Source organism: Arthrobacter sp. P1_D4 (assembly GCF_056406115.1).
Genome location: NZ_JBFUAU010000001.1, coordinates 1 through 188,127, shown reverse-complemented (window position 1 = coordinate 188,127; position 188,127 = coordinate 1). Strand labels below are relative to the sequence as shown.

The 188,127-nt window shown below is 67.8% G+C and carries 174 protein-coding genes, 1 tRNA gene and 4 pseudogenes; 97 read left to right on the top strand and 82 right to left on the bottom strand.

Going from position 1 to position 188,127, the window contains the following annotated elements; translation table 11 throughout:
- A partial coding sequence (locus AC1D0A_RS00895; protein ID WP_476944975.1) for a cytochrome b/b6 domain-containing protein occupies positions 1-998 on the top strand: 998 nt, incomplete at its 5' end.
- A 16-nt stretch (positions 999-1,014) separates the two neighbouring features.
- On the opposite strand, the gene AC1D0A_RS00890 is transcribed toward AC1D0A_RS00895, so the two are convergent.
- The gene (locus AC1D0A_RS00890; RefSeq protein ID WP_243181641.1) at positions 1,015-1,683 is read right to left on the bottom strand and encodes an alpha/beta fold hydrolase; all 669 of its coding nucleotides are present in this window, start codon (positions 1,681-1,683) and stop codon (positions 1,015-1,017) included.
- Positions 1,684-1,785: 102 nt separating this feature from the next.
- The gene (locus AC1D0A_RS00885) at positions 1,786-2,400 is read right to left on the bottom strand and encodes a TetR family transcriptional regulator (RefSeq protein WP_476944974.1); all 615 of its coding nucleotides are present in this window, start codon (positions 2,398-2,400) and stop codon (positions 1,786-1,788) included.
- A gap of 83 nt (positions 2,401-2,483) precedes the next feature.
- Here AC1D0A_RS00885 and AC1D0A_RS00880 point away from each other — a divergent pair, with 83 nt between their 5' ends.
- Entirely contained in the window at positions 2,484-3,326 is an 843-nt protein-coding gene (locus AC1D0A_RS00880; protein ID WP_476944979.1) for an SDR family NAD(P)-dependent oxidoreductase, read from the top strand.
- Positions 3,327-3,440: 114 nt separating this feature from the next.
- Positions 3,441-3,923: a hypothetical protein gene (locus AC1D0A_RS00875; protein WP_476944973.1), complete on the top strand. Its 483-nt coding sequence runs from the start codon at positions 3,441-3,443 to the stop codon at positions 3,921-3,923.
- A 50-nt stretch (positions 3,924-3,973) separates the two neighbouring features.
- Here the strand turns inward: AC1D0A_RS00875 and AC1D0A_RS00870 are convergent, their stop codons facing one another.
- Positions 3,974-4,459, bottom strand: coding sequence for a hypothetical protein (locus AC1D0A_RS00870; RefSeq protein WP_476944972.1), 486 nt, complete (start codon positions 4,457-4,459; stop codon positions 3,974-3,976).
- Positions 4,460-4,593: 134 nt separating this feature from the next.
- Positions 4,594-6,804 (bottom strand): hypothetical protein, encoded by a 2,211-nt coding sequence (locus AC1D0A_RS00865; RefSeq protein ID WP_476944971.1) that lies wholly within the window; start codon positions 6,802-6,804, stop codon positions 4,594-4,596.
- A 355-nt stretch (positions 6,805-7,159) separates the two neighbouring features.
- Between AC1D0A_RS00865 and AC1D0A_RS00860 the strand changes: the two genes are divergently transcribed.
- Positions 7,160-7,552, top strand: coding sequence for a hypothetical protein (locus AC1D0A_RS00860; protein WP_476944970.1), 393 nt, complete (start codon positions 7,160-7,162; stop codon positions 7,550-7,552).
- Positions 7,553-7,854: 302 nt separating this feature from the next.
- Entirely contained in the window at positions 7,855-9,030 is a 1,176-nt protein-coding gene (locus tag AC1D0A_RS00855; RefSeq protein WP_476944969.1) for a zinc-dependent alcohol dehydrogenase, read from the top strand.
- A 152-nt stretch (positions 9,031-9,182) separates the two neighbouring features.
- On the opposite strand, the gene AC1D0A_RS00850 is transcribed toward AC1D0A_RS00855, so the two are convergent.
- Positions 9,183-9,575 (bottom strand): VOC family protein, encoded by a 393-nt coding sequence (locus AC1D0A_RS00850; protein ID WP_476944968.1) that lies wholly within the window; start codon positions 9,573-9,575, stop codon positions 9,183-9,185.
- 97 nt (positions 9,576-9,672) lie between these two features.
- Positions 9,673-10,932 (bottom strand): NYN domain-containing protein, encoded by a 1,260-nt coding sequence (locus tag AC1D0A_RS00845; protein ID WP_476944967.1) that lies wholly within the window; start codon positions 10,930-10,932, stop codon positions 9,673-9,675.
- Between the two features lie 67 nt (positions 10,933-10,999).
- On the opposite strand from AC1D0A_RS00845, the gene AC1D0A_RS00840 reads away from it, so the two are divergent.
- Positions 11,000-11,347, top strand: coding sequence for a nucleotidyl cyclase domain-containing protein (locus tag AC1D0A_RS00840; protein WP_476944966.1), 348 nt, complete (start codon positions 11,000-11,002; stop codon positions 11,345-11,347).
- An 81-nt stretch (positions 11,348-11,428) separates the two neighbouring features.
- Here AC1D0A_RS00840 and AC1D0A_RS00835 read toward each other — a convergent pair whose 3' ends face one another.
- The 3 genes from AC1D0A_RS00835 to AC1D0A_RS00825 form a co-directional block, all read right to left on the bottom strand.
- On the bottom strand, positions 11,429-11,608 hold the full coding sequence (locus AC1D0A_RS00835; RefSeq protein ID WP_018775517.1) for a hypothetical protein: 180 nt from the start codon (positions 11,606-11,608) through the stop codon (positions 11,429-11,431).
- A 367-nt stretch (positions 11,609-11,975) separates the two neighbouring features.
- Positions 11,976-13,271: a cation:proton antiporter domain-containing protein gene (locus AC1D0A_RS00830; RefSeq protein ID WP_279294387.1), complete on the bottom strand. Its 1,296-nt coding sequence runs from the start codon at positions 13,269-13,271 to the stop codon at positions 11,976-11,978.
- Positions 13,272-13,428: 157 nt separating this feature from the next.
- Positions 13,429-14,514, bottom strand: coding sequence for a LacI family DNA-binding transcriptional regulator (locus AC1D0A_RS00825; protein ID WP_476944965.1), 1,086 nt, complete (start codon positions 14,512-14,514; stop codon positions 13,429-13,431).
- Between the two features lie 205 nt (positions 14,515-14,719).
- Here AC1D0A_RS00825 and AC1D0A_RS00820 point away from each other — a divergent pair, with 205 nt between their 5' ends.
- From AC1D0A_RS00820 to AC1D0A_RS00800, 5 genes are all read left to right on the top strand, one after another.
- Entirely contained in the window at positions 14,720-15,565 is an 846-nt protein-coding gene (locus AC1D0A_RS00820) for an ABC transporter substrate-binding protein (RefSeq protein WP_476944978.1), read from the top strand.
- 144 nt (positions 15,566-15,709) lie between these two features.
- Complete coding sequence (locus AC1D0A_RS00815) at positions 15,710-16,498, top strand: amino acid ABC transporter permease (RefSeq protein WP_018775513.1); 789 nt, start codon at positions 15,710-15,712, stop codon at positions 16,496-16,498.
- Complete coding sequence (locus AC1D0A_RS00810; RefSeq protein ID WP_476944964.1) at positions 16,495-17,310, top strand: amino acid ABC transporter ATP-binding protein; 816 nt, start codon at positions 16,495-16,497, stop codon at positions 17,308-17,310. Before AC1D0A_RS00815 ends, AC1D0A_RS00810 begins: the two co-directional genes overlap by 4 nt.
- Entirely contained in the window at positions 17,310-18,365 is a 1,056-nt protein-coding gene (locus tag AC1D0A_RS00805; RefSeq protein ID WP_476944963.1) for a Gfo/Idh/MocA family protein, read from the top strand. Before AC1D0A_RS00810 ends, AC1D0A_RS00805 begins: the two co-directional genes overlap by 1 nt.
- A gap of 68 nt (positions 18,366-18,433) precedes the next feature.
- On the top strand, positions 18,434-19,555 hold the full coding sequence (locus AC1D0A_RS00800) for an NAD(P)/FAD-dependent oxidoreductase (RefSeq protein WP_476944962.1): 1,122 nt from the start codon (positions 18,434-18,436) through the stop codon (positions 19,553-19,555).
- Between the two features lie 141 nt (positions 19,556-19,696).
- On the opposite strand, the gene AC1D0A_RS00795 is transcribed toward AC1D0A_RS00800, so the two are convergent.
- The gene (locus AC1D0A_RS00795) at positions 19,697-20,284 is read right to left on the bottom strand and encodes a hypothetical protein (protein WP_476944961.1); all 588 of its coding nucleotides are present in this window, start codon (positions 20,282-20,284) and stop codon (positions 19,697-19,699) included.
- 263 nt (positions 20,285-20,547) lie between these two features.
- Between AC1D0A_RS00795 and AC1D0A_RS00790 the strand changes: the two genes are divergently transcribed.
- The 5 genes from AC1D0A_RS00790 to AC1D0A_RS00770 all read left to right on the top strand — a co-directional run bounded on the left by AC1D0A_RS00790 (position 20,548) and on the right by AC1D0A_RS00770 (position 24,178).
- Complete coding sequence (locus tag AC1D0A_RS00790) at positions 20,548-20,958, top strand: TOBE domain-containing protein (RefSeq protein ID WP_476942864.1); 411 nt, start codon at positions 20,548-20,550, stop codon at positions 20,956-20,958.
- Positions 20,955-21,773 carry a molybdate ABC transporter substrate-binding protein gene (modA, locus tag AC1D0A_RS00785; protein WP_476942863.1) on the top strand — a complete coding sequence of 273 codons (819 nt, stop codon included), beginning with the start codon at positions 20,955-20,957 and terminating at the stop codon, positions 21,771-21,773. The genes AC1D0A_RS00790 and modA overlap by 4 nt, the downstream gene beginning before the upstream one ends.
- Positions 21,774-21,778: 5 nt before the next feature.
- Positions 21,779-22,600, top strand: a complete 822-nt coding sequence (locus AC1D0A_RS00780; RefSeq protein WP_459385632.1) for an ABC transporter permease — start codon at positions 21,779-21,781, stop codon at positions 22,598-22,600.
- Positions 22,597-23,646 (top strand): sulfate/molybdate ABC transporter ATP-binding protein, encoded by a 1,050-nt coding sequence (locus AC1D0A_RS00775; protein ID WP_459385631.1) that lies wholly within the window; start codon positions 22,597-22,599, stop codon positions 23,644-23,646. The genes AC1D0A_RS00780 and AC1D0A_RS00775 overlap by 4 nt, the downstream gene beginning before the upstream one ends.
- An 85-nt stretch (positions 23,647-23,731) precedes the next feature.
- Positions 23,732-24,178, top strand: coding sequence for an SRPBCC domain-containing protein (locus AC1D0A_RS00770; protein ID WP_476942862.1), 447 nt, complete (start codon positions 23,732-23,734; stop codon positions 24,176-24,178).
- A gap of 145 nt (positions 24,179-24,323) precedes the next feature.
- Here AC1D0A_RS00770 and AC1D0A_RS00765 read toward each other — a convergent pair whose 3' ends face one another.
- The 6 genes from AC1D0A_RS00765 to AC1D0A_RS00740 form a co-directional block, all read right to left on the bottom strand.
- Entirely contained in the window at positions 24,324-25,484 is a 1,161-nt protein-coding gene (locus AC1D0A_RS00765) for a glycerate kinase (RefSeq protein WP_476942861.1), read from the bottom strand.
- Position 25,485: 1 nt separating this feature from the next.
- A complete protein-coding gene (gene dctA, locus AC1D0A_RS00760; protein ID WP_476942860.1) occupies positions 25,486-26,961 on the bottom strand; it encodes a C4-dicarboxylate transporter DctA in 1,476 nt (491 codons plus the stop codon).
- Positions 26,962-27,134: 173 nt separating this feature from the next.
- Complete coding sequence (locus AC1D0A_RS00755) at positions 27,135-28,232, bottom strand: tartrate dehydrogenase (protein WP_476942859.1); 1,098 nt, start codon at positions 28,230-28,232, stop codon at positions 27,135-27,137.
- 116 nt (positions 28,233-28,348) lie between these two features.
- Positions 28,349-29,281 carry a LysR family transcriptional regulator gene (locus tag AC1D0A_RS00750; RefSeq protein WP_243181659.1) on the bottom strand — a complete coding sequence of 311 codons (933 nt, stop codon included), beginning with the start codon at positions 29,279-29,281 and terminating at the stop codon, positions 28,349-28,351.
- Between the two features lie 187 nt (positions 29,282-29,468).
- A complete protein-coding gene (locus AC1D0A_RS00745; protein WP_243181660.1) occupies positions 29,469-30,041 on the bottom strand; it encodes an MOSC domain-containing protein in 573 nt (190 codons plus the stop codon).
- A gap of 165 nt (positions 30,042-30,206) precedes the next feature.
- On the bottom strand, positions 30,207-31,220 hold the full coding sequence (locus tag AC1D0A_RS00740; protein WP_476942858.1) for a medium chain dehydrogenase/reductase family protein: 1,014 nt from the start codon (positions 31,218-31,220) through the stop codon (positions 30,207-30,209).
- A 123-nt stretch (positions 31,221-31,343) separates the two neighbouring features.
- On the opposite strand from AC1D0A_RS00740, the gene AC1D0A_RS00735 reads away from it, so the two are divergent.
- The 3 genes from AC1D0A_RS00735 to AC1D0A_RS00725 all read left to right on the top strand — a co-directional run bounded on the left by AC1D0A_RS00735 (position 31,344) and on the right by AC1D0A_RS00725 (position 33,157).
- Positions 31,344-31,763, top strand: a complete 420-nt coding sequence (locus AC1D0A_RS00735) for an ArsR/SmtB family transcription factor (protein WP_476942857.1) — start codon at positions 31,344-31,346, stop codon at positions 31,761-31,763.
- Positions 31,764-31,781: 18 nt separating this feature from the next.
- Positions 31,782-32,279 (top strand): SRPBCC family protein, encoded by a 498-nt coding sequence (locus AC1D0A_RS00730; RefSeq protein WP_028275161.1) that lies wholly within the window; start codon positions 31,782-31,784, stop codon positions 32,277-32,279.
- A gap of 89 nt (positions 32,280-32,368) precedes the next feature.
- The gene (locus tag AC1D0A_RS00725; RefSeq protein WP_243181663.1) at positions 32,369-33,157 is read left to right on the top strand and encodes an alpha/beta fold hydrolase; all 789 of its coding nucleotides are present in this window, start codon (positions 32,369-32,371) and stop codon (positions 33,155-33,157) included.
- Positions 33,158-33,164: 7 nt separating this feature from the next.
- On the opposite strand, the gene AC1D0A_RS00720 is transcribed toward AC1D0A_RS00725, so the two are convergent.
- Complete coding sequence (locus tag AC1D0A_RS00720) at positions 33,165-33,947, bottom strand: TetR/AcrR family transcriptional regulator (protein ID WP_476942856.1); 783 nt, start codon at positions 33,945-33,947, stop codon at positions 33,165-33,167.
- Positions 33,948-34,081: 134 nt separating this feature from the next.
- Between AC1D0A_RS00720 and AC1D0A_RS00715 the strand changes: the two genes are divergently transcribed.
- Positions 34,082-34,873: a DUF2306 domain-containing protein gene (locus AC1D0A_RS00715; RefSeq protein WP_476942855.1), complete on the top strand. Its 792-nt coding sequence runs from the start codon at positions 34,082-34,084 to the stop codon at positions 34,871-34,873.
- Positions 34,870-35,409: a DinB family protein gene (locus AC1D0A_RS00710; protein ID WP_243181666.1), complete on the top strand. Its 540-nt coding sequence runs from the start codon at positions 34,870-34,872 to the stop codon at positions 35,407-35,409. Before AC1D0A_RS00715 ends, AC1D0A_RS00710 begins: the two co-directional genes overlap by 4 nt.
- 125 nt (positions 35,410-35,534) lie before the next feature.
- On the opposite strand, the gene AC1D0A_RS00705 is transcribed toward AC1D0A_RS00710, so the two are convergent.
- The 4 genes from AC1D0A_RS00705 to AC1D0A_RS00690 all read right to left on the bottom strand — a co-directional run bounded on the left by AC1D0A_RS00705 (position 35,535) and on the right by AC1D0A_RS00690 (position 41,689).
- Positions 35,535-37,262, bottom strand: coding sequence for a thiamine pyrophosphate-dependent enzyme (locus tag AC1D0A_RS00705; protein WP_243181667.1), 1,728 nt, complete (start codon positions 37,260-37,262; stop codon positions 35,535-35,537).
- A 298-nt stretch (positions 37,263-37,560) separates the two neighbouring features.
- Positions 37,561-39,075, bottom strand: coding sequence for an amino acid permease (locus AC1D0A_RS00700; protein ID WP_243181668.1), 1,515 nt, complete (start codon positions 39,073-39,075; stop codon positions 37,561-37,563).
- 74 nt (positions 39,076-39,149) lie between these two features.
- Complete coding sequence (locus tag AC1D0A_RS00695) at positions 39,150-40,094, bottom strand: glutaminase (protein WP_243181669.1); 945 nt, start codon at positions 40,092-40,094, stop codon at positions 39,150-39,152.
- A complete protein-coding gene (locus AC1D0A_RS00690; RefSeq protein WP_243181670.1) occupies positions 40,091-41,689 on the bottom strand; it encodes a PucR family transcriptional regulator in 1,599 nt (532 codons plus the stop codon). The genes AC1D0A_RS00695 and AC1D0A_RS00690 overlap by 4 nt, the downstream gene beginning before the upstream one ends.
- 328 nt (positions 41,690-42,017) lie before the next feature.
- Between AC1D0A_RS00690 and AC1D0A_RS00685 the strand changes: the two genes are divergently transcribed.
- Positions 42,018-42,938, top strand: coding sequence for an MBL fold metallo-hydrolase (locus AC1D0A_RS00685; RefSeq protein ID WP_476944960.1), 921 nt, complete (start codon positions 42,018-42,020; stop codon positions 42,936-42,938).
- Positions 42,939-42,965: 27 nt separating this feature from the next.
- On the opposite strand, the gene AC1D0A_RS00680 is transcribed toward AC1D0A_RS00685, so the two are convergent.
- Entirely contained in the window at positions 42,966-44,960 is a 1,995-nt protein-coding gene (locus tag AC1D0A_RS00680; protein WP_476944959.1) for a glycosyltransferase family 2 protein, read from the bottom strand.
- Positions 44,961-44,992: 32 nt separating this feature from the next.
- Positions 44,993-45,226 (bottom strand): hypothetical protein, encoded by a 234-nt coding sequence (locus AC1D0A_RS00675; RefSeq protein ID WP_028276090.1) that lies wholly within the window; start codon positions 45,224-45,226, stop codon positions 44,993-44,995.
- A gap of 245 nt (positions 45,227-45,471) precedes the next feature.
- On the opposite strand from AC1D0A_RS00675, the gene AC1D0A_RS00670 reads away from it, so the two are divergent.
- From AC1D0A_RS00670 to AC1D0A_RS00660, 3 genes are all read left to right on the top strand, one after another.
- Complete coding sequence (locus AC1D0A_RS00670) at positions 45,472-46,092, top strand: DnaJ family domain-containing protein (RefSeq protein ID WP_476944958.1); 621 nt, start codon at positions 45,472-45,474, stop codon at positions 46,090-46,092.
- Between the two features lie 106 nt (positions 46,093-46,198).
- Entirely contained in the window at positions 46,199-47,110 is a 912-nt protein-coding gene (locus tag AC1D0A_RS00665; RefSeq protein WP_476944957.1) for an SDR family oxidoreductase, read from the top strand.
- Between the two features lie 161 nt (positions 47,111-47,271).
- Entirely contained in the window at positions 47,272-48,033 is a 762-nt protein-coding gene (locus tag AC1D0A_RS00660) for a DUF4386 family protein (protein WP_476944956.1), read from the top strand.
- Between the two features lie 133 nt (positions 48,034-48,166).
- Here the strand turns inward: AC1D0A_RS00660 and AC1D0A_RS00655 are convergent, their stop codons facing one another.
- The 3 genes from AC1D0A_RS00655 to AC1D0A_RS00645 are packed head-to-tail and all read right to left on the bottom strand — an operon-like array spanning position 48,167 to position 51,619.
- Entirely contained in the window at positions 48,167-49,087 is a 921-nt protein-coding gene (locus AC1D0A_RS00655; protein WP_476944955.1) for an aldose 1-epimerase family protein, read from the bottom strand.
- 26 nt (positions 49,088-49,113) lie between these two features.
- Positions 49,114-50,352 carry an ROK family protein gene (locus tag AC1D0A_RS00650; protein ID WP_476944954.1) on the bottom strand — a complete coding sequence of 413 codons (1,239 nt, stop codon included), beginning with the start codon at positions 50,350-50,352 and terminating at the stop codon, positions 49,114-49,116.
- 10 nt (positions 50,353-50,362) lie between these two features.
- Positions 50,363-51,619, bottom strand: a complete 1,257-nt coding sequence (locus AC1D0A_RS00645; protein ID WP_476944977.1) for an FAD-binding protein — start codon at positions 51,617-51,619, stop codon at positions 50,363-50,365.
- A 259-nt stretch (positions 51,620-51,878) separates the two neighbouring features.
- On the opposite strand from AC1D0A_RS00645, the gene xylA reads away from it, so the two are divergent.
- Both xylA and AC1D0A_RS00635 read left to right on the top strand, forming a co-directional pair.
- Entirely contained in the window at positions 51,879-53,069 is a 1,191-nt protein-coding gene (gene xylA, locus AC1D0A_RS00640) for a xylose isomerase (RefSeq protein WP_223981120.1), read from the top strand.
- Between the two features lie 19 nt (positions 53,070-53,088).
- Positions 53,089-54,615 (top strand): xylulokinase, encoded by a 1,527-nt coding sequence (locus tag AC1D0A_RS00635; protein WP_243181681.1) that lies wholly within the window; start codon positions 53,089-53,091, stop codon positions 54,613-54,615.
- A gap of 75 nt (positions 54,616-54,690) precedes the next feature.
- Here AC1D0A_RS00635 and AC1D0A_RS00630 read toward each other — a convergent pair.
- Positions 54,691-55,380: pseudogene (locus AC1D0A_RS00630) on the bottom strand (substrate-binding domain-containing protein); the annotation flags it as partial.
- Here AC1D0A_RS00630 and AC1D0A_RS00625 point away from each other — a divergent pair.
- Both AC1D0A_RS00625 and AC1D0A_RS00620 read left to right on the top strand, forming a co-directional pair.
- Positions 55,361-55,660: pseudogene (locus tag AC1D0A_RS00625) on the top strand (ThuA domain-containing protein); the annotation flags it as partial. The pseudogenes AC1D0A_RS00630 and AC1D0A_RS00625 sit on opposite strands and share 20 nt — an antisense overlap.
- Positions 55,645-56,757 carry a Gfo/Idh/MocA family protein gene (locus tag AC1D0A_RS00620; protein WP_476944953.1) on the top strand — a complete coding sequence of 371 codons (1,113 nt, stop codon included), beginning with the start codon at positions 55,645-55,647 and terminating at the stop codon, positions 56,755-56,757. The pseudogene AC1D0A_RS00625 and the gene AC1D0A_RS00620, both read left to right, overlap by 16 nt.
- 110 nt (positions 56,758-56,867) lie before the next feature.
- On the opposite strand, the gene AC1D0A_RS00615 is transcribed toward AC1D0A_RS00620, so the two are convergent.
- The 3 genes from AC1D0A_RS00615 to AC1D0A_RS00605 form a co-directional block, all read right to left on the bottom strand.
- Entirely contained in the window at positions 56,868-57,509 is a 642-nt protein-coding gene (locus tag AC1D0A_RS00615) for an NADPH-dependent F420 reductase (protein ID WP_476944952.1), read from the bottom strand.
- 206 nt (positions 57,510-57,715) lie between these two features.
- The gene (locus AC1D0A_RS00610; RefSeq protein ID WP_164468554.1) at positions 57,716-57,865 is read right to left on the bottom strand and encodes a hypothetical protein; all 150 of its coding nucleotides are present in this window, start codon (positions 57,863-57,865) and stop codon (positions 57,716-57,718) included.
- A gap of 97 nt (positions 57,866-57,962) precedes the next feature.
- Entirely contained in the window at positions 57,963-59,321 is a 1,359-nt protein-coding gene (locus AC1D0A_RS00605; RefSeq protein ID WP_476944951.1) for an LssY C-terminal domain-containing protein, read from the bottom strand.
- A gap of 122 nt (positions 59,322-59,443) precedes the next feature.
- Between AC1D0A_RS00605 and AC1D0A_RS00600 the strand changes: the two genes are divergently transcribed.
- A complete protein-coding gene (locus AC1D0A_RS00600; RefSeq protein WP_476944950.1) occupies positions 59,444-60,784 on the top strand; it encodes a sensor histidine kinase in 1,341 nt (446 codons plus the stop codon).
- Positions 60,777-61,457, top strand: a complete 681-nt coding sequence (locus AC1D0A_RS00595; RefSeq protein WP_243181691.1) for a response regulator — start codon at positions 60,777-60,779, stop codon at positions 61,455-61,457. Before AC1D0A_RS00600 ends, AC1D0A_RS00595 begins: the two co-directional genes overlap by 8 nt.
- A 135-nt stretch (positions 61,458-61,592) precedes the next feature.
- Here AC1D0A_RS00595 and AC1D0A_RS00590 read toward each other — a convergent pair whose 3' ends face one another.
- The 6 genes from AC1D0A_RS00590 to AC1D0A_RS00565 form a co-directional block, all read right to left on the bottom strand.
- The gene (locus AC1D0A_RS00590) at positions 61,593-62,873 is read right to left on the bottom strand and encodes a S8 family peptidase (RefSeq protein WP_243181692.1); all 1,281 of its coding nucleotides are present in this window, start codon (positions 62,871-62,873) and stop codon (positions 61,593-61,595) included.
- 284 nt (positions 62,874-63,157) lie between these two features.
- Positions 63,158-64,525, bottom strand: a complete 1,368-nt coding sequence (locus tag AC1D0A_RS00585) for an ammonium transporter (RefSeq protein ID WP_476944949.1) — start codon at positions 64,523-64,525, stop codon at positions 63,158-63,160.
- Between the two features lie 239 nt (positions 64,526-64,764).
- Positions 64,765-66,012: a multicopper oxidase domain-containing protein gene (locus AC1D0A_RS00580; RefSeq protein ID WP_476944948.1), complete on the bottom strand. Its 1,248-nt coding sequence runs from the start codon at positions 66,010-66,012 to the stop codon at positions 64,765-64,767.
- A gap of 105 nt (positions 66,013-66,117) precedes the next feature.
- On the bottom strand, positions 66,118-67,125 hold the full coding sequence (locus AC1D0A_RS00575; RefSeq protein WP_476944947.1) for a CapA family protein: 1,008 nt from the start codon (positions 67,123-67,125) through the stop codon (positions 66,118-66,120).
- Between the two features lie 60 nt (positions 67,126-67,185).
- A complete protein-coding gene (locus AC1D0A_RS00570; RefSeq protein WP_243181696.1) occupies positions 67,186-67,431 on the bottom strand; it encodes a DUF2630 family protein in 246 nt (81 codons plus the stop codon).
- A gap of 149 nt (positions 67,432-67,580) precedes the next feature.
- Complete coding sequence (locus AC1D0A_RS00565; protein WP_476944946.1) at positions 67,581-69,452, bottom strand: Na+/H+ antiporter; 1,872 nt, start codon at positions 69,450-69,452, stop codon at positions 67,581-67,583.
- A 174-nt stretch (positions 69,453-69,626) separates the two neighbouring features.
- Here AC1D0A_RS00565 and AC1D0A_RS00560 point away from each other — a divergent pair, with 174 nt between their 5' ends.
- From AC1D0A_RS00560 to AC1D0A_RS00545, 4 genes are all read left to right on the top strand, one after another.
- Positions 69,627-70,193 carry a type 1 glutamine amidotransferase domain-containing protein gene (locus tag AC1D0A_RS00560; RefSeq protein ID WP_243181698.1) on the top strand — a complete coding sequence of 189 codons (567 nt, stop codon included), beginning with the start codon at positions 69,627-69,629 and terminating at the stop codon, positions 70,191-70,193.
- 205 nt (positions 70,194-70,398) lie between these two features.
- On the top strand, positions 70,399-70,812 hold the full coding sequence (locus AC1D0A_RS00555; RefSeq protein ID WP_028276112.1) for a VOC family protein: 414 nt from the start codon (positions 70,399-70,401) through the stop codon (positions 70,810-70,812).
- 95 nt (positions 70,813-70,907) lie between these two features.
- Positions 70,908-71,117, top strand: a complete 210-nt coding sequence (locus AC1D0A_RS00550; protein WP_243181699.1) for a hypothetical protein — start codon at positions 70,908-70,910, stop codon at positions 71,115-71,117.
- Between the two features lie 170 nt (positions 71,118-71,287).
- A complete protein-coding gene (locus AC1D0A_RS00545; RefSeq protein ID WP_243181700.1) occupies positions 71,288-72,082 on the top strand; it encodes an alpha/beta fold hydrolase in 795 nt (264 codons plus the stop codon).
- Between the two features lie 25 nt (positions 72,083-72,107).
- Here the strand turns inward: AC1D0A_RS00545 and AC1D0A_RS00540 are convergent, their stop codons facing one another.
- Positions 72,108-72,842: a GAF and ANTAR domain-containing protein gene (locus AC1D0A_RS00540; RefSeq protein WP_028276114.1), complete on the bottom strand. Its 735-nt coding sequence runs from the start codon at positions 72,840-72,842 to the stop codon at positions 72,108-72,110.
- A gap of 243 nt (positions 72,843-73,085) precedes the next feature.
- Between AC1D0A_RS00540 and mgtA the strand changes: the two genes are divergently transcribed.
- Positions 73,086-75,821 (top strand): magnesium-translocating P-type ATPase, encoded by a 2,736-nt coding sequence (mgtA, locus tag AC1D0A_RS00535; protein WP_476944945.1) that lies wholly within the window; start codon positions 73,086-73,088, stop codon positions 75,819-75,821.
- Between the two features lie 118 nt (positions 75,822-75,939).
- Complete coding sequence (locus AC1D0A_RS00530) at positions 75,940-77,301, top strand: phosphoribosyltransferase family protein (RefSeq protein WP_476944944.1); 1,362 nt, start codon at positions 75,940-75,942, stop codon at positions 77,299-77,301.
- Between the two features lie 63 nt (positions 77,302-77,364).
- Here AC1D0A_RS00530 and AC1D0A_RS00525 read toward each other — a convergent pair whose 3' ends face one another.
- A complete protein-coding gene (locus AC1D0A_RS00525) occupies positions 77,365-78,051 on the bottom strand; it encodes an SRPBCC family protein (RefSeq protein WP_253906714.1) in 687 nt (228 codons plus the stop codon).
- A gap of 10 nt (positions 78,052-78,061) precedes the next feature.
- A complete protein-coding gene (locus AC1D0A_RS00520) occupies positions 78,062-78,532 on the bottom strand; it encodes a universal stress protein (protein WP_230012441.1) in 471 nt (156 codons plus the stop codon).
- A gap of 175 nt (positions 78,533-78,707) precedes the next feature.
- On the opposite strand from AC1D0A_RS00520, the gene AC1D0A_RS00515 reads away from it, so the two are divergent.
- Both AC1D0A_RS00515 and AC1D0A_RS00510 read left to right on the top strand, forming a co-directional pair.
- Positions 78,708-79,580 carry an NAD-dependent epimerase/dehydratase family protein gene (locus tag AC1D0A_RS00515; RefSeq protein WP_243181704.1) on the top strand — a complete coding sequence of 291 codons (873 nt, stop codon included), beginning with the start codon at positions 78,708-78,710 and terminating at the stop codon, positions 79,578-79,580.
- A 19-nt stretch (positions 79,581-79,599) separates the two neighbouring features.
- The gene (locus AC1D0A_RS00510; RefSeq protein ID WP_476944943.1) at positions 79,600-80,631 is read left to right on the top strand and encodes an aldo/keto reductase; all 1,032 of its coding nucleotides are present in this window, start codon (positions 79,600-79,602) and stop codon (positions 80,629-80,631) included.
- Between the two features lie 76 nt (positions 80,632-80,707).
- On the opposite strand, the gene AC1D0A_RS00505 is transcribed toward AC1D0A_RS00510, so the two are convergent.
- Positions 80,708-81,472, bottom strand: a complete 765-nt coding sequence (locus tag AC1D0A_RS00505; protein ID WP_243181705.1) for a FadR/GntR family transcriptional regulator — start codon at positions 81,470-81,472, stop codon at positions 80,708-80,710.
- A 140-nt stretch (positions 81,473-81,612) separates the two neighbouring features.
- On the opposite strand from AC1D0A_RS00505, the gene AC1D0A_RS00500 reads away from it, so the two are divergent.
- The 7 genes from AC1D0A_RS00500 to manD all read left to right on the top strand — a co-directional run bounded on the left by AC1D0A_RS00500 (position 81,613) and on the right by manD (position 89,208).
- Positions 81,613-82,908 (top strand): ABC transporter substrate-binding protein, encoded by a 1,296-nt coding sequence (locus AC1D0A_RS00500; protein ID WP_243181706.1) that lies wholly within the window; start codon positions 81,613-81,615, stop codon positions 82,906-82,908.
- A gap of 132 nt (positions 82,909-83,040) precedes the next feature.
- Complete coding sequence (locus AC1D0A_RS00495) at positions 83,041-84,009, top strand: carbohydrate ABC transporter permease (RefSeq protein ID WP_243181707.1); 969 nt, start codon at positions 83,041-83,043, stop codon at positions 84,007-84,009.
- Complete coding sequence (locus AC1D0A_RS00490) at positions 84,006-84,899, top strand: carbohydrate ABC transporter permease (protein WP_243181708.1); 894 nt, start codon at positions 84,006-84,008, stop codon at positions 84,897-84,899. Before AC1D0A_RS00495 ends, AC1D0A_RS00490 begins: the two co-directional genes overlap by 4 nt.
- A gap of 7 nt (positions 84,900-84,906) precedes the next feature.
- Entirely contained in the window at positions 84,907-86,055 is a 1,149-nt protein-coding gene (gene dgoD, locus AC1D0A_RS00485; protein ID WP_243181709.1) for a galactonate dehydratase, read from the top strand.
- 77 nt (positions 86,056-86,132) lie between these two features.
- Positions 86,133-86,804 (top strand): bifunctional 4-hydroxy-2-oxoglutarate aldolase/2-dehydro-3-deoxy-phosphogluconate aldolase, encoded by a 672-nt coding sequence (locus AC1D0A_RS00480; protein ID WP_476944942.1) that lies wholly within the window; start codon positions 86,133-86,135, stop codon positions 86,802-86,804.
- Positions 86,804-87,835, top strand: coding sequence for a sugar kinase (locus tag AC1D0A_RS00475; RefSeq protein ID WP_476944941.1), 1,032 nt, complete (start codon positions 86,804-86,806; stop codon positions 87,833-87,835). Before AC1D0A_RS00480 ends, AC1D0A_RS00475 begins: the two co-directional genes overlap by 1 nt.
- 143 nt (positions 87,836-87,978) lie before the next feature.
- Positions 87,979-89,208 carry a D-mannonate dehydratase ManD gene (gene manD, locus AC1D0A_RS00470; protein WP_243181711.1) on the top strand — a complete coding sequence of 410 codons (1,230 nt, stop codon included), beginning with the start codon at positions 87,979-87,981 and terminating at the stop codon, positions 89,206-89,208.
- Between the two features lie 139 nt (positions 89,209-89,347).
- Here the strand turns inward: manD and AC1D0A_RS00465 are convergent, their stop codons facing one another.
- The 3 genes from AC1D0A_RS00465 to AC1D0A_RS00455 all read right to left on the bottom strand — a co-directional run bounded on the left by AC1D0A_RS00465 (position 89,348) and on the right by AC1D0A_RS00455 (position 92,581).
- The gene (locus AC1D0A_RS00465) at positions 89,348-89,557 is read right to left on the bottom strand and encodes a hypothetical protein (protein ID WP_028276129.1); all 210 of its coding nucleotides are present in this window, start codon (positions 89,555-89,557) and stop codon (positions 89,348-89,350) included.
- 202 nt (positions 89,558-89,759) lie between these two features.
- The gene (locus AC1D0A_RS00460; protein ID WP_476944940.1) at positions 89,760-90,926 is read right to left on the bottom strand and encodes a cyclase family protein; all 1,167 of its coding nucleotides are present in this window, start codon (positions 90,924-90,926) and stop codon (positions 89,760-89,762) included.
- Positions 90,923-92,581: a purine-cytosine permease family protein gene (locus AC1D0A_RS00455; RefSeq protein ID WP_476944939.1), complete on the bottom strand. Its 1,659-nt coding sequence runs from the start codon at positions 92,579-92,581 to the stop codon at positions 90,923-90,925. Before AC1D0A_RS00455 ends, AC1D0A_RS00460 begins: the two co-directional genes overlap by 4 nt.
- A 234-nt stretch (positions 92,582-92,815) precedes the next feature.
- Between AC1D0A_RS00455 and AC1D0A_RS00450 the strand changes: the two genes are divergently transcribed.
- Positions 92,816-93,598, top strand: a complete 783-nt coding sequence (locus tag AC1D0A_RS00450) for a phosphatase PAP2 family protein (protein WP_243181713.1) — start codon at positions 92,816-92,818, stop codon at positions 93,596-93,598.
- A 6-nt stretch (positions 93,599-93,604) separates the two neighbouring features.
- On the opposite strand, the gene AC1D0A_RS00445 is transcribed toward AC1D0A_RS00450, so the two are convergent.
- Positions 93,605-93,892, bottom strand: a complete 288-nt coding sequence (locus tag AC1D0A_RS00445) for a MerR family transcriptional regulator (protein WP_243181714.1) — start codon at positions 93,890-93,892, stop codon at positions 93,605-93,607.
- Between the two features lie 136 nt (positions 93,893-94,028).
- Here AC1D0A_RS00445 and AC1D0A_RS00440 point away from each other — a divergent pair, with 136 nt between their 5' ends.
- Both AC1D0A_RS00440 and AC1D0A_RS00435 read left to right on the top strand, forming a co-directional pair.
- Positions 94,029-94,457: an Hsp20/alpha crystallin family protein gene (locus AC1D0A_RS00440; RefSeq protein WP_279294384.1), complete on the top strand. Its 429-nt coding sequence runs from the start codon at positions 94,029-94,031 to the stop codon at positions 94,455-94,457.
- Between the two features lie 65 nt (positions 94,458-94,522).
- Positions 94,523-94,888: a J domain-containing protein gene (locus tag AC1D0A_RS00435; RefSeq protein ID WP_243181715.1), complete on the top strand. Its 366-nt coding sequence runs from the start codon at positions 94,523-94,525 to the stop codon at positions 94,886-94,888.
- Positions 94,889-94,905: 17 nt separating this feature from the next.
- On the opposite strand, the gene AC1D0A_RS00430 is transcribed toward AC1D0A_RS00435, so the two are convergent.
- Positions 94,906-95,451 (bottom strand): TspO/MBR family protein, encoded by a 546-nt coding sequence (locus AC1D0A_RS00430; protein ID WP_476942830.1) that lies wholly within the window; start codon positions 95,449-95,451, stop codon positions 94,906-94,908.
- 123 nt (positions 95,452-95,574) lie between these two features.
- Between AC1D0A_RS00430 and AC1D0A_RS00425 the strand changes: the two genes are divergently transcribed.
- Positions 95,575-97,092 carry a GH1 family beta-glucosidase gene (locus AC1D0A_RS00425; protein ID WP_476944938.1) on the top strand — a complete coding sequence of 506 codons (1,518 nt, stop codon included), beginning with the start codon at positions 95,575-95,577 and terminating at the stop codon, positions 97,090-97,092.
- 42 nt (positions 97,093-97,134) lie between these two features.
- Here the strand turns inward: AC1D0A_RS00425 and AC1D0A_RS00420 are convergent, their stop codons facing one another.
- Together AC1D0A_RS00420 and AC1D0A_RS00415 are read right to left on the bottom strand one after the other, a co-directional pair.
- A complete protein-coding gene (locus tag AC1D0A_RS00420) occupies positions 97,135-98,202 on the bottom strand; it encodes an App1 family protein (protein ID WP_230010202.1) in 1,068 nt (355 codons plus the stop codon).
- A gap of 75 nt (positions 98,203-98,277) precedes the next feature.
- The gene (locus tag AC1D0A_RS00415) at positions 98,278-99,033 is read right to left on the bottom strand and encodes a DUF72 domain-containing protein (protein WP_476942828.1); all 756 of its coding nucleotides are present in this window, start codon (positions 99,031-99,033) and stop codon (positions 98,278-98,280) included.
- An 89-nt stretch (positions 99,034-99,122) separates the two neighbouring features.
- Between AC1D0A_RS00415 and AC1D0A_RS00410 the strand changes: the two genes are divergently transcribed.
- The 4 genes from AC1D0A_RS00410 to AC1D0A_RS00395 all read left to right on the top strand — a co-directional run bounded on the left by AC1D0A_RS00410 (position 99,123) and on the right by AC1D0A_RS00395 (position 102,788).
- Complete coding sequence (locus AC1D0A_RS00410; RefSeq protein WP_028276136.1) at positions 99,123-100,910, top strand: glycoside hydrolase family 15 protein; 1,788 nt, start codon at positions 99,123-99,125, stop codon at positions 100,908-100,910.
- A 174-nt stretch (positions 100,911-101,084) separates the two neighbouring features.
- On the top strand, positions 101,085-101,390 hold the full coding sequence (locus AC1D0A_RS00405; RefSeq protein ID WP_028276137.1) for a DUF1508 domain-containing protein: 306 nt from the start codon (positions 101,085-101,087) through the stop codon (positions 101,388-101,390).
- A 63-nt stretch (positions 101,391-101,453) separates the two neighbouring features.
- On the top strand, positions 101,454-101,771 hold the full coding sequence (locus tag AC1D0A_RS00400; protein ID WP_243181720.1) for a hypothetical protein: 318 nt from the start codon (positions 101,454-101,456) through the stop codon (positions 101,769-101,771).
- Positions 101,772-102,026: 255 nt separating this feature from the next.
- Positions 102,027-102,788, top strand: coding sequence for an SDR family oxidoreductase (locus AC1D0A_RS00395; RefSeq protein WP_028276138.1), 762 nt, complete (start codon positions 102,027-102,029; stop codon positions 102,786-102,788).
- A gap of 57 nt (positions 102,789-102,845) precedes the next feature.
- On the opposite strand, the gene AC1D0A_RS00390 is transcribed toward AC1D0A_RS00395, so the two are convergent.
- The 3 genes from AC1D0A_RS00390 to AC1D0A_RS00380 are packed head-to-tail and all read right to left on the bottom strand — an operon-like array spanning position 102,846 to position 105,906.
- On the bottom strand, positions 102,846-103,265 hold the full coding sequence (locus AC1D0A_RS00390; RefSeq protein WP_476944937.1) for a sterol carrier family protein: 420 nt from the start codon (positions 103,263-103,265) through the stop codon (positions 102,846-102,848).
- A 13-nt stretch (positions 103,266-103,278) separates the two neighbouring features.
- Positions 103,279-104,295, bottom strand: a complete 1,017-nt coding sequence (locus tag AC1D0A_RS00385) for an asparaginase (RefSeq protein WP_079555582.1) — start codon at positions 104,293-104,295, stop codon at positions 103,279-103,281.
- Positions 104,296-104,331: 36 nt separating this feature from the next.
- Entirely contained in the window at positions 104,332-105,906 is a 1,575-nt protein-coding gene (locus tag AC1D0A_RS00380; RefSeq protein ID WP_476944936.1) for a molybdopterin-dependent oxidoreductase, read from the bottom strand.
- 446 nt (positions 105,907-106,352) lie between these two features.
- Between AC1D0A_RS00380 and purD the strand changes: the two genes are divergently transcribed.
- Both purD and AC1D0A_RS00370 read left to right on the top strand, forming a co-directional pair.
- Complete coding sequence (purD, locus tag AC1D0A_RS00375) at positions 106,353-107,663, top strand: phosphoribosylamine--glycine ligase (RefSeq protein ID WP_476855508.1); 1,311 nt, start codon at positions 106,353-106,355, stop codon at positions 107,661-107,663.
- A 71-nt stretch (positions 107,664-107,734) separates the two neighbouring features.
- Positions 107,735-108,697 carry a phosphoribosylaminoimidazolesuccinocarboxamide synthase gene (locus AC1D0A_RS00370; protein WP_279294403.1) on the top strand — a complete coding sequence of 321 codons (963 nt, stop codon included), beginning with the start codon at positions 107,735-107,737 and terminating at the stop codon, positions 108,695-108,697.
- Positions 108,698-108,772: 75 nt separating this feature from the next.
- Here AC1D0A_RS00370 and AC1D0A_RS00365 read toward each other — a convergent pair whose 3' ends face one another.
- A complete protein-coding gene (locus AC1D0A_RS00365) occupies positions 108,773-110,038 on the bottom strand; it encodes a helix-turn-helix domain-containing protein (protein WP_028277680.1) in 1,266 nt (421 codons plus the stop codon).
- A gap of 131 nt (positions 110,039-110,169) precedes the next feature.
- On the opposite strand from AC1D0A_RS00365, the gene AC1D0A_RS00360 reads away from it, so the two are divergent.
- Entirely contained in the window at positions 110,170-110,388 is a 219-nt protein-coding gene (locus AC1D0A_RS00360; protein WP_018776166.1) for a hypothetical protein, read from the top strand.
- Between the two features lie 249 nt (positions 110,389-110,637).
- On the opposite strand, the gene AC1D0A_RS00355 is transcribed toward AC1D0A_RS00360, so the two are convergent.
- The 5 genes from AC1D0A_RS00355 to AC1D0A_RS00335 all read right to left on the bottom strand — a co-directional run bounded on the left by AC1D0A_RS00355 (position 110,638) and on the right by AC1D0A_RS00335 (position 118,211).
- Positions 110,638-110,714, bottom strand: a tRNA-Pro gene (locus tag AC1D0A_RS00355).
- A gap of 128 nt (positions 110,715-110,842) precedes the next feature.
- The gene (locus AC1D0A_RS00350) at positions 110,843-112,768 is read right to left on the bottom strand and encodes an ABC transporter ATP-binding protein (RefSeq protein WP_476944935.1); all 1,926 of its coding nucleotides are present in this window, start codon (positions 112,766-112,768) and stop codon (positions 110,843-110,845) included.
- Positions 112,765-114,588: an ABC transporter ATP-binding protein gene (locus AC1D0A_RS00345; RefSeq protein ID WP_243181724.1), complete on the bottom strand. Its 1,824-nt coding sequence runs from the start codon at positions 114,586-114,588 to the stop codon at positions 112,765-112,767. The genes AC1D0A_RS00350 and AC1D0A_RS00345 overlap by 4 nt, the downstream gene beginning before the upstream one ends.
- Positions 114,589-114,974: 386 nt before the next feature.
- The gene (locus AC1D0A_RS00340) at positions 114,975-115,922 is read right to left on the bottom strand and encodes a metallophosphoesterase (RefSeq protein WP_243181725.1); all 948 of its coding nucleotides are present in this window, start codon (positions 115,920-115,922) and stop codon (positions 114,975-114,977) included.
- A 3-nt stretch (positions 115,923-115,925) separates the two neighbouring features.
- Entirely contained in the window at positions 115,926-118,211 is a 2,286-nt protein-coding gene (locus AC1D0A_RS00335; protein ID WP_476944934.1) for a transglycosylase domain-containing protein, read from the bottom strand.
- 37 nt (positions 118,212-118,248) lie between these two features.
- Between AC1D0A_RS00335 and AC1D0A_RS00330 the strand changes: the two genes are divergently transcribed.
- Genes AC1D0A_RS00330 through AC1D0A_RS00320 form a run of 3 tightly spaced genes read left to right on the top strand, consistent with a single transcriptional unit; the run spans position 118,249 to position 119,925 of the window.
- The gene (locus AC1D0A_RS00330; RefSeq protein ID WP_003797879.1) at positions 118,249-118,404 is read left to right on the top strand and encodes a DUF4177 domain-containing protein; all 156 of its coding nucleotides are present in this window, start codon (positions 118,249-118,251) and stop codon (positions 118,402-118,404) included.
- Between the two features lie 2 nt (positions 118,405-118,406).
- Positions 118,407-118,997, top strand: coding sequence for a RidA family protein (locus AC1D0A_RS00325; protein WP_476944933.1), 591 nt, complete (start codon positions 118,407-118,409; stop codon positions 118,995-118,997).
- Positions 118,998-119,013: 16 nt separating this feature from the next.
- Positions 119,014-119,925: an NUDIX hydrolase gene (locus AC1D0A_RS00320; protein ID WP_243181727.1), complete on the top strand. Its 912-nt coding sequence runs from the start codon at positions 119,014-119,016 to the stop codon at positions 119,923-119,925.
- A 504-nt stretch (positions 119,926-120,429) separates the two neighbouring features.
- Here AC1D0A_RS00320 and AC1D0A_RS00315 read toward each other — a convergent pair.
- Positions 120,430-121,107: a Crp/Fnr family transcriptional regulator gene (locus tag AC1D0A_RS00315; RefSeq protein ID WP_011693220.1), complete on the bottom strand. Its 678-nt coding sequence runs from the start codon at positions 121,105-121,107 to the stop codon at positions 120,430-120,432.
- 215 nt (positions 121,108-121,322) lie between these two features.
- Between AC1D0A_RS00315 and AC1D0A_RS00310 the strand changes: the two genes are divergently transcribed.
- Positions 121,323-122,507, top strand: a complete 1,185-nt coding sequence (locus AC1D0A_RS00310; RefSeq protein WP_243181728.1) for a MarP family serine protease — start codon at positions 121,323-121,325, stop codon at positions 122,505-122,507.
- A 51-nt stretch (positions 122,508-122,558) separates the two neighbouring features.
- On the opposite strand, the pseudogene AC1D0A_RS00305 reads toward AC1D0A_RS00310, so the two are convergent.
- From AC1D0A_RS00305 to acs, 3 genes and pseudogenes are all read right to left on the bottom strand, one after another.
- Positions 122,559-123,587: pseudogene (locus tag AC1D0A_RS00305) on the bottom strand (DUF2332 domain-containing protein); the annotation flags it as partial.
- A gap of 123 nt (positions 123,588-123,710) precedes the next feature.
- Positions 123,711-124,187, bottom strand: a complete 477-nt coding sequence (gene aroQ / locus AC1D0A_RS00300; protein WP_028277671.1) for a type II 3-dehydroquinate dehydratase — start codon at positions 124,185-124,187, stop codon at positions 123,711-123,713.
- 220 nt (positions 124,188-124,407) lie between these two features.
- Positions 124,408-126,438, bottom strand: a complete 2,031-nt coding sequence (gene acs / locus AC1D0A_RS00295; RefSeq protein WP_476944932.1) for an acetate--CoA ligase — start codon at positions 126,436-126,438, stop codon at positions 124,408-124,410.
- A gap of 431 nt (positions 126,439-126,869) precedes the next feature.
- Between acs and AC1D0A_RS00290 the strand changes: the two genes are divergently transcribed.
- The 3 genes from AC1D0A_RS00290 to AC1D0A_RS00280 all read left to right on the top strand — a co-directional run bounded on the left by AC1D0A_RS00290 (position 126,870) and on the right by AC1D0A_RS00280 (position 129,862).
- The gene (locus AC1D0A_RS00290) at positions 126,870-128,318 is read left to right on the top strand and encodes a hypothetical protein (RefSeq protein ID WP_476944931.1); all 1,449 of its coding nucleotides are present in this window, start codon (positions 126,870-126,872) and stop codon (positions 128,316-128,318) included.
- A 96-nt stretch (positions 128,319-128,414) separates the two neighbouring features.
- A complete protein-coding gene (gene nth, locus AC1D0A_RS00285) occupies positions 128,415-129,185 on the top strand; it encodes an endonuclease III (RefSeq protein WP_476943144.1) in 771 nt (256 codons plus the stop codon).
- Entirely contained in the window at positions 129,182-129,862 is a 681-nt protein-coding gene (locus tag AC1D0A_RS00280) for an NUDIX hydrolase (protein WP_028278263.1), read from the top strand. Before nth ends, AC1D0A_RS00280 begins: the two co-directional genes overlap by 4 nt.
- A 51-nt stretch (positions 129,863-129,913) precedes the next feature.
- Here AC1D0A_RS00280 and AC1D0A_RS00275 read toward each other — a convergent pair whose 3' ends face one another.
- Both AC1D0A_RS00275 and AC1D0A_RS00270 read right to left on the bottom strand, forming a co-directional pair.
- Positions 129,914-130,174: a YegP family protein gene (locus AC1D0A_RS00275; RefSeq protein ID WP_308197265.1), complete on the bottom strand. Its 261-nt coding sequence runs from the start codon at positions 130,172-130,174 to the stop codon at positions 129,914-129,916.
- Positions 130,175-130,316: 142 nt separating this feature from the next.
- Entirely contained in the window at positions 130,317-132,059 is a 1,743-nt protein-coding gene (locus AC1D0A_RS00270; RefSeq protein WP_476943135.1) for a bifunctional 3'-5' exonuclease/DNA polymerase, read from the bottom strand.
- A 134-nt stretch (positions 132,060-132,193) separates the two neighbouring features.
- Here AC1D0A_RS00270 and ssd point away from each other — a divergent pair, with 134 nt between their 5' ends.
- The 8 genes from ssd to AC1D0A_RS00230 all read left to right on the top strand — a co-directional run bounded on the left by ssd (position 132,194) and on the right by AC1D0A_RS00230 (position 139,767).
- Entirely contained in the window at positions 132,194-133,309 is a 1,116-nt protein-coding gene (ssd, locus tag AC1D0A_RS00265; protein WP_476944930.1) for a septum site-determining protein Ssd, read from the top strand.
- Positions 133,306-134,646, top strand: a complete 1,341-nt coding sequence (locus tag AC1D0A_RS00260; protein WP_476944929.1) for a TadA family conjugal transfer-associated ATPase — start codon at positions 133,306-133,308, stop codon at positions 134,644-134,646. Before ssd ends, AC1D0A_RS00260 begins: the two co-directional genes overlap by 4 nt.
- A 161-nt stretch (positions 134,647-134,807) precedes the next feature.
- The gene (locus AC1D0A_RS00255; protein WP_043437054.1) at positions 134,808-135,542 is read left to right on the top strand and encodes a hypothetical protein; all 735 of its coding nucleotides are present in this window, start codon (positions 134,808-134,810) and stop codon (positions 135,540-135,542) included.
- A 16-nt stretch (positions 135,543-135,558) separates the two neighbouring features.
- Complete coding sequence (locus AC1D0A_RS00250) at positions 135,559-136,161, top strand: type II secretion system F family protein (protein WP_476944928.1); 603 nt, start codon at positions 135,559-135,561, stop codon at positions 136,159-136,161.
- A 339-nt stretch (positions 136,162-136,500) separates the two neighbouring features.
- The gene (locus AC1D0A_RS00245; RefSeq protein WP_243182141.1) at positions 136,501-138,207 is read left to right on the top strand and encodes a hypothetical protein; all 1,707 of its coding nucleotides are present in this window, start codon (positions 136,501-136,503) and stop codon (positions 138,205-138,207) included.
- Between the two features lie 254 nt (positions 138,208-138,461).
- Positions 138,462-138,788, top strand: coding sequence for a DUF4244 domain-containing protein (locus AC1D0A_RS00240; protein WP_439954156.1), 327 nt, complete (start codon positions 138,462-138,464; stop codon positions 138,786-138,788).
- A complete protein-coding gene (locus AC1D0A_RS00235) occupies positions 138,785-139,255 on the top strand; it encodes a TadE family type IV pilus minor pilin (protein WP_476943138.1) in 471 nt (156 codons plus the stop codon). The genes AC1D0A_RS00240 and AC1D0A_RS00235 overlap by 4 nt, the downstream gene beginning before the upstream one ends.
- A complete protein-coding gene (locus AC1D0A_RS00230) occupies positions 139,252-139,767 on the top strand; it encodes an Rv3654c family TadE-like protein (protein WP_476944927.1) in 516 nt (171 codons plus the stop codon). The genes AC1D0A_RS00235 and AC1D0A_RS00230 overlap by 4 nt, the downstream gene beginning before the upstream one ends.
- A gap of 184 nt (positions 139,768-139,951) precedes the next feature.
- Here AC1D0A_RS00230 and AC1D0A_RS00225 read toward each other — a convergent pair whose 3' ends face one another.
- Positions 139,952-142,378: a DEAD/DEAH box helicase gene (locus AC1D0A_RS00225; protein ID WP_243182138.1), complete on the bottom strand. Its 2,427-nt coding sequence runs from the start codon at positions 142,376-142,378 to the stop codon at positions 139,952-139,954.
- Positions 142,379-142,520: 142 nt separating this feature from the next.
- Positions 142,521-143,213 (bottom strand): GNAT family N-acetyltransferase, encoded by a 693-nt coding sequence (locus tag AC1D0A_RS00220; protein WP_243182137.1) that lies wholly within the window; start codon positions 143,211-143,213, stop codon positions 142,521-142,523.
- A gap of 117 nt (positions 143,214-143,330) precedes the next feature.
- Here AC1D0A_RS00220 and trhO point away from each other — a divergent pair, with 117 nt between their 5' ends.
- Positions 143,331-144,224 carry an oxygen-dependent tRNA uridine(34) hydroxylase TrhO gene (trhO, locus tag AC1D0A_RS00215; protein WP_476943139.1) on the top strand — a complete coding sequence of 298 codons (894 nt, stop codon included), beginning with the start codon at positions 143,331-143,333 and terminating at the stop codon, positions 144,222-144,224.
- 34 nt (positions 144,225-144,258) lie between these two features.
- On the opposite strand, the gene AC1D0A_RS00210 is transcribed toward trhO, so the two are convergent.
- Both AC1D0A_RS00210 and AC1D0A_RS00205 read right to left on the bottom strand, forming a co-directional pair.
- Positions 144,259-144,804, bottom strand: coding sequence for a DUF6023 family protein (locus tag AC1D0A_RS00210; protein ID WP_476944926.1), 546 nt, complete (start codon positions 144,802-144,804; stop codon positions 144,259-144,261).
- Between the two features lie 109 nt (positions 144,805-144,913).
- A complete protein-coding gene (locus AC1D0A_RS00205) occupies positions 144,914-145,372 on the bottom strand; it encodes a hypothetical protein (protein ID WP_476944925.1) in 459 nt (152 codons plus the stop codon).
- A gap of 216 nt (positions 145,373-145,588) precedes the next feature.
- Here AC1D0A_RS00205 and AC1D0A_RS00200 point away from each other — a divergent pair, with 216 nt between their 5' ends.
- Complete coding sequence (locus AC1D0A_RS00200; protein WP_243182134.1) at positions 145,589-146,368, top strand: MerR family transcriptional regulator; 780 nt, start codon at positions 145,589-145,591, stop codon at positions 146,366-146,368.
- Positions 146,369-146,460: 92 nt separating this feature from the next.
- Positions 146,461-148,140, top strand: a complete 1,680-nt coding sequence (locus tag AC1D0A_RS00195; protein ID WP_476944924.1) for a DUF7059 domain-containing protein — start codon at positions 146,461-146,463, stop codon at positions 148,138-148,140.
- Between the two features lie 138 nt (positions 148,141-148,278).
- On the opposite strand, the pseudogene AC1D0A_RS00190 reads toward AC1D0A_RS00195, so the two are convergent.
- Positions 148,279-149,427: pseudogene (locus AC1D0A_RS00190) on the bottom strand (MFS transporter); the annotation flags it as partial.
- A 190-nt stretch (positions 149,428-149,617) separates the two neighbouring features.
- Here AC1D0A_RS00190 and AC1D0A_RS00185 point away from each other — a divergent pair.
- From AC1D0A_RS00185 to proC, 7 genes are all read left to right on the top strand, one after another.
- Positions 149,618-150,301 (top strand): ArsR/SmtB family transcription factor, encoded by a 684-nt coding sequence (locus tag AC1D0A_RS00185; protein WP_476943096.1) that lies wholly within the window; start codon positions 149,618-149,620, stop codon positions 150,299-150,301.
- Between the two features lie 215 nt (positions 150,302-150,516).
- Positions 150,517-153,255, top strand: coding sequence for a type I DNA topoisomerase (gene topA / locus AC1D0A_RS00180; protein ID WP_028277717.1), 2,739 nt, complete (start codon positions 150,517-150,519; stop codon positions 153,253-153,255).
- Between the two features lie 115 nt (positions 153,256-153,370).
- Positions 153,371-153,814: an SseB family protein gene (locus AC1D0A_RS00175; protein ID WP_028277718.1), complete on the top strand. Its 444-nt coding sequence runs from the start codon at positions 153,371-153,373 to the stop codon at positions 153,812-153,814.
- A 93-nt stretch (positions 153,815-153,907) separates the two neighbouring features.
- Positions 153,908-154,912, top strand: a complete 1,005-nt coding sequence (locus AC1D0A_RS00170) for a Ppx/GppA family phosphatase (protein WP_043436435.1) — start codon at positions 153,908-153,910, stop codon at positions 154,910-154,912.
- A 114-nt stretch (positions 154,913-155,026) separates the two neighbouring features.
- Positions 155,027-155,368, top strand: a complete 342-nt coding sequence (locus tag AC1D0A_RS00165) for a YciI family protein (RefSeq protein ID WP_476944923.1) — start codon at positions 155,027-155,029, stop codon at positions 155,366-155,368.
- A gap of 22 nt (positions 155,369-155,390) precedes the next feature.
- Positions 155,391-156,692 (top strand): RNA polymerase sigma factor, encoded by a 1,302-nt coding sequence (locus AC1D0A_RS00160; RefSeq protein WP_476944922.1) that lies wholly within the window; start codon positions 155,391-155,393, stop codon positions 156,690-156,692.
- A 488-nt stretch (positions 156,693-157,180) separates the two neighbouring features.
- Entirely contained in the window at positions 157,181-158,014 is an 834-nt protein-coding gene (proC, locus tag AC1D0A_RS00155; protein WP_028277720.1) for a pyrroline-5-carboxylate reductase, read from the top strand.
- Between the two features lie 62 nt (positions 158,015-158,076).
- Here the strand turns inward: proC and AC1D0A_RS00150 are convergent, their stop codons facing one another.
- Both AC1D0A_RS00150 and AC1D0A_RS00145 read right to left on the bottom strand, forming a co-directional pair.
- A complete protein-coding gene (locus tag AC1D0A_RS00150; protein ID WP_028277721.1) occupies positions 158,077-158,715 on the bottom strand; it encodes a potassium channel family protein in 639 nt (212 codons plus the stop codon).
- Positions 158,716-158,755: 40 nt separating this feature from the next.
- On the bottom strand, positions 158,756-160,186 hold the full coding sequence (locus AC1D0A_RS00145) for a TrkH family potassium uptake protein (protein WP_243182131.1): 1,431 nt from the start codon (positions 160,184-160,186) through the stop codon (positions 158,756-158,758).
- A gap of 116 nt (positions 160,187-160,302) precedes the next feature.
- On the opposite strand from AC1D0A_RS00145, the gene AC1D0A_RS00140 reads away from it, so the two are divergent.
- Positions 160,303-161,526, top strand: coding sequence for an acetoin utilization protein AcuC (locus AC1D0A_RS00140; protein WP_476944921.1), 1,224 nt, complete (start codon positions 160,303-160,305; stop codon positions 161,524-161,526).
- An 81-nt stretch (positions 161,527-161,607) separates the two neighbouring features.
- A complete protein-coding gene (locus AC1D0A_RS00135) occupies positions 161,608-162,168 on the top strand; it encodes an ArsR/SmtB family transcription factor (protein WP_476944976.1) in 561 nt (186 codons plus the stop codon).
- Between the two features lie 108 nt (positions 162,169-162,276).
- Here the strand turns inward: AC1D0A_RS00135 and AC1D0A_RS00130 are convergent, their stop codons facing one another.
- Positions 162,277-163,623 carry an alpha-hydroxy acid oxidase gene (locus tag AC1D0A_RS00130; protein WP_476944920.1) on the bottom strand — a complete coding sequence of 449 codons (1,347 nt, stop codon included), beginning with the start codon at positions 163,621-163,623 and terminating at the stop codon, positions 162,277-162,279.
- A gap of 393 nt (positions 163,624-164,016) precedes the next feature.
- Between AC1D0A_RS00130 and AC1D0A_RS00125 the strand changes: the two genes are divergently transcribed.
- The 3 genes from AC1D0A_RS00125 to AC1D0A_RS00115 all read left to right on the top strand — a co-directional run bounded on the left by AC1D0A_RS00125 (position 164,017) and on the right by AC1D0A_RS00115 (position 165,857).
- Positions 164,017-165,132 carry a 3-deoxy-7-phosphoheptulonate synthase gene (locus AC1D0A_RS00125; RefSeq protein ID WP_243182129.1) on the top strand — a complete coding sequence of 372 codons (1,116 nt, stop codon included), beginning with the start codon at positions 164,017-164,019 and terminating at the stop codon, positions 165,130-165,132.
- 199 nt (positions 165,133-165,331) lie between these two features.
- Complete coding sequence (locus AC1D0A_RS00120; protein WP_018775046.1) at positions 165,332-165,553, top strand: helix-turn-helix domain-containing protein; 222 nt, start codon at positions 165,332-165,334, stop codon at positions 165,551-165,553.
- Between the two features lie 205 nt (positions 165,554-165,758).
- Entirely contained in the window at positions 165,759-165,857 is a 99-nt protein-coding gene (locus AC1D0A_RS00115; RefSeq protein ID WP_003792170.1) for a 30S ribosomal protein bS22, read from the top strand.
- Between the two features lie 119 nt (positions 165,858-165,976).
- Here AC1D0A_RS00115 and AC1D0A_RS00110 read toward each other — a convergent pair whose 3' ends face one another.
- Positions 165,977-166,795 (bottom strand): HAD family hydrolase, encoded by an 819-nt coding sequence (locus AC1D0A_RS00110; RefSeq protein WP_243182128.1) that lies wholly within the window; start codon positions 166,793-166,795, stop codon positions 165,977-165,979.
- A gap of 131 nt (positions 166,796-166,926) precedes the next feature.
- Here AC1D0A_RS00110 and AC1D0A_RS00105 point away from each other — a divergent pair, with 131 nt between their 5' ends.
- Positions 166,927-167,199, top strand: a complete 273-nt coding sequence (locus tag AC1D0A_RS00105; RefSeq protein WP_476943090.1) for a glutaredoxin family protein — start codon at positions 166,927-166,929, stop codon at positions 167,197-167,199.
- A 74-nt stretch (positions 167,200-167,273) separates the two neighbouring features.
- Positions 167,274-167,969 (top strand): redox-sensing transcriptional repressor Rex, encoded by a 696-nt coding sequence (locus AC1D0A_RS00100; RefSeq protein ID WP_079555510.1) that lies wholly within the window; start codon positions 167,274-167,276, stop codon positions 167,967-167,969.
- Positions 167,970-168,034: 65 nt separating this feature from the next.
- Here AC1D0A_RS00100 and AC1D0A_RS00095 read toward each other — a convergent pair whose 3' ends face one another.
- The 3 genes from AC1D0A_RS00095 to AC1D0A_RS00085 all read right to left on the bottom strand — a co-directional run bounded on the left by AC1D0A_RS00095 (position 168,035) and on the right by AC1D0A_RS00085 (position 170,566).
- The gene (locus tag AC1D0A_RS00095) at positions 168,035-168,892 is read right to left on the bottom strand and encodes a hypothetical protein (RefSeq protein WP_476944919.1); all 858 of its coding nucleotides are present in this window, start codon (positions 168,890-168,892) and stop codon (positions 168,035-168,037) included.
- A gap of 211 nt (positions 168,893-169,103) precedes the next feature.
- Positions 169,104-169,799 (bottom strand): hypothetical protein, encoded by a 696-nt coding sequence (locus AC1D0A_RS00090; protein WP_476943087.1) that lies wholly within the window; start codon positions 169,797-169,799, stop codon positions 169,104-169,106.
- Between the two features lie 218 nt (positions 169,800-170,017).
- The gene (locus AC1D0A_RS00085; RefSeq protein WP_028278101.1) at positions 170,018-170,566 is read right to left on the bottom strand and encodes a YceI family protein; all 549 of its coding nucleotides are present in this window, start codon (positions 170,564-170,566) and stop codon (positions 170,018-170,020) included.
- A gap of 213 nt (positions 170,567-170,779) precedes the next feature.
- Between AC1D0A_RS00085 and AC1D0A_RS00080 the strand changes: the two genes are divergently transcribed.
- Genes AC1D0A_RS00080 through ccsB form a run of 5 tightly spaced genes read left to right on the top strand, consistent with a single transcriptional unit; the run spans position 170,780 to position 175,740 of the window.
- Entirely contained in the window at positions 170,780-171,445 is a 666-nt protein-coding gene (locus AC1D0A_RS00080) for a histidine phosphatase family protein (protein ID WP_243182124.1), read from the top strand.
- Positions 171,446-171,447: 2 nt separating this feature from the next.
- Positions 171,448-172,068, top strand: a complete 621-nt coding sequence (locus AC1D0A_RS00075) for a TlpA family protein disulfide reductase (protein ID WP_243182123.1) — start codon at positions 171,448-171,450, stop codon at positions 172,066-172,068.
- A gap of 11 nt (positions 172,069-172,079) precedes the next feature.
- Positions 172,080-172,835 (top strand): cytochrome c biogenesis CcdA family protein, encoded by a 756-nt coding sequence (locus AC1D0A_RS00070; protein WP_243182122.1) that lies wholly within the window; start codon positions 172,080-172,082, stop codon positions 172,833-172,835.
- Positions 172,835-174,622: a cytochrome c biogenesis protein ResB gene (gene resB, locus AC1D0A_RS00065; protein ID WP_243182121.1), complete on the top strand. Its 1,788-nt coding sequence runs from the start codon at positions 172,835-172,837 to the stop codon at positions 174,620-174,622. The genes AC1D0A_RS00070 and resB overlap by 1 nt, the downstream gene beginning before the upstream one ends.
- Entirely contained in the window at positions 174,622-175,740 is a 1,119-nt protein-coding gene (gene ccsB / locus AC1D0A_RS00060) for a c-type cytochrome biogenesis protein CcsB (protein ID WP_476944918.1), read from the top strand. The genes resB and ccsB overlap by 1 nt, the downstream gene beginning before the upstream one ends.
- Before the next feature lie 654 nt (positions 175,741-176,394).
- Here the strand turns inward: ccsB and AC1D0A_RS00055 are convergent.
- Together AC1D0A_RS00055 and AC1D0A_RS00050 are read right to left on the bottom strand one after the other, a co-directional pair.
- A complete protein-coding gene (locus tag AC1D0A_RS00055) occupies positions 176,395-177,216 on the bottom strand; it encodes a hypothetical protein (RefSeq protein WP_476944917.1) in 822 nt (273 codons plus the stop codon).
- 418 nt (positions 177,217-177,634) lie between these two features.
- Positions 177,635-178,063, bottom strand: coding sequence for a PLD nuclease N-terminal domain-containing protein (locus AC1D0A_RS00050; protein ID WP_476944916.1), 429 nt, complete (start codon positions 178,061-178,063; stop codon positions 177,635-177,637).
- A 129-nt stretch (positions 178,064-178,192) separates the two neighbouring features.
- Between AC1D0A_RS00050 and AC1D0A_RS00045 the strand changes: the two genes are divergently transcribed.
- On the top strand, positions 178,193-178,516 hold the full coding sequence (locus AC1D0A_RS00045; protein WP_018775060.1) for a DUF4229 domain-containing protein: 324 nt from the start codon (positions 178,193-178,195) through the stop codon (positions 178,514-178,516).
- 118 nt (positions 178,517-178,634) lie between these two features.
- On the opposite strand, the gene AC1D0A_RS00040 is transcribed toward AC1D0A_RS00045, so the two are convergent.
- From AC1D0A_RS00040 to AC1D0A_RS00015, 6 genes are all read right to left on the bottom strand, one after another.
- A complete protein-coding gene (locus AC1D0A_RS00040; RefSeq protein ID WP_079554823.1) occupies positions 178,635-179,516 on the bottom strand; it encodes a 1,4-dihydroxy-2-naphthoate polyprenyltransferase in 882 nt (293 codons plus the stop codon).
- A gap of 73 nt (positions 179,517-179,589) precedes the next feature.
- Positions 179,590-180,735 carry an AMP-binding protein gene (locus AC1D0A_RS00035; protein ID WP_043435730.1) on the bottom strand — a complete coding sequence of 382 codons (1,146 nt, stop codon included), beginning with the start codon at positions 180,733-180,735 and terminating at the stop codon, positions 179,590-179,592.
- Between the two features lie 23 nt (positions 180,736-180,758).
- A complete protein-coding gene (locus AC1D0A_RS00030; protein ID WP_243182118.1) occupies positions 180,759-181,712 on the bottom strand; it encodes a 1,4-dihydroxy-2-naphthoyl-CoA synthase in 954 nt (317 codons plus the stop codon).
- Positions 181,713-181,733: 21 nt separating this feature from the next.
- Positions 181,734-182,174: a VOC family protein gene (locus tag AC1D0A_RS00025; protein ID WP_028276406.1), complete on the bottom strand. Its 441-nt coding sequence runs from the start codon at positions 182,172-182,174 to the stop codon at positions 181,734-181,736.
- 39 nt (positions 182,175-182,213) lie between these two features.
- Positions 182,214-183,491 carry a S1C family serine protease gene (locus tag AC1D0A_RS00020; protein ID WP_243182117.1) on the bottom strand — a complete coding sequence of 426 codons (1,278 nt, stop codon included), beginning with the start codon at positions 183,489-183,491 and terminating at the stop codon, positions 182,214-182,216.
- A gap of 130 nt (positions 183,492-183,621) precedes the next feature.
- The gene (locus AC1D0A_RS00015) at positions 183,622-184,383 is read right to left on the bottom strand and encodes a CPBP family intramembrane glutamic endopeptidase (protein ID WP_243182116.1); all 762 of its coding nucleotides are present in this window, start codon (positions 184,381-184,383) and stop codon (positions 183,622-183,624) included.
- A gap of 193 nt (positions 184,384-184,576) precedes the next feature.
- Here AC1D0A_RS00015 and AC1D0A_RS00010 point away from each other — a divergent pair, with 193 nt between their 5' ends.
- Positions 184,577-186,259 carry an ABC-F family ATP-binding cassette domain-containing protein gene (locus AC1D0A_RS00010; protein WP_476944915.1) on the top strand — a complete coding sequence of 561 codons (1,683 nt, stop codon included), beginning with the start codon at positions 184,577-184,579 and terminating at the stop codon, positions 186,257-186,259.
- Between the two features lie 269 nt (positions 186,260-186,528).
- The gene (locus tag AC1D0A_RS00005; RefSeq protein WP_243182114.1) at positions 186,529-187,986 is read left to right on the top strand and encodes an amino acid permease; all 1,458 of its coding nucleotides are present in this window, start codon (positions 186,529-186,531) and stop codon (positions 187,984-187,986) included.
- Positions 187,987-188,127 lie beyond the last annotated feature (141 nt).

Sequence of the window (188,127 nt, the reverse complement as noted above, 5' to 3'; positions counted from 1 at the left end):
CCGAAGCGCAGCCCGCCGCCGCCGTCGCGGCACCCGCCGCACCCGCGGCACGGCCCGCCGCCGTCGAAAAGCCCGTGAAGCCCAAGGCCGAGGCAACGCTCTACGGCTCACGTACCCTGGGCCAGTGGATCAAACTCGTCGTGCTCTTCGCCGTCGGCGGAGTGGCCGCCGCAGCGATTCTCATGCTCGCCGCGCGCGGCGTGACGACGCTGCCGGGCGTGCCCGAGTTCCTCGAGAGATACCCCGGCGCGTATGACCTGCCCGATACGGTGGAGCCCGGCTTCCCGTGGTGGGCACAGTGGGCGCACTTCCTGAACATCTTCCTGATGGTGCTCATCATTCGCTCCGGCTACCAGGTGCGCACGCAGCAGAAGCCGCCGGCGTACTGGACGCCGAAGCGCGGTGGCAAGAAGATCAGCATCAACCTGTGGCTGCACCAGTCGCTCGACATTTTGTGGCTGGCCAACGGGCTCATCTTTGTGGTGCTCCTGTTTGCCTCTGGCCGCTGGATGAGGATCGTGCCGAGCAGTTGGGAGGCCGTCCCGAACGCGCTCTCCGCGCTCCTGCAGTACATGACACTCGACTGGCCCGTTGAGACCGGCTGGGTGAACTACAACAGCCTGCAGCAGATCATGTACTTCGTGGTGGTCTTCATCGCGGCCCCCCTCGCTGCGATCACGGGTGCGCGCATGAGCGAGTTCTGGCCGAAGAACGCGAAAACGCTGAACAAGGTCTACCCGGTGGAGGTTGCGCGCGCGGTGCACTTCCCGACCATGCTGTTTTTTGTGCTGTTCATCCTCATCCACGTGTTCCTCGTGTTCGCGACCGGTGCGCTGCGCAACCTGAACCACATGTTCGGCGGCACCGACGTGGTGAACTGGGCCGGGTTCTGGCTCTTCGCGGCCGCCATCGCCATCACGGCGGCCGGATGGTACGCCGCCCGCCCGCTGGTGCTCGCGCCCATCGCGAGGCTGTTCGGCCAGGTGAGCAGCCGCTAGGCCGGAATTCCCGCGTTCAGCGGCTCAGCAGGTAATCGGCCACGCCGTCCGGGTTTGCCAGGGCGAGGAGATGGCCGCCGGGCAGGACGTCGGGCTCCATTCCGAGGCGTTCGCGGGCGAGCCGTTGTTGGAAGGCCAGGGGAAAGAACCTGTCACCCTCTCCGGCCAGGACACGGGTCGGGATACCGGGCCAGGCCGTGAAGTTGCAGGCCGACTCGAACACCGCCTCTGCTTCGGGGCGTTGGTGCGGTTCGCCTTCCGCGGCGACTTCCGGCGGAACGTCGTGCAGGAAATAGGTGTCCGTGTCGAACTCAGTGCTGTACCCGTGGGCCCGGGCCGCGCTTTGCTGCGCCGCAGCCCAGCCGGTGGTGTCCCACCATGCGCCGGGGGTCTCGCCCGGTACGGGAATCATCGCATTGACCAGGACAAGCCCGGCGACGGGGGCTTTTTCGCACACCAGCGGGGCGGTGAAGCCACCCAGCGACTGCGCAACGAGCACCACGTCCTGGCGTCCACCGACGGCTTCGAGCACCAGGCGCGCGTACTCGGGCAGCCCGGCGCTTTCATCGTCGCCGGGCAGATCGACGGCAACGGCTTCGTGGCCGGCCCCCTGCAGCAACGGAACGACGCGGCTCCAGTACCAGGCCGCGCCGCCCGCTCCGGGGATCAGGACGAATCTGCTCACCGCCGCACCAGCCAAAGCACGACGGCGGGACCCCGGGTCCGGACCGGCAGGCGGCGGCCGTTGGGCCGGCTTCGTTTCGATGCGGATCTCATCTCCCCATTGTCACCCCGCCCGCGTCGACTCCGGCACCCGCAATACCTCCACCGCCGCCACCAAATACGGCACCGGATCCGGGTCCGTCCCGGCGGCCCACTGCATCCAGGCCTCGAACGTCGCGCCGATCAGTGCGGCACACAAATACCCCGCGACATCCTCGCGGACCCCCGCGGACATCAGGTAGGCCCGGGTCCGTTCGCGCTGCGGGGCCAGGGACTCGTAGCTGCGGCTGGCCAGCTCGGGGTGCTCGGCGATCAGCCGGAGCCGGCCGCGCGTGACTGCAAGGTCCGGCAGGACAGCAACGCCCGCGACGGCCGCGTCGCGCAGCCCCGCCAGGATGTCGCCGCCGGGACCTTCAGCGCGGGCCGAATCGAGCACGAGACGGGAAGCCTCGACCACCGGCTCCATGCCGCCCCAGACGAGCTCGGCCTTGCTGGAGAAGTAGCGGTACAGGCTCTTGCGCCCGATCCCCGCCTCGCGCGCGATGTCCTCCATGGAGGTCTGCTCGTAGCCGCGCTCGGCGAACAGCCGCAGCGCGAGGGCGGCCACGGCGTCGGGATCAATCGTCACCGGGCGCCCGGGGGGGCGCGGAACGGCGGTGGTCACGGCATCCGAAGGCATCCCACCAGTATTCACCCTTACATAATGACACAGAGTGTCATAAGCTGGGCCGCATCAGGATGAGCAACGTCTGGAAGGACATCATGGGCAACGCAGCTTCATGGCAGGAAGCCACCACCACCGGCCGGTTCGCCGGCAAGACCGTCATCGTCACCGGCGCAGCCTCGGGTATCGGCCAGGCCACCGCGCTGCGCATCGCCAGGGAAGGCGGCCGCGTCATCGCCGCCGACATCAGCAAGGAACGCCTGGATGACCTCGTGGCCGAGAACGCCGGGCTGGACCTGGTCCCGGTGGCCGGCGACATCTCCACCGAGGAAACCGTGGCCGCCGTCGTCGCCGCTGCCGGCGGACACATCGACGCGCTGGCGAACGTCGCGGGCATCATGGACAACTTCGCCCCGATCCACGAGGTGGACGACGACACCTGGGACCGCGTCTTCCGGATCAACGTCACCGCCCTCATGCGCCTCACCCGCGCGGTGGTGCCGCTGATGCTGGACGCCGGCACCGGTTCCGTGGTCAACGTCGCCTCCGAGGCCGGCCTGCGCGGGTCCGCCGCGGGCGCTGCGTACACCGCGTCCAAGCACGCCGTCGTGGGCCTGACCAAGAACTCGGCTGTGATGTACGGGCCGAAGGGTTTGCGCTTCAACGCCGTGGCCCCCGGCCCCACCATCACCAACATCGTGGCCACCTGGGGGTCCCAGCTCGCGGCCGAGCGCCTCGGCCCGCTGATGCAGGCCACCGTCCCGACGCCCGCCACCGCCGCGCAGCTCGCCGCGTCCATCACCTTCCTGCTCAGCGATGACGGCACCAACATCAACGGCGCCATCCKCGCCTCCGACGGCGGCTGGYCCGCGCTGTMMAGCACCTCACCAAACGCAGGCGGGCGACGGCGGGAAGTCCCGGCGTCGTCCGCCTTCCTGTAGGAAGGGAGCGCACCGAGGAACCCCGGCGTTCGTGGTGGCTGCGGCCGGGAGGGCCTGTTTCTATGGTGCCGACCGCCGTAGGCTATGGGCATCCACCACATCGAGGAGGCACTCATGCGCACGGCAACACCCAAGAACCAGGCCGACCAGATCCGCCATCTTTCAGAGAATCTCATCTCTCAGCTCACCGAGGGGAGGGAGTGGGCCACCCCCGGGGTCGAGGCGGCATTGAAAAGAGTGGTGGCCGGGCTCGATGCCGGGATTGAATCTGCGTCTCCGAGGATCCAGACCGGACTACGGCGGCTCGCTGACGACCTCGCCGGGGGAGTGGAAACTCTGGCTCCCCGTGTTCAAGAGGGCCTGAAACGGGTTGCACCGAGTGTTGTCACGGCACCCGCCCGGGCTAAGTCGCGGCGGACGGCGTCCGGTAAGGCTTGGGTGATTGCCGGAGTGGCGGCGGTTGCGGTGACCGCGGGAGTCGCGGCCTGGCTCTATCTTCGCCGTGCGGATAACGAGCCGGTGCCGTCTGTGGATGCGCAGCGAACCAGGGGCGTGGACCCCGACCTGCGCGCCGCCTCCACAGAGGACCAGACCTGAGGGACCCTACGACACCTGGGAGCCATCCGCGTCCGACGCGGACAGGCCCGTCAATCCTCATGCGCTTCGACGGCCCCGCCCGTTGACACTCCGCAAAGGGTGTCAATGTAATCGAGCGTTTTGGGACTGACATGCCGCACGGCCCCAAGAGCCTCCCGGAAAACAGCTCTGCTGGCGTCGTCACCAAGTGCTCCTCGGAGTTCGACTACAGTCTCGATGCCCTGGCTCTCGAACACGCGCGTCATGTCCTCTACCTGGGCGAGACGGCCAGGGGACGGCCAGCTGACAACTTCGGAAAGCGTCCCGGTATCGAGGCGCCGCCGGAATCCACTGGTCGTGGCGGCATCAGGCCATGCCCCGACCAGAGCGGCAACGCGCGGCCTGACGGTCGCGTGGTAGTTCTGTCGCCGCTGCAGCGCCGCATCGACAATGATGGCCCCGATGTGGTCCCAGCCACGGCTGACTTCGATCGAGTCGTCCGTGCCGTGGGAGTCCGATTGCGCCGGGAGGTTGGCAGCATCATTATCGATAGTCATAGGTGAATACTCCCATGCGACAGAAGTGAGCGTGCGGCTGCGGCCGCCCAGATCGGAGCGAAACCGGGGGTATTCCGCTATCAGCAGTCCTGGCTGCCGTCCGACTGCCGGTTATGTGCCCCCGCCGGCGGGATTCATCCGGGTGACTGACGTCTGATGGAAGCTGAAATTCGATCCTCCATGGCTCGAACGCCGCCGACCGCCGCGGGCCCCATCTGCTGCCTTGCACGGTTCACCGCGTCACGGACTTCGCGACGCACTACCCGTTCATTCTGGCTCGACGACTTTTCTCGCGTTTCCCTGGCTAAATCGAGCAGAGCCTGCGGAGCGTAGTGATTGACGCTCATGTCCGTGAGCAGGGGTAGCTGCACCCTCAGATCCTGTTCGATGGCGGTGCGGAGCGGGCCCAAGCGAAGCAGTTGGGTGAGGAAATCCGGACTCAACACCGGCGACGCAGGGGCTTGCGGGCCAAGGCGCTCCCGTAGGTGGTCCTTCATCTTCATGGCTGTTCTGTCGAACGTCAGCCACCATGCAAGGTAGCCCATGGGTGATGGTCCAATCGTCCGCCGATACTCGATGACGCCGACTGAGTTTTCGACGTCGTGGGCAACCAGGCGAGACCGGGTCCCTTGCTCGGCTCCGTAGTCACCTCGTTGACGCCTTCTCTCGTGAGTCTCATTCCATAGTTCCTGAACTGCACCCCGGAGTTCGGTCGAGGCGGCATTCGAGTACTCAAGGAGACTCTTGATCTCGATAGAGAATTCGTCGGCAAGGTAGTCGCTGACGTCCTGCAACGGCTGTTCTCGTCCACAGATGTTCCGTTGCCAGTCCAGGAATTCAGTCTCTGGTCGGCCCGAGAGCACGAAGGCCGAATAAAGGAAGGGGACCCTTCCCGACCAAGTCGACGTTCTGTTGTGACCATAAGCAACGGCCAGGTTGAGGTGTCTTTCAACTTCTTCGACGACTCCGTCCGTTACATATAGAAGCAACCCTGCGTCGACCGCTGCGCGCATCAGAATCGTAAAGTGGCGCTCTTCCGGATCGTCTACCAGGCTCTCTCCGATAAGGGGCAGGATCGCGGTGGTGTCCATCCATATGTCGCCTTCACTGAAGACGTTGAGCACGACTTTTTGGACGTCCGGGGTTTGTTTCAGGAACGCGAAAAGCGTGTATGCGTCGGCTAGCCGCCGAAGATGCGATTGTGTTTGCGGCGAGGGCTGTTCCAGTACGTGCATTATGGCCGCGGCCGCGGCATCAGAGCTGAGCTCACGGATGCCACCATTAGCTGTAATTCGGTCAGCTATGGCTACAGGGCTGAGTTGGAACGGTGCACCTTTTTCCACGGCTTCGGCAAAAGACTCACCTCGTTCCAGGAGTGTTTCTTCCAACACTGTTCGCAGTTGCCGAGAAATCTCCGTCAACTGTGCTTCGCTCAGTGCCTTCGGTGCTTCGACGGCTCGAACCGCCGCAATGAGTTTCGCATCGAGGGCAGCTTCATCAAGAAGGAACTTGGCTGTCTGATCATTTATCCTCTTGGCCTCCTCAAAACTGAGATGGTAGGTGTCCTCGGCCCCGGACGCTGATTTGTGTTGTTTGATGGGGCCCTTCCGAGACAGGCGGTTCAATGCGCTCAGGGTCAGAGCATCGACCTGCCCTCGCTTCCCCACGGGCATGCGGAGGGCGACGCCGTCTTTGATTTCGCTCAGGCTGAGCCTGTTGTATGTGCTCGAATCGTGAAGCGCCGCCAAGACCAATGACTCGAAGCAGCTCTTGGTAAGGCTCTGCTCGGTTGCCTGATCTTCGCCGTCCAGAGCCAAGTGCAGCACCGCGACCTTGCTCTCATCGGCGGTCAAGGTCGATATTCTTTCGAGGACCCCTCGTTTGGACAGGAGCGGATCCACAAATCTCTGAGCCAGCTCTTCACTGGCCACTCGTCGTTGCGGATAGGACTTCTCGCGGTCCACAAACCACGACCGGTCCCGGATGTCCACGGTTATATTCCGATCACGTCGGGACTCTTCCCTGAGTTCATCGGCGGCCGGACCAATCACCTGGTTGGTCAGGTAGATCATGGTGCTGACCGAAGGAAAATTCCTCTTGAGGGTGTCCAGCGTGCTCGCAATTTTCGACTTCCAACTCGCCGTGACAGAGTACTGAAATGCAACTTTTGGCACCCCATCAATCGTGAATATTTCGGCGTCTCTACCCTTGTCTCCGTTCGGAGCTGCCATCGTCCGCAGGGCTGGATATTCGACCGCTAAGAACTCCGACGCGAACGATTCGAATATCGCCCAGTCTCCAGGGCCAATCCGTTCTAAGGCGAGAGACAATCGCGGGTTCGGCATGACCGAATCATAACCACCACAAACCTTTCTTGAACATCGCCCCTGGGTTCGACAGCCGATTGTTTTTCGGAGGAGCGGCGGCCCGGTTCCGGTGCTTGCCTCGCGAGCGGCTTGGTCAAAACTTCCGCGCGGAATCAGGTGTAAACAGCCCGTTGACTTTCGTGTCTCCTGCGAGGACCATGACGAGTGAAAGTCAATGATGGGGGGGTAACTCAAAGTCTGACGTGCCAAAAATACGCATGTGTGCCGATTATTCCCGCGCCAAATTTTAGGCTGCCGCGGAATATCATTTACGCGAAGCTTGTGCTTCCGCGTCTGTTAGACAGCTCCGAATCTGGGGATCAACGGAGAGAAAATGATTAGCAATTCCTTTAAGCCGGTTGCAGACGCGCCCGGTGTTTTTACATCTGAACCTTTAGCGTCCGGCCAGAGCGATCGAATTCGTGCAATGGTGCACGGTCGGACAGCAGTGTTAACAGCCGAATGCGATGCAGAGCGCAAGACGCCAGATTTCGTGGTCTCAAGGACAGCGAGCCCTGGGTTTGACGCAGCTGCGTTCAGTCTGTCGGGTATATGGGACGCGGCTAAGGACCTCACCGGTCGCGCTTGGGACGCAATTAACGATGTTCTGACTAACGAGGGCGGCGGCGGCGGCGGCGGTGGCGGTGGCGGCGGCGGCGGTGCTCGCATAATAGCGAGAACGGACGAAGCCGAAATCGTCACAACCACTCGCGCGCCGGCACTGTAGGTAAACGAGACCAAACGCAACGGACGACGGCGGGAGTCCCGCCGTCGTCCGCTTTGTACGAAGGTGCCGCTGACCCGCCGGGCGGCTATTTGGGGCGGGCGGCCAGGGCGGATGCCAGGCCGTGGCCGCACCCTGTCCTCAGCCGCGGGCTTCCGCCCTTCGAACGCGCTTATCGCCAGCCGGCCCGAACTCAGCCACGGCTATGTAGGACTCAGGCCGACGCTCCTTCCCATCCGGGCGCGGACAAGGCATGCTTATTGATCAGTAGACTTACTAATTTGGTTGCGACTGAAGGAGCGAATATGAGGGCACTTACCTGGCAGGGCAAGCGGTCGGTCAGCGTGGAGATGGTTCCGGATCCGGTCATTGAGAAGGGCACGGACGCCATCGTCAGGATCACTTCATCGGCCATATGCGGCTCGGACCTCCACCTGTACGAGGTCCTTGGCCCCTATATGAAGGCCGGCGACATCCTGGGGCACGAACCCATGGGCGTCGTTGAGGAGGTCGGCTCCGAGGTCAGGAACCTCAAGCCGGGCGACAGGGTGGTCATCCCCTTCAACATCTCCTGCGGCCATTGCTGGATGTGCAAACAGGGGCTGCAGTCCCAGTGCGAGACCACCCAGGTCCATGCCCACAACAGCGGGGCGAGCCTGTTCGGGTTCTCCGAGCTCTACGGGTCGGTCCCCGGTGGGCAGGCGGAATACCTGCGAGTGCCCCACGCCGACTACGGGCCGATAAAGGTCGGGCACGAACTGCCCGATGAGCGGTACCTCTACCTCTCCGATATTCTTCCCACCGCCTGGCAGGGAGTGAAATACGCCGATGTCCCCGCCGGCGGCACACTGGCCGTCTTTGGGCTCGGCCCGGTGGGGCAGTTCGCCAGCCGGGTCGGTCGACACCTGGGTCAGCGCGTCATCGCCATCGAGCCGGTTCCGGAACGCCGCCGCATGGCCGAGCGGCACGGGGTGGAAACGATCGATTTCACAGAGGACGTCAGTGACCAGCTTCGCGATATGACGGATGGAAGGGGCCCTGACGCGGTCGTCGACGCCGTCGGCATGGAAGCGCACAATTCGCCCGTCGGCGCCTTTGCGCAGAATGCGGTGGGGCTCTTGCCGGATGCCTTGGCAAAGAAGGCCATGGAGACTGCGGGCGTAGACCGCATGACGGTCCTCCATGCAGCGATCGACTCCGTGCGCCGGGGGGGCACCGTTTCGCTAAGCGGGGTGTACGGGGGTACAGCGAGCCCCATGCCCTTGCTGAGCATGTTCGACAAGCAGATCCAACTCCGGATGGGCCAGTGCAACGTCCGCCGGTGGACGGACGAGCTGCTCCCGCTCGTGGAAGATTCCGCAGACCCGCTCGGCGTCATGGACCTGAAGACTCACGAGGTCGACCTCGACGGTGCCGCGGCCGCCTACGAGATCTTCCAGAAAAAGGAAGACGGCTGCATCAAGGTGGTCCTGAAGCCGTAGCGAAGATGTCCCCGCTCCGGGAGATCTCCTCAGGTCTTCCGTCAGCCGGACCCAAGCGCAGCTGGGCTCCCCATTCGACAGGAACGGGAGCCCAGCTAGCGACCTCGGTGAAGAGGAATCCCGCCGTCGTCCGCTTGTGTGTGAAACGGCCGCTATTCGCCGGCGGGTTGGAATAACTCGATAACGTTCCCGGACGGGTCCTCCAGCAGGATCTGCTGTCCGCCTGGGCCCTTGACTATGTCGTTCCGGAACGTGACGCTTGCGGCGCGCAACCGTGCCACTTCGGCCGCGATATCGCCCACGATGAGGTGGATCCGGTTCCATCCTCCCGGGATGGGCACCGTGCCGTCCGGCATGGGACGGCCTGCCGAGCTGGCCGGCCCGCTCAGGAGGAGCCGCAACCGGCCGCGGGTGACGTCGGCGAACGCCGGCGCGGCGCTCATCCTGACGGTGAATCCGAGATGCGTTGTATAGAAGTCGACCGCGGCATCGACGTCGGCCACCATGTACCGGACGCTGACCAGTTCCGTAAGGTCGTTGGGCATTTCCAGCTCCTTTCCGAATTCGTTTGGGGAGGTGTAGATAGATCACACTGTCGATCGGTTTGGCACCCAGCGCAAGCCCACGACGGCGGGAGGTTCGCTACGCCCGGGAGCCGCCGGGGCCGGACTCCAGCAGCCCGCCGCCGGCCCAGCGCCTGAGCGCGAGCTTTTCGGCGTCGTCGAACTCCATGAGGGCCAGCCGGCACAGCTCTTCCACGTTTCTGGTCCATGCGGCGGCGAGTTCTGCCGCTGATATCTCCTCTGCGAGGGAGCCGCCGGCGTACACCACGCCCTGGATCACGAAGTTGACGGCAGAGCGGGACACCGGCTGCCCGGCCGCCACGCAGTCGTCCCGAACGGAGCGTGCCAATTCGCTGCGGTTGCCCGAATGGTCGCGCAGCTTCGCCGCCAGGGAAAGGAAGACCTGTCTGAACTGTTCTGCCGACAGTGCCGGAACGTCCGTGACCCGGGTGACCTGCTCCTCGATCGCGGGCCGGGCGTCGGAGGCCAGCGAGGAGGGCTCCGGGGAAAACCGCTTCGCGTCCCACACCCAGCCGGGCGACGGCGTGGACGAGTATTGGACGCCCTGGCCGATCTGGGCGATCCAGGCCCCGAACTTGCCGTGGCCGCCCCAATCGGTCTTCAGTGACGGGTCCGCGGTCAGGGCCCGGTGCGCCGCGACCGCTCCCGTGACCGGACCAGGCGCGGCCTGCACCAGGGCCCGGACCTCGTCGGCGGCCGACGTCGCGGACCCGGGAGTGCCCTGGGCGGTGCGGAGCGGGGTGCCAAGTCCGGCGGACGGGACCATGCGGGGGATTCCGGCCGCGGTCCCGTTGAGGATTGCCACGAAGTCGTGGGACTCCACCACGCTGTCGGCCATCTCCCGGTACGCGAACGCCACGGCGCCGGCAGCGATGACGGTGGTCATGCGGTCGGCCGCCCGGAACCGCTGGACCAGCGAGGTGAAGTCGGCGTCCGCAGACGCGACGAAGAACTCCTCAACGTGTGCCGCGCCGGCCAGGGCATCCATGGCGTCCAGCACCAGGTTGATGTCGGTGCTGGACTTGCCCCGCTGGGTGAGGGAGGGGCAGTCGATCACGCGGAAGCCCGCGCGGGTCCAGTACGGCCGGTACTTGGAGTAGATCACCGGATTGAGATAGCAGTTGCGGATCAGGAAGCGCCGGGATTCTTCGCCCGCGCCGCCGGCGGCCAGCGCCTCCGTCCAGTGCTTGGGGTCCTCGGCGAATCTCTTCGCGGCCGCCGGGTCCAAGGCCATCAGGCCGGTGTAGACGTTGTCGAAGTCCACGAACATCGCGGCACGGATGCCAGGCCGCCGGGACGGGGGGAGGTGATCACTCATCGGCTCAGTGTGCCAGCAGGAGGGCGGCGCGGGCCAGAGGTGACCGCTTGGTTGCCCATTTGCCGTCGTGTGCCGGACCTCCTGGCGGGAACAGGAGGTCCATAGGCGTGTTCGGGATCGGCCGCGCGCGCCGGAACTCCTGCGGGAAGCCGACACCCCGGGCCACGCGGCCGGCGACCAGGTCCTGGAACACGTGGCGCTGATGCTCTCCCAGGCCGTGCGCGGCGCGGATACCGTCACCATCGGGGGGAGCGAGCTCCGGCTGGGCATGTCCGTTGGCCAGGCGGAAACGGCTGTCCCGGCGGACGCCGATTCGGCCGCGCACAAAGAACTGGCCAGGGCCCTGCTGCTGGCCGCAGATCAGGGCATGTACCGGGTCAAGACGGAAATGCGCGGGGCCGTGGGCGCCGGTTGATCCGCGGGCTTTAACGCCAAACGACGACGGCGGGAGGTGGCTCCCGCCGTCGTCGTTCGGCCTGTTGCCTGGAACCCGGGCTTAGGCGCCGTGGTTCAGGCTGAGGGTGAAGGTGTTCGGGCCGCTGGCGTGGACCGCGATGTTGCTCTTGGCGGTGTTGTGGCGCTCGGAGAGCTCGTGGACCAGCGCGTCCAGCTCGTGGTGCATGGTGGAGCGGTCCCAGAGCTTGTGGGTTACAGAGTTGGCAGTTTCAAACGTCATTGTTCAGTGCTTCCATTTCATGAATCCGGATGTCCGGCTGCCGCACCGATGCGGAGCCGCTGTAGGGGCCAAACCAGGAACGCCTGAGACCGTGGGCAGCTCTGCGAGCTCACCGGTTTGGCCTCATTGCGTCCACCAGGATGGGTGCCCGGCGTTTACTGCGGACGCGGAACGTCGCAGGAATTCGTCAGGCTGCACCGGCAGGAACGTCGCAGTCCCTGCCTTGCCTTTCCATAGTGCACAGCGCCGCGCGGGAGGCTCAAGCCAGATGGCGAAATTTGCGCGTGAGACTCATCACAGCCGCTGTGCCGGAACGTGGACGCCGACGACGGCACCCGAGTCCAGAGCGCGGACGGTTCAGTGCGGTCTAGGGACGGGACCGCTTCGACCGAAAATGCGGAGGGTGGATGTGCATGCGGCTCAGCCCCCGGGCGGGGGCCGGAGAGACCGGCACCGGTCCGCCGGGCTCCGGTCCCGCTGCGGCAGCGGCCCGTCCGTAGCGGGCAGCCAACGGTGCGGCGCTGAAGCCGTGGGCCAGGACGCTGAGCAGTACGGTGGCGGCAATGACGGCCACGGCCTGATCGGACACTGGTCCAAGGGCTTCCAGCGCCAGCAGCGCGAACACGAGGGACGCCAGTCCGCGCGGGCCGAACCAGCCCACGAACAGGACGGTCTTCCGGTCGAGGCCGGCGCCAATTGAGGCCAGCGCTACCGGCAGCATGCGCACCACCGTGAGGCTGAGCACGGCATACGCGATGGTCAGGGGGAGGGAGTGCTCCAGCATGATCGGCACGGTGATGGCTCCGAAGGCCAGCCACACGAGCAGGGACACCAGGCCACTCATCTGCTCAACGAAGGCCAGTTCGGCCGGCCCCCGTTCCCCGGCGCAGGTGCCGAACGCCAGCCCGGCGCAGAACGCGGCGACGAAGCCGTTGCCGCCCACCGCGAGTGCGGCGCTGTAGGAGAGCAGGCTCAGGGCCAGGACGCCGATGCCGGCGAAGTCCTCGGTTGCGGTCCCGCGCCGGCGGGCCAGCTGGAGCAGCCACCCTCCCGCGGCGCCGGCCGCTGCGCCGACGCCGGCGCCGATGAGCAGCTCCATGGCCGCGCTGCCTGGGCCTTCGGCGCTCTCCAGGCCTGCTGCGGCGGCCGCGCCGGCGATGGCGAGCATGACGACCGGGGTGGCGATGCCGTCGTTGAGACCGCTTTCGACCGTGATCAGCTGGCGGATCCGCGACGGCACCGCCGGATTCGTCACCACGGGTATTCCGAGTGCGGCGTCGGTAGGGGCAAGCGCAGCGCCGACGAGGAGGGCCAGCCAGAACCCGAACTGGGGAAAGAACCAGGCGGCCAGGGCCCACCCGAACACAATCGTCAGCGGCAGGCCGACTCCCAGCAGCCGCACGTAGCGGCTCACGTCCCGGCGCAATTGCTGGAGCGGCAGGCGGGCGGCGTCGGAGAAGAGCACCCACACCAGGGTGACCTCGACAACCGGGGTGATACTCGCCAGGGGCGACGGGCCACTGACCAGCCCGGACCAGGCCAGGGCTGCGCCGACAGCGGTGAACACAATGGGAGCGGTCAGGTCCGCCTGCTGCAGCCGCGCCGACACCAGCGCCCACGCGAACAGGAGGGCGGTGATGAGGACAATGACCGTCAGCTCCATGACGGATCGGCGCCCGTTTCCGTGGGTGCCGGGTGAGGGCGGTCCGATTCCAGCCGCCGGATGGATCCGCCCACAGGGATCACGCTCCCTCCGCCGATTGCACTAAACGTTCCCCTGCAGTTCAGTGAATCCGCCGGCCCGGGACCGCGCCAGAGAACTAAGCCCTATCCTGTTCCTGCGCCGGCGGTGCCGCGACCGAGCCGCGGCGGATCAGTGCGGCCGTGAATGTCGGTGCGGCCGCCGGTGCCTTGCGGCCTTCGATCTGCCGGATCAGGGCTGAGGCGGCCGCTACGCCCATGTCATAGACAGGCTGGGCGATCACCGTGAGCGGGGGCGTGGTCAGGCGCGTCCAGGCGAAGTCGTCGTACATGAGGAAGGAGACATCATCCGGAATGGAGAGGCCGAGCTCGTGGATCGCTTCCACCACGCTGAGGCCGATCAGCCCGTCGGAGGCGATGATCGCCGTCGCCGGGTCCGGGCGCTGCACCAGCTCGCGGGTGATCTTCTTGATGGACTCGTCGTCGCCGGCGTTGAGGCGGATCAGATCGACGGGCAGGTCCAGCCCCGCATCGTCGAACGCGCGTTTCATGCCGTCGCGCCGGTCCGAGATCTGGGACGAGTCCAGCTGCATGCCGTCGTGGTACGGCCCGGCGGTTTTCAGCGTGGAGACGAAGGCGATCCTCCGATGGCCGGACTTGAGCAAATAGCTGGTGGATTCATGGGAGATGTCCTCCATGTCCACCGCCACGGTGTCGACGTCGAGCCCTGGCGCCTTGCGGTCCAAAAGGACCAGCGGACGGCCGGATTCGTGAACGCGCCGTAAATGTTGCGTTTCCACGGAGGACGCGGGTGCCACGATCAGGCCGTCAACGCGCTTGTCGAGGAGCACCCTGACGGCGTCGAATTCCGCCTCGGTATCCTCGTCCGTATTGATCAGGATGACATTGAATCCACTCCGCTTGGCGGTGTCCGTAATGCCCCGCGTGGCCAGGCCGAAATGGGGGTTTTCAATGTCGCCGACCACCACCCCGATGGTGTGCGATTTCCCGGTATTCATGCTGCGGGCGAGCTCGTTGGGCCGGTACTCCAGTTCCTCGGCGGCAGCCAGCACCCGCTCGCGCACGTCGTCGCTCACGGCCCCGTAATTGCCCAGGGCGCGGGCGGCCTGGGCCTTGGAAACCTGGGCTGCTTTGGCGACGTCGGCGACAGTGACATCGCGGCGCCGGGAAGCATCACTATTCATTACGGCCTTTCGTAGCGGACCCTTGACGCCTGATGTGGCTTCGATTACATTTCTAGCAATCGATGTGAGTCCGGTCTCAATCTTAGGGACTGAGACCGGACTCAGCAAGACTTCCATCGACAAAGTCCCACTCCACGGGGCCCACTGCCTGCCTGCCCCGCTGCTCACCCCCACGATTGGAAACGCTGTGAACACAGGAAACAAAATGCGCCCCGGGGCGCTCATCGCCGCTGCTGTTGCCGCGGTCCTGGCACTCTCCGGCTGCGGAGGCAGCTCATCCGCCTCGTCCTCGCCGGCGGACAACCCCTACGGCCTGATTGAGGCCGGCACCATCCGCGTTGCCAGCCTGGGTGATTCGAAGCCCTATACCTTTGCCGACGCCCAGGGCAACTTCACCGGCTTCGACGTCGAGCTCTTCAAAGACGTCGCCCACCGCGCCGGAGTCGACAAGGTCGTCTTCACCGGACAGGACTTCTCCGGGCTGCTCGCCGCCGTCTCCAACGGCCAGTTCGACGCCGGCGTTGCGGCGATCGGCATCACTGACAAGCGCAAACAAACCGTCGACTTCTCCGATGGCTACCTGGCCGGCTACCTGACCGTCATCACCACGAAGACCTCGGGCATCACCGGCGCCGACGGTCTCGGCGGAAAGCGTCTCGGCGTCGTGCAGGGAACGCTGCAGGAGGCGTACGCGGTCAAGAACTTCACCTCCGCGAGCCTGGTGCGCTTCCCGGACAACAACACCGCGATCGCCGCCGTCAACAGTGGATCCGTTGATGCACACTTCCTGGACTACGAGGCCGCCAAGTCCTATGAAACGCAGTACGGGCTGATCAGCGCCGCGGACATCCCTTCCTTCGACGCTCCCGCCGGCTTCGCCGTGGCCAAGGGCAAGACCGCTTTCAAGGACGCCCTCAACAAGGGCCTTGCCGCAGCCATGGAGGACGGCACCTGGAAGAAGCTCTACCAGAAGTGGTTCCCGGGCTCCCCGATGCCCGAGCAGTACCTGCCGAAAGCCGAGCAGACGGCAACGCCTGCGCCGAGCAAGTAAACGGCCCAGCAAGTAAGCGACCGGCAACCAATAGGCACCGAACCATCGGCACGTCCGGCACATAGCCCGGCTGCCACCTGACCGGGCGGGCCGCACTGCGCGGCCCGCCCGGGTTCCACAAGCTACCTACGTCTGAGAGCAACCATGGACTGGTTAAGCACCATCACCCGCACCTTCTTCGACTTCGGCGCAATGGCCGAGGTCCTGCCCCAGCTTCTGGGAGTCGGTCTCCTCAATACCCTCATCATCTCCGTTGCGGCGACCATCATCGGCGTTGCCCTTGGCATGGTCGTCGCCGTGATGGGGATATCTCCCTCGCGGTGGCTTCGGGTTCCGGCCCGGATCTACACGGACCTCTTCCGCGGACTCCCCGCCATCCTGACCATCCTGCTGATCGGCCAGGGTTTCGCCCGCTTCAGCCAATCGATCTTCGGCCCCTCGCCCTACCCCCTGGGGATCATCGCCCTGAGCCTGATCGCCAGCGCCTACATCGGTGAGATCTTCCGCGCCGGTATCCAGAGCGTGGACAAAGGCCAGGGTGAGGCCTGCCGCGCGCTGGGCATGAGCTACGCGAAGTCCATGGCCCTGGTGGTGGTTCCGCAAGGCGTCCGCCGGGTCCTGCCGGCGCTGGTGAACCAGTTCATCGCGATCGTCAAGGACTCCTCGCTGGTCTATTTCCTGGGCCTGCTGGTCACGGAACGCGAGCTCTTCCGCGTGGGCCAGGACGCCGCCGTGCTTTCCGGCAACCTCTCGCCCCTGGTCATGGCCGGCATCTTCTACCTGCTGATCACGGTTCCCCTGACCCATCTGGTCAATTACTTCGATAACCGCTTCCGCACCGGCCGACGCCGCCCCGCCGCACCCAGCAGCGGTCTCAAGGAAGTCAAAGAACTCGCCGCGGCTTCACCGCTGACCACCGGGAGCAACACATGAGCCTCGCCAGCAACACCGCAAGCAGCACCAACAACGCCAGCAGCACCAACAACGCCAAAGAATCAGTCCCGGACATCGAGACGTTCCACGGCTCCAGCCTGGAACTGAAGAACCTGACCATGGCCTACGGCGACGTCGAGGTGCTCCGCAAGGTCAGCCTCAACGTCGCCCCGGGCACCACCACCTGCATCATCGGGCCCTCCGGCTCCGGCAAATCCACCCTCCTGCGCGGCGTCAACCGGCTTCACGAACCCAAGAGTGGGGACGTGCTCCTGGCCGGCGAGAGCGCCCTGCAGGTCAAACCGGACCTCCTGCGCAGCCGCATCGGCATGGTGTTCCAGCACTTCAACCTCTTCCCGGACCACACCGCCCTCGAGAACGTGGCGCTGGCCCTCTGGAGCGTCAAGGGCATGCCCAAGGCCGAAGCCAGGGAACGCGCCCGGCGCCGCCTCGCCGAGGTCGGTCTTGCCGAACGCGCCGACCACCGCCCCCGCGACCTCTCCGGCGGACAGCAGCAGCGCGTCGCGATTGCCCGAGCCCTGGCCATGGAACCGGAAGTCATGCTCTTCGACGAGGCCACCAGCGCCCTGGACCCGGAGCTGGTCAAGGGCGTGCTGAACCTCATGGCAGGCCTGGGCCGCCGCGGCATGACCATGCTGGTGGTCACGCACGAGATGGGGTTTGCCCGCAAGGTCGCCGACCAGGTCGTCTTCATGGACGAAGGCGAGGTCGTCGAGTCCGGCACGCCCGCCGACCTCTTCGACAACCCGCAAAGTGAACGCCTCCAGCGCTTCCTCTCGGAAGTGCTCTGATGGAGACCCTGAAGGGAAACACCGCCGCGGCACCCATCCGCACCGCCGTCGTGGGGTTCGGCATCTCGGGCAAAGTCTTCCACGCACCGCTGATCGCGGCGGATGCCAACTACTCGCTGGACGTGATCGTCACGGCGGACCCGGACCGCGCCTCGGAAGCTGCAAGGCTCTACCCGGACACCCGGATCGTCCCTACGCCAGAGGACCTGTTTGCGTTGTCCGGTGACCTCGATCTGGTGGTCCTCGGAACGCCACCGCTGACCCACTTCGACCTCGCCGCGACGGCCATCGCCCATGGCCTTCACGTGGTGGTGGACAAGCCGTTCGTCACCACATCGGACCAGGGGCAGGAACTCATCTCCCGGGCGGCCGACGCCGGCGTGCAGCTTACGGTATTTCAGAACCGGCGCTGGGACGCCGATTTCCTGACGCTTCAGAAGCTTATCGAGGAAGGAGCGCTGGGCGAGGTCCGCAGCTTCGAGTCGCGCTTTGAATGGTGGCGGCCGGAGGGCTTCGGAAACTGGCGGGACACCGCCGCCGTGCCCGAGGGCGGCGGCATCCTCAACGACCTCGGTGCCCACCTGATCGACCAGGCCATCCAGCTCTTTGGCCCGGTGACCCAAAGCTACGGCGAAACGGCGAACCACGGCCCGGATCCGGGCGGCGCCGACACCGAGGCCTTCGTGTCCCTGCTCCACGAATCCGGAGTCCGCTCGCGGTTGTGGATGAACGGCATGACGGCGCAGGTCGGCCCGCGCTACCACGTCCTGGGCTCCCAGTCCGGCTACACGAAGTGGGGCCTGGACGGCCAGGAACCGGCCCTCGCGGCCGGAACGACACCCACGGACCCGGGCTACGGCGTCGAACCCCAAACCCATTGGGGGACCGTGGGTGTCGACGGAGACCTGCGGCCAGTCGCATCTGAACCCGGCGCCTATCCGCTGTTCTATGCAGAGCTCGCGACTGCCCTCCGTGACAAGGGCCCACTGCCGGTCGACCCCGAAGAGTCCCTCGAGGTCCTGAGGGTCATCGAAAATATCCGCGCCTTCGCATAGCCCTCACACCGGCTTCCGGTGCCCCTGACGGGCACCCGAGAAACCTCTACTTTAGGAAAGGCAGACCCATGTCCTCCACGCCCTCAACCAAGCGCATCGCCATCATCGGCGGCGGCATCCTTGGCGTCTCCACCGCCGTCCACCTGCTCCGCGACGGTGCCTCCGTCATCCTCCTGACCGAACACGGCCTGGCCAGCGAGGCCACCGGCCGCTCGCTCTCCTGGCTGAACTCCGCCGGAGAACGGTCCACACCGTACCACCAGCTCCGGGTCGCCGGCGTGGACCGCTACCGCACGCTCTTCGCCGCTGACCCCGGCCGGGACTGGCTGCAGTTCGGCGGTGGCCTCATGTGGAATCCCGCCGGCCAGGAAGCCGCCACGGAAGCCCGCCACCACTACGAGAAATCCATCGGCTATGACTCGAAGCTTCTGACACCCGCACAGGTTTCCTCAGCCACCCCCGGCATCGATCCGGTCGCCGTTCCGGAGAACGCCATCTTTAACCCCGGCGAGGGCTGGGTCAGCCTGCCCGATCTGGTGGACTTCCTGATGGAGGAGTTCCACGCCCTGGGCGGTGAACTCGTCCTCAACGCCGGCAAGGTGTCCGTGACGGTCGACGGCGGCCGGGCCACCGGCGTCGAGACGGCCGCAGGCGAAACCTACGAGGCAGACGCTGTCCTGGTGGCGTGCGGTGCCGCAACTCCCGCCGTCGTCGCGCCCCTCGGCGTCGAAATCCCCAACGGATCCCCGGTCTCCATGCTGGTGCTGACCAAACCCGTCGAGCACGAGCTGAAGACCGTGCTGAACACCCCCAGGGCCGCCGTCCGGCCCAACCCCGGAAACACCCTCGCCCTGGACCACGACTGGTATGAAGGGCACATCACCGAACACGCCGACGGCTCCTTCAGCATCCCCGATGACGTGGTCCAGGAACTCGCCGACGAAGCATCCAGGCTCATCGCCGGCAACCCCGACCTCAAACCAGCCTCCTGGAAGATCGGCTACAAGCCCATCCCGGGCGACGGCGAACCGGTCCTCGGCGAACTCGGCCAGGTGCCCGGCTGCTTCGTGGCCTTCACACACTCGGGGGCCACGCTCGGCCTCATCGCAGGCGAACTTCTTGCGGGCGAGATCATGACCGGCACGAAGCACCCGATGCTGGCCACCTTCCGGCCGGGACGCTTCTCCTAGCCAGAGCCACAGAGGCTGCCAGGCAGGCAGGGTCTGCGTTCACCGGCCCTGCCTGCCTAAGCCCCGTCCTGCTCCGGTAACGGGAGCGCCGCCCCTGGGGCCAGATCCATGGTTGTCAGGCGACTGAGACCGGGCTTCGGGCTACGGGCTGGGGGAGGGGCTGGAGGTGGGGGACCCGGTCCCGGAAGGGGCGGTGGTGTTCCCGGGCAGCGTGGGTGACGGGCTGCCGGAGGCAGTCCCGGATCCGGGCGTCGCGGGCATGTACGACTGGTATTCGGGCAGCGTGGAGTCCAGGACCGGAAGCTGCAGCTCGGCCGACTTACCTGTGGAGTCCTCGCTCACCCGGACCGTGACCAGGGACCCGGGGGATCCCGTGGTGGGGTCCAGCATCATGGCCGGAGGTTGGGCCAAAGAAGTTTCGCCGTTGGCCTTGGCCGGAATCGATACCGTCGATCCGGAAGCGCCGGATATCGTGACAACCGCGTCTTTGGCGGACGTGTTGAATACGGTGCCCATAATCCGTCCGGGCTGGTCCGCTCCGTGGGAGAGGATGAGCATGTCCGCCAGCTTCATCGGACCGACCACGGTGTTGATCCCGTTGGTCGCCGGCGTGATCTTCGTGGTTTCCGCGGGGTTGTCGGAGGAGCAGCCGGTTCCGGTCAGCAGCACCCCCAGCGTGAGGGCGGCGATCGCAGATCTGAATCCTGCCAGCAGGGTGGTGGGTGCCATGGCCGGCTCCTCTCGGCAGAAGCTGTCCGGTCACCTCCGATTATCGTCCCGGGCGGCGGGAAAATCGACCCGCCGTCGCCCCTGATGGCCACCCAGCGGGTGGCGCCCGACGGCGGCGCCACCGGCCGGCCCGACATGCGGCTTGAGTTCGAGCATCCCGGGGTCCGGACCCGGCTGCGCCTCGGCTGACACCAAACGAGGATTCTTTACTGATTTGCGGATCAGAATCCCCATAATCTCCGCAAATAGGTGATTATGGAGTCATGCCGAAAATCCGCATCTCCGAAGCAGCACGTTTTCTCGGGGTCAGTGACGACACCGTCCGGCGCTGGACCGAGAACGGGATCCTGACCCCGGTCAAGGATGACTCCGGCCGGCTGGCCGTGGACGGCCTGGAACTTGCCCACCTGGCCCGCGACCAGGCACAGCTTCCCGATGACCCCACCAAGGTGGGCCGCTCCGCCCGCAACCGGTTCGTCGGCCTGGTCACGGGCATCACCGCTGACAAAGTCATGGCACAGGTTGAGCTGCAGTGCGGGCCCTTCCGCGTCGTGTCCCTGATGAGCAGCGAAGCCGTCCGGGAACTGGGCCTGGAGCTTGGCTCCGTGGCGACCGCCGTGGTCAAAGCCACCACCGTCATCATCGAAACGCCCCACGGAAAGAGCATCGTATGAGGACTGCCCGCAAGCACGTCACCGCACTGCTGGCGGCCGGCGTCCTGGCCGCGGGCGTGGCGGGCTGCGCCGCCGGCACGCCCGGGGCAGCCGGAACCGGCTCCAACTCCAGCGCCGGGGCCAGTGAGACCCCCACGCTGTCCGGAGCGATCACCGTTTACGCCGCGGCCTCGCTGAAATCGACCTTCACCAAGCTGGCCAGCGACTTCGAGGCGAAGAACCCCGGCACCAAAATCACTTTGAACTTTGCCGGCTCCTCGGACTTGGCTACGCAGATCACCCAGGGCGCCCCGGCCGACGTCTTTGCCTCCGCCGACACTAAGAACATGGCCAAGCTGACCGATGCGGAACTGATCGACGGCGCCCCGGCCAACTTCGCCACGAACGTCCTGGAGATCGCGGTTCCGCCGTCCAACCCGGCATCGATCAGCTCCTTCGCCGACCTCGCCAAACCGGGCGTGAAGGTGGTGGTCTGCGCACCGCAGGTTCCCTGCGGCGCCGCGGCCGAGACCGTCGAAAAAGCCACCGGCACCACGCTGGCGCCGGTCAGCGAGGAATCGTCCGTCACGGATGTCCTGGGCAAGGTCACCTCGGGTGAGGCCGACGCCGGGCTGGTCTATGTCACGGACGTCAAGAACGCCGGAGACAAGGTCAAAGGCATCCGCTTCGCCGAGTCGGATCAGGCCGTAAATACCTACCCCATCGCCACGGTCGGCACGAGCAAGAACAAGGAGCTCGCCGCTGCCTTCATCGCCGCGGTCACCGGCAGCGAGGGCAAGACGGTCCTGAGCGACGCCGGATTCGGCACCCCGTAAACGGCATGCACAGGCGCAGCGGCACCGGGTACACAGGCATCCCGGCATGGATTTACGCCATCGCGGCAGCAGGGGCACTCTTCGTCCTGCTGCCGCTGGTGGCAATGGTCGCCAGGGTCAACTGGTCCGAGTTCATCCCGCTGATCACCTCCGAATCCTCACTCACCGCGCTCGGCCTGAGCCTGCGTACCTCCGCGGCGAGCACCGCCTCCTGCATCGTCCTCGGGGTGCCGCTCGCACTCATCCTGGCGCGGAGCCCGTTCCCGGGCCAGCGCCTGCTCCGGGCCTTCGTCCTGCTGCCGCTGGTCCTGCCTCCCGTGGTCGGAGGCATCGCCCTGCTCTACACCTTCGGCCGCCAGGGACTCCTGGGCAAAAGCCTGGAACTGGCCGGAATCCAGATCGCCTTCTCCACCACCGCCGTCGTCCTCGCCCAGACGTACGTTGCCCTGCCGTTCCTGGTGGTCAGCCTCGAAGGCGCCCTGCGCACCGCCGGCAACAAGTACGAGGCGGTCGCCGCGACCCTCGGCGCGCGCCCGGGCACGGTGCTGCGCCGGGTGACCATCCCGCTGGTGCTCCCCGGCCTGGCCTCCGGCGCCGTTCTGTCCTTCGCCCGCAGCCTGGGCGAATTCGGTGCCACCCTGACCTTCGCCGGCAGCCTGCAGGGCGTCACCCGCACCCTGCCGCTGGAGATCTATCTGCAACGCGAAACCGACGCCGACGCCGCCGTCGCGCTCTCCCTCCTTCTGGTCGCCGTGGCGGTGGCCGTCGTCGGGCTCTCCTACCGGCGCCCGCGCCTTGGCGTGGCACCGGAGGGGGCATTCCGGTGACCTTTCAGCTGGACGCAACCCTTGCCGCACGGGGCTTCGAGGTCTCCCTCAGCCTCGGACCGGCCGAGACAATCGCCATCCTCGGGCCCAACGGGGCCGGTAAATCGACGCTCCTCTCGATCATCTCCGGCCTGCTGCGCCCCGATGCCGGCAAGGCGACGATCGGCGAAAAAGTTCTCTTCGACCTGAGCGCGGACACCAACATCTGGCGCGCCCCGCACACCCGGGGCACGGCGCTGCTGGCCCAGGAAGCCCTCCTGTTTCCGCACCTCAGCGCACTGGACAACGTCGCGTTCGGGCCACGCAGTGCCGGCGCCTCCAGTGCCGCGGCCCGCGAAACGGCCATGCACTGGCTCACCGAAGTCGACGCCGACGCCCTCGCCTCGCGGCGCCCCGGACAGCTCTCCGGCGGGCAGGCCCAACGGGTGGCCGTGGCCCGCGCCCTCGCCGCCGACCCCGACCTGCTGCTCCTCGACGAGCCCATGGCCGCGCTCGACATCCACGCCGCCCCGCTGCTCCGCCGGCTCCTCAAGCGCGTCCTCGCCGGCCGCCGGGCCATCATCATCACCCACGACATCCTCGACGCCCTCATGCTGGCCGACAGGGTGATCGTCCTCGAGGACGGCCGGATCACCGAACAGGGCCCCACCCGCGAAGTCCTGGAAAAACCGCGCAGCCGGTTCGCCGCCGGGCTGGCCGGGCTGAACCTGGTGGCCGGCACCGTCAGCGACGCCGGGGTGACCACCGCCCAGGGCATGGTCGTCGCGGGCCACCAGGACGAGTCCGTCGAGCCCGGGCAGGACGGCGTAGCGGTCTTTCCGCCCTCGGCGGTATCGGTGTTCCTCACCGAAGAGCACGGCAGCCCGCGAAACTCATTCCAAGTGATCATCACGGACCTCGAGCCCCACGGCGATCAGATCCGTGTCCGTGCCGGTCGACTCTCCGCAGACATCACCCCGGCAGCGTCAGCCGACCTCGGACTCATCCCCGGAATGAGCGTCTACTTCGTCATCAAGGCCGCCGCCATCGCGATCTACCCGGCCTAGGGAGCTTCCGCACGTTCCGCCCGGCGGAGTAGTCTCGGTGCCGGGCGCTGCCGGCGCCGAGCGACTCCGCGAGGAAAGGAAAACCATGCCTGGAATGTATGTGGCGACCTCGACCATCACCATCGAGGCGCCCGCGAGCCGCGTATGGTCCGTGATCACCGACCCCGATGCCGCCAAGGAGTTCATGTTCGGCACCGAACTCGTGACCGACTGGACCGTAGGCGGACCCATCCTGTGGCGGGGCACCTGGGACGGCAAGGACTACGAGGACAGGGGCAGCATCCTCGAGTTTGAACCCGGACGGCGGCTGGTTGTCACGCACTTCAGCCCGTTGAGCGGCCAGGAGGATGCGCCGGAGAACTACCACACGCTGACCTGGACGCTCGAGGACCAGCCCGGTGCCACGCAACTCACCCTCGCCCAGGACAACAACGCCAGTGCCGAGGACGCCGACCACTCCAAGGGCATGTGGGACAGCCTGGTTGAGAGCGTGAAAGGAATCGCGGAGCGGGAAGAGCCAGGGCGCGATTAGGCAGTAGGACCGCGGGGCCAGGTTCCGCTACTGCTGACAGCGGCCCGCCGGTGGGCGGACAACAAGCGGACATCAAAGGGAACGCGACAAGAACGCCCGCCCGGGTGTCCCCAGGCAGGCGTTCCCGTCGTCGGCGGAAGGGCGCCTACAGCAGGCTTGCCGCGATGTCCCTCCCGATCCTCTGCAGCAGGGCGGCGGACAGTCCGGGGTCCTTGGAGGAGTCCTGGTCGGTGTACTCGGCCAGGGTGTAGACCCGGGTGAGCGCCAGTTCGGACCACCTTTCCCGGGGGAGGAGGGAACGGCCGGCCACCGCGATGATCGGGCGGGTTCCGGACCTCCGGGCGACGGCGGCCGGAAGTTTGCCGGCGAGGGTCTGTTCGTCGATGCTGCCCTCGCCGGTGATGACGACATCGCAACTGTCCCTGCGGTTGTTGAAATCGAGCAGGTCCAGGAAGTAGTCGGCGCCCGAGACCTGCTTGGCGCCCAGCAGCAGGCAGGCGAAGCCGATGCCGCCGGCGCTTCCGGCGCCCTCACGCTGCGCCAGTGCCTCGGCGTCCTCAAATCCGGCGTCCGTCAACGTGGCGACGAGGTGCGCCAGCCCGTGCTCCAGCGCCCCAACGTCCTGCGGTCCGGCGCCCTTTTGGGGTCCGAAGATCGCCGGCGCGCCGCCGGGCCCGAGCAGCGGATTGTGGACGTCGCTGGCGACTACGAGCTCCGTGCCGTCCAGTTCGGGGAACCTGGTCCGGCGGATGGTGTGGATCTGCGCCAGCGACTTTCCGCTGCCGTGGAGCTGCCGGCCGCGGACGTCGTGGAAGCCGTAGCCCAGGGCGGTGAGCATTCCCATGCCGCCGTCGGTGCTGGCACTTCCGCCCAGCGCCAGGACGATCCTGGCCGGGTTGAGACTGAGGGCGAACAGGATCGCTTCCCCAAAGCCCCGGCTGGAGGCCGCCAACGGTTCCAGCTGGGCCGCCGGCAGGAGCGCCAGGCCGCACGTGTTGGCGACCTCGACGACGGCGGTGGTGCCGTCGAACGCGATGCCGGCCGGGACGGGCTGGCCGGTGGGCCCGGTGACAGTGTGGCGGTGCCGGGTGAAGCCGGCGGCGACGGCGGCGTCCACACTGCCGTCCCCGCCGTCGGCCAGCGGAAGCAGCTCGCAGTGGACCGCTCCGGCCCCGCCAATGGAGCCGGCTCCGGCGCGGAGCCCTGCGGCCAGTGCATCGGCCACCTCGCCGGCCGTGAGGCTGCCTTTGAACTTGTCCGGTGCGATGAGGGTCCGCACGGTTTTCGGGGCGGTGGTGTGGACCATGTCAGATGGTTTCCGAGTAGGCGGGGCGGCGGTTGTCCTTGGCCGTCGAATCGGCATCGGCGGGTTCTGTGCGCTCCGGGTTGTTGTCCTGGTGCGTGTGGTGGCCGTATTCGATCAGGTCATCGTCGATGTCGCCGTAACCGTCCGGGAGGATCGGATCCTCGCTGGGCAGGGTCTCAACAGTTTCGCCGTTGAAGACGCGGCGGACGCGGTCCGCGTCCAGGGTGCGGTCCCACCAGGCGATGAACAAGGTGGCGACGGCATTGCCGGTGAAGTTCACCAGGGCCCGGCACTCGGACATGAACTTGTCGATGCCGAAGATAAGCATGATGCCGGCGGCAGGGATGGTGCCGAGCGTGGCCAGGGTGGCGGTCAGGGCGATGAAGCCGCCGCCGGCGACGCCGGCCGCGCCCTTGGAGGTGAGCAGCATGACCGCGATGAGGCCCAGCTGCTGGCCGATGGTCAGGTTCGTGTTGGTTGCCTGGGCGATGTAGACGGCGGCCAGCGAAAGGTAGATGGCGGCGCCGTCGAGGTTGAAGCTGTAGCCGGTGGGGACCACGAGCCCGACCGTTTCCTTCTTCACACCGGCGTGCTCGAGCTTGCGCATCAGGCCCGGGAGGGCCGGTTCGGCCGTGGAGGTGCCCAGAATGAGCAGGTACTCCTCTTTGAGGTGGCGGATCATCTTGAAGATGTTCAGCTTCAGGAAGGCCATGACGGACCCGAGGACCACGACGACGAAGAGGATCGAGGTGGCGTAGAAGAGAGCGATCAGCCCGCCCATGCTGGAGAGGGAGGAGACGCCGTACTTGCCGACGGCGAAGGCCATCGCGCCGAACGCGCCCAGCGGGGCGGCCTTCATGATGAAGCCCAGGATTTTGAACATGACCCCGGTGAGGCGCTGGACACCGTCCAGGACGGGCGCTCCGATCTTGCCCATGGCGTTCAGCGCGACGCCGAAGATCACGGCGATGAAGATGATCTGGAGGATGTCGCCTTCCACGAAGGGCGCGACGATGCTGGTGGGGATGACGTGGGTCAGGAACTGCCACCATTCCTGGTGGGCGCCGGCGTCGATGAGTTTGGCCGCGGAGTCCGTCGTCTTGATCGCGCTGGCGTCTGCGTTGACGCCGTCGCCGAGGCGGAAGATGTTGATGGCGACCAGGCCAAAGAGCAGGGCAAAGATCGTGCCGATCTGGAAATACGTCAGGGCCTTCAGCCCGGTCATGCCGACCTTCTTCAGATCCGCGACGCTGGCGATGCCGCCGACGATGGTCAGGAACACGATCGGGCCGATCAGCATTCTCATGGCGTTGACGAAGGTGGTGCCGATCGGTTCCATGGCAATGCCCGCGGCCGGGGCCAGCCAGCCCACCAGAATGCCGAGGACGATGCCGGTCAATACCCAGAAGTACAGCTGCCTGTACCAGCGTTTCTTGGGGGCGGGGATGTCCGTGCCCGCGGTGGTGATGTGTCCCATGATTCCTACCTCATTGTGGAATGTCTCTGGAGATGCTTTAAGTGGGGGGGGGTTTGCACGGGGCGGGAGCCAGTTGGGCGCAGCCGCCCCGTGCGGTGTGTAGCGTTCGACGGCGGCCGCGCGGCCGGCGTCGTCCGTTTCAGTGCCGTCGTCCGTTTTAGTGCGCCTCAGCGCTAAACGGCCGCCAGGGTGCGGGCCAGGGCCTCGATGATGGCATCGGTGACGTCCGCGGTGGTGGCGTCGCCGCCGACGTCGCGGGTCAGGTGGCCGGCGCCGGTTGCCTCTTCGATGGCGGCCTCGACGCGGCGGGCTTCCTCGTGGAGGCCAAAGTGGTCCAGCATCAGGGCTGCGCTGGCGATCGCGCCGATCGGGTTGCTGATGCCCTTGCCCGCGATGTCCGGGGCCGAGCCGTGCACCGGCTCGAACATGGACGGGAAGCGGCGCTCCGGGTTCAGGTTTGCGCTGGCCGCCAGGCCGAGGCTGCCGGCCAGGGCCGAGCCGAGGTCGGAGAGGATGTCGGCGTTCAGGTTGGAGGCGACGACCACGGAGAGGTCTTCCGGGTGCAGGATGAACTTGGCGCTCATCGCGTCGACCAGGACGCTCTCGGTGGCGACATCGGGGTAGTCCAGGGCAACACGCCGGAAGGTTTCGTCCCAGAGGACCATGCCGTACTGCTGGGCGTTGGACTTGGTGACGGAGGAGACCTTCTTCACCGTCCGGGTCCGGGCGAGATCGAACGCGAAGCGCATGATGCGCTCGCAGCCCTTCTCGGTGAACAGCGCGGTCTGCAGGGCGACCTCGTTGCCCGGGCCGCGGCCGCCGAGGTTGCGCCCGCCGAGGCCGGCGTACTCGCCTTCACTGTTTTCGCGGACCACAATCCAGTCGAGCTCGGTGGTGTCGGCCTTGCGCAGCGGGGACTGGACGCCCGGGAGGAACTTCACCGGACGGATGTTGGCCCACTGGTCAAAGTTCTGCGTGATATTCAGGCGCAGGCCCCAGAGGCTGATGTGGTCCGGGACGTTTTCCCAGCCGACAGCGCCGAAGTAGATGGCGTCGAAATCCTTGAGGGTGTCCAGTCCGTCGGGGTCCATCATCTGGCCGGTCTTGGCGTAGTACTCGCAGCCCCATGGGAACTCGGTCCATTCGAAGGCGAACTTGCCGCCGGAATTCTGCGCCAGGGCGTCCAGGACCCGGCGTCCGGCGGAGACGACCTCTTTGCCGACCCCGTCTGCGGGGATTGAAGCGATGCTGAATTTCTGGGTGGCGCTCATGTGCCTACCTCCTCGTTGAGTGTGTTAGCAGCGTCACACTGCCTTCCTCTTCAAGTAGACGGGCCGGCACCACATGCCGTCCAAGACCAAGATCCGATCCGCTAGATAGGTTCAGCCTATTGATGATGTGCCGGGGGAGGCGTGTCTGTCCTTCCTTGCGGTTGCGGGGCCGCGTGCAGCCGCGCCACCGCCAGGAAGGACCGGGCCGCGGGGGTCAGGTCGTCCCTCCGGCTGAGAACGGCAACATCCAGGTAGGATACGGGTTCGATCAGCAGCGTCCGCAGCCCCGATTTGTGCGCCAGGGGCGCCCACGACGACGGCATCACGGCGTGGCCGACCCCGGCCAGGACCAAGGGCAGGATCGAGGTCCGGTGGGCGACCTCGACGACGATTTCGGCGTCGATCCCCCGCGCCAGTGCATCGTCCACAAGCCAGCGCATCAGCGAGCCGCGCTGGCTCGCGACCAGGCGGTGGCCGGCCAGCTCCTCGCGTTGAATCGTTGTTGCGGCGCCAAACGTATCGGACTGGGGATTGATGAGAAGGATCAGCGGCTGGCGATCGAGCTCCAGCACCTCAACGCCGGGAACCTTGATGGGCGTGGGGGAGCCTGCCAGCCCGATCTCCGTACTGCCGCTTCGGACAGACTCGATGACGTCCTCCGGGGTGAAGGCGGCGCTGACATTGAGCCTGACCAAGGGATGAGCACGGGTGAAGGCGGCGATCATCGAGGACAGGGGCTCGATCCCGGGTGAGGGCATCGTGACGATGTCCAGCCGTCCGCTGCGCAGCCCGCGCACCGACTGCACCGCGGACTGCGCCGCATCGAGGTTGCGCATCACGAGCCGGGCCGGCCCGATCAGCTCCTTGCCCGCCTCGGTGAGCACCGCCCGCCGCCCGATCCGGTGGAAGAGCGGCACGCCCAGCTCCTTCTCGAGGGCGGCGATGGTCTGCGAGAGCGATGGCTGGGCGATGAGCAGGTGCTCCGCGGCCCGGCTGAACCCGTCGTGGTCAACAACAGCCAGAAAATACTTCAGCTTTCGGGTGTCCACCCTGGCTCCTTCACCGGTTTTTGCACTTGACGGTTGCCGTGCGGCCGCCTGATCGATGAGTCCGAGCCTATTTCCTGCGGACGATTCGGATGCGCATTTGTTCCACATCCGCGGCAAAGAGCATGATCGCCGCTCGCCGGATCACGCAACGCCCGCCGTCGTCCGCGCCGCTCGGGTCTTCGCCGCGCTACGGCAGCCGGGAGGGGCGCAACAGCGTGGGGACGCCGGCCTGCCCGGGGTCGAGCGGGACGGGGCTGACCAGCACGGCCGGGCCGCGGCTCAGGAGGCCGGTCGAAAGCGGCTGGCAGCGCACGCCTCCCCGGCCGCGCATGGCGTCGTGCGCGCCCGGGGCAAGCATCCGGTCCATCCACGCGCAGGGGTGGGCTGGCCGTCCGGCCCGGAGCCGGACCACGTTGCCCTTCGATTCAAGCGCGAACTCTTCGCCGAGCAGGGGAGCGAGGTGGGCGCCCCGGAGGACCACATTGCGCCGGGTCAGGAGCGGGTCAAAGGGGCCGGCTCCCAGCTTTTCAGCCATCGCCTCGAGGGCCTCGATCGAGAGGAGGGTGACGGCGGCGTCCATGTGCGCGGCCTTGCCGAAGAACCGGTCGCCGACGATGCCCTTGCCGGCCACCAGTTCCACTTGGTCCGCGTCCGTCGTGGGGACCTGCGCCGCACCATCGCGGGCGCGGCCGAAGTAGGCGTGTGCCGGCGAGACGAGGAGGTGCAGAATCTCGACGTCGTACGTGTAGCTTGCCGTCATGCCCTAAAACTATCCTCCCTCGTGGCGTTGGGCCGCGAAGTCGCCGGAAACGTGCGGACTCGCCGGAACCTTCCGGCGACCTCGCAGGCTTCCCGCGAACCCGGCGGGGCCCGATCAGGGTACGAGCACGATCTTCCCTTTCGCCGCGGCAGCGACCATGCCGGATCAGGGTACGAGCACGATCTTCCCTTTCGCCGCGGTGCTCCCCAGCAGCTCATGGGCGCGACGAACGTCCGAAAGCGGCAGGCGCTCGGCCACCACCGGGTGAATCTCGCCGCGGCGAAGCAACTCGAGCAGCGCGAAGAAGTCTGCCCTGAACCAGTCCTGGTGGTGGATGCGCAGCTTCTGGATCCGGTAGGACAGCACCTTTCGGCGGGGTGACAGCCAGCCCCAGAGTGCGACGCTCCCCGTTGCCGCGTACCAGGCGATCACGCCCGGCCAGTTCTTGCGCCCCTGCGCGATGGTGGCGTAGCGGCCAAACACAACGAGCCGGCCGCCGGGCCGCAGCGCCCGGAAGGAGCGCAGAGACAACGGCCCACCGATCCCGTCGAGGGCAATGTCTACGCCGTCGCCGGTGAGCCCGCGCACTCGGGCCAGGAAATCCTCGTTCTGATAGTCGATCGCCACCGCGCCCAGCCGCTCCACTGCGGCGCGGTCCCGGCCGGAGGCGGTCCCGTAGAGGCGGAGGCGGGCCAGTGCTCCGAGCTCGAGGATGGCGGCGCCCACCCTGCCTGCCGCGCCGTGAACCAGAACGCTCTCCCCGGGCTTCGCCTGGGCCGTCCGGTGCAGCAACTGGTAGGCGGTCATGTAGGGGAAGACGAGGCTTACGACCTCGGCCGGGTCGAGGTCCTCAGGCACATCCACCGCGTATGCCTCCGGCACACAGACGCGCTCGGCGTTGGCGCCCCACACCGTCAGCGCGCCGATGCGGTCCCCGACCCGCACCCGCGAGCAACCGGGCCCGAGCTCATCAACGATGCCGACGAGCTCGTATCCGGGCGTGAACGGCGGCTTCGGTCCGCCGAGGTAGGTGCCGGCGCGGAGCTGGGCATCGGTGAAAGAGACCCCCGAAGCCAGGACCCTGACGCGGACTTCACCCGGGCCGGGCCGTGGATCGTCGACCTCCACCACCTGCAGGACTTCGGGGCCGCCGAAGCGGTCGATCACCACACGCTTCATGGGCTCACTCTACGCTCGGCATACGCTCCGCACACCGGTCACTTTGCCGCCCAGCGCCGAGGCCGCTGGGGTCGATTCCCGACACATTGACACCCCCGAGCAGTCGGACTATCCTACAACCAAATGGTTGTAGATCAGCTCCGAACCCAGCTCAACGACGACGAACTCGACCGCCTTTTCCAGGCGTTCGCCGACGCGACCCGCAGGGACATCGTGCGCCGGGTGACGGTGGGCGAGTACTCGATCTCCGGGCTCGCTGCCCTCTACGCCATGAGTTTTGCGGCCGTCCAGAAGCATGTGGCGGTGCTGGAACGCGCTTCCCTTGTCTCGAAGGAGAAGCGGGGAAGGGAGCAGATCGTGCGGGCCAACCATGACGGCCTGCAGCGGGCCCGCCGCCTGCTGGACGACTACGAGGTCATTTGGCGCCAGCGCGCCGACCGGATTGCGGACCTGCTGGCCGAATCGGCCGCCCCGGAACCTGACGAGACGCAGGCAGGCGCCAGAACAACGAATAAATCGCAAGGCCAAGCTGAAGGAAACTGAAGGATAGGAGAGTTCGTCATGACGGTTGTCAGTTCAGTCAAGAATCTTGAGGCGCTGAGCCTCACCGTGGTCGCCGAGTTTGATGCCGGAGTTGGGCGCGTCTGGCAAATCTGGGAAGACCCGCGCCAGCTCGAGCGCTGGTGGGGGCCGCCCACGTGGCCGGCCACCTTCGAAAAGCACGAGTTCGTCCCGGGCGGCGAGGCCAGCTACTACATGACGGGACCCGAGGGGGAGAAAGCCCGCGGCTGGTGGCGGTTCGTGACCATCAACGCCCCGCACCGGCTGGAGTTCGATGATGGCTTCGCGGACGACAACGGCGACCCCGTGGCCGACATGGGCACGATCCATGGAGTTGTGACACTGGAGCCAATCGGCGACCGCACCCGAATGACCATCATGTCCACGTTCGAGGCGGAGGAGCAGATGGAGAAGATCGTCGCCATGGGCATGGAAGAAGGCATGAGGGAGGCGCTGGGCCAGGTCGACGCGATCATCGCCGAGTCCGTCAACGCTTGACCTGCAACGCAACACGACGACGGCGGGAATCTCCCGCCGTCGTCCGCAAGGCCCTGTTCAGCCCGGCATTAGCGGCGGTAACATGCCGTGTGACATTCACCCACGGTTACGCGGCGAACGGCGACCTCCGCATGTACTACGAGGTCCACGGTCACCCGCGGGCCGGCGAGCCCCCGCTGTTGCTGATTCCCGGCGGAGGCTCGAGCATCGAGACCAACTTCGCCGGCCTCATCCCCGCGCTGCTGGCCGAGAGCCTGCAGGTGATCGCCGTCGAAGAGGAAGGCCACGGCCGGACCGCGGCTACCGCCCGGCCGCTCACCGCCGAAGGATCGGCAGAGGACATCAAAGCCGTGCTCGATGAGCTCAACGTGGACTCCGTGGATGTGCTCGGGTTCAGCGCCGGGGGCCACACCGCGCTCGCGCTGGCCATGGGGCATCCGTCCATGGTGCGGTGCCTGATTGCCGCCTCCACCTTCGCCAGCCGCGACGCTGTGGGCGATGAATTTTGGGAGGGGATGGAAAAGGCAACCCTCGATGACATGCCGGAGGTGTACCAGGACGCGGACCGCCGGCTGAACCCGGAGCCCGGACACCTCGAGCGGATGTTCGAACTGGACCGCCAGCGGATCCTGACCTTCCCCGGCTGGCCGGACGAGGACCTGCGCCGCATCACGGCCCGCACCCTGGTGCTGAGCGCCGACCGCGACGTCGTCAGCGCTGACCATGCCGTGCAGATGTCACGGCTCATTCCCGGGGCACGTCTGATGATCGTGCCGGGCAGCCACGGCGATTATTTGGGCGAGCTGGCCGCGAGCGGGGGCGACCTGCGGGCCATGCGGACCACTCTTCCGTACCTGCTGCGGTTCCTGGAGGAGTAGGGGCCGGTCAGGGCGTTGCCGGCGTGGAGGTCTGCGCCGGACTGGTTTGTGCCGGGCTGGTCTGTGCCGGGCTGGTTTGTGCCGGAGTGGAGCTCCAGTGCTGCCGGTGCAGCCGCTCGAAGCCGTCCAGGAGCAGGTCCAGGGCGAACTCGAACTCGAACTGGTCATCGCACCCCTGGCCCACCACGGAGTCCTGGTGCGCGGAGGCGGTGGCGACCTTCAGAATGTTCGGATACCGCTCGGCCATCTCCCGGAACATGGCCGCCTGCGCTTCCGGCGGAAGGGTCGCCAGCCCTGCGGCGTCCCCGCCGGCGGAGTCGTCGAACAGCTCCTGGGTAAACCCCCACATGCGGCTGCCGAGGGCGTGCATGACGTGATGGGTCAGGTCCACGGAGAAGCCTCCGGCCAGGAACATGCCGATGAACGAGTCCATGTAGCCAAGGACCGCCGGCGTTTTATTGGTGCGCGATTCCAGCACTTGCCGGGCCCACGGATGCCGCAGCAGCGCCCCCCTCGCCGAGAGCACCCTCAGGCGCACGGTGTCCTTCCAGCCGGCATCACGGACGGGAGGATCGATCTCGCTGACAAGGGCGTCCACCATGCAGTCAAGGAGTTCCTCCTTGTTTGCCACGTGCTTGTACAGCGCCATCGGGACGACGCCGAGTTCCTGCGCCAGCCGGCGCATGCTCAGCGCCTCGATCCCCACCTGATCGGCCAGCACGACGGCGGCAGCCAGGACGCGGTCCCGGCTCAACGGGATCCGGCGCGTGCGCTCCGCTTGCTGGGTCATCCGGCCACCCTTCCCTAACGGTTCTCTATTGACAAGTGTACGCCGTACACCTAACGTGGCCGCATCAGGTGTACGCCGTACACCGCGCGATTCATGTACCACCGCCACCAGCCATCCCAGCCAAGGACCACGCCGTGACAACACACGCCAGCAGCGCCCCCGTCCCCCGTGTCCGCCGCCGCCCCCAGTGGCCAGTGGCCGCCGGATTGATCCTTCTCAGCCTCATCCCGGTGATCGCCGGCGCGGCGCGGCTGACGGAACTGACCGGCGGTGCCGCCATCACCGCCCAGAACGCCCGGTTCTTCGCCTCGCCCGTGCCTGTGGTGACGCACATCCTTAGCGTCACCACCTACAGCCTGCTCGGTGCGTTCCAGTTCCTCCCCGCGCTGCGGGGCCGCCGCGGCTGGCACCGGGTCGCCGGCCGCATCCTCGCGCCGGCGGGCTTGCTGGCCGCCCTGTCCGGCCTGTGGATGGCCGTCTTCTATCCGCTGCCGCCCGGGGACGGACCGGCGCTGTTGGTGCTGCGGCTGGTCTTCGGCTCGGCCATGGCGGCGAGCATTGTCCTGGGAGTCGTGGCGGTTGTGCGCCGCGACTTTGTGCGGCACGGCGCGTGGATGACGCGCGGCTACGCGATCGGCGTCGCCGCGGGAACGCAGGCGCTGACAGGGCTGCCGTGGATGCTGCTGGTGGGCCCGCCCGACGAGCCGACCCGGGCGGTGCTCCTGGGGGCAGCCTGGGTGATCAACCTTGCGGTGGCCGAGTACGTCATCCACCGGCGCGCCAGGCGGACCGTGCGCACCAGACGGACCGTGCGCTTGCCCGCCGTCGTCGAAGTCGCCGGAAGCGTGCCGGCTCGCCGTACTCTTCCGGCGAAGCGGACGGTTTCCGGCGACGTGGAGGCCGGGCGGCTAGACTCACGCGCATGACAATTGTGGACGATCAGGGCCGCCCGGAGCCTCCCCTCGCCTCCGACGAAACCGCGACCCTCCTGGGTTTCCTGGACTACCAGCGGGCCACGCTGGCGTGGAAATGCGCAGGGCTGGACGCGGCCGGCTTCGTGGCTACTACCGCTGCCTCATCGATGACGCTGGGCGGGCTCCTAAAGCACATGGCCTATGTGGAGAGCGAATGGTTCTCCCGTTCCCTGCACGCCCGGGACCGGGAGGCCCCGTTTGCCGCCGTGGATTGGAAGGCCGACCCGGACTGGGAGTGGCACTCCGCCGCCGGGGACACCCCGGACCAGTTGCGCACCCTGTGGCAGGACGCCGTGGACCGGTCCCGGGCCAGCGTCACGGAGGCCCTGGCCGGCGGCGGCCTGGACCAATTGGCTCGTCGCCCGTGGCCCGACGGTTCGGCACCGAGCCTGCGCTGGATCCTGTGCCACATGATCGAGGAGTATGCCCGGCACAACGGCCACGCCGACCTCCTCCGCGAGGCCCTAGACGGCGAGACGGGGGAATAGGCGGCGAAACAGGGGAGTAGCCTCGAGGCACCCCTCCAACCACTTGTTGCGCTATCGGTCATGGCTGTTATGGACGCCGAATGACGACCAGGACTGATAGCGCAACCAGGTTAGGCAGCTTGGATTTAGTAGGCCTTGACCCGCTGTTCGACGACGAGGTGGACCAGGGCGAACACACCGTCCCGGTCGATGGCGGCCAGCGCCGCCTCGAGGGCGGCCGGCACGTCCTTATCCTCGGTGACGGTGATGCCGAAACCGCCGAACGCCCGGGCCATCATGCCGAAGTCGGGGTTCTTCAGCTGCGTCCCCGACACCCGGGACGGGTAGTGGCGTTCCTGGTGGGTGCGGATGGTGCCGTACTCCTGGTTATCCATCACGATGATCAGCGGCGTGGCTCCGTACTGGGCGGCCGTGGCGAGCTCCTGGCCGTTCATGAGGAATTCCCCGTCGCCCGCGATGGTGACCACCCGGCGCTCCGGGCTGGCCAGCGAGGCGGCGATGGCCGAGGGCACCGAGTACCCCATGGAACCGTTCCGGGCGCTGATCATCGAGGCGTAGCGCCGGGTGGGGAAGTACCGGTGCGCCCAGTTGGTGTGCTCGCCCGCCCCAAACGTCACCAGGGCGTCCTCCGGCAGCAGCGGCACGAGGTTGGCCATCAGGGTGTCCATCTTCGCGGGCCCGTCGCCGGGGACCGACGGCGGCAGGCTGGCGAAGGAGCGCTGCTCGGCGCGCATCCGGGCCGTCCACGCCTTCCACTCCTCCTTGACGGGCAGGTCGATGTTGACCAGGTCCCGGACGAAGGCGTCCGGCTTGGCCAGGATCTGGCGGGAGACCGGACCGGAGCGGCCGCGCAGCGAGGGATCGATGCTGACGAGGAAGTTGTTCTTGTTCCAGTCCTGCCGGCACACGAAACCGTCCGTGATCACGTCCCCCGGGACCGTCCCGACGAAAACGAGCAGGTCGGTTTCCTCCAGGAGGTCATAGGTGGGGCGGGGCCGGCCGTAGCCGATCGGCCCCACGTAGCTGGGCGAATCAAAGGAGACGGTCCCCTGTGTCCGCCACTCCGCCGCGGCCGGGATGTGGTGCTTTTCGAGCCAGCGGGTTAGTTCCGAGGCGGCTTCCTGGGTCCAGTCATTCCCGCCGGTGACAAAGAGCGGCTTCTTCGACTGTGCCAGCGCCTCAGCCAGCGCACCGGCATCGGTGCTGCTCATCCCGCCCGCGGCCACCGGGATGGCCGGGTGCAGGGCCGGATCAATGGGGACCCGGATGATGTCCTCCGGCAGGCCCACTACCACGGGCCCGGGACGGCCGCTCATGGCCGCGAACATTGCCTCCGCGACAATTTCGGAGGCCCGCTCGGGGTGGTCCAGGACCATCACGCGTTTGGCGCCCGTGTCGAACCACGCCTTGATGTCGAACTCCTGGAACGCCTCGCGGTCCCGGTGCGCGAACGGAATCAGTCCGACGAAGAGCAGCATCGGGGTGGAGTCCTGCCACGCGGTGTGCAGGCCCACGTGGGCGTTCGCTGCCCCGGGGCCGCGGGTGACCATGGCGACGCCGGGACGCTGGTTCATCTTGCCGTCGGCCTCGGCCATGTAGGCGGCACCGCCCTCGTGCCGGCAGACCACGGTCTCGATCTCAGAGCCGTGCAGCCCGTCGAGGACGTCCAGGAAGCTTTCCCCGGGGACAACAAACGTGCGTTCTACCCCGTGCGCCGCGAGCGAATCAACAATCACGTGGCCGGCGGACTTGAGGGTGCTGGCGCCGTTGCGGTTATCCAGGACAGCCCCTGGGGCCGTCTGCACGGGTTTGATGGTGTCGCCTTCAACTGGGTGCGTGTCGGTTGCGGTCATTATGGATGCAGACTCGGTTTTCATCACTACTTGTCTTCTTGGGTTGGGTTGGGTTGGCGGGCATGGCATGTCCACTGAATCCAGCGGAACGGTGGCTAGTCTGTTTCCGGTCCGGTGCAGAAGAAGCAGACGTCCTCGCAGCTGTCGTTCGACGCCGGCGGCTTGTCTTTGTGCGCAGCTGGCGGGTCGAGTTCCTGCAGAGTGCTGGTTCGGCCGGGACTCAGCGGGTTTCGTGGCTTCATGAAGGCTTTCGCGTTGGGTGCCGGGTTGCGGGATTGGTCGGCACTGGGATGTTCGATTAGCGGATTGGAGTCCGGTTGGCCAGCACGGGCGCGGCGCCAGTGAAGCCGTCGCGGGTTTCGGCGATGTCGTGGATTTGTTTCCGGCAGGCGTACCAGCCGCCTACCATCAGCGCGCAGGCCACCAGGGTCACCAGCAATGTGAGCGGGGAATCGATGAAGACCATGACGAGGACGCCGAGCAGGAATACCAGGGAGAGGTAACCGGTGTAGGGGGCGCCGAACATCCGGAAAGTGGGGCGCTCAAGCCAGCCTTTGTCTGCCCACCGTTTGAGCTGGATCTGGCAGAGCACAATGGTGGCCCACGTGACGACGATGCCTACAGCGGCGACGTTCAGGACGATCTCGAAAGCCTGGCCGGGGACCAGGTAGTTCAGCGGGACCCCGAGGAGGGAGACGCCGGCGGTGATGGCGATGCCGCCGTAGGGGACACCGGCCTTGTTCATCCGCTGGGCGAACTTCGGGGCCGATCCGGCCACTGACATGGAACGCAGGATGCGGCCGGTGGAGTAAAGACCGGCGTTCAGCGAGGACAGGGCGGCCGTGAGGACCACGAGGTTCATGATGACGTCCACGCCCTGGATACCGATGGATCCGAAGAACGTCACAAACGGGCTGACGCCTTTTTCATACGAGGTGTAGGGCAGCAGCAGGGCGAGCAGAATGACCGAGCCGACGTAGAAGACGGCGATCCGGAAGACCACGGAGTTGATGGCCTTGGGCATGATTCTTTCGGGGTTTTCGGTTTCGCCGGCGGCGGTACCGATCAGTTCGATCGAGGCGTAGGCGAACAGCACGCCCTGCATAAGGATGATCATGGGCAGCAGCCCGTTGGGGAAGAGGCCGCCATTGTCGGTGATGAGGCTGAATCCGACTTCCTGGCCTTCCACGGGCGTGCCGAACATGACGAAGTAGGTGCCGACCAACAGGAATGCGACCAGGGCCGCGACCTTGATCAGGGCGAACCAGAACTCGAGCTCGCCGAACACCTTGACGGAGACGAGGTTGAGGCAAAGGACCACGACGAGGGCGATCAGCGCCCACGCCCACTGCGGTACGGCCCCCATCCAAGGGATGTATTTGCCGAAGAAGTTCATGTAGAGGGCCGCGGCGGTGATGTCCACGATGGTGGTGGTGGCCCAGTTGATCCAATAGAACCAGCCGGAGATGAACGCGGCTTTCTCTCCGTAGAATTCGCGGGCGTAGGACACGAACGATCCTGACGAGGGCCGGTGCAGCACCAGTTCACCCAGGGCGCGCAGGATCAGGAACGCGAAGAAGCCACAGACGGCGTAGGCGATGACCAGTGACGGGCCTGCCGCGTTGAGCCGGCCGCCGGCACCCAGGAACAGGCCGGTCCCGATGGCCCCGCCGATCGCGATCATCTGGATCTGCCGGGGCTTCAGGCTCTTGTGATAGCCCGAGTCCTCCGCGTGGATCAGGGAATCCGAAGCGTGGGCGTGGCCGCCATCGGCCTGGTACAAGCCAACCTCGTCATTGGGGTTGTTGGGCATGGGTGTTCCTTTCGATCTGTCAGAGATCTAAATGGGGTTCTGGAGGGAGATTGTGGGGACAGCCGGACGTCAGATCAGAAAATCGACCACCCGGTCCGGTCGGACAGGTCAGCGAGAGCCGCCGTGCCTGCCAGGGAATTTCCTTTGGAATCCAGCCGCGGGCTCCAGACGCAGATGGCGCACTGGCCGGGGACAATCGCCAGGATGCCGCCGCCTACACCGCTTTTCCCGGGAAGTCCCACGCGGTAGGCGAACTCGCCGGCTGCGTCATACATGCCGCAGGTCAGCATGATGGAGCCGATGCGCTTAGCCTCGCTCCTGGAGATCACCGCGCCTTGTACTCCACGACCATCCTGCGCGAGGAATAGACCTGCCTTGGCCACCTCCACGCAGGTCATCATGATTGAGCACTGCCGGACGTAGTTCTCCACCACGGCTTGTGCGGGCCGCCGCAGGTTGCCGAATTCCTTCAGGAAGTGGGCGAGGGCCAGGTTGCGGCTGCTGCTGGAGAGTTCACTCTTTGCGGCCGCCTCGTCGATGAACGGACCCTGTCTTCCATTCTGGTGACCCACCTGGCCGGTGAGGAAACGCAGGACCTGGGCGGCGGCGTCGGGAGTTCTTTCCATCAGATGGTCGGTGACCACCAGGGCGCCCGAGTTGATGAACGGGTTCCGCGGGATCCCGTGCTCGACTTCAAGCTGGACCAAAGAGTTGAAGGACGTCCCTGAAGGCTCGCGAAGGACCCTGGACCACAACGAGCCGGAGTCATCGGCGCCGAGCGCCATCGCCAGGGTGAAGACCTTGGAGATGCTCTGGATCGAGAACGGAAGATCGGCGTCGCCGGAACTGAATAGCTCCCCGGACGTTGTGGCAACCGCGATGCCGAAACGGTCGAACGGCGGGGACTGCAGGTGGGGAATGTTTGCGGGGACTGACCCCGCTTCCGTCCGGGGCCGGTGGCCGCGGACAATGTCATCCAGTAATAAGGCAAGCGGCGGCGAATCAAGTGTTGTCATCATTTCTTGCCCACGTGCTCCTTCTGTGTGCCGGACCACTCCTGAACATGCAGCAGCGCGACCAGTGCATGGCGGGGATTGCCGAAGTCCAGGCCGGTGACCCGGCTGACCTTGCCGATCCGGTAGTAGACGGTGTTCTTATGCAGCTGCATCCGCTTCGCGCACTCGGCCACGTCGAGTGACGCGTCGAAGAAGGCACGCAGGGTTACGGCCAGTTCCGCGTCGTCGCGGAGCAGGGCCCAGAGGCTGCGGTGCCGGAAGGCCGCCGTCGTAAAGTTCTCCACTGCGTCGTGGAAGAGGATCTCGGCTTCGAAATCGTCCACCGTGGCAACCGAAACTTCGCCGGAGCGGCGCATGCAGCCCAGCAGCGCTTCGCATATTCCGGTCACAGAATGGATTGATAGCAGATCGGGAACAGCGGGGCCGACGGCGGCAAAGGGGCTGATGCCGAGGTGCTTGTTGGCGTCCTTGACGATTGCCTCGGCCAGACTCCGCAGACCGGCCCCGGCGTTGGCGGACTGCAGCCCGGGAAGGATCACGGCGGTGTCGCCGTGAAACTGTCCCACGATGGCTGAAGGCTTGTAGGCGGCTGCATGGATTGAAGCGAGGTTGGCCAGCTCGCCGTGTTTGAGTGCGGCGTCGTTCTCCTGGGCTTCGGACGCGGAGAGGCCAATCAGGATCAGGGCCGCAGGGCGGTCCGCTGGGATTTTCTCGCTGTGCGCGCTCGCCGCAGCCTCCGCGGGACCCGAAAGGAGGCGCACGATCCGGTCCTCGCGCATGTGCACGGATTGCTGGTTGCGGTACCGGATCAGCTCGGCGGAGGCCCGCGCGGCCGAGCCGGTGAGCACATAGTCGACGTCGTCGCCGAAGCCCCCGCCGGTTTCCTGGAGCCAGATGTAGCCCATGATGCGGTCACCGGCGAACAGGCTGATGGCGACGCGCTCCCGCAGGCCGTCCTGGGGCCGGGCGGGAACCCGGACCGGCAGGCGCGTCCGGTGCAGCTCGCGGTAGGCGCCGAGGTCCTTGAGCAGGAGTTCGTATTTGCGCGGGCCGCGCCGGGCCAGGATCGAGGCCTTGCGCAGCTCGTCAATGGCGTTGGTGACCGTGGAGTAGGCCAGGACCTTGTTGGCGGCGTCCTCGATCACCACGTGGCTGGAGGTCAGGCGGGCCGTCGTCTGGGCGATAGCGAAGAGGTCTTCTTCGAGCAGGGTCAGCACTTCGCGCTGGTAGCTGGGCGGCTGGATCCGGTCCTTGGCGATGGACAGCAAGCGGTCCCAGTCTGCCGCCGGGTCCACCAGCAGCAGGCCGGTTCCGGCGGCGCGGAGCAGCTCTTCGGCTTCCGCCAGTTCGTCGGGGCTGCCCTTGACGGCCAGGACCAGGGGCGGGCTTTTCAAGAGGCGCCGCACTGCGGGCAACGCGGAGCGTCCGCGAACGCCGATCAGCAGGACGAACGCAGTCGCGCCGTCGGCGGTCTCGTCATCGGCGTCGACGATCAGAAAGCGTTCGATCACAGCATCCGTGCGGGAAGGCCGAAGCATCAGGCTGGCGAAACCCAGCGGAAGATCCGCGAGGATGTCGTCCACTGTAGCTGCGGCCATGGGCTTCTTTCTGACATTGGCACCCTTCCCGGACGGCTTTGTCCGGACACCTCAGCCTATCCAGCAGGCATCGCCCAAAGTATGGAAAAGTTCCTAAATTACGCGGCCCGTTTTAGGTCTACGGACCAAGGTGAGGTCTGCAGAGCTGCGGGGGCCCATCGATTGCTCCGTAGGTGCCGTAATCACTCGTCAAAAGGGCTTTTACGGAGCAACCGACGGGGTTTGAGGACCGGAAGGGGACCGGTCATCATGGAGTGTTGGTGCGTCACTGCGGAACCGACGTCCGCCGCACCCGCCGCCACTGGCGCTGACGCCCTTAGGAGAACGCATGGAGACGCCCCCGGACCTGATCGACTTCACGGCAGGCGGCGCCCGGTCCGGAGACCTTGAGGTGGCCTGGATCCACGGCTCGGAGTCGGCGAAGCACAACACGGACCCGGACATCCAGGTCCACGCCTACGACGGGCACACGTTCATCCTGCGCCAGAACATGGCGGTCAACTACGAGGCGCCGTTCATGTTCCTGCTGTTCGGCAACGCCAGGGCCGTCCTGATCGATACCGGCGCGACCGCATCCGCGGACTTCTTCCCGCTGCGCCGCGTTGTCGACGGCCTCATGGACGCGTGGCTCGCCGCCCATCCCCGCGACGGCTACGGCCTCCTTGTCCTCCATACCCACCCGCATGGCGATCATGTCGCAGGCGATGCCCAGTTCGCCGGCCGTCCCGACACCGTTCTGGTGGATGCGGCCCGGGACAACGCCTGGGAATTCTTCGGATTCACTGACGCCAGTGACCCGGACGCCGGCGACCCGGACGCCGGCGGCGGCGCCGGTCAGCCCGCGCAGGTGGACCTCGGCGGGCGCGTCCTGGCATGCTGGCCCAGCCCGGGGCACCACAACGCGGCCGTGACGTTCTACGATCCCCACACCGGGTTCCTGCTCACCGGAGACACGGTCTATCCCGGCCGGCTCTACATCCAGGACTGGCCAGCGTTTGTGAGCACCATCGAACGGCTGATCGGGTTCTGCGCCACCCACACCGTCACCCATGTCCTGGGCTGCCACATCGAAATGTCGCGGCAGCCCGGCGTCGACTATCCGATCTTCACCACCTACCAGCCCGACGAACCACCGCTGCAGATGACCGTGGAGCAGCTCCGGCAGATCCGCCGGGCCATCGACGAGGTGGGCGGACGCCCCGGCCGGCATGTGTTTCCCGGGTTCATCCTCTGCCTCGAGGGGGAGTGAGCGGACGGTAACGCCGGTCTCCAGCCCTCAGCGCCCCCGCAGCGACGCCGCGGCCGGGACGCCGGGCGGGAAATCGGGCAGCGCCCCGGCGGGCGTGTGGAAGATCCACAACGAGAGCGCACGATAGGTGGCCCAGTCGTCGTCGGCCGCCCGCAGGGACGCGATCTCGGTGCCGTCGGGTTGCCTGGTGGTGCGGATGACCTGCAGCCGGACCGGCGCGGCCTCCGGCAACCGGAGCGTGACTGTCCCCGAAGCCGGCAGCGTGCCGTGCGGGAAGCGGACTGCGGCGCCTCCGACCGAAATGTCCAGCAGCTCTCCGCTGGTGCCCTCGGCCTCCACCGGCGCGGACACCTCCATCCGGTAGGCGTTGCGGCGGGATGTGGCGAATTCGGCGGCCCGGATCCTGCGCGTCCCGAGCACCAGGACCGCGCCGGCGAGCACCAGCCAGGCACCGGACGCCACCGTGGAACCGGGCGTCGTGCGCCAGGGCACCAGCCCGGCCAACCCGGCGGCCGCGTAAAGAATCACCGCGGAGATGAGGACAACCATCACGATCAGGATGCGCGGGGTCCGGCCCCGGAGCCGGAGGTCGGCGGCGCCCTTGGGCGTCACCTGGAACTCCAGGATGTTCCGGGACATGAGCCACCAGAGGCACGCCAGGCCGACCGGGACGCGGAAAATCCGCAGGGCGAAGGCCGTGGGCCAGTGGATTTCGTTGCGCATCAGCTGCTTGGACCCCCACAGGCGCACGGTGAACATGACCAGGAAGACCCCGGTGAAAAGCAGCGGCCCGGCGGTGGAGGTCTGCGCCCCGGACAGCATGATCACCACCGGAATCAGGAAGGCCACCAGCGTGGCGATGCCCTCCAGCCACCACAGCGTGCCGTTGAGGTACTCGTGGTAATTCCGCCACGACAGCCACCCCTTCGCCGCCCACAGCTTCTCGTGGACGAGGATCTGCATGGCGCCCATGCCCCAGCGCCGGCGCTGCAGCAGGTACTGGTCCGGCGTCGCCGGCGCGAGCCCGACGGCGAGCGTCTGGTGGTGGTAGACGGTCCGCCAGCCGCGCCGGATGAGTTTGAGCATGGTGTGCATGTCCTCGGTGATGGTCTCGGTCGCCACGCCGCCCACCTCCTCCAGGGCGCTCAGGCGCAACAACGACGTCGACCCGCACCAGAAGGGTCCGGCGCCGGGTACGTTGCGGGACGCCATGAGGACGTTGAAGAAGGTGCCCTGCTCACCCGTGATGCCGTCGTCGTCGAACGCGCCGCCGTTGTAGAAGGACTGCGGACCCTGGATCAGGGCGATCCCGGGGTCTTCGAACCAGCCCAGGGTGGCGGTGAGGAACGTGGGCAGCGGGACGTGGTCGCAGTCCAGGACCGCGATGATGTCGATGCCCGGGCCGCCGGCGGCCTTCTCCGAGGCCATCAGGGACAATGCGTGGTTCATGTTGCCGGCCTTGGCGTGGTCGTGGACGGCCCGTCGGACATACCGGGCGCCGTAGGCGACGCACATTTCTTCGACCCAAGGCCGGTCGCCGTCGTCGAGAACCCACGTCTCATGCGCCGGGGCCAGTTCGCAGGCCGCCGCAACCGTGGGCGTCAGAACCTCGATGGGCTCGTTGTACGTGGGGATCAGCACCGCCACCCGCATGCCGTTCGGGGCCTCCGTCACGGGCGCCGGCGGATGGCTGTCGATGTTCCACACTGACCACGCCTTCAGGATGAGTCCGGCCAGCGGCAGGGCCTCGAAGGTGACCAGGATCCAGGCGATGGCCAGGTTCCATTCACCCGACGGCATCGTGAACAGGACACGCCACGTCAGGTAGAGGACCAGGGCGGCGATGGCCGCGATACCGCCGACATGGGCCAGCCTCCGGGACCGGGGTGCTTCCGCTCCGGGAGGTCCGAGCCGGGCGGCCCAGCCGGCAATGCCGGCCGGGTCAGGGCTGTGGCGTCCGGTGGTACGGGCCGCGGCGCAGCACCCGGGACCGGATCCGCCGGAATCCTTGCGCAAAACCACGTAGGGAGTGCGCTTCGTCCTACTGCTTTGATCTATTGTTTTGCAACGTGCTCCGCGTCCTCGGGTCCGACGAAATTGCACGAGCCGGGGTGGCGCTTGGGCAACGTGCACGTGCGCCCGGTGGGCAGGTGGACGTTGGCGCACCGGCCCGCCATGGCCACGTCTTCGCGGACATGCGTGACGTGCGTGCTGCTCTGGTCCTCTGGCGCTTCCTCGCGGCTGGTTTGTAGGGGGCTTCCGGACGCGCTCTGGTTTTGGCTGTTCACGGCTGCAACTCCTCGGGATCTGCTGTGCAGAAAAGATGGGAAGGATGCTTAGTTTTATCCGAAGTCCCCAGCTTCGCACGGGTGGGTTAACACCGGGTTACGGGAGTGTAAGGATCCCGTCTCGGCGAGAGGGCGGGTTGCAATGGCCGCGGTTTGCTGCCGCGCGGACCTTTTGCCGCCGCCCGGCTGTTCCTCATACTGGAAGGCAGATCCGCGATTCCGACAGGCGAGGACGGTGGTGACTGATGAGCAGCGGGGTCAGTGGTTCCAACAGCGCTTTCCGGCGCCGGGTGGAGCGTGCCGCGGAACTCCGGGCCGTGCGGGCCTCGGGCAGCACCGCGCAGGAGAACGACGAGCTCAACACCGCCGAGAAGGAACTCCGGCAAAAGCGCGCCAAGATCGACGACGCCGCCAAGGCCGAGTACCTGATCCGGGATGCCATGGCGCAGGGCAAGTTCGACAACCTCAAGTACGCCGGCAAACCCATTCCCGGGCTGGGCGAGGCGTACGACCCCGACTGGTGGGTCAAGGGCCTGATCCAGCGGGAGAACATCTCCGGCCTGGGCCCAAAGGCCATCCTGCTCCGCACCGAGGACGCCGAGCTCGACGCGCGGCTCGATGCCCAGTTCAGCGAAAAGCAGGTCCGCGAGATCGTGGAGGACTTCAATGCCCGGGTCATCGACGCCCGGCGGCAGCTACAGGGCGGGCCGCCCGTGATCACCAAGACGCGGGACGTCGACGTCGAACTGGACCGCTGGCGGGGCCGCCGGGCTGCCGCGGCCGCCGTCGCCCCTCCGGAGCCGGAGCCGAAGCGGCCCTGGTGGCGGCGGCTGTGGAGCGGGGCGGGCCAGGCGCCGCCGAACTAAACGCCCACAGGCTACGGGCGCCGTCGAACTCCTTCGGCTTATTACCCGGGTTACCCGGGTGCCCGCCCTTCGCAGCTGCCGCAGAGAAAACATCTAGGAGATAACAATGTCTGAACAGGAACCCGTTCTGGTTGTCGGTGCAACGGGATCGCTCGGTGGGCAGGTCGTCGACCGGCTTCTTGACCGGGGCAAGAAGGTGCGGGCGCTTGTCCGCCCGAGCTCGGACGCGGGCAAACTCGAGGCCAAGGGCGTCGAGATAGCCCGCGGCGACATGCTCGACCTCGATTCGCTCGTCGCCGCGATGACCGGCGCCGCCGCTGTGATCACGACGGCGGCCGGGTACACCGGGAAGAACAAGAACGCCCACGAGATCGACACGCGGGGCAACGCCAATCTCGCCATCGCCGCCAGCAAAGCCGGGGTGCCGCGCTTCGTGCTCACCAGCATCCTCACGAGCGACCAGACACCGAATGTGCCGCATTTCTGGCACAAGAAGCTCGCCGAGGACAAACTCGAAGAACTCGGCGTCCCGTTCGTTGCCCTGCGTCCCGGAGCATTTTTCGATCAGATCGCCCAGATGGGCGGTGACCCGTTCGAGAAGGGCCGGATCGTCTGGCTTGGCTCTAAAAGCGTGCCCCTGACATTCGTTCTGGTCAGCGACGTCGCGACTTATCTCGCGGAAGCCGTTGACGCGGACATCGCCGCCGGGGAACGCATCGATCTGGGCTGGAGCCGGCCGATCAGCATGCAGGAGGGCGCTGGGCTGGTGTCGCGGCTGGCGAACAAGAAAATCAGGGTCGTGTCCATTCCCGCCGGTCTGCTCCGCGCTGTGGGCAAGGTTGCGGGAAAGTCAGCCCCGCTCATGAAAGACATGGGAGCCATGGCGGCCTGGTTCGATACCGGCCGCTACGTGGCCAAGACCAGCCGCCAGGCAGAGCTCTTCGGTCCCGCGCCAACTCCGGAAGACGCGGTCGCGCGCTTCGCTGCGCGGTTGGGCCATGGAGGAGCGCAGTCCTAATGGGTGTGGCGGGGTCCAGATTAACGGGCGGTCCCGCCGGGTCGCACGTGCGGCCGCGAGATGCCGGTCAAAGGTCCGTGGCTCCGCGGACGCAATCGGCGTAGCCTGCGCTTAGGGGAGCACTTCGCGCACCCGCGCGTCGGCACGAAACGGACGATGCCATGAAGAAATACGGCACAGATCATGATCCGCGGCCGGCGGCTTCGGCCGGGTCTGGGCGCCCGTCATCAGCCCGTGCACCGCTTCGCCTCGCCGCCATCCTGGCGTTTGCCGGCTTCGTGCTGTCAGTGGTCGCCGGGTTGCTCCATGCCGATACGGCCAGCGCAAACGACCACCCGGCGACGTTCGCGGAGTACGCCCGCAGCGGTATTTGGACCGCAGTCCACCTCGGCCAGTTCGCCGGCATGGCGCTTCTCATCTCCGGGCTGCTGGTCCTGCTGGTGGTCCTGAAAGCACCGGAGGGGGCCATGGCCTGGACGGCCCGCTTCGGCGCTGTCGCCGCGGTCGCCGCGCTGACACTTTACGCGGCGCTCCAAGCCGTCGACGGCGTTGCCCTCAAGCACGCCGTGGACGCCTGGGCTGCGGCTCCGGAGCCGGAGAAAGCTGCGCGGTTTGCGACGGCCGAGGGTATCCGTTGGTTGGAGTGGGGCATGCGCAGTTACCAGAGCTTCGTATTGGGCGTGGCCCTGGTCCTGACCGGTGCCGTGGTTGTCGGGGCGCGCCGCGTCTCCCGGCTGATCGGCTTTCTCATGGCGCTGACCGGGCTCGCCTACCTCGCCCAGGGCTGGATCATCGGGGCCGAAGGCTTCTCCCCGGCGAACACCATTCCCACGCTGGCGGGCATTGTCCTCATCCTCGTGTGGTCCGTGTGGCTGCTGGTCAGCGCCTGGTTCGGGAAGGACGCTCCACCCGGCGACAGGTGACTCGGCTGGCGGACCCTGTCCCCGCCCGGCCGAATTCGCCGGAAGCCTGCCAGTTCGCCGGAAAAGTCCGGCGACTTCGGAGGCATCCGGCGAATTCGCGCCCTTCAAGACCGGCGGCCGTCGGCTACTTGGCTCAGGGCAGCCGGTAGCGGATGCCCCAGCTGAGGTGCCAGGTCTCGCCGGGGGCCAGCCAGCGCAGGCCTTCGCCACTGTTGAAGGCGTCCGCCGGGGCCGTCATGGGCTCCAGCGCCACCGCCGTTACCGGGCCGCTCTCGCTGGGGAAGACACGGGTGGTGAAGGCCTGGACGTAGCCGAAGGACGCATCCATGAACAGTTGCACCTGGCGGCCGTCCGGGGCTTCCAGATAGTGCAGTGAGCTGCCGTCCGGTTCCCGGAGAACGCCGCTCCAGGCGTCGTCGAGGGCGACCTCGCGAATTAGCTGCCCTGCCCGGAAGTCGTGCTTAGTTCCGTGGACAGCCGTGGTGGCACCGGTCGGATTAAGTCGGTCGTTGACTTCGAGGTGGGCGCCGGCATTGATGACGAGCTTGAGGTCTTCCGTGGGCACAGCACCCACCCGGAGGAAAGGGTGGGCCCCCACGGCGACCGGGGCGGCCTTGGAGCCGGTATTGGTCAGGCTGTGGGTGACAAGAAGTCCATCTGCCGTGAGCTGGTAGCCGACCGAGGTCGCGAGTTGAAAGGGGTAGCCCGGTGCTGAGGTGATATCGGCGGCCAGCGTAATGCTGGCCGCCGTCCGGCGTGCTACCCGGTACGAGGCGCCGGACAGCAGCCCGTGCAGGGCGTTGCCATTCTCGGGTTCCGTGATTTCCAGCTGCTGCGGTACACCGTCGTAGGTCCACCGGCCATCGGCCACCCGATTGGGCCACGGCACCAGGACCCAGCCGGCGCACGAGGGCGGAGCGGACTGGGCCGGGTAGTCCTGCAGGAGGGCGACGCCGTCGATTTCCAGGGCACGCAGGCTGGCGGCGATTTCCGTGACGACGGCTTTTTGGCTGCGGCCGTCCAACATTCCCTGCAGTTCGTAGTGCTCACCCATCGGCGAAGTTCCCTGCCTTGGCACGGTCAGCCTGTCCGTGACGCGGGTGCGGGGATGGTGCCGGGGGTTGGGCCGAGGCCCGCGGGATCGGCCAGGAATGGGGTGAAGGCCAGTTCCGCGGCGCCGATCATCATCAGATCTGACCCGAGTGCTGCGCGGTAGATCTTCGCCTGGCCCGCGGGACCGTCCATGGCCTGCGACAGCAGGATTGCGTCCAACGACGCAGGGGCGAGCGCGTGCAGCGTTCCCAGGAAACCGTCCAGGACAATCGCATCGGGGTTGAAGATGTTCACGGCGTTGCGCAGGGCTATACCCAGATACGTGAGCTGGCGGCCGACTTCATCGTCCACCGCGGCGCTGCGGCTGTTCCCGAGCGCCTCTTCGAGGTCGGCGGTGTCGCCGCTGCTCAACCCGGCCAGTTCCATGAGGCGGGACTGGGAGACTTCGGTTTCCAGGCAGCCCGTGGCACCGCAGTGGCAGGCGCTGCCGCCGGAACGGACAAAGGTGTGGCCGAGTTCCCCCGCGTAGCCGGAGGCACCCCTGAGTAACTGTCCGTCGGCGATGATCCCGCCGCCGATGCCGCTGGCGCCGCCGTTGAGATAGATCAGGTTCCCCTGCCCGGCACCGGCACCCGCGCCGAAAATCAGCTCGGCTTCGGCTCCGAGGGAGGCGTCGTTCGCGGCCTGGCACGGATAGCCGGTGGCCTCGCTCAGCATCCGGGCGACCGGTTCATTGCGCCAGCCCAGGTGCGGAGCGTGCCGCACGACGCCGTCGTCGCGGTTGACCAGGCCCGGCACGGCCATGCCAAGGCCGGTGATCCGGTAGGACGCATCCAGCTCGGACCGCATCCCGGCGATCACGGCCGCTGCGATATTCACCGCTTCCCGGGCGCTCGGAATCCGTTCCGTTTCGAAGCGGATCTTCTTTTGCACTTTCCCGCCGAGGCTGACCAGGCCGATGGTGACGGCGTCGACCTCCGGGTTGACGGCCAGCGCCGCAATCGACGGGCTGGGGTGGACCTCGGGACTGGGCCTGCCTACCTGCCCCTCGCCGGAGGGCGCCGATTCATAGACCAGGCCCAGGGACGTGAGGTGGCCGATCAACGTTCCGACGGTGGAGCGGTTCAGCCCCGTTTGGCGGGTCAGTTGGGCGCGGCTGAGGACCCCGTGGTGATGGACGAGGGAGGTCAGCAGCGACAAATTGTTGCGGCGCGACGGATCGGGCTCGCCCGTCGGCGCGGAAGCTTGGGTACGTGGAGGCATCATCGTGACAATATCAGCGGCCGAATACCGCGCGGTCCAAGAATGCGTTGCGGAATTTTCCGGCCGGATCCAGCCTGCCGGCCAGGGCTGTGAAGTCGGCAAAGCGCGGATACAGCGGGGCGAGGGCGGCGGCGCCGCCGAACAGTTTGCCCCAGTGCGGCCTGGCGCCGAACGGGGCCAGTTCCGCTTCGAGGCGGGGCAGGATCGCGGTGACCGCGGGCTCGTCCTGGCGCCAGGTGAAGTGCAGGCCGATTCCGTCGCGGCCGTAGTTGGGGCTGAGCCACAGGTCATCGGCTGCGATCGTGCGGATTTCCGCGACCAGGAGCAGGGGCGTGACGATCCCGGACAGGCCCCGCATGGTGCGGATGGCCTCCACGGCGTGCTCGCGGGGGATCAGGTATTCACTCTGCAGCTCCTCACCCTTGCTGGGGGTGAATTCCGTCCGGAAGTGCGCGAGCCGGTCGGACCACGGCCCGGGAACGCCGAGTTGCTCCGTGCAGTTACTCCCGGACACGCCGGGCAACGGGTGCCGGGCCTGCGTGGCCGGGGTGCCGGAGAAGAATTCCGGGAATCCGGCGGGCAGCACCGCCTGGTCCGTGCGGTTCTTGAGCCATGCCTGGCCCACCTTCGTCCCGCTCCAGTCGGTGAACAGGCTCACGCTGTAGGCCGCGGACGTCACGTCGTCGAAGCCTTCCAGGACCTGTGCCCAGTCCAGGCCCTCAAAGACGCTCTGGACAATCTCGAAGCTGGGTTCAATGTCCAGGGTCAGGCGGCTGACGATGCCCAATGCGCCCAGTCCCACCACCATGCCGGCAAAGTCCGGGTCGCCGCGGCGCGCGGTGACCACGGCGCCGTCGGCGGTGATCAGCTCCAGCGCCGCCACGGCGGTGGCGAGGTTGCCGTTGCGGTCGCCGGAGCCGTGGGTGGCGGTAGCGACGGCGCCCGCCACCGAGATGTGCGGCAGCGAGGCGAGGTTGTGCAGGGCGAAGCCCCGGCGCTGGAGCTCTGCGGCGAGCGTCCCGTAGCGCGTGCCACCGCTGACGGTGACGGTCATGTTCTGCGCCTCGACGCTGATGCCCGCGTCGAGCCTGTCCAACACCACCAAGGTGCCGGCGGTGTCCGCAATGTCGTTGAACGAATGGCGGGACCCCAGCGCACGGATCTTCGCGGCACCCGTAACCAGGTCCTGCAGCTCGGCCACGCTGGCCGGATGGGCTATCTGCGGTGCCTGGTAGCCGTAGTTCCCCGCCCAGTTGCGTTCGGTCACCATCTGATCGATCACGGTTGCATCCTTCGCTCGGGGCTCTTTGCCCACGTCACAGCCATAGTGGTGCCGCGGACACGGCCGATTTTGCTGTTTGTTACAACATAACAGTCGCGCGAAGATTCCGCTACAGCGGGCACCACATTACCGGATTGGGTCTGGAGTGAGTGGTTGACATCACGAAAATCCATAATATGTTTGTCTCTAGAACAATTCATTCTGAACCTGACCCATCGACGACCACCCCCTACCCTCGGAGCATTCAATGGCGATTCAGCCCACCCGTGACGACAAGTTTTCCTTCGGCCTCTGGACGGTGGGCTGGGAGGCCCAGGACCAGTTCGGCTCCGCCACCCGCCCGCCGCTGGACACGGTGGAAGCCGTCAACAGGCTCAGCGACCTCGGCGCCTACGGCATCACCTTCCACGACAACGACCTCTTTCCCTTCGGCTGCTCCGCGGCTGACCGCCAGCGCGAAATCGACCGGCTGACCGGCGCGCTGAAGGCCACCGGGATGATCGTCCCGATGGTCACCACCAACCTCTTCAGCCACCCCGTCTTCAAGGACGGCGGCTTCACCAGCAACGACCGCGGCGTCCGGCGCTTCGCCTTGCGCAAGGTCCTGGACAACATTGACCTCGCCGCCGAGCTGGGTGCGGAAACCTTCGTCATGTGGGGCGGCCGGGAAGGCAGCGAATACGACGCCGCAAAGGACATCCGCGGCGCCCTGGAACGCTACCGCGAAGCCGTGAACCTGCTGGGCGACTACGTTACGGACAAGGGTTACAACATCCGGTTCGCCATCGAGCCCAAGCCCAACGAACCCCGCGGCGACATCCTCCTGCCCACCCTGGGCCACGCCCTGGCGTTCATCGAAACCCTCGAGCGCCCCGAGCTGGTGGGCATCAACCCCGAGACCGGGCACGAGCAGATGGCCGGACTGAACTTCACCCACGGCATCGCCCAGGCGCTCTACCAGGGCAAGCTCTTCCACATCGACCTCAACGGCCAGCGCAGCATCAAGTTCGACCAGGACCTGGTGTTCGGCCACGGCGACCTGCAGAACGCGTTTTCCCTCGTGGACCTGCTCGAAAACGGCGGCCCCGACGGCGGACCGGCCTACGACGGCCCGCGCCACTTCGACTACAAGCCCAGCCGCACCGAGGACATCGACGGCGTATGGGACTCCGCGGCCGCCAACATGCAGACCTACCTGCTGCTCAAGGAACGCGCCAAGGCCTTCCGCGCCGACCCCGAGGTCCAGGCCGCGCTGCAGGCCTCCCGCGTGGCGGAAATCAACGAACCCACCCTCAACCCGGGCGAAGGCTACGAACAGCTCCGCGCCGACCGCGCCTCCTACGAGGACTTCGACGCCGACGCCTACTTCGGCGGCAAGGGCTTCGGCTTCGTGAAGCTGCAGCAGCTCTTCATCGAGCACCTGCTCGGCGCCCGCTAAGACCGTGACGGCTGCTCCTTTGAACCTTGTTGCCGGCGTCGACTCCTCCACCCAAAGCTGCAAAGTGGTGGTCCTCGACGCCGGCACCGGCACGCTGGTCCGCCAGGGCCGGGCCGCCCACCCGGACGGAACGGAAGTCCACCCGGACCACTGGTGGCGGGCCTTGTCAGCGGCGTTCGACGACGCCGGCGGGCTGGCGGACGTCAGCGCGCTCTCGGTGGGGGGCCAGCAGCACGGCATGGTGCTGCTGGACCACGCCGGCAACGTAGTGCGCCCGGCGCTGCTGTGGAACGACACCCGATCGGCGTCGGCGGCGGCCGCACTCACCGATGAAGTGGGGGCGGAGGACTTTGCCCGCAGGACCGGGCTGGTCCCGGTGGCCTCCTTCACCATCACCAAGATCCGCTGGGTCCGGGACCACGAACCGGACCTGGCGGACCGGGTGGCGGCTGTTGCGCTGCCCCACGACTGGCTGACCTGGCGGCTCCGCGGTTACGGTCCGGCAGCAGCCAGCCCGCTGGGCCCGGATCTGGACCAGCTCACCACCGACCGCTCCGAGGCCAGCGGCACCGGATACTGGAGCCCTTCGGCCGGCGAATACGATCTGGAGCTGTTCAAACTGGCCTTCGGCCGGGACGCCAGGCAGGCCAGCGGGGGTGCCGGGCACCGGGATCCAGGCACCGTGGTTCTGCCGCGGGTGCTTGGCCCCGGGGACGCCGCCGGGGCGGTCCACCCCGGCTGCTTCGGTTCCGCGACTCAGTTGCCCGGCCAGTCCGGATCAAGCCCGGCAGGACCCGGTCACCGCATTCTCCTCGGCGCCGGCGCCGGGGACAACGCGGCCGCCGCCCTCGGTCTGGGGGCCGAACCCGGTGACGTGGTGGTGTCCGTTGGCACCAGCGGCACGGTGTTCTCGGTGGCGTCCCGTGCCGTCGCCGATCCCAGCGGAACGGTGGCGGGCTTCGCGGACGCCAGCGGAGAATACCTGCCCATCGCCGTCACGCTGAATGCCGCGCGCGTGCTCGGCTCCGTGGCAGGCATCCTGGGCGTGGACTTCGACGAACTTGCGCGACTTGCCCTGGGCGCCGAACCCGGCGCCGGCGGCGTGGTGCTGGTGCCGTATTTCGAAGGTGAGCGCACGCCCAACCTGCCCCACGCCAAAGCCAGCTTCCACGGGCTCAGCATTGCCTCCAGCACCAGGAGCAATCTGGCCCGGGCCGCCATCGAAGGCATGCTCTGCGGGCTGTCCGGCGGCCTGGATGCCCTCCGCGCCCAAGGGAGCCCCGCAACACGGCTGCTGCTGATCGGCGGCGCCGTGCAGAACCCCGCGGTGCAGGCCATCGCGGCCCAGGTCTTCGACCTGCCGGTCGTGGTCCCGAGCCCGGGGGAGTACGTGGCCAGGGGTGCTGCCGTCCAGGCAGCCTGGGCGTCCAGCGGCAACCGGCCGGCCTGGCCGGTCGCGGTGGACGCCGCACCCGCCCCGGACTTCCACCCAGCCATCAGGCAAAACTACCTGCGGGCGAGCAGTCGCGTTGACCCCGGCAACTGAGCCGCTGCTGGCCGTAACAGTGCTGCTGGCCTCCGGCCACCAGGATCCGCCCGGTTTCCGCCGTGCCAACGGCGACTAGTGCCGCGGAATCTCCGGTTCCGGGTCCCCGGCGGCGGGAGCGGCCGTCGACTCCCGGACCACCAAGTGGGTGGCGAGTTCGACCCGCCGCGAGTCGAGCTCCTCGTTGTTGGCCAGCCGGAGGACGGCGCGCAGTGCGGCGCGGCCCATCTCCTGCAGCGGCTGCGTCACGGTAGTCAGGGCGGGGATGGACTGCTCCGCTTGGTACGTGCCGTCGAAGCCCACCACGCTCAGGTCTTCGGGGATCCGCAGCCCGTGCCGCCGGGCTTCGGCCAGGACGCCGAGGCCAATGCTGTCACTCCCCGCGAAGATGGCGGTGGGGGGCTCGGGGAGGGCCATGAGCGCCTTGAGCGAGCGGATTCCGTGTTCGGGGCGGAATTTGTCCAGCATGACGTAGTCGGGCCTGATCTGGACTCCGCCGGCCATGAGTGCCGCCATATAGCCATGGAGGCGGGCCTGGTTGCATTCGGCCGATTCTGGTCCGCCAATGTAAGCGATCCGCCGGTGGCCGAGGCCGAGCAGGTGCTCCGTGGCTTCCTTGCCGCCCGCCCAGTTCGTGGCCCCCACACTGACAACCTCCGACGGCGGCGGGTTGAGCGGATCGATCACCACCACCGGGATGTGCCGCCGGCGGAAGGCGCTCAACTGGGCCGTACTGAAGCCGGACGTCACCACAATCCCGGCGGCAGCGGACCATCCGATCACTGCCGGTCTCGGCGACTTCGATCTCGTCACCGAACAGTACTGGGTCCTCGCCGACGACTACATCGACGTCCTGGCCACCACCACCCAGAAGGTTCGCGAATGGGACCCCTGGCACCGGGAAGTCACCTCGCCCGCCGTCTGGACCCGGCAGTGGGGCAAGGGCAGGATCTTCGTCTGCACCCCGGGACACCGCGTCGAAATCCTCCAGGACAGCAACGTCCGCACCATCATCGAAAGGGGCCTGCTGTGGGCAAGCCGTTAAACGTTGGAATCATCGGCTGTGGAGCCATCATCGCCCAGTACCTGGTCAACTTCCGCCGGCTCGAGGACATCAACCTCGTCGCCGTCGCGGACCTTGACCCGTCCCGGGCGCAGGCAGTTGCCGACTCGTACGACGGCGTCCGGGCGCTCACAGTCGACGCGCTCCTGGCCGCCGACGACGTCGAACTCGTCCTGAACCTGACCATTCCCGCGGCGCACGTCGAGATCGCCCTCCGCGCCATTGCCGCCGGCAAATCCGTCTACGGCGAGAAGCCGTTGGCGGCAACCACAGCGGAGGCCTGCCAGGTCCTCGACGCCGCCCGGGCAGCCGGCGTCGTGGTCGGCTGCGCCCCGGACACCGTGCTCGGGACCGGGATCCAGACCGCACGGAAAGCCATCGACGACGGACTGATCGGCCGGCCCATCTCCGCGACCGCCACCATGGTCACCCCGGGGCATGAGCGCTGGCACCCGAACCCGGACTTCTATTACCAGCCCGGCGGCGGCCCGCTGCTGGACATGGGACCCTACTACGTCTCGGCCCTGGTCACCCTGCTCGGACCCGTGGTCTCGGTGATCGGTGCGGCCAGCCACACCCGCGACGAGCGGACCATCGGTTCGGGCCCACGCGAAGGCCAGAACGTGCCCGTGGCAACCGACACCCACGTCACCGGCGTCCTGGTCCACGCCTCGGGCGCCCTGTCCACGCTGGTGATGAGCTTCGACGCCGTGAAGACCAAGAGCCCCAACATCGAAATCCACGGTGAGCACGGCTCCCTCGTGGTCCCGGATCCCAACCACTTCGACGGCGACGTGCAGCTCTTCGCCCTCGGTGCAGACGACTGGGAGACCCTGCCCGTCTCCGCGGGCTATGTGGAATCGGGGCGGGGCTTCGGCATCTCCGATCTCATCCGCACGCCTGCGGGCCAGGAACCCAGGGCGGGCGGTGCCCTGGCATTCCACGCCCCGGAGGTGATGGAGTCCGTGCTGGAGTCGGCGCACACGGGTGCGCCGGTCCGGATCGGCAGCACGGTTGCCCGCCCTGCCCCCGTTGAGCTGACCGACCTGACTGCGGCGGCCGTGGGGGTCTCCTCCTAGCGCCCACTCAGGCACGCACGGCTGAATTCGCCGGAAACCTGCCCGTTCGCCGGAAAAGTCCGGCGACCTCGCAGCCTTCCGGCGAATTCGTGCGCCCGGGCCAGGGCGGGTCAGATGGTGCGCTGAGCCTTGGCGAGGTTCTCCGTGAGCTCGGCCGCGTTCTGCCGGATCACGTAGGCCGGGCGGTCCCGTTCCGTGCGCCAGCTTTCGGCGAGCGGGCCCATGTTGACGGTGTCGAAGCCGAATTCGTCGTAGAGCCTGGTCACCAGCTCGGCCGCTTCCGGGAAGTCGCTCGCCGTGGCCATGGCACGGCGGTTCGGGGTGCCGGCCGGCGTCCCGTCCGTGGTGATCTGGGAGAACATGATGTGGTTGAAAGCCTTGGCCACCTTGGACTGGGGAAGGTGCTCCTGAAGCAGGCCGGAGGTGGTGGCCTCGCCGGCATCCAGGGCCGGGATATGCCCGTCACGTTCCCAGTAGTAGTTGTTGGTGTCGAGGACGATCTTGCCGGCCAGCGGTTCCACGGGGACGTCCGGGAGGCTCCTGAGCGGCACGGTGACGACGGCGAAGACGCCGGCTGCGGCCGCCTCGGCCGGCGTCGCGGCCCGGGCCTTGGGCCCCAGTTCCGCGACGAGGTCCGCCAGGGTCTCCGGACCGCGCGAGTTGCTGATCACGACGTCGTAGCCGAGCTCCACGGCCTTGCGGGCGATCTGGCCGCCGATGTGTCCTGCACCGATGATTCCGATTGTTGTCATGCCGGAGCAACACCCGGGCAGGCGAAGATATTTCGCCGGTTAAGGACGCTGTGCGGCTGGGACCGTCAGGACACCGGCCGGGGCAGGCGGGTCCAATTCGCCGGAAGCCTCCCCGCTCGCCGGAAAGTTCCGGCGAGCCCGCAGGGTTCCGGCGAATTCGCGCGTAGAGAGGCTAGCGCGCAGGGAGGCTAGCGCGTAGGGGGGGGCTAGGCCGTGGGGCCCGGTTCGTCGTCGGTGTCCGGGCCTTCTGCCGCGTCCTGGGAATGGGCGCGGTCGTCGAAGGGTTCAGCCGTTGCATCACCTTCGGCGGGGGTCTCGCTGTGATGACGCTCGGGCGCCTGTGAGTCGTCGCTCATGTCCGCTCCTTAGCTGCTCCTGCGGTGGATTGCTGGCTATTTGAACATCTAGCTCCCGCAGCGAGAGGGCTGTCAAGGGCCCCTGGATCCTGGGGATTCAGGGCGTCCGGCCGCCGGGACGGCTGGAATCCCGTTTGACTTCCTTGCGGGGACGCAGGGCATAGTCGCGGGACCGCTTGCTGGAGAGCGCCAGAAGCAACAGGATGTCCAGGGTCAGGCCGGGGAGATTGGACTTCAGGGTGATGTCCGGGCCGCCGTAGAAAACATCGACGGCCTGGAAGCAGATGGCAGCCGTGCTCAGCGCCATGGCCACCGTCCGGGCCCAGTTTCGGCCGAGGAACACGAACCACGCCAGCAGGATCTCGGCCACGGCAAAGAGCAGGACAAGCACCGTTGCGGCGCTGACGGCCAATTCCGCCTGGGCCTCCGTGACCGCCGGGCCGGCCACGGGCTGCACCAGTGAGCCGACGTGCGCGTCCTTGAAGAGCACCAGCGACAGGGCCAGCAGCACGGCCGCCGCCGCGCGGGCACCGACGAAGGCCGCCCCGACAATCGTGGTCGAAGGACGCCTGGTGCGGCCCTCGCCCGGGGCCGTGACGGACGCAAGCAAGCCCGCAGCGGTCGGCTCCGCGACGGTCTGCCTGAGATCGACGATCGGGAGATTGCCGTCGGTGGTGATGGTGTCACCCCCGCCGTTGCGCGCGTGATAGCCGGTGGAAAAATCACGGATCACCCTGAGCCCGGCCGCGGGATCGGCCCCGGTAATGGCGCCGACCACATGGTCGCGTTCGGCGTCGGTGTTCTCATCGATCTTGTGGGTGATCTGCAGGGTAAACAGGGACAGCCCGACGCTGCGGTCATACGTGCCGGCCGCCAACCAGTCGACGGCCAGCCCGCCCGGCAGCAGCCAGCCGGGCGGGCACCGCCAGAAGCGGACGTGGTGCCGTTTGCCCGGGGTGCCGTCGACTTCCTGCTGGTAGGCAAAATCCTGCTGGCGGCCGAACAGGAACAGCGGACTGACCGGGGCCTCGAGATAGCTGCGGCGCAGGAGGGTAGAGGAGACGATCCGCCGGCTGCTGGCCAGGGTCACGTCATCGGCCCTTGTCCAGCCCGCGGACCGCATCACGCCATGGATCTGCGGTTCCGATCCCAGCAGGGCTATGTTCACGGGATCACCCAGCAGGCCGTCGCTGGTGCGCGCCCGGCCGATGAAGTAGTCCGGAACGTAGAGCCGGGTCAGGATCCGGTGCAGACGGGGAAGCACCAGATAGGCGAGCAGGGCCCAGAAGATGAAGAGGAACCAGACCTGCGCCCAGCCCCATTCGAAGCTCAACTGCACCAGCAGCGCGGTCAGCCACACAGCCGCAATGCCGCCCACCACGAAGAACACGCTGTCCAGCACGGAGTACGGCACCGCTTCGGCGGGAGCTGTGACCTCAACCGCTGCCTTGGTCATGGCCGCCATACTACGCCCGCTATCGACGGAGGGCTGGCTCGAAAGATGAATCTTCTGGCCCCAAGGTGGAGCGCGGCCGGATGTGACCTGCCTGTGACAGCCGCCGTGGATAGGGTGACAGCATGGAACCACTACTGAAAGTTTTGCGGCATTGGGGCGCCCCCGCGGCGGCCGTTCTCTTCTTCACGCTGTGGTGCGTGGCCGAGGCCGGGCGGATGGGCCCGGGCCTCCACACCTGGGAGGGGACGTGGCCGCTGATCCTCATGACGGCAGCGATTGCCTGCGCCGCCTGGAAGCCCTACGCGTCGCTCGGATTCACGGCAGGGCTGCTCGCGGGCCAACTGGGGTACGCCATTCCCGCGATGCACGCCAACCACTGGGCCATCTACCTCGGGGCGTTCGTGTCCCTGGCCTTCATCCAATGGACGGCCCGGCGAAGGACACGCTTCATCGCCGCGGCCGCCAACGTGGTGTTCGCCGGCGCCATGGCCTTCCTGATGCTGTCCTGGCGCTACGGCAACGGCGTCGGCTGGTTCCTTCCGCTGTACATGGGCGACCGGTGGACCTTTCAAGCCTACGGCTGGCAACTCTTTTCGCTGCTCCTGGTGATCGCGGCAGCCTGCGCCGCCGTCGGACTTCTGCTGGCGATGTACCAGGAACGCGGCAGCCTGTTCCAGGCCAGGACCATCGCCCAGACCAGCCTCAGGGAAGCCGAAGTGGACCTGATCGTGGAGCAGGAACGGACCCGGATCGGCCGGGACCTGCACGACGTCCTGGCCCACTCACTCGCCGTGATCGCGGCGCAGGCGGATGGCACCCGCTACCTGAGCAAGGACCAGCCGAGGGCAGTGCTAAACGCCCTGGAGAACATCGCGACGTCGGCCCGGAGCGCCCTGGTGGACGCGCAGCGCGTCATCGAGGGGGTGCACGACGACGGCATGGTCACGCCCCAGCCCCGGCTCAGCGACGTCGGGCCCCTCGTGGCGCGCATGCAGGGCAGCCTCGAGATCGAACAAAGCGAGTCCGGCACGCCCGCCGAGCTCTCCGCCGGGCAGCAGCTCGCCGTATTCCGGATCATCCAGGAATGCCTGACCAACGCCCTGAAACACGGCGGCCGCGGCACCGCGGTGCGGCTGCACCTGGACTGGAGCGGCCCGGGGCTGACCCTGCATGCGGCGTCAGGGATTCCGGAGACCGCAGGCAGGGACAGTCCGGACCCCGCCGCCGAAACGCGGGTGGGCCGCGGCCTCGCCGGGATGCGGGAACGCGCCCACCTCGCAGGAGGCTGGATGACGTCCGGCCCGGATGGCGAGCAGTACCGGGTGACCGTCTTTATCCCCTACGGCACAAGGACGGCCGACGCCGACGCTGCCGCCGCCAGCGCGGAGCCGGACCTGGTTCCCGCGGGAAGCCCTGCAGCGCGCCCGGGAATGCCGCTGGCCGAAGCCGGCGACCGTGGCTGATGCCGGGGCGGCCATTACCGTGGCGATCGTCGATGACCAGGCCCTGTTCCGGGCGGGAATCCGGATGCTGGTGGAGAGCCAACCCGACATGGCGATGGCCTGGGAAGCCGGCGACGGCGCGCAGGCGGCGGCATTCGCCGTCGAACGGTGCCCCGACGTGATGCTCATGGACCTGCGCATGCCGGTCCTTGACGGCGTCGGCGCCACACGGCGGATCGTGCGGCAGGCGGAGGCCGCAGGCACCGGCGCGCCGAAGATCATCGCCCTGACGACGTTCAACCGGGACCAGGCGGTGGTTGACGCCGTGCACGCCGGGGCCAGCGGCTACCTGCTCAAGAGCGCCGAACCGGAGTTCCTGCTCGCCGCGATCCGGACGGTGTACTCCGGGTACTCCGTGATTGCGCCGGGATCAGTGCAGGATTTGTTCCAGCATGCCGCCCGGACCGTGCCGGCCGGAGGACCGGACCTGTCCGCGCTGGAGGTGCTGTCTGCCCGGGAACGGGACGTCTTCCTGCTCGCGGCCAAGGGGCTGGCCAACGGTGAGATCGCCGGAAGCCTGTTCGTATCCGAGGCGACGGTCAAGACACACCTCAGGAGCGTGCTGGGCAAGCTGGGCCTCGGGACCCGGCTCCAGCTGGTGGCCTTCGCCTATGAACGCCGGCTGCTGGGCTGAAACCCGCGGCTGGGCTGAAACGCTGCTGGGCTGAAACCCGCTGCTGGGCCGAAACCCGGCTGGGCCCCCGGCTGAGACTCGCCGAGGGCCGCTGGCGCGGCGACTTGCGCCGCCGGATTCCTCACCGCCGCAGCGTCAGAAGCTCACCGTCTGGGTCAGGTATCCGTAGTACTGCCCCGAGATCGGGTGGATGGGATCGCCGCCGAAGCCGTAGTCGTGGTGCCGCTTCGAGTACGACTTTGTCAGGTCCAGGTACTGCTCCATGACGTGCTCGGCTGAGCCCGTGCAGGCCTTCTGGCTGATGCAGAGGGCCACGGACCCTGCCACGGCCGGGCTGGCGAAGCTGGTGCCGTTGCTTACGTTGTAGCCGCCGGGCCAGGTGGAGAGCATGCACACGCCGGGGCCGGCGACCGTGTGGGCCTTGTCGTCACTAGTGGTGGCGAAGTTGGAGAAGAACGCCGGCTGGTCATCCTTTTGCCCGTACTTCGAAAAGTCGTCGGGGCCGCAGATCGGGGCGGCATCCCCGCCGGACTTTCCGTCGAAATCGCCCATCGCGGTGGCGGTCAGTACTTGGTCGTACGTGGCCGGCACGGTGTTGGCGAAGTCCTCACCGGCGTTGCCGGCCGCGACGGCATAGGTGACACCGGCCCGGACCGAGCGGCAGATGGCGTAGTGCATTGGGTCCGTGCCCTTGCCGCAGTTGGGTGTGTCCGCGGCGCCGCCGGCGATGCTGATGTTGGCCACGGCGATGTCGTTGCTGTCGTCATGGTCCTTGCGCGTCGAGGTCACCCAGTCAATCGCGCAGATCAGGCTTTCCTCGGAGATCAGGCCGGCGTCGTCAACCACCCGGACAGACCAGAGCGGAGTGCCCGGGGCGGTCCCGATGACGCCCAGGCGGTTGTTCCGGGCGCCGATTACGCCCGCGACGAATGTTCCGTGCCCCAGGACGTCAACGGGGGTCACATCGACGGGGGAACCGGACTGGCAGTCAACGCCGCCCTTGACGTTCAGGTCCGGGTGGGTCGCATCGATGCCGCTGTCGATCACGGCGACGTTGACGTTGATCCGGCTTGGCCCCCGGTCGAGGGCCTTCCGGACGTCTGAGCTGGTTCCGGCGATCCGCTTGCGCCACAACGGCGTCTCCTGGGTGGCCGCGGTTCCAAGATCCCGCGGTTGCTGGAAGGTCCGGCCCGCCGTGACGAAGTCGACGCTGGGGTCGGCCTGGACGCGTTGCGCCTGGGCCGCCGTCAGGTTGGCAGAGTAACCGTTCACAGCGTTGCGGTAGACCTTCGATGCCGTGAATCCGTAGGCGCTTTGCTGGGCGGCTGCCGCCGCTCCGGCGTCCACGACCCCGTCCTTGAGCACCACGATGTAGTTTTGTGCCGGATTGACGGCGTTCGAAGGGGCTGCCGCCACCAGGCCGCCGCCAGCCGCCAAGGCAAAGGCCGCCAGTGAGGTCAGCCCGCGCCCGAACCAAAATGTGTCCGGTCTGGGAAGGGAGCTGCGCCGGTGTCTGCGCGGGGTCCGCGCCACCGATGTTAGCTTCGGTTTTGATGCCTTGCGGCTGGCTTGGCTGAACATCGTGGCCTCCCATTAAGCGAGTTCGCTAATTCGAGTGCCCCCCGCCCATATCTTAAGCCTCCGACCGCGTCTTACACCCGGGCCCTTTGGAAAAACTTGAGCCGGCCCCGGCGGCCGGCTCAGACGAGGCTGTCTTCCTTTGCGCGTGCGGAGGCGCTTTCCGGTGCCCGGCCGGCCGCGTGGGCCGACGTCGCCGCGTGGGCCGATGTCGCGGCGTGGGCCGCACCGGTGTGGTGGCCGAACGGGTTGAACCGGCTGAAACCCAGTTCGGCAAAGGCATACGCGGTCTCGGCGTGCTCGGACCGGTCGACTCCGGCGAGTTCGTCCTCGCGGCTGACCCGGAAACCCAGCGTCTTGTGGATGGCGAGTCCGATCACCGCGGTCCCGAGGCCCGACACGGCCACCGTGATGAGGACGGCTACGGCCTGCGCGATGACCTGGTGGAGCCCGCCGCCGTAGAACAGCCCGCCGCCGGCACCGTCCACCGGGAGCGCAATCAAACCGAGGGCGAGCGTGCCGATCAGGCCGCCGCCGAGGTGGACGCCGACGACGTCGAGCGAGTCATCGAAGCCAAACTTGAATTTCAGGTCCACGAACACGGCGCAGGCCGCACCGGCCACGAACCCAAGGCCCAGCGCGGCGAGCGGGCTGATGTTGGCGCACGACGGCGTGATCGCCACCAGGCCGGCGACGGCGCCGGACGCCGCGCCCAAGGAGGTGTGGTGGCCGTGGCGGACCTTCTCGGTCACCAGCCAGCTGATCATGGCTGCGGCAGGGGCGGCCAGGGTGTTCACCCAGATCAGGCCGGCCTGCTCCACGGTGGTGGCGGCGCCGGCGTTGAAACCGAACCAGCCGAACCACAGGATGCCCGCGCCGAGCATGATGAAGGGGATGTTGTGGGGGCGGTGGCCGGGGTCCTTGCCGAAGCCGTGCCGGTTGCCCAGGATCAGGACCAGGACCAGCGCCGCGGTTCCGGACGCGATTTCCACTACGGTGCCGCCGGCGAAGTCGATGACCTGGCCGAAGACGGCACTTACGGCGCCGCCGGCACTCATGAGGCCTCCGCCCCAGACCATGAAGGCCAAGGGACAGTACACAAGGGTGATCCAGATGGGGACGAAGAGGGCCCAGGAGGTGAACTTCGCGCGGTCCGCGATGGCGCCGCTGATGAGGGCCACGGTGAGGATGGCAAAAGTGGCGCTGTAGCCGGCCTTGATCAGGTCCGGCGAACCGATGAGGCTGCTCAGGCCGAAGCTCGCGAACGGGTTGCCGAACACGCCGAGGACACCTTGCCCGGTGCTCATCGAGTAGCCCCAGAGGACCCACACCACGCCGACGATCCCCACCGAGACGAAGCTCATCATCATCATGTTGAGCGAGGCCTTGGCCCGGGTCATCCCGCCGTAAAACAGGCCCAGGGCTGGGGTCATCAGCAGAACCATCGCTGCCGACACAATCATCCAGACGCTTCCAGCAGTGAGCTCCACCGGCGGGTCCCTTCTCGTCAGTCTTCCGTACCGGGACACGTCGCCGCCGGCCCCCCGATCCGGATTTAATCCTCGCGGAGCCATGTTTCCGGCAGTGAGGTGAAAAGTTGCGGGCACGTTACGGGAATCGCGACGGCGTGAAGTTCGCGTGACCGGCATGTTTCAGGAATGTAAACAGGACCGCATGTGGCCGCCGAACGCAGGACGCGCCGGGGGCCACCGGCGCGACGAATTTCCGGTTACGACGTGTGGCCGGAGTGGACGCTGTTGCCGTTGCGGGGGGCCGATGCGTTGGTTATCCGGTAGCGGACCAGCATTCCGGCGCTGATGTGATCGTTGACGTGGCAGTGGAACAGCCACGTGCCGGGGTCGTCAGGGACCATGTCGGCCGTCACCATGGTCGCCGGGAGCAAGCTCACTACATCGGTGCGCATTCCCAGGGCCGTCACGGTGTTGCCGTGCCAGTGAGGGGTGTGCAGGTCCACCTCAGTGCCCATGCCCATAAGGTACCAGCGGACCCGTTCGCCCTTTTTCATGGTCATGGCGTCCAGTGGCAGGTTGCCGAAGACGTAGCCATTGACGGAGTGCATCAAGTTGCTCTCCCCGAACTCTTCATTGCCCGGGTCCACCGAAGCCGGGTCCCCGGCGAACCTGGTGATGTTGCGTTGCAGGTATGGGCTGGCGTTCTCGTCGCTGACCTTGAACTGCACGAAAAATTCGCGGTCCACATCCTCCGGGGTGCCGTCCGTGCGCGCGGCGCTGGCCTTCGTTATGACCATGGGACCAACCAGGCCGGCGTAGTCATCGCCAACTTCATCCGTGTGCGAGTGGTACATCCACATTACGGAACTGCCGTCCATCGGGCCGGGGCCGGCACGGTCCGGAACTTTGTAGCTATAGGTGTAAACGGTCCCCGGGGCGACAGCGTCGTCCCGGTGATCTGCCGGGCTGGTCCCGTCGTTGTACGGGGCACCTTCACTGCCCTTGTCATAGAAGACGCCGTGGGTATGCACGGAGACGGGGCGGTCCAGGTTGTTTTTGAAGACCACCTTGATGGTGTCTCCGACGACGGCGCGGATGACCGGCCCCAGCATGCCTAGATGCCGGTCGGCAGCGGTCCTTGGCTTGAGCGTCCGGAATGAGGAATTGGTGTACTCCCGGTACAGGGACTTGATGTAGGTGCTGCCGATGCGTTGCGGTCCCTGCTGAGTGAAGACGGCGGCGGTTTCGTCGAACGGCTTACCCGTGATCTGGTCACTGCCGGTCGGCGCGTAGTTCCAGTCGACCTCATCCGCGCCGATGAAGTACGTGCGCGTCTGCGGCACGTAGTTCCCCTTGGCAGGCGCCGTTGCGGTGGCTGACCCGGAGATGACGATAATTGGGGCCAAGACCGCGACCATCCCCACAACCATGATGAGTACGATCCATCGCGGCCAGTAGAACGGTGCCATCCGGGCTTGCTGAGGCGTCATGGCGTGTTCGCCCATGATGCTGTCCCCTTTCAAATCCGGCCCGCCGGATGACACGGCCTGACGGAACGGTAACAGGGGGATCTTTGACCAACCTTGGGTCTGCATTCCAGAACCTGTGATTTAGAACGCCGGCCTGTCCAGCGGAATCTCAAGGCAGCGGCCGGAGGCGTTCCAGTAGCCCAGCGTGCCCAACTGACCGCTCAGCCGCTGCATCCGGGCGGCAATGCCGGGTGCCGATTCGCGGGCCAGGCGCGCCTGGAATCCGGCGATGATCGTGGGATACAGCCGAAGCGTTCGGGGTGCGCCGGCGTCGGTGTCGAGCATGAACACGAACGACTGGTCATTGCGCTCGACCGGGTCCACAGCGTAGTCGTCAATGAAGTCCCCGGCGCTGAAGATGATCGGACGGTTCCGGTGGATGCCGACGCCGCGAAATATGTGCGGCGAGTGGCCGAACACGACGTCGGCCCCGGCCTCGATGAGGTCCCGGGCAAAGTCCTGATGCCCGGCCGGGACGTCGTAGCCCCAATTGCCGCCCCAATGGGCTGACACGATGAGGACCTGGACACGGGCCTTGGTCCTGGCGACCAGTTCCAGCAGACCGTCCCGCCGACCGTCCCGCCGGCCGCCCTCATCAACGGAAACATCCTCCACCGGGACGTAGTAGACCCCGGGAGCCGCGGTGCCCGCCTCCCAGCCGGGCTCGTTGTCCGTGAAGGCAATGAATCCGACGGCGACGGCGCCCACGCGCCACGCGGACGGGCGGCGGGCGGACTCCAGGTCGGGGCCGGCCCCGGCATGGAGGATGCCGCAGCCGTCCAGCGCCGGCAGCATCTCCCCGAACGCGTCCTGGCCGAAATCCAGGACGTGGTTGTTGGCGAGCGAGACGACGTCGATCCCGGCTGCGAGGAGGCTGGCCACATTCTTCGGGTCCGAGCGGAAATGGAAGATCTTGCCGGGCTCGGGCTCGCCGCCGGCCGCCAGGACACACTCGAGGTTGGCGACGCGGACATCGGCCTGCTCCAGGACCGCCAGCGTGTCGCCCCACGGATAGGCAGGCCCGGCCGCTGCCAGGTGCCGGTTCACCAGCCGGCCCAGCATGACGTCTCCCAGCAGCGCGATCAGCATGGACTGCCTGCCCGCCTGCCCGCCTGCCCGCCTGCCTGCCTGTCAGGTCAGGGCCGGGGGCTAGCTTTGGTAGCCTTCGACCTCGCTGACCGGCCGCACTTCCGCCTCGTCAGGATTCTCGCCATAGTCTCTTTTCGCGCGCCGCTGGCGGAGCAGGTCCCAGCACTGATCCAGCTGTTCTTCCACCTGCTGCAGCCGGAGGATGTCCGGGCTTCCGGTCCCGCCAGACTGGGTTGAGCCTTCGCGGAGGCCGTGTTCCTCCTCCACGAGGTCCTTGATGCGCTCCAGGATGTCTTGGTTGTCCACGGTGTCCTCTTTTCGTCCGACGGCGGCGGGCCGCCTTCTCTTCGCAGGGTCCACTTCCAGCAGGTCCCCTTCCAGCCTACGGAGGGGAGGGTGCGGTGAACAGGGGCGCCCGGGCCCGGGGCCGGACGGCGCTGTCCGGCGTCTGCGGCCTAGCCAAGGAGTTCGTCCGGGTAGCACCAGCGCCAGTCCTCGCCCGGCTCGGCGCTGCGCATGACGGGGTGGCCGCTGAGCTGGAAGTGTTTGTACGCGTGGGTTCCCGGCGATGAATCGCAGCAGGCCACGTTGCCGCACTGCAGGCACATCCGCAGATGCACCGTCGTCGTCCCCTCCCGTTCGCACGCCTCACAGAAGGGACCAGACGGGACGGTGAGATCCGGGGCGGACTCCAGGTGCGGACAAACGCCGCGGGGCCGGGCGATTCCCTCGCCGCCGCTGCCGTCCGCGTCCGGTTCTTCCAGTGCGGCGTCCAGCATGGACTCTTCGACGTCGAGGCGGTCAAGGACGTTGACCAGGACCTCGTGCGCGTATCCGCCGCCGCGCCGCAGCTCGAGGACCTTGGTGCGCTCGGCGTCCAGCATCGCCAGCCGGAGTTGGGCGTACCGCTGGCTGGGGGTGGCGGCTTCGGCGGCCGGCCGGCCCAGCCGCTCCCATGCGGCCAGCCCGCGCTCCTGGGTGCGCCGTTTCAGCATCGCCACGACCTCGGGGGGATCGGCGTCCGAACGCAGTTCCTGGAGCCGCTGCACGCCCGCCGCCGTCGCCATCTGCATCAGCGAGGCCTCGTTGAGCGCGTCCTCGCGCGGGTCCGGTCCGTTCACGTGCAGCAACCGGACCAGGGCCGGGAGCGTGAAACCCTGCAGGGTCAGCGTGCCGGCCACCACCACGAGGGCCATCAGGATCAGGACCGACCGGTGCTCCAGCTCCGCCGGCAGGACCAGGACGGCGGCCAGGGTCACGACGCCGCGCATGCCGGCCCAGGAGACGATCACCGGAAATTGCCAGGGCGGCGCGGGATCCTTGCGCCGGACCACGGGAATGAGCCGCGGCAGGTATGTTGCGGGGAAGACCCAGACCGGGCGTAGGACCAGCACGGCCAGCAGCACGGCGGCACAGCCGAACCAGATCCGTTCCGGCCCCAGCGAGTCATCCCGGACGCCCTCGATGATGGTCCGGACCTGCAGCCCGATCAGGAGGAAAACGGAGTTCTCCAGCAGGAACTGGACCGTGTGCCAATTGCTGCGCTGGCTCAGCCGGGCCGCCCCGTTTGGCATGGACGGCGCCTTGGTCCCCATGATCAGGCCGGTGACGACGACGGCCAGGACGCCGGAGGCGTGGATCGCTTCCGCCGGGAGGTAGGCCACAAGCGGGGCGATCAGGGACGTGGAAGTGTTGATGGCCACGTTGCGGATCCGCTTGCGGAGCGCGGTGAGCACGAAGGCCGCGGCAACGCCCACCGCCACGCCCCCGCCGGCCGCCAGGACGAAGCCGCCGGCAATCTCCGCGGCGGAGACAGCTCCGGCGATCGCGGCGATGGCAGCACGCAGGCAGACCAGCGCCGTGGCGTCGTTGACCAGCGATTCGCCCTCCAGGATGGTGACAACCCTGCGGGGCATGCCCACCTTTCGCGCAATCGCCGTCGCAGCCACGGCGTCCGGGGGCGCGACGACGGCGCCCAGGGCCATGGCGGCCGCCAGCGGGATCTCGGGAAACAGCCAGGCGACCACCAGCCCGATGCTGACGGTGCCGAAAATGACGTAGCCGACCGACAACAGGCCGATGGAGCGGCGGTTGGAACGGAAATCGAACAGCGAGGTCTGCAGCGCCGCCGCATAGAGCAACGGCGGCAACAGCCCGACCAGAACGATTTCGGGGTTCAGCTCGATGGTCGGAACGAACGGCAGGAACGAGCACACCACGCCGGCCAGCACCAGCAGCAGGGGGACGGAGATGTTGATCCTTTGGCCCAGTGCGCTGCAGGCACAGACGATGGCGACGAGGGCCAGCAGCCCGAAAGCGACTTCCATGGGCCCATTCTCTCAGCTTCCCGTCCTGTGCCGGCGGGGTCCCTGCAATGCATCATCAGCTTGCTTACGACTTGGCGGCTTTCTAGAGTTAGGTCTGCAAACCAAGTGGGACACTGCGCTGGCGCCGGCACTGAACGAATTTTGCCCGGCCCGCGCCCGGCACGAGGAGGACACATGTCAGAGCACAATCTTTCCGGCAAGAAAGTCGCGTTCCTGCTGACGGACGGTGTGGAGCAAGTGGAGCTGACCAGCCCGTGGGATGCCGTCAAGGAAGCCGGCGGCGTGCCAACCCTGGTCTCGCCGAAGAGCGGAGAGCTGCAGGGCTATGACGGCACCGAAAAGGGGCAGCGGTTCGCCGTCGACCTCGCCGTGGGGCGGGCCGACGCCGCCGATTTCCACGCCCTGGTCATCCCCGGCGGCGTGGTCAACGCCGATCACCTCAGAGTCGACAAGGAGGCCCAGGCGTTCACGCGTGCCTTCTTCGAGCAGCACAAGCCCGTCGCCGCCATCTGCCACGGCCCGTGGCTGCTCATCGACGCCGGCGTGGTCAGCGGCAGGAACCTGACCTCCTACCACACGCTGCAGACGGACCTGAAGAATGCCGGCGCGATCTGGACTGACGAGGAGGTCGTGGTGGACCAGGGCCTGGTGACCAGCCGCAGCCCGCGTGACCTTCCGGCCTTCAACGCCAAACTCCTTGAGGAAATCGCCGAAGGCGAGCACGCAGGCCAGACGCCGTAGCCGCAATCCCGCCGCAGCGTCCGACGGCGGCACCGGCCGCCGCCGGACGCTCTCGGCCGGCCGTTCACCTGCTTAGTCCCGGGCTGCCCGGTTCCGCGGCCGGACACCTACCCACGCTGTTGGTTTTGCGGCAGGATATGCCCTGTACCGTGCACCGTCGTCGTTGCCGCCCGGCCGGCGCCCCCAACAGCAAGGAGTTTCGGACATGACTACGCTCAATCCCTACCTCGGCTTCCGCGACAACGCGAAAGACGCCATGACCTTCTACCAGTCGGTGTTCGGCGGGGAACTGACCATGAGTACCTTCGCCGAATACCACGCCAGCGAAGACCCGGCGGAGCAGGAGAAAATCATGCATGCCCAGCTCAGGACGGACGCCGGCATGGTGCTGATGGGCGCGGACACGCCCAACAGCATGGACTACACCGCGGGCAACAACTTTTCCGTGTCCCTGAGCGGATCCAACGAAGCTGAGCTCCGCGGCTACTTCGACAAGCTGGCCGATGGCGGCACAGTCGCCATGCCGCTGGAGAAGGCACCCTGGGGCGACGTCTTCGGCATGTGCAAGGACAGGTTTGGCGTGGACTGGCTGGTGAACGTCGGCTCCGAGCCCGCCTAAATCGGGCCCTCGGCCGCGCCGGCAGTAAGGGCTATCCTGAATGCAGCCAGGACAGTGCAAGCGCGAGTCCATCCCCTGGCCAAGGGAGCCATGCAATGACCGAGAAGCTGCACCTCAGCCCGGAAGATGACTTCCCGGACGATCTCAGCAAGTTGCCGGACAAGGATCTTCAGGTCCTCGACAGCCAAGTCGAGCGCCAACTGGACTATGAGTACGTGGTGGAGGGCGAGCCGAATCCGGAGACGGAGTTCCGGCACTATGACCTCGATGAGGAGTTCGAGGAGCGGGACAAGCGGGACAACTGATCCGCCGGATCATCCTGAAGGGCCGGCTGCCCCGCACGGCGTCAGGGTTCTAGCCAGCAGGCTTACTAGACTGGGCTGACCACCCGGCGACGAAACGAGCCCTTCATGACCCCGGCAGTTGCCACGCGGTCCCTCCTGTACCCGTGCTCCCCGCCGCGGTCGTTCACAGCATGACCGGTCCGGTCCGCCTGGAGATTTCAGCCGCGGGCCACGCCGGCCACGTCTTCGCCTCGCGCGAAATGGCCGGCGGGTCCGCGCCCGCCGTCGTGCTCATCCACGGAATCGGCGCGTCACACCGCTACCTGCGCCGGCTGCACCGGCTCCTGGCCGGGTCGATGGAGACCTACTCCATCGACCTGCCGGGATTCGGCGCCACACCCAAGCCCGCGTACCAGCTGTCCATTGCCGACCACGCCCGTTACATCCTCGGCGCCATGGAACAGCTGGGCGTTGCGGAAATAGTGCTGGTGGGGCACTCAATGGGAACACAGATGGCCCTGGAGGCGGCCCTTCAGCAGCCGGAACAGATCTCGAATGTGGTGCTGATGGGTCCCGTGGTGGACCCCAGGCACGGATCCGTGGCACAGATGGCCCTGGCGCTGGGCCGTGACTGCCTGTTCTACGAGAGCCCCTCCTCGAACGCCTTGGTTTTCACCGACTACCTGCGTTGCGGTCCCTCCTGGTACTTGAAGACCCTGCAGGTCATGAAGGAGTACCCCATGGAACAGAAGATCGCCGGCGTCAGCGCACCGGTCCTCGTGGTGCGCGGCGCCAACGACCCCATCGCGGATGCAGACTGGTGCCGCCGGCTGGCCGGGCTCGCCAGCCGCGGGCGGCTGCTGGAAGTGCAGGGAACCGGTCACGTCGTCCAGCACAACCGGGCACTCGAAGTGCGGGACGGCATTCTGGCGTTCACGGGCCTTGGCGCGGCGGCGGGCGAGCCGCTGCCCGGAAGCCCGGCCTGACCGCACTGGCTGCCCGGGGCCGGGGTTAGACGTCGAAGTGGGTCCGGGTGGGGCCCTGCCCGAGTGACTCAACCACGCCGGCCGCGACGGCGTGGAGCTTGATGTTCCGGGCGCTCGAGGCCGACTTCAGGAGCTCGAACGCCTCGTCCTGGCTGCAGCGGTTCTGCGCCATGATGATGCCGACGGCGACGTCGATCACGGTCCGCGTCTCCAGGGTGGCCTTGAGGTTGGCGGCTGTATCGCTGCTGTGCGCGAACCGGACGGCGAGGCGCAGGGCCATGGAGGTCTGGTGGACGAAGTCACGGGCCAGCTCCGTGGCGCGGTGATCGAACCGGCCCGGCCGGTGCGAATAGAGGTTCAGGGCGGCCCGGGTCTCGCCTTCCAGCAGGAACGGCAGCGCCAGGATCGACCGGAAGCCGTGCCCCCGCACCGCCGCGGCGTACTCCGGCCAACGGCCATCGAGTTCAAGGTCCTCAACGTGGACGGTTACCTGTTCCCGGGAAGCCGTCATGCAAGGGCCGTCACCGAAGGTGTACTGGATTTCGTCCATGGCCTGCGCGGCGGGGCTGCTGCTCGCGACGGTGGCCGCCTTCTTTTCCCGAAGGAGCGTGATGCCGCACAGGATCTCGTCCCCTGGCTCGGACAGGCTGCGCGCGGATACGCGGGCCAGCTCCCAGAGGAAATCCTCGACGTCGGAGCTGCTGAGCACCAGTTCATGCAGCTGCTGGTTTATTGAATTTGCGGTTGACTCGCTGACCACTTATCTGTTGTGCCGTTTCACTCAGGTCAAGACGACCCGGCTGTGCTTCCCACCGCGGCAAGGGGCGGATACGGCAGCGGCCGGATCGAAGAACAATCCAACGGCTCGCTGCAAAACCGTACCGGGAGAGTATATACATCCGGGAAACGCAGGTTCCACACGGGCTCCGGACCCGACGGCTCCTGAACCGTTCGTCCCGGGCATAAGCTGTGCCTTAGGCGAAATGTCGCGAACGGATTCCGTATGCCAGAGCTGGACGTCAAGGACTCACCCTCCGCCCCGCTGGCGATCGCCCGCGCCGCGGGCCGGCCCGTTGCCGCCGTGTTGGACGAGCTGGGCTCGGGCGGGAACGGACTGACAGGTGCCGAAGCGGGCAGGCGCCTGACGGAAATAGGGCCGAATGCGGTGCGGACCCACATGGCCAGCGGGTGGTCGGTGCTGGGCCGGCAGCTGGCCAGCCCCATCCTGCTCCTCCTGCTCATCACCGCCGGGCTTTCACTGTTTCTCGGGGACGCCACGAACGCGATCGTCATCGGCGTGATCCTGTTGGTCAGCGTCGGGCTGGGGTTCAGCAACGAATACCGGGCCGAACGCGCTGCGGAGGCCTTGCATTCCCGCGTCACGCACCGCGCCGTCGTCGTCCGCGACGGAAGTCCGGGCGAAATCGACGTCACCGCGCTGGTGCCCGGCGACGTCGTCCACCTGGGGATCGGCGCGATCATTCCGGCGGACATGCGGGTGCTGACGGCCAAGGATCTCCTGTGTGATGAAAGCATCCTGACCGGGGAATCGCTGCCGGTCGCCAAGGATCCTGCGCCCGTGCCGCAGGATGCCCCGCTGGCGGACCTGACCAGCTGCGTCTTCATGGGGACCGTGCTCCAGTCCGGCAGCTGCACGGCGGTGGTGGTCGCCACCGGAGGCCGGGCGGAATTCGGCCGGATTGCACTGGGCCTGGGCGAACGGCAGCCGCAGACCGAGTTCCAGCTGGGCCTCAAACGGTTCTCCTTCCTGCTGCTGCAGGTGGCCATCGGACTGAGCTCGCTCATCTTCGTCGCAAACCTGCTGCTGCACCGGCCCGTGATCGAATCCCTGCTGTTCTCCCTGGCGATCGCGGTCGGCATCACTCCGCAGCTGCTGCCCGCGGTGGTCAGCACCAGCCTGGCCACGGGCACCCGGCAACTGGCCCGGCGCAAGGTCCTGGTGAAACGCCTGGTCTGCATCGAGGACCTGGGCGACATGGACATCCTGGTCACGGATAAGACCGGGACGCTGACCGAGGGCCGGATCAGCTTCACCGCCGCGCTGCCCGTCGGCGCGGGCATCGAGCCCGCTGAGCTGCTCACGCTCGGACTGCTGGCGACAGAGGCCGAATACGCCGAGGCGAGGCTCTCTACGGTTGGCCTGAACCCCTTGGATGCCGCACTCTGGGAATCACCCGACGCGGCGGGCTTCCGGCCGGAGCGCTACGAACGGCTGGACGTCATAGACTTCGACCACCAGCGCCGCCGGACCAGCGTGCTGGTGCGCGAAGCGAACGGACCTGCCCGCATCATCACAAAAGGCTCGCCGGAAGATGTCCTGGCCCTCTGCGTGGGCACGCCGGCGGACGTGCAGGCGATGCTGGACAAGCAGTTCGACGCCGGATCCCGGGTGGTGGCTGTCGGAACGCGACCCGCGGGCGGCCTGGAGGACCTGACGCCGCCCGACGAGAAGGATCTGGTCCTTGCCGGTTTCCTCATCTTCCTGGACCGGCCCAAAGCCAATGCACGGGCCTCCCTTGACCAGCTCGAAGCGCTCGGCATTACGGTCAAGATCGCCACCGGCGACAACGCCAGGGTCGCCGAAAAGGTCTGTGACGAACTCGGCGTGCTCTCCGGCGGGACGCTCAGCGGCGCTGCCGTGGAGGCCATGTCCGATCCGGAGCTGGCCGCCGCCGCACGGGAGGCGAGCATCTTCGCCCGCGTGTCGCCGGAACAGAAGGCTCGGATCATCCGGCTGCTGCGGCTAAGCGGCGGCGCCGTCGGGTTCATGGGCGACGGCGTCAACGACGCCCTTGCACTGCATGCCGCGGACATCGGCATCTCGGTCGACAGCGCCACCGACGTCGCCAAGGACGCCGCCGACGTCGTGCTGCTCGACAAAGACCTGGGGGTGTTGGCCGAGGGCGTCATGGAAGGCCGGCGGATCTTCGCCAACACCATCAAGTACGTTCTCATGGGCACGTCCAGCAACTTCGGCAACATGTTCAGCGCGGCCACGGCCTCCGTGGTGTTGAGTTTCCTGCCGATGCTGCCGGGCCAGATTCTGCTCAACAACCTGCTCTACGATGCCGGCCAGCTGGCCATTCCGGGCGACCGGGTGGACAAGGAACAGCTGGTGGCCCCATCGCACTGGGACATCGGCTTCATCCGGCGTTTCATGTTCCTGTTTGGCCCCATCAGCTCCATCTTCGACTTCGCGACCTTCGCCCTCATGCTTTTCGTCTTCGACGCGGTTCCGGGCGAATTCCGGGCCGGCTGGTTCATCGAGTCCATCGTGACGCAGACGCTGATCATCTTCGTCATCAGGACCCGGCGCGTGCCCTTCTTCCGGAGCAGGCCGTCGCTGGGCCTGGTCGGGGCCTCCCTGGGCGTGGTGGCCCTCGGGGTATACCTGCCGTTCTCGCCCCTGGCCGGCGTGCTGGGCTTCGATCCGCTGCCTGTGCCGTTCTTCCTCGCCTTGCTCGGGATGGCAGTGGTGTACCTGGTGCTGGTGGAAATAGCGAAAGTCTGGTTCTACTCCCGGGCCGCCCAGCAGCCTGTCTCACGCGGGCCGGCGGCGCTCCGGCACCGCGGCCAGACCCACCGCATTGCCCGCCGGGCCGCCCGCTTCAGCATCCCGGCGGCCAGGCCGCTGCTCGTCCACCGTGGGCCGGGCTGGCGCCGTCGACGCAAACTCGGGCACAAAGGCCCTCACAGGGTTTCGGGCGCGGGCGGATAGTTGGAGGCAGCGGCCACCTGGTCCTGTTCGGGTTAGGGGAACCCGTAGGAGCGCACCAGTTTCAGCAGCACACGACTGATGGCCGATGGCCCACGCTTCGACTTGAAAGCCATAGCCCATGAGCATCTTTGAAGACAGGGTCGACGCCGGCAGGCAGCTCGGCAGGCGTCTGGCGGAATTGCGTGGCCAGGACATTGTGGTCCTGGGCCTGCCGCGCGGCGGCGTGCCCGTGGCCTTCGAAGTCGCCGCCGCCCTGGATGCTCCCCTGGACGTGATTGTGGTGCGGAAACTTGGGCTTCCCTACCAGCCCGAGCTCGCCATGGGGGCAATCGGTGAAGGCGGCGCCAAAGTCCTGGACGAGGAGGTCCTGGCCCATGCGCGGGTCAGCGGTGAGGAACTCCAGGCTGTCGAAGAACGCGAACGCGGCGTGCTGGAAAACCGGGTGGTCCTGTTCAGGAAGGGCCGGACCCGGCACGACCTGACCGGACGCATCGCGGTGATCGTCGACGACGGGATCGCCACCGGCTCCACCGCCCGCGTGGCCTGCCGGGTCGTCCGCAAACAGGGTGCGGCCCGCGTGATCCTGGCCGTTCCGGTTGCCCCCGCCGAGACCCTCGCCGACCTGACGGAACCGGACGAGGTGGTCTGCCTGGCGACGCCGCGCCAGTTCACCGCCGTCGGATACCACTACCGGGACTTCTCGCCGACTGACGACGACGAGGTGCTGCGCCTGCTCGATCTTGCGGCCAAACGCGTCGAGGCCGCACCGCCGCCTTTCTGGACCTCGACGGCGACCCGCGCCGACAACCCCGCCGACGTCGACGAGGAAGTGGAGATCCCGTCCCGCGGGGTGCGGCTCCAGGCCCAGCTGCACCTTCCGGTGCCGGCCAGCGCCGTGGTGCTGTTCGCCCATGGCAGCGGCAGCAGCCGCCACAGCCCCCGGAACCGGTACGTGGCCGGCGTCCTGCAGCAGGCCGGTCTCGGCACGCTGCTGCTGGACCTGCTGACGCCGGCGGAGGAGCGCCACCGCGCCAACGTCTTTGACATCGAACTCCTGGCCCGCAGGCTGTCCTCGGCCACGGACTGGCTTTCCACCCGGGCGGACACGGCCTGCGCTCTGGGGTACTTCGGTGCGAGCACGGGAGCCGGGGCTGCGCTGTGGGCGGCGTCGGAGCCGTCGGCGCGGATCGCGGCTGTCGTGTCCCGCGGCGGCCGCCCCGACCTCGCCGGCCCGCGGTTGTCCGCCGTCAAGGCGCCCACGCTCCTGATTGTGGGGAGCCTGGACCACGAGGTCCTGGAACTGAACCGCCGGGCGAAGGCGATGATGCGCAGTCCCAGCCAGCTCGCCGTCGTGCAGGGGGCAACGCACTTGTTTGAAGAACCGGGCACGCTCGCGGCGGCGGCCATCCTGGCGCGGGACTGGTTTATCGACTACCTGCTGCCGCCGAACGGTGCCGGCGCGCGGGCCGCGGGCGTCTGAGGGGGCGCGGGTGTCTGAGGGGACCAGAACCGGGGAAGGCCGGGACAACGAAGTCCGCGGACCCTAGCTCCGGCGGCCCTCTGCCCTGGACCGGATCCCCAGGAGCATCCGCCGTTCCATCAGGAACTGCACCGGTTCCAGCAGTGCACGCAGGGCCAGACCCTCCGCCAGGGGCGAAAAGTCGTAGCGGGTGCGGGACAGCAGCCTGGTGGCCTGGGGCCCGGCAGGTCGCAACACGAACGTCCAGCCGACGTCCAGCCGGCGCCCGGTGGGACGGACCCCTGCCGGCGACATCCTCCCCGTGCGCAGATCGATGGTTCCGCCCAGCCCCAGCGCCGCCCCGGACTGGATGAGCCGGACCGGAAGGCCGCCGTCGGGTGACAGCGGAACGACGTCGCCAACTTTCAGGCGCTGCAGCTCCGGGAGAATCCGGTCCGCACTCCGGATGCCCAGACCCGCGCCGCGTTCGAGCCAGTCGTAGGAGTAGAAGCCGCCCCGCCCGGCGCCCATCTGGACAAGCCACGGCCAGACCTCTGCCACGGGGGCCGCAATAGTGATCGCGCGGGTGCTTTGCATGCGCGGGGCGGGCACGATCTCGTCCCCGGCGAGCGGGCCGGCGGCCTCCTGGGTGGTGGCCCCCCAGCGCAGGAGCCGCGGCCGGACAGCCAGGACGTAGGCTGCGCCCGCCGATGCCGCGGCCAGCGCCGCGAGCGGTCCGCGCAACCGGCCGGGGACGTGCTGACCGCTCACGCGAGGGACCTCATGCGCTGGTCCGGCCCCTGGGGTCGTCCGATTCCGGCCCGACCACCACCACCGGGCAGTGGGAGTGGGCCGCGACGGCCGCGCTCACCGAGCCCATGACCTGATGGAGGAAGCCGCCCTTGCCGCGCCGGCCCACCACGAGCATTTCGGCGTGCTGGCTTTCCTCGACGAGGACCTTGGCGGGCGCCCCGAACTTGACCGAGCGGTTAAGTCCTTCCGGACGCGATTCGCCGAAGGCCCGCTCCAGTGCCTGGTCCACGAGGCGTTCGGCGGTCTCCTCCAGCTCATCGAGGGTGGGCGTTCTGTCCTCGGGCAGGTGGGAGGCCAGGAAGAAATCAGAAGTTCCCAGGCAGGTGATGACTTCCAACGGGATGTTCAAAGCGGTGGACATGCGCCCGGCGAGGCGGAGCGCCGTCGTCGAAAACTCCGAACCGTCCACACCCACGACAATGCGCTGATCACCGTTCATGGTCCCCAGCCTTGCCCCTGCCCCCGGGACTGCCTAGGGCCGAAAGTCACGCGGGGCTGGGCACCGCGGCCGCCTCCGCTTAGGGTGGAACGGTGATTGCCGGCACCGGAGCAGGTGCCGGCCCCATTGGCCGGACCATGACGTCCAGCCGAGCCTGCCACCCGAGGAGTTCCTGATGAAAGTTGCTGTTACCGGAGGAAGCGGAAAGCTGGGCCGAAACGTCGTGCGGCGGCTCAGCGATGACGGGCACGAGGTGACCAACCTGGACCGCACCGGTGTGCGCGGCCGCGGCTTCACGGAGGTGGACCTGCGCAACTACGGCCAGGTGGTGGACGTGTTCCTCGGCCTGGAGGACCGCCATGCCGGCTTTGACGCCGTGGTGCACCTGGCCGCGATTCCTGCCCCGGGCCATGCCCCGGATGCCGCCACCTTCGAGAACAACATGCAGTCCACCTACAACGTGTTCCAGGCTGCCCGGCGGGCCGGGATCAAGAAAATCGTCTACGCGTCCAGTGAGACGGTGCTGGGGCTGCCTTTCGACGTCGACCCTCCCTACATCCCGGTCGATGAGGACTACCCCGCCCGGCCGGAAAGCACGTACTCCCTGGTCAAACATCTTGAGGAGCAGATGGCCATCCAGCTGACCCGCTGGGACCCGGCCTTGAGCATCACCGGCCTGCGGTTCTCCAATGTGATGGACCCGGAGGACTATGAGGAATTCCCCTCCTTCGACCACGACGCGCGGGCGCGCAAATGGAATCTCTGGGGCTACATTGACGGCCGGGACGGCGCCCAGGCCGTGGCCCGCGCCCTGGAGCACGGCAAGCCCGGGTTCGAGGCGTTCATCATCGCCAACGAGGACACGGTGATGAGCCGCTCCAGCGCAAGCCTGGCCGCCGAGGTGTTCCCGAACGTCAAAGTGGTCAAGGACCTGGCCGAGCACGAGACCATGCTGTCGATCGACAAGGCCAAGCGGCTGCTGGGCTACGCGCCGGAGCACACCTGGCGGAACTACCACCCGCTGCGCACCACCCCCACGGAAGACTGACCCCAACTTGAGGAGCTCCATGCAATACCGCACCCTGGGCAACAGCGGCGCCGTCGTCTCCAACTATGCGCTGGGCACCATGACTTTTGGCGCCGAGGCCACCGAGGAGCAATCCCGCGCGATCCTGGATGACTACTTCGCGGCGGGCGGCAACTTCATCGACACCGCCGACGTCTACAGCTCGGGGGTGTCGGAGGAAATCATCGGCCGGTGGCTGGCGGACCGGGCCGAGGTCCGGGACCGGGCGGTGGTGGCCACGAAGGGCCGCTTCCCGATGGGCCAGGCCCCCAACGACGTCGGAACCTCCCGACGGCACCTGGTCCGGGCACTCGATGACTCGCTGCGCCGGCTCGGCGTAGAACAGATCGATCTCTACCAGCTGCACGCCTGGGATCCTGTCACGCCCCTCGAGGAGACCCTCCTGTTCCTGCACGACGCCGTCACCAGCGGCAAAATCGCCTACTACGGCTTCTCCAACTTCCTGGGCTGGCAGTTGACCAAGGCCGTCCATGTGGCGAAGGCCCATGGCTGGAGCGCCCCGGTGACGCTGCAGCCGCAGTACAGCCTGCTGGTCCGTGAGATCGAGTCGGAAATTGTGCCGGCCGCACTCGACGCCGGGATCGGGCTCCTGCCATGGTCGCCGCTGGGCGGCGGGTGGCTGTCCGGCAAATACAAGCGCGACCAGCCGCCGGCCGGGGCCACCCGTCTGGGCGAAAACCCGAAGCGGGGGATGGAGGCCTGGGAGGCCCGCAACGCCGATCCGCGCACCTGGGACGTGATTGCCGAGGTGGAGCAGACCGCCGGACGCCACGGCGTGAGCCCCTCCCAGGTGGCGCTGGCCTGGCTGGCGGACCGGCCGGCGGTCACCTCGGTGATCCTGGGCGCCCGCACCACCGCGCAGCTGGCGGACAATCTCGCGGCCGCGGATCTGCGGCTCACCGCGGAGGAGACGGAGCGGCTGACCGAGGCCAGCCGGCCGCGCGTCGGCGTCTATCCGTACGGGCCGATGGCCCAGGAACAGCGCAGCCGGAAGCTCGAGGGCGGCCGCTAACAGGCAACGGGCTAACAAGGCAACGCGGGGTCACTTAGCGCCGGTCCGGGGATGGGCCGGAAGTGTCCCCGCGTTGTCATTCGGGGAAGCGCTGCCCTTCGGGGGAGGCGGGGCCGCCGGCATGATAGCTGGACCAGATGTCGCCCATTTCCTCCGTGGACTGCTCCACGATCCTGCTCATGGCGGCGTGCGCGGCGTCCGCCTCGCCGCGCTGAATAGCGCTGGCCACATCGACGTGCAGCTGCAGGGCCTCGTGGTGTGGCAAGTGCGGCATGAGTCCGTGCTGGGTGCGCCCGGTCAGCACCTCGGTCACCAGGTTATGCAGCTGGGCGAACATGGCGTTGCCGGAGGCCCGGAGTACCGACGCGTGGAATTCGATGTCGAGCCGCAGGAACTCGTCCCGGTCTCCGCGCTGGCCGGATGCCCACAGCCGTGCGGCCAGCGAGACGAGGTCGCTGCCGGCATCCCAGGAAGCCCTCCCGGCAGCGAGCCGGGCGGCCGCCGGTTCGATTGCCCCGCGGAGCTCGTTCAGGGCCTGCAGCTGCTCCAGCCGCTTTGACGAGGCCAGCCGCCAGCGGATTACCTGCGGGTCGTACGCGTTCCACGATTCCTCCGGCTGCACCACCGTCCCCAGCCGCCGCCGCGACTCCAGCATCCCCTTGGAGGACAGCACGCGGGTGGCTTCCCGCACCACGGACCGGGAGACGTTGTGCCGGGCCTCGATCTCGTCCAGGCGCAGGATCGAGTGCGGTGCCAGCGTCCCTTCGGCGATGGCAAGCCCCAGGTTCTGGAGCAGCACGGCATGCAGGTCTGCTGTTGGCTCCGCCTTTGGAGTTTTCATAAATAAATCATACTGGCGGCCCACAAGGTCTTGTATAAATCTGCTTTATTTACCTAAGATCACTTCCAGAGCAGATGTAAAGATGCATTTGCAGCCGGCTGGACAGAGACGCCCAGCCCTGAAAACCAAAGGAAGTCGTAATGAAGCGACGTTCAATTGCGAAGTACGCGGCCGTCGCCGCCGTCCTGTCCCTGGGCCTGACCGCCTGCGGCGGGGCCAGCGGCAGCGCCGACGCCAAGACCTCCGGCACCGTCCGGGTCACCCTCGCCAACCACGTCTGGACCGAGGGCATCAAGGCAGCCATTCCGGAATTCGAGAAGTCCAGCGGACTCAAGGTCGAACTGACCCAGCTGGGCGAAGACCAGCTCTCGGACCAGTACAACGTCAAGCTCAACGCCGGCAGCGACGAGATCGACGTCATGATGTACCGCCCGCTCCAGGAAGGAAAGGCGTTCGCGAAGAACGGCTACCTCGCGGACCTGACGTCCAAGGTCTCCTCGGACGCCGCGTGGGACTGGAAGGACTACCAGGAGGGCCCGGTCAAGGCCACCACCGCTGACGGCAAGGTGGTCGGCGTCCCGATCATCACCGAGCGCGAAGTCCTCTACTACCGCAAGGACCTGCTGAAGGCCGCCGGCCTGGAGGTTCCCAAGACGATGGACGAGCTCGAGGCCGCGGCCAAGGCCATCAAGGCTGCCTCCCCGGGCACGGCCGGCTTCGTGGCCCGCACCGGCAAGTCCGCCGCCGTCACCCAGTTCTCCAGCTTCCTGTACAGCTTCGGCGGCGACTTCACCGACGCCAGCGGCAAGTCCGCCGTCAACTCCGACGCCGCGAAGAAGGCCTACGCGTTCTACGGCGGCCTGATCAAGAACTATGGCCCCGACAACGTCAGCACCGACATGAGCTGGCCCGAGGCAATGGCGATCTTCACCCAGGGCAAGGCCGCCTTCTACACGGAGGCCGACTCGCTCTACAAGAACGCCACCGACCCGGCCAAGTCCAAGGTCGCCGACACCGTCGGCTTCGCCGCACTGCCCGCCGGCCCCGCCGGTTCGAAGCCGTACAACATCCCGTCCTGGGGCCTCGCCATCAACCAGGCATCCAGCAACCAGGACAACGCCTGGAAGTTCATCCAGTGGGCCACCAGCAAGGAACGCACCCTCGAGGCACAGAAGGCCGGAGTCCCCGGACCCCGCGCGTCGGTCTGGGCTGACCAGGCCGGCACCTCCACCTACCCGAAGGACCTCGCCGAGGCCATCTCCGCCAGCGCCAAGAACGGCGTCGGGCACGACCGTCCCCAGGTTGTCACCGTAGGCAAGGCCCGCGAAATCGTGGGCGGCCCGATCGTCGCCACCATCACCGGCTCTGACTCGTCCGCCGCAGCCGACACGGCGCACGACGCCTTCCAGAAGTTCCTGGACAGCGAAAAGAAGTAACGCCCCAGCGCGCCAGCCAGGCTTCGCGCCTGAGCACTGCGCCTGAGCACCAAACAGCCCGGCGGGACGGCGGTCCGATGCCGTCCCGCCGCGGCCAGCTTTTCACTTCACCCCCAACTCCTTAGGTGAACCATGTCTGTATTGACCACTCCCCGCAGCGCCCAGACCCAGCCGCCGTCCGGCCGTAAGGGCGCCCGCACCCCCGGTGCACGCGAGAACTTCTCCGGCTGGGCCAACCGGCACCGCAAATGGCTCTTCGCCGCCCCCGCCATGATCTTTGTCGGCGTCCTGATCGTCTTCCCCCTCGGCTGGACCCTGTACCTGAGCCTGACCGATTCACAGGGCTCCGTCCGGGCGGCCTCCGAGTTTGTCGGCGTGCAGAACTACCTCACGGTCCTCTCCGACGTCGAACGCTTCTGGCCCGCCGTCGGCCGCACGCTGAGCTTCACCGGCGTTGCACTTGTCTGCGAAGTGGTCCTCGGCATGTGCATTGCGCTGCTGCTGTGGCGCCCGTTCCGCGGCGAAAAATGGGTCCGCGTGGCCATCCTGCTCCCGCTCGTCGCCACTCCCGTGGCCGTCGGCATGATGTGGCGGCTGATCTTCGATCCCAACATCGGCTTCGTCAACCAGCTGCTCGGCATGGTCGGGATTCCCGGCCAGCCCTGGCTCTCCGGCCAGGACACGGCGCTCGGCACCACCATCTTCATGGACGTGTGGCAGTGGACCCCCATGGTGGTCCTGATCCTCCTGGCCGGACTGACCTCGCTCTCCGAGGAACCCGACGAGGCGGCCCGGATGGACGGCGCCAACGCCTTCCAGCGCTTTTTCTTCATCACGCTGCCCCTCATGATGCCGACCGTGATCGTCGCCATCCTGCTCCGGGGCATCGACGCCCTGAAGACCTTCGACATCCTCTACGCCACCAAGGGCAAGGGCGGCGGGTCCTTCCACGAAGTGGAAACGCTCAACGTCTACGCCTACGGGCTGAGCTTCGACTACAACCAGTACGGGCTCTCCTCCGCGGTGCTGATCCTGTTCTTCATGATCATCATCGGCTCCATGTGGCTGCTGACCATGCGCAAGAAAGCGGTAAGCAAATGACCGTAGTGTCCGAAAACACCGAACCCCAAACGGTCGCCGCCGTGCCGGCCAAGATCGCGCCGCGCCCCCGGAAGCCGCTGGGCACCCGCGCGTACAAGGTGTTCCGCGTGGCGGCACTGGTGGCCGTGGTGCTGTTCCTGATCGCCCCGCTGTTCTGGATGCTGCTGGCATCCCTCAAGACCAACGTGGACATCTACGACACCGGCAAGTCGTTCCTGTTCACCCCCACGTTCGAGAACTACGCCAATGTGCTGCAGCGGAACAACTACTTCGTCTTCATCTTCAACAGCTTCTGGGTGGCCTTCGTCTCCACTGCCCTGTCGCTGGTCCTGGGCGTGCCCGCCGCCTACGCCATGAGCCGGTTCACGATGCACCGCTCGGCCCTTGTGGTCCTGATGGCCCGTGTCATCCCCGGCGTTTCCCTGCTGGTGCCCTGGTACTACGTCTTCTCCAACCTGAAGATGGTGGGCGGCTTCGAGGTGCTGATCCTCAGCCACATGTTCGTCGCGCTGCCGCTGATCGTGTACATCATGATGAGCTACTTCGATTCCCTGCCGCTGGAGCTGGAGGAGTCGGCCCAAGTGGACGGCCTCACCCCGATCGGCGCCTTCCGCCGCATCACCCTGCCGCTCTCCGTCGCCGGCATGGCCACCGCCGGCATCCTGTCCTTCATCTTCTCGTGGAACAACTTCATGTTCGCCCTGGTGCTCTCCGGCTCCAAGACCAAGACCCTGCCGGTCGCGATCTTCGACTTCGTCTCCTACGCCAGCATCGACTGGGGCGGACTCATGGCGGCCGCCACCGTGGTCACCATTCCGATCATGATCATTGCGCTCTTCACGCAGAAGTACATCGTCTCCGGCATGACCGCCGGCGCGACCAAGGGCTAGGCAACAGATGACACTCATCAGCAGGATTGAAACGTTCCTCGTCGCGCCGCGCTGGCTCTTCGTCCGGGTCGAGACCGAGAGCGGGATCGTCGGCTGGGGCGAGGCGAGCTGCGAAGGCCGCAGCGAAACCGTACGCACCGCCGTCGACCAGCTCTCGGAGCTGCTCATAGGCAACGATGCGCTGCGGATCGAGGACCACTGGCAGGTCATGACCAAGGGGTCCTTCTACCGCGGCGGGCCGATCCTGGCCAGCGCCGTGTCCGGCCTGGACCAGGCGCTCTGGGACATCGCGGGCAAGCACTTCAACACGCCCGTGCACCAGCTGCTCGGCGGCCATGTCCGGGACCGGATCCGGATGTACGGCTGGGTGGGCGGGGATGAGCCCAATGAGGTGGCGGACCAGATCAGCGCGCAGCTGGAGGTCGGCCTGACGGCGGTCAAGATGAACGCCAGCGGCAGGATGAGCCCCATCGCCTCCGTGGCCGAGCTCGACGGCGTCGTCCGCCGCGTCGCCGCCGCCCGCGAGGTCCTCGGCGACCACCGCGACGTCGCCGTGGACTTCCACGGCCGCTTCAGCCTCGCCAACGTCCGCCGGGTGGCGCCGCTGCTGGAACCGTACCGGCCGTTCTTCCTCGAAGAGCCGGTGGTCCCGGAAAACACGCACCTGCTGCGCGAGTTCACGTCCTCCACGACGACGCCGGTCTCCACCGGTGAGCGGCTCTACAGCCGGCAGGAATTCCTGCCCGCGCTGCAGGCCGGCATCGCCGTGGCCCAGCCGGACCTCTCCCACGCCGGCGGCATCACCGAGGTCCGCAAAATCGCCTCGCTCGCCGAAATCTACGAGGTCCAGCTCGCCCCGCACTGCCCGCTGGGCCCGCTGGCGCTCGCCGCCTGCCTGCAGGTGGGCTTCGCGACGCCCAACTTCCTGATCCAGGAGCAAAGCATCGGCATCCACTACAACCAGGGCGCCGAAGTCCTGGACTACGTGGTGGACAAGTCCCCGCTGAAGTTCGTGGACGGACACATCGAACGGCTCACCGGCCCGGGCCTGGGCATCGAGATCGACGAGGCCGTAGTCCGGGCCGCGGACAAGCGCGGGCATGCCTGGCGCGGTCCCGTCTGGCGGCACCCCGACGGCGCCTTCGCCGAGTGGTGAACGCCGGAACGCTGGGACCGGACCTGTTGCCCCGACGTATTTGCCCCGACGTATTTGCCTTGAAGGAGAAGCCTGACATGGAGAACACCCTGACGCCCGAACTGCTGCTGGCCGGGATCCAGGAAAGCCGGCTGGTGGCCATTGTGCGCGGCACGGACGGCGCGGCCGCCGCGAAGGCAGCCCTCGCGGCGATGGAGGAGGGCTTCCGGTATGTCGAAATAGCGCTCACCACACCCCGGGCCCTTGAAGCCATCCGGGAAGTCCGCGCGGCCGCCCCCGCGGGCTGCTTCGTCGGTGCCGGAACGGTGCTGACGGCCCAGGACGTTGCCCGCGTCGCCGAGGCGGGCGGCCAGTTCATGGTGACCCCGTCGCTGGCAGAGTCGATTGCCGAGTCGGCCCGGCTGGCACTGCCTGTGCTCGCCGGTGCGCTGACACCCAGCGAGGCCCACGAAGCCATGAACCGCGGCGCCACGGCCGTCAAGCTCTTCCCCGCTTCCATCGGCGGTCCGGGCTACCTCAAGGCACTCCGCGACCCGTTCCCCGGGATCCCGTTCGTCGCCGTCGGCGGCGTCGGGCTGGATGAAGCCGAGGGCTACTGGGAAGCCGGCGCCATTGCCGTGGGGCTCGGCGGACCGCTGTTCGGCGATGCCGGCTCCGGCGGCGACCTCGCCCCGATGCGGGAGCGGGCCCGCGGTTTCGTGACCCTGGCCGCCGGGTTCGGCCGCCCGCGCGCGGAGAGCCTGCGGTGATGGCCGCCGTCGGCCCGGCTTTGGCCGGGGAGGGCGTCGACCTGCTGACGTTTGGCGAGTCCATGGTCTCGCTGCGGTCCACCGGCCCGCTGTCCGCCGGCGGCAGCCTCGGCATGCACGTGGCCGGGGCCGAATCGAACGTGGCCGTCGGGGTCGCCCGGCTCGGGCACAGCGTCACCTGGGCCGGGGTTGTCGGCGCCGACCCGCACGGGGAGTACATTCTGCGGCAGCTGCGCGCCGAGGGAATCGGGCTGCGGCACCGGATTGACGCGGCAAGGAACACCGGGGTGATGTTCCTTGAACAGCGCACCGCGGATGTCACCCGGGCCTTCTACTACCGCGCCGGATCCGCCGGGTCCACCCTCGGCCGGGAGGACCTGGACCGTGCCCTGGCGGCAGGGGCCCGGATCCTGCATCTGACCGGCATCACCGCCGCCCTCAGCCCCGACGCCCGCAAGGCCGTGGATTACGCGGCCGAGCGCGCCGCCGCCGAAGGCATGGAGGTCTCCCTCGACGTCAATTACCGCAGCAAGCTCTGGACCCGGGAGGAGGCCCGCGCCGCGCTCACGCCGCTTGCCCGGCACGCCAGCATCGTGATCGCCTCCGACGATGAGCTCGGGCTGGTCGCGGCCCCGGTGGGAGCTGGCCCGGAGGGATCACCGCACCCCGGCGATGCCGATACAGATGCAGATGCCGCCGAAACAGCCATGGCCGCCGAACTGCTGGAGCGCGGCGTCCGCGAAGTCGTGGTCAAGCGCGGCGCCGCCGGTGCCGGTGTCCACACCGCCGACGGGCGGTGGGAAGTGCCCGCCGTGCCTGTGACCAGCATCGATACCGTGGGCGCCGGGGATGCCTTCACCGCCGGCTACCTGTCCGCCCTGCTCGACGGCGCCGACGTCGCCGGCCGCCTGCAGCGCGGCGCCCTGGCGGGAGCCTTCGCCGTCAGCACCGCGGGGGACTGGGAAGGCCTGCCCGGCCGTGCGGAGCTGGCACTGCTCGGGACCACGCCGGGCGGAACCACCCAGCGCTAAGCCCCCGCTTTAAGCCCGCCGTACCGGCGTTGACGGTTCTTCGGCCGGCGTCCGGCCGTCCGGCGCCGCCGGCGGCGCTCCCACCGTTCCCGCTGGCGCCGGGCAACTAAGACACCCCCTGTAAGAGCAGAAAAGGACCTGTTGTGAAAATCATTGCCGCTGAAGTGTTCGTCACCAGCCCCTCCCGGAATTTCGTGACCCTGCGGATCACCACCGAGGACGGCGTGACCGGGATCGGGGACGCGACCCTGAACGGGCGCGAGCTCGCCGTGGCCGCCTATTTGAAGGAGCACGTCGCGCAGCTGCTGATCGGCAAGGACCCGCACCGGATCGAGGACACCTGGCAGTTCCTGTACCGGTCCTCGTACTGGCGCCGCGGCCCGGTCACGATGGCCGCGATCGCGGCCGTGGACATGGCGCTGTGGGACATCAAGGGCAAACTCGCCGGGATGCCGGTCTACCAGCTCCTGGGCGGGGCGTCCCGGAACGGGCTGCGCGCCTACGGGCACGCCTCCGGCGCGGACCTGCCCTCGCTGTTCGATTCGGTCCGTGAGCACCTGGAGCTCGGCTACAAGTCGATCCGGATCCAGACCGCCGTGCCCGGGATCAAGGCCGTCTACGGCGTCGCGGCCCAGGCCCAGGCCTCCGGGGAACGCTACGACTACGAACCGGCCGGACGCGGCGCGTTCCCGCAGGAAGAGGACTGGGACACCCGCGCCTACCTCCGCCACCTGCCCACCGTGTTCGAGGCCGTGCGCAACGAGTTCGGCCCGGACATCCCGTTGCTGCACGACGGGCACCACCGGATGACCCCGATCCAGGCCGCGAAGCTGGGCAAGGCGCTCGAACCCTACGACCTGTTCTGGCTCGAGGACTGCACCCCGGCCGAAAACCAGGAAGCCCTCCGCCTGGTCCGGGCGCACACCACCACCCCGCTCGCGATCGGGGAAATCTTCAACACCGTCTACGACTACCAGGCCCTGATCAAGGAACAGCTGATCGACTACGTGCGGGCAGCCTCCACCCACTTCGGCGGGATCAGCCCGCTGAAGAAGGTGATGGACTACGCCGCGCAGTACCAGATCAAGTCCGGCTTCCACGGCCCCACCGACATCTCCCCGGTCGGGTTCGCCGCGCAGCTGCACGTGGGCCTGGCGATCCACAACTACGGCATCCAGGAATACATGCAGCACTCGGACAAAACCAACGAGGTCTTCGAACAATCCATGACCTTCGTCGACGGCTACCTGCACCCCGGCGACAAGCCCGGCATCGGCGTCGAATTCAACGAAGAAGCCGCCGCCGCGTTCCCCTACCAGCAGGCCTACCTGCCCTACAACCGCCTCGTCGACGGCACCGTCCATGACTGGTAACCCGGCCACGACAGGTAACCGGCACTGGCGGCTGGCAGTGCCTTAAGCACCAAAAAGGTCCCGGGCGGCGAGTCGATGCTCAGCCGCCCGGGACCTGGCTCTTTTGAGTCCGGCTCTCAGCGTCCGGTGTGCTGGTTGCTTAGTGAACCTGTTCCCGGGTCATGCCGAAGGGGACCTGGTCGGAGAGGGCCGCGGTGTAGTGGCCCGGCTTGTGCCGCGTGAGCAAAATGCCGTGCGTCCCGGTTGTCATGGCGAGCTGCTGCAGCCCGCGGACGGCGTCGTTGAGTCGGTCGTCGAGCACGCGCCGGTTGTCGACCTGGATCTCAATGGGCTCGGTAATGGTGGTCATCGCTCTGTCTTTCTTGGAGTACTTCTAGTCGGCCCCAATGGATTCAGGAACAGTAACGTCATATTTATTGGCCCGTCAAATCACCACGCCGCATGAGCGCGTGGCCCGTGCGGACGCCAAATGCCCGCACATTGCGGCCCGGGCGGCTGACCTGCAGATCCACCCAGGCCCGGGTGGTCCCAGTGAGTCTAATCACCCGGCATCACTGCGGGCAGGCCGAAAGATGCTCGTGCATGCAAACAATGCCGCCGTCGGGGGCGCGGGAGAAGATGATGGTCTCCCGTTCATCGCTCGTATCGCGGCCACCGTCCCGGTCAACCCGGACCGTCGTGGCCACGCGGTGTGAAAACACCGCGGTAGCCCCGAGGAGCTGGATATCCTGCTCGCTGCTCCGGCATTCGAGCACACGCCAGCCACCGGCGAGCCAGCTGTCCCACAGGGTGCGGTAGGCGGAGCGGGACCCAAGGCGCTGGGCTTCCGGATGGAAGATGAAGGTCGCCTCCGGGCTGAAGGCCGCAAAGTAGGCCTCGGTGTCCGTGGCGGCGAAGGCGGCGACCAGGCGGTCGGCTGCCTCCTGGACCTCTTCGCGGCTGAGGTCGCGGGGCGCTGCCGGCCGCAGCGCCGCTGCCGGCAGCGGCCGGGCCACGGCCCGGATCGGGGCGCCGTCGGCCCCGGGGATACGGAGGGGAAAGAGGAAGAGCTCGACGTCGGATCCTGCGTCTGTGGCCCGCTGGACCTGCTCCAGTCCGGTGAGGTTTTCCACGATGATGCAGCCGTTCCCGGCCAGAATGTCGTGGGCGGGGAAACCGCCGCCGGCCGGGCCGCCGTCCTGGTTGCCCTGCTGGTCGCCGTGCGTGGCGCCGGGGGAGGTGGGATCCACGCTGAGGGCATCCAGGCCTACGGCGCGGTAGCCGCGGTCCACGATCAGTTGCGCCGCCGCAGCCTCCAGCCACGGGTGCTTGAGGTACTCCTCCGTTCCCCACGCCGCAGCGCAGCCGGTGTGCAGCAGGAGGATCTTCTCTGGACTGCCCGGATACCCGGGTTTCCCTGGCTCCCCGGCTGAGCCCGCCGGGGCGATTCCCGCCAAGTGCGCGGCGGTGATGGCGCCGCCGCGGGCCACGTCCCGGACGTCCACGATTTCGGCGACGCCGCCGAAAAGGGACAGCGGCAATTCGTCCAAAGCTGCCCAGCCGTTGCCCACATGCAGCGGTGCGTCGGCGTGGGTACCCGAATGGGAGCCCAGTCCGAGCGAGAGCACGTTGGCGCCGTCGGCCTCCACGGTCAGTGCCGATGCGATCCGGACCTCCGGGTCGCCGGGATAGACAGGCATTCCCGTGCGCAGCGGGACGCTGAGATCGAACCACGTCACCGCTGGCCCACCAGTTCCGTGTCGAAGTCGCCGTGCAGGTCCGGCGCGGCTGCCTCCGGTGTTCCGGCGGCGACCGTGTTTCCAGCCGCATCGATGACCGGCGGCACCGGGGTGTCCTTCGCGGGGATCCAGCGCGGCCCGGCGGCCGGGAACACTCCGCGCGGCTCCGGGAAGATCCACAGCAGCCCGAGGTAGAGGACGGCTGCAAGCCCCAGCGATGCCGGCAGACTGATGTCCACACCGCCGGCCAGGTTGCCCAGGGGCCCCTGGAACTGGCCGGGCATGTTCACCATGCTCAACCCGGCGCCGGCGCTGACCAGCCAGGCCGCCATGCCGCGCAGGTTCCAGCCGTGGTTGAACCAGTACCGTCCGCCGGTCTGGCGCCGGTTGAACACCTGGAGGGCATCGGCGTCGTACCAGCCGCGGCGGGTGATGAAACCGATGATCATCACCACCATCCAGGGCGCGGTGCAGGTCACGATCAGGGTGGCGAACGTGGAAATGCTCTGGACGAGGTTGAAGGCGAAGCGGCCGGCGAAGATGAAGGCGATCGCCAGGACCCCGATGAACAGGGTGGCCTGGACCCGGTTGAACCTCGGGAAGACGCTGCTGAAGTCAAGGCCGGTCCCGTACAGCGAGGACGCCCCGGTGGACATGCCGCCGATCAGGGCGATGGCGCAGAGCGGGATGAAGTACCAGGCGGGGGAGACCGCCAGCAGGCCGCCGACGTAGTTCGGCGCCGCCGGGTCCATGAATTCCGGCGCCTTGGTGGCGATGATGGACGCCGTGGCCAGGCCAAAGACGAACGGAATAAGGGTGGCCAGCTGGGCCAGCAGCGCCGCGCCCATGACCTTGCGCTTCGGGGTGGCGGTCGGGATGTAGCGCGCCCAGTCGCCCAGGAACGCGCCGAAGGAGATGGGGTTGGACATGACGATCAGGGCCGCGCCGATGAACGCCGGGATGAACCCTGCGACGCCGACGCCGTCGAATCCGGTTCCGAAGGCACCCTCGAAGTTCAGGTTGAGGTCGCCCGCGAAGGCGATGAAGCCGACAACGAACAGCAGGGTGGCCGCGGTGACGGCAATCTTGTTCACCAGCAGCATGAACTTGAACCCGTAGACGCAGACCACCAGAACGAGTCCACCGAAGAGGCCGTAGGCGACGGCGAACGAGCCCATGTCCTGCGGCAGGCCGACCAGCCGGTTCAGCCCGCCGACCAGGGCATCGCCGGAGCTCCAGACCGAGATGGAGAAAAATGCCAGCGCGGTCAGCAGTGACAGGAATGACCCGACCACCCGGCCGTGCACGCCCAGGTGGGCGGAGGAGGACACCGCGTTGTTGGTTCCGTTCGTGGGGCCAAAGACGGCCATGGGCGCCAGCAGGAGGGCGCCGACAACCAGGCCCGTCACCGTCGCGGCGAGCCCCTGCCAGAACGACAGGCCGAACAGGATCGGAAATGCGCCCAGGAAGGCGGTGGCAAAGGTGTTGGCACCGCCGAACGAAACCCTGAACAAGTCAAAGGCGCTGGCATTGCGGTCCTTTTCGGGGATCCGCTCAATGCCGTAGGTCTCCACGTCCGTGACCTTGCCGCGGTTCCGCCCTGCGCCGGCGCCGTCAGGCTTTTCCTCGACCATGTCGTTCTCCATCCAGCTCATCATTGATTCCTAAGAGTTGCTTTATAAGCATCACAAGTTGTGTTGGAGGCTACACTGTGAAGCGGCTCACAGCAAGGCCCTGCCCTGTCCGGCCGGCGGTTTACGCAACCGGCCGCCGGACCGGGACCCTGCCGCGGGAAGCCCGGGCGGCCGATGTGCCCGCCGCCCGGTGAATAACAGGGATAATCTTCAACGGGGACCATCCACAACACGGCGCAAAGGCGGCACAGCGACATGGCACAGGCTCAAGCAGGCAAACCCCAGGGACGGTGGCGGACCTTCCACGAAAAGTTCGTCGTGGAGGAGCGCTTCATGAGCGTGACGGCGCGCCGGAATCTCTACCGGACCGCCGTCGTCCTGATGATCGCGGGCGCCGTGCTGTTCGTGGTAATCCTCGCCGGAGTCCTGCAGCACGGCGGCATCTCGGCGGCGGATGAGCCCGTGCGGACCTGGCTCCTGACCCTGCGCGCGGAACCCACCACCATCATCATGATCATCCTTGCGATCATCTTCGGCCCTATCGGCCTGCCAATCATCGTCCTAATCGTGACGGTGGCCTGGGGCCTGCTCGCCAAGCACGCCTGGCGGCCGATGCTCCTGGCCGGCGCCATGCTGACCGGCGTCATTCTGGCGCAGGTCATCGGCCACATCGTCGAACGCCACCGGCCTCCGATCGACCTCATGCTCTTCGGCGCCGACTCCACGTTCTCGTTTCCGTCCGGCCACGTCCTTGGCGCGTGCGACTTCCTGCTGGTCACCACGTATCTGGTCTTTTCGCGCCGGAAGAACCCCATGTCCGCTGTCATCGCCTTCATCGTGGCGGGGATCGGCATCTTCTTCGCCGCCGTCAGCCGCCTCTACCTCGGCTACCACTGGATGACCGATGCCCTGGGCGCCTTCTCGATCTCGCTCGTGATCCTGGGCGGCGTCATTGCGCTGGACACCTGGCGGACGGCGCGGATTCCGGGCGAACAGGTCACCGGGACGCTCTCCACCGCCGACACCAGCCAGGACTGAGCACCGTCAGCGGCTGCGCGCCCGCTTGAGTTCGGTCCGCAGCCGGGCGTTGGCGGCCTCGAGTTCCATCACCTTGGCCACGCCGGCCAGGTTAAGCCCCTCTGCCAGGAGTTGGCCGATCCGCCGCAGCACCACAAGGTCTGCGTCGCTGTATTGCCGGGTGCCACCCGCAGTGCGGTCCGGCGCGAGGAGCCCCCGGCGCTCGTAGAGCCGGATATTCTGCTGCCCCGTGCCCACCAGCTGCGCCACCACCGAGATGGCGTACAGGCCTGAATTCGCGCCTCGGTCCGCCATGGTCTTCCTCCCGTTCCGGAAATTCCCTTGCATCAGTGTTTCACCGGTGCTATAAAAAATCTATACCCACTACCACACAAAAATTGTGGTGGGCTGTAGAAGGAATGCAGATCAAGTCTCGCTGAAGGAGTGGGAAATGATGTTGATTCGGACGGACCCGTTCCGTGACTTCGACCGGCTTGCGCAGCAGGTGTTCGGGACGGTGGCACGCCCGGCGCCCATGCCCATGGACGCGTGGCAGGAAGACGGCGTATTCGTCGTCGCGTTCGATCTTCCGGGCGTCAATGTCGACTCGATCGGACTCGACATTGAGCGCAACGTCCTGACGGTCCGGGCGGAACGGCGGGACCCGGCGCGGCCCGACGTGGAACTGACGGTCTCGGAGCGCCCCCGTGGAGTGTTCAGCCGCCAGCTGATCCTCGGCGACACCCTGGACACGGAGGACGTCAAGGCAAACTACGCCGACGGCGTCCTGACGCTCCGCATCCCGGTGGCGGAGGCCGCCAAGCCGCGGAAGATTGAAGTCACCCGTTCGCAGGACAAGATGCAGGAGATCGGGAAGTAGCCCCCGGGCCGGCGCGGCGCCCGCAGCGTCGCTCCGGCTCCGGCTGCAGGCAACGGAGACCGACCATGGCCGGCAGGAACCCTGATCCCCGAGGCTACTACGCGCTATTGCACGTCTCGCCGGAGGCGGGCCGGCAGGAGATTGGCCGCGCCTTCCGGGCGCTGATGCGCCGGCACCATCCCGACGTCGGCCAGTCTGACCCCGACCCTCCCGATGTCGGCGCCATCCTGCACGCTTTCGCCGTGCTGCGGGACGCCAGGAGCCGGGCGGACTACGACGCCGGCGGCTGGCGTCCCGCCGTCGAGGACGACACCTTCCATCACCGGAACGACCATGCCGGCCAAGGCAGCCGCGACATCCCGGTGCACATCATCCGGCGTCGGGATCCCCTTGTGCGCGTGCTCCCCGTCCGCTGGGAACCCGGGCCGTGACCGGGAAACACTTGGGATCAGTTGCTGGCGGCGGCATAGGCGTTCAGGCTCAGCGAGAACACGATCCAGGAGAGGTACGGCAGCATGAGCAGTCCCGCCGCCCGGCTGATCAGGCCGAACCGGACCACCGTGACGGCGGCAGCCACCGTATGGACGGCGATGAGCAGCAGGGCCAGCCAGAGCGCGGCCCCGCCGGCCATGGGGTACATGCCGAAGAACAGGGGCGCCCAGGCGAGGTTGACGAGCAGCAGGATGGCGTAGACGGTCATGGCCCCCCGGCCGCGCCCGGAGCGAAGTCCTGTTCCCCGGCGCCAGACCAGCCACGCCGCCACTGCCATGGTCGTGTAGAGCACCGTCCAGACCGCTCCGAAGGCCCAGCCCGGCGGAGTCCAAGGAGCTTTCTCTGCCGCCGCGTACCAGCCGCCGGCGTTGCCGATAATGACCAGCGACGCCACGAAGGACACCCCATGGGAAACCGCCAGGAAGCAAAGAAGGGCTGCCGCCTGCCGGCCGGGGCTGGGCGGCGCCGGCGGCCGGCGGTTGACGCCCTGTTCAATTTTCACGTGCACCGATCAACAGTGGCCGTTGGCATCGCGTCCGTCAAACGGCCAGGGTCGTGGCGCTCACCCCCGGGGGAGCCTAAGATCAGTCAACCAACCACCGAAACTACATAGAGGTCCCCGTCGATGAACGCTTCCGCCAAGGATCTGGCTTCCCTTCTTCCGCCCGGCTTCACCCTGGGTGTGGCGACCTCCGCCTTCCAGATCGAGGGTGCACTCGATGAAGACGGCCGCGGCCCTTCCGGATGGGATGTCTTCGCCGCGAAGCCGGGGTCGATCGTGGAGGACCAGAGCCCGGCCGTTTCCTGCGATCACTACCACCGGATGCCCGAGGACGTGGCTCTGATGAAGGAGCTGGGGATCGACTCGTACCGGTTTTCGCTGTCCTGGTCCAGGATCCAGCCCGGCGGGAGCGGACCCGCGAACCCTGCCGGGCTGGACTTCTACGACCGGCTGATCGACCTGTTGCTCGCCAACGGCATTTCCCCGATGGCCACGCTCTACCACTGGGACACCCCATTGCCCCTGGACGAGGCCGGCGGCTGGATGAACCGTGACACGGCCTACCGGCTGGGGGACTTCGCCGCCATCGCCGCGTCTGCCTTCGGGGACCGCGTGAGGCGCTGGGTGACTGTCAACGAGCCCGCCACAGTCACCACCAACGGCTACGCCCTGGGCATGCACGCGCCCGGGGAGGCCCTCATGCTCAAGGCCCTCCCCAGCGTGCACCACCAGCTGCTGGGCCACGGCCTGGCGCTCCAGGCGCTGCGTGCCGCCAAGGTGCCGGGCGACATCGGCATCACCAACGTCTACTCACCGATGGTCCCGGCCACCGCGAACCCGCTGGACAAGGTCAGTGCCGGACTCATGGATGTGGCGCAAAACCGGCTCTACGCCGATCCGGTGCTGCTCGGCAAATACCCGGATGTTATCCGGGCCGCCACCTTCTTTTCGTCGTCCTTCAGCCCGTCCAGCGAAGACATGGAGCTGATTTCCCAGCCCCTGGATTTCTATGGCCTGAACTACTACATGCCCACCCTTGTCGGGGCGGGTCCGGGTGAGGGGGCCGTGCCGCCCGGAATGGCCGAGGCCATGGGGGACGACCTCAGCGGGACACCCGGTGCGCCCTTCCACATCGCGCAGTTCCCGGACACCGAGACCACGGCCTACGGCTGGCCGGTCAAGCCCGAATTCATATCCGTCGCCCTGGCCGAGATGGCCGACCGCTACCCGGATCTGCCCCCGGTCTTCATCACCGAGGGCGGGGCCAGTTTCGAGGACGTCGTGGTCCAGCCTGTCGGGACGGACCGCCGGATAATCCCGGACGAACGGCGTCTGCGTTACCTCGCAGACCACATCGGCACGGCCCTGGAAGCGACGCGTCCCGGCGGCGCCGCCGAGGCCATCGACCTTCGCGGCTACTATGTGTGGTCCTTCATGGACAACTTCGAGTGGTCCGCCGGCTACAAGCAGCCGTTCGGTCTGGTGCACGTCGATTTCGATACCCAGGTCCGCACGCCGAAGGCCTCCTACTACTGGCTCCAGGAGGTCATTGCGGCCCGCAGCGCGGCGTCCGCCGGAGAGCCGGGCAGCGCCGCGCAGCCCGGCGGCGCCGGCGGGCAGGACGAAACCGCCGACGTCTGAGAGCCGCACCCGGCAGCCTGACGCCCCTCAAGCCGGGTCAACCTAGAGCAGATCCAGGTCCTGCAGGCCCTTGGCGAGCCCCGCGCCGTCGGGCGAATAGAACCACGGGACGGAGGACTCCGAGTGGTCTCCGGTGTCGGAGTGGCCGCCGGCGAAGACGGCCTCGCTGGCCGAGAGCTGCCGGATGCCGATCGCGGCCACCTGGTCGGGGTGCTTCTGCGCGAAGCCGGAGTAAATCTCTTCATCGTGCTGGCCGTTGTCGCCGAACAGCAGCCAGCGCATGTTCGGGAACTCCTGGGCCAGCAGCTCAAGGTTCCGCCGTTTGTGTTCCTGGCCGCTGCGGAACCAGCGGTCGTGCGTCAGTCCCCAGTCCGTGAGCAGCAGCGCGCCGGAGGGATAGAGGTTCCGGGCAATAAAACGGGCCAGGGTGGGAGCTGCGTTCCACGGCCCCGTGGACAGGTAGATCACCGGCGCCTCCGGGTGCTCCACCTTGAGCCGATCCAGCAGGACGGCCATGCCGGGTGTCGCCATCCGTGCCCGTTCGTTCAGGACGAAGGTGTTCCACAGCGCCAGGAAGGGCCGGGGGAGGGCGGTGACCATGATGGTGTCGTCAATGTCCGAGACGATGCCCAGCCTGGTGTCCGGCGAGATCACGAAAATCCTGGCCTCGACCGGTTCCGTTCCCTCGGCGCGCAGCACGGCCGTATGCCAGCCCGGGGTCAACGCCACGTGAACCAGGGTGTCCACCAGGCCGCCGCGGTCCGCATGCACGCGGGTGGTGACGCCGCCGATCTGGATCTCCACCTCGGTGAACTGGACCGGGACGCTCGTGAAGGCACGCCAGCCGCGGAAGTTCTGGTTGCCGTTCAGGGCCAGCCGCTCCGCCTTGCCGCCGGGCACCGGCCGGCTGGTGAGGACCACCCGGCCCAGTACCCTGACCCACTCGGTCGAGCCGTAGCCCTGATACGCGACTGTCTGCGGGCTGAACTTCCAGCGCCGGGCCGTCTTGAGCCGGAACCCGTTGACGGTGTCCGACACCCAGTGGGCGAGCCGGAAGGCCCTGTTGCCGGACACGGGCAGCTGCTGCGCTGGTTGCGAGGCCAATTCCATGCCTCCACTCTCCCACAGTGCCGGGCTCCGGCCGTGCCGGCGGGGTCCCCGGACCCGGGCCCCCGCCGCGCCGGATTACCAGCGTGGCGGCTGACCCAGCAGCCCGCGCAGTGTGGCGGCGTTGCGGACGGCGTTGCCGCCGCCGTCGTTGTTGAAATACGCGTAGACGTCTTTGCCGCCGGCCTGCCACTCGCGGATCCGGTCCGCCCACCAGCGCAGGTCGTCATCGGAATAGGACCCGCCGTACAGGACGTCGTGGTCGGGGCCGTGCAGCCGGATATAGACGAACGCCGCGGTGGCGCGCAGGACGCACGGGAGCCCGGCGCCGCTCATGATGCAGTAGGCCGCGCCGTGACGTTCCAGCAGGTCGTATACGGCGTCGTCGTCCCAGCTGGGGTGGCGAAACTCCACGCACACGCGGATCCAGCCGGGCAGAGCCGACAGGAAGTAGTCCAGCCGGGCGTCGTCGCGCGCCAAACCCGGGGGCAGTTGGACGAGCAGCACGGCCCGCTTGTCGCCGAGTTCGTGCCAGCACCGGGTGATCCGGTCCGCCCAGACCTCGGGGGCGTAAAGCTTCTTGGCATGCGTCAGGCCGCGGGGCGCCTTGACGGACAGGGCGAAACCGTCGGGCAGGCGGCGGCGCCAGCTGGCGAACGAGTCCTCTTTCGGCCAGCGGTAGAAGCTGGCATTCAATTCCACGGTGTCGAAGCGGGCCGCGTAATATGCCAGCCTGTCCCGGGCCGGCAGGCCCGGCGGATAGAGGACCCCGTCCCAGTGGTCATAGCTCCAGCCGGAAGTGCCGATCCGCACAGCGGCCACGTGCCCTGCCATGCCCCTTCCCCTTCCGCCCTCCGCCGTGCGCCCTCCACCGTGCTCCCTCCACCGTGCCGGGGGGATGCCGGTGTGGCACTGTAAGTGTCATGGTACGCATCGAGGATTACGCAATGGTCGGCGATCTGCACACCGCTGCCCTGATCAGCACCGAAGGCTCCATCGACTGGCTGTGCCTGCCGCGCTTCGACTCGCCGGCCTGTTTCAGCGCCCTCCTCGATTCCCCCGCGGCCGGCCGGTGGCTCCTGGCGCCGGCGGGCGGCGGGGAATGCACGCGCCGCCGCTACCGGAAGGGCACGCTGATCCTTGAAACCGAGTGGGATTTGCCCGAGGGCAAGGTCAGGATCATAGACTTCATGCCGCCCCGGGACGAGGTGGCGGATATCGTGCGGATCGTGGTCGGTGTCCGCGGCACGGTGCGGATGCGCGGCGAACTGGCTCTCCGGTTCGACTACGGCCATATTGTGCCGTGGGTCCGCCACGACGAGCTCGGGATCCACGCCGTCGCCGGGCCCGATGCCGCCTATCTGGTGACCGAGGCGCCGCTGCGCGGTGAGCGGATGCATACCGTCAGCGACTTCACGGTCAAGGCCGGGGAGCGTGTGCCCTTCGTGCTGACCTGGAGCCCCAGCCACCTCCGCCGGCCGCGGTCGGTGAACCCGGAAACGGTCCTGGCGTCCACCGAGGAGTTCTGGCTTCGCTGGTCGGCGAAGTGCACGGTCACCGGGCGCTACCGCGACGCCGTCCAGCGCTCGCTGATCACGCTCAAGGCCCTGACGTTTGCCCCCACCGGCGGGATCGTGGCCGCCGTCACGACGTCGCTGCCGGAGGAGATCGGCGGCACCAGGAACTGGGACTACCGCTTCTGCTGGCTCCGCGACGCCACGCTCACGCTGCAGGCGCTGCTGGCCGCGGGCTACACGGAGGAGGCCGGCGCGTGGCGCGACTGGCTGCTCCGCGCCATCGCCGGGGACCCGGCGGATCTGCAGATCATGTACGGGCTCCACGGCGAACGCCGGATGCCGGAGCTCGAACTGCCGTGGCTGAAGGGCTACGAAAACTCCGCTCCGGTGCGGACCGGTAACGGTGCGGCCGGTCAGCTGCAGCTCGACGTCTGGGGCGAGGTCCTCGATTGCCTGTCCCTGACCCGGAACTCCCTGCTCAAACACACCGACGACGCCTGGGACGTCCAGGTGGCCCTCATGGAACATCTGGAGACGGCCTGGCGCCAGCCGGACAACGGGCTGTGGGAAATGCGCGGCCCGCAACGCCACTTCACGCACTCCAAGGTGATGGCCTGGGTGGCGGCGGACCGCATGGTCAAGGGCGTCCGGGACTTCGGCCTGACCGGCCCGGCGGACCGTTGGGAGGAGCTGCGTGACGCCATCCACGCCGAGGTCATGGCCAACGGGTTCGACGCCGACCGCAACACGTTCGTGCAGTCCTACGGGCGGCCGGAGCTGGATGCGAGCCTCCTGCTGCTGCCCCGGGTGGGGTTCCTCCCGCCGGATGATCCGCGCATCATCGGAACCATCGACGCGGTCCAGCGCGAGTTGACGCACGACGGCTTCCTGCGCCGCTACCTGCCGGCACAGAGCGATGACGGGCTGCCCGGCGAGGAGGGGGTGTTCCTGGCATGCTCCTTCTGGCTGGTCGAGGCCCTGATCGGGGCTGGCCGGCGCCACGAGGCCCGGGAGCTGTTCGAGCGCCTGCTGGCGCTGCGCAACGACGTCGGGCTCCTCAGCGAGGAGTGGGGCGTCGAGACCGGCCGGCAGCTGGGCAACACGCCGCAGGCCTTCAGCCACTTCGCCCTCGTCATGAGCGCGCTGGAACTGCATGAAGACGGCGTCCGCCGTAGCGACACCCCGCTTCCGTGATCCGCGCCCGCGGCCCCTCAGTGGCCCCCGCGGCCCCTCAGTGGCCCCCGCGGCCCCGCCGCGGCGACCGCCGACGGACGAAGAGCGGGACCTTCAGCACTTTCCCCGCACCGTAAAATAAGTACACTTACTAATATCCCGGCGGGGGATACGAGGGAACTAGGAGTGTTGCAAATGGCGGGATATTTTGAGCTCGTGGACGCGCCCGACGGCGGCTACCGCATTCGGATGATGGACGGGGCAGGGCAACTGATGGCAGTCTCAGTGACGTTTCCCACCAAGAAAGCCGCCGTTGCCGGCGTCGCCCAGGCAAGGGAAATCGCCGGAACCGGCCTGATCAGGGACCGCAGCGCCGATGGCCGGGCCGCCGTGCCCGGATCGTCCGCCCGGGTGATCAGGGGGCGGCGCGGCGGTGCCGGGCGCTCAAACTCCACCCTGGGGGGCTCGCTGGCGGGCAAGAGGGCGCAGGCCCGTACCTGACCTGATCATCGAGTAGGCCGTTTCCCCAGCCGGTTCGCCGCGCCGAACGGTTACAGTATGGCCATGGAGCAGCGGGGGAATCGGAACTCCGGCCGTGCCCGCAAGAATCTGCTGGGCCGTGTGGCGGTGCCGCTCACTGCCGCGGCCATGCTCCTCGCCGGGCTGGCCCTTCTTGCCCGGCCGGGGACGCAGGAGGACTTTGGCTGGGTCGCGTATGCTCCGCTGGCCACGGGGCCGGTCGTGCTGCAGGGGCTCATGATCATGGGCCCGTGGATCTGGGCAGGGGTCGCGCTGATCAGCACCGGGTTGCTCCTGCTGGCGTTCTGGTCCGGCTACCGCACGGGCCGGCAGGCCCGGGACCGCGGCGACGACTCCCGCTAGGCGGCTGCCGCTCGGCCGTCCGCCCCGCAGCCGGGCTGAAGCGCCTCCCGCCGCTCGGCCGTCCGCCCCGCAGCCGGGCTGAAGCGCCTCCCGCCGCTCGGCCGTCCGCCCCGCAGCCGGGCTGAAGCGCCTCCCGCCGCTCTGCCGCCGCCGCAGACAACACATTTCGCGGCAGTCCGGGCGCGAAACACTGCCGTGATGTGCCGTCTCGGCGGTACGCTGGCCGGGCAGCGCGTAACCGTCGAGGAGGACCTCATGAGCCAGCACCACACCCCCGGAAGGGTCGCCGTCGTCACCGGAGCCGGTTCCGGCATCGGCCGCGCAGTGGCCAGGCTCATGCTGGCCGAGGGATACCGGGTGGTCCTGGCGGGGCGGCGGGAAGAAACGCTCCGCGAGACCGCGGCCGGCCACCGCCAGGCGCTCGCGGTCCCGTGCGATGTCACCGTCCCCGCCGACGTCGAACGGCTTTTCGCCGCCGCGCTGGGGCAGTGGGAGCGCGTGGACGTGCTCTTCAACAACGCCGGCGTGTTCGGCCCCGCCGCCGCGGTGGACGAGATCACCGTGGAGGACTGGGACGCGACCCTCGCCGTGAACCTCACAGGGTCCCTTCTCTGCGCCGCTGCCGCCGTCCGGGCCATGAAGGCCCAGTCGCCCCAGGGCGGGCGGATCATCAACAACGGTTCGGTCGCGGCGCATTCGCCGCGGCCGCGGACGGTGGCCTACACGGTGACCAAGCACGCCATCACGGGGCTGACCAAAAGCATTGACCTGGACGGGCGGGGCTTCGGCATCAGCTGCGGACAAATCGATATCGGCAACGCGGCGACGGAGCTCATGGAGGAGATTGGCGTCGGTACCGGGGCGGCCCAGGCGGACGGCAGCCTGCGGGCCGAGCCGACCTTTGCGGTGCAGGATGCCGCCCGGGCCGTGCTGCTGATGGCCGGGATGCCGGCGTCGGCCAACGTGGGATCCCTCGTGGTGACAGCTGCGGGCATGCCGTTCATGGGGCGCGGCTAAGGCGCGGCTGGGGGCGCGGGCCCGGCTGGTGGGTCCTGCGGGACGCCGCCGGGGGACCTAGAGGGGCAGGAGGGCGGACAGGTCCGCGCGCAGTCCCGAGGCGGCAACACGGCCGGCGGCGACGGCGTCGGCCCAGCTCAACCGTCCGCTGACCATCGCCAGCCAGGTGTCGGCGTCGCACTCGATGACGTTTGGCGGGGTGCCGCGCGTGTGCCGCGGGCCCTCGACACACTGGGTGACGCCGAATGGCGGGACGCGCACCTCCACGGAGTTCCCGGGCGCCCGCGCGGTGACTTCCTCCAGGCAGTAGCGCACTGCCGTCGCGATCGTGGTGCGCGGGACGGCGCCGGGTCGTCCAGAGCCCGTGACTCCGGCGGCCGGCACGTTCGGGCCCGGTGCGGTCGCCGTGGCTTCCTGCCACGCGGCGAGGGCSGCGCGGCCCTCGTCCACAGCGATTCGACGGCGCGATACAGCCACTTTCCCGAGTCTCCTAGTCCAGCAGCGCTGCGACGGCCCGCCCGAGCCGGATCTTGCCCACCGGGCGTCCCCCGCCCAGTACCGGGTCCACCACCTTGTCCAGGACGCTGGACACTTCAGGGATTTCGACGGCACCGGAGGCCGCGAGGAGCGTCAGGCCTACCAGCGTAGTGGCCCGGATGTTGCCGTCGAGCATCTTGATGGCAACCGAGACGCCCTGGCGGGTGGCCATGACCAGGACGCCCTCGGCGCCGATCTTGGCCAGGATGCCGAGTTCGTCCATGACGATCGTGTTGGCCTGCCCGCGCCCCTGGACGGCCCACGGGTAGTCCAGCATGGACGTGGCAATGGTGGCTGCCCGCGCGTTCGAGTTCTTGTCGCCCGGGGCCTTGGCCAGCTTCGAGTAGGCCCGGGCCAGGCCGATCAGGGAGACGGCGGCAACCGGCGCGCCGCAGCCGTCGATGCCCAGGTGGGTGATGCGTTCGCCGCAGTACTCCTCGATCACGGAGCGGATGCGCTGCTGCAGCGGGTGGTTGGGTTCGAGGTAGCTGTTCTTGTCCCAGCCGTTCTCCGTGCACGCCCAAAGGAACGCGGCGTGTTTGCCCGAACAGTTGAAGGCCAGCCGGGACTTGCCGCGCTCGGTCTGCACGAGCCAGTTCCGGGCCGTCTCATCCTGGGGCCAGTCGGCCGGGCACTGCAGCTGGTCTTCCTTGGCCCCGGCCGCCTTGAGCATGCCCTCGACCACGTCCATGTGGTCCAGGGATCCGACGTGGCTGCCGCACGCGATGGCCACCTGGGCGCCCCGCAGGGGCACGCCGGACTGCATCGAGGCCAGGGCCTGCAACGGTTTGAGCGTGGACCGGGCAAAGATCGGGGCGTTCACATCGCCGAGCTCGATCACTACCGTCCCGTCCGCGGCCAGCACCACGGCCGAGCCGATGTGGCGGGACTCCACGAAGCCGCTGCGTTCGATGACTGCCAGTTCGACGGCGGAGTCGACTGTGAATGTTGCATGCGGGTTCAAAGCCATGCTGCAAGTCTATGGTGCCCGGTGCTGATACCCCGGTTATTCCACGGTCACCATCACCGACTGCCAGCCGGCGGCGCCGTCCGGGACCGGATCCGCTCGCTTGTCCGTCTGGACCTCGCCCTTGCCGTCCGTGGCGCGCACCTTGATGTAGTGCGGGCCCGGCGTGGCATCCCAGTCCAGGGACCACTGCCGCCACGTGATGAGGGAGGCCTCGGCGGAGAGTACCGCCTCGGTCCAGGGCCCGCTGTCGATCTGCACCTCGACCTTGGTGATCCCGCGGGTCTGGGCCCACGCGGTGCCGCCGATGGCGATCTTTCCGGCAGGGACCTTGGCGAAGGACTTGGGCACCTCGACCCGCGCCATGGTCTTGATCGGGCCGCGTTCGGACCAGCCGCGCTGGGTCCAGTACGCCTTGCTGTCCGCGAACCGGGTCACCTCCAGGTCCACCACCCACTTGGTTGCGGAGACGAAGCCATACAGGCCGGGAACCACCATCCGCACCGGGTAGCCGTGCTCGAGCGGGAGCGCCTCGCCGTTCATGCCGATCGCCAGCATCGCGTCGCGGTCGTCCTGGAGGACCTCCAGGGGCGTGGAGGCGCTGAAGCCGTCAGCCGAGGTGGAGAGCACCATGTCCGCGCCCTGTGTGGGGCGGGCCAGCTTCAGGGCGTCGCGGATGGGCATGCCCAGCCATTTGGCGTTGCCGGCCAGGTTGCCGCCGACCGGGTTGGACACGCAGGTCAGGGACACATGGGATTCGATGAGCTGGGCGTCGAGCAGGTCCTGGAAGGTAAGCCGGACCTCTTGTTCCACGAGGCCGTGGATGCGCAGTTCCCAGTCCTGGACGTTGATCTCCGGCACGCTCAGCGCCGTGTCGATCCGGTAGAAGTCCTTGTTCGGGGTCAGCCACGGCGTGACGCCGGGCGCCTTGGACTGGACCCCGGCCGGGACCGCGGCGGCGGCCTTGGCGGGCGCGGGCAGCTGCAGCGACTCGCGGGCCGCGGCCACGTTGCTGCGGGCCGCGCTCAGCAGGCGGCCGCCGGTGGCGGCAACAGCCGAGGCGGCCGCGGTGATGCCGGCGGCGGCGAAGAACCCGCGCCGCGTGGTCGCCGGGCGCTCCGGTTCCTTCGCGGCGACGTCGGCGGCCCGGTCCGGCCATTCCTGCATCCGCCACAGCCGGGTGATCAGGAGCCGCAGCACCACCAGCCCGGCGACGGTGCCGATCAGGGAGGGAATGGCATCGACCGGCTTGACGCTGGCCCGCGTCACCACGCTGCCGACGATCACGGCGCCCATCAGCACCACCCCGGCCACACCCAGGGCCCATTTCCGGTACGCCACGATGCCGAGCACGCACGCCAGGAGCAGGATCGTGACCGCCATGCCGACGAACAATGCGGCCTTGTCGTTGGTGCCGAACGTTTCAACGGCGAAGTTCTTCATCCACAGCGGCGTGAAGTCGATGAACGTCGATCCCAGCGCAATCAGGGGTGTCGCCCGTGTGGTGAAGAACGCCCCGATCAGTTCCGCGACGGACAGGACGATGGCGGCCGCAGCCACTCCGGCCACCGCGGCCAGGGCTGTGGCGCCGCGCGACCGCTTGCTGGGCTTCATGCTGGGTTTGTTCATACATGCCATTCGTAGCCGTGCGCCCCGCGGATTGTCCGGCGCCGGGCTTGGCTCCGGGGCGTGGGCCTGCCCTCCTGCCGGACCCTGGCGTGGACATACCCCGCGGTCCCCGGGACATGCCCAGCCTTGGGGCCCGGGCGTGGGCATGTTCTCCGGCACCACGGGACATGTCCAGCCCTGGGGCCCGGGCGTGGGCATGATTTCCGGCACCACGGGACATGTCCAGCCCTGGGACCCGGGCATGGGCATGGTGGCATTGTGCCCATTGGACGTGGCCGGGACTGGGCATATCCCGCGGGTGGCCCCGGTGCCCGGCGCCGCCGAGCCGCGGATTGCCCGGTGCCCCCGAGGCGCCGCGGCGAAAATTGAGCATGTCCAGCGGCCGACACAGCTTAGGAGCCTTCGGGGTGCACCACGTACCCTTGGAGACTGTGAAGGTACTTGTCATCGGCCCCGGCGGCCGCGAACACGCCATTGTCCGATCCTTGCTTGCAGACCCGAACGTTTCCGAGGTCCACGCGGCCCCGGGCAACGCCGGCATCAGCGCGCTGGTCCCCACATACGCGATCGACGCGAACGATCCCGACGCCGTCGCCGCGCTGGCCCTCAAGCTCACCGTTGACCTGGTGGTGGTCGGTCCGGAGGCGCCCCTCGCCGCCGGCGTGTCCGACGCCGTCCGCGCCGCCGGCGTCCCGGTCTTCGGCCCCAGCAAGGCCGCGGCCCAGCTGGAAGCGTCCAAGGCCTTCGCCAAGGAAGTCATGGCCGAGGCCGGCGTGCCCACCGCAATGGCCCGCGTCGCCTCCAACGCCGGGGAAGCCGCCGACGCCCTCGATACCTTCGGCGCCCCGTACGTCGTCAAGGACGACGGGCTCGCGGCCGGCAAGGGCGTCGTGGTCACCTCCAACCGCGACGAGGCCCTCGCGCATGCCCAGACCTGCTTCGACGCGGGCGGCACCGTGGTGATCGAGGAGTTCCTGGACGGACCCGAGGTCTCCGTGTTCGTCCTTTGCGACGGCACCAACACCGTTGCCCTGTCCCCGGCGCAGGACTTCAAACGCATCTTCGACAACGACGAGGGCCCCAACACCGGCGGCATGGGCGCGTACACACCGCTGGAATGGGCCCCCGAAGGCCTCGTGCAGGAAGTGATCGACCGCGTCGCCCAGCCCACGGTCAACCAGATGGCGCACCGCGGCACCCCGTTTGTCGGCGTCCTCTTCGTCGGCCTCGCCCTGACCTCGCGCGGCACGCGGGTCATCGAATTCAACGTCCGGTTCGGCGATCCCGAAACCCAGGCCGTCCTCGCCCGGCTCAAGACGCCCCTCGGCGGGCTGCTCATGGCCGCGGCCAAGGGCGAGCTGGACAAGGTGCAGCCGCTGCGCTGGTCCAAGGACACGGCCGTCGCCGTCGTCGTGGCCGCCGAAAACTACCCCGACACCCCGCGGACGGGCGACCGCATCCGGGGCCTGAAGAAGGTCGACGCCCTGGACGGCGTCCACGTGATCCACGCCGGGACCAAGCTCGACGGCGAAGGCAAGGTCGTCTCCGCCGGCGGCCGCGTCCTGGCTGTGGTGGCGCTGGGCACGGACCTCGTGGAGGCCCGGGAGCGGGCGTACGACGGCGTCGAGCTCGTCCAGCTGGACGGCAGCCAGTTCCGCACTGACATCGGCGGCAAGGCCGCCCGCGGCCAGATCCGGGTAGCCGGGCCGGGAACCGCGGCCGCGTCGAAAGCGAAGGCATGAACGTGACCGAATCCGCAGCGCCGACGCCCGGCACCCAGCCCGGCACCCAGCCCGAGACCACGCCTGAGACCATGCCTGAGACCCCGCCTGAGACCGTGCCTGAGACCGTGACCAAGGGCGGGCTCGACACCGCCACGCAGGACCTGCCCGGCTGGCGGCACGTCTACTCCGGCAAGGTCCGCGACCTTTACGTCCCCGCGGATCCGGCCGTCGCGGAACGCTTCGGCCAGGACTGTGTCCTGGTGGTGGCCAGCGACCGGATCAGTGCGTTCGACCACGTCCTGGCCAGCGAGATCCCGGACAAGGGCCGCATCCTGACCCAGCTGAGCCTGTGGTGGTTCGACCAGCTCGACGTCGCGCACCACGTCCTCGCCTCCACGGCCGACGACGGTGTCCCCGCCGCCGTCGAGGGCCGGGCAATGATCTGCAAGAAGCTGGACATGTTCCCGGTCGAATGCATCGCCCGCGGCTACCTCACCGGCACCGGGCTCGCGGAGTACCGCGCGTCAGGCACAGTGTGCAGCATCCCGCTGCCAGCCGGCCTGGTTGACGGGTCACGGCTGCAGGAGGCGATCTTCACGCCGTCGGCCAAGGCCGAGGTGGGCGAGCACGACGAGAACATCACTTATGACGCCGTCGTGGGCCTCGTGGGTGCGGACGTCGCGGCGGACCTTAGCAGGCTGACCCTGAAGATCTATACCAAGGCCGAGGAAATCGCGCGCGGCCGCGGCATCATCCTGGCGGACACCAAGGTGGAGTTCGGCCTCGACGCGGCGACCGGTGTCATCACCCTCGGCGACGAAGTGCTGACCCCGGATTCCTCACGGTTTTGGGATGCGGCCACGTACCAGCCCGGGCAGGCGCAGCCGTCCTATGACAAGCAGTATGTGCGCGACTGGCTGACCTCGCCGGAGTCGGGCTGGGACAAGGCCTCGGACACGCCCCCGCCCGTCCTTCCGGCCGACGTCGTGGCGCGCACCCGCAGCCGCTACGTGGAGGCCTACGAGAAGCTCACCGGCCGGACGTTCGCCTAATCTAGCCCGGCCGGCCGGCCGTTCGCCTAGCCGAGACGTTCGCCTTGCCGGGCCGTTCGCCTGGCAAGGCCGGGGCTAGGCTTCCGCGGAAGCGGCCTCGGCCCGGCGCTGGGCGAGCTTGATCTCGAGCACGGCGTCCAGCGCCTGCTGGACCCGGTCCGAGGCGCCCGCCGCGCTGAACTCCTTCTGGGCTTCCTCGAGGTACACCAGCGCCTCCGCGGCCTCCCCGGCAGCCTTGAGCGCCTTCCCGAGCAGCAGGGAGACCTCGCCGGCCGTGTGCCGGGCCAACGCCTCCCGCTCGGCATGGATCTCGCGCAGCTTCTGGACGGCGGCAACGATGTCGCCCGTGAGGTAGAGCCAGCGGGCCCGGATGAAGGCGACCTCCAGCTGGTCGGTCTTGTTGCCGCCGACAATCGACAGGGCAAGTTCGGCGCGCTCGATCGATGAGAGCGTCTCGGGTTCGACGATTCCCGAGGACAGGCGGACGGCGGCGGAGGCCTTGTTGAACCGGGCCCACAGGTCGATGTCGTTGGCCGGGGAGAGCAACCGGCCGGCCCGCTCGTGGTACTTGATCCCCTCGGGGTAATCGTGGCGCATGAAGGCCACGTTGCCGATCACCCAGGCCACCTCGCCGGCGAGCTGGGACATCGAGTGGTCGTCCATCTGGTCGTTCATGGCCTGGCAGTACTCCCAGGCCTCATCGAGCCGGCCGCTCTCGGCCAGGGCACCAATCAGGGCGCGGAGGGCACCGATGATCATGGTGGAGCCTTTGGGCAGCTGCGCGCAGAGCCGCACCGCTTCCTGCGCATGCTCGACGGCGGCGGTCAGCTGCCCCTGGCCCTGCGAGGCTGCGGCGAGCATCTGCTGGGCCCGGACGCCGAGCCCGGCAGACTCCGCGGCCATCGGGTGCTCCAGGAGATTCTGGACCACGTCCTTGCACTCCTGCCAGAGGCCCTGCTTGATCAGGCACTCGGCCTGCATATAGGTCATGTTCCACCACGCGCTGGTGTTCCTGGCCTCCAGGGCGATCTTGGCGGCGGCGGCGGCGTGGGTGGCGGCCACGGGGTAGTCCCGGAGGTCCCAGGCCTGCCGGGCATACAGTCCCGCGAGCACGTATTCGGCGTCGCTGACGGACACCGGCTGGCTCCAGGCCTCGAGCGCTTTGGGGGCCAGTTCAAGCCGGCGGGCAAGCTCCTCGATGACATCGGCGGTCGGCTCGCGGCGTCCGGTTTCCAGCAGAGAAATGTAGCTGGGGGAGTAAAGGTCACGGCCCAACTCCGCCTGCGTCAGGCCCCGTTCGAGCCGTTCCGCGCGGAGCTTCTCCCCAAATCCGTTCCCCACGGATACCTCCTAATTCCGGACATTCTTTGTACTAAATGCTTGACAGTCTCTGTAGAAACCATTTTACAATGTGTGTCAACAAGGGTAGTGCTGACTTGGTTAAGGAACCCCAACCCATATTGAGGAAACTTATGTTGAAGAAGATTGCAGCCGGCGCCGTTTTGGCGGGCGCACTGGCATTCTCCGCCGCGGCCCCGGCCGTGCTGTCCGCTGCTTCACTTACCGATGTCTCAGACGTTGCCGCCGTCGGCAACTGGCCCGATCCCATGCGCACCGCCCAGGCGGTGGGCAACTGGCCCGACCCCATGACCCACTCGCTGAATGTCGGTAACTGGCCCGACCCGATGTAACAAGCCCGATGTAACAGCCCCGATATGGCAGACCCGGCGCAGCAACGGCCGGCTGCCTGTGGCACGGATATCCGGCACAGCCCCGGGAGATTTCCTCCCGGGGCTGCGTTGTGTCCGGAGGCGGGGGGGCAGGGCGCTGGGCCGGGCCGATCGCCGGTGCCGGCTCATGAAATCGCGCCGGACCTGCAGCCGGACCTACAGTCGGAAATACAAAAGAGGACCCTCCGTGTGGAGGGCCCTCTTTGTGTTTGGTCGGGATGACAGGATTTGAACCTGCGACCTCGTCGTCCCGAACGACGCGCGCTACCAAGCTGCGCCACATCCCGATCCGTTGCTTCAAAAGCAACTTCACAAGAGTATCCGATCATGGCCCCGGATGTGAAATCGGGCGCCGGCCGGGACGTGTCCCGCCGTCGTTCCGGCCCGGACGCCGACCGGTCCCGGCAGGCGCTGTTCAGACCAGCGAGTCTTTCCAGGCGCCGTGGAGCCGGGCGAAGGCGCCGCCGTCGCCGATCAGTTGCTCCGGGGTGCCGTCCTCGACGACGCGTCCGTCGTGCACCACCAGTACCCGGTCTGCCGTCTCCACGGTGGAGAGCCGGTGGGCAATGATCAGCGCCGTCCGCCCGGCACCGGGGGCCGAGTCCGGGCCGGGGGCCGGGTCTGCAACGGGTTGTCCGCCGCCCGCCTGTCCACCGGACGGCCGCTGGCCTGCCTCCCGGGTGCCGGCCTCCCGCGTCCCGCGCAGGAGCCCCGCGAGGCCCTGCTGGACCATGCGCTCCGACGGGATGTCCAGCGAGGACGTTGCCTCGTCCAGGATCAGCACGGCCGGGCGGGCCAGAAACGCGCGGGCGAAGCTGATCAGCTGGCGCTGCCCGGCGGAGACACGGCCGCCGCGCTTGTTGACGTCGGTGTCGTAGCCGTCCGGCAGTTCCATGATGAAGGCGTGCGCCCCCACCGCCCGGGCCGCGCCCTCGATCTCCGCACGCGAGGCTTCGGGCCGGCCCAGGGCGATGTTGTCCGCCACGGAGCCGCTGAACAGGAAGGCCTCCTGGGTGACCATGACGACGTTCCGGCGCAGGTCCTCGGTGCTGAGCTGGCGCAGGTCCACGCCGTCGAGGGTCAGGGACCCGGCGGAGACGTCGTAGAAGCGGGCAATCAGCTTCGCGAGAGTGGATTTGCCGGCGCCGGTCTGCCCGACGAGCGCGACCGTCTGCCCGGCGGGGATGTGCAGGTCCAGCCTCGGGATGACCACCGGGCCGTCGCCGTAGCGGAATTCGACGCCGTTGAAATCGATGCTGCCCCGCGCGTCGTACAGGGCCGCGGGTGTTTTCGGCGGTCTGACAGTGGGCCGCTCCTCGAGCAGGCCCGAGACCTTTTCCAGGGCCGCCTGGGCGCTTTGGAAGGAGTTGTAGAACATGGCCATCTGGTCCACCGGCTGGAAGAAGCGCTTGGCGGACAGGATCAGGGCCAGGAGCACGCCGACCTCCAGGTCGCCGCTGAGGACCCGGAAGCCGCCGGTGAGCAGCACGAGGGCCACGCACACGTTCCCAATCAGCACCAGCCCCGGCTGGAAGATGCCGTTGAGGTTGATGGAGCGGACGGTCGCGCGGCGGTAGTCCTCCGACAGTTCGGAGTAGCCCGCGGCATTCTCGCGTTCCTTCCGGAAGGCCTTCACGGCGCGGATCCCGGTGATGGTCTCCACGAAGTGCACGATCAGCCGGGCCGAGACCACCCGGGATTCGCGGAAGGCGATCTGGGAGTGCTTCTGGTACCAGCGGGCCAGGAAATACATCGGCACGCCGGCGGCCAGCACCAGCACGCCGCTGCGCCAGTCCAGGGCGAACACCGTCACGGCGGTAAACGCCATGAACAGCATTCCCGAGGCCAGCGAGCTCACGCCGGAATCCAGGAGTTCGCGCAGGGCCTCCAGGTCCGAGGTCTGCCGGGCGATGATGCGCCCCGAGGTGTATTTCTCGTGGAATTCCAGGCTCAGCCGCTGCGTGTGGCGGAAGACCCGGACGCGGAGGTCCAGCAGCATCGCCTGGCTGAGCCGCGCCGTCGAGGTCACGTACAGGGCGGTCAGGCCGGCCGCCACGACGGCCGCTGCAAGGTAGGCGGCCCCGGTCAGCACCAGGGGAAGGTTGTCGCCGGCGCGCACGGCGGGCAGGGCGTGGTCGATGCCGAAGGCGATCAGGGCCGGCCCGGCCACGCGGGCGGCCTGGGACAGGACGACAGCGCCGATCGTCAGCCAGAACCGGGCCCGGACGGGGCGGATCAGGGAGCCCAGGAGGGTCAGGGAGCGCCGCCGGACGGCCTTGCTTTCGTTCCTGCTGAGGTGCGCGTTGTCCTCATTGGCGGTGCCGAACGTTGCGCTGCTCATCGGGAAATCTCCTCGGACTGGTCCTCGAGGGCGGACAATTCTGAATCCAGGTCCCGCGGTTCCGGGTCCAGGCTGGCGATCACGTAGCGGTAATGGCTGTTCCTGGCGAGCAGCTCCGCATGGGTTCCGACGGCGGCGATCCGGCCGTCCTCGAGCAGGGCCACCCGGTCGGCCAGCGCCACCGTGGAAGGCCTGTGGGCCACGATCAGCGTGGTCGTGTCCGCGAGGACTTTGCGCAGCCGGGCCTCGACGAGGACCTCGGTGTTCACGTCCAGCGCCGAGAGCGGGTCGTCCAGGACCAGCACAGCCGGTTTCGCGGCGATGGCCCGGGCCAGGGCGATGCGCTGGCGCTGGCCGCCGGAGAGGCTGAGGCCCTCCTCGCCGATCAGGGTATCCACCCCGTCCGGCAGGGAGTAGGCGAAGTGGGCCTGGGCGACGTCGAGGGCTTCCTCCAGGGCCGCGTCGCGGCCCTCCGCCGATCCGGCGTCGGGCGCGCCGAGCAGGACGTTGTCCCGGACGGAGCTGGAGAACAGCGTGGTGTCCTCAAACGCCACGGAGACCACGGTGCGCAGGTCCTCCACCGCGAACTCGCGCAGGTCCACCCCGTCGATGGTGATGGCACCGCCGGTGACGTCATAGAGGCGGGGGACCAGCTGGAGCAGGGCGCTCTTGCCGCCGCCCGTGATGCCCACGAGGGCCATGGTTTCGCCGGGGCGGATGTCCAAGGTGATGTCCTTGAGGATCGGCTTGTCCGGGGCGTCCTCGAACGCGAACGAGGCATTGCGGAAGCTGAGGGCACCCTTGAGGCCGGCGGGGCGGCGGGGCTGGTCCGGGCTGGTGATGGTGTTCTGCGCGTCCATGACCTCGAAGTGCCGGTCCACCGCGGACTTCGCGGTGAGGGCCATCGCCAGCAGCATGCCGCAGAACTCGACCGGCGCGGCAACCACGGCGGCGGTGGCGAAGAAGGCCACCAGGGACCCGATGGAGAGCTGGTCCGTGGAGGCCAGCAGGATGCCGACGACGAGGCCGGCCCCGAGCGCGAGTTCGGGCAGGAGCGTCACCACCAGGCTGAAGGTGGCCAGGTGCTTGGCCTTGGCGATCTCGGTCTGGCGGAGTTCCTCGGCCTGTTCGTTGAAGTTCTCCAGGGCCTCCCGGCTGCGGCCGAAGGCCTTCAGGACGCGGATGCCGTGCACGGATTCCTCGACCGTGGTGGCGAGGTCCCCTGCCTGGTCCTGGCTGCGCCGGGCCACCTTGCTGAACCGGGTGCGGAAGCGGAATCCGTAGATCATGATCGGCACGGCGGCGGCCAGGAAGATCAGGGCCAGCTGCCAGCTCATGGCAAACATCACGGCGACGCCGATCACCACGGTGAGCGTCGTGACCACCAGCATGATGGCGCCGAAGGCCATCCAGCGGCGCAGGAAGTTCAGGTCCGTCATGGCCCGGGACAGCAGCTGACCGGAGCCCCAGCGGTCATGGAAGGAAACCGTGAGGTCCTGCAGATGTCCGTAGAGCGAGACCCGCATCCGGGTCTCGACGGTGGTGGCGGGATTGATGACGAACTGCCGGCGCAGGGCCACGAGGCCCGCCTCGGCGATGCCCAGGACCAGGATGAGGAGCGAGGCAGTCCAGACGGCTTCCGCGCTGCCGCCGGGGGTCAGGGACTCGTTGACCAGCACGCGCAGCACCTGCGGGATGGCCAGTGCCATGACGCTGGCCAGCAGCGCACAGAGCAGGCCCATGACCAGCCGGGGCAGGATTGGCCTGACGTGCGGGTAGAGACGGCTGATGGAGGTGAAGAATGAGCTCTGCTTGGCCATGCCTGCTTCTTAAGACGCCCGTGCATAGATCGCACCGTTGAATGTAGTTTCCTGTAGCAACTACCCTAGGCCATCGGGTGACGGGATTCACACGTTGTTCAGCGCTCCCAGCATCTCGCCCAGTCATTGCGATCCGCAATGGGGTACGGATGGCTGGGCACCCCGGGACATGTCCAGTGGTGCCGCGCCCGGTGGGACATGTCCAGTGGGGGTGCCGCGTCCGGTGGGACATGTCCAGTGGTGGCCGTGGCGGGTGGGCATGGTGGGTCTATGCCCATTGCTCGCGACCGGGGGAGGGCATGTCCCGTGGGGCCGGCGCGAGGGGAGGACATTCCACCCGCCAGACCGCCAGACCGCAGGACGGGCAGGACTGGCTGCGGCCAGGCCTAGGCGCGGGAGGTCAGCGTTAGCAGAACGGCTTCGGGCCGGCAGGCAATGCGGACCGGGGCGAAGCGGGACGTGCCGATGCCGCCCGAGACGTTCACCGGCGTCGTTCTCCCGTTGCTCTCCCAGGTGTGCAGCCCCCGGGCCCGCCAGGTGGGCAGATCGCAGTTGGTGACCAGGGCCCCGTAGCCCGGGACGCAGATCTGGCCGCCGTGGGTGTGGCCGGCCAGGAGGAGGTGGGCGCCGGCTTCGGTGAAGTGGTCGAGGACGCGCTGGTAGGGTGCGTGCGCGACGGCGATGCGCAGGTGCGGGTCGGCGTCCCTGCCCTTGGTCCCGCGTGGCCAGCCCGCGTACCGTTCGAGGCGCAGGTGCGGATCGTCGACGCCGGAGAAATCGAAGCGCATGCCCTTAAGCACCACCGACTGGCAGCGGTTGGTCAGGTCCACCCAGCCGGACATGCCGAACTCGGAACGCAGCCGGGGCCAGTCGAGCCTTTCCGGGTGTTTGCGCTCACCCGAGGGCCCGAGCAAATATGACGCCGGGTTCTTCAGGCTCGGGCCGAAGTAGTCGTTCGAGCCGGGGACAAACACGCCGGGAAATTCCAGCAGGGGTCGCAGAGCCGCCACGAGGGGGTCCACGCCCTTGGCATGGCTGAGGTTGTCGCCCGTGTTCACCACGAGGTCCGGCCGCAATTGCGCCAGGGAGGACAGCCACTGCGCCTTCCGGTGCTGGCCCGGAACGAAGTGGATATCGGACAGGTGCAGTATCCGGAACGGGCCGAACCCGGCCGGCAGAATGGGGAGGGTTTCCTCCCTGACCACAAACTGGTTCTTCTCCCACAGCCCGTAGCCGGTAGCGGCCGCCCCCGCCGCCGTCCCGATCGCGGCGGTCACGGCAAAGCCGCGTCCGATGCTTCGAACGCGGCTCGCCAGATCATTGCCCAGGGTCATCGGCTACTTCTTGCCGGAGGACTTCGTGGGTGCCGGTGTCGGGTCGGCGGACGGTTGCGTGGCCGGCTCGGTGCTCTTCCCGGTCGGAATGGTGGTCCGCGGCACTGTTACCGGGTCCGGGACCGGGGCCGGGGAGTACAGCATGTCCGACGGCGGGGCCGGGAACGGATCGGTGCCGTAGGCCGGTGCCACCTGGGCCATGTAGTTCGAGAACTGCGGCCCGGCGATCATGTAACCGTCGATGCCCTTGTAGAAGTTGCCGTTGATCGTGACATTCTGCCCGGCACGCTTCTGGTCGCCCAGGGGATCGCCAAACCACGTGGCCGTCGCGAGGCCGCTGGTGTAGCCCGCCACCCAGGTAGAGCTGTTGTTGTCGTTGGTGCCCGTCTTCGCCGCAATGGGGAAAGTGGTCCGGGTCGAAATCCGGGGCACAATGAGCGAGCCCGAGCCGCGGTTGAGCACTTCCTGCATAGCGTACGCGACGCCGTGGGCCACCTCGGGCTTGATCGCGTCCCTGCAGTTGGGTGATTGGGCCGGCAGCTGGGCGCCGGTCGCGTCTGTTACCGACTCGATGGCCATCGGTTCACAGTACTTGCCATTGTTGGCGAAGGTGGCGAATGCGCTGGCCATGGTCAGCGGCGCCGTCTGGGTGGACCCGATGAGGTTGCCGAGGGTGGTCATCGGCACCGGGGGGTTGGGGTTGTCCGCGCTCGGCAGCCCGCCGTGGATGCCCACTGCGTCCACGACCTTCTGGATCCCGCAGAGGTCCACCTGGGCGGCGGAAGCGAACGTGATGGTGTTGATGGAGTTCGCCAGGCCGTCAAGGACGGACATGTACTTGTAGTGGGTCTCGTCGGCGTTCTGTAGGTCGTAGCTCCCGTTGGACGCGTCATACCAGCCGGTGGTCGGTGCCGGGCAGGTGTTCTTCCAAGGGAAATTCTGTGGATATCGCCGCACGGCGCCGTTGAGCTGGGTGCTCATCGACTTGCCCTCGTTGAGCCACTCCGCGAACGTAAACGGCTTCATCGTGGATCCGGGCTGGAAGCCGCCGAGGCCGTTGAGGTCATTGCCCTTGGCATCCTGCACGTCCACGTTGAAATTCTGGGTCTGGTCGAACTTGCCGTCGGCCGGGAACCAGACGGTGTTCTGGGCCATGGAGACGATCTTGCCGGATCCCGGCTGCACGGACACCAGCGAGGCGCCCCACTTGTCCGGGTTCGCGCCGGCCGACCCGTCCACCTGGGCCTGCGCCACGGACTGGGCCTTCGGATCCAGCGTGGTCTTGATGGTCAGGCCGCCGCGGAAGATCTTCCGCTCACGCTCGGCCGCGTCGGCCCCGTAGGCCGGGTTGTTCAGGAGCAGGTGGAGCACGTAGTCGCAGAAGTACGGCGCCGTCTGTGAATAGGCACAGCCCTGGCGGGGCTGGGTGACCTTGGTCTGCACCGGTGTCGCGACCGCTGCGTCGTAATCGGCCTGCTTGATCTTGCCCTGCGTCAGCATCGCGCGGAGCACGAGGTCGCGACGGACCTTGGCGTTCTCCGGATTGGTGATCGGGTCATAGTAGGAGGGGCTGTTCACGACGCCGGCCAGCAGGGCCGCCTGCGGCAGGGTCAGGTCCTTGGCCGTGGTGCTGAAGAAGAACTTGGACGCGGCTTCGATGCCGTAAGCGTCCCGGTTGAAGAAGACGATGTTCAGGTAGCCCTCGAGGATCTGCTCCTTGGTGAACTTCTTCTCCAGCGCGATGGCCAGCTTCATTTCACGGAGCTTGTCCCCGACGCCCTTGTTGACGCCGTTGAGCAGGACCTCGCTGCCCTTGCCTTCGGCCTCCAGCGAGGAGTTGATGACGTTGTTCACGTACTGCTGCGTAATCGTGGACGCGCCCTGCTTGTTGCCGCGGGCGGTGCTCACGAGCGCGCGCAGGATGCCGGTGGTGTCCACACCGCCGTGCTCGTAGAAGCGGCTGTCCTCGATGGCGATGATCGCGTCCTTGATGTGCGGTGACATCTGGTCCAGCGAAACACGGGTGCGGTTTTCCGCGTAGAGGTTGGCGATCGGGCTGCCGTCGGACGCCAGGATCGTGGTCGACTGGCTCGGCGGATCGACCTTCAGCTCTGCGGGGAGCGTGTCAAAGAACTGGATCGAACCGCTCGCCGCGCTGCCCGAAACGGCCGCCGCGGGGACCAGGAGGCCCGCCACCAGGACACCGCAAATAGCGCTCACGCCCAGGAAAAGAAAGATCTTTCCGAGGGTGGTGGCCGTGTCGAATAAAGGGTTCTTGCCAGTCGCCATGTTTTCCACTTTACCGGCAACGACTAGGCTTTATGTCATGACCAAATGGGAGTACGCCACGATTCCGCTCATTATTCACGCCACAAAGCAGATCCTGGACCAGTGGGGTGACGACGGCTGGGAGCTCGTCCAGGTTGTTCCGGGACCCGATGGAAACGGCCTGGTTGCCTACCTGAAGCGGGAGAAGCAGTAGCCATGAGCACCCCCTCAGAAGCCGTTCCGGCCACGCCGGCGGGCGCGGAAAACATCTCCGAAAACACAGCCGGCGCAGCGAGCCCCACGGCCGGCGCGGGCGCGTCGTCCGCCGTCGAACGGCGCCTCGCGGAGCTGGGCCTGACGCTCCCCGACGTTGCGGCTCCGGTCGCGGCGTATGTTCCGGCCGTGATTTCCGGCAACCACGTCTACACATCCGGGCAACTGCCGTTCATCAACGGCAAGCTCGAGGCCACCGGAAAGGTTTCCACCGGTTCGGCGGGCGCCTCCGACGAGTCCACGGTGTCTCCGGAGGACGCGAAGGCCTACGCTGCCGTCTGCGCCGTCAACGCCCTGGCCGCCGTCAAGAGTGTGATCGGCGACCTCGACCGCATCACGCGGATCGTCAAAGTTGTCGGATTTGTATCCTCCGACCCTTCCTTCACCGGCCAGCCCGGTGTCATCAACGGCGCCTCGGAGCTGCTGGGCCAAGTCCTCGGCGACGCCGGCCAGCACGCACGTTCCGCCGTCGGCGTATCCGTTCTGCCGCTCGACTCGCCTGTCGAAGTCGAACTGATCGCTGAATTCGCCTAGTAGACCGGTTACTTCGTTGCCTCAGTTAGAACGCCGCCTGTTCGTCCTGCCCCCGGATCTTGAGGGAGCAGCCCGCAGCTGGATTGAACACGGTGAGCGGACGCCCCGCGCGCCCCGTTTGGCCTCCTCGGTGATCCTCCTGCGGGATTCGCCCACGGGCCTGGAGACCTGGCTCGGCTACCGGACGGGGTCCTCCCCGCTCGGTGTCCTCGCCTTCCCCGGCGGATCGCTGGAAGCCACCGACGACGACGCCGTCGGCTGGCTGGGCCCCTCACCCCAGCACTGGGCCGAGCAGATGGGGACGTCCGACGTCGGGCTGGCGCGCCGACACGTCGTAGGTGCCATCCGTGAACTGTTCGAGGAGACCGGCATCCTGCTGGCCGGCCCCGACCTGTCCACCACGGTGGAGCTGACCTCCCGCGCCGACTGGATGCGCGCCCGCGAAGCCGTGGCCGAGCAGGAGAAATCCTTCACCGACCTGCTCGCCAAGCGCGGGCTCTCGCTGCGCACTGACCTGCTCAAACCCCTGGTGAACTGGCTCAGCCCCGATTTCGCGCACCGCCGGTTCAATACCCGGTACTTCGCCGCGACGGTGCCCGTGAACCAGCAGCCCTCGCTGCTGGCCAGCAAGGGGATCTGGGGCCGCTGGGTGTGTGTCCGGAAAGTCGTGAGCGAGCGGGACAGCACCGTGCTGGGTGACGAGGTGGGGCAGGAGAACACCGTCGGCCGGACCCTGGGCGAACTCCTGGTCCCTGGCTCGGAGATCATGCTTGAGAAGATGGCCAAGGCCAACGGCTGCATCGCCTACCTCAGCTACAAGCGCAAGGCCCACGTCTACCAGCCGAAGCTGGTCGAGGAAGACGGCCGTCTCATGCTCGAAGTCGAAGCAGCCAAAACGATCGCCGGCGAACCGCAGCGGGAACGCTAGGCCCGGGGAGCGCCGACGCCACGGAAGGCTGGCTCCATGCGGGCGGCCTGTTAGGGCTTGGCTGCACGGGGAGCCCGGGACGTGGCCCGGGACATGCCCCGGGACGTGCCCCGCGCTGCTCCTAAGGACTGGACATGTCCCTTCGTGCTGCGTGCCGGCCCGGGACATGTCCCGCACTCCTCCTGAGCGCTGGACATGTTCCTTCGTGTTGCGTGCCGGCCCGGGACATGTCCTCCGGTCGGCCTGTCCGGTGGACATAGTGGCGTTATGTCCAGTCCTCGCAGCCGGGGCTGGACATGTCCCTTGATGCCCGGTGCGAGCCCGGGGACATGCCCCGCCCTGCTCCTGAGCACTGGACATGTCCCTTCGTGCTGCGTGCCGGCCCGGGACACGTCCCGCGGACAACCAGCCGGGGACCTGCTCCGAGAATTAACGGCAGAAGATTAACGGCAGAAGGCCGGTCCCGTTTCCGGGGCCGGCCTTCGTGGTTGCTGCTGGGGATCCCTAGCGGGAACGCTGGCGCAGGCGCTGCATGTCAAGGATGACGACGGCGCGCGCTTCCAGGCGCAGCCAGCCGCGCTGCACGAATTCTGCGAGGGCCTTGTTGACCGTTTCACGGGAGGCGCCGACCAGCTGGGCGAGCTCCTCCTGCGTCAGTTCGTGGGCGACCAGGACGCCGTCGGTCGCCGGGCGGCCGAAGCGGTCGGCCAGATCCAGCAGCGCCTTGGCCACACGGCCCGGCACGTCGGAGAAGACGAGGTCGGAAAGGGAATCGTTGGTGCGGCGCAGGCGGCGTGCCAAGGCCTGCAGCAGCTGGGCCGAGACCTCGGGGCGGGTGCGCAGCAGCGCGTTGAGGCTCTCGTTCTTCAGGCCGGCGAGACGCGTCTCGGAAACGGCAGTTGCCGTGGCCGTGCGCGGGCTGGGGTCGAACAGCGCCATTTCGCCGAAAAGTTCGCCAGGGCCGAGGATGGCCAGCAGTGATTCGCGACCGTCCGGCGACGTGCGGCCGAGCTTCACCTTGCCGGAGACGATGAAGTAAAGCTGGTCACCCTGGTCGCCTTCCCGGAATACCGAGGCACCGCGTGAAAGGTCCACCTCGGTAAGTTCGTCCGTCAGCAGACGGAACGCCTCGTCGTCGAGCGTGGCGAAAAGGGGTGCGCGGCGCAATACCTCGATATCCATGAAATCTCCTGATTAGCTGTGTCGGCTGGGGCGCTTCAGCCATTCTTTCAGAATTTTGGAGCTTCTGTGACGTAGTTGGCACGGAAACGCCCGAAGGGGCCGAAAGCGCACGGCTCGGGAAGTCCGCGCAGATCCCTGTGCAGGCTGGCGGCCGGTCGGCAAACGTTCAGCTTACACCGGTAGAATCGTCGCTGAACTGTCTGTGAGGAGCCCCGGTGTTTGGCTTGACCATTTTGGACCTGGTGTTGGTTGTGGCGCTCTTGTCCTACCTGATTCACGGTCTTCGCAACGGCTTCCTTGTGACGCTCGGAGGCATCGCGGGATTCGCGGCAGGCGCCGTCGCCGCCTTCGTCTCCGTGCCCATCGTCAGCGGCCTAGTGGAGGACAGCGGCTGGCGCCTGACGGCGATCGTTGCCACGGCGGTCCTTCTGATGATCGTAGGCAACGGCCTCGGCACCATGATCGGGCGGCGAATCCGCAGCGTGGTCCCGTTCAGCCCCCTGCGGGCGGCGGACCGCCTCGTGGGCGGAGGCGTGAACGTGGTGGTGTCCGCCCTCGTGATGTCGATGCTGGCGTTCAGCATCGGGGCCCTCGGTGTGCCGTTGGTGTCCCAACAGCTCGCGGAATCCAAAGTCATCAGGTTCATCGACGGCGTGACGCCGATGCCGGTCAAGGCATCAATGGCGCAGCTGCGTTCCGCCGTGATCGGCGAGGGAATCCCCACCCTGCTGGACGGCTTCGGCCAGAGCCAGCCCGTTGCCGTTCCGGACACCAGCACGGACACACCGGCGCTGAACAAGGCCGCCGCGTCCGTGCTCAAGATCGCCGGAACCGCCTACCAGTGCGGCCAAAACCAGACCGGAACAGGCTTCGTGGTCGCCCCCGGGCGCGTGGTGACCAACGCCCATGTGGTCGCCGGGGTCGACGAACCGGTGGTGGAAACGCCCGGTGGCCGCGCACTGCCTGGGCGCGTCGTGTACTTTGACTCCCAGCACGACCTCGCCGTCGTGGCCGTTGACGGTCTGCGCTCGGAACCCTTGGCGCTGGCTGCCGACCTGCCGTCCGGCAGCGCCGCGGCCTTTGCCGGCTATCCGCACGGCGGGCCTTTCCAGTCCAAACCAGCCACGGTGCAGGACATCGCCACCGTGCTGGTCCCGGACATCTATGGCAAGAATGCGTCGCCCGAGGACGTCTACCGGCTGGCCGGCGACGTGCAGCCGGGCAACTCCGGGGGTCCGCTCCTGACCATGGACGGGCAGGTGGCGGGGGTGGTCTTTGCCAAGGCCACAACCGAGTCCTCGCTCGGATTTGCGATCACCATGAATGACCTGAGCCCCGTGGCGGCTCAGGCGCCGGGTCTGGGCAGTGCCGTTTCGTCCGGACAGTGCATCAAGAAATGACCAGACTGCCACGCAGGCCCTAGCCACAGTCAGGCTCGAGCCGCACGCAGGCTAGAGCCACTCCAGGCTCTGCCCGTGCGGGCCCGTGATGGCTGCCGGCTGGCCGTCCTGCAGCAGCAGGAACCGGCCGCGGAGCCGGGCGTCATCCATTTCCGGGACCACACTGGACCCGTCTGCCTGCACTACCACCATGAGGCCTTCGTTCGAGAGCCAGTGGCAGCCCCGCTCCGCGGCAAGGTCCGCCATGGTGCGCCGGAACCGGGAGCGGCCGCCGGCATCCAGGTACGCCATGACGGCGCTGTGGAATACCACCAGGGCGGCGTCGGCCGGGGCTCGGCCGGCGCGTTCCACAAGTTGTTCGTTGACGTCGCCGGCCTCCAGCAGCGGCGGCCGTTCCCTGGCAATGGCGGTCGCCTGGCGCAGCCGTTCAAGCCGGAACTCCTGCTCCGGCCAGACGAGGGCTTCGAGCCAGGCGACGTCGGCCGGGTCGCGCACGTCCAGGGGGTTGAGGTCGATCCCGGCACGCCATGCCACCCGGGGACTTTCCGCCGGCAGCGGCACCGGGCCCGCGGTGAGGCAGCGCAGGACCGGAAACGTGCCAGGCTGGGCGCCATCCGGAACCAGCCGCGTCGTCCTTGCTTCCGCCGCCGGGTCCGCCGCCGACTCATCCGGTGCCCCCGCCCCGGTGTCGACAAACTCGTAACCGTAGCGGTCAGGGAACAGTGCCAGCCCCGCCGAGGCGCCCACCTCGATGAGGGCCAGCGGCCGGCCCTCTGCCGCGGAAATCTGCGCGAGTGAGGGCAGCAGGGTGGCGCAGCGTCCGGCCTCGTTCGTCTGCGTGGAACGGGACAGCACGATTTCCGAGACCGCGTCCCAGTGATGGTCCAGGAACCTCCGGAAATCGCGGTAAGGGCTGATCTGCGCGCCGAGGAACCGGGCCGCGGCGACGATCAGCAGCGGCTGGCGCTTGTTGTGCGGCCACTGATCAATCCGCCGAATCACCTCGGCGTCCCCGGCGATCCCCACGGACCACGCGGCATAGCAGGGGGAGGAACCGGGGGCGTCGACCGTGCCGAAGTGCCGGTACCACTGCGCTGTGTCTGTAGCCGTAGCCGCGCCCGGTGCTGTGTCCGAAGCAGCGCCCGTGGCCGGGTCCGGAACTGCGGATGCTTCCGCCGCCGCGGGTTCCGCGGGGGGACATGCTCAGTCCCCGGCCGCGTGCAGCCCGGCGAGGTATTCCACCGCGAAGCGGTAGCCCAGGATCCCGGCGCCGGCGATCACGGCCTTGCTGATGTCCGAAAGGTAGGAATGGTGCCGGAAAGGCTCGCGGGCGTGAACATTGGTGATGTGCACCTCGACCGTCGGCAGGGCAACAGCGGAAATGGCGTCCCGGATGGCCACGGACGTGTGCGTGTAGGCGCCGGCGTTGAGCACGATTCCCACCGCCTTCCCGCGGGCGGCGTGGATGGCGTCCACGAGGGCCCCTTCATGGTTGGACTGGAAGCACTCGACGTCCAGGCCGTGCGCGGCACCGGCGTCTTTGGCGAGCTGTTCGACGTCGGCCAGCGTCGCCGTCCCGTATTTCTCGGGCTCGCGGGTGCCAAGCAGGTTCAAATTGGGTCCGTTGAGAACCAGGATGGTGCCGCGACCGGCAGCGGTGGCGGAGGTGGCTTCAGTCATGTCTGCAAATCTATCGCGCCGCGGCCCGCCCGCGCCGTTCGTTACTGCCAATCGGTTCGTTACTGACGCATTCCTCGCTTCTGCGGATGTTCCCGCCGCGGCCGCGTCGACAGACAGGACCAACGACGACGGCGGCGCGGCCCACCGCGGTGGGCGGCGCCGCCGTCGGACAAACAGGCCAGCCAAACACCGCCGACGAACCCCCATCGGAACGAGCCGGCTATTTCTTCAGTGACTGGGCGATCTGGGYCATGACCGTGTTGTCTGCCAGGGTGGTCGCGTCGCCAACTTCGCGGCCTTCGGCGACGTCCTTGAGCAGGCGGCGCATGATTTTGCCGGACCGGGTTTTGGGCAGTTCGGGGACCACGAGGATGATCTTGGGCTTGGCGATCGGGCCGATTTCCTTCCCCACATGGTTGCGGAGCTCCTGGACGGTCGCGTCGCCGGTGTCCGTGGCGTCGGCGCGGAGGATCACGAAGGCGACGACGGCCTGGCCGGTGGTCTCGTCCGCGGCTCCGACGACGGCGGCTTCGGCAACAGCGGGGTGGGAGACGAGGGCGGATTCGATTTCGGCGGTGGAGAGGCGGTGGCCGGAAATGTTCATCACGTCATCCACGCGGCCCAGCAGCCAGATGTCGCCGTCCTCGTCCTTCTTGGCGCCGTCGCCGGCGAAGTACATGGTCTCGAAGCGGGACCAGTACGTGTCCTTGAACCGCTCCGGGTCGCCCCAGATCCCGCGCAGCATGGCAGGCCAGGGTTCGCGGATCACCAGGAAGCCGCCGTGGCCGTTGGGTACGGATTCGCCGAGTTCGTCCACGACGTCCACGGCGATGCCCGGCAGCGGGACCTGGGCCGAGCCGGGCTTGGTGGCCGTGACGCCGGGCAGCGGGGCGATCATCTGCGCCCCGGTCTCGGTCTGCCACCAGGTGTCCACGATCGGCGCGGGCTGCTCCTTGCGTTCGCCGTTCTTGCCGGCGTTGCCGCCGATGACCTCGCGGTACCACATCCAGGCTTCGGGGTTGATGGGTTCGCCGACGGAACCGAGGACCCGGATCGAGGAGAGGTCGGACTTGGCCGGGATGTCCTTGCCCCACTTCATGAAGGTGCGGATCGCGGTGGGGGCGGTGTAGAGGATGGAGACCTTGTACTTCTCCACGATTTCCCACCAGCGGCCCTGGTGCGGGGAATCCGGGGTGCCCTCATACATGACCTGGGTGGCGCCGTTGATCAGCGGGGCATAGGCGACATAGGAGTGCCCGGTGATCCAGCCGACGTCGGCGGTGCACCAGTAGACGTCGGTCTCCGGGTGGAGGTCAAAGACCGCCTTGTGCGTGTAGGCGCCCTGGGTGAGGTAGCCGCCGGTGGTGTGCAGGATGCCCTTGGGCTTGCCCGTCGTGCCGGAGGTGTAGAGGATGAAGAGCGGATGTTCGGAGTCGTGCCCGACGGCGGTGTGCTCGGCGGACGCGGCGCCGACGGTGTCGGCCCACCAGTGGTCCCGGCCCTCGTGCCAGTCCACATCCTGGCCGTTGCGCTTGACCACCACGACGTTCYGCACGGTGTGTCCGGTGCCGTCACCCTCGTGGGACAACGCGTCGTCGACGGCCGGCTTCAGCGCGCTGGGCTTGCCGCGGCGGTACGTGCCGTCGGCCGTGACCACGAGCTTGGCCTCGGCGTCGTCGATCCGGGAGCGCAGGGCTTCGGCGGAGAAGCCGCCGAAGACCACGGAGTGGATCGCGCCGATCCGGGCGCAGGCCAGCAGGGTGATGACGGCCTCGGGAATCATGGGCAGGTACACGGCCACCCGGTCGCCCTTGGCCACGCCGAGGGACTCGAACGCGTTCGCGGCCTTCTTCACCTCCTCGGTCAGCTGCGCGTAGGTGTAGGTGCGGGTGTCGCCGGGCTCGCCCTCGAAGTAGATGGCCACCCGGTCCCCGTTGCCGGCCTCGACGTGCCGGTCCAGGGCGTTGTAGGCCGCGTTGACCTCGCCGCCGACGAACCACTTCGCGAACGGCGGATCGGACCAGTCCAGCGCCTGGGTGAAGTCCCTGGACCAGCTCAGCAGCTCCCGGGCCTGCTTCGCCCAGAACGCGGGACGGTCGGCGTCGGCCTCGGCGTAATCGGCGGCGGTGACCACTGCGTTCGCGGCGAACTCGGCGGACGGCGCGAAACGGCGGTTCTCCTGCGACAGGTTTTCGAAGGCATCGCCCTGGGTCATCTGCGTGRCCATGGAGCCGGGTGTCTGCTGGGACATGGTGAACCTCATCATTCATCGATCCGGGCTGCGCGGCCGTGCCCGTCACCGTCGCGCCGGGCCGCTTGCGCGACGTCGGGCGGCGGCAGACGGCGGCAGTGCCGCCAGCGCTGTCTGGAATCAACACTAATACTTGGGTCCGACCAAACGTGCGCCCCGTCACAAACAGCTCCGTGAGCGGTGTTCCTTAAGCGCCGAGTGGTCTGTCCCCGGGGCCGGACGGCGAGCCGGGGCAAGCGCCCGGGATTCGGAAATCTGGGGAATTCTGCTGCGTCCGCCCTCGGCTTGTCAGCTAGTGATCGGCCATTCACTTGGCTAGGCTGAGATGAAGTTGTGACATCCGATGGAGGCGACTGGACCGCTGGCGGTCCTGTCCTTGCCTGCCGTTAGACGGCGCTGTCCAGGGCGCCGCCATGCTAAGGAGATACGGAATGAACGAGCAAGACAACGGGCAGCTCCGGGCGCCCGCCCAGAACCAGGGTGGAACGGCGCAGCCGGGGCCCGCCGGGTTCGGGGATGCGCCACGCTTCACGGTGGACAAGAAGACCGGGAAGAAGAACGAAGCCGTCCTCGGCCCGTTCACCATCCGTGACCTCACCGTTTTCGGCTCCACACTGCTTCTTTTCATCGCCTCACTGATTCCGATGTTTGCCTTCGCCTACAACCTCTGGAACCTGGGCAGCCTCTTCTTCCTGGGCCTGGGCATCGTGCTGCCGCTCATTGTCACTGCGTTGTTCGTGGCCCGCCGCCTCAGCCCGTCGACCAAGATCCGGATCGGATCCCTGTCGATCGACCAGTTCGCGTCCGTTGTAGCGTCGTTCACGCTGGCCTTCTTTTTCCTCGCCGCCGCCGGGGCGTTCGTGCCGAGCATGCTGATCGCGCTCCTGGGCGCTTTGGGGCTCTTCGCCGCCACGGTGCTGGGCCGCTGGATCCCGTTCTTTGCCGGCGACTTCCTGGGCCGGGAGGACGCGCCTGCCCACGTGGTTGCCCGCGAAGCTGTTGTCCCGGTGCGAAAGCCCCGGGCACCGAAGTCGCCGAAGCAACCGAAGCAGCCGAAGGAATCCAAATTGACCAAGGACGCTGCGGGTGAGGGCGCAGCCGGGGCGGCCGCTTCTCTGGCGGCCGCATCCGGCCCGGTTGCGTCCCGCCCGGTCGCTTCCGGCGAGGCCGCTTCCGGCGCGGCCGCGGGCTGGGCCAAGCGCCCGGCAACCGGCAGCCAGGCTGCCACGCCGGCGGCAACCACACCTGCCGGGACCCCTGCCGGGGCATCTTCGGTGGGTGCGGCGTCCGCGGCAGCCCCCAGCGCTGCGGTCTCCGGTGCACCGGAGACCCAGATCTCGGGCGTTGTGCCAGCCGCCGGCCCGGCTGCCCCGGCATCTACGGATTCATCGACGGCCCCGACGCAGGCCCCGGCTCCGGAGTCTGCTCCGTCCGCCGCGGACAAGACCCGGACCGCCGGCGTCCCTGCTGCCGCCGCCGCCGGTGCCGCCGCCGCTGGTGCCGCTGCACAGACGGCTCCCGCCGCGGAACAGACCCAGGCCGCCGGCGTGCCGGCCGCCACCGGCGGCAGCGCCCCCACTACAGTCAACCCCCAGGTCCGGCCGCAGGAACAGGCCCGGCCGCAGGAACCCATCGGCGCAACCGTTGATCCCGCCAGCCGGCCCGCGGAGGACGATGTCCACCCCGTTCACGAGGCCTTCTGGTTCGCCGTCGCGCAGCCCCGCACCGCCATCGATGTGCGCACCGGTGCCCCGGCGTTCGTCATTGAACCCGGCGGCTGGGTCCTTGCCCTGGAGGACCGCGGCAACGAGTTCCTGGTCCAGCACACCGACGGCCGGCTCGGCCTTTTGCGGGACCTCAGCAACATCGAACGCGGTTAGTCCGCCGCCGTGACCACGGAATCCGGCAGCCCGGAATCCGGCACCCCGATCCCGGGGAGCGCCAAGCCGGGTGCGCCGCGGGCGTCGGGGGAGTCAATGCTGGCGCTCAAGCGCCGCGCGCGCCGGATCAACCGGGAACTCGCGGAGCAGTACCCCTACGCCCACGCGGAGCTGGACTTCCGCACGCCGTTCGAGCTCGTGATAGCCACCGTGCTGTCCGCGCAGACCACGGACGTGCTGGTCAACCAGATCACGCCCCTGCTGTTCGCGCGCTACCCGGATGCGCGGCGGATGGCGGAGGCGGATCCGGCCGAGCTGGAGGCCATTATCAAGCCCACCGGCTTCTTTCGTGCCAAGGCCAGAAATCTCCTGGCGCTGTGCACCCGGCTGGTGGACGAGTACGACGGCGAGGTGCCGGGCCGGCTCGCGGACCTGGTGACGCTGCCCGGCGTCGGGCGGAAAACCGCGAACGTCGTGCTGGGCAATGCCTTCGGCATTCCGGGCATCACGGTGGACACCCACTTCGGCCGGCTGGCCCGGCGCTTCAGCTGGACCGAGTCGGATGATCCGGTCCGGATCGAGTCGGACGTCGCGGAGCTGTTCGAGCCGAAGGACTGGACCATGCTCTCGCACCGCGTCGTCTTTCACGGCCGCCGCGTCTGCCATTCCCGGAAGCCGGCGTGCGGGGCCTGCGCGGTGGCCAATTGGTGCCCCAGCTACGGCATGGGGGAAACCGACCCGGAGAAGGCAAAGAAACTGCTGAAGTACGAACTCGCCCCGGGCCAGGAGCAACTGCTGGCCCGGCTGCTGGCCGAGACGCACCGCGCCGCGGAAATCCGGATGGACTCGCAGAGGAAACAGCCGTGACCGCGCGCCAGGACCTCGTCGACCTCGTTGCCGCGGTGGAGGCGGGCACGGCGCCGGCCCCGGATCCGCGCTGGCGGGAACTCGCCGTCGAACCCGGCGAGCGGATCCGTAGGGCAGCGGTGCTCATGCTCTTTGGTGCGCTGGACAATGTCCCCGCAGTGTCCGAGAAGTTGCTGGCTCCGGCCGATTTGGACGTGCTGCTGCTGCAGCGGGCCCAAACGCTGGAGGACCATCCCGGGCAGGTGGCGTTTCCCGGCGGCGGCATCGATCCAGGTGAGTCCGTGGTGGGCGCGGCCCTCCGCGAGGCGGAGGAGGAGACTGGGCTGAACCCTGCGGGGGTGGACGTGCTCGGCGTGATGCCTGAACTGGCCCTGCCCCGGGGCAATTTCCTGGTCACACCGGTCCTGGCCTGGTGGGCTGCCCAGTCGCCGGTCCGGGTGGTCGACTACGGTGAATCCGCGCAGGTGTTCCGGGTCCCGGTCAGGGACCTGCTGGACCCGGACAATCGGGTGATGGCCACGGTCAGCCGGGCCGGCCAGACATTCCAGAGCCCAGCCTTCACCGTCAACGGCGTCGTGGTGTGGGGTTTTACCGGGATGATCCTGAACCAGCTTTTTGAACAGCTGGGCTGGGCCGTGCCGTGGGACCGCGCGCGGCTCTACGGAATTGATGTGTGAAGCCCGCACGGCGCCGGCCTGCCGGCCGGGCAGCAACGGGGTTGCTGCCGCCTAGCCGGCAGCCACCGGGCTGCCCGCCAGAGGAGCCATCGCCCGTCCTCCCGACCTGCTGGAGGCGACCCGCCTGTGAGCGCCGGAATGATCCACAACCAGGCCGGTCGCGGCGTTCTCGCGCACGGCGTTGATGCCCGCCGCTGCGCTCTTGATGGAGCTGAAGAGCGGGGACACGGCCACTACCGTGCCATCCGCCGCCGTCAACCTGAAGAAATAAGCCTTGTCGCCAGCTTGCGCGATCTCAAAAATGCCAGCCAAACCTGTGCCTCCCCAATATCCTTGCGTCTTTGCAATAGCCGGCGGATCGTACGGGAAATCACCGGCCTTTCCGAGAGTAGCCCGGTGACGGAGCACACACAACGCTACCGACGGGTACGTTACAGGCGGTGACTTCGGTCACTCATTTGGCGTTGTCGTACGAGTCGACGACGGCCACGCTGACCGGAAATTCCACCGGAATGCGGCCGAACAAGAGCTCTTTCGCGGCATTTGCGGAGTCTTCGATCGCTTTGATGCAATCTGCGACCGCACTTTCGGGGCAGTGCACCATCACCTCGTCGTGGAGGAAGAACACCAGTTCGCCGGCAGCTGCGCCTTCCGCCCGTATGGCGCGAAGCCGGCGTCGCAGTTCCGCGAGCCAGCATGCCGCCCAGTCGGCGGCCGAGCCCTGGACCACAAAGTTTCGGGTGAAGCGGCCGCGAGAGCGTGCGATCGAGTCCGCCCGGCGCTGTTCTTCCGCGGTCGTGGAGTGCTGGCTCTGCAGCCAGCGCTCCGACGGCGGCGGGCTGCTCCGGCCCAGGCGCGAAGTCACGGTCCTGCCGGCTTCGCCGTCGCGGGCAGCCTGCTCGACGAAGCCCACGGCGCGGGGGTAGGTGCGGGCCAGCTGGGGCATCAGCCGGCCGGACTCGCCCGTGGTCGCCCCGTAGATGGCCCCAAGGAGGGCCACCTTCGCCTTCGCCCGGTCGCCGCCGAAGCCTTGGGCGGCAATGCCGGCATAGAGGTCCTTGTCCCGGGCGGCTTCGGCCATTTTGGAATCCTGGGCCAGCGCCACGAGCACGCGCGGTTCCAGTTGCGAGGCGTCGGCAACGATCAGTTTGTGGCCGGGATCGGCGTGGACCGCGCCGCGGACCTGGCGCGGGATTTGCAGCGCCCCGCCGCCCCGCGACGCCCACCGGCCCGAGACCACGCCGCCCACCACGTACTCAGGCTGGAACCTGCCGTGCTTCACCCAGGTATCAAGCCACGCCCAGCCGTTGGCCGCGTGAAGACGGGCCAGCTTCTTGTAGGCCAGCAGCGGCACGATCACGGGGTGGCTGGATTCTTTCAGCTCCCATTGGCGGGTGGTTTTCACTTCGATGCCGTTGCGGTGCAGGGCGCGCATGAGCTCCTGCGGGGAGTCCGGGTTCAGCGCGGGCGACTTCAGCAGCAGCCTTAGTTCGGCCGTGAGCGATTCGAGTTTGGCCGGACGCTGACCGGGAGCCGGGCGGGGTCCGAGGTGTTCCGCGAGAATCTGCTCGTGGAGTTCCTCCCGCCACGGGACGCCGGTGTGCTGCATTTCGGCGGCGATCATGGCTCCGGCGGATTCCGCCGCGAGCAGCAGCTGGAGCCGTTGGCGCCGGCCGGCGTCAGGGACGATGACCGTGCCGGAGGCGGTTCCGGGCGCAGGTCCCGCCTGGCGAAGGGCCTCCTGCTGCGCGGCGTACTCAGCCCGGAGAGCCTCAAGGGATTGGCCGGGACGCTGGCCGGAGGCCGGGGCATCAAACAGGGCCCCTTGTTCCGGCGGCGGGGCAGGAGGCTGCAGCCCCCGCGGTGGCTGGTGCAGCTCGTCGTCCTGTGTCAGCTTCTCCGCCGCCTGCGCGTAGCCGGTGTGGGCGGTGAACTCCGAGTGGGCCAGGATCGAACCGCACAAGGTGAGGTCGTAGCAGCGCTCGAGTTCCACCCCGGCGCGCAGCAACGCGGGATACCAGTCCTGAGTACGGTGCCAGATCCAGCGCGGGTGCCGCTCCTCAAGTTCGCGCACAATTCCGGCGAGGGCGCCGGGCCTGACCACGCGGGGTTCCGGATCGGAGGGTTCGGGGGCGCCATCGGCCGTGAGGTGCTGCAGTGCCGCGCCGTCGGCGTGGGCAGCGAGCAGCAGATACATAGGGTCAATTCTGCCCTGCTCCGGGACGTGGTCCGTGCTCGGTCGCCGGCCGCGGTGCAGGAAGGACGCCGGAGTTGTCCACATAGCCCACGACGGCGGTTCCGCTGCGGTCCCGGCCCGGGCACAGTGGCAGCATGAACAGGCACCAGCACCGTGGTCCAGGCTCACCGCCACCGCCGCCGCGGGCGCATGAGCCCTGGACCCCCGGGGATTCCGCGGAAATCCTGCTCGTAACCGGCGCCGATGTGCTGCGCGGCGAGGTGGAACGCATCGTCGCAGCAGCCGGGGGCCAGCTGCGGACGGTGCAGGACGTTGCCGAGGCCGCGCCGTTCTGGGACGCCGCGGCCGCCGTGCTGGTGGGCAGCGACATCCGCGGGTTGCCGCCCCGGCGGAGGCCCCCTGCCGTGATGATCGGCCTCGAAGGTGACGGGGAAGGGTTATGGCATCTGGCCGCCGCCGTCGGGGCCGAACGCGTCGCGGTGTTGCCGGACGCGGCCGCCTGGCTGGCGGAATACCTGAGCCGGTCCCGCGCCCCGGAAGCCGGCGGACTGGTGCTGGGTCTCACCGGCGGCTGCGGCGGTGCCGGGGCCACGACCGCCGCCATCTGGATCGCGCAGGCCGCCGCCGGGGCCGGGATCCGGGTGCTGCTGATCGACGGCGACCCCCGGGGCGGGGGCCTGGAACTGGCGCTGGCCGCCGAGGAAACCCACGGGCTCCGCTGGCCGGATCTGGCCGGGGTGAGCGGCAGTATCGACCCCGCCCAGCTGGAGGAGTCGCTGCCGATCGCCGGTGGATTCTCCTTCCTATCGTGGCCGGGAACCCGTGACAAAGCCGCCGGGGTGGACGCGACCACCGTGGCCGCGGTTCTTGACGCCGCCCGCCGCGGCTGCGAATTGGTGGTGCTGGATATCGGCCGGGAACGGGAAGCTTTGCGGGCCTTCGCCGGCGAATGCGACCGGATCATCGTCGTGGCGCCCGCCCGGCTGCGGGCCGCCGTCGCCACGGCCTGGCTGCTGCAGGAGCTTCCACCCGTGGACACTGCGCTCGTGGTCCGGGCCAGTCGCGGCGCCGCTTTGGATGCGCCGCTGATCGCCGGCTCCGTGGGGCTTGTCCTTCAGGGCATCATGCCGGACATCAGGGATCTGGCCGGGGCAACGGAACTCGGCCGCCTTCTCGAAACCGGCCGGCACCGCGCCGTCCGCCGGTTCGCGGCCGGACTCCTTGAGCTGAACGGCGGAGGCGACCCATGAGTGCCCACGCGGCCGCAGAACCGGCCGGACCGGAACGTCCGGCCCGGCGGGCACCGGGTCGCCGCCGCTCGCAGGGATTTCTCGACCAGACGCTGCTGGAGTCCGTGCGCGAGTCCGTCATGGCCGATGCCTCCCCGGTGACCCCCTCAAGGGTCGCGGCTGCGGTCCAGGCGAGCGGGCGGCTGCTCGGCACGGCCGGCGCCCTGGCCGCAGTGGAGAGCATCAGCGCGGAATTGAACGGCCTGGGCCCCCTGCAACCCCTCACCCGCGATCCCGCCGTGACAGACATCTTTGTCAACGGGCCGGACTCGGTCTGGTTGGACCGCGGCAGCGGTCTGGAAAAGGTGCCGGTCTTCTTCTCCGGGGAACAGCAGATCCGCGCCCTTGCCGCGAGGCTGGTGGCAGCCGGTGGCCGCCGCCTGGACGACGGTTCGCCATGCGTCGATGTCCGGCTCGACGGCGGCTACCGGGTGCACGCGGTGCTGCCGCCCATTTCCACGGCCGGGACACTCCTGAGCGTGCGGATCCGCCGGGCCACGGTCTTCTCCATGCCAGAGCTGAAGCGCGCCGGCATGTTCGGGGCCGGGACGCCCGGGAGCCTGGTCCAGTCAGTACTCGAACGCATGGTGGCGGCCAGGCTGAGCTTCCTCATCAGCGGGGCCACCGGTTCGGGGAAGACCACGTTACTGGCGACGCTGCTGGGATTGTGCCACCCGGGGGAGAGACTCGTCCTGATTGAGGACGCCGCAGAATTGAATCCCGTCCACCCGCACGTCGTCTCGCTGGAATCCCGGCACGGAAACCTGGAAGGCGGTGGTGCCGTCGACTTGGGCGAACTGGTCCGCCAGGCCCTCAGGATGCGGCCGGACCGGCTGGTGGTGGGCGAATGCCGCGGCGCCGAGGTCCGCGAGCTGCTCTCGGCGATGAACACCGGACACACCGGAGGCGGCGGGACCATCCACGCGAATGAGGCGGCGGCTGTGCCTGCCCGGCTGGCGGCCCTCGGCGCGCTCGCCGGCATGGGCCAGGACGCTGTACGGCTGCAGGTCGCCAGCGCCATCGACGTCGTCGTGCACGTCGAGCGGACTGAATCGGGCCGCCAAGTGGCGAGCGTTGGAATCATGGAGGTCCAAGACTCGGGCCTGGTTGTCGCCGCCGCACTGGAGATCCAACAGCGCGAGCTCCGCTTCGGCGGAGCCTGGCCGCTGCTGGCGCGCCGTCTCGGCCTGGATCCCGGGTTGGCCGGGGCGGACCCCTCCGAACTGCAGGCGGCCCCGCCGGCAGGACGGACGCCGGGTTCCGGCCGCGAATCCCTCCAGCCCTGGCCGCGGCGATGACCGTCTTCCTCATCGTCGTTTCGGTCCTGGCCGTGTGGTTGGCCTTTCCCACCCCGCGCGCGGCCGGCCATCGTACCTGCAGGGCCTTGCACGCCGCGGGCACGCGAGCTCCCGCGGCCTACGGGTCGCCGGGATCACGCCCAGGACGAGCCGTCGGGGACATGACCCGTTGGCGCGGCGGGGGATCCGCCGATGCCGGGGCCGTCCCCATGACAGTCCTGGTCCAACAGTTGGCCGCGCTGCTGAAGGGAGGGCGCATCCCCGCCCGGCTGTGGGATGAACTGTGGGCCCTCTACGGCGGTGACGCCGCGCGGGACGGGCCGGCGGCCCAGGCGGCAGTTCACAGCGCCGGCCAGCCCCGCGGCGCAAACGGCGCCGGAACGGTCCTCGGCCCGGAGTCCCGCAGGATCCTCGCAGCCGCGCGTGCCGCCGCCCGGCGCGGGTCCTCCGTGGCCGCGGCCATCCGCCGCGAGGTCTCCGCGGTTTCTGCCGGTGCGGGCGCCGTCATCACGGTCACCGGGGGTGCCGTCGGCATCCGGGCCCGCCGCGACGTGCGCGTGTGGGGCGAGCTCGCCGCATGTTTTGACACCGCTGAAGCCAGCGGTTGCCCCCTGGCCGATGTCCTGGCGCGCTTTGCCGCCCACCTTGAAACGGAGGACGACGCCGAGGCGGCTCGGCAGACGGCCTTGGCGGGGCCCCGCGCAACCGTTCGTCTGCTGACCTGGCTGCCCCTGTCGGGCCTGGGCCTCGGCCTGTTGCTCGGCGTGGACCCGGTAGCCACACTGCTGGGAAATCCTTGGGGCCTGGCGGCGTTGGCCGCAGGCGTGGCGCTGACCGCCGTCGGCCGGTTGTGGTCCGCAAGGCTCGTCCGCGCCGCGGCGGAAGCACCAACGTGACGCCGCGGTCGTCGCCGTGAGGCCCGAACTTGCCGGTTTCGTGATGGCAGCGAGCCTTGCCGGGGCAGCCGCCGTCGTCCTCGCCCGCCCGGGCCGTGTCCGCCGGCGGCTCCGGCGCCAGCTTCGGGCGCCTGCTGGCGGGGCCGCCCGGCGCCCGACGGTCCACGACGCCGGCCGGCACGGCCTCCAGGGCCTGCGGGACACCGCCATGATGCTGGAACTGATCGGCGCCATGCTGGATACGGGAGCCGGACTTGGCCGGTCCCTCGACCTAGTGGCCGCCCTCATGCCACCGGAACTCGGGCGGCAGCTTCGGCCGGTTGTGTCAGCCCTCGCAATCGGTGCGGACTGGGGCACGGCATGGCGCAGTTCCGGTGCCCGGGCGCCCCAACTTCAGGCCCTGCGCGACGCTCTTTCCTTCGCTGCGCTTACCGGCGCCCCCTCCTCAGCGCTCCTCTATGCCCAGGCTGCCCGGCTTCGCCGCGAACGCAACAGGGCCGCCGAGCAGCGCGCGGCCGCGCTCGGGGTGAAACTCGTGGTGCCGCTGGGCCTGTGCTCCCTGCCGGCGTTCGTCTGCCTCGGCGTCGTGCCCGTGCTCCTCGGGCTGCTTCCGGCGTGATGCCGGCAGCCCGGGGATCACCCCGGGCCCAAGGTTTATTCAAGTTGCTGGGGGATACCTTTGGGGCAGGCACCGTCGGAGTATGAGCGGTCTCGTGCGTCGGCTTCTCACAGCACCTCCTTGGCGCCTCGAATCCCGGGGTATCCGGGGTCTCGTACTAACTGGGAGCCATGCCAGGGGGGCAGATCAATGATTCGACTGTATAAAGTGGGCGTGATTGCAGCGCTCAACCTACTAGTGTTGACCGGTTTGGCGGTCGGTGCCAGTCCGGCGTCCGCCGCAGTACCGACCTGTCAGCCGGGAGCACCCCAACCGACCAACCAATACCCGGGCAAGACGGTGATTGCCACGAACTTCGAGTCCGGAAGCCTCACCACCGCAGGCTTCGCCGCCGCATTCACCGCCGGGACAGGAACGGCCGCTGTCTCCTCGGCCCAGCAGCACTCGGGCCGTTGCTCAGCCTATGTTCACGTCACCACGGATGCCGGGTCGGTGGCCAATTTTTCCGCACCACTTCCTGCCGGAAACAACGAGGTCTATGCCGACGGCTGGTTCAACATCACCAAAGAGGGCGTCGCCGGCAACAACGTCCCGTACTTCCGCTTCTTCAACGGGACTACCCGGTTCATAGACGTCTACCGATCCAACGGCGGCGTCGGCCCAATGTGGCTGCGGGTCGCGGCGCCCGACGGAACCCTCCGCTACACCCCGATGAAAGTCAATGTCCCTCTCGGCACTTGGCACCATATCGTCACGCACGTCGTCGCAAATGGGGCCTCTTCCACGGTCGAGGTGATCTTCGACGGCAAACTCCTGTATTCCAGCAAGCAGATCGCCACGGGCTTTACCGCGGTCACCAAGATGCAACTCGGTGCCGAACACCGGCGGCAGGCAGGCGACAGCTTCATTGACGACGTCGTTATCAAGGCCGGAAAGGCGGCCGCCCAGCTGCCCGGAACGTTTGCCCCGATTGCCCCACAACGATTCCTCGACACCCGGAAAACGGTGCCGGTGGGTGCCGATAAAGCCGTTTCCTTCCAGGTTGCAGGGGCTAATGGGATCCCGGCAAATGTCGCGGCGGTCGTCTTCAACCTGACCGTCACTGAGGCTAAATCCATTGGTTACATCACCGCCTACCCCTCCGGGACAACAAAGCCGGATGCATCCAATGTGAACTTCCGTGCCAACCAAAACGTGCCTAACCTGGTAACGGTCAAGGTGGGTGCGGACGGAAAAGTGGCGCTGTTCAACAGATCCTCCGGCACGACCCACCTCATCGCCGATGTCACCGGCTACTACGTCACGGGGACGCCGGCGACGCCGGGTGCCTTCCAAAGCCTCGCGCCAAAGCGGCTGCTGGACACCCGGTCCACGGCGGCGCTTGCAGGGGATGCCACGGTGTCCCTGCTGGTTAGGGGCACCAACGGCATACCGACAACTGCCTCCGCCGTGGTCTTCAACCTCACCGTGACGGAGCCAACAAGGATCGGATACATTACGGCCTATGCCTCGGGCTCGAAGCGTCCGGACGCGTCCAACCTCAACTTCAACGCAGGGCAGACAGTGCCGAACCTGGTCACGGTCCCCATCGGTGCAGACGGAAGAGTCACGCTGCTCAATCGTTCCTTCGGACGTTCGCACCTGATCGCAGACGTTGCCGGCTACTACCTCGGCGGCACGCCGACGGCCACCGGTGCGTTCAAGGCCACGGGCCCATCCAGGATCCTCGACACACGCCCCGCAGCGGCTGTGCGCCCGGACTCCACAGTGTCCTTCCAGATTGCCGGGACCACGGGAATCCCCGCGAACGTCCTGGGGGCTGTCTTCAACCTGACGGTCGTGGCGCCCCCGTCCATCGGCTACATCACCGCCTACCCGTCCGGCTCGACCCGTCCGGACGCGTCCAACCTGAACTTCTCGGCCCGACAGACTGTAGCGAACCTGGTCTCGGTCCCCGTCGGCTCAGACGGAAAGGTGACGTTGTTCAACCGTTCATCGGGGTCCTCACACCTCATCGCCGACCTCGCGGGATACTTCCTCCCCTAGGAACGCGCGGGTGACCCGCACCAACTGAACCCGAGAGGCTGTCGTCGCAGTACGGACCGCAGCCCCTCGGGTTCAGCCCTGTCTCGGTCCGGGCGAAACGCCGGCGGGCCGGGCACTGCGTTGGACGTCCGTTGGCCGCCCGGAAAGGGCCAGACACTTCTCCTCCACAGGCCGCCACCACGGCAAATTCGGGCACGTTTTCCACTTAGCTGCCATCGGGGCTTATGGCGCGACGTGCAAGCCGGGAGAGTCGAATCAGCCGGCGATCACGCCGGTGTCCCGTGGAAGGAAAGCAGATGTCAACAAATCAGGACACCCCCGCTGCACGTCGCATTGAAGCAGGGGAGGGCGGCGTTGCGGAGGTCTATGAGATCTACCCCGGCGCCAGCTCGGTTGTTCCCGTTCAACCGCGGGGACGCACAGGGCCGCCGGCCTCGCAGGCGGGAATGGCTACCGCTGAATATGCCATCGCAACGCTGGCCGCCGTGGGCTTTGCCGGGGTCCTCGTGTTCATCATGCGCAGCGATGAGGTCCGCGGGTTCCTCCTGAACCTCATCCGGACGGCGCTCACGTTGCCATGAACGGACTCTGGCGCCCCCGGGGGAGCGGCGGCCGGAGAGCGTCGCCGCCAACGGCGGAGTGCCGCGGGGCCGTCACGGCTGAGTTCGCCGTCGCGCTGCCCTCGGTCGTTCTGCTGCTCTCCCTTCTGCTCGCGGGTTCGGCGGCCGGGGTGACGCAGCTCCGCGTTGAGGAAGCGGCCCGCGGCGGTGCCCGGGCGGTGGCGAGGGGAGCCGCGGCCGGCGAAGTCGGTGAGATTGTCCGCCGTCTCGCCGGCGACACGGCGGACTCAGAGGTGACGCACGACGGTGAGTGGCACAGGGTCACCGTTTCCGGCCGCGTCCCCGGGGCCGTTGGCTCCCTGGTTCCCTGGGCCCTCAGCGCCAGCGCGTGGGCGCGTGCGGAGGCCCCCGGCGCGGCACAACGGCCCGGGCTGGATGAGCCCGGACTGCATGGCGTCTCCCGTTCTCCGTGGCAGGGCGGCACATGATGTCACCTGCACCTGCACCTGCACCTGCACCTGCACCTGCACCTGCGCCTGCGCCTGCGCCTGCACCTCCACCTGTCCGTGCACGTGCCCGGGCCCGCGGGCCGCGACACCGGGGCACGGATCCTGCCCACGCCCGGCACCTGTGTACGTCTTCAGAGCGGGGGTCGGGGACCATCCTGGCCCTGGGACTCGGGCTGGTGGTCATCATGGCGTTGGCCCTGCTGCTTCTCTTGGCCGAATCGGCCGTCGCGGCATCGAGGGCTGCGGCGGCCGCCGATCTGGCGGCGCTGGCTGCGGCGGATGCCGCGCGGGGCATCACGTCCGGCGAGCCCTGCGCTGTGGCTCGAGAGGTCGCGCTGAAGAACAGCGCCACCCTGGCTGCCTGTGCTGAAGGACCGGACGACACCGTTCAGGTGCGCACGGAGTTCAGTGCCGGACCGTTCCTCGGGGCGGCCACGGGACTGGCCAGGGCCGGACCGCCCCCTGCGGCCGGGAACGGGCCAGCACCGTGAAAGATGCACCAACTCCGGCGGTCGCCAGAAGCCGCGCATCCGTCTGAGGCCTGGCGTGCCGCCCTGCCGACGCCCGGCTCACACGAACGTACCGCCCCGCCGCCCCGGCTCCCACGAACCCGCCGGCCGCCGCCCTCGAACCTGCCTGACGGCCGCCGCCCACGAACCGGCCGCTGAGACGTGGTCAGGCGCGGAGCGGCTGGGCGGGCTGATCGTCCGGGGCCCCGGCCGCGGCGGCCGTTGTGCCGGGGTTGCCGGCGTGCATGAGGTCGGTGGCGTCTTGGAGCAGCACATCGATCAGTGTGACGGCGGCGTCCTTGTCGAGCGGGTTGTTCTTGTTGCCGCACTTGGGTGACTGGACGCAGGAGGGGCAGCCGGACTCGCATTCGCAGGCCTTGATAGCGTCGCGCGTGGCGGTCAGCCACAACCTCGCCTTGTCGTAGCCGCGTTCGGCGAAGCCGGCCCCGCCGGGATGGCCGTCGTAAACAAAGATGGTGGGCACTCCGGTGTCGGCGTGGATGGCCGTGGACACTCCGCCGATGTCCCAGCGGTCGCTGGAGGCCACAAGCGGAAGGAGTCCGATGGCGGCGTGCTCGGCAGCATGCAGCGCTCCGGGGAACTGTGCCTCGATCAGCCCCGCGCCGGTCAGCGAGCGGTTGTCCACTACAAACCAGACCGCCTTCGTAAACAGGTCCCTGGCGCCCAATTCCAAGGGTTCTTCGCCGAGGATCTCGTTCGAAATTAACGCTTTGCGCTGGAAGGAGACCACCTGGGTTGTCACTTTCACATCGCCGAAATGCACGGCCACGTCGCCCCATTGGGTGGTGCGTTGCGTTTCGAGGACCTCGATCTGGGTCACGTCCCGGGCGGTCGTGTAGTAGTCCGGGTTCGCCCGCCGCACCACCACACAGTGGTCGTCCTCGTTCAGGTCTTCGACCACGTAGCTGTCGCCCTGGTGGACATAGATGGCCCCTGTGTGGGCCTGGTAATGGGTCTGCGGCGAATCCATGGTGCCGAGCAAGGAGCCCGTCTCCGCGTCCACTATGCTCACCGGACCTCCGCCGTCGGCCCGGAGGTTCACCATGGCTGCGGCATTTTGCGGATGGGTCCAAAACCATCCTGCCGGCCGTTTGCGCAGGTAGCCCTGCAGGACCAGGCGGTCCAGCAGCTTCTCAGCGGTGGCCCCGAAGAGCTCCAGTTCGGCGAACCCGAGGGGCAGTTCCGCGGCGGCCGCGCACAGGTGCGGGCCCAGAACGTATGGATTGGAGGGATCGAAGACCGTGGCCTCCACCGACACGTCGAAAATCGCCTCGGGGTGGTTCACTAAGTAGGTGTCCAGCGGGTCGTCGCTGGCCACGAAGGCTGCGATCGCGTCCTGGCCGGCGCGGCCGGCGCGGCCGATCTGCTGGAACAACGACGCGCGGGTGCCCGGCCAGCCAGCGACCAGGACTGCATCGAGACCGGAAATGTCAATGCCCAGCTCCAGCGCGGACGTGCTCGAGACGCCCAACAGTTCACCCGAGCGCAGCGCCTTTTCCAAGGCCCGCCGCTCCTCCGGCAGGTAGCCCGAGCGGTACGCGGCCACACGCTGCGGCAGGCTGGGATCCACCTCGTCGAGGAGGCGTTTGGCGATGGAGGAAATCGACTCTGCCCCGCGCCTGGACTTGATGAACGCAATGGTCCTGGTCCGGGAGGACACCAGGTTGGCCAGCAGGTCGGCGGTCTCGGCGACTGCCGTCCGGCGCTCCTTGGCGCCGTTCTCGCCCCGGAGTTCGGTCAGTGCCGGCTCCCAGAACGCCACGGTGGTGGAGCCGTGGGGCGAGCTGTCTTCGGAAACGGCCTGCACGGGTGCGCCGATCAGCCGGCCGAAGGACTGCCCGGGTTCAGACGCCGTGGCGGACGCCGCGATGAACACCGGTCCGGGATGCGAGCCGCCCGGGCTGTAGTAGGCACAGATCCGACGCAGACGGCGCATGAGGTTTGCCACATGGGAGCCGAAGACGCCGCGGTAGCTGTGGGCTTCGTCCACGATCACGTAGCGGAGGCGCCGGAAGAACCTGGCCCACCAGGCATGGTTCGGGAGAATGCCGAAGTGCAGCATGTCCGGGTTGGCGAGGATGAAGTTCGCGTGGTCCCGGATCCACCGCCGGGACGCGGGATCGGTGTCGCCGTCGTAGGTTTCGGCCCGGACTGTGGGGAGCTTGAGTGCCCTGATCGCTGCCAGCTGGTCGGCGGCGAGCGCCTTGGTCGGGGACAGGTAGAGGGTCACAGCCCCGTCGTCGTGGATTTTCCCGGGATCGGACAGGACCCTGAGCTCGGAACGGTGGATCGCGTCCAAGGCCGGCAGCTGATACGCCAGGGACTTTCCTGACGCGGTGCCGGTGGCAATGACCACGTTCTCTCCGCCGTGGGCCAGTTCGGCGGCCCGGACCTGGTGAAGGTAGGGCTCGTGGATGCCCAGGGAACCGTAAGCTGCCACGAGATCCGGGTGGGACCACTGTGGCCATGGTGCATTGACGGCCTGGCGGGCGGGGATCGTCCGCACATGACGCAGCTGTTCCGGGTCCGGACCTCGGCCCAGCAACGGAATCAAGGACTCATGCGGGTTCACTCACATATTCTTTCATCCGCCCTCAAATCGCCCCCGCCCGGCACGCAGCCCGGCACGCGCTGCGGCTTCGGCGCTGCGGCTCGGCCCGGCACACGCGTTGCCCCGGGCGCAGGCCCGCCGGACGCCCGGCGCTCGCGGCACCTCAGCCCACGGACAGGTCGGCCCCTTCATCGGACGTCGACAACATCAGGACGTGGCACACCTCGCGCCAGCCGAGGTGCGAATAGAGTTTTTGACCGTCCAGCGAGGCGAGCAACAGCCCGGAGTCGACGTCGTGTTCAAACGCCTGGGCTGCCAGGGCCTTCATGATGAAGCTGCCCAGCCCCCGCCGCTGGTAGGCCTCTGACGTCACGATGTTGTCGAAGATGGCGGTATGCCCCACCACAAACACGCGTCCGCTCGCGGCGACGTCCTCGCCGGCGCTGACCACCGCGTGGTGGACGCCGTCGGTCCGGGACGTCTCGAGCTTGAGGTCGTCGTCCGAAAGCCAGGGGTCCTCCGAATCCTGGGTCTCCATGTCCACGATCATCATGGTTTGGGAGGCCGAGGTGACATGCAGCCCGTTCCGCTGCCCCAGCATGGTGTATCGGGCCGCATCGTTGGTGAGGATGGTGAGGACCCGGGCCGGCGCTTCGGCCGTCTTTGCCGCCAGCGCCTCGAACTCCGCGTCGGACGGATCGTAGGCGAAGTACTCCCATTCGTGGGTGGTGTCACCGCGAAAGGCCGCGGGGAACCTGCCCTCCCTGCGCGTCTCATATCCGCGGCAGCCGGCCCATCCGGCAACCCAGATTTCCAGCAGGTGAGTGGTGTCTTCAACCATGGCGTCAAGACTCATGTGATGAGCGTATTCCAGCAGTGCCACAAGCAACAGGGGCCGGGTCGGGGGAAGCCGCTTGCTTATCCAATTGTGACTGTCGCCCGGCCGCCCGCCCCAGCCAGTACCCTTAAAAGCGTGGCTTTGAACAGGATTGTGCTCTTTTACGGATTTACCCCCCTGCCTGACCCGGACGCCGTCCGGCTCTGGCAGCGCGCCCTGTGCGAAAAACTCGGACTAACCGGCCGCATCATCCTTTCCAAGGACGGCATCAACGCCACAGTCGGCGGAGAACTGAACGCCGTGAAGCAGTACGTCAAAACCACGCGCGAGTACAAGGGCTTCCAAGGCATCGACGTGAAGTGGTCGGATGGCGGCGCGGCGGACTTCCCGCGGCTCAGCGTCAAGGTGCGGGAGGAAATCGTTTCCTTCGGCGCCCCGGGCGAACTCAAAGTCGATGCCGGCGGAGTGGTGGGCGGCGGAACCCACCTCAAACCCGAGGAACTCCACGAACTCATAGAAGCCAAGAAACAGCAGGGCGACGAAGTCGTGTTCTTCGACGGCCGGAACGGGTTCGAGGCCCAGATCGGCAAGTTCAAGGACGCCGTCGTTCCCGATGTCGCCACCACCCACGACTTCATCAAGGAACTCGACTCCGGCAAATACGACGCCCTCAAGGACAAGCCGGTTGTCACCTACTGCACCGGCGGCATCCGCTGCGAGGTGCTGTCGAGCCTCATGGTGAACCGCGGGTTCAAGGAGGTCTACCAGCTTGACGGCGGCATTGTCCGCTACGGCGAGGCCTTCAAGGACCAGGGACTGTGGGAGGGCTCCCTGTATGTGTTCGACAAGCGCATGCACGTTGAGTTCAGCGGGGATGCCAAGACGATCGGCGAGTGCGTCCGCTGCTCGGCACCTACGAGCAAGTTCGAAAACTGCTCGAATCCGTCCTGCCGGACCCTGACGCTCTATTGCGCCGGGTGCGCCGCGAGCCCTGACACCCTGCGGTGCCCCGAGGGCTGCGCCGCCTGAGGCACGAACCGGACATTTGGCCGGCCGGGAACCCTCAGATGCGGCTCACCCGGTACGCAAAGTTTGCCGGTGCGTTCGCATCCACATTGATGGAGAGCGACGCCTCCGCGGCTAGTTGCACCACGTTCACCCTGGACGTCCCGCACCGGAGACTCAGGTCCACGAGTTCGTTTTCACCGTTCTCGATGGAAAAGGACACGCGGCGGGTGCTCCGGCAGGCGAGGGTCAGGGCGTAAGTACCCTTGGGCAGCTGGGCTGTAGCCTCTTTGCGCTCCTCGTCGGCCTCCAGCGTCCCAAAACCCGTCTGGAAGACCTGTCCCTCGGCGTCGGGCAGTACGGTGTCGACCCAGTTATCCAGTTCCTCGCCCGTCACCGGCTCGTTGAGATGGGGGTCCTGGGGCAGGGCGGCGTCAGTGGTCGGCGGGGCGGCAGCCGAGGTCGATTCATCGTCCCAGTGGTCGGCGCTGTATTCATAGGCGCAACCGGACAGGACCGTGCCGAGAAATACCGCAACTGAAAGCACCACGGCGGCCGCCGGGGTGCGCCGTCGCGGCACCTTGCTCGCCGGCACAGTTGGCATACTTTGAGATTAGGGCGGCCCGGAATCAAACGCCAGAGGCCAAAGGTCCGGGTCGGACAGGCCTTTAGGGGCGCCGGGCAGGTCGCCGAGGACCGGGCTGCGGCGGGTGCTACTCGGACGCCGCCAGGTGGTACGCGTAGAGAAGCGGGGCATCCACACTGGACGTGCTGAGCGTGACCTTGCCCGCGGCGGGCACTTTGATGCGGGCGGTTTCTCGGCTGCCGTTGCAGGCGGCTCCGGCTTCGGCGAGCTGGCTGCCGTCCAGGCTGACGGCGAAGAACGCCTTCCCGCCGCCGTCGCAGGTCATGGTCAAGGTGTAGGTGCCGGCAGGCACGCCGGACGCGGTCCGGACGATCGGATCCCGGTTCAGGATTTTGCCGGCATCCTCCAGCACTGTTCCCGGGGCGGAGGGCAGCGCGGTGGCCTGCCACGCCGGGACATCGGCGCCCTCAATCGAACCGGCCGGGGAACATGCCGCTGCAGCCAGTACGACGACGGCGGCGGCCACGCCGCTGAGCGTCCGCCGGGCCAGACGGGCAGCCGGGACGTGGGAGGAAGGGAAAACCATGCCTCAAACTTACCGTCTCGCAGGCTCCCCGCCGGCCGCGCCGACATCCCGGGCACCCTCTCCCTGCGGTCCTTGACTTTGACGCTGCGTCAAAGTTTAGAGTCGAAGCGATGACCGGAAGCGACGGCCGGAAGCGATGGCCGGCAGCGGCCGGTCGGCACGGTCACAGCGGAGGTCCAGGGAACGCGGGCCTCGAAGGAGCAGAAGGGTGGAGGCATGGACTGGTCCGTTCAGCAGATCGCGAAGTTGGCCGGCACCACCGGCCGAACTTTGCGTCACTACGACGACATTGGCCTGCTCAGGCCGAGCCGCACCGGCAACAACGGCTACCGGTACTACGGCCAGGAATCCCTGGTCCGTCTGCAGCGGATCCTGCTCCTGCGCGACCTGGGGCTCGGGCTGCCGGCGATCGCGGACGTGCTCGGCAACGAGGCGGACGCGGAGCATGCACTGGGCAGGCACCTGGCGTGGCTGCTGCAGGAACAGGACAGGCTGGGGCGGCAGATTGCCGCGGTCCGTCACACCATTGAGGCATTGCAAACGGGAGGAAAGATCATGGCGGAGGAAATGTTCGACGGTTTCGACCACACCAAGTACCAGGAGGAAGTCCAGCAGCGGTGGGGCAAGGACGCCTATGCGAAGTCCGACGCCTGGTGGCGCAGCATGGGGGCCGGGGAGAAGGCTGCCTGGACGGAACAGTCCCGGCAGCTCGGTGCCGACTGGAGGGCTGCTGCGGCGTCGGGAGTCCCGGCGGACAGCGCGCAGGCCCAGGACCTGGCCCGGCGCCACGTCGAATGGCTCAGGGGAATCCCCGGCACGCCGGCGTCACCCGCAGCGGGCGGCAGCCCGGCGGCAGGTCGCGACATCAAGGGGTACGTGACGGGGCTCGGCGAGATGTACGTGGCCGATCCCAGGTTCGCGGCCAACTACGGCGGTGCCGACGGCGCCGCCTTCGTCCGGGACGCCCTGAAAATCTACGCCGAAACCGAGCTCTAGCCGGACCCGCACGCCCCAGCCCCAGCCCCAGTGCTGACGGGGGCCAACCCAGGTCCCACGCCCGTGCGCGGCCCCGGGACTAAACTTGTCCGGTGACTTCCTCAGCGCAAGGCCCCGCCGCACCCTCTCGTTCAACGCAGGCTCCCGCAGCCCCGTTCACGGCCGGCAACACCCCGGACGCTCCGCGCAGCGACCTCCCCGGCCTGCTCGAGGCCCTGGCCGCGGACCTGCGTGCGATTGGCTACACCGTGGACGGGGTTGCGGAGCTGCTCGGCGAGGCCGCGCACTCGGCCCTGGGCCGGGACCAGCTCATCCCGGCCCTGATCGTCACCGGGCGTTCCCTCGGGGAGCCGGCAACGGCGGCGCTCGCCGGCGTCGTGCGTCTCTGGCTTCTGTCTGAACCGCAGCCCGCGGCGAGACTCGACGCCGCCCTCCCCGGCATCCGTACCAAGGGCCTAACGGAACTTGGGCTCGTGGAGCCTGCGGGCGGGGACCTGGTCCAGGCCAGGGTGGACCTCAGGCCGTACGGCTGGGACCCGACCGTGGGGGAATACGGGACCAGTGCCGGCGGAGCAGACCTCTGGGTGGCCAGCGACCTCGCAGCCCACCAGCGCGCCGGCGTTCTTCGTCACGACCACGTCCTGGGGATTGGGCAGGCCTCCACCACCCTGATCCAGGTCACCGCCCGCCGCCATGTTGCCAGGGCCCTCGACCTCGGCACCGGCTGCGGCATCCAGACCTTCCACCTGCTGCACCACGCCGAGCACGTGACCGCCACGGACATCTCCGAACGCGCCTTGGCGTTTACCCGGTTCAACCTGCTGCTCAACGCCGCCGAGCTGCACCTGGACCCGGCCGACCTTGACGCCCGCGTCAGCCTGAGACTCGGATCCCTGCTGGACCCGGTCGCGGGGCAGGAGTTCGAACTGGTGGTTTCCAACCCGCCGTTCGTCATCACCCCCCGCAGCCTGGGCGAGACCGCCACGGACCAGTTCACGTACCGCGACGGCGGCCTGCCGGGGGACGAGATTGTATCCTCGCTGGTCGGCGCACTGGCCTCGGTCCTTGCCCCGGGCGGAACGGCCCAGCTTCTGGGCAACTGGGAGATCACGGCCGGCGCCGGCTGGGCGGACCGGCCCCAGAGCTGGGCCGGCCCGGCCACCGACGTCTGGTTCATCCAGCGCGAGCAGGTGGGCCCCGAGCAGTACGCCGAGACCTGGCTGCAGGACGCCTCGGAAAGCCGCGACCGCCGGCTCTACGAGGACTCGTACGCGGCCTACCTGGACGACTTCGCCTCGCGCGATGTGGCCGGAATCGGCTTCGGCATGATCTTGCTGCGGAGGCCTGCCGACGGCGCCCGGCGGGTGCTGTCGCGCTTCGAGGAGATCACCTACCCGATCGAACAGCCGGTAGGGCCACACCTGGGCGCCGCCGTCGAGCGTGCCGACTGGCTGGCCGGCCATGATCTGGCCGCCGCCCACCTGCTGGTCGCGGAGGACGTCACCGAAGAACGGCACCAGCGCCCCGGTGCGGAACACCCCGGCGTCATCCTGCTGCGGCAGGGTGCCGGGCTGCGCCGCACCAACCTGCTCAGTACCGAGCTGGCGGGCCTGGTCTCAGCGTGCGACGGCGACCTGTCCGTCGGGCAGATCATCGGCGCCCTCGAGGCGCTGCTGGGCGGCTACGAGGGGTTTGACAGCGCGGAGTTCCGCGCCGGCCTGCTCGAGGAAGTCGGGAACCTCGTCCGCGACGGCTTCCTGCTGCCTGCCTGATACCGTCGCGGCCGCCCCCGCCATCGGCGGTTCCGCCGCGGCCTTGGCCGGCAACGCCGCGTCCGCCGCGTCCGCCGCGGCCCCGGCCGCCGCCCCGGCCGCCGCCATGGCCGCCGCAGGAGTGTTGGCGGCGGAGTCCTCCCGGCCGAACCGCGGCAGGACGTACGCCGTGAGGGCGAGGGCCACCATGGCACCGACGGCGCCGGTGAGCACGAAGCTGACGCGGACCGGCACCAGGGCGCCCAGGAGGCCGCCCAGGGCCAGCGCGCCAATGGAGACGGCACGCGTCATCCCGCCGACAATCGCCATCGCCTGGCCGCGCCCGCTCTCCGGAATCCGCAGGATCGCGATCGCCCCGAAACAGGCGTTCAGGACGCCGCAGGCCACTCCCGTCCCTGTGTAGGCCACAAAAAGCAGTTCCACGCTCGGGACCATCCCGGTGAGGACCAGGCACGCCGAGGCTCCGGTCATGGCGGCCAGCAGCACGCGCAGCCGGACCCGAGGCGTCCTGATCCTGCCGGCCATCGCGGCCCCGGCCGCCATGCCGAGGCCGAAGGCTGCGGACAGGAGGCCGTACTGGATTTCGGTGGCGCCAAGTTCGTTGCGGGCCAGGAACACCTCGAGCACGTTGGTGGCTTCGCCGACGACGATGAAGAACATCGCCCCCAGGACCAGGGCCCAGACCAGGCTGTCCCGGCGGATCAGGCGCAGCCCGTCCAGCAGCGCGGGCTTCGCCTGGCCGGCACGTTCGGCCGCCGTGCCGCGGCGGGTGCGGATCAGCAGCGCGCCCAGCCCCATGGCGACGTAGCAGCCGCTGGCCACGGTGAACACCAGCCCGGTCCCGCCCCAGCCGCTGAGCAGGCCGCCCGCGGCGGGACCTGCCATCCCCGCGATCATGATGGTCGCCTGCATGGTCCCCATGGCCCGGGGCGTGCGGTCCTCTCCGACGATCCGCGGCAGCAGGGCCTGCCAGGTGGGGCTGGCCACGGACTGGGCCGCGTCGAGCAGGAACGTCATGGCAAACAGCACGGGCAGATAGTTCTCCAGGTACTGCATGCCAAGCCCCATGCCGGCGACGGTGGCGGCGCTGACCGCCGAACTCGCCGTCGCCAGCGTGCGCGAATCCATGGTGTCGGCGAGCCGGCCGGCCCACGGGGCCAGGAGGACCAGCGGCAGCGCTGAGCACAGCAGGTACGCGGCCACGAGCCAGGGCCCGGCGACAGGAGTTTCGCCGGCGGCGGCCGCGTTCTGCAGATGCAGCATGACGCTGACGACGACGGCGCCCATCCCCGCCGTCGCCACGAACCGGGCGGTGCCGGCAATCAGGAAGTCGCGGTTGCGCCACAGGGGCCGCGCGCCGGTTGCGGGTGCCGGCAATTTATGAAGTGTATGTTTCATAAAAAGGAACCTAGTCCGTCGGCAAAACAAATGTCAAGCATTTCTTTCATAGTTTGGCGGGGCTGGATACACTGGAGGAGTGAACGCAGAAACCCCGACGGCGGAGTCAATGGCTCCGCCGGCCACCAGGCGCCGGCACCGTCCGGAGAAGCAAGTGGAAATCACCGACCCGAAGGCGATCCGTGCCTTGGCCCACGCCGCCCGGCTGGAGGTCATCTCCGAACTGTATTCCACGCAGGTGAGCCGGACGGCCACCGAGCTTGCCGCGCAGACCGGGCTGACTCCCAGTGCCATGAGCTACCACCTGCGGGCACTGCAGAAGTGGGGCATCGTGATTCCCGCCGCCACCGCGGGGGATGCCCGGGAGCGGCGCTGGCAGGCCGCCGGTACAGATTTCACCATCCACTCGCTGGGGGGAGTGGCCAGCCCCGAACTCGCCGTCCTGGACCTCGAGCTCGACGCCTACCGCCGCCGGGTCCGTGCCTACGCCACGGCCCGCAACGCCCGGCGCGAGAGCGGCGATACCGCCGACGGACCGTCCTCGGTGGTACTGGCCAGCAATCTGCTGTACCTGACGCCGGACCAGCGCGCCGAACTGACGCGGCGGATCTTCGACCTGCTGCGGGACTACGAACTCGAGGATCCGGACCACCTGCCCGAAGGCGCCGAACGTATGGCCACGATGTGGTCGATGATTCCGGACGACCGCGGCCCGGCGGCCGCCAAACCCGCCGCCGGCAAGCCCGCCGCCGGCAAGGACTGAGCCCGCCGCCGGGAGGGCCTGAACCGGTCGCGGGCACGGCGCCGAACCGCATCCGGGGCCCGCGCAGGGGCCGGCCGGCACGTGGCCCTATTGCGGCCGGAAGCCGCGTCCGCCGGGCCGTCATTTCCGGCCGGATGCGCGGGATTCTGCAAAATATGGTGAACTAGGCGGGTATGGGCGCATCTGCCCGAGCCACCTTTTTCTGTAGGAGCACCGTGCCAAGCAAGGCCAAAACCGGCAAGAAACTCGTGATTGTGGAGTCTCCCGCCAAGAGCAAGACCATCGCCAAGTACCTCGGCGAAGGCTTCATAGTGGAGGCCTCCATTGGTCACATCCGCGACCTCCCGCAGCCCTCGGAGCTCCCCGCGGAACTGAAGAAGACCCCGCTGGGCAAGTTCGCCGTCGACATCGACAACGACTTCAAGCCTTACTACGTGGTGTCCTCGGACAAGAAGAAGAAGGTCGCCGAGCTCAAGGCGCAGCTCAAAGACGCCGATGCTCTCTATCTCGCAACCGATGGGGACCGCGAGGGCGAGGCCATCGCGTGGCACCTGCTGGAAGTGCTCAAGCCCAAGGTTCCCGTCTACCGGATGACCTTCGGTGAAATCACCAAGGAAGCCATCCACCGGGCCATGGACAACCTGCGCGATGTCGACCAGGACCTGGTCGACGCCCAGGAGACCCGGCGCGTCCTGGACCGGCTCTACGGCTATGAGATCTCCCCGGTGCTGTGGCGCAAGGTGGCCCGCGGCCTCTCCGCAGGCCGCGTGCAGTCCGTCGTCACCCGCATGGTGGTGGACCGCGAACGTGAGCGGATGGCCTTCAAGGCCGCCTCCTACTGGGACCTCACCGGCCAGTTCGGCGCCGGTTCCGGCTCCTTCAAAGCCAAACTCGCCGCCGTCGACGGTGCCAAGGTCGCCAGCGGCCGGGACTTCAACGACAACGGCGAGCTCACCTCCCGCAACGCCGTCCACCTCAACGAGGAACTCGCCACCTCGCTCGCGGCGGGGCTGCAGGACGCCGACTTCCGCGTCCGCTCCGTCGACACCAAGCCGTACACCCGCCGCCCGGCGGCGCCGTTCACCACCTCCACCCTGCAGCAGGAGGCCGGCCGCAAGCTGCGGTTCTCCTCGAAGAGCACGATGCAGGTGGCCCAGCGGCTCTACGAAAACGGTTACATCACGTATATGCGTACGGACTCGTCCGCGCTGAGCAACGAGGCCGTCACGGCCGCCCGGCGCCAGGCCTCCGAGCTGTACGGCCCCGAGTACGTGCCGCAGTCGCCGCGGGTCTACAGCGGCAAGGCAGCGAACGCGCAGGAAGCCCACGAGGCCATCCGTCCCGCCGGCGACTCCTTCCGCACCCCGGCCCAGGTGGCCCAGCAGCTCTCCGGTGACGAATTCCGCCTGTACGAGCTCATCTGGAAGCGCACGGTCGCCTCGCAGATGGCTGACGCTAAGGGCTCCACCGCCACGATCCGCCTCGGCGCCGTCACCGTTGGCGACCCGGCCGACCGCCGCGATGCCGAATTCTCGGCGTCGGGCACCGTCATCACCTTCCCCGGCTTCCTCGCCGCCTACGAAGAAGGCAAGGACGAAAGCCGCGGCGACGACGAGTCCGAGGAAGCACGCCGGCTGCCCAACGTGGCCAAGGACGACGCGCTCACTGCCAGCGACATTGTCGCCGTCGGCCACGAGACTTCGCCGCCGCCGCGCTACACCGAAGCCTCGCTGACTGCGGAGCTGGAAAAGAAGGGCATCGGCCGCCCGTCGACCTATGCCTCCACCATCTCCACGATCCAGGACCGCGGCTACGTCCGGAAGCAGGGCTCTGCGCTGGTCCCGAGCTGGATCGCGTTCTCCGTGATCCGGCTCCTCGAACAGCACTTCCACGACTACGTGGACTACGAGTTCACCGCCGACATGGAAGCGGACCTGGACAAGATCGCCAACGGCCAGGCGGCCGGACCCGCGTGGCTCAAGCACTTCTACTTCGGTGAGGACTCCGAGCCCGGCCTGCTGAGCATCGTGAACAACCTCGGCGAGATCGATGCCCGCGAGATCAACTCCATCCCGATCACGGACGCGATCACCCTTAGGGTCGGCAAGTTCGGCCCGTACCTGGAAAGCTCCACCGCGACGGTGGATCCCGAGACCGGCGAGGTGGTTGAGGCAGCCCGCGCCAACGTCCCCGAGGACCTGGCCCCGGACGAGCTCACGGCCGCCAAAGCCGTTGAACTCATGGAGACCGCCGCCCCGGAGGAGCGCGTCCTCGGCGCGGACCCGCACACCGGGCACACGATCGTGGCCAAGAACGGCCGCTACGGCGCGTACGTCACCGAGATCATCCCGGAGATGACCGAGGAACAGCTGGCCAACCAGCCCGTTGAGTACTACAAGAACGGCAAGCCCAAGCCGCCGAAGAAGCCCGTCAAGGCCAAGCCGCGCACCGGGTCCCTGTTCGCGTCCATGAGCGTGGACAGCATCACGCTGGACGAGGCGCTGCAGCTCATGAGCCTGCCCCGCGTGCTTGGCCAGGACGCCGACGGCAACCCGATCACGGTGCAGAACGGCCGGTTCGGCCCGTACCTGAAGAAGGGCACGGACTCCCGATCCATCGGCTCCGAAGAGGAGATCTTCACGATCACGCTCGAGGCGGCGCTGGAGATCTACTCGCAGCCCAAGCAGCGCGGCGCCCGCGCCGCCGTGCCGCCGCTGGCCGAATTCGGACCGGACCCGGTCTCGGAGAAGAACATCGTGGTGAAGGAAGGCAGGTTCGGCCCGTACATCACCGACGGCATCACCAACATCACCGTGCCGCGCACCACCTCGATCGAGGAGCTGACCCGGGAACGCGCCGTCGAACTCCTCGCGGAGAAGCGGGCCAAGGGCCCGGTCAAGCGCACGACGACGGCCCGAAAGGCGCCCGCGCGGAAGGCCCCGGCCAAGAAGTAGGCAGCACGCCGAAATCGCCGGAAACCTGCCGATTCGCCGGAGATTACCGGCGAATCCGCAGGTTTCCGGCGATTTTGCGTTTGCGGACCGGCCGTGGACGTGATCGAGTAGGAATATGACTGAACAGCCCGCACACCTGGACAACCAGCCGCTGAACGAACTCGAGGAGCAGCTCGCCCGGGGGGAGCAGCCGGACGCCAACCCGGTGGACGTGATCCTGGCCTTCCTCAACAACGAGGTCTATGTGGTCAGCTCCGACGCCCTCGAGGGCCCCGACTCGCAGGTGGAGCCGCTGGTCCTCGCCAACTCCTCCGGCAAGCCCGTCCTGGCCGTTTTCTCGCACCCGAGCCGCGTCACCGAGCAGTATCTCGCCGCCGCGCCGAACGTGCTGGGCACGCAGGGCGCCGCGATCATCGGCAACCTCGGCGCCGAGCTCGGCATGGTGATCAACCCCGGCGCCGCCTACGGCTTTGAAATCGACCCGGAGGGCGTGGCCAACATCCGCCGCGACTTCAAGCCCACCGACGAGCCCGCTGACGGCACTGCCGACCCGGCTTAGGCCCCCGATCGGCCAGACTGCGACGGCGGTATTCTTCGCGAATACCGCCGTCGCAGCTAGGCCGGCCGCTCCGTGGGGGGGAATAATGGCAGCATGCGTCTAGGCGTCCTCGACATCGGGTCCAACACTGTCCATCTCCTGCTGGTCGACGCCCATCCCGGCGCCCGGCCGGTCCCCTACGCCTCGCATAAACGGCGGCTGTCGCTCGTGCAGTACCTCGACGACGACGGCAACATTGACGACGACGGGCAGCATGAACTGGTCGAGTTCGTCCTCGAGGCGTGGGAATTCGCGGCCAAGCACAAAGCCGACGACCTCCTCGCGTTCTGCACCTCGGCCATCCGCGAGGCCACCAACGGCGCTGACGTCCTGGCCCGCGTCAAACATGAAACCACCGTCACCCTCCGGGAGCTCACGGGCAGCGAAGAGGCGTCCATGACCTTCTTTGCCGTCCGGCGCTGGTACGGCTGGGGTGCCGGGCCCATCCTGAACCTGGACATCGGCGGCGGCTCCTTCGAGATGGCCCTCGGACAGGACGAGCTGCCCGAGCTGGCAATGTCCGTTCCGCTCGGTGCCAGCCGGCTGACACGCGACTGGCTGCCCGAGGACCCGCCCTCGGCCAAGAGCATCAAGGAGCTGCGCCGCTACATCCGCTCCACGCTCAAACCCGCGGTGCGCAAATTCGAGAAGCTGGGCCCGCCCAACCTCGTCGCGGGCACGTCCAAAACTTTCCGGTCCCTCGCCAGGATTGCCGGGGCCGCCCCCAGCGGCGCCGGGCCCTACGTCAAGCGGGAGCTGCTGGCCCTCGACCTCGGGCTCTGGGCGCAGCGGATCTCGGCCATGGAGATAGGGGACAGGCTCCACCTGCCCGGCGTCTCCGAGGCCCGCGCGCCGCAGGTCCTCGCCGGCGCCCTCGTCGCGGAAGCGGCACTGGAAATGTTCAAGTTCGACAGCATGGTGACCTGCCCGTGGGCCCTGCGTGAGGGACTCATCCTCCGCCGCCTGGACCAGCTTGTGTTTGAGGGGCCGATCGATCCCGCGCCGCATGTGGCAGAGCAACCGCCGGCGCGGCTCCAGTCGCCGGAAAAGGCTCTCTGAGACGGCTTGGACCAGTGGCGGAAGTCGCGACTGTGTCGATCCGGAGCGTCCACGATCGTGTAATTGCTGAGAGGCCGGCACGGCGCCGGCTGATTCGACAAGGAGGCACCCGAAATGACGCAGTACCTGCTCAGCATTTACCAGCCGGACGGCCCCGCCCCGGACCCTGAGTTCCTCGAACCCATCATGCGTGACCTGGCGGCCCTGAACCATGAAATGCAGGCGGCGGGGGCCTGGGTGTTCGCCGGGGGTCTCCACCCGGCCGAGTCCGCGACAGTCCTGCGGCCCAACGGGGGCGAGATCCTGGTGACCGACGGGCCGTTCACCGAAGGCAAGGAGCACCTCGGCGGATTCACCGTGATCGAGGCCGAGGATCTGGACGCGGCCCTTGGCTGGGCAAGGAAGCTGGCCGGCGCCACCACACTTCCCGTTGAAATCCGTCCGTTCCAGCACTAGCCGCCGGGTCGGGGGTGCCGGTGTGGGTGAGCGCCGTGGAGATGAGGCAGCGACCGAGGCGGACATCGCCCGGGTGTTCCGGCGCGAGTACGGCCGCGCCGTAGCCGTTCTGACGCGGACGTTCGGGAACATCGATATTGCCGAGGACGCCGTCCAGGATGCCTTTACCGCGGCGGTCCAGCACTGGCCCTCGGCCGGCGTCCCGCCCAGCCCGGCTGGCTGGATCATCACGACGGCACGGCACCGGGCGATTGACCGGCTGCGGCGGGAAGCCTCACGCGAGGACAAGCACGCACAGGCGGCCCTGCTCGCGGCGGCGCGGTCCGGGGCCGGACCCGCGCCGGCCGCCGAAGAGCAGTTCCTGGCGGAGCAGTCAGGGGTCGAGGACGTGGACGACGATACTTTGCGGCTGATTTTCACGTGCTGCCATCCTGCCCTGGCCGGGTCCGCCCAGGTGGCGCTGACGCTGCGGCTTCTGGGTGGATTGACGACGGCGGAAATCGCCAGGGCCTTCCTGGTCCCGGAAACGACCATGGCGCAGCGGCTGGTCCGGGCCAAAGCGAAAATCCGGGATGCCAAAGTCCCCTACCGGGTCCCGCAGGGCGCCGACCTGCCCGAACGGCTGCAATCGGTGCTGGCGGTGGTCTACCTCATCTTCAATGAGGGCTACACCGCGGGCCCCGCCGACGGTCCGGAACGTGAGGAGCTCTGCACGGAAGCCATCCGGCTCGGCAGGCTGTTGGCGTCGCTGATGCCGGACGAGCCGGAAGCGGCGGGACTGCTGGCGCTGATGCTGCTCATCGAGTCCCGCCGCGCCGCGCGATTCACGCCCGACGGGGGACTGGTGCTGCTCGCGGCCCAGGACCGGGGGCACTGGGACGGCGCCCTGGCCGCCGAAGGCCGTGAGCTGGTGCGCCGGTGCCTGCGCCGGAACCGGCCCGGACCGTATCAGCTCCAGGCGGCGATCAACGCCGTCCACAGCGACGCCGCGACCGCCGGGGACACCGACTGGGCGCAGATCCTGCAGTTGTATGACCAGCTCCTGGCCGTCGCGCCGGGTCCTGTCGTGGCGCTGAACCGCGCCGTGGCCCTGGCAGAGCTCCGCGGGCCCGTTGCCGGGCTGGCGGCGGTCGAGGGCCTGGGACTGGACAACTACTACCTCTTCCACGCCGTCCGCGCAGACTTCCTGGTGCGCCTGCGCCGCTATCCGGAGGCCGTCGAAGGCTACAGGCGGGCGCTGGCGCTTGCCGGCAGCGCGGCGGAACGCCGGTTCCTGGAAGGCAAGCTTCGCAGCCCGGTGTTCGGCGGGGCCGCAGACGGTTAGAAAGCAGACGGTTAGAAAGCAGGGCCGGGCCGCGCCCCGTGACGGGCCCGTTCACGCCGGTTAAAAGAGTAGGGCCGGGCGATCTGGAGCAGGACTTGGGGGAACTCTGCTGCAAATCGCCCGGCGCACCGCCGGCTCCGGGGGAACCGGCTATCATCACTCGCACCTGTTGAGGCACTTTCAAAGATAATGGCCGATCATGGGTGCGCAGCGAGTTTTCCCTGTGTGTTCGCTGGCAATCCGACGGCGCCCGCCGGGTGGTGGCCGGCTCCGCCGCAGGGGCTTTAAACGGCAAAGGCACCGGCGGTACGCTGCGGGAAAATGGGAAAACCCGCTGCAACCACCGGTGCCGCGCAGGCATCCGCATGCCTGCTGCATCACTCGCACCCTCAATGAGGTAGTTACAACGTTAGGTTCCAAAGTTGTGCGCTGACTGCGCTGAAGGTGGGAGCTGGCTGGGAATCACGTCAGACTGCAATGATGGGGACATGAGCAACCGAATCGCATTCCTGGGCTGTGGGTCAATGAACGAGGCAATTATGGCGGGGCTGATCGACGGCGGCGTCGACCCGGGCGACATTGTCGCGACAGTCCGCCGGGCCGGGCGCGCGGCCGAGCTGGCCCAGCGCCACCACGGGATCACCGCCATCGCGGGCGAAGAAGAGCCCGACAACAATAAACAGGCCGCCACCGGCTCCGCCGTCGTGATCCTGGGAGTCAAACCCGTGGGGATCGCGGACCTGGCCCGGGAAATCAGCGGATCCCTTTCACCCGGAACGATCGTCATCAGCGTTGCGGCCGCCGTGTCACTGGAGCAGCTGGAGGCGGCGCTGCCGGCCGGCCAGCCCGTCATCCGCACGATGCCGAACACACCGGCGAAGCTGGGCCGCGGCGTCGTCTCCGTCTCGCCCGGGACCAGCTGCTCCGCCGGGCAACTCCAGCGCGCCAAGGACATCCTCGCCGCCGCCGGCACGGTCGTGGAGATCCCGGAAGAGCAGGTGGACGCCCTCTCCGCGATCAGCGGCTCGGGCCCGGCCTACGCCTTCTACCTGGCGGAGGCCATGGCCGAGGCCGGGGCACGACTGGGCCTGGACCCGGAGCTGTCGCTGTTGCTGGCCCGCGAGACCGTCGCCGGGGCGGGCTTCATGCTGGCTGAGCCGGGCGCGGATCCTGCCGCATTGCGCAAGGCGGTCACGAGCCCGAACGGCACCACGGAACGGGCCATCGCCACCTTTGACGAGCGCGGACTGCCGGCCATCATTGCCGACGGCGCCCGCGCGGCGGCTGAGCGCGCCGCAGAAATCACCCGACAGCTCGCCTGAGCCGGCCCGGGCGGACACCGGAGCAGGCCGCGGCGCCGGTTTCCGCAGGCTCCGGTTGTGGCCTAGGGGCGGGCAGCGAACCGTTCGAGCAGGTCCACGTGGCCCGAAACGATGAGCATATCCCGCGAGGAAACCTTGGTTTCCGGCCGCGCGTAGGTGAAGTCCTCGCCCGGGGACTTCACGCCCACGATCGTGACGCCGTACTTGGACCGGACCTTGGACTCATCGAGGGTGAAGCCCACGGTCTCGCGCGGCGGGTACATCTTGACGATCGCGAAGTCGTCGTCAAACTCGATGAAGTCCAGCATGCGCCCGGAGACCAGGTGCGCGGCACGGACGCCGGCGTCGGCCTCCGGGTAGATGACGTGGTTGGCGCCGATGCGGGTGAGGATCTTGCCGTGCGAGGGCGTGATCGCCTTGACCCAGAGGTGTTCGATTCCCAGGTCTACGAGGTTCACCGTGATGAGCACCGAGGATTCGATCGAGGTGCCCACGCCCACGACGGCGGAACTGAATTCCTGGGCGCCGAGCTGGCGGAGGGCATCGATGTTGGTGGCGTCGGCTTCCACCACGTGCGTCAGGACGCTCGCCCACTTCTGGACGAGGCTGCGGTCGCGTTCGATGGCCAGGACCTCCCGGCCCTGTTTGACCAGCTGTTCTGCGGTGGATGCACCAAAACGGCCCAGCCCGATCACCAGCACGGGGGCGTTGTGGGCGGGGCGGTTGACGGCGCCTGAGGAACTAGCCAATGATCGGTCTCTCTTCCGGGTAGTGGTACAGCTGGCTGCGCTGGCGCAGGGCCAGGCCGGCGGCAAGGGTGACCGTCCCGACGCGCCCGGCAAACATGAGCAAAGCGAGGACGTAAACCCCCTCCGGCGGCAACTCTGCACTGAGGTTGGTGCTGAGGCCCACCGTGGCGAAGGCGGAAATGGTTTCAAACAGGACCCGGTCCAGGGAGGCATGGCTGATGTGCAGGAGCAGGAGGGCCGAGACCGAGACGAGGGTGGCGCCGGCGACGATCACCGAGATGGCCACGCGCATGGTGCCCTCGGGGATGGTGCGGCCGTAGATTTTCACGTCCGCGTCGCCGCGGGCCTCGGCGGTGATCGCCAGGAACATCACGGCGATGGTGGTGACCTTGATGCCGCCCGCCGTGGATGCGGAACCTCCGCCGGCGAACATGAGGGCATCGGAGAGCAACATGGTGGTGGACTCCATGTGGTTCTGGTCCACGAGGTTGAAGCCGCCGGAGCGCAACATGACTGAGGCAAACAGCGCATGCGTGATCTTGTCGCCGAGGTCCATGTCCCCGATGGTGCGCAGGTTGTCCCACTCCAGGAAACCCCACAGGACCGTGCCGGCGGCCAGGAGAATGAAGGACACCTGGATGGTCAGCTTGGTGTGGAGGTTCCATTTCTTCCACCGCAGCCCGTTCTGGTGCAGCACCATGACGACAGGGAATCCCAGGCTGCCCAGGAACACGCCGAGCATCAACGGGACAAGGATCCAGAGATCGGTTTCGTACGGCACGATTCCGTCCGAATGCGGCGTGAAACCGGCGTTGTTGAACGATGAAATGGCGTAGAAGACCCCGTGCCAGACGGCCTGCGGGAAACTCTCCCCAAGGAGCAGGAAGCGAGGGATCAGGGTCACGGCCAGGGCCGCCTCGATCACGACGGAGGTCACGATCACGATCCGGAGCAGCGTGCCGACTTCGCCGAGCCGGCCGGCGTTCATGGCCTCTTGGGCGATCAGCTTGCCCCGGACACCAAGTCTCTTGCTCACCATGAGCGCCAGCAGCGACGCGAGGGTCAAGGTGCCCAAGCCGCCCACGAAAATGCCGACCAGGATCACGAGCTGGCCGAAGAAGGACCAGTGCACAGCCGTGGAGACCACGGTCAGGCCCGTGACGCAGACAGCTGACGACGCGGTGAAGAACGCCTGATGCAGCGGTGTGACCTGTCCCGTCGCGGAAGCTAAGGGCAGCGAGAGCAAAGCGGTGAAGACCAAGATCACGACGCCGAACGCCGAGAGCGCCAGGCGGGCGGGCGAGCTGTTCGCGATGCTGTCAATGAAGTCGCGCAGGCGTGTGAAGATCCACAGGCCTTCCCGCTCCGGCATGCCTGGCTGCCAGCTGGCCGGGCTCGTGGACCTCGACTGGCTTTGCGTCATGTTCTTCCTCGGTTGAAACTTCTTCCCCAAGTAGTAAACCACTAAACACCGGGTAATGGCCGGGGGAACGCCCGTGCGCGCGGGAAGCCGGGGACCGCTCGGGTAGCCTGTGATTGATGACATTCCTGCCCGGACTCGCTCAGACCGCGCTGCCAACGACGGTGGTGTGGGCCCCAGCCATGACTGCCTACAACTTTGGCCACTCCCACCCGATGGCGCCGGAGCGCATGGAGCTCACAGCGAAGCTGGCCGGCAGCCTTGGACTGCTGGATCTGGACCACGTCTCGGTAGCGGCTCCGGACGTCGCCACCGACGCGGAGCTGTGCGCGGTCCACAGCCCGGAGTTTGTGGCCGCCGTGCGGCGCGTGAGCGCAAACCCGGACACCTCCGACCACGCCAGGGGTCTCGGAACCGAGGACGACCCCGCCTTTGCCGGCATGCACGAAGCCAGCGCCCGGCTGGCCGGCGGCTCCCTGCTGGCGGCCGCAGCTGTCCTCGACGGCAGCGCCGTGCGGGCCGTGAACTTCGGCGGCGGAATGCACCACGCCTCCCGGGAGCGCGCGAGCGGTTTTTGCATCTACAACGACGCCGCCCTCGCGGTCCAGCGGCTGCTCGACGGCGGCGTCCGGCGGGTGGCCTACGTCGACGTCGATGCTCACCACGGCGACGGCACGCAAAGCATCTTCTGGGACGATCCGCGCGTCCTGACCATTTCGCTGCACGAATCCGGACTGACCCTCTTCCCGGGCACCGGGTTTGCCAACGAGATCGGCGGACCGAACGCGCAGGGCAGCGCCGTGAACGTCGCCCTCCCGGCCGGCACCGTTGACGCCGGGTGGCTGCGGGCCTTCCACGCCGTCGTGCCCCAGCTCATTGGCGCGTTCGAACCGGAAGTGATCGTCAGCCAGCACGGCTGCGACTCGCACCGGCTTGACCCGCTCACGCACCTGAACATCAGTGTGGACGGCCAGCGCGAGGCCGCCACGGCGATCGGCAACCTCGCCGCCCGCTATTGCGAGAACCGGTGGATATCCACCGGGGGCGGCGGCTACAACGTGGTCAGCGTGGTCCCGCGGTCCTGGAGCCACCTCATAGCCATCGCCGCCGGCCGCCCGGTGCCGTTGCGCACCCCGGTTCCGGAGGACTGGCGCAACTACGTCAGAGACAAGTACGGCGCCAGGTTCGGCGTGGAGCCCCCCGAGACGATGGGCGACGACGTGGACCTCTGGTGGCGGTCCTGGGAAGTGGGTTTCGACCCCAACGACGAGGTGGACCGCACCATCATGGCCACCCGCAAGGAAGTGTTTCCCCTGCACGGACTGGATCCCTGGTTCGACTGAATCCGGGCCGGCCTTGGGGGCTTGCACCAACGGAACAATTCGTGGATGCCATCTGGCGTATATGTCGCTAGTGTGGAGGGCATGGTGACAGACGACGTATTTGCCGTCATTGCTGAGGCAACCAGGCGTGACATTCTGATAGCCCTCCGCAAGGGGGACAAAGCGGTGGGGGAACTGGTCCAGGAGCTTGAAGCAAGCCAGCCCACCATTTCCAAGCATCTCAAAGTCCTCCGCGAAGCGGACCTGGTGAGCATGCGCGCCCAGGGCCAGAAGCGGTATTACACGCTCAACCCCAAGCCGCTCGCCGGGATCGCCACCTGGCTGCAGGCGTTCGACGTCGGCCCCGCCGCGACGGCGGACGCGGCCGCCGCCCGCCACCCCGAAGCCGGCCCCGCCGCCGTCCCGGAAGGCCTGGCCGCCGCGGTTCCGCAACCTGCCGTCCCGCAACCGGTCGCCGCGCAACCCGCCGCAGCACTGGCGGGCCGCCCTGCCGGCAGCCCGCTGAGCCCCGCCGTCGTCATTCCGGTGGGAACGGCGGGGGACGACAAAATGCCCCAGCAGATCGGGCGGACCGTGGGCCGGGCCGCCACCAGGGCCGCCGATCTCCTGGCCAACCTGCCCAAGTTCGGCCGCAAGAAGTAGGCTGTCCTGCCCCGCGTATGCCGCCCTGGGTATGCGCTGCGGCCATCCGCTTCGCCCAAAGTGGCACCCGGCCGATCGTTTGGGCGCCCGTGGCTTGCCAGGGGTGCGCTAGGTGCGGAGGATCCGCACGTGCTCGGGGGTGAGGTCGGCGATCCGGCTGACGCCCAGCAGTGCCATGGTGCGTTCCATGTCCTTCTCCAGGATTTGGAGGGCACGGTCCACACCGGCCCGCCCGCCGGCCATGAGCCCGTACAGGTAGGCGCGGCCGATCAGCGTGAAGTCGGCGCCGAGGGCGAGGGCGGCGATGATGTCCGCGCCGCTCATGATGCCGGTGTCCAGGATGATCGCCGCGTCGCTGCGGTCCGCCTTCAGCGCCGCGGAGACCTCCGGGAGCAGGTGGAACGGAATCGGTGCCCGGTCCAGCTGGCGGCCGCCGTGGTTGGAGAGCACAATCCCGTCCGCGCCATGGTCCACCACCTTGCGGGCGTCGTCGACCGTCTGGATGCCCTTGACCACGAGCTTGCCCTTCCACGTCTCGCGCAGCCAGTCGAGGTCGGCAAAGGTCAGGGTGGGATCGAACATGGAGTTGATGAGGTCCGCGACCGTGCCCGTGTAGCGGGACAGCGACGCGAAAGTCAGCGGCTCGTGGGTGAGGAAGTTGAACCACCACGCGGGCCGGTAGGACGCATCCAGTACGGTCTTGAGTGTCAGGGCGGGCGGGATGGTCATGCCGTTGCGGACGTCGCGGAGCCTGGCGCCGGCGACGGCGGTGTCCACCGTGACCATGAGCGTGTCATTGCCCGCCGCGGCGGCACGCTGGATCAGTTCCAGTGAACGCTCCCGGTCCGTCCACAGGTACAGCTGGAACCAGTTGCGGCCAGTGGGTGCGGCGGCGGCCACGTCCTCGAGCGACGCCGTGCCCATGGTGGAGAGGGTGTACGGAATGCCGGCGGCTGCGGCGGCCTGGGAACCGGCGTATTCGCCCTCGGACTGCATCATCCGGGTGAAGCCGGTGGGCGCGATGCCCACCGGGAGGCGGGACGGCCCGCCCAGGATGTCAGTGCTGAGGTCGATGCTGGAGACGTCCCGCAGGACCCCGGGCCGGAATTCAATGTCCAGGAACGCCTGGCGGGCGCGGCGGAGGGAGATTTCGGCCTCGGCGGCGCCGTCCGTGTAATCGAAGGGCGCCTGGGGTGTGCGGCGCTTGGCCATGTCCCGCAGGTCCCAGATGGTGCTGGCACGGCGCAGCCTGGCGGCCCTGCTGAATTCCGGCTTCTTGAACTGCATCAGGGGAGCAAGGTCGGCGTACTTGGGCACGCGGCGCTTCAGCGCGGCAGGGAGCCCGCGGGCGGCCGCGGCTGTGTGCTGCCCGGACGCGGAGACAGCAGGGCCAGGGGCCGTGGCCGCGGGAGTGGTCGGAGCCTCGGGGTTGCCGGGCGGGACGGTGTGCGTCATGGCTGCCTCCATTTGCGGATCGGATGCTGTGCTGGGTTTCCTCACACTCTAGGTGGTGCCGGTGTGCCGCGAAATGTCATTTCGCGGCAGCGCCGGCGAACACTGCCGCGACGTGCCTGCCCGGCGACCACGTACTCCTGGCCGCCCGGAACTAGCCGCCCGCGAATTGTTACGCCCGGCGTTTGCTCCGGCCGCGGCTCCGGGGCTATCGTCAACGCTATGACTAACCGTTGGTATGCGTATTTTTCGTTGGCTCTGGAGGGGCCCGCGTCTAACTGACACGCATCCAACTTTCCTTCAGAGCCAACAGGGCAGAGATTATTCTCTGCCCTTCGCCATTTCTTCGGCGGGTTCTGACCAGGGCCCGCTCCGCACCCGGAACAGGACCCGAATATGAGCATCGAAGCAGCCACCGGCCCCCAACACTCCACCTCGAACCTGCGCGTCAGCGAGTTCACCCCGCTGCCCACCCCGCAAGACCTCATGGCGGAACTGCCCCTGGAGGCCCGCCTGGCCGAGGTGGTCGGACGGGGCCGGGACGAGGTCCGGGCCATCATGGACGGTGTGGACGACAGGCTGCTCGTCATCGTGGGCCCCTGCTCCATCCACGACCCCAAGGCGGGCCTGGAATACGCCCGCCGGCTGGTCAGCCAGGCAGAGAAGCACCGCGAAGACCTGCTGATCGTCATGCGCACCTACTTCGAAAAGCCGCGCACCACGGTGGGCTGGAAGGGCCTGATCAACGACCCTCGGCTGGACGGCAGCCACGACATCGCCGCGGGCCTGCGCGCGGCCCGGTCCTTCCTGCGCCAGGTCACCGCCCTCGGCCTGCCCACCGCCACCGAGTTCCTTGAGCCCATCAGCCCCCAGTACGTCGCGGACCTGGTCGCCTGGGGCGCGATCGGCGCCCGCACCACGGAGAGCCAGATCCACCGCCAGCTGGCCTCCGGGCTGTCGATGCCGATCGGCTTCAAGAACGGGACCGACGGCGATCTCCAGGTGGCGCTGGACGCGTGCAGCGCCGCCGCTGCCGCCCAGGCGTTCCTCGGGATCGACGACGACGGCCGGGCGGCGCTTGTGGCTACCGCCGGCAACCCGGACACCCACGTCATCCTCCGCGGCGGACGCAAGGGCCCCAACTACTCAGCCGCCGATGTTGAAGCGGCCTCAGCGAAACTCGCCGCGAAGCAGCTCAACCCCCGTCTGATCGTCGACGCCAGCCACGCCAACAGCGGCAAAAACCACCACCGCCAGGCCGAGGTCGCCCTCGAAATCGGTGCGCAGCTCGAAAGTGCCGGAGCCGCCGCCGGGGCCATCGCCGGCGTCATGCTCGAGAGCTTCCTGGTGGGCGGGGCCCAGAACCTTGATGTCAACGCCGTTACCGGCTCCGGACGGGACGGGCTGGTCTATGGCCAGAGCGTCACGGATGCCTGCATGGACTGGGACGTGACGGCGTCGGTACTGGGCCAGCTGGCCGCCTCGGCCCGCACGCGGCGGACCCGTGCCTGAGGGAAGAGCAGGAGGAGGGGCGTGCCGCGGGATTTTCGAGATTCCTGCGGAAACCGTGTGGGGATTCCTGAGGAAGTCTTTCACTTTGGCACCATGAGCAACTAGTGTTGCTAACACATGGTTGTTTGATGGCTCAGCATCGGCACACCGCCATGTCAACAGGTGGGGCTGCCGTTCGCTTGAGCAAAGGAATAGGGAAATGTCTACGGAGGCCAACTTCTCCAAGGCCCGTTTTTTGACCGTGGCCGAAGTCGCGGAACTTATGCGGGTATCGAAAATGACTGTGTACCGTCTTGTGCATTCGGGGGAGATGCCGGCCGTGCGGTTCGGCCGCTCCTACCGCGTGCCGGAAAACGCCGTCGAGCAGTACCTCAAGGGTGCCGTCGTCGACCGGAATGACGGCCACGCCGGAACTGGCTGATCAGTCAGCGGCAACATTCACAGCGTGAATCGACTGCTTTGGGTCCCGCACGGGACCCGCGGTCGTGGGGTGCCTCGCAGAGGCGGTACCCTGTTAAGGAACGTTTTACGTCATTGTAAGAACCTGTCAGTTGCTTCAGTCTGCTGCTTAGCCCGCGGACCCTTCCCAACAGGCAGGTACTGCATCTAGCCGGTAAGGAACTTTCGTGGGTTCAGTTATTAAGAAGCGTCGCAAGCGTATGGCCAAGAAGAAGCACCGCAAGCTGCTTCGCAAGACGCGCCACCAGCGTCGCAATAAGAAGTAGCAATACTTCGAAATGCATGAAATGCCCGTTGCCTTCCAGGCGACGGGCATTTTTCTTGCTCAGGCCTCGCCCGGATCCCCGGCGTCGGCCCGGAATCCCAGCGGAAAGCCGCGGGCGGCCTAGCGGCTGGGGCCGCGGAAGCGGGAGAACCCCCGCCACAGGCCGTAGATGGCCCCTCCGACCGTCGCGGCCTTGAAGCCCAGAGTGGCGGCGCGCCGGCCGGCACGGAAGTCGTAGACCGGCCAGTTGTGCTCGCGGGCGTAGCGGCGCAGCTTGGAGTCGGGATTGATGGCAACGGGGTGCCCCACCATGCTCAGCAACGGGATGTCGTTGTGGGAATCGCTGTACGCCCAGCAGCGGCTCAGGTCCAGGCCCTGCTCCTCAGCAATGTGCTGGACCGCGACCGCTTTGGCCGGTCCATGGAGGATCTCGCCCACAAGCCGTCCCGTGTACGAGCCGTCCATGATCTCGCCAACTGTGCCCAGCGCCCCGGTCAGGCCCAGCCGGGCGGCAATGACAGTGGCCACCTCGATCGGCGTCGCCGTGACGAGCCATACTTTGCGCCCGACCCGGAGATGCTGTTCGGCCAGGGCCTTTGCCCCCGGCCAGATCCGCGACTCAATCATCTCGTCGTAGACCTCTTCGCCCAACGCCTCGATGTCCTTGGCCGTGATGCCGGCGGCCAGCGTCAGGGCGGAATCGCGGACTGCGTGGACGTCATCCATGTTTTCGCCGCGCAGCACGAACATGAACTGCTTCCAGGCGAACCCGGCAGCCTGCGGCAGGGTGAAGGCGCCACGCTGGTAAAGCTTGCGGGCGACATGGAAAAGGCTTGCGCCCTTCATGAGGGTGTTGTCGACGTCGAAAAATGCGGCCTCGCCGTGCTGCGTCGATGCAGCAGGCTCATTGGCCACAATGACGTATTTCTCCTCGGGCATGCCACGAGTCTAGTCAATGACAGGCCCCCGGCCGCCCGCGGGACGCGCGACGCGACGGCAGGACGGGCCCGGACCCGGGCGGACTGCGCCGCGCGTCGACGCCGAAGTGGCCGCCGGGCTACGGTGGATGCATGGCCAAACCCGCACACTTACCCGATGTAGTTCTGATCACCAAGGCTGACTGCCACCTGTGCACAGAGGCGCGCGCCGCCGTCGGCCGGGTCACCGCTGCGCTCGGAATAGATTGGTCGGAAAAATCGGTGGACGACGACGCCGGGCTGCGGGAACGTTTCGCCGAGGAGATCCCGGTGGTGCTGGTCAACGGCGTCCAGCGGGATTTCTGGAAGATCGACGAGGCCCGCCTGACCCGGACCCTGCAACGGGTCCTCGACCAGCCCTCCTGACGGCGGGGTGCTTTGTTGCGTGATGCGCGGGGGCTCTAGAGTGGGAAGCACAACGCGACGCAATGGAGCAGATAGTGACTTCGCTGGATTCATCTCCCGGGCCTGTTCCCGGGGGAGCCGGGACTGCGGCCAAACAGATTCCGCCCGCGGCCGTGGCCCGGCTGACCATCTATCTGCGCGCCCTGACCACGCTGCTGGCTGACGGTGTGGACCGGGTCTCGTCCGAGTCGCTGGCCGAGGCCTCCGGAGTGAGCTCCTCGACGCTGCGCAAGGACCTATCCTATGTTGGCTCCTACGGAACCCGGGGTGTCGGTTATGAGGTCCAGTACCTCAACCGCAACATCGCCGCCGCCCTCGGGTTGACGCACGACTGGAAAGTCGCGATCGTCGGTGCGGGCAACCTCGGCAAAGCCCTGGCCCGGTACGGCGGATTCGAGTCTCGAGGCTTTGACATTGTGGCAATTTTCGACGCCGACCAGATGGTGGTGGGCAGTGAAGTCGGTTGGCTGCGGGTCAGCGACGCCGCCGACCTTGAGCCGGTACTGCAACGGACCGGTGCCAACATGGTGGTCCTCGCTTTGCCCGCGGCGGTGGCCCAGGACGTCTGCGACCGGGTGATAGCCGCCGGCGTGCGGAGCATCCTCAGCTTCGCGCCGGTGATGCTGCAGGTCCCGCCGGGAGTCAACCTGCGCAAGGTGGACATGGCAACGGAACTGCAGATTCTGGCCTATCACGCACAAAGGGCGCAGGACCCGGAAGACGCCGACTAAGATCCGCCAGCCCTCCGGTTCCCGCGCCCGCTGAGTGGTACCCCCCTGGGTGGTTCTTGGCGACGCTACTTCCCGAAGGGGGCTCCGGGCTGTCCATAGGGGTTGGCAAAGGGCTGCCGCTTCTGGAAATACGGCGCTGCCGCGGGCAAGTAAAGCAGCACGATAGCCGCAATGCCCACGAGTGCCGCCAGGGTGGCGAGGCTGAGCGGGATGATGTTGAAGACCGACAAGGCGGCGAACACGGTGCCCAGGATGCGGGCCCAGTTCCTGCCCCTGCGGACATTGAATGCCACGAGGGCATACAGCCCGGCGCTGATAGCGGCAAACACCACGATGGTGCCGATCAGGACACCCTTGATGGATTCGAAGTCGACGCTCGTGCCGCTCGCTGCCATCTGCTGCTCGAACATGTCCCTGACGGCAGGGGTGTCCAGGGTTCCCAGGGACACCAGCATGGAGATGACCCACAAGGCTCCGGCTGCGATGATCAGCCAGAACGACGTATTGACCAACTGGGGAACCGCGCCCTGAGCCTGCGGCTGGTCGGACGGGTACTGGGCGTAGGGGGACTGGCCGTACGGGGACTGGCCGTACTGCGGTGCCTGCGGGGCGTTCTGGCCGTAGGCGGGAGGTGTCTGCTGGCCGTACTGCGGCGTCTGGGGGGCGTTCTGGCCGTAGGCCTGGGGTGTCTGCTGGCCGTACTGCGGCGTCTGGGGGGCGTTCTGGCCGTAGGCCGGGGGTGTCTGCTGGCCGTACTGCGGCGTCTGAGGGGCGTTCTGGCCGTAGGCCGGGGGTGTCTGCTCGCCGTACTGCGGAGTCTGCGGGGCGTTCTGGCCGTACTGCGGTGCCTGCGGGGCCGGCGTGGATTCCCCGCCCGGCTCGGAGCCGTTGGGAGGCGGGGGCTGGACTGGGGGATTGCTCATGAAGCGGTCCTTTGCGTGTCGATCGAATCGGCCACCGGGATCAGAGATCCTGCCCTGCCCCCAGCATGGTTTAGCTCAACCGTACCGCGGGCCGGCCGCCGTGTGGATCATTCCGGAGAGGTATTCTCAAGCCCCATTCGCTGGCCGGCGCGTGGCGGCCGGGCCACCTGGCGCTGCCACGATTCCGCGGGTGCCCTGTGCAGCGGCAGGCCTAGATTCGGCCCCGGTTGGCGGCAAACCAGGCCTGTGCGTTCGGCAGCCACATGAGCACGGTCGCAACGAGGCTGATGAGGAAGCCCGGCAGGCCTCCGCCCGCCCGGCCGTCGGCTATGCCGGAACTGATGAGTGCCAGCACCAGGGAGATGCCGGCAAGGATGGTGAGGGCGAAGCGGGCCCATTCCCGGCCTTCCTTCATCTTCATGGCCAGAATGATCTGAGCGGTTGCCAGTGCGAGCGCCACGATCACGAGCAGCAGCACCAGGAGCCCGATTGCCGGCGCAAAGGCGACCAGGACGAAGGACCCGAACAACCCGATGACTCCACCCAGGAGGCCCAGGAGCCCGCCGATCAGCCAGATCCAGTAGGAGACCTTCAGCTCGGTGGGCATTGCGGCAACCTTGAACATGCCGGAGAGCCCGCCGGCAGGCAGTGCATCGCCGAAGTTCCTGGGGCGGTCGGTGGGCATCTCGAAGCGGAATCCGCCGGCCGACGCCGGCTGGCCCTGGTACCCGGGAGGGGGTGCCTGATACCCCGGCGGCGGTGCCTGGTACCCGGGAGGGGGTGCCTGGTATCCGTGAGGGGGCGGCGGGTTGGCGGGAAGCTGCGGTGGGCCGGCGGGCGGGACGCTGCCCGACACCGGCGGCTGGGCGCCCGGCTGCTGCGGAGGTACATCACTCGGGTTGCTCATGGCTCTCACTGTAGACCGCCGTTTCCCTGTTATCTAGGGAATCTGGAGCCGCGTCGCGGTGCCCGACGGCGGCGCCCGAGAGGGGCAGACAGCAGCGGCGAAAAACAACAGCGCCCCGCTTCATCGCGAAGATGAAGCGGGGCGCCGGACCCGGCTGACCGGCGTCGGCCGTCAGGCGCGGACGGGAGTGACCGGGCCGCGACCGTGCTTGATGCTGGCTATGCTGCGGGAGCGATGAAGGCCAGTTCCAGGTTGATGGCAACCTTGTCGCTGACCAGCACGCCGCCGGCTTCGAGGACGGCGTTCCAGGTCAGCCCGAAGTCCTTGCGGCTGATCGTGGTTTCGGCGCTGAGGCCGGCGCGGGTGTTGCCGAAGGGATCGACGGCCACGCCGTTGAATTCGGTCTCGAGGGCCACGGGGCGGGTGATGCCCTTGATGGTGAGGTCGCCCTGGAGCTCGTAGGCGTCGCCCTTGGGGACGATGGTGTTGGAGACAAAGGAGATCTCCGGGAACGTCTCGACGTCGAAGAAATCTTCGCCGCGGACGTGGCCGTCGCGGTTGGCGTCACCGGAGTCGAAGCTTGCGGTCTTGATCGAGGCGTTGACCTTGGAGTCGGTGACGTTCTCGGCGAGATCCAGGGTGGCGGCGGCGTCGGTGAACTGACCGCGGACCTTGCTGATGCCGGCGTGGCGGACGGTGAAGCCGATCTCGCTGTGCGACGGGTCGAGGGTCCAGGTGCCGGTGGTGACGTTTGCGGGAAGTGCCATGGTGGTTCTCCTTGAGTCGGGTTGGTACTACGGTGATTCGTCTGATCGCTAGTTGAAGCATCATTGGTTGAAATCTCAACTAACTGCTTCACCCAGTATAAACATGCATTTGCATCTTTTATTCCAACTCCGGGGAACATTTTTCCAAACTCATCAGTTCTACCTCCCGTAGAAGATTTCAGATCGACCGGCATCTTTGAGAAACTGGTAGACATGCCCCAAGCCACTGTTCATTTGCTCCGCCACGGCGAGGTCCACAATCCCGATGGTGTCCTGTACGGCAGGCTGCCGGAATTCCACCTCTCCGAACTCGGCCGGGAGATGGCCCGCACCCTGGCGGAACACTTCAGGGAGCGGTCCGCGCAAGGGGCCAGGATCGTCCACCTCGCCGCGTCCCCACTGACCCGCGCTCAGGAGACGGCGCAGCCGATCGCCGACGCCCTGGGCCTGGAGATTGCCACCGAATCCCGCATCATCGAGGCCGCCAACTACTTTGAGGGCCTCCGCGTCTCGAAGGCGGAGCTGCTGCGGCCCAAGCACTGGGCCCGGCTGTACAACCCGTTACGGCCCTCCTGGGGTGAGCCGTACAAGGAGCAGGCCGCGCGGGTCATCGCGGCCGTTCAGGACGCACGCGTCCGTGCCATCGAACTGGGCGGCAACGGGGCCGAAGCCATCCTTGTCAGCCACCAGCTGCCCATCTGGGCCACGCGGCTCAGCGCCGAAGGCCGGCCGTTGTGGCACGACCCGCGCAAGCGCGAATGCACCCTGACGTCCCTGACTTCCCTGGTGTTCGACGACGCCGGCGGCCTCGTGCGCGTCGACTACAGCGAGCCCGCTGCCGCCCTGCTGCCCGGTGCCGCCAGCACCCCGGGAGCCTGACCATGGCCGCGAACCGCCGCGAAAACATGCCTTTGTCCCGCCGCAGCGTCCTGACCGCCGGCGGGGTCGCGCTGGCCGCGGTGTTCGGGCTGTCCGGCTGTGCCCAGGACGACGCCCTCGCCAAACAGGCCAAGGCCGGGGACAACAAGAACTACGTGGCCGGCGACGGGTCCGTGACCGAGTTCGCCGTCGCGGACCGCAAGAGTCCCGTGGCGCTCAAGGGGACGCTGTTCGACGGCACGGCCGTCACGTCGGCGGACTTCCCCGGCAAAGTGACCGTGCTGAACTTCTGGTTTGCCGCCTGCGCCCCCTGCCGGGTCGAGGCGCCCTCCCTCGAGGCGCTGAACCAGGAATTCAAGACCAAGGGCGTACAGTTCTTCGGCGTGAACCTGCGCGATGAGAAGGCCACGGCCGACGCGTTCGACAAGACCTTCAACCTGACGTACCCGAGCTTCAACGACAAGGACGGCGCCGTGCTGCTGGCCGTCTCCGGCCTCGTGCCGCCCGGCGCCGTGCCCACCACCCTCGTGCTGGACAAGCAGGGCCGCGTCGCCTCCCGGGTCCTGGGCGAAATCCAGCAGGGCACCCTGAAGTCCCTCATCGCCGCCGCCGTGGCCGAGTAGCGCGGCCCACCGTGAACAGCCCCTTCGCTGAAGCCATCCTGAACGGATCGCTGCTGCTTGCCATTCCCGTCGCGCTGCTGGCCGGACTGGTCTCCTTCCTCTCGCCCTGCGTCCTCCCGCTGGTGCCCGGATACCTGGGCTACGTCACGGGTCTGACCGGCGTCGACCTGCAGAAGCAAAAGCGCGGGCGCATGCTGGCCGGCATCGGGCTGTTCGTCCTCGGTTTCTCCGTGATCTTCGTGCTGCTCGGCGGCGCCTTCGGGCAGCTGGGCAGCTTCATCACGGGCTCGCAGAACATGTGGATCACCCAACTGCTGGGCGTCCTGGTGATCGTCATGGGCGTGGTGTTCATGGGCGGCTTCGGCTGGCTCCAGCGCGATGCCAAGATTCATGCCAAACCCCCCGCCGGTCTGTGGGGTGCGCCCTTACTGGGCATCACCTTCGGGCTGGGCTGGGCACCGTGCATCGGTCCGACATATTCGGCCGTCCAGCTGCTTAGCCTGTCCGGCGGCTCCTCGGCGGCCAAGGGGGCGTTCCTGGCGTTCGTCTACAGCCTTGGGCTGGGAATCCCGTTCCTGCTGATCGCCCTGGCCGTGCGCCGCGGCATTGGCGTGATGTCCTTCTTCCGCAACCACCGGCTCGCCATCCAGCGCACCGGCGGAGGCATCCTGATCCTGCTTGGGATCCTGATGGCGAGCGGTGTGTGGGGCACCTGGGTCTCCGGGTTGCAGTACTGGTTCCAAACCGATGTGAATTTGCCAATCTGATGAGCGAGCGCGTGAACGAAAAGAAGAAGTCCCCGAAGCCCGAGGCCGTCCTGCCCACGCTGGGTCCGTTGGGCATGCTCCGGTGGGCGTGGACGCAGCTGACCAGCATGCGCACAGCCCTGTTCCTGCTCTTGCTGCTGGCCGTCGCCGCCGTGCCCGGCTCGCTGTTTCCGCAGCGCCCGGCTAACCCGGCGATTGTCACGCAGTACATCAAGGACCACCCGGACTACGGCTCGATCCTGGACTCGGTGCAGCTCTACGACGTCTACTCCTCGGCCTGGTTTTCCGCGATCTACATCCTGCTGTTCGTCTCGCTGATTGGCTGCGTGATCCCGCGCGCCATCGCGCACTACAAAGCGATGCGCTCCCAGCCCCCTCGCACGCCCGCCCGCCTGTCTAGGCTCCCCGAATACGGCACTCTGGTGATTCCGGCCGACGCCGGGATCCCGGCGTCGGCCGCCATCACCGACGCCGCCGAGCTGCTGAAAAAACGCGGCTACCGCGTCGACGTGCGGGACCGCGACGGCGCCCGCCCGTCCTTGGGTGCCGAGCGCGGCTTCCTGAGGGAAGTCGGCAACCTCGTCTTTCACACCGCGCTGATCGGAGTGCTGGTTTCGGTGGCGGCCGGCGGCCTCTTCGGCTACAGCGGGCAGCGCATCTTGGTGGAGGGCGACACGTTCGTCAACACCCTCGTCGGCTACGACCAGTTCACCCCCGGCACCAATTTCCAGAGCAGCCAGCTGCAGCCCTATTCGGTCCAGCTGGACAAGTTCGACATCACCTTCGACCGTGAATCGAAGGGCAAGTTCGGTCAGCCCATCGACTTCACCGCCGCCGTGACCACGAAGGAAAACCCGGACGCACCCGCCAAGAAGGAGGTGCTCAAGGTCAACGACCCCCTCAGCCTCGGCGGCACCAGCGTGTACCTCACCGGCAACGGCTACGCTCCCGTCGTCACGATTCGCGACGGCGCGGGCAATGTTGCCATGCAGGGACCCGTGGTGGCCAAGCTCCAGGGCGAGAACTACTACTCCTCCGTCGTCATCAAGGTTCCGGACGCCAAACCCGAACAGCTCGCCTTCGCCGGGTTCTTCCTGCCGACGGCGTTTGTCACTGACAAGGGCGTGTCCTTCAGCGGTGATCCGGAGCTCATCAACCCGCAGCTGACCCTGAACTCCTACTTTGGCGACCTCGGCCTGGACGCGGGCTCCCCGCAGAACGTCTTCGAGCTCGACGTCAAGAAGCTCACGCCGCTCAACGCCCGCAACCTGGACACCAAGGGCATCGTCCTGGCGCCCGGGAGCAGCTACACGCTGCCGAACGGGAAGGGTTCCATCAGTTTCGACGGCGTCAAGCGCTACATCGGCGTGGACATCCACCACAACCCCGGCCAGCTGTACGCCCTGATCTTCGCGCTCCTGGCCGTGGCCGGGCTCGTGACCTCGCTCTATGTGAACCGCCGCCGTGTCTGGGTCCGTACCGGCACCCACGAGGACGGCCGCACTATGGTGGAGTACGGTCTCCTGGCCCGCGGTGAGGACCACCGCCTGGCCGGGGAGGCCGCGGCAATCCGCAAACTCCTTTCCGACGATTGGCTGTTGGGCGATGAGGCCGCGACCGGCTCCCAGCCCGCTCCCAGCGCAACAGCGGATAATGACCGGGCGGATAAGGCCAGCACGGCAACAGGCAGCACGGGTGCCGGCGGCACGCACGCCGCTCCTGAACAACCCGCAGAAGACTTCATCCAGTCAACAGCCGGCTCTTCCGAGTCGAAGAAGGATCAGTAATGCCGTTCTCGATCAACGAAACCATGGGCCAGTACAGCGAGCTGTTCATGCTGCTGGCCGCCGGCACGTACACGGTGGCGTTCATCGCCTTCGCCTGGGACCTGGCCAAGAGCAGCAAGACGCTGCGCGCGGTGGACCTCAAGGCCGCGGAGCTCTCCGGTGCGGCGGCCGAGGCCAATGCCGCCCGCGTTCCCGTCGGCGTCGGCGCGGGGGCCGCCGCAGCCGACGCCGCCCGCTCCGATGCGGACGTCAGCGGCCCGGCAGGCCGTGCCGAGCGTCCGACGTCGGCCACCTCCCGCCCGGGCACCGCCGCAGGCGCGGGCCAGACCGCCGACGGCAGCATGCGCTACGCCGGCGAGCGGCGTGCCCCCGCCCGCGTCGCCGTCGCGCTGACCGTCCTCGGCGCCGCGATTCATGCGGCCGGCGTGATCACCCGCGCGCTCGGTGCCGGCCGGGTGCCGTGGGGCAACATGTACGAATTCCTCACCACGGGCGCGTTCGTGGCCGTGGCCGTCTTCCTGCTGGTGCTGATCCGCCGCGACCTGCGCTTCCTGGGCACGTTCGTGATCGGCCTGGCCATCATCATGCTGGTTGCCGCCTCCATCGCCTTCTGGACCCCCGTGGGCCATCTCGTGCCGGCGCTGCAGAGCTACTGGCTGATCATCCACGTTTCCATCGCGGTAATGTCCTCGGCCCTGTTCACCCTGACCTTCGCGATGTCCGCGCTGCAGCTCGTGCAGTCGCACCGGCAGAAGACCATCGCCGCCGGCGGAGCCGACAAGCTCGGGTTCATGCGCCTGGTCCCGAACGCGCTGAGCCTGGAGAACCTGTCCTACCGCATCAACGCGATCGCGTTCGTCGGCTGGACGTTTACCCTCATGTTCGGCGCCATCTGGGCGGAGAAAGCCTGGGGCCGGTTCTGGGGCTGGGACACGAAGGAAGTCTGGACGTTCGTGATCTGGGTGGTCTACGCCGGATACCTGCACGCCCGCGCCACCCGCGGCTGGACCGGAACCCGAGCCGCCTGGCTGTCGATCGTCGGCTACCTGTGCGTGGTCTTCAACTTCACGATCGTGAACCAGTTTTTCAACGGCCTGCATTCCTACTCGGGACTGTAAGCCGCACCCCGGCCCATAACCGCACCCGGGCCGGGTCCTTCCGGGGCTGCGCGGGCCCGCTCTCTCTCGATTTGCCACAGATGGCCGCTAAGCCGATGCGCTTAGCGGCCATTCGTGTCAGGTGGGCGCGCTGCGCGGGGGGTGGGGTAGTGCGGCATGGCGTGGCGTGGCGGGCATCTGCGTGCTGGCAGCTGGGCGCGCTGGGCATGGCTGAGGGGCTTCGGGCGGGTGTTTCCGGGGCTGCGCGGGCCCGCCCCCCATCGATTCGCCACAGATGGCCGCTAAGCCGAGGCGCTTAGCGGCCATCCGCGTCAGATTGGTGCGCTGCACGGCGATTATGGCAGTGCGGCATGGCGTGGCGTGGCGGGCATCTGCGTGCTGGCAGCTGGGCGCGCTGGGCATGGCTGCGGGCCTCGGGCGGGTGTTTCCGGGGCTGCGCGGGCCCGCTCTCTCTCGATTTGCCACAGATGGCCTCTATGCCCCGTGACTAGCGGCCATCTGTGTCAGGTGGGAGCGGTTGGGGGCGGGCACGGTGACGTTGCCCGGGCTTCGGGCCTGGGCCGGGAGTCCAGCCGCGCTCCAGCAGCGCCGCACGCACCCGGGTAGCCGCGGCAGGCTCCATCCCAGGGCCGGGCGGGGTCAAGTGCCATTGGGTCAAGACGACGACGCGCCACCCGGCATCCCTGGCGTTCTCATCCCGGAAGCTGTCGCTGCGACGCTGGGCCGGACTGGGTGATGCCCGCCGTCGTACTGAATCGCGATCTTTTCTTCTTCGTAGGCGAGGTCCGGGTCCTGGATCCAGCCGCCGGTCTCATCGAACATTGGCACGTTGATCGCGGGTTCGGGCAGGCCCTGCCGAATCAGGAGCAGCCGGAGTTCGGTCTCCTTGGGGGAGTCCGTGTCGGCGCGTACAAGGAACCGGGCCTGCATAGCCTGCCGGTAGCCCGCCCTGCCTTGCTTCCCGGCGAGGAACGCGTCCAGCTCATGGAGCGTGGTCAATGGATTTCTCCGCCGCAGCAGGAAGTCCCCGGCGATCACCAAGTCATCGAGGCCTAGTATGCCTGCGAGATCGAACCACGTCCGCAGTGGGGAGGTGCAGCTAACCCTCACCCCAGCTACGATCTCCTCCGGTTCGAGTGCCTGCTGATGGCCCACCACATTCTTATGTCGCACCGCCCGCTGGCCCGGCCGACTCGTCAGATGGATGACAGCCAGGTTCTCCAAGGCCTGCGGCAGGGGAAATCCCCACAACACTGCCGCAGACAGGTGGCTCACGATTGCGCCCGTCACGGCAGTCAGGGCATGCACACGTTTCAGCAGACTGTCCGGGGTGGCGGCCGTGGCGCGCACCCCGTAACAGGGGCTGACGAGATCCCTGGCCCGGGTCCGTCGTCGCCCCACCCCGGCAGTGCGGGCCTCGGCCACAGTGAAGGGCTGGTTTCGAAGATGCGGGGGGAGCTCACTGGGCGGGCGCATACGGGCATTCTGCGCCCGCGCCGAAGGGGCTTGCAGGTTATCCACAGCGCGGGCAGGGTGTGGGGGAGGAGTGGCCGGTGTGGGCAGCAGGGGCGGTCGCGGATGAGGGGCGGCCATTTGCCGGAGATGGCCGCTAAGAGCGTGGGATTCCGGCCATCTGCGGCGAACGGCCGCAGTTGGATGCCCGGGGTGTGACGGGGGACGGCCGGAGATGGGAAAGGGGCGTCTGGGCCTGGTGCGCGTACACAATGGCCAGAGGTGGTGTGGGCAGCAGGGGCTGGCGCGAATGAGGGGCAGCTGTTTTCCCGTGGCGGCCATTTGCCGGAGATGGCCGCTAAGAGCGTGGGATTCCGGCCATCTGGGGCGAACGGCCGCAGATGGATGCACGGAACGGTGCTACTGGACTGCTACCTGACTGTTACTTGACCTCGTCGGTGCCGGGCGTTCCGGCGTCGCCGGGTTCGTGGGCACCGCCGGCGCCTTCGCTGCCGCCGGCTTCCGCGTTGCCGGCGTCGTGCTTGCGGTCCTTGGCGTCAAGTTCTTCCTTGAGCTTCCTGAGCCTGTCGGCCTCGGCCTGGTTGCGGTGGCGGATCTCAAGGTTGCGCAGGAATTCGGGGTCGTCATCGGGCGCTACCGGGTGGCTGTACGCGACCGGTGCGGTGTCCGTGGCGCGGGGGCGTCCCATGAGAAACCACAGGGTGGCGCCGACCACGGGGAGGAGGACCTGCACGAAAATCCAGGCGGTCTTGGAGATGCCCCTGGTCAGCCGCGCGTCAGTGCGGATGAGGTCCACCAGTCCATAGACAAACACGGCCAGTATGACGATCGGAACCACTACACGGAGCATATCTTCAGTCTAGCCGTCGGGCGCCTCGACGGCGCCGGTCACTATGCCCGGGTGCTGGCTGCCGGGACCGCGGACGAGGGGAGCGGGATAGCCGAAGCAGCGCGCCGTCCTGGCGGCTAAACTTGAGGCGTGGCTTTCCTCAAATACACCCTTATTCGACTCGCGCTGTTTGCGCCCTTGTTTGCGCTCTTTCTCTACCTGCAGCTGGGAGTGCTCCTGGCCGCCCTGTGCGCCGGAATGATGTCCTTCGCCGTCAGCTTCCTGTTCTTCCAGAAGCAGCGCGACGCGGCCACCGCAACGCTCCACCACCGGTTCTCGGGCAAGGCCAAGCCGATGCGCAGCGCAGGCGAAGTGGCCGACGCCGAGGCCGAAGACCGCCTCGTGGACGAGAACCCCGACATTGCCGTCCGCACGGACAACCGCCCCAAAGATTCCCGGCAACCGGGGGCCTGAGCCCCCGGGTTCGTCCCCTGCAGCCCCGGGGAGCCCCGGGAGACCGCGGCCCTGAGCCCCCGGGTTCGTCCCCTGCAGCCCCGGGGAGCCCCGGGAGACCGCGGCTCAGAGCCCAGGCTTAGAAGCCGTGGCTGAGGACGAGCCCGAGTGAAAACAAGGCGGCGAAGCCGAGGTTGATTAGTCCGGTCTGCTTCAGGACCGGGATAAGGCTCTTGCGGCGCCGCCCGGCGATCATCAGCCAGGACGGCATGAGGCTGGCGGGGATCAGCAGGAGCACGATCAGCATCCATGGCCGGGCGGGGGCCAGGACGATGACCAGCAGGATCGCGACGGCCAGCATCAGCACATAGCTTTCGCGCGCATGCTTGTCCCCGAGCCGAACGGCCAGGGTCTTCTTCCCCGCCTTCCTGTCGGTCGGGATGTCGCGGACGTTGTTGGCCATCAGCAGGGCGCACGCGATCAGCCCCGTGCCGATCGCACCGATGATCGCGGCCAGGCTCAGCTGCCCCGCCTGGGTGTACGTGGTGCCCAGCGTTGCGACGAGGCCGAAGAACACAAACACGAAGACGTCGCCCAGGCCGAGGTAGCCGTACGGGTTCTTGCCGCCGGTATAGCCCCAGGCGGCCAGCACGCAGCCGACGCCGACCAGGATCAGCCACCAGGCCTGCGTGATGATCACGAGGATCAGGCCGAACAGCATCGCCAGCCCGAACGCCGCGAACGCGGCCCGTTTGACGTGCTCCGGGCTGGCCGCGCCCGAGCCCACCAGCCGGAGCGGACCCACCCGGTCCTCATCCGTGCCCCGGATCCCGTCCGAGTAGTCGTTGGCGTAGTTGACGCCGATCTGCAGGAGCAGGGCGACCAGGGCGGCCAGCACGGCGTTCAGCAGGATGAACGAATCCATCTCGTAGGCGGCTGCGCTGCCGATCAGCACGGGTGCGATTGCGGCCGGCAGGGTGCGCAGTCGGGCGCCTTGGATCCATTGTGCGGCTGTGGCCACGGTCAGTACCTCGTTGGTTGGTTGAATGCTCGTTAGTGGTTTGAGTTGCCGGCCGGAAGCCGGAAGCGCTTGTCTATTTTCCCTGATGGAGGGCGTCCAGCAGGACCGTCATGCCCAGCCGGTCCGGTTTCCCGTTGGGCAGCATGAGCAGTTCCGCGGCGGGCAACACCGTTTTCGGGGCCAGTGCGCCGAGCGACGGTGCCCAGGTCTGGTTCCGGCGGTCGGCGAACGCCGCCAGCCCTTCCGGGGAACTGTCGGCCACGGCGACGTACGCGGCCAGGGCGTGGCCCCACTCTGCGGACGGCACGCCGGCGACAAAAGCCGCCCGCACGCCGTCGAGCTTTTCCAGCTCAGCCTGGACATGGGCGGCGGAAACTTTGACGCCGCCGGTGATGACGACGTCGTCGGCCCGGCCGAGCACGGTGAGCCGGCCGTCGGCGTCCAGTTCACCGAGGTCATTGGTCCGGTACCAGCGGACGCCGTCGGCTTCGATGAACGCCGCTGCCGAGAGCTCTGGGGCCTGAAGATAGCCGGCGGCAATGGTTGCCCCGCCCAGCAGGATGCGGCCGTCGTCCTCCACCCGGACCAGGACGTCCTCGAGCGGGAAGCCGTCGTACACGCACCCGCCGCAGGTCTCGGACGAGCCGTAGGTGGTCACCACCCGCACGCCGGCGTCCCGGGCGGCGTCGAGCAGCTCCGCGGACGCGGGTCCGCCGCCGAGCAGGACGGCGTTGAAGCGCCGCAACACCGCCAGCGTCTCGGCGGAGGGTGCGTCCAGCAGGCGCTGGAGCTGAGTGGGCACCAGCGAGGTGAAACGGAGCTTGTCCGTGAGCTCCAGCGCCGCGGCGGTGAAGGCCTCCGGCGTAAAACCGCCGGACAGGTCCATGACCCACGGGCGGGTCCCGGCAAAGAGCGAGCGGACCAGAACCTGGACGCCGGCAACATACTGGACGGGAAGGGCCAGCAGCCACTGGCCCTCGCCCTTGAGCGCAAAGGCTGTCGCCACAGACGAGGCCGCCAGGGCATCGACGGTCAGGACGGTCGCCTTCGGCGTGCCGGTGGACCCGGAGGTCCGGACCACGACGGCCGCGTCCTCGATGCCGGCCGTGTCGGGGAATCCCAGCACCGGCGAGCCGTCCGGCCCGGCGGAGAGTTCGACGGCGGGTCCCTCGCCGTGGAGGGCAGCAGCCAGCGCCTTGAGCGCAGGCTCGATGTTCATGGCTCCGGAAGTCACAGCGCGCCTTAGAAGTAGTACGGGAAAGCGGACCAGTCGGGATCGCGCTTCTCGAGGAAGGCTTCCTTGCCCTCCACGGCCTCGTCCGTCATGTACGCCAGGCGGGTCGCCTCGCCGGCGAAGACCTGCTGGCCGGCCAGGCCGTCGTCGGCCAGGTTGAACGCGAACTTGAGCATGCGGATGGCCTGCGGGGACTGCCGGGCAATGTCGGCGGCGTACTCCAGGGCGACCTCCTCGAGGCGTTCGTGCTCCACGGCCTCGTTCACGGCGCCCAACCGGACCATGTCCTCGGCCGAATATTCACGGGCCAGGAAGAAGATTTCCCGGGCGGACTTCTGGCCGATCTGGCGGGCCAGGAGGGCCGAGCCGTAGCCGGCGTCGAAGCTTCCCACGGTGGCGTCGGTCTGCTTGAACTTGCCGTGCTCGCGGGAAGCGATGGTGAGGTCCGAGACCACGTGGAGGGAGTGCCCGCCGCCGGCTGCCCAGCCGTTGACGACGGCGATGACCACCTTGGGCATGGTGCGCATGAGCCGCTGGACTTCCAGGATGTGCAGCCGGCCGGCGCGGGCGGGATCGATGGATTCCGTCGTTTCGCCCTGTGCGTACCGGTACCCGTCGCGGCCGCGGATCCTCTGGTCCCCGCCCGAGCAGAACGAGTGGCCGCCGTCCTTGGGGGAGGGGCCGTTGCCGGTGAGCAGGACTGTGGCCACGTCCGGGGTCATCCGGGCGTGGTCCATGGCGCGGTAGAGCTCGTCCACGGTGCCGGGCCGGAAGGCATTGCGGACCTCGGGACGGTCGAAGGCGATGCGGACGGTGGGCAGGTCCCGGACCACCGTCCCGTCGGCGGAGCGCTCCACCTGCCGGTGGTAGGTCATGTCCTGGAAGTCGTCGAAACCGGACACGGTGCGCCACCGGGAGGGGTCAAAGACGTCGGATACCTTGGCGGGGATTTCGTTGCTCACAGTCCGAGTCTAGTAATCGCGTCAGCTGATGCAGAACTCGTTGCCTTCCGGGTCCGCCATGGTGTGCCAGGAATGCGGCCCCTGGTTGGCGGACCAGAGGAACGTGGCGCCGCGCGCTTCAAGGGCCGCCCGCACGGCGTCCTTGTCCCCTCCCGCGAGCCGCACGTCCCAATGGACCCGGTTCTTGACCGTCTTTTCCTCCGGGACAATCTGGAACAAAACGCGGTGGGCGGGCGCTTTGGCGTCGAGTTCCTCGGGCGGGCGGATCGCGGCGCCCTCGCGCCACACGAGCTTGCCCCGGTGCGTGGTGGTCTCCGCCTCCGTCGCGAAGCCCTGCTCGATCATGGAGTGGATGAAAGCCTCATCCTGCGGCTCCACGGCCCATTCCAGGGTTTCGGCCCACCAGTCGGCGAGCTCGTGCGGGTTTTTGCAGTCGACGACTATCTGGATTTTCAGTGTCATGGGAAGAACCTACGACGTCGCGGCCTGCGGCGGTAGGGTTCAGGCGCCGCAAGGCACCGGAGGCCCTTGCGGCGTAAGGGAGTCCGCGATCCGCCAGATCGATCCATCCCAGGTCATCAGGTAGTCGAGCTTCCATTCCGAGCAGGACTGCCCGTCGGGACCGTGCTGCGCGTCCTGAACGGTCCTCAGCCGGACGGACGCCGTGAGATCGGGCCCGGCAGCGGATACGTCCTCGACCTCCAGCGTGCGCCAGAACGACGAGCCGAGCCCCTCCCGCCATGTCACGAGTCCACCCATCCGGTCCTGCATCTCGGGTGTCAGTATGGCGAACGCGAGGTCGTATGCGCCGCGGTTGATGGACTGGCCATGAAATACCAGGCTCTGGGTGATGTTGGCGGCCTGCGGGTGATCGGAATTCACCGTAACGTCTATCGCGCTGGTGTCTGCCGGTGCCGGCAGGCCGCAGCTTGTCGGGGACAGCGAAGTGGTGCGGTTCTTCCAGCTCTCGACGGCGAGGACAGCCTTGCGGGCATCCACAGCGAAGGCCGTGCCCTCGGCACTGTAGTTACCTTCGCTGCCTGCACCGAAAACCCAGGCCCGCTTGGAGCTCACGACTCCTGCCACCTTGCCGTCCATGGTCAGCAACGGGCCGCCGCTGTTTCCAGGATTGATGGCGGCGTCGGTCTGGATCAGGTTGCTGACCGTTCTTGCGCCGATTGTCTGCTCCCGGTTCAGTCCGCTGACGCGTCCCGCGGTGAAGGTCAGGTCGGCGTCCAGGGGAAAGCCCAGCGCCGCCACGTCTTCGCCCAGTGCCGGGGGAGCGCTGACGAAGTCGAAGATGTGGCCGCTGACCGGGCGGGCGGTGCGCAAAAGGGCAAGGTCGGCCGCCTCATCAATTCCAAGTACCTGCGCGCTCGAGATTTCTGTTCCGAGGCTGATGCTGATGGCGGCTTGGTCCTTCACGACGTGTGCGGCGGTGACGATGAGGTCATTCTCGATGAGGAAACCGGTACCGACGCCGCCGGCGTCGCACAGCGTGACGTTGATCTTTGCTACTCCGGAGCGGACACTCGCGACGGTGCCGGCCCACCCGCCCGGCTGTCGGCTTCCGGTAGCGACCGGGTCTGGTGCTGTGACGGCCGCCTGGCTGGTTGGCGGCGGGGTCGCCGGCGCTGCAGACGTGGCCGTTGGGGTGGCCGGTGCAGCCGGTGCAGTCGGTGCGGCGCCGGGAAGGGACACGCAGCCGCTCAGCGCGAGAAGTGTCGTCATCGCCGCGGCTGCCGGGAGTGCGAACATTCGGTGGGCGTGGGCTTTCATGGCAGTCCTCCCCAATACAAGGTTGCCGCTCCAGCCCTCCCAAACCATCGCGAAGTGCCCTCAAGATAACGCATGCGCCGGCGAACAACCAGAGGGGAGCCGGGTGCCATGCGTCGCCGCCTTGCTTCGGTTACCCCTGCACTTGCTGCAGCTGTTCAAGCACCTCGGGCGGAATGGCGTAGATGAAGATGACCGCCAGGAGGTTCTTGGAGGCGTGGACGAAGTAGGAGAACATCACGTTCTTCCCGGTCCAGACGTACACGAACACCAGGACGGCGCCCATGGCGAGGTACGGCATCAGCACCTGCAGGGTCATTTGCTCCTGGCCCACGATGTGCAGGGTCGCGAACAGGACCACGGACATGATGCAGCAGACCCAGAGGTTGACCCGGCGGCTCAGCTTGCCGATCAGCAAATGGCGGAAAATGTACTCCTCGACGAACGGGCCGACCAGCACCAGCAGCGGCACCATGAGCCAGACCGGGACCTGCTGCATGAGCGCCTGAAGGCCGGCCTGGTTGGCGGAGGTCTGCACCGGTCCGCTGAGGGCCACGAGAACCGCGGTGAGGATGAGCATCGCCACGACGGTCAGCGGCACCATCAGGGCCGTGAACCAGGGCCTTGTGGCAAGGACGCGGAGATCGCGGACCGCAACATGCCGCGCGGCGGTCAGGGCAAGGACGCCGACCGTTGCGTAGAAGATCAGGTTCACCGCGTAGGACGCCACCGCAGGATTGGGCGATATCTGCAGCAGCAGCGGCTCCAGCAGGCTGCCCGCCACAGCGAATAGACCGGCCACGGCAACATAGAGTCCAACAGTGATGAAATCCAGCGGGGAGAACCGGTAAAGCTCCGGCTGCGGCGCGGGTGGTGTACGGAGAGCTGTGCCCATGCCCCCAGCCTAGCGCCGAGGCAGGAGGACGCGGTCCAGCTGATCCGCGGCGCCATCGCAGACCTGACGCCCGACGGCGGCACCCGCCTCAGTGCCCAGGGCCTCAGGGCCTCCGTGCCCAGTGACGGCCGGCGGTGCCATACTGAGGACGCAAGCCGCCCTCGGGCAGGCTGGCACCTACTGCGAGGACTCCTTGAGCGAACATCTCCGCCTTTCGGGCGTATCCCACGGCTATGGGGACCGCCAGCTCTTTGCCGGCGTCGACGTTGCCATCACGGCTGGCGAACATGTGGCGATCGTCGGCGAAAACGGCGCGGGCAAATCCACGCTGCTGCGGATCCTGGCCGGATTCGAGGCCCCGGACGAGGGCACGTCCGTCAGCCACGGCCGCGTGGGCTACCTCGCCCAGACCCATGGCATGCCGGAGAAGTTCACTGTCAGCGACGCGATCGACGCCGCACTGGAATCACTCCGCGCGCTGGAGGCTGAGCTGGACCGCCTGGAGGACGGGCTGGCCGGCGCGGAAGCGGACGAACTGGAGCGCTACGGAAACCTGCAGACGCAGTACCAGCTCCGGGAAGGCTACGCCGCGGAATCCCGGGTGGAAGCGGCGCTGGACAGGCTCGGCCTGGGCGGGCTGGACCGGATGCGGACACTGGGCTCGCTCTCCGGCGGGGAACAGGAACGGGTGGCGCTGGCCTGCGTTCTCGCCGATCCCGCCGACATTTTGCTCCTGGACGAACCCACCAACCACCTGGACGCGTCCGGCACGGCCTGGCTGGAGGCGCGGCTGGCCGCGCACCGCGGCACGGTGGTGGTGGTCTCCCACGACCGCGTGCTGCTGCGCAAAGTGGCCTCAACCGTGATTGAGGTCGACGCCGAGCGCCGGTCGGTCAACCGGTATGGCAACGGCTACGAGGGCTACCTGCGCGAGAAGGCTGCCGAGCGCCAGCGCTGGGCACAGCAGTACCACGGGTGGCTGGACGCGATGGCGGCCGAACGGCTCCAGGCGGACACGGTTGCCGGCAAGATGGGCTACGCCCGCCAGCGCGACGGCGACAAGATGGGGTTCGACTTCAAGGCCGGCACGTGGCAGAAGGCGGCCACCAGCAAGGTCCGCAACGCCCAGGAGCGTCTGCGCCGGCTGGAGGCAAACCCCATAGACCGTCCCCCGGTGCCCCTGAAACTGGCAACGGATCTGCGGGCGGACGTGGCCGAAGGCCCGGCGCTCGAGGCGAAGGGGGTCGCGGTGCCCGGCCGGCTGGCACCCACGGACTTCCGGGTGGAAGCCGGCCAGAAGATCCTCATTACGGGCCCCAACGGTGCCGGGAAGTCCACGCTGCTCTCCGTCCTCGCCGGCACGCTGGAACCGGCCCAGGGCAAAGTGGTCAGGCACGGCCGGATCGGCTACCTGCAGCAGGAGTTGGAACTCCCGCAGCGCCCGGGTCTGCGGCTCCTGCCCGCCTTTGCCGCGGGCCTGGGCGGCAATATCGATGAGCACGCCGAGGCGCTGCTGCGCCTGGGGCTCTTCCGGACCAGCGAATTCCACGTGCCGGTGGGCAGCCTTTCCGCGGGGCAGCAACGCAGGCTGGCGCTGGCCCGGCTCCTGCTGGGCGGGTTCGGGACGATGCTGGTGGACGAGCCCACCAACCACCTGGCGCCCGTGCTGGTGGAACAGCTTGAAGCGGCCCTGTCCGAGTTCGCAGGGACACTGGTCATGGTCAGCCACGACCGCGCGCTGGGTGAGTGGTTCAGCACCTGCGCCAGGCGAGGAACGAGCCGAGAAACAAGGCACGGCGCCAGGCAGGAAACCTGGCACGGAAACGGCGCCGGGAACTGGCTCCGGTACACGATGCGGGACGGCGCCCTGGCGTAGCAGAACGATTCGCCGGAGCTGGCGCGGATCAAATAGAACATTATTCGGCCATTTGACGGATTAGGTGTCATTAATTAGGCATAGCGCCTGACTGCTGTTGCCCGCGTCACGGCCGGTCCGGGAATTCCAGTATGATGGATGAGCCGCGCGAGGGTTTGACTCCTTGTGAGGTTCGGTACATCTTGCTGTCCCACCGGGCAGAAACCCGAATGGAATGTAACCGAATCCCGGTCCCGTCCCGGCCATAATCCGACCTACAAGGAACCGTTGTGCCATCAATTACCCCCACAGAACTCCAGAGCGCGCCCGCGGAATCCGCCGTCGACTCGACCCTCAGCGCCGAGGGCTATAAGAAGACCCTGAGCGGGCGCCACGTAACGATGATCTCGATGGGCGGCGCGATCGGCGTCGGCCTGTTCATGGGCGCCGGCGGACGCCTGGCCTCCACGGGCCCGGCGCTGATCTTCTCCTACGCCATCGCCGGCGTGATCGCATACCTGCTCATGCGGGCACTGGGCGAGCTCATCATGTACCGCCAGACCTCGGGCTCCTTCGTCAGCTACGCTGGCGAAATGTTCGGCAAGAAGGGCGCCTTCCTCTCCGGCTGGATGTACTTTATCAACTGGGGCATGACCGGGATCGCCGAACTGATCGCGATCGGCCTGTACTTCCAGTTCTTCTTCCCCAACGTGCCGGTGGAAGCCTCCGCGATTGCCGCCCTCGCGCTGCTCGTGGCCGTCAACCTGCTCAGCGTCAAAGCGTTCGGCGAGTTTGAATTCTGGGCGTCCTGCCTCAAGGTCGGCGCCATCCTGATCTTCCTGGCCGTCGGCACCTTTATGGTGGTCACCAACGCCAAGGTGGGCGATGGCCACGCCTCCGTGACCAACCTCTTCGCCGACGACGGCGGGATGTTCCCCAAGGGCGCCCTGGTGATGGTCCTCGTGCTCAACGCCGTGATCTTCGCCTACAACGGCATCGAACTCGTCGGTATCACCGCAGGCGAGATGCAGAACGCCAAGCGCGAAGTGCCCAAGGCGATCCGCGCCGTCGTGCTTCGCATTGTGGTGTTCTACGTCGGTTCCGTGCTGCTGCTGGCCATGCTGCTGCCCTCGGACCAGTACAAGGCCGGCGTGTCCCCGTTCGTCACCGTGTTTGGCCAGATGGGCCTCGGCTGGGTGGGCGACGTGATGAACATGATCGTCATCACCGCCGCGCTGTCCTCCTGCAACTCGGGCCTGTACTCGATCGGCCGTGTCTTCCGCACGATGGCCAACAACGGGCATGCCCCGCAGTGGCTCACCAAGATGTCCAAGCGCCACGTGCCGTACGCGGCCATCCTTGCGATCGCAGCTTTCTACCTCGTGGGCATCATGCTGAACATCTGGCTGGGCGGCTCGCACGCCTTCGACCTCGCGCTGAACACCGCCTCGATCGGCGTGATCTTCACGTGGGGCGCCATCTTCGCCAGCCAGATCGCGCTGCGCCACCAGAAGGGCCGCGTCTCCAGCCTGCCCATGCCGGGCTCGCCGTGGACCAGCTGGGCCGGGCTGGTCGCACTGCTGGCCATCACCGTGCTGATCGGCTTCGACACCATGACCAGCAAGACCGGCGAGGTCTTCCACCTGGGCCTGTGGACCCTGGCGACCGTTCCGTTCTTCGCCCTGGTGCTGTGGCTGGGCTGGCAGAAGGTCAAGAACAACGCGCCCAAGAGCGAGCTCTACAGCTGATATGAGTTGAGTCTGTCCTTCACAAACACCTCCGGAGATGTCAGGACGGGATGTATCAGATTCCTTTGAGGACCTGAGGTTGATCCGCGGGATCCTCCCGACACCTTCGGAGGTGTTTGTTATGTCTGTTCAGGGCGTGGT

What these genes read in the sequence shown, in the direction of transcription:
- AC1D0A_RS00885 (WP_476944974.1), bottom strand. Translation starts at nt 2,400, where the DNA reads ATGCCTTCGGATGCCGTGACCACCGCCGTTCCGCGCCCCCCCGGGCGC.
- AC1D0A_RS00875 (WP_476944973.1), top strand. Translation starts at nt 3,441, where the DNA reads ATGCGCACGGCAACACCCAAGAACCAGGCCGACCAGATCCGCCATCTT.
- AC1D0A_RS00870 (WP_476944972.1), bottom strand. Translation starts at nt 4,459, where the DNA reads ATGACTATCGATAATGATGCTGCCAACCTCCCGGCGCAATCGGACTCC.
- AC1D0A_RS00865 (WP_476944971.1), bottom strand. Translation starts at nt 6,804, where the DNA reads ATGCCGAACCCGCGATTGTCTCTCGCCTTAGAACGGATTGGCCCTGGA.
- AC1D0A_RS00860 (WP_476944970.1), top strand. Translation starts at nt 7,160, where the DNA reads ATGATTAGCAATTCCTTTAAGCCGGTTGCAGACGCGCCCGGTGTTTTT.
- AC1D0A_RS00855 (WP_476944969.1), top strand. Translation starts at nt 7,855, where the DNA reads ATGAGGGCACTTACCTGGCAGGGCAAGCGGTCGGTCAGCGTGGAGATG.
- AC1D0A_RS00850 (WP_476944968.1), bottom strand. Translation starts at nt 9,575, where the DNA reads ATGCCCAACGACCTTACGGAACTGGTCAGCGTCCGGTACATGGTGGCC.
- AC1D0A_RS00845 (WP_476944967.1), bottom strand. Translation starts at nt 10,932, where the DNA reads ATGAGTGATCACCTCCCCCCGTCCCGGCGGCCTGGCATCCGTGCCGCG.
- AC1D0A_RS00835 (WP_018775517.1), bottom strand. Translation starts at nt 11,608, where the DNA reads ATGACGTTTGAAACTGCCAACTCTGTAACCCACAAGCTCTGGGACCGC.
- AC1D0A_RS00830 (WP_279294387.1), bottom strand. Translation starts at nt 13,271, where the DNA reads ATGGAGCTGACGGTCATTGTCCTCATCACCGCCCTCCTGTTCGCGTGG.
- AC1D0A_RS00825 (WP_476944965.1), bottom strand. Translation starts at nt 14,514, where the DNA reads ATGAATAGTGATGCTTCCCGGCGCCGCGATGTCACTGTCGCCGACGTC.
- AC1D0A_RS00820 (WP_476944978.1), top strand. Translation starts at nt 14,720, where the DNA reads ATGCGCCCCGGGGCGCTCATCGCCGCTGCTGTTGCCGCGGTCCTGGCA.
- AC1D0A_RS00815 (WP_018775513.1), top strand. Translation starts at nt 15,710, where the DNA reads ATGGACTGGTTAAGCACCATCACCCGCACCTTCTTCGACTTCGGCGCA.
- AC1D0A_RS00810 (WP_476944964.1), top strand. Translation starts at nt 16,495, where the DNA reads ATGAGCCTCGCCAGCAACACCGCAAGCAGCACCAACAACGCCAGCAGC.
- AC1D0A_RS00805 (WP_476944963.1), top strand. Translation starts at nt 17,310, where the DNA reads ATGGAGACCCTGAAGGGAAACACCGCCGCGGCACCCATCCGCACCGCC.
- AC1D0A_RS00800 (WP_476944962.1), top strand. Translation starts at nt 18,434, where the DNA reads ATGTCCTCCACGCCCTCAACCAAGCGCATCGCCATCATCGGCGGCGGC.
- AC1D0A_RS00795 (WP_476944961.1), bottom strand. Translation starts at nt 20,284, where the DNA reads ATGGCACCCACCACCCTGCTGGCAGGATTCAGATCTGCGATCGCCGCC.
- AC1D0A_RS00790 (WP_476942864.1), top strand. Translation starts at nt 20,548, where the DNA reads ATGCCGAAAATCCGCATCTCCGAAGCAGCACGTTTTCTCGGGGTCAGT.
- modA (WP_476942863.1), top strand. Translation starts at nt 20,955, where the DNA reads ATGAGGACTGCCCGCAAGCACGTCACCGCACTGCTGGCGGCCGGCGTC.
- AC1D0A_RS00780 (WP_459385632.1), top strand. Translation starts at nt 21,779, where the DNA reads ATGCACAGGCGCAGCGGCACCGGGTACACAGGCATCCCGGCATGGATT.
- AC1D0A_RS00770 (WP_476942862.1), top strand. Translation starts at nt 23,732, where the DNA reads ATGCCTGGAATGTATGTGGCGACCTCGACCATCACCATCGAGGCGCCC.
- AC1D0A_RS00765 (WP_476942861.1), bottom strand. Translation starts at nt 25,484, where the DNA reads ATGGTCCACACCACCGCCCCGAAAACCGTGCGGACCCTCATCGCACCG.
- dctA (WP_476942860.1), bottom strand. Translation starts at nt 26,961, where the DNA reads ATGGGACACATCACCACCGCGGGCACGGACATCCCCGCCCCCAAGAAA.
- AC1D0A_RS00755 (WP_476942859.1), bottom strand. Translation starts at nt 28,232, where the DNA reads ATGAGCGCCACCCAGAAATTCAGCATCGCTTCAATCCCCGCAGACGGG.
- AC1D0A_RS00745 (WP_243181660.1), bottom strand. Translation starts at nt 30,041, where the DNA reads ATGACGGCAAGCTACACGTACGACGTCGAGATTCTGCACCTCCTCGTC.
- AC1D0A_RS00740 (WP_476942858.1), bottom strand. Translation starts at nt 31,220, where the DNA reads ATGAAGCGTGTGGTGATCGACCGCTTCGGCGGCCCCGAAGTCCTGCAG.
- AC1D0A_RS00735 (WP_476942857.1), top strand. Translation starts at nt 31,344, where the DNA reads ATGGTTGTAGATCAGCTCCGAACCCAGCTCAACGACGACGAACTCGAC.
- AC1D0A_RS00730 (WP_028275161.1), top strand. Translation starts at nt 31,782, where the DNA reads ATGACGGTTGTCAGTTCAGTCAAGAATCTTGAGGCGCTGAGCCTCACC.
- AC1D0A_RS00720 (WP_476942856.1), bottom strand. Translation starts at nt 33,947, where the DNA reads ATGACCCAGCAAGCGGAGCGCACGCGCCGGATCCCGTTGAGCCGGGAC.
- AC1D0A_RS00710 (WP_243181666.1), top strand. Translation starts at nt 34,870, where the DNA reads ATGACAATTGTGGACGATCAGGGCCGCCCGGAGCCTCCCCTCGCCTCC.
- AC1D0A_RS00705 (WP_243181667.1), bottom strand. Translation starts at nt 37,262, where the DNA reads ATGACCGCAACCGACACGCACCCAGTTGAAGGCGACACCATCAAACCC.
- AC1D0A_RS00700 (WP_243181668.1), bottom strand. Translation starts at nt 39,075, where the DNA reads ATGCCCAACAACCCCAATGACGAGGTTGGCTTGTACCAGGCCGATGGC.
- AC1D0A_RS00695 (WP_243181669.1), bottom strand. Translation starts at nt 40,094, where the DNA reads ATGATGACAACACTTGATTCGCCGCCGCTTGCCTTATTACTGGATGAC.
- AC1D0A_RS00690 (WP_243181670.1), bottom strand. Translation starts at nt 41,689, where the DNA reads ATGGCCGCAGCTACAGTGGACGACATCCTCGCGGATCTTCCGCTGGGT.
- AC1D0A_RS00685 (WP_476944960.1), top strand. Translation starts at nt 42,018, where the DNA reads ATGGAGACGCCCCCGGACCTGATCGACTTCACGGCAGGCGGCGCCCGG.
- AC1D0A_RS00670 (WP_476944958.1), top strand. Translation starts at nt 45,472, where the DNA reads ATGAGCAGCGGGGTCAGTGGTTCCAACAGCGCTTTCCGGCGCCGGGTG.
- AC1D0A_RS00665 (WP_476944957.1), top strand. Translation starts at nt 46,199, where the DNA reads ATGTCTGAACAGGAACCCGTTCTGGTTGTCGGTGCAACGGGATCGCTC.
- AC1D0A_RS00660 (WP_476944956.1), top strand. Translation starts at nt 47,272, where the DNA reads ATGAAGAAATACGGCACAGATCATGATCCGCGGCCGGCGGCTTCGGCC.
- AC1D0A_RS00655 (WP_476944955.1), bottom strand. Translation starts at nt 49,087, where the DNA reads ATGGGTGAGCACTACGAACTGCAGGGAATGTTGGACGGCCGCAGCCAA.
- AC1D0A_RS00650 (WP_476944954.1), bottom strand. Translation starts at nt 50,352, where the DNA reads ATGATGCCTCCACGTACCCAAGCTTCCGCGCCGACGGGCGAGCCCGAT.
- AC1D0A_RS00645 (WP_476944977.1), bottom strand. Translation starts at nt 51,619, where the DNA reads ATGGTGACCGAACGCAACTGGGCGGGGAACTACGGCTACCAGGCACCG.
- xylA (WP_223981120.1), top strand. Translation starts at nt 51,879, where the DNA reads ATGGCGATTCAGCCCACCCGTGACGACAAGTTTTCCTTCGGCCTCTGG.
- AC1D0A_RS00615 (WP_476944952.1), bottom strand. Translation starts at nt 57,509, where the DNA reads ATGACAACAATCGGAATCATCGGTGCAGGACACATCGGCGGCCAGATC.
- AC1D0A_RS00610 (WP_164468554.1), bottom strand. Translation starts at nt 57,865, where the DNA reads ATGAGCGACGACTCACAGGCGCCCGAGCGTCATCACAGCGAGACCCCC.
- AC1D0A_RS00605 (WP_476944951.1), bottom strand. Translation starts at nt 59,321, where the DNA reads ATGACCAAGGCAGCGGTTGAGGTCACAGCTCCCGCCGAAGCGGTGCCG.
- AC1D0A_RS00600 (WP_476944950.1), top strand. Translation starts at nt 59,444, where the DNA reads ATGGAACCACTACTGAAAGTTTTGCGGCATTGGGGCGCCCCCGCGGCG.
- AC1D0A_RS00580 (WP_476944948.1), bottom strand. Translation starts at nt 66,012, where the DNA reads ATGGGCGAACACGCCATGACGCCTCAGCAAGCCCGGATGGCACCGTTC.
- AC1D0A_RS00575 (WP_476944947.1), bottom strand. Translation starts at nt 67,125, where the DNA reads ATGCTGATCGCGCTGCTGGGAGACGTCATGCTGGGCCGGCTGGTGAAC.
- AC1D0A_RS00565 (WP_476944946.1), bottom strand. Translation starts at nt 69,452, where the DNA reads ATGGAAGTCGCTTTCGGGCTGCTGGCCCTCGTCGCCATCGTCTGTGCC.
- AC1D0A_RS00560 (WP_243181698.1), top strand. Translation starts at nt 69,627, where the DNA reads ATGTCAGAGCACAATCTTTCCGGCAAGAAAGTCGCGTTCCTGCTGACG.
- AC1D0A_RS00555 (WP_028276112.1), top strand. Translation starts at nt 70,399, where the DNA reads ATGACTACGCTCAATCCCTACCTCGGCTTCCGCGACAACGCGAAAGAC.
- AC1D0A_RS00550 (WP_243181699.1), top strand. Translation starts at nt 70,908, where the DNA reads ATGACCGAGAAGCTGCACCTCAGCCCGGAAGATGACTTCCCGGACGAT.
- AC1D0A_RS00545 (WP_243181700.1), top strand. Translation starts at nt 71,288, where the DNA reads ATGACCGGTCCGGTCCGCCTGGAGATTTCAGCCGCGGGCCACGCCGGC.
- mgtA (WP_476944945.1), top strand. Translation starts at nt 73,086, where the DNA reads ATGCCAGAGCTGGACGTCAAGGACTCACCCTCCGCCCCGCTGGCGATC.
- AC1D0A_RS00530 (WP_476944944.1), top strand. Translation starts at nt 75,940, where the DNA reads ATGAGCATCTTTGAAGACAGGGTCGACGCCGGCAGGCAGCTCGGCAGG.
- AC1D0A_RS00520 (WP_230012441.1), bottom strand. Translation starts at nt 78,532, where the DNA reads ATGAACGGTGATCAGCGCATTGTCGTGGGTGTGGACGGTTCGGAGTTT.
- AC1D0A_RS00515 (WP_243181704.1), top strand. Translation starts at nt 78,708, where the DNA reads ATGAAAGTTGCTGTTACCGGAGGAAGCGGAAAGCTGGGCCGAAACGTC.
- AC1D0A_RS00510 (WP_476944943.1), top strand. Translation starts at nt 79,600, where the DNA reads ATGCAATACCGCACCCTGGGCAACAGCGGCGCCGTCGTCTCCAACTAT.
- AC1D0A_RS00505 (WP_243181705.1), bottom strand. Translation starts at nt 81,472, where the DNA reads ATGAAAACTCCAAAGGCGGAGCCAACAGCAGACCTGCATGCCGTGCTG.
- AC1D0A_RS00500 (WP_243181706.1), top strand. Translation starts at nt 81,613, where the DNA reads ATGAAGCGACGTTCAATTGCGAAGTACGCGGCCGTCGCCGCCGTCCTG.
- AC1D0A_RS00495 (WP_243181707.1), top strand. Translation starts at nt 83,041, where the DNA reads ATGTCTGTATTGACCACTCCCCGCAGCGCCCAGACCCAGCCGCCGTCC.
- AC1D0A_RS00490 (WP_243181708.1), top strand. Translation starts at nt 84,006, where the DNA reads ATGACCGTAGTGTCCGAAAACACCGAACCCCAAACGGTCGCCGCCGTG.
- dgoD (WP_243181709.1), top strand. Translation starts at nt 84,907, where the DNA reads ATGACACTCATCAGCAGGATTGAAACGTTCCTCGTCGCGCCGCGCTGG.
- AC1D0A_RS00480 (WP_476944942.1), top strand. Translation starts at nt 86,133, where the DNA reads ATGGAGAACACCCTGACGCCCGAACTGCTGCTGGCCGGGATCCAGGAA.
- AC1D0A_RS00475 (WP_476944941.1), top strand. Translation starts at nt 86,804, where the DNA reads ATGGCCGCCGTCGGCCCGGCTTTGGCCGGGGAGGGCGTCGACCTGCTG.
- AC1D0A_RS00465 (WP_028276129.1), bottom strand. Translation starts at nt 89,557, where the DNA reads ATGACCACCATTACCGAGCCCATTGAGATCCAGGTCGACAACCGGCGC.
- AC1D0A_RS00455 (WP_476944939.1), bottom strand. Translation starts at nt 92,581, where the DNA reads ATGAGCTGGATGGAGAACGACATGGTCGAGGAAAAGCCTGACGGCGCC.
- AC1D0A_RS00450 (WP_243181713.1), top strand. Translation starts at nt 92,816, where the DNA reads ATGGCACAGGCTCAAGCAGGCAAACCCCAGGGACGGTGGCGGACCTTC.
- AC1D0A_RS00445 (WP_243181714.1), bottom strand. Translation starts at nt 93,892, where the DNA reads ATGGCGGACCGAGGCGCGAATTCAGGCCTGTACGCCATCTCGGTGGTG.
- AC1D0A_RS00440 (WP_279294384.1), top strand. Translation starts at nt 94,029, where the DNA reads ATGATGTTGATTCGGACGGACCCGTTCCGTGACTTCGACCGGCTTGCG.
- AC1D0A_RS00435 (WP_243181715.1), top strand. Translation starts at nt 94,523, where the DNA reads ATGGCCGGCAGGAACCCTGATCCCCGAGGCTACTACGCGCTATTGCAC.
- AC1D0A_RS00425 (WP_476944938.1), top strand. Translation starts at nt 95,575, where the DNA reads ATGAACGCTTCCGCCAAGGATCTGGCTTCCCTTCTTCCGCCCGGCTTC.
- AC1D0A_RS00420 (WP_230010202.1), bottom strand. Translation starts at nt 98,202, where the DNA reads ATGGAATTGGCCTCGCAACCAGCGCAGCAGCTGCCCGTGTCCGGCAAC.
- AC1D0A_RS00415 (WP_476942828.1), bottom strand. Translation starts at nt 99,033, where the DNA reads ATGGCAGGGCACGTGGCCGCTGTGCGGATCGGCACTTCCGGCTGGAGC.
- AC1D0A_RS00410 (WP_028276136.1), top strand. Translation starts at nt 99,123, where the DNA reads ATGGTACGCATCGAGGATTACGCAATGGTCGGCGATCTGCACACCGCT.
- AC1D0A_RS00405 (WP_028276137.1), top strand. Translation starts at nt 101,085, where the DNA reads ATGGCGGGATATTTTGAGCTCGTGGACGCGCCCGACGGCGGCTACCGC.
- AC1D0A_RS00400 (WP_243181720.1), top strand. Translation starts at nt 101,454, where the DNA reads ATGGAGCAGCGGGGGAATCGGAACTCCGGCCGTGCCCGCAAGAATCTG.
- AC1D0A_RS00395 (WP_028276138.1), top strand. Translation starts at nt 102,027, where the DNA reads ATGAGCCAGCACCACACCCCCGGAAGGGTCGCCGTCGTCACCGGAGCC.
- AC1D0A_RS00385 (WP_079555582.1), bottom strand. Translation starts at nt 104,295, where the DNA reads ATGGCTTTGAACCCGCATGCAACATTCACAGTCGACTCCGCCGTCGAA.
- AC1D0A_RS00380 (WP_476944936.1), bottom strand. Translation starts at nt 105,906, where the DNA reads ATGAAGCCCAGCAAGCGGTCGCGCGGCGCCACAGCCCTGGCCGCGGTG.
- AC1D0A_RS00370 (WP_279294403.1), top strand. Translation starts at nt 107,735, where the DNA reads ATGCCTGAGACCCCGCCTGAGACCGTGCCTGAGACCGTGACCAAGGGC.
- AC1D0A_RS00360 (WP_018776166.1), top strand. Translation starts at nt 110,170, where the DNA reads ATGTTGAAGAAGATTGCAGCCGGCGCCGTTTTGGCGGGCGCACTGGCA.
- AC1D0A_RS00350 (WP_476944935.1), bottom strand. Translation starts at nt 112,768, where the DNA reads ATGAGCAGCGCAACGTTCGGCACCGCCAATGAGGACAACGCGCACCTC.
- AC1D0A_RS00345 (WP_243181724.1), bottom strand. Translation starts at nt 114,588, where the DNA reads ATGGCCAAGCAGAGCTCATTCTTCACCTCCATCAGCCGTCTCTACCCG.
- AC1D0A_RS00340 (WP_243181725.1), bottom strand. Translation starts at nt 115,922, where the DNA reads ATGACCCTGGGCAATGATCTGGCGAGCCGCGTTCGAAGCATCGGACGC.
- AC1D0A_RS00335 (WP_476944934.1), bottom strand. Translation starts at nt 118,211, where the DNA reads ATGGCGACTGGCAAGAACCCTTTATTCGACACGGCCACCACCCTCGGA.
- AC1D0A_RS00330 (WP_003797879.1), top strand. Translation starts at nt 118,249, where the DNA reads ATGACCAAATGGGAGTACGCCACGATTCCGCTCATTATTCACGCCACA.
- AC1D0A_RS00325 (WP_476944933.1), top strand. Translation starts at nt 118,407, where the DNA reads ATGAGCACCCCCTCAGAAGCCGTTCCGGCCACGCCGGCGGGCGCGGAA.
- AC1D0A_RS00315 (WP_011693220.1), bottom strand. Translation starts at nt 121,107, where the DNA reads ATGGATATCGAGGTATTGCGCCGCGCACCCCTTTTCGCCACGCTCGAC.
- aroQ (WP_028277671.1), bottom strand. Translation starts at nt 124,187, where the DNA reads ATGACTGAAGCCACCTCCGCCACCGCTGCCGGTCGCGGCACCATCCTG.
- AC1D0A_RS00290 (WP_476944931.1), top strand. Translation starts at nt 126,870, where the DNA reads ATGAACGAGCAAGACAACGGGCAGCTCCGGGCGCCCGCCCAGAACCAG.
- nth (WP_476943144.1), top strand. Translation starts at nt 128,415, where the DNA reads ATGCTGGCGCTCAAGCGCCGCGCGCGCCGGATCAACCGGGAACTCGCG.
- AC1D0A_RS00270 (WP_476943135.1), bottom strand. Translation starts at nt 132,059, where the DNA reads ATGTATCTGCTGCTCGCTGCCCACGCCGACGGCGCGGCACTGCAGCAC.
- ssd (WP_476944930.1), top strand. Translation starts at nt 132,194, where the DNA reads ATGAACAGGCACCAGCACCGTGGTCCAGGCTCACCGCCACCGCCGCCG.
- AC1D0A_RS00260 (WP_476944929.1), top strand. Translation starts at nt 133,306, where the DNA reads ATGAGTGCCCACGCGGCCGCAGAACCGGCCGGACCGGAACGTCCGGCC.
- AC1D0A_RS00255 (WP_043437054.1), top strand. Translation starts at nt 134,808, where the DNA reads ATGACCCGTTGGCGCGGCGGGGGATCCGCCGATGCCGGGGCCGTCCCC.
- AC1D0A_RS00235 (WP_476943138.1), top strand. Translation starts at nt 138,785, where the DNA reads ATGAACGGACTCTGGCGCCCCCGGGGGAGCGGCGGCCGGAGAGCGTCG.
- AC1D0A_RS00230 (WP_476944927.1), top strand. Translation starts at nt 139,252, where the DNA reads ATGATGTCACCTGCACCTGCACCTGCACCTGCACCTGCACCTGCACCT.
- AC1D0A_RS00220 (WP_243182137.1), bottom strand. Translation starts at nt 143,213, where the DNA reads ATGAGTCTTGACGCCATGGTTGAAGACACCACTCACCTGCTGGAAATC.
- AC1D0A_RS00210 (WP_476944926.1), bottom strand. Translation starts at nt 144,804, where the DNA reads ATGCCAACTGTGCCGGCGAGCAAGGTGCCGCGACGGCGCACCCCGGCG.
- AC1D0A_RS00205 (WP_476944925.1), bottom strand. Translation starts at nt 145,372, where the DNA reads ATGGTTTTCCCTTCCTCCCACGTCCCGGCTGCCCGTCTGGCCCGGCGG.
- AC1D0A_RS00200 (WP_243182134.1), top strand. Translation starts at nt 145,589, where the DNA reads ATGGACTGGTCCGTTCAGCAGATCGCGAAGTTGGCCGGCACCACCGGC.
- AC1D0A_RS00175 (WP_028277718.1), top strand. Translation starts at nt 153,371, where the DNA reads ATGACTGAACAGCCCGCACACCTGGACAACCAGCCGCTGAACGAACTC.
- AC1D0A_RS00170 (WP_043436435.1), top strand. Translation starts at nt 153,908, where the DNA reads ATGCGTCTAGGCGTCCTCGACATCGGGTCCAACACTGTCCATCTCCTG.
- AC1D0A_RS00165 (WP_476944923.1), top strand. Translation starts at nt 155,027, where the DNA reads ATGACGCAGTACCTGCTCAGCATTTACCAGCCGGACGGCCCCGCCCCG.
- proC (WP_028277720.1), top strand. Translation starts at nt 157,181, where the DNA reads ATGAGCAACCGAATCGCATTCCTGGGCTGTGGGTCAATGAACGAGGCA.
- AC1D0A_RS00145 (WP_243182131.1), bottom strand. Translation starts at nt 160,186, where the DNA reads ATGACGCAAAGCCAGTCGAGGTCCACGAGCCCGGCCAGCTGGCAGCCA.
- AC1D0A_RS00140 (WP_476944921.1), top strand. Translation starts at nt 160,303, where the DNA reads ATGACATTCCTGCCCGGACTCGCTCAGACCGCGCTGCCAACGACGGTG.
- AC1D0A_RS00135 (WP_476944976.1), top strand. Translation starts at nt 161,608, where the DNA reads ATGGTGACAGACGACGTATTTGCCGTCATTGCTGAGGCAACCAGGCGT.
- AC1D0A_RS00130 (WP_476944920.1), bottom strand. Translation starts at nt 163,623, where the DNA reads ATGACGCACACCGTCCCGCCCGGCAACCCCGAGGCTCCGACCACTCCC.
- AC1D0A_RS00125 (WP_243182129.1), top strand. Translation starts at nt 164,017, where the DNA reads ATGAGCATCGAAGCAGCCACCGGCCCCCAACACTCCACCTCGAACCTG.
- AC1D0A_RS00120 (WP_018775046.1), top strand. Translation starts at nt 165,332, where the DNA reads ATGTCTACGGAGGCCAACTTCTCCAAGGCCCGTTTTTTGACCGTGGCC.
- AC1D0A_RS00110 (WP_243182128.1), bottom strand. Translation starts at nt 166,795, where the DNA reads ATGCCCGAGGAGAAATACGTCATTGTGGCCAATGAGCCTGCTGCATCG.
- AC1D0A_RS00105 (WP_476943090.1), top strand. Translation starts at nt 166,927, where the DNA reads ATGGCCAAACCCGCACACTTACCCGATGTAGTTCTGATCACCAAGGCT.
- AC1D0A_RS00095 (WP_476944919.1), bottom strand. Translation starts at nt 168,892, where the DNA reads ATGAGCAATCCCCCAGTCCAGCCCCCGCCTCCCAACGGCTCCGAGCCG.
- AC1D0A_RS00090 (WP_476943087.1), bottom strand. Translation starts at nt 169,799, where the DNA reads ATGAGCAACCCGAGTGATGTACCTCCGCAGCAGCCGGGCGCCCAGCCG.
- AC1D0A_RS00085 (WP_028278101.1), bottom strand. Translation starts at nt 170,566, where the DNA reads ATGGCACTTCCCGCAAACGTCACCACCGGCACCTGGACCCTCGACCCG.
- AC1D0A_RS00080 (WP_243182124.1), top strand. Translation starts at nt 170,780, where the DNA reads ATGCCCCAAGCCACTGTTCATTTGCTCCGCCACGGCGAGGTCCACAAT.
- AC1D0A_RS00075 (WP_243182123.1), top strand. Translation starts at nt 171,448, where the DNA reads ATGGCCGCGAACCGCCGCGAAAACATGCCTTTGTCCCGCCGCAGCGTC.
- resB (WP_243182121.1), top strand. Translation starts at nt 172,835, where the DNA reads ATGAGCGAGCGCGTGAACGAAAAGAAGAAGTCCCCGAAGCCCGAGGCC.
- ccsB (WP_476944918.1), top strand. Translation starts at nt 174,622, where the DNA reads ATGCCGTTCTCGATCAACGAAACCATGGGCCAGTACAGCGAGCTGTTC.
- AC1D0A_RS00055 (WP_476944917.1), bottom strand. Translation starts at nt 177,216, where the DNA reads ATGCGCCCGCCCAGTGAGCTCCCCCCGCATCTTCGAAACCAGCCCTTC.
- AC1D0A_RS00050 (WP_476944916.1), bottom strand. Translation starts at nt 178,063, where the DNA reads ATGCTCCGTGTAGTGGTTCCGATCGTCATACTGGCCGTGTTTGTCTAT.
- AC1D0A_RS00035 (WP_043435730.1), bottom strand. Translation starts at nt 180,735, where the DNA reads ATGAACATCGAGCCTGCGCTCAAGGCGCTGGCTGCTGCCCTCCACGGC.
- AC1D0A_RS00025 (WP_028276406.1), bottom strand. Translation starts at nt 182,174, where the DNA reads ATGACACTGAAAATCCAGATAGTCGTCGACTGCAAAAACCCGCACGAG.
- AC1D0A_RS00020 (WP_243182117.1), bottom strand. Translation starts at nt 183,491, where the DNA reads ATGAAAGCCCACGCCCACCGAATGTTCGCACTCCCGGCAGCCGCGGCG.
- AC1D0A_RS00015 (WP_243182116.1), bottom strand. Translation starts at nt 184,383, where the DNA reads ATGGGCACAGCTCTCCGTACACCACCCGCGCCGCAGCCGGAGCTTTAC.